The organism is Cupriavidus sp. 10L45, from assembly GCF_056395225.1.
Genome location: NZ_JBFTJC010000011.1, coordinates 1 through 202,017 on the forward strand (window position 1 = coordinate 1; position 202,017 = coordinate 202,017).

209 protein-coding genes, 2 tRNA genes and 1 pseudogene are annotated in these 202,017 nt (G+C 66.6%); 90 read left to right on the top strand and 122 right to left on the bottom strand.

The window, feature by feature from the left end:
* Positions 1 to 414 precede the first annotated feature (414 nt).
* Positions 415 to 954 (top strand): CinA family protein, encoded by a 540-nt coding sequence (locus tag AC1DFU_RS19770; protein WP_441591018.1) that lies wholly within the window; start codon positions 415 to 417, stop codon positions 952 to 954.
* On the opposite strand, the gene pdeM is transcribed toward AC1DFU_RS19770, so the two are convergent.
* Genes pdeM through AC1DFU_RS19795 form a run of 5 tightly spaced genes read right to left on the bottom strand, consistent with a single transcriptional unit; the run spans position 900 to position 7,352 of the window.
* Positions 900 to 1,604 carry a ligase-associated DNA damage response endonuclease PdeM gene (gene pdeM / locus AC1DFU_RS19775; RefSeq protein WP_441591019.1) on the bottom strand — a complete coding sequence of 235 codons (705 nt, stop codon included), beginning with the start codon at positions 1,602 to 1,604 and terminating at the stop codon, positions 900 to 902. The two genes, AC1DFU_RS19770 and pdeM, sit on opposite strands and share 55 nt — an antisense overlap.
* Positions 1,601 to 4,288, bottom strand: a complete 2,688-nt coding sequence (locus AC1DFU_RS19780) for a ligase-associated DNA damage response DEXH box helicase (protein ID WP_441591020.1) — start codon at positions 4,286 to 4,288, stop codon at positions 1,601 to 1,603. Before AC1DFU_RS19780 ends, pdeM begins: the two co-directional genes overlap by 4 nt.
* Complete coding sequence (locus AC1DFU_RS19785; protein ID WP_441591021.1) at positions 4,285 to 5,985, bottom strand: ATP-dependent DNA ligase; 1,701 nt, start codon at positions 5,983 to 5,985, stop codon at positions 4,285 to 4,287. The genes AC1DFU_RS19780 and AC1DFU_RS19785 overlap by 4 nt, the downstream gene beginning before the upstream one ends.
* Positions 5,982 to 7,058 (bottom strand): ligase-associated DNA damage response exonuclease, encoded by a 1,077-nt coding sequence (locus tag AC1DFU_RS19790; RefSeq protein WP_441591022.1) that lies wholly within the window; start codon positions 7,056 to 7,058, stop codon positions 5,982 to 5,984. Before AC1DFU_RS19790 ends, AC1DFU_RS19785 begins: the two co-directional genes overlap by 4 nt.
* A 36-nt stretch (positions 7,059 to 7,094) precedes the next feature.
* Positions 7,095 to 7,352 (bottom strand): hypothetical protein, encoded by a 258-nt coding sequence (locus AC1DFU_RS19795; RefSeq protein WP_441591023.1) that lies wholly within the window; start codon positions 7,350 to 7,352, stop codon positions 7,095 to 7,097.
* A 276-nt stretch (positions 7,353 to 7,628) separates the two neighbouring features.
* On the opposite strand from AC1DFU_RS19795, the gene AC1DFU_RS19800 reads away from it, so the two are divergent.
* Genes AC1DFU_RS19800 through AC1DFU_RS19825 form a run of 6 tightly spaced genes read left to right on the top strand, consistent with a single transcriptional unit; the run spans position 7,629 to position 13,222 of the window.
* Positions 7,629 to 8,477: an STAS domain-containing protein gene (locus AC1DFU_RS19800; RefSeq protein WP_092293253.1), complete on the top strand. Its 849-nt coding sequence runs from the start codon at positions 7,629 to 7,631 to the stop codon at positions 8,475 to 8,477.
* 13 nt (positions 8,478 to 8,490) lie between these two features.
* Positions 8,491 to 8,853, top strand: coding sequence for an STAS domain-containing protein (locus AC1DFU_RS19805; RefSeq protein WP_092293251.1), 363 nt, complete (start codon positions 8,491 to 8,493; stop codon positions 8,851 to 8,853).
* Position 8,854: 1 nt separating this feature from the next.
* Positions 8,855 to 9,280, top strand: coding sequence for an anti-sigma regulatory factor (locus AC1DFU_RS19810; RefSeq protein WP_441591024.1), 426 nt, complete (start codon positions 8,855 to 8,857; stop codon positions 9,278 to 9,280).
* Positions 9,255 to 10,301 carry an ATP-binding protein gene (locus tag AC1DFU_RS19815; protein WP_255370757.1) on the top strand — a complete coding sequence of 349 codons (1,047 nt, stop codon included), beginning with the start codon at positions 9,255 to 9,257 and terminating at the stop codon, positions 10,299 to 10,301. Before AC1DFU_RS19810 ends, AC1DFU_RS19815 begins: the two co-directional genes overlap by 26 nt.
* 40 nt (positions 10,302 to 10,341) lie before the next feature.
* Entirely contained in the window at positions 10,342 to 11,259 is a 918-nt protein-coding gene (locus AC1DFU_RS19820) for a sensor histidine kinase (protein WP_092293247.1), read from the top strand.
* Positions 11,252 to 13,222 (top strand): hybrid sensor histidine kinase/response regulator, encoded by a 1,971-nt coding sequence (locus AC1DFU_RS19825; RefSeq protein WP_477159873.1) that lies wholly within the window; start codon positions 11,252 to 11,254, stop codon positions 13,220 to 13,222. The genes AC1DFU_RS19820 and AC1DFU_RS19825 overlap by 8 nt, the downstream gene beginning before the upstream one ends.
* Before the next feature lie 155 nt (positions 13,223 to 13,377).
* Here the strand turns inward: AC1DFU_RS19825 and AC1DFU_RS19830 are convergent, their stop codons facing one another.
* From AC1DFU_RS19830 to AC1DFU_RS19840, 3 genes are all read right to left on the bottom strand, one after another.
* Positions 13,378 to 14,373, bottom strand: coding sequence for an oxidoreductase (locus AC1DFU_RS19830; RefSeq protein ID WP_092293243.1), 996 nt, complete (start codon positions 14,371 to 14,373; stop codon positions 13,378 to 13,380).
* A 41-nt stretch (positions 14,374 to 14,414) separates the two neighbouring features.
* On the bottom strand, positions 14,415 to 15,350 hold the full coding sequence (locus AC1DFU_RS19835; RefSeq protein WP_441591171.1) for a Bug family tripartite tricarboxylate transporter substrate binding protein: 936 nt from the start codon (positions 15,348 to 15,350) through the stop codon (positions 14,415 to 14,417).
* An 86-nt stretch (positions 15,351 to 15,436) separates the two neighbouring features.
* Positions 15,437 to 16,597: an acyl-CoA dehydrogenase family protein gene (locus AC1DFU_RS19840; RefSeq protein WP_092293239.1), complete on the bottom strand. Its 1,161-nt coding sequence runs from the start codon at positions 16,595 to 16,597 to the stop codon at positions 15,437 to 15,439.
* A gap of 154 nt (positions 16,598 to 16,751) precedes the next feature.
* Between AC1DFU_RS19840 and AC1DFU_RS19845 the strand changes: the two genes are divergently transcribed.
* From AC1DFU_RS19845 to purT, 4 genes are all read left to right on the top strand, one after another.
* The gene (locus AC1DFU_RS19845) at positions 16,752 to 17,537 is read left to right on the top strand and encodes an IclR family transcriptional regulator (protein ID WP_441591025.1); all 786 of its coding nucleotides are present in this window, start codon (positions 16,752 to 16,754) and stop codon (positions 17,535 to 17,537) included.
* A complete protein-coding gene (locus AC1DFU_RS19850) occupies positions 17,537 to 18,337 on the top strand; it encodes an IclR family transcriptional regulator (RefSeq protein ID WP_441591026.1) in 801 nt (266 codons plus the stop codon). Before AC1DFU_RS19845 ends, AC1DFU_RS19850 begins: the two co-directional genes overlap by 1 nt.
* A 153-nt stretch (positions 18,338 to 18,490) precedes the next feature.
* Positions 18,491 to 20,692: a TonB-dependent siderophore receptor gene (locus tag AC1DFU_RS19855; RefSeq protein ID WP_092293233.1), complete on the top strand. Its 2,202-nt coding sequence runs from the start codon at positions 18,491 to 18,493 to the stop codon at positions 20,690 to 20,692.
* Positions 20,693 to 20,842: 150 nt separating this feature from the next.
* The gene (purT, locus tag AC1DFU_RS19860) at positions 20,843 to 22,045 is read left to right on the top strand and encodes a formate-dependent phosphoribosylglycinamide formyltransferase (RefSeq protein ID WP_092293231.1); all 1,203 of its coding nucleotides are present in this window, start codon (positions 20,843 to 20,845) and stop codon (positions 22,043 to 22,045) included.
* Between the two features lie 24 nt (positions 22,046 to 22,069).
* Here the strand turns inward: purT and AC1DFU_RS19865 are convergent, their stop codons facing one another.
* The 8 genes from AC1DFU_RS19865 to AC1DFU_RS19900 all read right to left on the bottom strand — a co-directional run bounded on the left by AC1DFU_RS19865 (position 22,070) and on the right by AC1DFU_RS19900 (position 30,186).
* A complete protein-coding gene (locus tag AC1DFU_RS19865; RefSeq protein ID WP_092293229.1) occupies positions 22,070 to 23,143 on the bottom strand; it encodes an NAD(P)-dependent alcohol dehydrogenase in 1,074 nt (357 codons plus the stop codon).
* A gap of 143 nt (positions 23,144 to 23,286) precedes the next feature.
* A complete protein-coding gene (locus AC1DFU_RS19870) occupies positions 23,287 to 24,585 on the bottom strand; it encodes a mechanosensitive ion channel family protein (RefSeq protein WP_092293227.1) in 1,299 nt (432 codons plus the stop codon).
* A 92-nt stretch (positions 24,586 to 24,677) separates the two neighbouring features.
* Positions 24,678 to 25,865: an HD-GYP domain-containing protein gene (locus AC1DFU_RS19875; protein WP_092293225.1), complete on the bottom strand. Its 1,188-nt coding sequence runs from the start codon at positions 25,863 to 25,865 to the stop codon at positions 24,678 to 24,680.
* Positions 25,866 to 25,908: 43 nt separating this feature from the next.
* The gene (locus tag AC1DFU_RS19880; protein WP_441591028.1) at positions 25,909 to 26,622 is read right to left on the bottom strand and encodes a hypothetical protein; all 714 of its coding nucleotides are present in this window, start codon (positions 26,620 to 26,622) and stop codon (positions 25,909 to 25,911) included.
* A complete protein-coding gene (locus AC1DFU_RS19885; protein WP_255370756.1) occupies positions 26,619 to 27,260 on the bottom strand; it encodes an SCO family protein in 642 nt (213 codons plus the stop codon). The genes AC1DFU_RS19880 and AC1DFU_RS19885 overlap by 4 nt, the downstream gene beginning before the upstream one ends.
* Before the next feature lie 46 nt (positions 27,261 to 27,306).
* The gene (locus AC1DFU_RS19890) at positions 27,307 to 27,918 is read right to left on the bottom strand and encodes a c-type cytochrome (RefSeq protein ID WP_092293221.1); all 612 of its coding nucleotides are present in this window, start codon (positions 27,916 to 27,918) and stop codon (positions 27,307 to 27,309) included.
* Between the two features lie 45 nt (positions 27,919 to 27,963).
* A complete protein-coding gene (locus AC1DFU_RS19895; RefSeq protein WP_092293219.1) occupies positions 27,964 to 28,566 on the bottom strand; it encodes a cbb3-type cytochrome c oxidase subunit II in 603 nt (200 codons plus the stop codon).
* Between the two features lie 3 nt (positions 28,567 to 28,569).
* On the bottom strand, positions 28,570 to 30,186 hold the full coding sequence (locus AC1DFU_RS19900; protein WP_441591029.1) for a cbb3-type cytochrome c oxidase subunit I: 1,617 nt from the start codon (positions 30,184 to 30,186) through the stop codon (positions 28,570 to 28,572).
* 323 nt (positions 30,187 to 30,509) lie between these two features.
* Between AC1DFU_RS19900 and pdxR the strand changes: the two genes are divergently transcribed.
* Positions 30,510 to 32,018, top strand: coding sequence for a MocR-like pyridoxine biosynthesis transcription factor PdxR (gene pdxR / locus AC1DFU_RS19905; protein WP_092293217.1), 1,509 nt, complete (start codon positions 30,510 to 30,512; stop codon positions 32,016 to 32,018).
* 60 nt (positions 32,019 to 32,078) lie between these two features.
* The gene (locus AC1DFU_RS19910) at positions 32,079 to 33,173 is read left to right on the top strand and encodes a J domain-containing protein (protein WP_092293215.1); all 1,095 of its coding nucleotides are present in this window, start codon (positions 32,079 to 32,081) and stop codon (positions 33,171 to 33,173) included.
* 38 nt (positions 33,174 to 33,211) lie between these two features.
* Here AC1DFU_RS19910 and AC1DFU_RS19915 read toward each other — a convergent pair whose 3' ends face one another.
* The 7 genes from AC1DFU_RS19915 to mltG form a co-directional block, all read right to left on the bottom strand.
* On the bottom strand, positions 33,212 to 33,958 hold the full coding sequence (locus AC1DFU_RS19915; protein WP_092293213.1) for an ankyrin repeat domain-containing protein: 747 nt from the start codon (positions 33,956 to 33,958) through the stop codon (positions 33,212 to 33,214).
* Positions 33,951 to 34,745, bottom strand: coding sequence for a TatD family hydrolase (locus AC1DFU_RS19920; RefSeq protein WP_092293211.1), 795 nt, complete (start codon positions 34,743 to 34,745; stop codon positions 33,951 to 33,953). The genes AC1DFU_RS19915 and AC1DFU_RS19920 overlap by 8 nt, the downstream gene beginning before the upstream one ends.
* A gap of 20 nt (positions 34,746 to 34,765) precedes the next feature.
* Positions 34,766 to 35,275, bottom strand: a complete 510-nt coding sequence (locus AC1DFU_RS19925) for a GNAT family N-acetyltransferase (RefSeq protein ID WP_441591030.1) — start codon at positions 35,273 to 35,275, stop codon at positions 34,766 to 34,768.
* A 47-nt stretch (positions 35,276 to 35,322) separates the two neighbouring features.
* Complete coding sequence (locus tag AC1DFU_RS19930; RefSeq protein ID WP_441591031.1) at positions 35,323 to 35,760, bottom strand: PilZ domain-containing protein; 438 nt, start codon at positions 35,758 to 35,760, stop codon at positions 35,323 to 35,325.
* A gap of 114 nt (positions 35,761 to 35,874) precedes the next feature.
* Entirely contained in the window at positions 35,875 to 36,903 is a 1,029-nt protein-coding gene (locus tag AC1DFU_RS19935) for a DNA polymerase III subunit delta' (protein ID WP_092293205.1), read from the bottom strand.
* An 86-nt stretch (positions 36,904 to 36,989) separates the two neighbouring features.
* A complete protein-coding gene (tmk, locus tag AC1DFU_RS19940; protein ID WP_441591032.1) occupies positions 36,990 to 37,601 on the bottom strand; it encodes a dTMP kinase in 612 nt (203 codons plus the stop codon).
* Positions 37,602 to 37,608: 7 nt separating this feature from the next.
* Complete coding sequence (gene mltG, locus AC1DFU_RS19945; RefSeq protein ID WP_441591033.1) at positions 37,609 to 38,604, bottom strand: endolytic transglycosylase MltG; 996 nt, start codon at positions 38,602 to 38,604, stop codon at positions 37,609 to 37,611.
* 254 nt (positions 38,605 to 38,858) lie between these two features.
* Between mltG and ygfZ the strand changes: the two genes are divergently transcribed.
* From ygfZ to AC1DFU_RS19960, 3 genes are read left to right on the top strand one after another with little or no spacing between them, the layout of a single operon-like run.
* Positions 38,859 to 39,866: a CAF17-like 4Fe-4S cluster assembly/insertion protein YgfZ gene (gene ygfZ / locus AC1DFU_RS19950; RefSeq protein ID WP_092293199.1), complete on the top strand. Its 1,008-nt coding sequence runs from the start codon at positions 38,859 to 38,861 to the stop codon at positions 39,864 to 39,866.
* Positions 39,867 to 39,885: 19 nt separating this feature from the next.
* The gene (locus AC1DFU_RS19955) at positions 39,886 to 40,176 is read left to right on the top strand and encodes a DUF4936 family protein (protein WP_441591034.1); all 291 of its coding nucleotides are present in this window, start codon (positions 39,886 to 39,888) and stop codon (positions 40,174 to 40,176) included.
* A gap of 57 nt (positions 40,177 to 40,233) precedes the next feature.
* Positions 40,234 to 41,094: an NRDE family protein gene (locus AC1DFU_RS19960; protein ID WP_092293195.1), complete on the top strand. Its 861-nt coding sequence runs from the start codon at positions 40,234 to 40,236 to the stop codon at positions 41,092 to 41,094.
* 6 nt (positions 41,095 to 41,100) lie between these two features.
* On the opposite strand, the gene AC1DFU_RS19965 is transcribed toward AC1DFU_RS19960, so the two are convergent.
* Positions 41,101 to 41,523, bottom strand: a complete 423-nt coding sequence (locus tag AC1DFU_RS19965) for a GNAT family N-acetyltransferase (RefSeq protein WP_092293193.1) — start codon at positions 41,521 to 41,523, stop codon at positions 41,101 to 41,103.
* 161 nt (positions 41,524 to 41,684) lie between these two features.
* Here AC1DFU_RS19965 and AC1DFU_RS19970 point away from each other — a divergent pair, with 161 nt between their 5' ends.
* From AC1DFU_RS19970 to denD, 7 genes are all read left to right on the top strand, one after another.
* On the top strand, positions 41,685 to 42,428 hold the full coding sequence (locus AC1DFU_RS19970; protein WP_092293192.1) for a FadR/GntR family transcriptional regulator: 744 nt from the start codon (positions 41,685 to 41,687) through the stop codon (positions 42,426 to 42,428).
* Between the two features lie 23 nt (positions 42,429 to 42,451).
* A complete protein-coding gene (gene ltnD, locus AC1DFU_RS19975; protein WP_092293190.1) occupies positions 42,452 to 43,348 on the top strand; it encodes an L-threonate dehydrogenase in 897 nt (298 codons plus the stop codon).
* A gap of 12 nt (positions 43,349 to 43,360) precedes the next feature.
* Positions 43,361 to 44,665, top strand: coding sequence for a 3-oxo-tetronate kinase (otnK, locus tag AC1DFU_RS19980; protein ID WP_441591172.1), 1,305 nt, complete (start codon positions 43,361 to 43,363; stop codon positions 44,663 to 44,665).
* Positions 44,662 to 45,321: a 3-oxo-tetronate 4-phosphate decarboxylase gene (gene otnC, locus AC1DFU_RS19985; RefSeq protein ID WP_441591035.1), complete on the top strand. Its 660-nt coding sequence runs from the start codon at positions 44,662 to 44,664 to the stop codon at positions 45,319 to 45,321. Before otnK ends, otnC begins: the two co-directional genes overlap by 4 nt.
* Before the next feature lie 140 nt (positions 45,322 to 45,461).
* Positions 45,462 to 46,847 (top strand): MFS transporter, encoded by a 1,386-nt coding sequence (locus AC1DFU_RS19990; RefSeq protein ID WP_369823377.1) that lies wholly within the window; start codon positions 45,462 to 45,464, stop codon positions 46,845 to 46,847.
* A gap of 24 nt (positions 46,848 to 46,871) precedes the next feature.
* Positions 46,872 to 47,654: a 2-oxo-tetronate isomerase gene (otnI, locus tag AC1DFU_RS19995; RefSeq protein ID WP_441591036.1), complete on the top strand. Its 783-nt coding sequence runs from the start codon at positions 46,872 to 46,874 to the stop codon at positions 47,652 to 47,654.
* 30 nt (positions 47,655 to 47,684) lie between these two features.
* On the top strand, positions 47,685 to 48,656 hold the full coding sequence (gene denD, locus AC1DFU_RS20000; protein ID WP_441591037.1) for a D-erythronate dehydrogenase: 972 nt from the start codon (positions 47,685 to 47,687) through the stop codon (positions 48,654 to 48,656).
* A 53-nt stretch (positions 48,657 to 48,709) separates the two neighbouring features.
* On the opposite strand, the gene AC1DFU_RS20005 is transcribed toward denD, so the two are convergent.
* The 3 genes from AC1DFU_RS20005 to AC1DFU_RS20015 all read right to left on the bottom strand — a co-directional run bounded on the left by AC1DFU_RS20005 (position 48,710) and on the right by AC1DFU_RS20015 (position 51,261).
* Positions 48,710 to 49,147, bottom strand: coding sequence for a YbgC/FadM family acyl-CoA thioesterase (locus AC1DFU_RS20005; RefSeq protein WP_092293182.1), 438 nt, complete (start codon positions 49,145 to 49,147; stop codon positions 48,710 to 48,712).
* A 67-nt stretch (positions 49,148 to 49,214) separates the two neighbouring features.
* The gene (locus AC1DFU_RS20010) at positions 49,215 to 50,198 is read right to left on the bottom strand and encodes a tripartite tricarboxylate transporter substrate binding protein (RefSeq protein ID WP_092293180.1); all 984 of its coding nucleotides are present in this window, start codon (positions 50,196 to 50,198) and stop codon (positions 49,215 to 49,217) included.
* A gap of 46 nt (positions 50,199 to 50,244) precedes the next feature.
* The gene (locus tag AC1DFU_RS20015) at positions 50,245 to 51,261 is read right to left on the bottom strand and encodes an alpha/beta hydrolase (RefSeq protein WP_092293178.1); all 1,017 of its coding nucleotides are present in this window, start codon (positions 51,259 to 51,261) and stop codon (positions 50,245 to 50,247) included.
* Between the two features lie 196 nt (positions 51,262 to 51,457).
* On the opposite strand from AC1DFU_RS20015, the gene AC1DFU_RS20020 reads away from it, so the two are divergent.
* Complete coding sequence (locus AC1DFU_RS20020) at positions 51,458 to 51,979, top strand: O-acetyl-ADP-ribose deacetylase (protein WP_092293176.1); 522 nt, start codon at positions 51,458 to 51,460, stop codon at positions 51,977 to 51,979.
* A 27-nt stretch (positions 51,980 to 52,006) separates the two neighbouring features.
* On the opposite strand, the gene AC1DFU_RS20025 is transcribed toward AC1DFU_RS20020, so the two are convergent.
* From AC1DFU_RS20025 to AC1DFU_RS20075, 11 genes are all read right to left on the bottom strand, one after another.
* The gene (locus tag AC1DFU_RS20025; protein WP_441591038.1) at positions 52,007 to 52,939 is read right to left on the bottom strand and encodes an alpha/beta fold hydrolase; all 933 of its coding nucleotides are present in this window, start codon (positions 52,937 to 52,939) and stop codon (positions 52,007 to 52,009) included.
* A 30-nt stretch (positions 52,940 to 52,969) separates the two neighbouring features.
* Positions 52,970 to 53,872 carry an SDR family oxidoreductase gene (locus tag AC1DFU_RS20030; RefSeq protein WP_092293172.1) on the bottom strand — a complete coding sequence of 301 codons (903 nt, stop codon included), beginning with the start codon at positions 53,870 to 53,872 and terminating at the stop codon, positions 52,970 to 52,972.
* A 38-nt stretch (positions 53,873 to 53,910) separates the two neighbouring features.
* A complete protein-coding gene (locus AC1DFU_RS20035; RefSeq protein WP_092293169.1) occupies positions 53,911 to 54,846 on the bottom strand; it encodes a glutathione S-transferase family protein in 936 nt (311 codons plus the stop codon).
* Positions 54,847 to 54,888: 42 nt separating this feature from the next.
* The gene (locus AC1DFU_RS20040; RefSeq protein ID WP_441591039.1) at positions 54,889 to 55,731 is read right to left on the bottom strand and encodes a class II aldolase/adducin family protein; all 843 of its coding nucleotides are present in this window, start codon (positions 55,729 to 55,731) and stop codon (positions 54,889 to 54,891) included.
* 33 nt (positions 55,732 to 55,764) lie between these two features.
* On the bottom strand, positions 55,765 to 56,778 hold the full coding sequence (locus AC1DFU_RS20045; RefSeq protein ID WP_092293163.1) for an NADP-dependent oxidoreductase: 1,014 nt from the start codon (positions 56,776 to 56,778) through the stop codon (positions 55,765 to 55,767).
* A gap of 64 nt (positions 56,779 to 56,842) precedes the next feature.
* Positions 56,843 to 57,283, bottom strand: a complete 441-nt coding sequence (locus AC1DFU_RS20050; RefSeq protein WP_092293161.1) for a PaaI family thioesterase — start codon at positions 57,281 to 57,283, stop codon at positions 56,843 to 56,845.
* Positions 57,284 to 57,308: 25 nt separating this feature from the next.
* Positions 57,309 to 58,091 carry an SDR family oxidoreductase gene (locus tag AC1DFU_RS20055; RefSeq protein WP_092293158.1) on the bottom strand — a complete coding sequence of 261 codons (783 nt, stop codon included), beginning with the start codon at positions 58,089 to 58,091 and terminating at the stop codon, positions 57,309 to 57,311.
* A gap of 42 nt (positions 58,092 to 58,133) precedes the next feature.
* The gene (locus AC1DFU_RS20060; RefSeq protein WP_441591040.1) at positions 58,134 to 59,993 is read right to left on the bottom strand and encodes an acyl-CoA dehydrogenase; all 1,860 of its coding nucleotides are present in this window, start codon (positions 59,991 to 59,993) and stop codon (positions 58,134 to 58,136) included.
* A gap of 180 nt (positions 59,994 to 60,173) precedes the next feature.
* A complete protein-coding gene (locus tag AC1DFU_RS20065; RefSeq protein ID WP_092293153.1) occupies positions 60,174 to 61,352 on the bottom strand; it encodes an acetyl-CoA C-acyltransferase in 1,179 nt (392 codons plus the stop codon).
* 48 nt (positions 61,353 to 61,400) lie between these two features.
* The gene (gene pncA / locus AC1DFU_RS20070; protein WP_441591041.1) at positions 61,401 to 62,051 is read right to left on the bottom strand and encodes a bifunctional nicotinamidase/pyrazinamidase; all 651 of its coding nucleotides are present in this window, start codon (positions 62,049 to 62,051) and stop codon (positions 61,401 to 61,403) included.
* 48 nt (positions 62,052 to 62,099) lie between these two features.
* A complete protein-coding gene (locus AC1DFU_RS20075; protein WP_092293149.1) occupies positions 62,100 to 64,181 on the bottom strand; it encodes a 3-hydroxyacyl-CoA dehydrogenase NAD-binding domain-containing protein in 2,082 nt (693 codons plus the stop codon).
* Positions 64,182 to 64,683: 502 nt separating this feature from the next.
* Here AC1DFU_RS20075 and AC1DFU_RS20080 point away from each other — a divergent pair.
* The 4 genes from AC1DFU_RS20080 to AC1DFU_RS20095 all read left to right on the top strand — a co-directional run bounded on the left by AC1DFU_RS20080 (position 64,684) and on the right by AC1DFU_RS20095 (position 67,555).
* Positions 64,684 to 66,183 (top strand): amino acid permease, encoded by a 1,500-nt coding sequence (locus AC1DFU_RS20080; protein ID WP_092293146.1) that lies wholly within the window; start codon positions 64,684 to 64,686, stop codon positions 66,181 to 66,183.
* 101 nt (positions 66,184 to 66,284) lie between these two features.
* On the top strand, positions 66,285 to 66,917 hold the full coding sequence (locus AC1DFU_RS20085; protein ID WP_441591042.1) for a hypothetical protein: 633 nt from the start codon (positions 66,285 to 66,287) through the stop codon (positions 66,915 to 66,917).
* Complete coding sequence (locus AC1DFU_RS20090; protein WP_092293142.1) at positions 66,898 to 67,215, top strand: hypothetical protein; 318 nt, start codon at positions 66,898 to 66,900, stop codon at positions 67,213 to 67,215. The genes AC1DFU_RS20085 and AC1DFU_RS20090 overlap by 20 nt, the downstream gene beginning before the upstream one ends.
* 1 nt (position 67,216) lies before the next feature.
* Positions 67,217 to 67,555, top strand: a complete 339-nt coding sequence (locus tag AC1DFU_RS20095) for a hypothetical protein (RefSeq protein WP_092293140.1) — start codon at positions 67,217 to 67,219, stop codon at positions 67,553 to 67,555.
* A 75-nt stretch (positions 67,556 to 67,630) separates the two neighbouring features.
* On the opposite strand, the gene AC1DFU_RS20100 is transcribed toward AC1DFU_RS20095, so the two are convergent.
* Positions 67,631 to 68,077, bottom strand: coding sequence for a DUF3597 domain-containing protein (locus tag AC1DFU_RS20100; protein WP_441591043.1), 447 nt, complete (start codon positions 68,075 to 68,077; stop codon positions 67,631 to 67,633).
* Positions 68,078 to 68,329: 252 nt separating this feature from the next.
* On the opposite strand from AC1DFU_RS20100, the gene AC1DFU_RS20105 reads away from it, so the two are divergent.
* Positions 68,330 to 68,569 (top strand): hypothetical protein, encoded by a 240-nt coding sequence (locus AC1DFU_RS20105; protein ID WP_441591044.1) that lies wholly within the window; start codon positions 68,330 to 68,332, stop codon positions 68,567 to 68,569.
* A gap of 3 nt (positions 68,570 to 68,572) precedes the next feature.
* Here AC1DFU_RS20105 and AC1DFU_RS20110 read toward each other — a convergent pair whose 3' ends face one another.
* The 6 genes from AC1DFU_RS20110 to AC1DFU_RS20135 form a co-directional block, all read right to left on the bottom strand.
* Positions 68,573 to 69,286 carry an ABC transporter ATP-binding protein gene (locus AC1DFU_RS20110; protein WP_092293134.1) on the bottom strand — a complete coding sequence of 238 codons (714 nt, stop codon included), beginning with the start codon at positions 69,284 to 69,286 and terminating at the stop codon, positions 68,573 to 68,575.
* Positions 69,286 to 70,083, bottom strand: a complete 798-nt coding sequence (locus tag AC1DFU_RS20115) for an ABC transporter ATP-binding protein (protein WP_441591045.1) — start codon at positions 70,081 to 70,083, stop codon at positions 69,286 to 69,288. The genes AC1DFU_RS20110 and AC1DFU_RS20115 overlap by 1 nt, the downstream gene beginning before the upstream one ends.
* The gene (locus AC1DFU_RS20120) at positions 70,080 to 71,393 is read right to left on the bottom strand and encodes a branched-chain amino acid ABC transporter permease (RefSeq protein ID WP_441591046.1); all 1,314 of its coding nucleotides are present in this window, start codon (positions 71,391 to 71,393) and stop codon (positions 70,080 to 70,082) included. The genes AC1DFU_RS20115 and AC1DFU_RS20120 overlap by 4 nt, the downstream gene beginning before the upstream one ends.
* Before the next feature lie 3 nt (positions 71,394 to 71,396).
* The gene (locus tag AC1DFU_RS20125; protein WP_441591047.1) at positions 71,397 to 72,344 is read right to left on the bottom strand and encodes a branched-chain amino acid ABC transporter permease; all 948 of its coding nucleotides are present in this window, start codon (positions 72,342 to 72,344) and stop codon (positions 71,397 to 71,399) included.
* A gap of 116 nt (positions 72,345 to 72,460) precedes the next feature.
* A complete protein-coding gene (locus tag AC1DFU_RS20130; RefSeq protein ID WP_441591048.1) occupies positions 72,461 to 73,711 on the bottom strand; it encodes a branched-chain amino acid ABC transporter substrate-binding protein in 1,251 nt (416 codons plus the stop codon).
* A gap of 123 nt (positions 73,712 to 73,834) precedes the next feature.
* A complete protein-coding gene (locus AC1DFU_RS20135; protein WP_092293127.1) occupies positions 73,835 to 75,460 on the bottom strand; it encodes a 3-(methylthio)propionyl-CoA ligase in 1,626 nt (541 codons plus the stop codon).
* 293 nt (positions 75,461 to 75,753) lie between these two features.
* On the opposite strand from AC1DFU_RS20135, the gene AC1DFU_RS20140 reads away from it, so the two are divergent.
* From AC1DFU_RS20140 to AC1DFU_RS20170, 7 genes and pseudogenes are all read left to right on the top strand, one after another.
* Complete coding sequence (locus AC1DFU_RS20140; RefSeq protein ID WP_441591049.1) at positions 75,754 to 77,310, top strand: protein adenylyltransferase SelO; 1,557 nt, start codon at positions 75,754 to 75,756, stop codon at positions 77,308 to 77,310.
* A 101-nt stretch (positions 77,311 to 77,411) separates the two neighbouring features.
* Positions 77,412 to 77,819: a peptide-methionine (R)-S-oxide reductase MsrB gene (gene msrB / locus AC1DFU_RS20145; RefSeq protein ID WP_092293123.1), complete on the top strand. Its 408-nt coding sequence runs from the start codon at positions 77,412 to 77,414 to the stop codon at positions 77,817 to 77,819.
* 115 nt (positions 77,820 to 77,934) lie between these two features.
* Positions 77,935 to 78,474 (top strand): septation protein A, encoded by a 540-nt coding sequence (locus AC1DFU_RS20150; RefSeq protein WP_092293121.1) that lies wholly within the window; start codon positions 77,935 to 77,937, stop codon positions 78,472 to 78,474.
* A gap of 28 nt (positions 78,475 to 78,502) precedes the next feature.
* On the top strand, positions 78,503 to 78,817 hold the full coding sequence (locus tag AC1DFU_RS20155) for a BolA family protein (RefSeq protein ID WP_092293119.1): 315 nt from the start codon (positions 78,503 to 78,505) through the stop codon (positions 78,815 to 78,817).
* A gap of 4 nt (positions 78,818 to 78,821) precedes the next feature.
* The gene (locus AC1DFU_RS20160; RefSeq protein ID WP_092293117.1) at positions 78,822 to 79,616 is read left to right on the top strand and encodes a peptidylprolyl isomerase; all 795 of its coding nucleotides are present in this window, start codon (positions 78,822 to 78,824) and stop codon (positions 79,614 to 79,616) included.
* Positions 79,617 to 79,802: 186 nt separating this feature from the next.
* Positions 79,803 to 80,123 (top strand): hypothetical protein, encoded by a 321-nt coding sequence (locus AC1DFU_RS20165; protein ID WP_092293114.1) that lies wholly within the window; start codon positions 79,803 to 79,805, stop codon positions 80,121 to 80,123.
* A gap of 71 nt (positions 80,124 to 80,194) precedes the next feature.
* A pseudogene (locus tag AC1DFU_RS20170) lies at positions 80,195 to 80,452 on the top strand (aspartate/glutamate racemase family protein); the annotation flags it as partial.
* A gap of 65 nt (positions 80,453 to 80,517) precedes the next feature.
* On the opposite strand, the gene purL reads toward AC1DFU_RS20170, so the two are convergent.
* The 4 genes from purL to AC1DFU_RS20190 all read right to left on the bottom strand — a co-directional run bounded on the left by purL (position 80,518) and on the right by AC1DFU_RS20190 (position 88,138).
* On the bottom strand, positions 80,518 to 84,564 hold the full coding sequence (gene purL, locus AC1DFU_RS20175) for a phosphoribosylformylglycinamidine synthase (protein WP_477159874.1): 4,047 nt from the start codon (positions 84,562 to 84,564) through the stop codon (positions 80,518 to 80,520).
* Positions 84,565 to 84,792: 228 nt separating this feature from the next.
* A complete protein-coding gene (locus AC1DFU_RS20180) occupies positions 84,793 to 85,380 on the bottom strand; it encodes a winged helix DNA-binding protein (protein ID WP_092293110.1) in 588 nt (195 codons plus the stop codon).
* A gap of 98 nt (positions 85,381 to 85,478) precedes the next feature.
* The gene (locus tag AC1DFU_RS20185; protein ID WP_441591173.1) at positions 85,479 to 86,315 is read right to left on the bottom strand and encodes a copper resistance protein B; all 837 of its coding nucleotides are present in this window, start codon (positions 86,313 to 86,315) and stop codon (positions 85,479 to 85,481) included.
* Positions 86,315 to 88,138: a copper resistance system multicopper oxidase gene (locus tag AC1DFU_RS20190; protein WP_441591051.1), complete on the bottom strand. Its 1,824-nt coding sequence runs from the start codon at positions 88,136 to 88,138 to the stop codon at positions 86,315 to 86,317. The genes AC1DFU_RS20185 and AC1DFU_RS20190 overlap by 1 nt, the downstream gene beginning before the upstream one ends.
* Positions 88,139 to 88,288: 150 nt before the next feature.
* Here AC1DFU_RS20190 and AC1DFU_RS20195 point away from each other — a divergent pair, with 150 nt between their 5' ends.
* The 9 genes from AC1DFU_RS20195 to pgi all read left to right on the top strand — a co-directional run bounded on the left by AC1DFU_RS20195 (position 88,289) and on the right by pgi (position 99,279).
* The gene (locus tag AC1DFU_RS20195; protein WP_092293104.1) at positions 88,289 to 88,975 is read left to right on the top strand and encodes a heavy metal response regulator transcription factor; all 687 of its coding nucleotides are present in this window, start codon (positions 88,289 to 88,291) and stop codon (positions 88,973 to 88,975) included.
* The gene (locus AC1DFU_RS20200; protein WP_441591052.1) at positions 88,972 to 90,372 is read left to right on the top strand and encodes a heavy metal sensor histidine kinase; all 1,401 of its coding nucleotides are present in this window, start codon (positions 88,972 to 88,974) and stop codon (positions 90,370 to 90,372) included. The genes AC1DFU_RS20195 and AC1DFU_RS20200 overlap by 4 nt, the downstream gene beginning before the upstream one ends.
* 301 nt (positions 90,373 to 90,673) lie before the next feature.
* Positions 90,674 to 91,645 carry a TRAP transporter substrate-binding protein gene (locus AC1DFU_RS20205; protein ID WP_092293100.1) on the top strand — a complete coding sequence of 324 codons (972 nt, stop codon included), beginning with the start codon at positions 90,674 to 90,676 and terminating at the stop codon, positions 91,643 to 91,645.
* Positions 91,646 to 91,650: 5 nt separating this feature from the next.
* Positions 91,651 to 92,202 (top strand): TRAP transporter small permease subunit, encoded by a 552-nt coding sequence (locus AC1DFU_RS20210; protein WP_092293098.1) that lies wholly within the window; start codon positions 91,651 to 91,653, stop codon positions 92,200 to 92,202.
* Complete coding sequence (locus AC1DFU_RS20215; RefSeq protein WP_441591054.1) at positions 92,202 to 93,512, top strand: TRAP transporter large permease; 1,311 nt, start codon at positions 92,202 to 92,204, stop codon at positions 93,510 to 93,512. Before AC1DFU_RS20210 ends, AC1DFU_RS20215 begins: the two co-directional genes overlap by 1 nt.
* 46 nt (positions 93,513 to 93,558) lie before the next feature.
* Positions 93,559 to 94,851 (top strand): D-amino acid dehydrogenase, encoded by a 1,293-nt coding sequence (locus AC1DFU_RS20220; RefSeq protein WP_441591055.1) that lies wholly within the window; start codon positions 93,559 to 93,561, stop codon positions 94,849 to 94,851.
* 19 nt (positions 94,852 to 94,870) lie between these two features.
* The gene (locus AC1DFU_RS20225) at positions 94,871 to 96,472 is read left to right on the top strand and encodes an NAD(P)H-hydrate dehydratase (protein WP_177219890.1); all 1,602 of its coding nucleotides are present in this window, start codon (positions 94,871 to 94,873) and stop codon (positions 96,470 to 96,472) included.
* Positions 96,469 to 97,425, top strand: a complete 957-nt coding sequence (locus tag AC1DFU_RS20230; RefSeq protein ID WP_092293090.1) for a DMT family transporter — start codon at positions 96,469 to 96,471, stop codon at positions 97,423 to 97,425. The genes AC1DFU_RS20225 and AC1DFU_RS20230 overlap by 4 nt, the downstream gene beginning before the upstream one ends.
* Positions 97,426 to 97,650: 225 nt before the next feature.
* Entirely contained in the window at positions 97,651 to 99,279 is a 1,629-nt protein-coding gene (pgi, locus tag AC1DFU_RS20235; protein ID WP_092293088.1) for a glucose-6-phosphate isomerase, read from the top strand.
* A gap of 19 nt (positions 99,280 to 99,298) precedes the next feature.
* On the opposite strand, the gene AC1DFU_RS20240 is transcribed toward pgi, so the two are convergent.
* Positions 99,299 to 99,997: an ABC transporter ATP-binding protein gene (locus AC1DFU_RS20240; protein ID WP_092293087.1), complete on the bottom strand. Its 699-nt coding sequence runs from the start codon at positions 99,995 to 99,997 to the stop codon at positions 99,299 to 99,301.
* Between AC1DFU_RS20240 and AC1DFU_RS20245 the strand changes: the two genes are divergently transcribed.
* Positions 99,996 to 100,721, top strand: a complete 726-nt coding sequence (locus AC1DFU_RS20245) for an arylesterase (protein WP_255370755.1) — start codon at positions 99,996 to 99,998, stop codon at positions 100,719 to 100,721. The genes AC1DFU_RS20240 and AC1DFU_RS20245 overlap by 2 nt on opposite strands.
* A gap of 73 nt (positions 100,722 to 100,794) precedes the next feature.
* Here the strand turns inward: AC1DFU_RS20245 and AC1DFU_RS20250 are convergent, their stop codons facing one another.
* From AC1DFU_RS20250 to mnmC, 8 genes are all read right to left on the bottom strand, one after another.
* Complete coding sequence (locus AC1DFU_RS20250) at positions 100,795 to 102,738, bottom strand: SurA N-terminal domain-containing protein (protein ID WP_441591056.1); 1,944 nt, start codon at positions 102,736 to 102,738, stop codon at positions 100,795 to 100,797.
* A 159-nt stretch (positions 102,739 to 102,897) separates the two neighbouring features.
* Positions 102,898 to 102,974, bottom strand: a tRNA-Asp gene (locus AC1DFU_RS20255).
* Positions 102,975 to 103,001: 27 nt separating this feature from the next.
* Positions 103,002 to 103,077, bottom strand: a tRNA-Val gene (locus AC1DFU_RS20260).
* A 194-nt stretch (positions 103,078 to 103,271) separates the two neighbouring features.
* Positions 103,272 to 105,683 carry an endopeptidase La gene (gene lon / locus AC1DFU_RS20265; RefSeq protein WP_092293081.1) on the bottom strand — a complete coding sequence of 804 codons (2,412 nt, stop codon included), beginning with the start codon at positions 105,681 to 105,683 and terminating at the stop codon, positions 103,272 to 103,274.
* A gap of 258 nt (positions 105,684 to 105,941) precedes the next feature.
* A complete protein-coding gene (clpX, locus tag AC1DFU_RS20270) occupies positions 105,942 to 107,219 on the bottom strand; it encodes an ATP-dependent Clp protease ATP-binding subunit ClpX (protein WP_092293079.1) in 1,278 nt (425 codons plus the stop codon).
* Between the two features lie 243 nt (positions 107,220 to 107,462).
* Positions 107,463 to 108,113, bottom strand: a complete 651-nt coding sequence (gene clpP, locus AC1DFU_RS20275) for an ATP-dependent Clp endopeptidase proteolytic subunit ClpP (RefSeq protein ID WP_092293077.1) — start codon at positions 108,111 to 108,113, stop codon at positions 107,463 to 107,465.
* Between the two features lie 126 nt (positions 108,114 to 108,239).
* On the bottom strand, positions 108,240 to 109,595 hold the full coding sequence (gene tig, locus AC1DFU_RS20280) for a trigger factor (protein ID WP_092293075.1): 1,356 nt from the start codon (positions 109,593 to 109,595) through the stop codon (positions 108,240 to 108,242).
* A gap of 161 nt (positions 109,596 to 109,756) precedes the next feature.
* Entirely contained in the window at positions 109,757 to 111,775 is a 2,019-nt protein-coding gene (gene mnmC, locus AC1DFU_RS20285) for a bifunctional tRNA (5-methylaminomethyl-2-thiouridine)(34)-methyltransferase MnmC2/FAD-dependent 5-carboxymethylaminomethyl-2-thiouridine(34) oxidoreductase MnmC1 (RefSeq protein ID WP_441591057.1), read from the bottom strand.
* A 171-nt stretch (positions 111,776 to 111,946) separates the two neighbouring features.
* Between mnmC and AC1DFU_RS20290 the strand changes: the two genes are divergently transcribed.
* On the top strand, positions 111,947 to 112,804 hold the full coding sequence (locus tag AC1DFU_RS20290) for a 23S rRNA (adenine(2030)-N(6))-methyltransferase RlmJ (RefSeq protein ID WP_092293071.1): 858 nt from the start codon (positions 111,947 to 111,949) through the stop codon (positions 112,802 to 112,804).
* A 12-nt stretch (positions 112,805 to 112,816) separates the two neighbouring features.
* Here the strand turns inward: AC1DFU_RS20290 and AC1DFU_RS20295 are convergent, their stop codons facing one another.
* From AC1DFU_RS20295 to AC1DFU_RS20325, 7 genes are all read right to left on the bottom strand, one after another.
* Positions 112,817 to 113,194, bottom strand: coding sequence for a VanZ family protein (locus AC1DFU_RS20295; protein ID WP_441591058.1), 378 nt, complete (start codon positions 113,192 to 113,194; stop codon positions 112,817 to 112,819).
* Between the two features lie 93 nt (positions 113,195 to 113,287).
* On the bottom strand, positions 113,288 to 114,301 hold the full coding sequence (locus tag AC1DFU_RS20300) for a fimbrial protein (RefSeq protein ID WP_218158025.1): 1,014 nt from the start codon (positions 114,299 to 114,301) through the stop codon (positions 113,288 to 113,290).
* Positions 114,302 to 114,372: 71 nt separating this feature from the next.
* The gene (locus AC1DFU_RS20305) at positions 114,373 to 115,446 is read right to left on the bottom strand and encodes a fimbrial protein (protein ID WP_441591059.1); all 1,074 of its coding nucleotides are present in this window, start codon (positions 115,444 to 115,446) and stop codon (positions 114,373 to 114,375) included.
* Positions 115,447 to 115,514: 68 nt separating this feature from the next.
* Positions 115,515 to 118,088, bottom strand: a complete 2,574-nt coding sequence (locus AC1DFU_RS20310; RefSeq protein ID WP_441591060.1) for a fimbria/pilus outer membrane usher protein — start codon at positions 118,086 to 118,088, stop codon at positions 115,515 to 115,517.
* Positions 118,089 to 118,202: 114 nt separating this feature from the next.
* The gene (locus AC1DFU_RS20315) at positions 118,203 to 118,958 is read right to left on the bottom strand and encodes a fimbria/pilus periplasmic chaperone (RefSeq protein WP_092293067.1); all 756 of its coding nucleotides are present in this window, start codon (positions 118,956 to 118,958) and stop codon (positions 118,203 to 118,205) included.
* A gap of 68 nt (positions 118,959 to 119,026) precedes the next feature.
* The gene (locus tag AC1DFU_RS20320) at positions 119,027 to 119,560 is read right to left on the bottom strand and encodes a fimbrial protein (RefSeq protein ID WP_092293065.1); all 534 of its coding nucleotides are present in this window, start codon (positions 119,558 to 119,560) and stop codon (positions 119,027 to 119,029) included.
* A gap of 295 nt (positions 119,561 to 119,855) precedes the next feature.
* Positions 119,856 to 121,031, bottom strand: coding sequence for an MFS transporter (locus tag AC1DFU_RS20325; RefSeq protein ID WP_092293063.1), 1,176 nt, complete (start codon positions 121,029 to 121,031; stop codon positions 119,856 to 119,858).
* A gap of 105 nt (positions 121,032 to 121,136) precedes the next feature.
* Between AC1DFU_RS20325 and AC1DFU_RS20330 the strand changes: the two genes are divergently transcribed.
* Both AC1DFU_RS20330 and AC1DFU_RS20335 read left to right on the top strand, forming a co-directional pair.
* Positions 121,137 to 122,087: a GlxA family transcriptional regulator gene (locus AC1DFU_RS20330; protein ID WP_092293333.1), complete on the top strand. Its 951-nt coding sequence runs from the start codon at positions 121,137 to 121,139 to the stop codon at positions 122,085 to 122,087.
* 29 nt (positions 122,088 to 122,116) lie between these two features.
* Entirely contained in the window at positions 122,117 to 123,466 is a 1,350-nt protein-coding gene (locus AC1DFU_RS20335) for an MFS transporter (protein ID WP_092293061.1), read from the top strand.
* Here AC1DFU_RS20335 and AC1DFU_RS20340 read toward each other — a convergent pair.
* Positions 123,463 to 124,692 carry an MFS transporter gene (locus AC1DFU_RS20340; RefSeq protein WP_441591062.1) on the bottom strand — a complete coding sequence of 410 codons (1,230 nt, stop codon included), beginning with the start codon at positions 124,690 to 124,692 and terminating at the stop codon, positions 123,463 to 123,465. The two genes, AC1DFU_RS20335 and AC1DFU_RS20340, sit on opposite strands and share 4 nt — an antisense overlap.
* 138 nt (positions 124,693 to 124,830) lie before the next feature.
* Between AC1DFU_RS20340 and AC1DFU_RS20345 the strand changes: the two genes are divergently transcribed.
* Positions 124,831 to 125,556, top strand: a complete 726-nt coding sequence (locus tag AC1DFU_RS20345; RefSeq protein WP_441591063.1) for a hypothetical protein — start codon at positions 124,831 to 124,833, stop codon at positions 125,554 to 125,556.
* Between the two features lie 5 nt (positions 125,557 to 125,561).
* On the opposite strand, the gene AC1DFU_RS20350 is transcribed toward AC1DFU_RS20345, so the two are convergent.
* Positions 125,562 to 126,446, bottom strand: coding sequence for a LysR substrate-binding domain-containing protein (locus tag AC1DFU_RS20350; RefSeq protein ID WP_092293055.1), 885 nt, complete (start codon positions 126,444 to 126,446; stop codon positions 125,562 to 125,564).
* Between the two features lie 163 nt (positions 126,447 to 126,609).
* Between AC1DFU_RS20350 and argH the strand changes: the two genes are divergently transcribed.
* The 7 genes from argH to AC1DFU_RS20385 all read left to right on the top strand — a co-directional run bounded on the left by argH (position 126,610) and on the right by AC1DFU_RS20385 (position 134,380).
* Positions 126,610 to 128,115: an argininosuccinate lyase gene (argH, locus tag AC1DFU_RS20355; RefSeq protein ID WP_092293053.1), complete on the top strand. Its 1,506-nt coding sequence runs from the start codon at positions 126,610 to 126,612 to the stop codon at positions 128,113 to 128,115.
* A gap of 26 nt (positions 128,116 to 128,141) precedes the next feature.
* Positions 128,142 to 129,104, top strand: coding sequence for a Bug family tripartite tricarboxylate transporter substrate binding protein (locus tag AC1DFU_RS20360; RefSeq protein WP_092293051.1), 963 nt, complete (start codon positions 128,142 to 128,144; stop codon positions 129,102 to 129,104).
* Between the two features lie 118 nt (positions 129,105 to 129,222).
* Positions 129,223 to 130,218: a Bug family tripartite tricarboxylate transporter substrate binding protein gene (locus AC1DFU_RS20365; RefSeq protein WP_441591064.1), complete on the top strand. Its 996-nt coding sequence runs from the start codon at positions 129,223 to 129,225 to the stop codon at positions 130,216 to 130,218.
* 44 nt (positions 130,219 to 130,262) lie between these two features.
* Positions 130,263 to 131,216 carry an SDR family oxidoreductase gene (locus tag AC1DFU_RS20370; protein ID WP_092293047.1) on the top strand — a complete coding sequence of 318 codons (954 nt, stop codon included), beginning with the start codon at positions 130,263 to 130,265 and terminating at the stop codon, positions 131,214 to 131,216.
* Positions 131,213 to 131,647, top strand: a complete 435-nt coding sequence (locus tag AC1DFU_RS20375) for a Zn-ribbon domain-containing OB-fold protein (RefSeq protein WP_441591065.1) — start codon at positions 131,213 to 131,215, stop codon at positions 131,645 to 131,647. The genes AC1DFU_RS20370 and AC1DFU_RS20375 overlap by 4 nt, the downstream gene beginning before the upstream one ends.
* A complete protein-coding gene (locus AC1DFU_RS20380) occupies positions 131,644 to 132,795 on the top strand; it encodes a thiolase C-terminal domain-containing protein (protein WP_441591066.1) in 1,152 nt (383 codons plus the stop codon). Before AC1DFU_RS20375 ends, AC1DFU_RS20380 begins: the two co-directional genes overlap by 4 nt.
* 28 nt (positions 132,796 to 132,823) lie before the next feature.
* A complete protein-coding gene (locus AC1DFU_RS20385) occupies positions 132,824 to 134,380 on the top strand; it encodes an acyl-CoA synthetase (protein ID WP_092293043.1) in 1,557 nt (518 codons plus the stop codon).
* A 59-nt stretch (positions 134,381 to 134,439) separates the two neighbouring features.
* Here the strand turns inward: AC1DFU_RS20385 and AC1DFU_RS20390 are convergent, their stop codons facing one another.
* The 3 genes from AC1DFU_RS20390 to AC1DFU_RS20400 are packed head-to-tail and all read right to left on the bottom strand — an operon-like array spanning position 134,440 to position 137,807.
* Positions 134,440 to 135,600, bottom strand: a complete 1,161-nt coding sequence (locus AC1DFU_RS20390) for a CaiB/BaiF CoA transferase family protein (protein WP_441591067.1) — start codon at positions 135,598 to 135,600, stop codon at positions 134,440 to 134,442.
* Position 135,601: 1 nt separating this feature from the next.
* Positions 135,602 to 136,633: an acyl-CoA dehydrogenase family protein gene (locus AC1DFU_RS20395; RefSeq protein WP_441591068.1), complete on the bottom strand. Its 1,032-nt coding sequence runs from the start codon at positions 136,631 to 136,633 to the stop codon at positions 135,602 to 135,604.
* Positions 136,634 to 136,649: 16 nt separating this feature from the next.
* Entirely contained in the window at positions 136,650 to 137,807 is a 1,158-nt protein-coding gene (locus AC1DFU_RS20400) for an acyl-CoA dehydrogenase family protein (protein WP_369823380.1), read from the bottom strand.
* A gap of 146 nt (positions 137,808 to 137,953) precedes the next feature.
* Between AC1DFU_RS20400 and AC1DFU_RS20405 the strand changes: the two genes are divergently transcribed.
* Complete coding sequence (locus tag AC1DFU_RS20405) at positions 137,954 to 138,898, top strand: LysR family transcriptional regulator (protein WP_441591069.1); 945 nt, start codon at positions 137,954 to 137,956, stop codon at positions 138,896 to 138,898.
* Here the strand turns inward: AC1DFU_RS20405 and AC1DFU_RS20410 are convergent.
* The 5 genes from AC1DFU_RS20410 to AC1DFU_RS20430 all read right to left on the bottom strand — a co-directional run bounded on the left by AC1DFU_RS20410 (position 138,870) and on the right by AC1DFU_RS20430 (position 144,445).
* On the bottom strand, positions 138,870 to 139,835 hold the full coding sequence (locus AC1DFU_RS20410; RefSeq protein ID WP_092293032.1) for a Bug family tripartite tricarboxylate transporter substrate binding protein: 966 nt from the start codon (positions 139,833 to 139,835) through the stop codon (positions 138,870 to 138,872). The genes AC1DFU_RS20405 and AC1DFU_RS20410 overlap by 29 nt on opposite strands.
* A 53-nt stretch (positions 139,836 to 139,888) precedes the next feature.
* Positions 139,889 to 140,665 (bottom strand): crotonase/enoyl-CoA hydratase family protein, encoded by a 777-nt coding sequence (locus AC1DFU_RS20415; protein WP_092293030.1) that lies wholly within the window; start codon positions 140,663 to 140,665, stop codon positions 139,889 to 139,891.
* A gap of 112 nt (positions 140,666 to 140,777) precedes the next feature.
* Positions 140,778 to 141,944 (bottom strand): acyl-CoA dehydrogenase family protein, encoded by a 1,167-nt coding sequence (locus tag AC1DFU_RS20420; RefSeq protein ID WP_092293027.1) that lies wholly within the window; start codon positions 141,942 to 141,944, stop codon positions 140,778 to 140,780.
* Positions 141,945 to 141,946: 2 nt separating this feature from the next.
* Positions 141,947 to 143,140 carry a thiolase family protein gene (locus AC1DFU_RS20425; protein ID WP_441591070.1) on the bottom strand — a complete coding sequence of 398 codons (1,194 nt, stop codon included), beginning with the start codon at positions 143,138 to 143,140 and terminating at the stop codon, positions 141,947 to 141,949.
* A 42-nt stretch (positions 143,141 to 143,182) separates the two neighbouring features.
* On the bottom strand, positions 143,183 to 144,445 hold the full coding sequence (locus AC1DFU_RS20430; RefSeq protein WP_441591071.1) for a CaiB/BaiF CoA transferase family protein: 1,263 nt from the start codon (positions 144,443 to 144,445) through the stop codon (positions 143,183 to 143,185).
* Positions 144,446 to 144,644: 199 nt separating this feature from the next.
* Between AC1DFU_RS20430 and AC1DFU_RS20435 the strand changes: the two genes are divergently transcribed.
* The 3 genes from AC1DFU_RS20435 to AC1DFU_RS20445 all read left to right on the top strand — a co-directional run bounded on the left by AC1DFU_RS20435 (position 144,645) and on the right by AC1DFU_RS20445 (position 149,329).
* A complete protein-coding gene (locus AC1DFU_RS20435; RefSeq protein ID WP_441591072.1) occupies positions 144,645 to 145,841 on the top strand; it encodes an acyl-CoA dehydrogenase family protein in 1,197 nt (398 codons plus the stop codon).
* Positions 145,842 to 145,855: 14 nt separating this feature from the next.
* Positions 145,856 to 146,995 (top strand): acyl-CoA dehydrogenase family protein, encoded by a 1,140-nt coding sequence (locus AC1DFU_RS20440; protein ID WP_441591073.1) that lies wholly within the window; start codon positions 145,856 to 145,858, stop codon positions 146,993 to 146,995.
* A 345-nt stretch (positions 146,996 to 147,340) separates the two neighbouring features.
* A complete protein-coding gene (locus AC1DFU_RS20445; RefSeq protein WP_441591174.1) occupies positions 147,341 to 149,329 on the top strand; it encodes a gamma-glutamyltransferase family protein in 1,989 nt (662 codons plus the stop codon).
* Between the two features lie 97 nt (positions 149,330 to 149,426).
* Here the strand turns inward: AC1DFU_RS20445 and AC1DFU_RS20450 are convergent, their stop codons facing one another.
* Positions 149,427 to 150,104, bottom strand: a complete 678-nt coding sequence (locus AC1DFU_RS20450; protein WP_092293017.1) for a DUF2968 domain-containing protein — start codon at positions 150,102 to 150,104, stop codon at positions 149,427 to 149,429.
* 164 nt (positions 150,105 to 150,268) lie between these two features.
* On the opposite strand from AC1DFU_RS20450, the gene hisD reads away from it, so the two are divergent.
* From hisD to AC1DFU_RS20515, 13 genes are all read left to right on the top strand, one after another.
* Entirely contained in the window at positions 150,269 to 151,591 is a 1,323-nt protein-coding gene (hisD, locus tag AC1DFU_RS20455) for a histidinol dehydrogenase (protein WP_441591074.1), read from the top strand.
* Positions 151,592 to 151,596: 5 nt separating this feature from the next.
* Complete coding sequence (locus tag AC1DFU_RS20460; RefSeq protein WP_255370750.1) at positions 151,597 to 152,364, top strand: SDR family NAD(P)-dependent oxidoreductase; 768 nt, start codon at positions 151,597 to 151,599, stop codon at positions 152,362 to 152,364.
* On the top strand, positions 152,361 to 153,380 hold the full coding sequence (locus AC1DFU_RS20465) for a LacI family DNA-binding transcriptional regulator (protein ID WP_092293329.1): 1,020 nt from the start codon (positions 152,361 to 152,363) through the stop codon (positions 153,378 to 153,380). Before AC1DFU_RS20460 ends, AC1DFU_RS20465 begins: the two co-directional genes overlap by 4 nt.
* An 18-nt stretch (positions 153,381 to 153,398) precedes the next feature.
* Positions 153,399 to 154,373 (top strand): 3-hydroxyacyl-CoA dehydrogenase, encoded by a 975-nt coding sequence (locus tag AC1DFU_RS20470; protein ID WP_441591075.1) that lies wholly within the window; start codon positions 153,399 to 153,401, stop codon positions 154,371 to 154,373.
* An 87-nt stretch (positions 154,374 to 154,460) separates the two neighbouring features.
* On the top strand, positions 154,461 to 155,462 hold the full coding sequence (locus tag AC1DFU_RS20475) for a Bug family tripartite tricarboxylate transporter substrate binding protein (RefSeq protein ID WP_255370749.1): 1,002 nt from the start codon (positions 154,461 to 154,463) through the stop codon (positions 155,460 to 155,462).
* 45 nt (positions 155,463 to 155,507) lie between these two features.
* Positions 155,508 to 156,911: a 3-isopropylmalate dehydratase large subunit gene (gene leuC / locus AC1DFU_RS20480; RefSeq protein WP_092293008.1), complete on the top strand. Its 1,404-nt coding sequence runs from the start codon at positions 155,508 to 155,510 to the stop codon at positions 156,909 to 156,911.
* Positions 156,908 to 157,513, top strand: coding sequence for a 3-isopropylmalate dehydratase small subunit (leuD, locus tag AC1DFU_RS20485; protein ID WP_441591076.1), 606 nt, complete (start codon positions 156,908 to 156,910; stop codon positions 157,511 to 157,513). The genes leuC and leuD overlap by 4 nt, the downstream gene beginning before the upstream one ends.
* Positions 157,514 to 157,553: 40 nt before the next feature.
* Positions 157,554 to 158,417, top strand: coding sequence for an isocitrate lyase/PEP mutase family protein (locus AC1DFU_RS20490; protein WP_441591077.1), 864 nt, complete (start codon positions 157,554 to 157,556; stop codon positions 158,415 to 158,417).
* 43 nt (positions 158,418 to 158,460) lie between these two features.
* On the top strand, positions 158,461 to 159,462 hold the full coding sequence (locus tag AC1DFU_RS20495; RefSeq protein ID WP_092293002.1) for a Bug family tripartite tricarboxylate transporter substrate binding protein: 1,002 nt from the start codon (positions 158,461 to 158,463) through the stop codon (positions 159,460 to 159,462).
* A gap of 255 nt (positions 159,463 to 159,717) precedes the next feature.
* Positions 159,718 to 160,125: a hypothetical protein gene (locus tag AC1DFU_RS20500; protein WP_477159875.1), complete on the top strand. Its 408-nt coding sequence runs from the start codon at positions 159,718 to 159,720 to the stop codon at positions 160,123 to 160,125.
* A gap of 432 nt (positions 160,126 to 160,557) precedes the next feature.
* Positions 160,558 to 160,776: a DUF2188 domain-containing protein gene (locus AC1DFU_RS20505; RefSeq protein ID WP_409558911.1), complete on the top strand. Its 219-nt coding sequence runs from the start codon at positions 160,558 to 160,560 to the stop codon at positions 160,774 to 160,776.
* A 272-nt stretch (positions 160,777 to 161,048) separates the two neighbouring features.
* Entirely contained in the window at positions 161,049 to 161,267 is a 219-nt protein-coding gene (locus AC1DFU_RS20510) for a hypothetical protein (RefSeq protein ID WP_477159677.1), read from the top strand.
* Positions 161,268 to 161,847: 580 nt separating this feature from the next.
* Positions 161,848 to 162,141, top strand: a complete 294-nt coding sequence (locus AC1DFU_RS20515; RefSeq protein ID WP_477159678.1) for a hypothetical protein — start codon at positions 161,848 to 161,850, stop codon at positions 162,139 to 162,141.
* A 203-nt stretch (positions 162,142 to 162,344) separates the two neighbouring features.
* Here AC1DFU_RS20515 and AC1DFU_RS20520 read toward each other — a convergent pair whose 3' ends face one another.
* The 9 genes from AC1DFU_RS20520 to AC1DFU_RS20560 are packed head-to-tail and all read right to left on the bottom strand — an operon-like array spanning position 162,345 to position 166,917.
* Positions 162,345 to 162,743, bottom strand: a complete 399-nt coding sequence (locus AC1DFU_RS20520; RefSeq protein WP_477159679.1) for a hypothetical protein — start codon at positions 162,741 to 162,743, stop codon at positions 162,345 to 162,347.
* On the bottom strand, positions 162,740 to 162,913 hold the full coding sequence (locus AC1DFU_RS20525; RefSeq protein WP_477159680.1) for a hypothetical protein: 174 nt from the start codon (positions 162,911 to 162,913) through the stop codon (positions 162,740 to 162,742). Before AC1DFU_RS20525 ends, AC1DFU_RS20520 begins: the two co-directional genes overlap by 4 nt.
* Positions 162,910 to 163,341, bottom strand: coding sequence for a hypothetical protein (locus tag AC1DFU_RS20530; RefSeq protein ID WP_250024597.1), 432 nt, complete (start codon positions 163,339 to 163,341; stop codon positions 162,910 to 162,912). Before AC1DFU_RS20530 ends, AC1DFU_RS20525 begins: the two co-directional genes overlap by 4 nt.
* Complete coding sequence (locus tag AC1DFU_RS20535) at positions 163,325 to 163,663, bottom strand: hypothetical protein (protein WP_211944055.1); 339 nt, start codon at positions 163,661 to 163,663, stop codon at positions 163,325 to 163,327. Before AC1DFU_RS20535 ends, AC1DFU_RS20530 begins: the two co-directional genes overlap by 17 nt.
* A gap of 35 nt (positions 163,664 to 163,698) precedes the next feature.
* Positions 163,699 to 163,932, bottom strand: coding sequence for a DUF7940 domain-containing protein (locus tag AC1DFU_RS20540; RefSeq protein WP_477159681.1), 234 nt, complete (start codon positions 163,930 to 163,932; stop codon positions 163,699 to 163,701).
* On the bottom strand, positions 163,932 to 164,465 hold the full coding sequence (locus AC1DFU_RS20545) for a glycoside hydrolase family 19 protein (protein WP_441591086.1): 534 nt from the start codon (positions 164,463 to 164,465) through the stop codon (positions 163,932 to 163,934). The genes AC1DFU_RS20540 and AC1DFU_RS20545 overlap by 1 nt, the downstream gene beginning before the upstream one ends.
* A 37-nt stretch (positions 164,466 to 164,502) precedes the next feature.
* The gene (locus AC1DFU_RS20550) at positions 164,503 to 164,799 is read right to left on the bottom strand and encodes a phage fiber-tail adaptor protein (protein ID WP_477159682.1); all 297 of its coding nucleotides are present in this window, start codon (positions 164,797 to 164,799) and stop codon (positions 164,503 to 164,505) included.
* A complete protein-coding gene (locus AC1DFU_RS20555) occupies positions 164,796 to 166,493 on the bottom strand; it encodes a hypothetical protein (RefSeq protein WP_477159683.1) in 1,698 nt (565 codons plus the stop codon). Before AC1DFU_RS20555 ends, AC1DFU_RS20550 begins: the two co-directional genes overlap by 4 nt.
* Positions 166,494 to 166,515: 22 nt before the next feature.
* On the bottom strand, positions 166,516 to 166,917 hold the full coding sequence (locus tag AC1DFU_RS20560; protein WP_441591089.1) for a hypothetical protein: 402 nt from the start codon (positions 166,915 to 166,917) through the stop codon (positions 166,516 to 166,518).
* Positions 166,918 to 167,088: 171 nt separating this feature from the next.
* Here AC1DFU_RS20560 and AC1DFU_RS20565 point away from each other — a divergent pair, with 171 nt between their 5' ends.
* On the top strand, positions 167,089 to 167,460 hold the full coding sequence (locus AC1DFU_RS20565; protein ID WP_441591090.1) for a hypothetical protein: 372 nt from the start codon (positions 167,089 to 167,091) through the stop codon (positions 167,458 to 167,460).
* A 44-nt stretch (positions 167,461 to 167,504) separates the two neighbouring features.
* Here AC1DFU_RS20565 and AC1DFU_RS20570 read toward each other — a convergent pair whose 3' ends face one another.
* From AC1DFU_RS20570 to AC1DFU_RS20715, 30 genes are all read right to left on the bottom strand, one after another.
* Positions 167,505 to 168,104: a tail fiber assembly protein gene (locus tag AC1DFU_RS20570; protein ID WP_441591091.1), complete on the bottom strand. Its 600-nt coding sequence runs from the start codon at positions 168,102 to 168,104 to the stop codon at positions 167,505 to 167,507.
* 8 nt (positions 168,105 to 168,112) lie between these two features.
* Positions 168,113 to 168,787: a phage tail protein gene (locus tag AC1DFU_RS20575; protein WP_441591092.1), complete on the bottom strand. Its 675-nt coding sequence runs from the start codon at positions 168,785 to 168,787 to the stop codon at positions 168,113 to 168,115.
* Positions 168,788 to 168,801: 14 nt separating this feature from the next.
* Positions 168,802 to 171,939, bottom strand: coding sequence for a phage tail protein (locus AC1DFU_RS20580; RefSeq protein WP_477159684.1), 3,138 nt, complete (start codon positions 171,937 to 171,939; stop codon positions 168,802 to 168,804).
* A gap of 11 nt (positions 171,940 to 171,950) precedes the next feature.
* Positions 171,951 to 172,352: a DUF6950 family protein gene (locus AC1DFU_RS20585; protein ID WP_477159685.1), complete on the bottom strand. Its 402-nt coding sequence runs from the start codon at positions 172,350 to 172,352 to the stop codon at positions 171,951 to 171,953.
* A complete protein-coding gene (locus AC1DFU_RS20590) occupies positions 172,352 to 172,903 on the bottom strand; it encodes a hypothetical protein (protein ID WP_284459679.1) in 552 nt (183 codons plus the stop codon). The genes AC1DFU_RS20585 and AC1DFU_RS20590 overlap by 1 nt, the downstream gene beginning before the upstream one ends.
* Positions 172,903 to 173,493 carry a hypothetical protein gene (locus tag AC1DFU_RS20595; RefSeq protein ID WP_284459680.1) on the bottom strand — a complete coding sequence of 197 codons (591 nt, stop codon included), beginning with the start codon at positions 173,491 to 173,493 and terminating at the stop codon, positions 172,903 to 172,905. The genes AC1DFU_RS20590 and AC1DFU_RS20595 overlap by 1 nt, the downstream gene beginning before the upstream one ends.
* A gap of 2 nt (positions 173,494 to 173,495) precedes the next feature.
* Positions 173,496 to 176,300 carry a phage tail tape measure protein gene (locus AC1DFU_RS20600; protein ID WP_477159686.1) on the bottom strand — a complete coding sequence of 935 codons (2,805 nt, stop codon included), beginning with the start codon at positions 176,298 to 176,300 and terminating at the stop codon, positions 173,496 to 173,498.
* Positions 176,290 to 176,730: an HK97-gp10 family putative phage morphogenesis protein gene (locus tag AC1DFU_RS20605; protein WP_250024610.1), complete on the bottom strand. Its 441-nt coding sequence runs from the start codon at positions 176,728 to 176,730 to the stop codon at positions 176,290 to 176,292. The genes AC1DFU_RS20600 and AC1DFU_RS20605 overlap by 11 nt, the downstream gene beginning before the upstream one ends.
* Entirely contained in the window at positions 176,730 to 177,002 is a 273-nt protein-coding gene (locus AC1DFU_RS20610) for a phage tail assembly protein T (RefSeq protein WP_477159716.1), read from the bottom strand. The genes AC1DFU_RS20605 and AC1DFU_RS20610 overlap by 1 nt, the downstream gene beginning before the upstream one ends.
* Before the next feature lie 17 nt (positions 177,003 to 177,019).
* On the bottom strand, positions 177,020 to 177,424 hold the full coding sequence (locus tag AC1DFU_RS20615) for a hypothetical protein (RefSeq protein WP_313818724.1): 405 nt from the start codon (positions 177,422 to 177,424) through the stop codon (positions 177,020 to 177,022).
* Between the two features lies 1 nt (position 177,425).
* The gene (locus AC1DFU_RS20620) at positions 177,426 to 178,067 is read right to left on the bottom strand and encodes a phage tail tube protein (protein ID WP_477159687.1); all 642 of its coding nucleotides are present in this window, start codon (positions 178,065 to 178,067) and stop codon (positions 177,426 to 177,428) included.
* Positions 178,068 to 178,132: 65 nt separating this feature from the next.
* Positions 178,133 to 178,483 carry a DUF3168 domain-containing protein gene (locus tag AC1DFU_RS20625; RefSeq protein ID WP_250024614.1) on the bottom strand — a complete coding sequence of 117 codons (351 nt, stop codon included), beginning with the start codon at positions 178,481 to 178,483 and terminating at the stop codon, positions 178,133 to 178,135.
* On the bottom strand, positions 178,476 to 178,955 hold the full coding sequence (locus AC1DFU_RS20630; protein ID WP_313818726.1) for an HNH endonuclease signature motif containing protein: 480 nt from the start codon (positions 178,953 to 178,955) through the stop codon (positions 178,476 to 178,478). Before AC1DFU_RS20630 ends, AC1DFU_RS20625 begins: the two co-directional genes overlap by 8 nt.
* Before the next feature lie 7 nt (positions 178,956 to 178,962).
* Positions 178,963 to 179,298, bottom strand: coding sequence for a phage head closure protein (locus tag AC1DFU_RS20635; protein WP_477159688.1), 336 nt, complete (start codon positions 179,296 to 179,298; stop codon positions 178,963 to 178,965).
* Positions 179,295 to 179,639, bottom strand: a complete 345-nt coding sequence (locus tag AC1DFU_RS20640) for a head-tail connector protein (RefSeq protein WP_477159689.1) — start codon at positions 179,637 to 179,639, stop codon at positions 179,295 to 179,297. Before AC1DFU_RS20640 ends, AC1DFU_RS20635 begins: the two co-directional genes overlap by 4 nt.
* 1 nt (position 179,640) lies before the next feature.
* The gene (locus tag AC1DFU_RS20645; RefSeq protein ID WP_477159690.1) at positions 179,641 to 180,051 is read right to left on the bottom strand and encodes a hypothetical protein; all 411 of its coding nucleotides are present in this window, start codon (positions 180,049 to 180,051) and stop codon (positions 179,641 to 179,643) included.
* A gap of 52 nt (positions 180,052 to 180,103) precedes the next feature.
* Positions 180,104 to 181,336 (bottom strand): phage major capsid protein, encoded by a 1,233-nt coding sequence (locus AC1DFU_RS20650; protein ID WP_477159691.1) that lies wholly within the window; start codon positions 181,334 to 181,336, stop codon positions 180,104 to 180,106.
* Between the two features lie 11 nt (positions 181,337 to 181,347).
* On the bottom strand, positions 181,348 to 182,022 hold the full coding sequence (locus AC1DFU_RS20655; protein WP_477159692.1) for an HK97 family phage prohead protease: 675 nt from the start codon (positions 182,020 to 182,022) through the stop codon (positions 181,348 to 181,350).
* On the bottom strand, positions 182,012 to 183,319 hold the full coding sequence (locus tag AC1DFU_RS20660; protein ID WP_477159693.1) for a phage portal protein: 1,308 nt from the start codon (positions 183,317 to 183,319) through the stop codon (positions 182,012 to 182,014). The genes AC1DFU_RS20655 and AC1DFU_RS20660 overlap by 11 nt, the downstream gene beginning before the upstream one ends.
* Positions 183,316 to 185,010: a terminase large subunit gene (locus AC1DFU_RS20665; protein WP_477159694.1), complete on the bottom strand. Its 1,695-nt coding sequence runs from the start codon at positions 185,008 to 185,010 to the stop codon at positions 183,316 to 183,318. Before AC1DFU_RS20665 ends, AC1DFU_RS20660 begins: the two co-directional genes overlap by 4 nt.
* Entirely contained in the window at positions 185,007 to 185,345 is a 339-nt protein-coding gene (locus tag AC1DFU_RS20670) for a hypothetical protein (protein ID WP_477159695.1), read from the bottom strand. The genes AC1DFU_RS20665 and AC1DFU_RS20670 overlap by 4 nt, the downstream gene beginning before the upstream one ends.
* A 376-nt stretch (positions 185,346 to 185,721) precedes the next feature.
* Positions 185,722 to 185,976, bottom strand: a complete 255-nt coding sequence (locus AC1DFU_RS20675; protein ID WP_477159696.1) for a hypothetical protein — start codon at positions 185,974 to 185,976, stop codon at positions 185,722 to 185,724.
* Positions 185,973 to 186,371 (bottom strand): HNH endonuclease signature motif containing protein, encoded by a 399-nt coding sequence (locus AC1DFU_RS20680; RefSeq protein ID WP_477159697.1) that lies wholly within the window; start codon positions 186,369 to 186,371, stop codon positions 185,973 to 185,975. The genes AC1DFU_RS20675 and AC1DFU_RS20680 overlap by 4 nt, the downstream gene beginning before the upstream one ends.
* The gene (locus tag AC1DFU_RS20685; protein ID WP_477159698.1) at positions 186,368 to 186,742 is read right to left on the bottom strand and encodes a hypothetical protein; all 375 of its coding nucleotides are present in this window, start codon (positions 186,740 to 186,742) and stop codon (positions 186,368 to 186,370) included. Before AC1DFU_RS20685 ends, AC1DFU_RS20680 begins: the two co-directional genes overlap by 4 nt.
* 144 nt (positions 186,743 to 186,886) lie before the next feature.
* Entirely contained in the window at positions 186,887 to 187,516 is a 630-nt protein-coding gene (locus AC1DFU_RS20690) for a hypothetical protein (protein WP_477159699.1), read from the bottom strand.
* 190 nt (positions 187,517 to 187,706) lie between these two features.
* On the bottom strand, positions 187,707 to 187,991 hold the full coding sequence (locus AC1DFU_RS20695; RefSeq protein ID WP_211943849.1) for a helix-turn-helix domain-containing protein: 285 nt from the start codon (positions 187,989 to 187,991) through the stop codon (positions 187,707 to 187,709).
* A complete protein-coding gene (locus AC1DFU_RS20700) occupies positions 187,988 to 188,407 on the bottom strand; it encodes a recombination protein NinB (RefSeq protein WP_477159700.1) in 420 nt (139 codons plus the stop codon). Before AC1DFU_RS20700 ends, AC1DFU_RS20695 begins: the two co-directional genes overlap by 4 nt.
* 111 nt (positions 188,408 to 188,518) lie before the next feature.
* The gene (locus tag AC1DFU_RS20705) at positions 188,519 to 189,076 is read right to left on the bottom strand and encodes a hypothetical protein (RefSeq protein ID WP_477159701.1); all 558 of its coding nucleotides are present in this window, start codon (positions 189,074 to 189,076) and stop codon (positions 188,519 to 188,521) included.
* Between the two features lie 8 nt (positions 189,077 to 189,084).
* Positions 189,085 to 190,476: a replicative DNA helicase gene (gene dnaB, locus AC1DFU_RS20710; RefSeq protein ID WP_477159702.1), complete on the bottom strand. Its 1,392-nt coding sequence runs from the start codon at positions 190,474 to 190,476 to the stop codon at positions 189,085 to 189,087.
* Positions 190,473 to 190,661, bottom strand: a complete 189-nt coding sequence (locus AC1DFU_RS20715) for a hypothetical protein (protein ID WP_211943846.1) — start codon at positions 190,659 to 190,661, stop codon at positions 190,473 to 190,475. Before AC1DFU_RS20715 ends, dnaB begins: the two co-directional genes overlap by 4 nt.
* Between AC1DFU_RS20715 and AC1DFU_RS20720 the strand changes: the two genes are divergently transcribed.
* Positions 190,660 to 190,929, top strand: a complete 270-nt coding sequence (locus tag AC1DFU_RS20720) for a hypothetical protein (RefSeq protein WP_477159703.1) — start codon at positions 190,660 to 190,662, stop codon at positions 190,927 to 190,929. The two genes, AC1DFU_RS20715 and AC1DFU_RS20720, sit on opposite strands and share 2 nt — an antisense overlap.
* Before the next feature lie 5 nt (positions 190,930 to 190,934).
* Here AC1DFU_RS20720 and AC1DFU_RS20725 read toward each other — a convergent pair whose 3' ends face one another.
* The 4 genes from AC1DFU_RS20725 to AC1DFU_RS20740 are packed head-to-tail and all read right to left on the bottom strand — an operon-like array spanning position 190,935 to position 192,641.
* Positions 190,935 to 191,894 carry a YdaU family protein gene (locus AC1DFU_RS20725; protein ID WP_244844980.1) on the bottom strand — a complete coding sequence of 320 codons (960 nt, stop codon included), beginning with the start codon at positions 191,892 to 191,894 and terminating at the stop codon, positions 190,935 to 190,937.
* On the bottom strand, positions 191,891 to 192,064 hold the full coding sequence (locus tag AC1DFU_RS20730; RefSeq protein ID WP_250024633.1) for a hypothetical protein: 174 nt from the start codon (positions 192,062 to 192,064) through the stop codon (positions 191,891 to 191,893). The genes AC1DFU_RS20725 and AC1DFU_RS20730 overlap by 4 nt, the downstream gene beginning before the upstream one ends.
* An 8-nt stretch (positions 192,065 to 192,072) precedes the next feature.
* Positions 192,073 to 192,258, bottom strand: coding sequence for a hypothetical protein (locus AC1DFU_RS20735; protein ID WP_250024634.1), 186 nt, complete (start codon positions 192,256 to 192,258; stop codon positions 192,073 to 192,075).
* A complete protein-coding gene (locus tag AC1DFU_RS20740; RefSeq protein WP_477159704.1) occupies positions 192,255 to 192,641 on the bottom strand; it encodes an XRE family transcriptional regulator in 387 nt (128 codons plus the stop codon). The genes AC1DFU_RS20735 and AC1DFU_RS20740 overlap by 4 nt, the downstream gene beginning before the upstream one ends.
* A 176-nt stretch (positions 192,642 to 192,817) precedes the next feature.
* Between AC1DFU_RS20740 and AC1DFU_RS20745 the strand changes: the two genes are divergently transcribed.
* Entirely contained in the window at positions 192,818 to 193,018 is a 201-nt protein-coding gene (locus AC1DFU_RS20745) for a hypothetical protein (protein WP_477159705.1), read from the top strand.
* On the opposite strand, the gene AC1DFU_RS20750 is transcribed toward AC1DFU_RS20745, so the two are convergent.
* Complete coding sequence (locus AC1DFU_RS20750; RefSeq protein ID WP_477159706.1) at positions 193,002 to 193,157, bottom strand: hypothetical protein; 156 nt, start codon at positions 193,155 to 193,157, stop codon at positions 193,002 to 193,004. The two genes, AC1DFU_RS20745 and AC1DFU_RS20750, sit on opposite strands and share 17 nt — an antisense overlap.
* A gap of 10 nt (positions 193,158 to 193,167) precedes the next feature.
* Positions 193,168 to 193,413, bottom strand: a complete 246-nt coding sequence (locus AC1DFU_RS20755; protein ID WP_284459701.1) for a hypothetical protein — start codon at positions 193,411 to 193,413, stop codon at positions 193,168 to 193,170.
* 97 nt (positions 193,414 to 193,510) lie between these two features.
* Here AC1DFU_RS20755 and AC1DFU_RS20760 point away from each other — a divergent pair, with 97 nt between their 5' ends.
* The 13 genes from AC1DFU_RS20760 (at position 193,511) to AC1DFU_RS20820 (ending at position 201,616) form a co-directional block, all read left to right on the top strand.
* A complete protein-coding gene (locus AC1DFU_RS20760) occupies positions 193,511 to 194,419 on the top strand; it encodes a LexA family transcriptional regulator (RefSeq protein ID WP_313818743.1) in 909 nt (302 codons plus the stop codon).
* A 22-nt stretch (positions 194,420 to 194,441) separates the two neighbouring features.
* Positions 194,442 to 195,083 (top strand): flagellar biosynthesis protein, encoded by a 642-nt coding sequence (locus AC1DFU_RS20765; protein WP_477159707.1) that lies wholly within the window; start codon positions 194,442 to 194,444, stop codon positions 195,081 to 195,083.
* Positions 195,084 to 195,340: 257 nt separating this feature from the next.
* Entirely contained in the window at positions 195,341 to 195,607 is a 267-nt protein-coding gene (locus tag AC1DFU_RS20770) for a hypothetical protein (protein WP_477159708.1), read from the top strand.
* A gap of 11 nt (positions 195,608 to 195,618) precedes the next feature.
* The gene (locus AC1DFU_RS20775; RefSeq protein ID WP_284459707.1) at positions 195,619 to 195,849 is read left to right on the top strand and encodes a hypothetical protein; all 231 of its coding nucleotides are present in this window, start codon (positions 195,619 to 195,621) and stop codon (positions 195,847 to 195,849) included.
* A 91-nt stretch (positions 195,850 to 195,940) separates the two neighbouring features.
* Positions 195,941 to 196,144 (top strand): hypothetical protein, encoded by a 204-nt coding sequence (locus AC1DFU_RS20780; protein WP_477159709.1) that lies wholly within the window; start codon positions 195,941 to 195,943, stop codon positions 196,142 to 196,144.
* An 87-nt stretch (positions 196,145 to 196,231) separates the two neighbouring features.
* Positions 196,232 to 196,375: a hypothetical protein gene (locus tag AC1DFU_RS20785; protein WP_477159710.1), complete on the top strand. Its 144-nt coding sequence runs from the start codon at positions 196,232 to 196,234 to the stop codon at positions 196,373 to 196,375.
* A 20-nt stretch (positions 196,376 to 196,395) separates the two neighbouring features.
* A complete protein-coding gene (gene bet, locus AC1DFU_RS20790) occupies positions 196,396 to 197,346 on the top strand; it encodes a phage recombination protein Bet (RefSeq protein ID WP_477159711.1) in 951 nt (316 codons plus the stop codon).
* The gene (locus AC1DFU_RS20795; RefSeq protein WP_477159712.1) at positions 197,346 to 197,930 is read left to right on the top strand and encodes a PD-(D/E)XK nuclease family protein; all 585 of its coding nucleotides are present in this window, start codon (positions 197,346 to 197,348) and stop codon (positions 197,928 to 197,930) included. Before bet ends, AC1DFU_RS20795 begins: the two co-directional genes overlap by 1 nt.
* 28 nt (positions 197,931 to 197,958) lie before the next feature.
* Entirely contained in the window at positions 197,959 to 198,783 is an 825-nt protein-coding gene (locus AC1DFU_RS20800; protein ID WP_477159713.1) for a hypothetical protein, read from the top strand.
* Between the two features lie 29 nt (positions 198,784 to 198,812).
* Positions 198,813 to 199,313: a hypothetical protein gene (locus AC1DFU_RS20805; protein ID WP_477159714.1), complete on the top strand. Its 501-nt coding sequence runs from the start codon at positions 198,813 to 198,815 to the stop codon at positions 199,311 to 199,313.
* 109 nt (positions 199,314 to 199,422) lie between these two features.
* Complete coding sequence (locus AC1DFU_RS20810) at positions 199,423 to 200,037, top strand: hypothetical protein (protein WP_477159715.1); 615 nt, start codon at positions 199,423 to 199,425, stop codon at positions 200,035 to 200,037.
* Positions 200,034 to 200,855, top strand: a complete 822-nt coding sequence (locus AC1DFU_RS20815) for a hypothetical protein (protein ID WP_441645870.1) — start codon at positions 200,034 to 200,036, stop codon at positions 200,853 to 200,855. The genes AC1DFU_RS20810 and AC1DFU_RS20815 overlap by 4 nt, the downstream gene beginning before the upstream one ends.
* Positions 200,852 to 201,616 (top strand): hypothetical protein, encoded by a 765-nt coding sequence (locus AC1DFU_RS20820; protein ID WP_441645871.1) that lies wholly within the window; start codon positions 200,852 to 200,854, stop codon positions 201,614 to 201,616. The genes AC1DFU_RS20815 and AC1DFU_RS20820 overlap by 4 nt, the downstream gene beginning before the upstream one ends.
* A 134-nt stretch (positions 201,617 to 201,750) precedes the next feature.
* Here the strand turns inward: AC1DFU_RS20820 and AC1DFU_RS20825 are convergent, their stop codons facing one another.
* Complete coding sequence (locus tag AC1DFU_RS20825) at positions 201,751 to 201,966, bottom strand: hypothetical protein (protein ID WP_441645873.1); 216 nt, start codon at positions 201,964 to 201,966, stop codon at positions 201,751 to 201,753.
* Positions 201,967 to 202,017 lie beyond the last annotated feature (51 nt).

The window sequence follows — 202,017 nt, forward strand, 5'->3', positions numbered from 1 at the left end:
GCCCGCTTGCGGGAGAGGGGAGAAAACCAGGGGCCCATCAAAGCCTGYCGGTGTGCTCCCCTCGCCCGCTTGCGGGAGAGGGGAGAAAACCAGGGGCCCATCAAAGCCTGCCGGTGTGCTCCCCTCGCCCGCTTGCGGGAGAGGGGAGAAAACCAGGGGCCCATCAAAGCCTGCCGGTGTGCTCCCCTCGCCCGCTTGCGGGAGAGGGGAGAAAACCGGGGGCCCATCAAAGCCTGCCGGTATGCTCCCCTCGCCCGCTTGCGGGAGAGGGGAGAAAACCAGGGGCCCATCAAAGCCTGTCGGTGTGCTCCCCTCGCCCGCTTGCGGGAGAGGGGCCGGGGGAGAGGGCCGGCGGTTCCAGCCGCGTTGGCACAAAACCTGCCCCTCCACGCCATCACTCGACAAGGCATCGACATGAAAGAAAGTCCTGAAATCCGGGACACGGCGCATTTCCTTGCGCGGCATGGTCTCAGGCTGGCCACGGCGGAGTCGTGCACGGCCGGGCTGATCGCGTCGCGCATTGCCGAGGTGCCCGGCTGCGGCGACGTGCTGCGCTGCGCCGTGGTGGCCTATGCGCCCGACATCAAGACCTCGGTGCTGGGTGTGCCCAAGGAAGTCATCCGTCGCCACGGGCTGACCAGCGAGGCCGTCTCGCTGGCCATGGCGCACGGCGTGCTGCGTCTGGCCGATGCCAATCTGGCGATTGCCAACACGGGCGTGGCCGACGGCAACGCGCCCGACGACACCCCGGCTGGCACGCAGTGCTTCGCGTGGGTGCTGCGGATGCCGGGCCGCACTGCCCCGCTGGCCGTGTTCACGGAGACGCGGCGCTTCGACGGCGACCGCAACACCGTGCGCTTCGCTGCCGCCGACTACGCGCTGCTGCGCATCCCGCACTACTACGAACTGGCGCGCGGCGGCACCGGCCAGACCCGCCCGTCGCCCACCCCATAGATGCGGTCCCCCGGCGCGCGCCGGATCGTGGCATGGCCCGTGAAGGCGCCGAAGGCCGGCAGGATCGCGCCATGCTCCCCCAGTACGAAGCACGGCAGCCGCAGCGCGTCGGCACCGCTGCCGCGCAGCACCACGGCCGGATGGAGGTGGCCCGCGAGCACATAGCCGTCCGGGGAAGCGCCCGGCATATGGCACAGCGCGAACGGGCCGGCCCGCAGCGGTTCCGTGACCACGGTCATGCCGAGTTCCGGCGGCGGGTCGCCGGCGTGGGTGTCGTGGTTGCCGCGCACCAGCGTGCAGCGCACGCGGGCCGGCAGCGCCCGGCGCCAGTCGTGCAGCGCGACGATGACCGCCGCCGTGCGCGCGGCGCGGGCGTGCAGGAAATCGCCCAGAAACACCAGCTCCCGCGCCGGATAGCGCACGGCCAGCGCGTGCAGCCGGGCGAGGTTCTCGGCCGTGGTGCCGGGCGGCACCGGCTGCCCCAGCGCCCGGAACGCGGCGGCCTTGCCGATGTGGACGTCCGCCACCAGCAGCATCGCCGCGCCGGGCCACCAGATGGCGTGCTCGGGCAGCAGCCACAGCGTCTCCCCGGCCACTTCCACGGCCTGGGCGCCGAAGGCATGCAACGTGGCGGCGTCTGGCTGGCTCATAGCAGCGGGAGCGGTTTCGATGGCTTGCGCGGGCGCCCCGAGCGACGTGCGCGACCGCTGGCCCCGCTTCTTCCACCACTGCGGCCACCTGACTTGACGTGATCGGCCATGCCGAAGCGCGCCACCTCGGCCACCTGCGCGGCATCGGCATCAGCATCGACGGTATCCCCCACCGGCCCCGCCGCCGCCTCCAGTTCGGCCAGCATGCGGGCGATGCGGTCGGCCAGCTTCTCGGTACTGAGCTTCTCGCGCAGGAATTCCACCACCAGCGGAAAGGCCAGCGGCGAGGGGCGCTTCAGCGCGTGCAGGTCCAGCCGCAGCGCGGCCAGCCGGGCCAGCGTGTCGGCCAGCCGGTGGGCGTCCAACTCCTGCATCAGCACCTCCCGCTCGGCCTGCCCGAGCAGCAGGTTGGCCGGGTCGTGCTTGCGGAAGACCTCGTAGAACAGGCTCGATGACGCCTGCAACTGGCGCGCGCTCTTGTGGGCGCCGGGGTAGCCCTGGAAGATCAGCCCGGCCACGCGGGCGATCTCGCGGAAGCGCCGCAGCGACAGCTCCCCCGCGTTCAGGCTGCCGAGCACGTCGGCGGCCAGGTCGCGCTGGCGTTCCTCGGCCAGCACCAGCGGCAGCCAGTGCGCCCAGTCGAGCGGCGCCGAGGCCAGCAGTTCCAGCCCGTAGTCGTTCACGGCCACCGAGAAGGTCGCCGGCACCTGCTGCCCAAGCCGCCACGCCAGCAGGCTGCCCAGCCCCAGATGCACCGAGCGGCCCGCGAACGGATAGAGGAACAGATGCCAGCCTTCGCGCGAATGGAGGGTCTCGGCCAGCAGCGTGCCGCGCGTGGGCAGCGCCGACCAGCGCGCCTGCAGGTCTACCAGCGGCTGGATCAGCGGCAGTTCGGGCGTGCTGGCCGGGTCGAGGTGGCCAAGCTGGGCGGCTTCGAGCGTATCGACCACGGCCTCGGCCAGTTCGGTGGAAAGCGGCATCTTGCCGCCGTTCCAGCGCGGCACCGAGGGCCGCTTGCCGGCCGCGCGGCGCACGTAGGCGGTCATCTCCTGCACGCGCACCAGTTCCAGCAGCCGGCCGCCGAACAGGAAGCAGTCACCGGGCGCCAGCCGCGCGATAAAGCCCTCCTCCACCGTGCCCAGCGAGGCCCCGCCGCTGCCCGCACGCGTCCAGAATCGCACCTGCATCGTGGCATCGCTGACGATGGTGCCCACGCTCATGCGGTGCCGGCGCGCCAGCCGGGCATCGGGCACGCGCCAGACGCCGGCCTCGTCGGGCATCGCCCGGCGATAGTCCGGATAGGCGGACAGCGTGCTCCCGCCCTGCCGCACGAAGTCGAGGCACCACTGCCATTCTTCGTCGCTCAGGGCGCGATAGGCCCAGGTGGTGCGCACCTCGGCCAGCAGGTCATCGGCGCGGAAGCCGCCACCGAGCGCCACCGTCACCAGATGCTGGACCAGCACGTCGAGCGGCTTGTCCGGGGACTCGCGCGCCTCGATACGGCCAGCGCGCACCGCGTTGCGCGCCGCCACGGCTTCCACCAGTTCCAGGCTGTGCGTGGGCACCACGGTCACGCGCGACGCCCGCCCCGGCGCATGGCCAGACCGTCCGGCGCGCTGCAACAGCCGCGCCACGCCTTTGGGCGAGCCGATCTGGAGCACGCGCTCCACGGGCAGGAAGTCCACGCCCAGATCCAGGCTCGACGTGCACACCACGGCGCGCAGCGCGCCGTTCTTGAGATGCACCTCCACCCAGTCCCGCACGGCGCGGTCCAGCGAGCCGTGGTGCAGCGCGATCTGGCCGGCCCACTCGGGCCGCGCATCGAGCAGGGCCTGATACCAGAGTTCGGCCTGCGAGCGCGTGTTGAGGAACACCAGCGCGGTGCTGGTGGATTCCAGTTCGCGCACCACGTGCGGCAGCATCGACAGGCCGAGATGCCCCGCCCACGGAAAGCGCCCGGCGGCGTCCGGCAGCAGCGTGTCGATGACCAGCGTCTTCGGCGTGTGGCCGTGCACCAGCACCCGGCGATCGTCCGGCAGGCCGGCCAGCAGCACGTCGCTGGCATGGTCGAGGTTGCCGAGCGTGGCCGACAGTCCCCAGACCATCAGCCCGGGCTGCCATTGCCGCAGCCGCGCCAGCGCCAGTTGCACCTGCACGCCGCGCTTGGAGCCGATCAACTCATGCCATTCATCGACCACGACCAGACGCACGCGGCCCAGCGCCTCGCGTGCGTCGGCGCGGGTCAGCAGCAGGGAGAGGCTCTCCGGCGTGGTTACCAGCGCCGTGGGCAGGCGGCGCGCCTGCGCGGCGCGTTCGCTGCTGCCGGTGTCGCCGGTGCGCAGGCCCACGGTCCAGTCGAGGCCGAGTTCGGCCAGCGGGGCTTGCAAGGCGCGCGTGGTGTCGGCGGCCAGCGCGCGCATCGGCGTCAGCCACAGCACGGTGAGCGGCGGCGGCGTGGCGCCGGCCCGGGCCGGCGGTTCGGCGAAGGCCAGCAGCGCGCCGAGCCACGCGGCGTAGGTCTTGCCGGTGCCGGTGGTGGCGTGGAGCAGCCCGCTTTGGCCGTGGGCGATGGCGTCCCACACGTCGCGCTGGAAATCGAACGGCTGCCAGTGGCGGGCCGCGAACAGCGCCGGCAGCGTCTCAGCCACTGGCGGGGCGCGGACGAACGGTGCGGCCTCGCTCATGCGGCATCCTCGGCCGGCACCGCGCGCGCGGCGCCCGGCAGCATCGCCTCCAGCGTGGCCAGCGTGTCGGCCTCCTCGATCGGCTTGTCCGTGCGCCAGCGCAGCATGCGCGGAAACCGTACGGCGATGCCGCTCTTGTGCCGCCCGCTGCGGGAAATCCCCTCGAAGCCGAGTTCGAAGACCAGTGTCGGCGTGACGCTGCGCACCGGGCCGAAAGACTCCACGGTGGTCTTGCGCACGATGGCGTCCACCGCGCGCATCTCGGCATCGGTCAGCCCCGAGTACGCCTTGGCGAACGGCACCAGCGCGCGCTCCGGCGTGCCCGGCGGGGCGTTCCAGACCGCGAAGGTGAAGTCGGTATAGAGGCTGGCGCGCCGGCCGTGGCCGCGCTGGGCATAGATCAGCACGGCATCCACGGTGTAGGGATCGATCTTCCACTTCCACCAGACGCCCACGTCCTTGGTCCGCCCCGCGCCGTAGGCGGCGTCGGCGGCCTTGAGCATGAAGCCCTCCACGCCCAGTTCGCGCGAGGTCTCCCGCAGCGTGGCGTAGCGCGCCCAGTTGTCGGCATCGACCAGCGGGCTCAGCTCCAGCGCCGGGTGGACGTGATCGGCAATCACCTGCTCCAGCCGCGCGCGGCGTTCGGCCTGCGGGCGGGCGCGCCAGTCCTCGCCCTGCCATTCGAGCAGGTCATAGGCCATCAGGATGGCCGGCGCCTCGCGCAGCAGCTTGGCGCCGAGCGTCTTGCGACCGATGCGCTGCTGGAGCAAGGCGAACGGCTGCACGCGGCGGTCCTGCCAGATCACGATCTCGCCGTCGAGCACGGTGCCATCCGGCAGCGTGGCGGCGGCTTCGGCCAGCTCGGGAAAGCGCTCGGTGATCAGTTCCTCGCCGCGCGACCACAGCCATGTGGCGCCGGCCCGGCGCACAAGCTGGGCGCGGATGCCATCCCACTTCCATTCCACCTGCCAGCGGGCCGGGGCGCCGAGCACGGTGTCGAAGTCCTCCACCGGGGCCTGCAAGGGATGGGCGAGGAAGAACGGATAGGGCTGGCCGCCGCGCTGCAAGGTGGCGAGGGCGCCCTCGCCCGCCGCCGTCCCGGCATCGTCCGGGGCGATCAGCGCGAGGTAGTGCGCGGCATCGGGGCGGCGCGAGATGTCGGTGTAGCCGACCATGCGCTCGGCCACGCGCTTGGCGTCCAGCCCGGCCACCTCGCCCAGCGCGCGGGTGACCAGCAGCCGCGACACGCCCACGCGGAACGCGCCCGTGATCAGCTTGAACAGGACCAGCCGCCCGCGCGCGTCGAGCGGGCGCCAGAGCGCATCGAGCCGCTCGCGCAGCACCTCCGGCGGCTGGCCGCGCAGCGGCAGCAGGCGCTGCTCGACCCATTCGGCCAGCCCGGCCGTGTCGATGTGGGGCGTGGCCGGCAGCAACAGCGCGATGGTCTCGGCCAGGTCGCCCACGGCCTGATAGCTTTCCTCGAACAGCCACTCGGGCAGCGCGGCGGCCTGCCGGGCCAGTTCGCGCAGCATCGCCACCGGCACGAGCTGGCGCGGCTTGCCGCCGGACAGGAAGTAGACCGCCCAGGCGGCGTCCTCGGGCGGCGCGGCGCGCAGGTAATCGACCAGCGCCGCCAGCTTGGCGTTGCTGGACGTGGTGCCGTCCAGCGCCGCGTAGAGGTCGGCGAAGGCTTTCATGGGGCTGCCTCCGGGGTTTCGACCGGGGTTTCCACGGTCTCCTGCGACGGCTCGTCATCGTCCCCGGCGTCGTCCCCATACTCGGTCTGGAACGCCTGCGCCTGCCAGCCCTGCTCGCACAGGTAGCGCACCATCACCGGCACGTTGCCATGCGTGACGATGACGCGCGGCGCGCCCGTGGCGGTGATCGCCGCAAGGAGCCCGGGCCAGTCCGCATGGTCGGACAGCGCGAAGCCGCGATCGACGCCGCGCCGGCGCCGCGTGCCGCGCAACTGCATCCAGCCGCTGGCGAAGGCATCGGCGGCCTCGCCAAAGCGGCGCAGCCATGTGGAGCGCTGCGCGGACGGCGGCGCCACCACCAGCGCGCGGCGCAGGGCCGGGCTGCGCGCCGGCAGGTCCGCCGTGGTCAGGGTGGGTGGCAGGGCCACGCCGGCATCCGCATAGGCCTGGTTCAGCGTGGTCATCGCCCCATGCACGACGATGGGCCCCGGCAGCGCCACGTCCGCGCCCGCATGACGCATCAGCCCGTGCAGGATGCGCTGCGCCTTGCCGAAGGCGTAGCAGTACAGCACGCTCGCCCGCCCCGCCGCCGCGTTGGCCTGCCACCAGCCGAAGATCTCGGCCATCAGCGCGGCCTGCGTCGGCCAGCGGTAGATCGGCAGGCCGAAGGTGCTTTCGGTGACGAAGGTGTCGCAGCGCACCGGCTCGAACGGGTCGCAGGTGCCGTCGGCCTCGACCTTGTAGTCGCCGGAGGCCACCCAGACCTGCCCGCCATGTTCCAGCCGCACCTGGGCAGATCCCAGCACGTGTCCGGCCGGATGGAGGCTCAGCCGCACCCCGTGATGCGTGATGGCTTCGCCGTAGGGCAGCGTCTCCAGCGCGATGCCCGGCAGCCGCGCCAGCAGCACGCCGCGCCCGGGGGCGGCACAGAGGTAGCTGCCGTGGCCGAAGCGCGCGTGGTCCGAATGGGCGTGGGTGATGACGGCGCGCGCCACGGGGCGCCACGGGTCGATATAGAAGTCGCCGGGCGGGCAATACAGCCCTTCCGGCCGCGCGACGATCAGGTCGGCCATCGGGATCCATCCCCCTCTATATATATAGGCGGGGCGTCAGGTAGCGGACGGCCCCGCGCGCCGCGCCTTGCGGGCCTCCGCCATGCCCCGCACGTTGAGCGCGGCCAGCGCGAACTGGAGCACCACCAGCGCCCAGGCCCCGATATGGAAACCCCAGCCCACCCACATCGCGTTGCTGGCCAGGAAGACCCAGAAGCCCACCTTGCGACGGCCCGCCGCGCGGCTGCCGACCAGCCAGGTGGCGGCCACCGTCACCGCCATCGCGGGCCATTGCAGCGCATCGAGCCAATCCACGGAAATCCTCCCGACCTGACGATCCTTATCCAGCGTAGTCGGCCCGGGGCGGCGCCGGCCAGCGTGGGGTGTCCCGTTCGGCTGTCGGCGCATTCTCACAAAGTTACCAATGCATCACTTATAGAGCGGAATGCCGATTTCCCATACGGCGTCAATCAGCCGGGCGCCGATAGTGTCGACTAGGAATCTCTCCTAGAATCGACTCAACGTCCTGCCGTGCGGCGTGGTCAGCCGCGGACGCCTCCTTGCCCGATCCCTCCCATCTTTCACACCTTCATGCGCCCAGAAAACCAGCGACTAGCGGACCTCCTGCGCGAGGACCCGGACACCATCCTGCGCGGCTGGACCGCCGAATATCACACCTACACGGGCGGCCGCGGCCTGAGCCAGAACCTCGAGACCGAGCAGCGCGCCATTCTCAAGGCGCTTGACACCGGCCTGTCGGCGGATGCCGACGCGAGCAACTTCGACAGCCGTGCCTGGACCACCCTGCGGGACACGCTGTCGCACCTGTCCGCCGCCCGCGCGGCGCAGGGCGAGACGGCCGACGTGACCAGCGGCTTCGTGCTGGCGCTCAAGCGCCCGCTGTTCGATGGCCTGCAGCGCCATCGCGGCGAGGTGGAGGGCCAGATCGAGGTGGTCTGGGCCGCCTCGTCCATCGTGGACCGCATGGCGCAGTGGACCGTCTCCACCTACCAGAAGACGCGCGAGGACATCATCATGCGCCAGCAGCACGAACTGCTGGAGCTGTCCACGCCCGTGATCAAGCTGTGGGACGGCGTGCTGGCGGTGCCCGTGATCGGCACGCTGGACAGCAGCCGCGCGCAGATCGTCATGGAAACGCTGCTGGAGCGCCTGGTGAACACCGGCTCCGAGCTGGCCATCATCGACATCACCGGCGTGCCCACCGTGGACACCCTCGTGGCGCAGCACCTGATGAAGACCGTCACGGCCATCCGCCTGATGGGCGCGGAAAGCATCATCAGCGGCATCCGGCCGCAGATTGCGCAGACCATCGTCCATCTTGGCATCGACCTGCAGGGCATCATCACCAAGTCCACGCTGGCGGACGCGCTGGCCACGGCCATGCGCATGACCGGCCACACCGTCACCCGCGCCGCCTGAACCCGGAGGCGCCATGGAACGGATTCCAATCCTGCGGATGGGCAAGAACCTGCTGGTCACGATCCAGATCGACATGCAGGACCAGACCGCATTGATGTTGCAGGAAGACATTGCCTCCACCATCGACCAGACCGGCGCGCATGGCGTGCTGATCGACGTCTCGGCGCTGGAGATGGTGGACTCGTTCATCGGCCGCATGCTGGTGAGCATCTCGGACATCAGCCGCATCCTCGGCGCGACCACGGTGGTGGTGGGCATCCGCCCGGCCGTGGCCATCACGCTGGTGGAGCTGGGGCTCTCGCTGGGCGGCGTGAAGACGGCCCTGAGCGTGGAGCGCGGCATGCAGATGCTCGACGCCGCCGCGCGGGTGGCCTGAGATGGCCACCCCTGCCGTGGCCACCGAGCTGGCCGATACGGGCAGCTCCCCGCTCAAGGACGAGCGCGATATCGTCCATGCGCGCGCGATGGTGCGCACGCTGACAATCCAACTGAAGTTCTCGCTGGTGGAGCAGACTAAGATGATTACGGCGGCCAGCGAACTCGCCCGCAACACCGTGGTGTATGGCGGCGGCGGCGAAATGCGCTGGGAGATGCTGGCCGAGGGCATCCGCAAGGGCCTGCGGCTGCATTTCGAGGACAAGGGCCCCGGCATTCCGGACGTGGAACAGGCGCTGGTCGACGGCTGGACCACGGGCAGCGGGCTGGGCATGGGCCTGTCGGGCAGCAAACGGCTGGTGAACGAGTTCGCCATCAGAACCAAAGTTGGCGAGGGAACCTGTGTCAGCATCACTCGGTGGAAGTAACAACCTGGGCCCGCACATCGCCGTGCCGATGGGCGACCGCAGCCGCGTGGGCGAGGCCCGACGCGCCGCCGCCGAACTGGCCGGGCGGCACGGCTTCGATGCCATCCAGTCCGGCCGGCTGGCCGTAGCCGTCAACGAGCTGGGCAACAACCTCGTCAACCACGCCCGGGGCGGCCGGCTGCTGGTGGCAGCGTGCCAACTGGGCGACGGCATCGCCATCGAGCTGATTTCGATCGATGACGGCCCCGGCATGACCGACCTCCAGGCCTGCCTGCGGGACGGCTATTCCACCGGCGGCAGCGCAGGCCAGGGCCTCGGCGCGGTCAGCCGGCTGGCCGACGACTTCGACATCTACACCCGCCCCGGCCAGGGCACGCTGATCCTGGCGCGCTTCTACCGCGAGCGCGATGCTGGCGGCACGGCGCGCCGCACCAGCAACGGCTTCGACGTGGGCGCGGTCTGCGTGGCCGCGCCGGGCGAGACGGTCAGCGGCGACGGCTGGAGCGTGGCCGTGCACGACCACCGCGCCGACGTGGTGGTGGCGGACGGCCTGGGGCACGGCCCCGACGCCGCCGAAGCCGCCGCCGTGGCGCTGTCCGTGTTCGCCCGGGCCCGGGGCAGCCATCCCGGCCGCTACCTGGAACTGGCGCACGGCGCGCTGCGCACCACGCGCGGCGCCGCCGTGACGGCCGCACGCGTGGACGCCGGCGCCCAATGCATCCGCTATGCCGGCGCCGGCAACGTCATGGCGCGCGTGATATCCGGCATCGACGACCGCACGCTGCTGGTCCAGAATGGCACCGCCGGCCTGCAAATGCGGGCCGTGCAGGAGCAGGAGGTGGAGTGGCCGCCGCACGCCGTGCTGATCGTGCATTCGGATGGCATCCAGTCGCGCTGGCGGCTGGACGACCCGGCCGTGCTGCAGCGCGATCCGTCGCTGGTGGCCGCGTTCGTGTTCTGGAAATTCTGCCGGGGCCGCGACGATGCCACCGTCGTGGTGGTTCGCCGCGCGCAGCGGTGATGCCCCCGGGCCCCCGCAAGACACCGTGAGACTGGCCGCTATGACCCACCCCACCCACCCGACCCACCCGACCGCCTCCCCCGACACCGACCCCGCCGCACTCCAGGCCGCGCTGGCGGCGCGCACCCAGGAAGTGGAGGCGCTGCGCGCCGAGCTTGAGGAAACCAATCGCGGCGTGCTGGCGCTGTACTCGGAACTGGACATCCAGGCCGACCAGTTGCGCCAGGCCACCGAGCTGAAGAGCCGCTTCCTGGCCTATATGAGCCACGAGTTCCGCACGCCGATCGTCGCCATCCAGAGCATTACCCGGCTGCTGATCGACCGCGTGGACGGCCCGCTCACCCCCGAGCAGGAAAAGCAGGTGGTGTTCGTGCGCGACACTGCCGCCGAGTTCGCCGAGATGGTCAACGACCTGCTCGACCTGGCGCGGCTGGAGGCGGGCCGCGTGGATGTGTCGCCGGCCTGGTTCGACATGGTGGCGCTGTTCGATGCCCTGCGCGGCATGTTCAAGCCCGTGCTGACCAACCCGGAGGTGTCGCTGATCTTCGAGGCCCCGCACGACGTGCCCAAGCTGTTCAGCGACGACCGCAAGCTCTCGCAGATCCTGCGCAACTACGTCTCCAACGCGCTGAAATTCACGCCGAGCGGCGAGATCCGCGTCTCGGCCGTGTGCGACGGCGACGACACCATCACGTTCTCCGTGCGCGATACCGGCATCGGCATCCCGGCGGAGTCTCACGGCGAGGTGTTCCAGGACTTCGTGCAGATCGACTCCCCGCTGCAGCGGCGCTACCGGGGCTCCGGCCTCGGGCTGGCGCTGAGCAAGCGACTGGCGGAGCTGCTCGGCGGGCATGTGGGCTTCGAGAGCGAAGTCGGCGTGGGCTCGCGCTTCTACGTGACCGTGCCGGTGGCGCTGCCCGTGCCAACGGACGCGCCTGCCGGAGACCATCATGGCTGATCACATCGTAGCGGCCATCGGCAGGGGCGACACCCCGCCGCTGGTGCTGGTGGTCGATGACAACCCGGTCACGCGCTACGCCACGGTGCGCGTGCTGAGCGCGGCCGGCTTCCGCACCATCGAGGCCGAGAGCGGCCAGGAGGCGCTGCAACGCGCCGACACCAGCGTCTCCGCCGTGGTGCTCGACGTCAACCTGCCGGACATCGACGGCTTTCAGGTCTGCCGCCGCCTGCGCGAGCGCGCCGAGACCGCCACCGTGCCGGTGGTACACCTCTCCGCCACCTACGTGGCCGACTACGACAAGGTGCGCGGCCTGGACGCTGGCGCCAGCGCCTACCTGGTCCACCCGGCCGAGCCGGCCGTGCTGGTGGCCACGATCTCCTCGCTGCTGCGCGCCAGCGCCGCCGAGCGCTCGCTGCGCGAGAGCGAGGCGCGCTTCCGGGCGATCTACCACCAGGCCATCGGCGGTATCTGCACGCTGGATCTGGACGGGCGCTTCGTCGACCTGAACCCGGCCATGCTGGGCCTGTTGCAGCGCCCGGCGGAGGCGCTGATCGGCCAGCACGTGGCCGCCTTCGCGCCGCCTGACTGGGTGGCGCGCGTGGCCGAGGCCACCGGCCAGCACCTGCAGGACGRCTGGCAGGGCGCGTTTCCGCTGCGCGACGCGCAGGGCGAGACCATGCACCTGGAATGGAGCATCTCGGCCGTGCTGGAGAACGGCGTGAAGGTGGCCGTGGTGTCCAACATCACCGACCGCGTGCTGCTGGAGCGCCAGCGCGAGCAGCTGATCGAGCGCGAGCAGGCCGCGCGCGCCGCCGTGGAGCGCCTGAACCGGATGAAGGACGATTTCATCGCCATCCTCTCGCACGAACTGCGCAACCCGCTGAACGTGATCTCGGTCTGGACCCATGTACTGAGCCGCCACGTGGCGTCCGAGGAAGGCCGGCGCGGTCTGGCGGCGGTGGAGCGCAATATCGCGATCCAGCGCCGGCTGGTGGCGGATCTGGTCGATGTGTCGATGCTCAACGTCGGCAAGATGAAGCTGGAGCGCGAGTTGACCAACCCCGCCGATGTGATCGGCGGCGCGCTGGACAGCATGCAGGCGCAGGCCGCCGAGCGGCGCGTGGCGCTGGACGTGATCCTGCCGGCCACGCTGGTCCCCCGCGCCTGGCTGGACCCGGCGCGCTTCCAGCAGATCCTGTGGAACCTGCTCTCCAACGCCATCAAGTTCTCGCCCGAGGGCGGCGCGGTGCGCGTGGAGGCCAGCTCAGACGCCGAGACGCTGCGCGTGCGCGTGATCGATCAGGGACGTGGCATCTCCCCGGACTTCCTGCCGCTGCTGTTCGACCGCTTCACGCAGAGCGACGACGCCAACCGGCGCCAGCACGGCGGCCTGGGGCTCGGGCTGGCCATCGTCAAGCATCTGGCCGAGATGCACGGCGGCACGGTGCATGCCGCCAGCCATGGCGAGGGCAAAGGCGCGATGTTCGAGGTCTCGATTCCGCTGGTGGAGCCGGGCTCGCCCGAACCGGGCGCCGAGCGCGCCGAGGTGGCGGCGATCCAGCCGGGCGTGCCGCTGAACGCGCTGGACGTGCTGCTGGTGGAGGACGATGACGATGCGGCGGCGGCGCTGTCGGCCATCCTGTCGAACGACGGCGCGCGGGTGCGCACCGCGCGCGACTGCGAGACCGCGCTGGATGAAATCGAGGCCGCCACGCCGGACCTCATCATCAGCGACATCGGCCTGCCCGGCCGCGATGGCAACGACCTGATCCGCGAAGTGCGCATCCGCGAGGCGGTGGCCTCGCGGGCGCGCACGCCAGCCATCGCCCTGACCGCCTTCACCCGCCAGCAGGACCGCCGCGCGGCCATCGAATCTGGCTTCGACGCGGTGTGCGGCAAGCCGCTGCGGCTGCAGGAACTGATGAGCGCGATTGAAACTGTGCTGGGGCTGATGCAGTAGGGGCCGCTGCGGCTGCGGCAGGCGCGTGCCCTCTCCCCCGGCCCCTCTCCCAGAGGGAGAGGGGAGAACACCGTCGCGTTGATATGCCAGTTGGGTGCTCCCCTCTCCCGCTTGCGGGAGAGGGGCCGGGGGAGAGGGGCAGCGCCGCTACGAAGTCAGTCGCCCATCCGCACCAGATAGCGCCCGCGTGACTGCCGCGCCAGCATGCGGGCCATGGCGTCGGGGATGTCCTGGAAGGCGATCTCGTTGGCGACCAGATCGAGGTGGCGCGGGCGGTAGGTATCGGCGATCTTCGCCCAGACTTCGCGGCGCAGCGCCATCGGGCTGTTGGCGTTGATGCCGATCAGCTTTACGCCGCGCAGGATGAATGGCAGAACGGTGGCGTCGAACTGGGCGCCCGCCGCGTTGCCGAAGGCCGTGGCCACGCCGTCTGGCTGGAGCGTGCGCAGCATCCACGCCAGCACCTCCCCGCCCACGGCGTCGACGGCGCCGGCCCACTGCGCCGGGTCCAGCGGCTTGCCCGTCCCCTTGGCCACCTCGGCCGGCAGGATCTCCGCCGCGCCCAGCGTGCGCAGGTAGTCGAGTTCGGCAGCCTTGCCGGTCAGCGCCGTCACGGCGTAGCCGCGCCCCGCCAGCATGTCGATGGCGATGCTGCCCACGCCGCCCGTCGCCCCGCTCACCACCACCTTGCCGCGCGCCGGCGCCAGCCCGTTGTGCTCCATCCAGTGCAGGCACAGCCCGGCCGTGTAGCCGGCCGCGCCGAGCGTGGCGGCCTCGCGCAGCGAGAGCCCGGCCGGCAGCGGCATCGCCCAGTCCGCCTTCACGCGCGCGTACTGCGCGTGGCCGCCGTCATGGTCCACGCCGATGCCGAAGCCATGCACGACCACCAGGTCGCCTTCACGGAAGCGCGCGTCGGACGAGGCCGCCACGGTGCCGGTCAGGTCGATGCCGCCGATGCGCGGGTACTGCCGCACGATGGCGTTGATGCCGGCGGCGGCCAGCGCGTCCTTGTAGTTCAGGCTCGACCACGCCACGCGCACCAGCACCTCGCCGGGCGACAGGTCGTCGACGTTCAGTTCGACAAAGCCGGCGGTGGGGGTGCTGGACCCTGCCGTGGGCGCGTGAAGCCGGTAAGCCAGAAATCGGGACATAGCCTTTCCTATCTATCCATTGCCAATCAAACCATTGCCAATCAATCCAGCGACGTGCCGGTGGACTTCACCAGCGCCGCCCACCACGCGGTGTCCGCGCGGATCTGCTGGGCGAACTGCTCAGGCGTGTTGCCGACCGGCTCGGCGCCCTGGTCGATCAACCGCTTGCGCATCTCCGGCCGCGCCAGGATCTTCAGCGTGGCCTGGTTGAGCCGGTCGATGACCGCGCGCGGCGTGCCGGCCGGCGCCATCAGGCCCTTCCAGGCCGTGACCGTGAATCCCTTCAGCCCGGCCTCCTCCGCCGTCGGCACGTCCGGGGCAATCGGCACACGCTTGTCGCTGGCCACCGCCAGCGCGCGCAGCTTGCCGGACTGCACGTGCGGCCACAGCGGCGGCATGTTGTCGATCAACACCGTGATGTGCCCCGCCACCAGGTCCGCCACGGCCGGGCCGGTGCCCTTGTATGGCACGTGCTGCATGCGCAGGCCGGCCATCTGGTTCAGCAGCTCGCCCGCCAGCTGGGCCGGCGTGCCGTTGCCGGGCGAGCCGAAGGTGACCTGCCCGTTGTGCGTGCGGGCGTAGGCGATGAACTCGTTCACCGTGGTCACCGGCAGCCCGGCATTCACCACCATCAGGTTGAAGTCGCGCGAGATCATCGTCACCGGCGCGAGGTCGCGCGCGGGGTCGAAGGTCATCTTCGGATACAGGCTCGGGTTGATCACCGTCGGCCCGGCGCTGGCCAGCAGCAGCGTGTAGCCGTCCGGCGCGGCACGGGCGACGATCTCGCCGCCGATATTGCCGCCCGCCCCGGGCTTGTTCTCGACCACCACGGTCTGGCCCAGCTCCTCGCGCAGCGGATCGGCCAGCAGGCGCGCGACGATGTCTGCCGTGCCGCCGGGCGCGAACGGCACCACGAGCCGTATCACCCTATTGGGGTACGCGCCCTGCGCCTGCGCCACCCCCACCACGCCCAACATCGCCCATGCAAGACTTGCGACGACTACAGATGCTTTGAACATTTTTGTCATCTCCGGTGGTTTTATCCGGATGTGACATTACACGTTCAGCGCTGCGCCGTCGCCTGCGCGATGGTGCGCCGGGCGATATTCAACTGATGGATCTGGCTGGTACCCTCGTACAGCCGGAACAGGCGCACGTCCCGGTAGAAACGCTCGATGCCGTAGTCGGCGATATAGCCGTAGCCGCCGAACATCTGCACGCAGCGGTCCGCCACGCGGCCGCACATCTCGGAGGCGAAGTACTTGCAGATCGACGCCTCCATGGTCACGTCCGCGCCCGCGTCACGCTGGCGCGCGGTCTCCAGGATCAGCGCGCGGGCCGCATGGATGTCGGTCTGGCAATCGGCAATCAGGCCCTGCACGAGCTGGAAGTCCGCCAGCGGCTGGCCGAACTGTTTGCGGTGGGTGACGAAGCGCACGGCGTCGTCCAACATGCGGATGGCCGGCCCGGTGCACAGCGCCGCCAGGTGGATGCGCTGCTTGTTCAGCACCTTCATCGCCGTGCGGAAGCCCTGCCCCGGCTCGCCGCCGATCACGCTCTCTGCCGGCACGCGGCAATCGTGGAAATACACCTCGGAGACCGGCGAGCCGGCCTGCCCCATCTTGCGGTACGGCGCGCCGGTGGTGAGCCCCGGGGTGTCGCGCGGGATGATGAAGGCCGAGATGCCGGCCGCGCCGGCGGTGTCCGGGTCCGTGCGGGCCATCACCGTGAACAGGCCGGCGAGGGGCGCATTGGTGATGAAGCACTTGGTGCCGTTCAGCACGTAGTGGTCGCCGTCGCGCCGGGCCGAGGTTTGCAGCGCGGTGGCGTCCGAGCCGGCTTCAGGCTCGGTCAGCGCGAAGGCGCCCGTCACCTCGCCGCTGGCCAGTAGCGGCAAGTAGCGGCGCTTCTGGGCGGGCGTGCCGTCGGCCACCAGCGCCTCCGAGCCGATGCCCGTGTTGGTGCCCACGCGGGCCCGGAACGCCACCGAGCACTGCGACAGCACCATCGCCGCCAGCACCAGTTCCTCGGTGGTCATGCCCGCGCCGCCGTATTCCTCTGGAATCGAATAGCCGAACATGCCTTGCGCGGCCATCGCGTCCACGATGTCGCCGGGCACTTCGTCGCGCTCCGCCACCTCGGCCTCGCGCGGCACCAGACGTTCACGCACGAAGCGTTGCAACGCTTGCAGGAAGGGATCGAAGACTTCCGGGTCTCTGATCATTCAGTGTCTCGCTCTAATCGGCACCAGCAAAGGCGATGCATCGAATCGAGCCTACGGGGGGCGCATCATTCGCACTATCGATGTTTCGCTATCTTGAACATCGTCTACCCTTATGGAACAGCGCGGCCAAGACCGCAAACCAAGGGTTAACCCCATGCCCTCTCGCCCCCATCACCCCGATCCCGCGTTCGCCACCACGCTGGCCCATGGCCTGGGGTTGCTCCAGTGCTTTCGCGCGGGCGAGACGGTGCTGAGCAACAAGGAACTGGCGGACCGGACCGGCTTGTCGAAGGCCACCATCAGCCGGCTGACGTACACGCTGGCCGCCCGGGGCCTGCTGCTCTACGACAGCCACTTGCGCCGCTACCGGCTGGGCTCCACGGCGCTCTCGCTCGGCTATCCGCTGCTGGCCTCGCTGGGCGTGCGCCAACTGGCCCGCCCGCTGATGAAACGCCTCAGCGACCGCATGGGCGGCACGGTCTCGCTCGGCATGCGCGACCGCCTGCATATGGTCTACGTGGAGACCATCCGGGGCCACGACGCCATCGCGTTCCGCCCGGAGATCGGGGCCTCACTGCCGATGCTGACCACGGCGATGGGGCGCGCCTGGCTCGCCCAGGCCCCGGAACCGGTGCGCGCGCCGGTCATCGCCGGCCTGCGCGAGCACGTACCGGACGACTGGCGCGAGCATGCCGAGGCCCTGCCGGAAGCCATCGAACATCTGGCGCGGCTCGGCTTCACGCGCACGCCGGGCGCCTGGCAGCGCGACGTGCACGCCGTGGCCGTGCCGATGCGCACGCTGATCGACGGCGAGATCCTGATCTTCAACTGCGGCGTGCTGGCCAGCCGCCTGCCGCCCGGCATGCTGGAGGAACGGATGGGCCCGGGCCTGATGGAGATGGTGCACGAGGTGGAGCTGCTGCTGGCGGGAGCCGGCTGATGGCGCTTCCTCTTCCCCAAGCCCCCGCCTCGCCCGAGCGCGACCGCCAGTTCGCCACCACGCTGGCGCGCGGCATCGACATCCTGCTGGCCTACCGCCCCGGCGAGTCCTTGCTTGGCAACCGGGACTTCGTGCTGCGCACGGGCTTGTCGAAGTCCACCGTCGCCCGGCTGACCCACACGCTGGCCGTGCTCGGCTACCTCCGCCATGACGTGGCGCTGGGCAAGTACCGCCTGGGCGCGGCGGTGCTGGCGCCGGCCTACCCGCTGCTGTGCGGCATGCCGATCCGCCAGCTCGCCCGCCCGCTGATGCAGGCGATGGCCGACGAAGTGGGCGGCGCGGTCTCACTGGGCGTGCGGGACCGGACCCAGATGATCTACGTGGAGACGGCGCTCGCCACCCATGACCTCGCGGTCACCCCCGATGTGGGCGCCGCCATGCCGATGCTGGCCACCGCCATCGGCAAGGCGTGGCTGTGCCGGGCGCCGTCCGAGGCCAGCGCGCCCGTGCTGAACCGCCTGCGGCTGGAAGACCCGGAGGCGTTCCACCGCGCCGCGCCGGCGCTGGCCCAGGCGCGCAAGGATCTGGCACGGCACGGCTACTGCACCAGCCGGGACGAATGGCGGCGGGATGCCTTCGGCTTCGCGGTGCCACTCTGCGCGCGCGTGGATTCACGCTGGTTCGTGCTGAATTGCGGGGTTTTGGCCCGAACGGGGGCCTTCCATGCCGCCGAGAAGGTGGTTGGCCCGCGCCTCGTGGCGCTGGCCCATCAGCTCGAGACGCGGCTGGGGCTGCGCTGACGCGGCAAATCATCGCAAAAACACCACAAAAGACCGTCATCGCACGGGCTTTTCCTTGACGGCGCAACGCTCGGCTAGGATCATTCGTCTTTTCACATTAACGCGAATCGTTCGCATTCCCGTTAGTATTCGCACCTACGAGCCAACATAACAATGACTTCCTGCTTGCCCAATGCCGCGCGCCGGCAGCACGCGCCGTCGCGCGTGCGCCCTCTGGCCGCTTTCGCCCGGATGGCTGTCCTGACCGGATTCCCGCTGTGTGGCGTCGCCTTCGCCCAGACCACGGAGCCGGCGGCAGCCGCCCCGTCCGAGCAGGCGCTGCCGGCCGTGACCGTGAGCGCGGCGCAGGAAATCGAGATTGGGCCGCAGTTGAAGAAGAAGGCCTCCGGCGGCGCCCTGGGCAGCCGCCCGCAGCTCGACACGCCGTTCTCCACGACCATCGTGACCGGCGAAGACCTGGCCGACCGCCAGGTGACCAAGATCGGCGACGTGTTCTTCAACGACGCCTCGGTCTCCGACAACAGCAACGCGAATAACGCGTGGGCGGCGTACACCACCGTGCGCGGCCTGCAGCTCGACTGGCGCAACGCGTACAAGATCAACGGCATGCCGTTCATCAGCTACGGCCTGACGCTGCCCTACGAACAGCTCGAACAGGTGGAACTGCTCAAGGGCGCCTCCGGCTTCATGTACGGCTTCGGCAACCCGGGCGGCACGATCAACTACGTGACGAAGCGCCCGACCGACCAGTTCACGGCCAGCGTGGAACTGGGCTACCGCTCGTCGCACGTGTGGACCGAGCACGTCGACGTGGGCGGCCGCGCCGGCCCGGACAACATGTTCGGCTACCGCCTGAACCTGACGCACGAGGAAGGCAAGCCCAGCAATGCTGTGGGCATCAACCGTAATTCGGTCTCGCTGGGCCTGGACGCACGCATCACGCGCGACCTGACCTGGACCTTCGACGGCATCTACCAGGACCGCAACACCTGGGGCGCCACGCCGACGTTCTACACCGGCCAGATCCCCGCCGGCGGCCAGCTCCCGGGCGTGGTCAGCGGTCGCGGCGGCCTGTACGCCGGCCCGGACGCGCACTTCTACTCGAACCTGCAGGTGTACCAGACCGGCCTGCGCTACCGGCTCAATGACGACTGGACCGTCAGCACGACCTACAGCTTCAGCAAGCAGTCGCGCAGCCGTAACGAAACCACGCTCAACCTGCAGAACGGCCTGGGCGACTACACCGACTTCCGCTACGACGGCGCCGAAAGCCAGCAGTTCACCAACTGGACGTCGATGGTCGAAGGCAAGTTCCGCACCGGCCCGTTCCGCCATGAACTGGTGGCCGGCCTGAGCTGGCAGAAGCAGATCGACCGCTACAGCACCAACTCGGTCTACACGCAACTGGCCGACGGCAATATCTACGCCCCGTACACCGGCGTGTACTACAGCCAGACCGGCTTCAACAAGTACCGCGCCGGCGACACCGAGCAGAAGTCGGCGTTCGTCAGCGACACCATGTTCCTGACCGAGCAATGGTCGGTGCTGGGCGGCCTGCGCGTCACCAACTACGAGCAGAACGGCTACGGCTTCCCCGGCACCACGGGCGGCAACACCAACTTCACCAAGAACGGCCTGATCACGCCCACCGCGGCGATCATGTTCAAGCCGATGCCGAGCACCACGCTGTACGCCAGCTACGTGGAGTCGTTCGACGGCGGCGGCATCGTCTCGTCGTTCTACTCGAACGCCGGTGCCGCGCTGACGCCGGCCAAGAGCCGCCAGTACGAAGTGGGCGCCAAGACGGACCAGGGTCTCTGGACCGGTACGGCGGCACTGTTCCGCATCGAGCAGCGCACGGAATTCGGCCGCAACGACGGCGGCTCCCTGCCGGTCTTCGTCCAGGACGGCAAGTCGATCTACCAGGGTGTGGAGCTGGCCGGCAGCACGCGGATCGGCTCGCAGTGGGAAGTGGGCGGCAGCGCGATGTACCTGGACAGCTCCTACGACCAGGGCCAGCTGAACATCGGCAACCGCGTGGCCGGTGCGCCGAACTGGATCCTCACGGGCCGGATCAGCTACCGCATTCCGTTCGTGCCGGGCCTGAAGGTGGGCCTCGACGGCAAGTACACGGGGACGACCAAGGTCCGCCCCGAGGGCGACCTGACGGCGGGCGGCTACACGGTGTTCAACCTGGGCGCCTCGTACAACACCCGCGTGGCGGGCAAGGAACTGACGCTGCGCGCAGCGTTGACCAACCTCGCCAACAAGCGCTACTGGGGCTTCCAGTACGCTGGCTACGTCCAGCCGGCGGACCCGCGCGCCATCAGCCTGACGGCGAAGATCGCGTACTAAGGCGCGCACCCGTCGCGTACTGCGGCGATTACGCCACATGTGAAACGCCCTGCCCTGGCAGGGCGTTTTGCTTTGCGGCAGGTTGGAGCGTCGATCCTGCCCGTATACAATCGCGGTCTTTATCCGTTCACCCCAGACCTCCGCCCCGCCATGACCACCCTCGGAACGCCCCTCTCCCCCTCCGCCACCAAAGTGATGCTGCTCGGCTCCGGCGAGCTCGGCAAGGAAGTGCTGATCGCGCTGCAACGGCTGGGCGTGGAAACCATCGCCGTGGACCGCTACGAGAACGCGCCGGGCCAGCAGGTGGCGCACCACGCCCGCACCATCACCATGAGCGATGGCGAGCAACTGAAGGCGCTGATCGAGGCCGAGCGCCCGGACCTGGTGGTGCCCGAGATCGAGGCCATCGCCACCCCGATGCTGGAGGCGCTGGAAGCCGCCGGCGTGGTCCGCGTGATTCCGACCGCCCGCGCCGCACGGCTGACCATGGACCGCGAGGGCATCCGCCGCCTGGCCGCCGAAACGCTGGCCCTGCCGACCAGCCCGTACAAGTTCTGCGACTCGCTCGAGGAACTCCAGGCCGCCATCGACGGCGGCATCGGCTACCCGTGCGTGGTCAAGCCGGTGATGAGCAGCTCCGGCAAGGGCCAGAGCAAGATCGACGGCCCCGAGGGCGTCAAGGCTGCCTGGGACTACGCCATGGCCGGCGGCCGCGTGAGCCACGGCCGCGTGATCGTGGAAGGTTTCATCGACTTCGACTACGAAATCACCCTGTTGACCGTGCGCGCCGTGGGCGCCGATGGCCAGGTGGAAACGCAATTCTGCGAGCCGATCGGCCATGTGCAGGTCAGCGGCGACTACGTGGAAAGCTGGCAGCCCCACCCGATGCACCCGAAGGCCCTCGCCACGGCGCAGCACATCGCCCGCGCGGTGACGGCCGACCTCGGCGGCCAGGGGCTGTTCGGCGTGGAACTGTTCGTCAAGGGCGAGCAGGTCTGGTTCAGCGAGGTCAGCCCGCGTCCGCACGACACCGGCATGGTGACGATGATCACCCAGTGGCAGAACGAGTTCGAACTCCACGCCCGCGCCATCCTCGGCCTGCCGGTCAGCACGGCGCTCAAGAGCCCCGGTGCCAGCGCCGTGATCTACGGTGGCGTGGAAGCCCAGGGCATCGTCTTCGACGGTGTGGACGACGCCCTGCGCGTGCCGCAGACCGAGCTGCGCCTGTTCGGCAAGCCGGAAAGCTTCGAAAAGCGCCGCATGGGTGTGGCGCTGGCCTACGCCGAAAATGTGGACGTGGCCCGCGAGCGTGCCAAGGACGCGGCCAGCCGCGTCAAGCCACGCAAGGGCTGACCGGCCGAGCCGGTTTGACGCCGGTCAAGGCGTGATGGCGACCTTCAGCACGCCGTCACGCTGATTCGAGAACAGGTCGTACGCCTCGACGATGCGAGACAGCGGGAACCGGTGGGTCACCATCGGTCCGAGATCGAGGCGATTGGTCTCGATCACCTGCATCAGCCGCCGCATCCGCTCCTTGCCGCCCGGGCACAGCGACGTCACGATGCGATGGTCGCCCAGCCCGGCGGCGAAGGCATCGAGCGGAATACGCAGGTCGCTCGAATAGACGCCCAGGCTCGACAAGGTGCCACCCGGCTTCAGCACGCGCAGCGCCGCCTCGAAGGTGGCCTGCGTGCCGAGCGCCTCGATGGAGGCGTCCACGCCCCGCCCCCCGGTCAGGCGCAGGATCTCCGCCACGACGTCCACCTTGCGGAAGTTCACCACGGCATCCGCGCCCATCTTCTGCGCGATGGCCAGACGCTCGTCGAGCCCATCCACCACGATAATCATCCCCGCGCCGCACAGCCGCGCGCCAGCCGTGGCGCAGAGCCCGATCGGCCCCTGGGCGAAGACCGCCACCGCATCGCCGATCTTGATGTTGGCCTGCTCCGCCCCGGCAAAGCCCGTGGACATGATGTCCGGGCACATCAGCACCTGCTCATCGGTCAGGCCATCCGGAATCGGCGAGAGGTTCGCCTGGGCATCGGGCACCAGCACGAATTCGGCCTGCGTGCCGTCGATGGTGTTGCCGAAGCGCCAGCCGCCCATCGGCTTGTAGCCATGGCCGTGCGCCTGGCCGTCCTGCGAAGGCCGCCCGTCCTGGCACGCATAGGAATGGAAGCTCGGACAGATCGCCCCGGCAATCACGCGCTGGCCCACCCGGTAGCCCGTCACCACGCTGCCAAGCTTCTCGATCACGCCGACCGGCTCATGGCCGATGGTCAGGCCCGGCTTGACCGGATATTCACCCTTGAGGATGTGGACATCGGTGCCGCAGATCGTGGTCGTCGTGATGCGGATCAACGCATCGGTCGGCCCCACTTCCGGAATCGGCTTTTCCCGGAGTTCGATCTGTCCGGGTCCCTTGAAGACCAACGCTTGCATGCTTGCCATGACGCACTCCCGACGGTTGTCGCAGATAAACAGGCTAGGCGATGGGACAAGGACATGCCAATCCGGAGCCGGGTCATCTGCGCGCGGGTTGATCGCGTGCAAGCTTGCTGCAAAGTCTGAAGCTTCAGATCAAGGAAACGCCGTTACGCCCGCGCGTCCGCCGCCGCCACGGCAAGTGCCGCATGCTGCGCGCCGAGCACCGGATTGGCCCGCAGCCCGCTCAGGTCCGCACCGGACGGCGCCTGGTACAGCCGCAGCCCCAACTCCGGCAGGATCGCCAGCAGGTGGTCGAAGATATCGCCCTGAATGCGCTCGTAGTCCGTCCAGCCGGTCAGCGTGGTGAAGCAGTAGACCTCGATGGGAATGCCCTGCGAATCGGGCTCCATCATGCGCAGGTTCAGCAGCAGGTCGTGGTGGATTTCGGGATGGGCACGCAGGTAGGCCATGCCGTAGGCGCGGAATGTGCCCACGTTGGTCAGGCGGCGCCGGTTCACCGGGTCGTCGTCCGGGCCGCTCAGGGTGAGGTTGGTCTGCGCCACCTGCGCCTGCTTGATCTCCAGGTAGTCGTGCAGCAGCCGGAAGCGCATCAGCGCGTGCAGTTCCTCGTCCTCCAGAAAGCGCACGCTGGTGGCGTCGATGCGCAGCGTCCGCTTGATCCGCCGCGCGCCGGACTCGAACATGTGCCGGTAGTTGCGGTAGCTCTCCGAGAACAGCTTGTAGGTGGGCACCGTGGTCACGGTGTTGTCCCAGTTCTTGACCTTGACCGTGTGCAGCGCGATGTCCATGACGAAGCCGTCGGCATTGGACTGTGGCATCTCGATCCAGTCGCCGATGCGCAGCATGTCGTTGGTGGTCAGCTGCGTGCTGGCCACCAGCGACAGCAGCGTGTCCTTGAAGACCAGCAGCAGCACCGCCGAGAGCGCGCCCAGGCCGGAGAGCATCCAGAGCGGCGAGCGGTCGATCAGGATCGACAGCACCAGCACGCCGCAGATCAGCCACAGCGCCAGCTGGGCGATCTGCACATAGCCCTTGATCGAGCGCGTCTGCGCGCGCTGGCTGCCCGCGAACACGGTCTGCCAGGCCGAGAACACCCCGGACAGCATCAGGAACACGCTGACCCACGTGCCGGCATGGGCCAGCCGCTCGATCAGTCGCGAGAAACGGCCGAGGTTGGGCACCTCGCCGATGCCAAGCGCGATCACCGCCAGGAAGATGGCGTAGCCGAGCCGGCGGTAGATGCGGTGGCGCAGCAGCGCCGCGGCCCAGTTGCGGTGGCCGGACAGGCTCAGCACGCGGTAGACCAGGCGGCCCGCCACGCGCGCGATCAGCCACTGGGCCAGCGCGGCGATCACGCCGAGCGCCAGCACATAGAGCGCGATCTGGGCCGAGGGATGGGCGGGAAGGCGTTGCTGGAACAGGTCCAGCAGGGCATCGAAATTCATGCGGCAGGCAGGTCGGTCATCAAACAAGCGCCAAGTGTACTAGCCCCGCGTGTGTCTCCCCTCTCCCGCTTGCGGGAGAGGGGAAAACCTGCTCACCCGTGCGGCGCGTACATCGCCATCAGCTGCTCGTCGGTGTAGCCCCACTGGCGCGCGTCCTCGAACGCCACCACGGTGTCCTCGCTCTGGGACAGGTCGATGACCTGCGGCGGCACCGCCTGGGACGCCGCCACGTTGTAGAACGTCATCACGCGGGGCCGCAGCGGCTCGTCCTCGTTCTGGCCGCACACCACGCCCAGCCGGCTGGAGCGCAGCCGCAACACCGTGCCGAGCGGGTAGATGCCCACCGTCCGCGTAAACGCCTTGAAGACCCGGCGGTCGAACAGCGTGTCCACGCGCACGGCGATGTACTCCACCGCGCGCGCCGGCGCCCAGGCCTGGTGATTGGGCCGGGGCGAGGTCAGCGAGTCATAGGTATCGCAGATCGCCGCGATCTTGGCGTGCACGCTGATCTCGTGCTCGACCAGCCCGAACGGGTAGCCGCGCCCGTCCACGCGCTCGTGGTGGTGCACGCAGACGTCGAGCGGGATATTGGTATACAGGCGCGCCTCGTTGAGGATGCGGTAGCCCGCCGACGGATGGCGGCGCATCTGCTCTTCCTCGGCCGGCGTCAGGTCGGTGGCCTTGTGCAGCAGCGAATCGGGCAGCGTCAGCTTGCCGATGTCGTGCACCAGCCCGGCCAGCCCGAGTTCGCGCACCTCGCCATCGGGCAGCTTGAGCGTGCGGCCCACGGCAATCATCAGCGCACACACGGAGAACGAGTGCAGGTAGGTGTAGTCGTCCTTGGCCTTGAGCCGCGCCATGGCCAGCAGCGCCTGCGAATGGCGCGACAGCGACAGCGACGCCGAATCCACCAGCAGCAGTGCCCCGGCGGTCTCCAGCGCGCGGCCCATGCGCACATCGCTGAACATGTTGCCGACCAGAGAGCGACCACTCTTGATCAGCTCGCGCGCGCGTTCCAGTTCTTCCTCGAAACTGGCCTCGGGCTCGTCGTCGGCGAGATCGGCCTCCATCATCTCCGGCGCGGCCGGCGTGGGGAGGTTGCGGCCCTTGAGGATGTCGATCCACACATCCTGCACGTTGGCCGACTGGATCTGCGTGACCTGGTCGTCGCTGGTGACGAGGAAACGCGAGCGCCAGAACGGGTGGTTGATCCAGGGTCCGCCCAGCCTGGCCACGAACATGCCCACCTGGAGCTGTTCCGCGCGAATTCTTCTCAGCATGCACTTGCCCCTTGAAATGGGTGCGGATGTCTCCGCGAACCCGTCAATCCGGGGCTCTGTCAGGCCCCTTGTCCGGTGTCGCGGTCGTTGCCGCGGCACGCAGTTGTTGTTTGCGACCCAGTTGTGTAAGACCCTTTTGGCCCGCGTTAACGGCAAACGCCGGCCGATCTTTAGTGGTTTCTTCGGATTCTTCCGAATTCGACCATCCCGCGCGACGCACCACCCAGGCCAGCAGCCAGACCCCAACCCCGGCCGACCCCGCCACCAGCCCGACGCCGGCCATGCGCTGGTCGTCGATCAGATAGCTCGCGCACAGGCGCGCGGGTGCGTCGACGAAGAGCATACCGAAGGTCAGGCCCATCCAGACCATGTTGCCGCCGAAGAACAACACCAGCGGCCACGCCGCCACGCGGAGCGCGATGCCGGTTGACAAGCCGGCCACGAACACCGTAGCGAATTTGGCGGCATTGACCATCGGCGACAGGCGCGCGAGGTCCAGTGCAATCGGCAGCATCCACAGCCCGTAGCCGAGCGCCGCCACCACCAGCAGACTCAGGGCGTGCGGCCGCAGCGCCGCCATCGTCCGGGCCTGCCAGCGCACCGGGGCCACCCGCGCGGACAGCCAGCCAGCGGCGAACACGGCCGGCAGCAGGCCCAGCATCTGCAGGGCCATCGAGGCTTCCAGGGGCTCCCGCAGCGGCGGGACGGCCAGGACGATCAGGACGGCGATCAACGCCAGGAATCGGACGACTCTCATCGCCCCACTCCGCCCGCCGCCGCATGGCGCAGGGCCAGCGCATAGGCCGCCTGGAAGTCTTCCAACTCGAAACTGCCCAGCACCACCCCGAGCGCATCCACCACCTGCAGGCCGCCGTTGTGGACGAAGCCACCGAAGCCGTCCGGAATGGCGATGATGTCGGCCTCGCGCAGCAGCGCTTGCATGGCGACGGGCGCGTCCGGCGCAGCCACCCGCCATTGCGGCGGCCGTGCACCATGCTCGCGGGCGTAGCTGGCGAGGTCGGCGCCGGTATCGCGCGGGTCGAAAGACAGCGAGATCAGGCCGATCCGGCCCGCCATGCCGTCCGCCTCCACCTGGCGCGATAGCTGGGCGAAGGCGGCCCCGAGCGCGCGGCACACGGTCTGGCAGCGGGTGTAGATGACATCGACGAGATAGACGGCGGGGGCGCCTGCGGCTGGTCCTGCGGCTGGTAGTTCGCCGAAAAACCTCTGCGGCTGGCCAAGCTGGTCATGCACCGCGATGGGCGGCAGGCGCATCTCGTGCGCGGCGATGCGCGCCTCGCGGCGCTGGTCGAGCGTCCAGGCGGTCAGGCCATGCGTGATGGCCCAGAGAGCGATGCCGCCCAGTACCAGCACCAGACCGAAAACCGCGCGCACAGCCAGAGACCCGCGCGGGCGCGCGGGCCGAACACCGTGTGCGAGGCTAGCCACCCGGGCTGCCGAGCGCCGCGTCACCATCGAACGGCGCCGCCATGGCGGCCGTCTGGGTGCGTGCGGCGGCGACGGCTTCCGCCGTTACCGGGCCAGCGGTATTGCCCCACTGGCTGCGCACATGGGTCAGCACGGCGGCAATTTCGGCATCGGACAACTGGTCCGCGAAGGCCGGCATCGCCCCGTTGTAGGCCGTGCCCTTGACGGTCAGCTTGCCGGTCACGCCGCGCAGCACGATGGACGCCAGCCGCGCCTCCTGCCCCACCACCCACTCCGAGCCCGCCAGCGGCGGGAACACGCCCGGCAAACCCTGCCCGGTGGCCTGATGGCAGGCCACGCAACGGGCCTGGAACACCGCCGCGCCATCCACGGCGCCGCCGCCGGCGCCCTTCGGCTTGCCTTTCAGGTCCGCCAGGGTGCGGCTGTCGCCCAGCGACGAGGGCTGGTCGCTTTCGGACGTCACGATATAGAACGCCCCCCACGCCACCAGCGCGGCCACCATGGCCAGCACGTAGCGGGGAATCGGCGCGCGGTTCTCGTGCGGATCGGCATTCTCGCGGGCACGCGCCGCGGCGGCCTGACGTTCTTCCGATGGATCTGCCATCTGTTTCCTCTGCGGATGCGCTTATCGGGTGCTTATCGCGGGTGCTTATCGCGGGTTCGACTCGCTACCTTCGGGCGGCAACACCGCCCCGGTGCGGTTCAGCGACTGGAGATAGGCCACCAGGTCAGACGCGGCGGCGGTCGGCACCACCACCTTGCCCGGCGGTGCGTAGCCCGGGGGCAGCGTCACCGGCTTGTCGCCCGGCTCCGGCGCGTCCTTCACATCGAACAAGTACGGGTAGCTGGGCATGATGCTGCCGCTCACGTAGGCGCGCGGCTGGTACAGGTGCCCGAGGTGCCAGTCGGCGCCGGGCTGGCGCACGCCAATGTTCATCAGGTCCGGCCCGGTGCGCATGGTGCCCAGCAGGTGCGGCTTGTCGTAGTAGTAGTCGCCGGCCACGGCCACGCGACCCCAGCCGCGCTTGGCGTCCGGCGCGTAGGAACTGTCGCGCGGCTGCTGGGAATGGCAGTAGATGCAGCCGTTGGCGATATAGACCTCCCGCCCACGCAGCTGCGCGGCGGTATAGGGCTTGGTGCCTTCGGTGGGCTTGACGTCCTGGAGTTGCAGATACGGCAGGACGACCAGCGCGCTGGTGGCCAGCGCCAGCATGGTCATGCCCCCCGCCAGCAGGGCGCTTTCATTGTTCACGGTTCAGACTCCCTCGGCAGGTTTTTGGCCCGACTGGCCCGTTTTGCGCAGGCGGCCCTGGTGGAACAGCGCCGGGCGGTCACGATTCGGCCCGAAGCCAAAGACCGCGCAGACGAAGTTCGTCACGAAGAACAGATGGCCCGTCAGCATCATTGCCCCGCCCAGCGAGCGGGCGCGCAGGTACGGCAGGGTCACGGCGACCGAGTCCATGAACGGGCGCGCCGCGTCCAGCATGGCCAGCCCCTGCAGCCAGCCGCCAATGCTCAGGAAGACGAAATAGATGCCGATGCCGCCCGCCGCGAGCCAGAAGTGCATGTAGATCATCCAGCGGTACGGCCATTCGCGGCCGGTCACGCGCGGCACGATGAAGTACAGCGCGCCGAAGAAGGCGAAGCTGACGAACGCGTACAGCCCCAGGTGGGCGTGGGCCACGGTGTAGTGCGTGAAGTGGGCCACGCGGCTCACCGTGCGCAGCGCCTCGAACGAGCCCTGGATGGAACTCAGCGTGTACATCATCCCGCCGAAGGTGATGAAACGCAGCGTCGGCGAGTCGATCAGCCGGCGGAAGTTGCCGCGCAGCGTCTGGTGCTGGTTGATGGAGAACGCGACCACCGGAATCAGCATCATCATGCTCTGCACGATGGACAGCGTAATCAGCCACCCCGGCACCGGCCCGCCCACGAGGTGGTGGCCGCCCACCTGCCCGTAGAAGAACGCCAGCGCCCAGAAACCCAGCAGCGAGAGCCCGTACGACCGGACCGGCTGGCCGATGATCTTGGGCAGGAAATAGTAGATGGAAGCCAGCGCCAGCGGCGTGTAGAACAGCCCCAGCACGTTGTGGCCGAACCACCAGTTCATGGTGGCCTGCTCTACGCCGAAGTGCACGCCCGGCACGTTCGCCACCAGGAACAGCACCGGGAACCAGAACAGCGCGCAGCCCATGTACCAGACCGACACGTAGAGGTGATCCACCTTCCGGTTGACCAGCGTCAGCACCAGCGGCAACCCCACGAAGGCGCCGCCGATCACGAACAGGATGTCCACCTGCCAGGGAATCTCGAGCCACTCCAGCCCATCGGAAATCCCCGCGCCGATGCTGCCGATGCCGGCAATCAGCCCGGCATTCCACACCGCCGCCCCCAGCACCGCCCAACGGGCGCCGACCAGCGCCGTCTTGAGCAGCCGGGGCAGCAGGAACAGGGCGATGGCCAGCCCGGCCATCGGCGCCCAGCCGTAGGCCACGGCGTTCAGGTGGATGGTGCGGATGCGGCCAAAGGACAGCCAGGGCACGCTGGCGAGCAGGTCCGGTTCGTGCAGCTTGATCGAGGCGGTGAGCCCGGCCATCGACGCCACCACCAGCCACACCATGGCGCAGCAGATGAACAGGAACACGACTGCCGCGGAAGATGCATCGGCGGCATCGCGGGAGGGATCGTCCAGCCCGGGCGTCAGGTGCGCCGAGGCAGGATCCTCGGGGTGCCCGGTCTCGCCGTCGGCAAAGATCACCCGCGCGGCGGCTGGCGAAGTATCGAACAGGCCCTTCTGCATGCTCCAGATAAAGGCCGCCAGCGCGATCACGGAAAGCAGGAACGCGGAGAGCAGAATGGCGATGGTATTCATGGCATTGCCGGCAGGCATGAGATGAGTCCTGCGCAGATTACGCACGGGGCGGATAGGCGCCCATAGCCACTTCCTGCGTTTTTTGGGTGACCACCGCCGCCTCAGGTTGCAGGCGCGATACGCGCAGGGGGCGCGCAGCGGGTACTGAATCGAGGCACCGATGGGAGCCCGCCCCCTGGAGAGCGCCGCGCCGGTCCCCGCCCCCGCAGCGTGGTTTTTTGTCGAATTACCTTAAATTGCATCAAAGATGCAACTTAACTAGAATGGCGGCAGCGCCTGCCTGCGCGCGGTTTTCCGACCGATGACTCGCCCCCGCCCCCATCATGAACGTCCACTTGAGCATTGAAGGCCGCCACGGCCTGGCCAGTCAGATTTATCGCCAGTTGCGCGCCGGTATTCTCGACGGCCGGCTGGCCGCTGGAGAGCGGCTCCCGTCGACGCGCGAACTTGCCACGCAACTCGGTGTTTCCCGAAAGACAACACTCGATGTCTTCGAACGGCTCACCGCCGAGGGCTATCTGCGCTCGCGCACCGGCGAGGGCACCTTCGTGGCGGCGGCCATGACGCGGCGCGGCAACCTGCCCACGCACGCCACGGCCTTGCAGCCGGCCGACGCGCTCTGGGAATCGATGCCGGACGCGCTGCCGATCCGCCAGGAGGGCGTCTCCCCGCAGTACGACTTCATGGGCGGCGTGACCGAAAAGCGGCTGTTTCCGTTCGACCAGTGGCGCCGCTGCGTGAGCCATGCGATACGCGTGCAGGCGCGCGTGCCGGCAGGCTACCGGGATCCGGCCGGCGAGCCGGAGCTGCGGCTGGCGGTGTCGCGCTACCTGGCCTTCAGCCGCGCCGTGGTCAGCAACTGGCACGACGTGATCATGACCCAGGGCGCCCAGCAGGCGCTGACCCTGCTGGCGCGGGTGGTGCTGCGGCCCGGCGACGTGGTGGCCATGGAAGACCCCGGCTATCCGCCCGCCCGCATGAGCTTTACGGCGGCGGGCGCCCGGGTGGTGCCGGTACCGGTGGATGCGGATGGCATCGTGGTCAGCGCCCTGCCCGCGGACGCCCGCATCATCTATGTCACCCCCTCGCACCAGTTCCCGCTCGGCATGCCGATGAGCCTGGAGCGCCGGCTGGCGCTGCTCGACTGGGCGCAGCGGCGCGGCGCGCTGGTGGTGGAGGACGACTACGACGGCGAATTCCGCTTCGAGGGCCGGCCGATGGACTCGCTCAAGAGCCTCGACCATGACGACGTGGTCGCCTATGTCGGCACATTCTCGAAGACTATTTTTCCGGAACTGCGCATCGGCTACGTGATTCCGCCCGCCCCGCTGGCGCAGGCGCTGTGCCGGGCCAAGCAGACCAGCGACTGGCATAGCTGCACCCTCACCCAGACCGCGCTGGCCAAGTTCATGCTCGACGGCTATTTCGCCAAGCACCTGCGGCGCATGCACAAGGAGTACGCGGCGCGGCGCGCGGCGCTGCTGCGCTGGCTCGATCTCGACCTGTCGCCCTGGCTGGCCCCGCTGCCGGCGTCGGCCGGCATCCACCTCGTGGCCGAAATCCGTCCGGTCGGCCTGAAACAGGCTGACGAAGCCGCCTTTATCGCCCGGGCCGGGGCGGCGTCGATCGGGCTCTACGGCGTCAGCGGCATGTTCGCGGGGCGGCCACCGCGCCCCGGCGTGCTGATGGGCTACGGCGGCCTCAGCATCGAGGAGATCGATGCGGCCATGCAGCGGCTGCTGGACACACTCCACGGCCGGGCGGTGTTGCCGGGGGCTGTGCATCTGTTGCCCAGCCAGCATACGCGGCCGGGCCGGGCCGCTATACCTTGAAAAATTCGGCAATCTGCCGTTAATTGTTGTCGGCCTCCGCTATTGCGTCTTTCCTGCTTGATGCATACCCATTACGACAACCTCAAGGTATCCCGCGACGCGCCCCAGGAAGTAATCCGGGCCGCGTACAAGTCGCTTAGCCAGAAATATCATCCCGATCGCCATGCGGACGGCGAGGAATCCAATCGCATCATGCGGCTGCTGAACGTGGCCTATGACGTCCTGAGCGACCCCGGGCGGCGCGCGGAGCATGACCAGTGGATCGTGGAGCAGGAGCGGATGGAGGCGATCCGCGCCCGCCGCCGCGAGGTGCCGCCGCGCCCTGCACCGGGCACGGCGCGGCCCCAGACGGCGCGTCCGCAGGCCCAGCCCCGGCAGCCACGCGCTGCCAGCGGCGCTGCCGGGGCGGCGGGAGGGGCCAAGGCCGGCGGTGCGTCCGCCCAGGGTGCCTCCGCGCGCGGCGCCAACAACAAGTCCTCGCAGAAAGCCGAAGAAGCCCGCCCCTCGCGCGGCGAGAAGACCCGTTTCCGCCCCAAACCCGAACCCCGGCCCGATGGCCCGCCGCCGCGCGGCCAGCCGCTGCCGGCCCATCTGGCCTTCCTGCTCTATATCGCGGTGGGGGCCAGCATCGTGGTCCTGCTTGGCGACTGGACGCCCAGCGCCAGTTCGGCCGCCGACACCCCGGTCGCGCTGGTCAAGCCGGCCCGGGCCGAGGAAGCCTTCCCGCCGCAACCGCTCCGCTACAGCCGGCCGGCCAACACGCCGCGCGGCATGCCGTGGCCGAGCCGCTCGGGCTACCTGACCGGCTATCCGGTGCTGAACAGCAACGGGTTGTCCACGGTGACCGTGGACAACACCCGCAATGTGTCCGATGTGTTCCTGAAACTGGTATCGATCGAGGGTGACGCGGCGATTCCGGTGCGCACAAGCTTCGTACGCAGCGGGTCGATGTTCACGATGGAGAATATTGCGCCCGGCCGTTACGACGTGCGCTACCGGAGCCTCGACTCCGGGGAGATCTTCCGTTCCGAGCGCTTCGACCTCAAGGAGATCCAGGAGGCCAACGGCACGAGCTTCGCCAACAACACGCTCACGCTCTACAGCGTGATGGGCAAGTCGAAGAGCGTGACCATCACGGAATCGGAATTTCCCTGAACCGGCTGGCGCCGGCCCAGTAACAGCTCAGTCGCCGTTCAGTACGGCTTGGGCTGCGGCTGCTTGTTCGGCGCGCCCTGGGTGCCCGAGGGGTTATAGGGCACCGGCTTCGGCGCGGGGGCCGGTACCGCGCCATAGAGTTTCTGCCAGCGGGACTTCAGCCCGTCGGCAATCTCCTTCTGGTTGTACTGCTCGGCAAAGTCGATCGCGGTCATGCGCTGCTGGTTCTTCAGGCGCAGGTCCGCGCCCTCGTCCAGCAGCACCTTCACGGTGTCGATATGCCCGCCGCGCGCGGCCATCATCAGCGGCGTGGTGCCGTTGGGGCTTTCCGCATCGATATAGGCGGCGTGATCGACGAGGTACTTCACCACCTCGTTGTGGCCGTTGGAGGCCGCGTAGTGCAGCGGCGCCCAGCCCTTCTTGTTGATCTCGGCCTCTTCGCCGTCGACCATCAGCTTCACCATGTCCAGCTCGCCCTGCAGGCTGGCCATCATCAGCGCGTTCTCGCCGGCCGGGTTGGTCTTGTCGAAGTCGATGTTCTTCGCCTTGATCAGCACCGTGGCGGCCTTGATCGATTTCTCGCGCAGCGCCAACACCAGCATCGGGTTGCCCCGGGCGTCGGTCAGGTTCGGGTCCACGCCGCGCGCCAGCAGTTTCTGCACCGTGTTGGCATCGTCGAATTCCACGGCCTTGCGCATGTCGTCCGCCGGCGCGGCCCAGCCTGCCGTGGCGGCGCCCAGCATCAGGGCGGCCGCCGCGCCACGCATCGTCTTCATGTCAAACATGAGCATTCCTGTCTATGTGCTTGAAGAGACGGAAGAAATTATCCGTCGTCTGTTCGGCGATGGTTTCCACCGGCACCCCGCGCAGCTGGGCAATGAACTCGCCCACATGGCGCACCCAGGCCGGCTCATTGGTCTTGCCGCGATACGGCACCGGCGCCAGATAGGGCGAATCGGTCTCGATCAGCATGCGGTCCAGCGGCACCTTCTTGGCGGTTTCCTGGAGGTCCGCCGCGCTCTTGAAGGTGACGATGCCCGAGAACGAGATATGGAAGCCCTCGTCGAGCGCCTGTTTCGCCACATCCCAGGTTTCGGTAAAGCAGTGCATCACGCCGCCGGCCTCGCGCGCATTTTCCTCGCGCATCACGCGCAGCGTGTCGTCCGCCGACGACCGGGTATGGATGATCAGCGGCTTGCCGGTCTGTTTGGCGGCGCGGATATGGGTGCGGAAGCGCTCGCGCTGCCATTCCATGTCGTCGACGCTGCGGCCATTGAGCCGGTAGTAATCGAGCCCGGTCTCGCCGGTGCCCACCACGCGCGGGTGAGCGGACAGCGCCAGCAGGCGTTCGAGCGTCGGGTCCTCGCCCTCCTCGTAGTCCGGGTGCACACCCACCGACGCATACAGGTGCGGATGCTGCTCGGCCAGCGCCAGCACGCGCGGGAAGTCCTCCAGCGTCACCGAGATGCACAGCGCGTGGGTGACCTGATTGGCCTTCATGTTCTCGAGCAGCTGCGGCAGCCGCTCGGACAGTTCCGGGAAATCGATATGGCAGTGGGAATCAACGAACATCGTCAGTCTCTGGATGCGGGTCAGTCGAGCCGGCGGCCGACGATCACGAGATCGCGCTCAATGCCATCGAGCACCGCAACGCGCGGCAGGTCGCCCCAGCGGGCGAAACCGTGCCGCTCGAACAGGGCCAGGCTCGGCGTGTTGTGGCCGAAGATGAAACCGAGCAGCGTGGTCACGCCCACCTGCGGGGCATGGGCGATGGCCTGCTCGAGCAGGTAGCGCCCCAGCCCTTGCCCACGGCGGTCCGCGTGTAGGTAGATCGACAGCTCGGCGGTCGCGCCATAGGCCGGACGGCCATAGAAATCCGAGTAGCTGAGCCAGCCGGCCATACGGCCCTCGGCATCCTCGCACACCCACAGCGGGCGGCGCTCCGGCTGATGGGCGTCGAACCACGCCTGGCGGGACGCCACGCTCACCGGCTCCGTATCCGCCGTGACCATGCGCGATGGCACCGTACTGTTATAGATCTCGACGATGCCGGGCAGGTCGGCTGGCGTGGCCAGGCGCAGGGTGAAATCGGAAATACGCATGAATAACAAATACTTGCGAAGCTAACTTCGCGTGGATGATCAGATTGCTACAAGGTCTGGGTCGGCCGTCCGGAATCGATGGCCTTGCCCAGGATTTCCTCGACGGCACGGCGCAGGTTGCGGCCATTGTCGTCCTCGGGCAGATGCACGCCCACGCCGGGGGTCTTCATCGGCGTACCGGCCGGCGTGATCCACGCCACCGTGCCCTGCACCTGGTATTTCTGCGGGCGGTCCAGCAGGGACAGCACCAGGAACACCTGTTCGCCAATCCGGAACGGCCGGTTGGACGGCACGAAGATACCGCCGCGCGTCAGGAACGGCATGTAGGCCGCGTACAGCCCCGCCTGGTCCTTGATCGACAGCGACAGCACGTTCGGCCGCTGCGCGGCGCCTGCCGTGGCAGGTTGGCCCGGCACGGTGGCGGGTGCTCCGGGTGCTCCGGGTGCGGCCGGACGCACGGGCGCGCCGGTGACTGGTGCATTCATTGTTTGACCCCTGTTTGGCGTTGCGCCCTGTCCGCTTGGTGCGGCGCTATTTGGCGCGTTTGACAAATCGACAGCTTGACTGCGTTAGCTTTTACCACGGGCGGCGCCCGATTCCTATCGCCCGGCGGCACTTCCCTGGAACAAATGCCGGTAATCGAGGAAAACGGACTCCATGACGAGGCGCGCCGCCAACGGATGGTTCTCGTTGCGCCGATGGCCGACCAGCCGGGCGCTGAACGCCTGGAGGCGGTGGGCATCGGTGGCGCCGGCACAACGCGCCAGCGCCGCCTGCTCCTTCGGGAAATAGCGGACCGCGCCGGTGCCGACGCAGAGCGCCAGCAGGTCATAGGTCCAGCGCTGGAGCGTGCCGAGCACGGCCGGCACCGGCAGCTTCTGAAGCTGCTCGGCGGCGGCCAGCGCGTCGAACGCGGCGCCCGCGCCCAGTTGCGAGACCAGCCAGCGCTGCATCGGCTGCTCCTCGGCTTCGGCGGCATGGAGCGCCGTCAGCGGCGATCCGCCAGCCAGCGCCAGTTGCGCCTCGGCATCGGCCACGCCCTGGCTGCGCAGCCAGTCCAGCGCGGCGGCGGCCGTGGGGCGCTCCACGGAAAACTGGCGGCAGCGGGACAGGATGGTCGGCAGCACGCGGTCCAGCCGGTCGGTCACCAGCAGGAAAACCGTGGACGGCGGCGGCTCTTCAAGCGTCTTCAGCAGCGCGTTCGCGCCTTCGGTCTGCAGGGCATCGAGCGGATAGACCACCACCACGCGCAGCCCGGCGCGGTGCGTGCCCACGCCCACGGCCTCGATCAGCGCGCGCACCTGCTCCATGCGGATGATCTTGCTTGGCGCCTTCTTCTTGGCGCCGCCCTCGGCCTCGCCATCCGCCTCGCCGCTCGCATCGAGCGCCTCGGGGCGGACCACCGTGAAATCGGGATGGTTGCCCTGGCTGAACCAGTGGCAGGCCCCGCAGGTATTGCACGGCTGGCCATCGGCAAGAGCCGACTCGCACAGCAGGCCCTGGGCGAAATGCAGCGCCAGGTCCCGCTTGCCAATGCCTTGCTGGCCATGCAGCAGCATCGCGTGCGGCAGCCGGGGGCGCAGCGCAGCCAGTCGTTGCCAGTCTTCTCGTTGCCAGGGATAAAGCATGCCGATTCAGTCAGTTAGCAGGGATCGCTCATGTATTGTCGGAGGGTGGCCAGCGGACATCATCGCCGCCATATAGGCCATCCGGATCAAAGGCTTGCGATGATTTCCTCGAGCGTTACGCGAATCTCGTCGACCGAGCGCGTGGCGTCAATGACCCGGAAGCGCGCCGGGGCTGCCGCCGCACGGCGCAGGTACTCGTCACGCGTGCGCTGGAAGAAGGCGCGCGATTCGGCCTCGAACTTGTCCGGCGAACGCGCGCCGGCCAGCCGCGCACTGGCGGTCTCCAGCGGGACGTCGAACAACAGGGTCAGGTCGGGTTGCAGGCCGCCCTGCACCCAGGTTTCGAGCACTTCCAGCCGCCCGGTGGGCAGGCCCCGCCCGCCGCCCTGATAGGCGAACGTGGCGTCGGTGAATCGGTCCGAGATCACCCAGTCGCCTCGAGACAGGGCTGGCTCGATGACTTCGGCGATGTGCTCGCGGCGCGCCGCGAACATCAGCAGCGCCTCGGTTTCCAGGTGCATCGGCCGGTGCAGCAGCAGCTGGCGCAGGTCCTCGCCCAGCGGCGTGCCGCCCGGCTCGCGCGTGGTCACCACGCTGCCCGTATCGGCACGTGCGCGCAGGCGTTCGGCCACCCAGTCGATATGGGTGCTCTTGCCGGCGCCGTCGATGCCTTCGAAGGTAATGAATTTTCCGCGCATGAAAGGCTTATTTGCCGCGCTGGTATTTATCTACCGCGCGATTGTGTTCGGGAAGCGAATTGGAGAAATGGCTGCTGCCGTCGCCGCGCGCCACGAAGTACAGCGCATCGGACGGCGCCGGCGTGGTGGCCGCGGCCAGCGAGGCGATGCCCGGCAGCGCGATCGGCGTGGGCGGCAGGCCGGTGCGGGTGTACGTATTGTACGGGGTGTCCGTCTGCAGGTCCTTCTTGCGCAGGTTGCCGTCGAACGACTCGCCCACGCCATAGATCACGGTCGGATCGGTCTGCAGCATCATGTTCTTGCGCAGCCGGTTGATGAACACGGCGGCAATCATCGGCCGCTCCACGGCCTGCCCGGTCTCCTTCTCCACGATGGAGGCCATGACCAGCGCCTCGTACGGCGTCTTGTACGGGAGGTCCGGCGCGCGGGCGTTCCAGGCTTCGTTCAGGCGCTTCTGCATGGCGCGGTAAGCGTGGCGAAACAGCTCGACATCGCTACTGCCGCGCGCGAACAGGTAGGTATCGGGGAAAAACAGCCCCTCGGGTGACGGTTCCGTCGCACCGATGGCCTTCATCAGGTCTGCATCGGACATGCCCGCCGTGTCGTGCTTGAGTGCCGGGTTGGCATCGACCGCCGCCCGCATCTTGCGAAATTCCCAGCCTTCGATCACGGTAACCACATAGTGCGTGACCTCGCCCTTCACCATCTTCTCGATGATGTCGAGCGGCGCGATACCGGTCTCGAACTGGTAGCCGCCGGCCTTGAGGTCGGCGCCGTGGCCGGTGATGCGGGCCAGCAACTGGAACAGGCGCGGGTCCATCGACACGCCGCCGCGCTGGATCTGGCGGCCGACGCTGGCAACGCCCGAACTGGGCTTGATGATGACCTCGACGGGCGAGGCGGACAGGCCGACCGGCTGGTGCGCCCACCAGGCGAAGCCGCCGGCGGCTGCCAGGGCAAAGACCAGCAGGACCCCGATCAGACGCAGAACAATACGTTTCATGGAGGATTGGTGAATTTTGGCGACGCCAGGGTGATGCCAACGCCATGCCCCCAACGGCGGGTCGGGATCGGCAGGGCGGCGGGCCGGAATGGCGACAGCCCCATATAATACCGGGAGCCCCGCGCCGCCACGAGCCCGCATCGTCACGTTGCCGATTTGCCCTGGCGGCAAGCGTCCCTATATAGAGGAGGCGGCGGCACCCCATTCGGCGTGCCGCCGCCTCCCGTCACCTGTTCGCCAACCGGCCTGATTGCATGTCCAACGCAACTCCCACCCTGGCTTCGAGCCTTGAATCGCTGCGCCGCACCGGCGTAATCGCCACGCCTGCTGGCGTCGGGCTGATCCGCGTGGCCGGCGACGATGCCGCCGCGTTCCTGCACACCCAACTGACCAACGCCGTCGAGGATCTGTCCCCGGACACGGCGCGGCTGGCCGGCTACTGCTCGCCCAAGGGTCGCCTGCAAGCCAGCTTCCTCATGTGGCGCGATGCCGACGGCATCGTCCTGCAGATCTCGGCCGACATCCAGCCGGCCATCCAGAAGCGCCTGAGCATGTTCGTGCTGCGTGCCAAGGCCAAGCTGTCCGATCTTTCCGCCACGCATGGCGTGCTCGGCGTGGCCGGCCCGGCTGCCGCCGGCGCGCTCGCCGTGGCGGGCCTGCCCGCGCCGCAGGGTCCGCTCCAGGCAGCGAGTGCCGAAGGCGTCACCGTGATTCGTCTGGCTGATGCCGATGGCGCCCCGCGCTGGCAGATCGTGGCCCCGGCGGAGCGCATCGCCGCCCTGCAGCAGACGCTGTCCGGCAACCTCGACGCCGCCGCGCCGGCCTTCTGGGACTGGCTCGACGTGCTCTCCGGCGTGCCGCGCATCAGCACGCCGACGCAGGAGCAGTTCGTGCCGCAGATGATCAATTTCGAGCTGATTGGCGGCGTGAACTTCCGCAAGGGCTGCTATCCGGGCCAGGAAGTCGTGGCGCGCAGCCAGTATCGCGGCACGCTCAAGCGGCGCATGTGGCGCCTGCATGGCGATGGCGAGGTACCGGCCGCTGCCGCCGAGATCTTCCGCCCGGAAGACCCGGAACAGCCGTGCGGGATGATCGTCAACGCGGCGCCGTCGCCTGAGGGCGGCTGGGATGCGCTGGCGGAACTGAAGATCGAGGCGGCCACGGGCGCGCTGCGGCTCGGCGCTGCTGACGGCCCGGCCGTGGCCACGCGTGCGCTGCCGTACGAAGTGCCGCTGCCGAATGCGGCCGAAGCGGCCGGCTGAATCTCCCCGGAGCGCCGACATGAGCGATCATCTGTACGTCTATTTCAAGGTACCGGACGAGCGGGCCGTCGAGGCCCTGCCCCACTGGCACCGCTGGATGGAAACGGTGGCCGAAGCCACCGGGATTGGTGGTACGCTCATGCGCAGGCCCGAGACCCGCGCCGGCCTGCAAACCTGGATGGAATGCTATGCCGATGTGCCGCCCGCCTTCGACGCCACGCTCACGGGCCTGTGGCACCAGAGCGGGTTGTCGCAATGGGTCAGCGGCGAGCGGATGGCGGAACGGTTCGTGGATCTCGATGTCTTGTAGTTGTCTTGCAGTGTGCTGCATGAAGACATCGACTGATCAAGTTGTAAAGGAAGTGCTATGTGCCTGATTCTGGTGGCCTGGCAATCGCACCCGGACTATGCCCTGGTGGTTGCCGGCAACCGCGACGAGTTCTATGCCCGCCCGGCGGCGGCCGCGCACTGGTGGCAGGATGCCCCCCACGTGCTGGGCGGTCGCGACCTCGCGGAAGTGATTGGCGAACCCGGTACGTGGATGGGCATTGCGGGCGCTGACGCCCAGCATGCCGGCCACGCCCACCCGGGCGCGCGCTTTGCCGCGCTGACCAATTACCGCGCGCCGTCCGAGAAGCGCACCGATGCGCGCTCGCGCGGCGAACTGGTGTCGCAGTTTTTGCGCGGCAACCAGAGCGCCGACGAATACCTGCATGCGCTGGCCGGCGACCACGGCGCCTACAACGGCTTCAACCTGCTCGCGAGCGATCTGCACGACCTCTGGTGGTACAGCAACCGTTCGCCGTCGCGCCAGCCGCAACGGCTCAAGCCGGGGCTCTACGGCTTGTCCAACGCGCTGCTCGATACGCCGTGGCCCAAGGTGCGCAGCCGCGTGGGCGCGATGTGCGAAGTGTTGGCAGCGGATAGCGGCCAGCCTACCGCCAGCGCGGAACCGTACCTGCAACTGCTGGCTGACGACCGTCAGGCGCCCGACTGGGAATTGCCGCGCACGGGCGTGGCGCCGGAATGGGAAAAGCTGCTGTCGTCGTCGTTCATCCGCTCGCCGAGCTACGGCACGCGCGCCAGCACGCTGCTCCGCGTGCGGCACGATGGCCGTTTCGACTTCAGCGAGCGCAGCTTCGATGCGAATGGTCCGACCGGCGAGGTGATGTATCGCGGCCGGCTCAACGTGGCGCGCGACCCGGGCACCGTGCCGGCGCCCCGGTAATCACTGTTAAATCCGTTTCCGCATCTCCACGTGCGGGATGCCGGCTTCCTCGAATTCCTCACCCACCTGCTCGAACCCCACGCGCGCGTAGAACGGCGCCGCGTGGGTCTGCGCGTTGAGGATCAGTTCGGGATAACCGAGTTCAGCGGCCTTGGCCATCAGCGCGTCCAGCACCTTCGCACCCATGCCGGTGCCGCGCGCCACCTTCAGCACGGCCATGCGGCCGATGTGGCCGTCCGGCAGCAGCCGGCCCGTGGCCACGGGCGTGCCATCGGCGGCGAATGCCAGCGCGTGCCAGCTCGGCTCGTCCATGTCGTCCCATTCCAGTTCCACCGGCACACCCTGCTCCTCGACAAAAACGCTGTAGCGGATGGCGCGGGCGCGCTCGAGGGCTTCGGCCCAGGCGCAAACGATGACGGTCTCGGACATGATTCGATCCAGCTTGGAAGTCTGTAGAAAGGCGCAATGATACGCTGCGCAACGGGCGAATCGTAACGCAATGCACCAAACATCCTAGGGTTTCCCCGGTCGGCAGGCGCGCCGAAAATTTGTATGATGACCTGACTACCTGATCACTGCCCTCCCTCGCCGTGCCCGTCTTCCAGAAAATTCCCGCCCGCGCCCTGACCGACAGCGTTGCCGAACAACTGCTCGAGAAGATCGAAGGTGGCGCCTTCCCGCGCGGCGCCAAGTTGCCGACAGAGGCCGTGCTGTCCGAGGAATTCGGCGTCAGCCGCACCGTGGTCCGCGAGGCGATTGCCCGGCTGAAGTACGAGGGGCTGGTGGAATCGCGCCAGGGAAGCGGCGTATTCGTCACCGATCAGGCGGGCATCCGGCCGCTGCGCATCGACTACACCGATACCGGCACGCTCGAATCGGTGCTCCAGATCGTGGAACTGCGCCGTTCGATCGAAGCCGAGGTAGCCGCGCAGGCCGCGCGCCGCCGCACCGATACGGCCATGACCAATATCGACGCCGCGCTGGCGCACCTCGATGCCACCGTGGCCGAAGGCGGCGATGGCGTGCAGGCGGACGTGGCCTTCCACCGTGCCATTGCCGAAGCCACCGGCAACCCCTATTTCCTGAAGACGCTGGCCTTCCTGAGCCAGTACCTCGAAACCGCCACGCGGGTGACCCGCACCAACGAAGCCCGCCGCGAGGACTTCTCGCGCCAGGTGCGCGAGGAACACCAGACCATCGTCGCGGCCATCCGCGCCGGCGATGCCGATGCCGCGCGCAACGCCGCGCAGACCCACATGTACAACGCCGCGCGCCGCCTCGCCCAACTGGGCGAGGACACGCCGGCCGAACGCGACGGCCTCCGCTCGCACTGAAACACTTCCGTAGGAGATTCAATATGTCCCGCAATGTCGGCGTCATCGGTTTGGGCGCAATGGGCAATGGTGTCGCGCAGTCGCTGCTGCGTGCCGGTTTCAAGGTCCACGCCTGCGACCTGCGCCCCGAGGTGCTGCAACGCTTTGCCGATGCCGGCGGTGTGCCGTGCGCCAATCCGGCCGAACTCGGCGAACGTTGCGACGTGGTCATCACGCTGGTGGTGAACGCCGCGCAAACGGAAGCGGTGCTGTTCGGTGACAACGGGGCCGTGCCGGCCATGTCCGCCGGCAAGCTGGTCATCGCCAGCGCCACCGTGCCGCCCGTCTTCGCCGAGACGCTGGGCAAGCGGCTGGCCGAGCGCGGCCTGCTGCTGCTGGACGCACCGGTCTCCGGTGGCGCAGCCCGCGCCGCCAGCGGCGAAATGACCATGATGACCTCCGGCCCCGCCGAGGCCTACGCGCTGGCCGAGGACGTGCTGGCCGCGATGGCGGGCAAGGTCTACCGCCTGGGCGACGCGCACGGTGCCGGCTCCAAGGTCAAGATCATCAACCAGCTGCTGGCCGGCGTGCATATCGCTGCCGCCGCCGAGGCCATGGCGCTGGGCCTGCGCGAGGGCGTGGACCCGGACGCGCTCTACGACGTCATCACGCACAGCGCCGGCAACTCGTGGATGTTCGAGAACCGCGTGCCGCACATCCTCTCCGGCGACTACACCCCGCTGTCCGCCGTTGACATCTTCGTCAAGGATCTGGGGATGGTGCTCGACACCGCGCGCACCAGCAAATTCCCGCTGCCGCTGTCCGCCGCCGCACACCAGATGTTCATGATGGCCTCCACCGCCGGCCACGGCGGCGAGGACGACTCGGCCGTGATCAAGATCTTCCCCGGCATCGAACTGCCGGCGGCCAAGGCCAAGTAAGGGAGCGCGATGATGACTGCATCGACCCCATCGACCCACACGCCCCTGCTCGGCTGCATTGCTGACGACTTCACCGGCGCCACCGACCTCGCCAACACGCTGGTTCGCAATGGCATGCGCACCGTGCAGACGATTGGCGTGCCAGCAGCCGGTACGGCCGATGACGCCGTGCAAGCGGACGCCATCGTCGTGGCGCTGAAGTCCCGCACCATCCCGGCCGCCGACGCCGTCGCGCAATCGCTGGCCGCGCTGGCCTGGCTGCGCGCCCAGGGCTGCCGCCAGTTCGTGTTCAAGTACTGCTCAACCTTCGATTCGACGGACGCCGGCAACATCGGCCCCGTGGCCGAGGCGCTGCTCGAGGCGCTGGGCAGCGACTTCACCATCGCCTGCCCGGCCTTCCCCGAGAACGGCCGCACCATCTTCCGCGGTCACCTGTTCGTGGCCGATACGCTGCTGAGCGAGTCCGGCATGGAACACCATCCGCTCACGCCGATGACCGACGCCAACCTGGTGCGCGTGCTGCAACGCCAGAGCCAGAGCAAGGTCGGCCTGCTGCGCTACGACAGCGTGGCGCGCGGTGCCGACGAGACCCGCACGCGCATCGGCGCCCTGCGTGCCGAAGGCGCGCGGCTGGCGATTGCCGATGCGATCTCCGACGCCGACCTGTTCACGCTCGGCCAGGCCTGCGCCGACCTGCCGCTGATCACCGGCGGCTCCGGTATCGCCCTGGGCTTGCCCGAGAACTTCCGCCGTGCCGGCCTGCTGCCGCAACGCGTGGATGCCGCCGAGGTGCCGTCCGTCGATGGCCACGGTGTGGTGCTGGCTGGCAGCGCGTCGCGCGCCACCAATGGGCAGGTAGTGCACTGGATCGCCCAGAAGCGCCCCGCCCTGCGCATCGACCCCCTCCGGCTGGCCCGTGGCGAGCCGGTGGTGGACGAGGCGCTGGCCTTTGCCGCCGATCGCGCTGAACCCGTGCTGATCTACGCCACCGCCACCCCGGATCAGGTCAAGGCCGTGCAGGCCGAACTGGGCGTGGAGCGCGCCGGCCATCTGGTGGAGGCCGCGCTGGCTGGCATCGCCGCCGCGCTCAAGGCCTCGGGCACGCGCCGCTTCGTGGTGGCCGGCGGCGAGACCTCCGGCGCCGTGGTCCAGTCGCTCGCCGTGCAGGCGCTGCGTATCGGCACGCAGATCGCGCCGGGCGTGCCCGCCACGGTCACGCTGGACGCCACGCCACTTGCGCTGGCCCTGAAATCGGGCAACTTCGGCGGCGAGAATTTCTTCGACGAGGCGCTGCGCGCGCTGGGAGCGGCGCAATGAGCGGCAAGACGGAATCCGCGCTGCGCGAGGAGATCTGCCGCGTCGGCGTCAGCCTCTACCAGCGCGGCTACACGGTCGGCACGGCGGGCAATATCAGCGCCCGGCTCGATGACGGCTGGCTGATCACGCCGACCGACGCCTGCCTCGGCACGCTCGACCCGGCCGCCGTGGCCAAGGTCGGCCTGGACGGCAGTTGGGTGTCCGGCGACAAGCCGTCCAAGACGCTGACGCTGCACCGCGCCGTCTACGACAACAATCCGAACGTGCATGGCGTGGTCCATACCCACTCCACGCACCTGGTGGCGCTGACGCTGGCTGGCGTCTGGCAGCCCGACGATGTCCTGCCCCCTCTCACGCCGTACCACGTGATGAAGGTGGGTCATATACCGCTGATTCCCTACCACCGTCCCGGCGACCCAGCCGTGGCCGCGCGCGTGGCCACGCTGGCCAACGACGTGCGCGGCGTGCTGCTGGCGCGCCTCGGGCCGGTGGTGTGGGAAGACAGTGTCTCGCGCGCGGCGTACGCGCTGGAAGAACTGGAGGAGACCGCCAAGTTATGGATGATGCTCAAGGACCAGGCCGGCTTTGCCGACCGCGCCAGCCTCGATGAGGCTGCGTTGACCGAGCTGCGCGACGCCTTCAAGGCGCGCTGGTAGCCCGGGCAGGCCCGACGTCGATCAGTAGAACGCCCCCCTAGGACAAAACGCGACGATTTTCGCGACGCGAGCTGCGTGGTGCCCCCGGCCCCGCGCGGGATGCGTGCGCGCCAACGATTGCCGGCCGTCATCCGACGGCCATGAAATTGGAGACCTCAAACGTGAATACTTCCCACACGGCGGCCGGCGCGGCTGCCATTCCCGCCAGCGGCCGGCTCGACGCCGACGCCGTCATCGAGAAACGCGCCTACAAGAAGGTGTTCTGGCGCATCATGCCGTTCCTGATGCTCTGCTACGTGATCGCCTACCTCGATCGCGTGAACGTGGGCTTCGCCAAGCTGCAGATGGCCCAGGACCTGCAATTCTCCGAAACCGTGTTCGGCCTCGGCGCCGGGCTGTTCTTCATCGGCTACTTCCTGTTCGAGGTGCCCAGCAACCTGCTGATGCACCGCATCGGCGCGCGCATCTGGATCGCGCGGATCATGATCACGTGGGGCATCATCTCGGCGCTCTTCGTGTTCGTGAAGACGCCGACCACGTTCTACATCATGCGCTTCCTGCTCGGTCTGGCTGAAGCGGGCTTCTATCCCGGCGTGATCCTGTACCTCACCTACTGGTTCCCGGCCGACCGCCGCGCCAAGATGATCGCGCTGTTCATGTCGGGCATTCCGGTGGCCGGCATGTTCGGCAACCCGCTCTCGGGCTGGATCATGGACGCCTTCCACGACACGCACGGCTGGGCCGGCTGGCAGTGGATGTTCTTCATCGAGGCCCTGCCGGCATTCCTGATCGGTGTCGTCACGGTCTTCGTGCTGCGCGACGGCATCGACAAGGCCCCGTGGCTCGACGCCGATGAAAAGCGCGTGCTCAAGCGCAATATCGAGGAAGACGAGCGCAACGCCAGCGCCGCCGCCACGGCCAACGGCCAGCGCGGCGTGCATTCGCTCGGCGCCGTGTTCAGCGACCGCCGCGTGTGGTGGATGTGCCTGATCTACTTCTGCTTCGTGACCGGCCAGTACGCGCTGACGTTCTGGATGCCGACCCTGGTCAAGGCCAGCGGCGTAAGCGGCAACCTGAAGATCGGCCTGCTCTCGGCGATTCCGTTCGTCTGCGCCATCGTCGTCATGAACATCCTCGGCCACAGCGCCGACGCCCGTCGCGAACGCCGCTGGCACCTGATCGTGCCGGCCCTGATGGGTGCCGTGGGCTTTGCCATCGCGGCCTCGTTCACCGACAATACTGTGGTAGCCATCGCCGCGCTGTCCCTGGCGGCCGCCGGGGTGTTGACCTGCGCACCGCTGTTCTGGTCGCTGCCGACGGCGTTCCTGTCGGGCATCGCCGCCGCATCGGGCATCGCCGTGGTCAACTCGGTGGGCAACCTCGCCGGCTTTGTCTCGCCGTACATGGTGGGCACGCTGAAGGATCTGACCCACAGCACGCAGCTGCCGATGTATGTGCTGTCCGGCATCCTGGTGGTGGGCGCGCTGCTGGTGTGGCTGACGCCCGCTAAGATGGTCAACCGCTGATTCCATTCCTCCTAGGAGACCGCCATGCCGCGCTTTGCCGCGAACCTCTCGATGATGTACACCGAGCACGATTTTCTGGACCGGTTCGCCGCCGCGGCGGCGGACGGTTTCCAGGCGGTGGAATACCTGTTCCCGTACGATCATCCGGCTGCCGAGATCCGCAAGCGGCTCGATGACAACGGGCTGACCCAGGCACTGTTCAATGCGCCGCCGGGCGACTGGGGCGCGGGCGAGCGCGGCATCGCCGCCCTGCCCGGCCGCGAAACCGAGTTCCGCACCGCGTTCGCGCGGGCGCTCGAGTACGCCGGCGTGATCGGCAACGACCGCGTCCACGTGATGGCCGGCCTGGTGCCGGCCGATGCGGACCGCGCGAAGGCGCGTGCCACGTATCTCGAGAACCTGGCCTATGCCGCCGCCTCGGCCGCCGCGCAGGGCGTGACGGTGCTGATCGAGCCGATCAACACGCGCGACATGCCGGGCTACTTCCTGAACCGCCAGGACGACGGCCAGGCCATCTGCCAGCAGGTGGGCGCCGCCAACCTGAAGGTGCAGTTCGACTGCTACCACTGCCAGATCGTCGAGGGCGACCTCGCGGTCAAGCTCAAGCGCGACTTCGCGGGCATCGGCCATATCCAGATCGCCGGCGTGCCGGACCGCCACGAGCCGGATCTGGGCGAACTGAACTATCCCTACCTGTTCAACGTGATCGACGAACTCGGCTACGACGGCTGGATCGGCTGCGAGTACCGCCCGCGCGCGGGCACCTCGGCGGGTCTCGGCTGGCTGAAGCCGTACATCAATCGCTGAACTGAACGTCTACACGACTGAGCTGCAACCATGAATGTACTGATTACCGGCGGCGCCGGCTTCCTCGGCCTGCAACTGGCCCGCCTGCTGCTCAAGCGCGGCAGCCTGAACCTCGACGGCAAGGCCGTCACGATCGACCGCCTGACGCTGCTGGACGTCGTGGCGCCGCAGATCGACGATGCGCGCGTGCGCGTGGTCACCGGCGACCTCTCCGACCCGGCCGTGCTGGCCCGCGCGATGGATGCCGATACCGGCGCCGTGTTCCACCTGGCCGCCGTGGTCAGCGGGCAAGCCGAGGCCGATTTCGACCTTGGCATGCGCGTGAACCTCGATGCCTCGCGCGCGCTGCTCGAAACCTGCCGCCAGCTGGGCCACCGCCCGCGCGTGGTGTTCACGAGTTCGGTGGCCGTCTATGGCGGCAAGCTGCCGGCCGTAGTGCAGGACGACACCGCGCTGAACCCGCAGTCGTCGTACGGCGCGCAGAAGGCCATCGGCGAACTGCTGCTGTCCGACTACAGCCGACGCGGCTTCGTCGATGGCCGCGTACTGCGCCTGCCGACCATCAGCGTCCGCCCGGGCAAGCCCAACGCGGCGGCGTCGTCGTTCGCCAGCGGCATCATCCGCGAACCGCTGGCCGGCGAGGCCGCCAACTGCCCGGTGGCCCCCGAGACGTCGCTGTGGCTGCTCTCGCCGCGCGGCGCCATCACGGCGCTGGTCAACGGCCTGGAACTGGACGGCGCGCGCTTCGGCAACCGCCGCGTGGTGAACCTGCCGGGCCTGTCGGTAACCGCCAAGCAGATGGTCGAGGCGCTCCGGCGCGTGGCCGGCGACACCGTGGCCGACCGCGTCACCTGGCAGCGCGAAGAACGCATCGAGAACATCGTCGGCACCTGGCCGGCGGCATGGGACGTCACCCGCGCCGTCGAACTGGGCTTCCAGAGCGACGCGAGCTTCGATGACGTGATCCGCGGCTATATGGAGGATGCGGGAATCGGGGGCTAAACCGTCCGACTGCGGTTCGATTGCGGAGGTTTTCGTCCCCGAAAGCCTCCGCCCTACCGCTCCGGCTTCACCACCTCGTACGCCTCGATCGTCTCCCTGACCTGCCCGGGGATCGGGGCCGATTTCTGCGTGGCCGGGTCAGCGCAGACGTAGATCACCTCCCCGGTGATCAGGTGTTCGTCGCCGCGATACATTTCCACGCGGAACAGCATGCTCGAGCGGCCCAGGCGGGCCATGCGGCCGCGGATCTCCAGCACGTCGTCGAACCGCGCCGAGGCGTGGTATTCCAGGGTCGACTTCACCACGAAGATGTCCACGCCGTGCGCGTGGAGCACGTCTTCGGGATAGCGGATGCCCACCGCGCGCCAGTACTCGGTCACGCAGATATCGCAATACGTCAGGTAGTGCGCGTTGAAGACGATGGACTGCGGGTCCACCTCGGCCCAGCGCACGCGCAGCGGCACGCTGTGGCGGAAATCCTCTTTCGCCATGTTTCGTATTCCCCAAGCCAATACGGGCGCCTCGAGGGGCGCCCGCATGTCATCGTCATTCAGCGAATTACTGTGCCTTGGCCAGGCCCAGCTTCTCGATGATGGCCTTTTCCTTCTTGACCGTCTCGGCGGCGAAAGCCGCGTACTGCTCGCTGCTCATGTAGTACGGCTCCATGTCGAACTTGGCGAGCGACTCGCGGTAGTTCGGCATTTCCATCGCCTTCTTGAACGCGTCATGCAGTTTCTGCACGATCTTCGGGTCCGTGCCCTTCGGCACAACCAGCCCGAACGGCGACGTCTGGACGATGCCCATGCCGAGTTCCTTTAGCGTCGGCACGTTCGGGAAGCGCGCCGAGCGCTTCTCGCCCCAGGTGGACAGCAGGCGCAGCTTGCCCTGCTCCACATACTGCGCCCACGCCGGCGTGTCCGCCACCGACATCACGTGGCCGCCCAGCAGGGCCTGCATCGATTCCGAGTTGCCTTTGTAAGGAATATGCGAGAACTGCACGCCCTGGCGCATGGCCAGTTCTTCCATGGTCAGGTGCAGCGTGGTCATCGAGCCTGGCGAGCCGTAGGTCAGCTTGCCCGGATTGGCCTTGGCGTAGGCCACGTACTCCTGCATCGTCTTGATCGGCGAATCGGCCGGCACCACCAGACCGAACGAATACCCGGCCAGGTTGATGACGTACGACAGGTCCTTCACCGGATCCCAGTTGATCTTGGTGGTGTACGGCAGGCGGTAGACCGGCATGGCGACCTGGGCCAGCGTGTAGCCGTCAGGCGCCGTGGATTGCATCAACTGGGCCGGCAGCACGCCGCCGGCACCCGGCTTGTTCTCGACGATCACGGGCTGGCCGAGGATCTTTGAGGCGTTGTCGGCCAGCACACGGAACGGGATGTCGGTGGAACCGCCCGCCGTGTAGCCGATGATCAGGCGGATCGGCCGGGTTGGGAATTTGTCCGCCTGCGCGTGGGCCGGCAGGGCTGCGAAACCGATCGCGGCCGTGGCGGCGAGCATGCCCGCACGGGCGATGAAATGGCGGCGTTGCATAAGTCAATGTCTCCTTCTTCTGCTGCAGTTCTGCAATATTGCGACTTCAGGTCTTGAATGCTTGACGGAGCGCGCCGTTGGCGTCGGCGTGCGCCTGTAGTACAGCCGGCACGAAGCGGCCGAGCTTGAAAAAATCGTGAATCATCGACGGATAGTCGACCAGCGTGGCCGGCACGCCCGCCGCCTGGAGCTTGGCGGCGTAGGCCACGCCCTCGTCATGCAAGGGGTCGTAGCCGGCCACGGCGATCCAGGCCGGGCATACCCCGCGCACATCGGCGCCGGTACCGCCCCCGTCCAGCGGCGCGAAGCGCCAGTCGTCACGGTCGGCGTCCTGGCCCAGATAGTGCGAAAAGAACCACTGGATCATGTCGCCAGTGAGCAGGTAGCCCTCGGCCAGTGCGCGGTGCGAGGGTGTGTCCTGCCGCGCGCTCGTGCCTGGATAGATCAGCAGTTGCAGCACCGGCGCCAGGCCGGCGTTGCGGGCCGCCACGGCGCTGGCTGCGGCCAGCGTGCCGCCGGCGCTGTCGCCGCCGAGCGCGATCCGGGCCGGGTCGGCGCCCAGCCGCTCGGCTTCGGCGACGACCCAGTGCAGCGCGTCGAACGCATCGTTGGCGGCCGTCGGGAATTTCCAGTCCGGCCCGAGCCGGTAGTCCACCGACAACACCAGGCATTCCGCGCCCATGCAGAACGTGCGGCACAGCGCATCGTGCGAATTGACACTCCCCACTGTAAACCCGCCGCCGTGGAAATACACCAGCAACGGCAGCGGATCGGCCCAGCTTGCCTCGCGCGGTGCATAGAGCCGCACCGGAATCTGATGGCCGTCGCGCGCCGGGATGGCGAAGTTCTCCACGTCATGGACGGGCGGCGGCGAAATATCGAGGATCGGGGCGCTTTTCTCGTACGCAATCTTGGCGTCCGCCACGTCCAGCGCGTGGATCGGCGGGCGCTTGGCGCGCGCGATCAGGTCCAGCAACTGCGCAACTTGCGGGTCGAGCGGCTGGGAGGACTTGCCAGGAGGAACACCGGACGCGGAATCGGTCGGCAAAGGCTTGGCGGACATGGACTGACCCGAGGAAGCTGTCTCTGAATATTGTCGAGGTTCGAATAGTGAACGATCGTTCGTTTTCCGTATCATGCCAGCGTTTTGCGGTTGCAGCATGACGAAATCATTCCGGCGATGTGTTTTGGCGACGCTTTTGCGCGATCATCGACCACATCAGCGGCTATGCTGAGAGCGTATTCCATCGGGAGACACCATGACAGGCGAGCACTTGCAGGTTGTACACGGGGATATTACGCGGCTGGAGGTCGATGCCATCGTCAATGCCGCGAACAACGGCTTGTTGGGCGGCGGGGGTGTGGACGGCGCCATCCACGGCGCGGGCGGGCCGGCCATCATGAACGCGTGCCGGGCGATCCGCGATGCACAGGGCGGCTGCCCGACCGGCGAAGCGGTCATCACCACGGGCGGCCTGCTGCCGGCGCCCTATGTCATCCATGCAGTGGGGCCGGTCTGGAAAGGCGGGAGCCAGAACGAGGACGCGCTGCTGGCCAACGCCTACCGCAACAGCGTGCGGCTGGCCGGCGAGCAGGGCCTGCGCACCCTCGCCTTCCCGAACATCAGCACCGGCATCTACGGCTTTCCGCGCGAGCGCGCCGTGGACATCGCCATCCGCGCCGTGCGGGACGCCCTGCCCAAGGCGCCGAGCCTGGAGCAGGTGACCTTCGTCTGCTTCGATGACGAGAACTACCGCCTGTATCGCGAGCGGCTCACCTAGTCACCCTTCACCACCCTCCACGATCGATCACGGCAGCGCGCTGCGGATCAGCAGATTGATCCGCTCGGGCTGCTCGTGGATGATCCAGTGCGTGCCTTCCGGAATCCGCTCCAGGCGCAGGTCGGGGACGAAGTCCTCCAGCCCGTCCGCGAGCGTCTTCGGTAGCGCGCGGTCGTTCTCGCCCCAGATCACCAGCGTGGGCACGCGTACGAGGAAGGCCGACGGATCGAGCCGCGAGATGTCCGGCGCGGCTTCGCCCGGCCCGGGCGGGTGCATCGGCGAGGCGCGGTAGTAGTTCACGCCCCCCGTAAGCGGATGGCTCCCGGCATCGCCCGGCTGCGACCACGCCGCGTGGTACCGCGTGCGCGTCTCGCCGTTAAACCAGGCGGGCAGCCGGTCGGCATCGCCCGTCAGCATCTTCTCCAGCAGCGCGAATTCGTCAGCGGCCAGCGCCTGCTCGGACCCCGGCTTGCGCAGCCAGTTCATATAGCCCGATGCCTTTTGCTGCGCCGCATCGGCCGACAGCGCGCGCGCAAACACATAGGGATGGGGCGAGTTGATGATGATCAACTGCTCGACCAGATCCGGATGCTGGATGGCGAGGTTCCAGCAGATCGCCCCGCCCCAGTCGTGCGCCACCACCACGCAGCGCTGGTAGCCCAGCGCGCGCACGAACTGCACGAGATCCTCGACCAGATGCTTCGGTTTGTAGGCGTCCGGCTCGGCCGGCTTGCTGGACAGGTTGAACCCACGCAGGTCCGGCGCCACGGCGAAATGGGTCTGGCCGAACTGCGCCAACTGGTGCTCCCAGGCGTACCAGAACTCGGGAAAGCCATGCACGAACAGGATCAGCGGCCTGCCCTGCTCCCCGGCGCTCGCGTAATGGAGGCGGGTGCCGTTGGGCAGGTTGGCAAACTGCAGGTGCTGAATCACAGCGGGTGCGGTCATCGCGGTCTCCATCGCCACTCCTTTATGTTAGGGTGGCTCGGTTCAGCCGCGCAGCGCGGCGATCAGGCCGGCGCGCACTTCTTTCTTGTCGCCGAACGGATCGCCCGGATTGCGCTGGCCGACGATGTCCTCCATGCGTTGCCGCACCGTCTCCAGCGCCTGCGGGTGGGAGTAAATATAGAAGCTTTCGTCGCGGATGGCGTCGAAAGTGAGCTGCGCCACATCGGCCGCCGTCACCTTGCCCGAATGCACGGCCTTGTCCGACAACGCCTGCGACACCAGTTGCGAGCGCGTGGGCGGTGCCTCATTGGCCAGCCCGGCCGGCCGGTTGCGCTGCGACTGGCTGATGCCGGTCGGCACGAAGTACGGGCACAGCACCGAGCAATGCACCTGCTCCGTGACCAGGCTCAGATCCTGGTAGAGCGATTCCGATAGCGACACCACCGCGTGCTTGGAGACGTTGTAGACCCCCATCGCCGGCGGGTTCAGCAGCCCCGCCATCGACGCCGTATTGACGATATGGCCCTGGTAGCCCGGATCCTTCGTCGCAGCGGCCAGCATCAGCGGGGTGAAGATCCGCACGCCGTGGATCACGCCGTAGAGGTTCACGCCGAGCACCCAGTCCCAGTCCTTCTGGGTGTTTTCCCAGAGCAGCCCGCCCGCGCCGACGCCGGCGTTGTTGAACAGCAGGTGGACTTCGCCGAACGCGGTCATCGCCGCGTCAGCCAGCGCCTGCATGTCTTCGGCGCGCGACACATCGGTGCGCAGGCCGATGACTTGCACGCCCTGCGCCTTGAATTCGGCGACAGTTGTGTCGAGTGCATCCTCCTGCACATCGGCCAGCACCAGCTTCATGCCCAGCGAGGCACCGATCCGGGCGAATTCCTTGCCGAAACCGGACGCGCCGCCGGTGATCACCGCCACCTTGCTCTCGAACTGCTTCATATCGTCTCCTCCGGCAGATGCCTTCTTATATAGGGATGTCAGGCGGCGGACTGCACGTGGTAGCCCTGCCGCGGGAAATGGACGTTGACGGCGCCGGCACGCGGGTCCTGCCGGCGGATGGTGACCACGTGGCCGGTCAGCGTCAGCAGCACGCCGGCGACGGGATCCTTCGCATAATCGGTGGGCGTGACCGTGACCGGGTCGCCCGCCGCCAGGCCGCTGCCGGGCAGGATGGTGGTGTCGTGCGGCAGCGGGTCGTGGTTCAGCGCGTCGGCGATGGCGGTCTCGGGCGGCACCACGCGCAGCTTGCCGTGGCCGTACGCCTGCATGCGCGCGAACCAGGTCTTGACCAGCGGGTAGCCGTCGAGGATCGCCGCCAGCGGCGTGGCGCGGCGGATGAACCAGAGGTTGTGGAACAGCGAGAAATCGGCAATCGACAATTCCGGGCCGGCCACATGCGGCACGCCGGCTGCGAACTGCTCCTGCAGGCGGCCCAGCGTGTCGTGGAGCATCGCGGCGGCCTCGGGCAGCGGCATGCGCAGCGCGTTGGTATCGCCGCGCATGGCCTTGCGGTCGGCGATGAACGCCTGCACCTGGCCCGGCGTCAGGTGCGCCAGCATCGCCTGCACGCCGGCTGGCTGCATCGTGTAGGTGACCGAGGCCGTGAACAGCGCGCTGTCGATCCACGCCGCCGCCAACCGCGCCGAGGCAGCCTGGATGGCCGGATAGAGCGGCGGCTGGGGGGCCAGCCGGTCCAGCACGTCGCAGATCAGCGCCGTATCGCAATAGATGTCCGCGCCAATCTGCATCACCGGGGTGCGCCGGTAGCCGCCGGTCAGCGCCAGCAGGTCGGGCTTGGGCAGAATGGGTGGGATCTCCACCGCGTTCCAGGTCAAGCCCTTGGCGCCGAGCACGAGACGAATCTTCTCGGAAAACGGCGAGGTGGCGTACTGATGCAGGATGATGTCAGGCATGCGATGCGGGTCCGGTCAGGTCGGGTTGGATCGATTGGGGGCTTATTCCAGGAGGTCGGGCTGCTCGCGCACGATGCGCGCGTACAGCGGCTGGAACTGGAACCAGCCCGCCTGTGCGGTACCGACGATGGAGTATGCCTGCCGCGCCGCTGCCTCGCCAATCATCTTGAGCGGGGCGTTGGTACGCGCCGCCGCGGCCTCCGCCAGCAGTTGCACCTGGCACGAGCGCTCCATCGTGATGAACCACCACGCGGCTTCGTCCACGGTCTTGCCGACGGTCAGCAGGCCGTGGTTCTGGAGGATGGCGGCCTTGTTGTCGCCCAGCGCGTTGGCAATGCGCTGGCCTTCGTCGAGTTCCACCACCACGCCGCCGAAGTCGTCATACAGCGCGTGGTCGTCGTAGAAGGCGCAGACGTCCTGGGTCAGCGGATCGAGCTTGCGGCCCAGCGTGGACCACGCGCGGCCATGGGTGCTGTGCGAGTGCGCCGCCGCCACGGCGTCCGGCCGGGTCCCGTGCACGCGCGAGTGGATGGCGAACGCCGCCGCGTTGACCGGGTAGTCGCCCTCCACCACGTTGCCGTGGTGGTCGCAGCGGATCAGGTTCGACACCGTCACCTGGCTGAAATGGACGCCGAACGGGTTGACCCAGAAGGTGTCCTCGAACTCGGGGTCGCGCGCGGTGATATGGCCAGCCACGCCTTCATCGAATCCGAATTTCGAGAACAGCCGGAACGCCGCCGCCAGCCGCTGCTTGCGGTGCAGCCGCTCCTGCGCCGGGGTGTCGAACTTGGGCGGGCGCGGCAGGTTGCGGTAGCGGGCCTTGACCTCCTCGGACAGGCCCTCGGCCATGTCGTCGGGGCGGGGTGCGGATTGCGGGGCGTTCATGGGGTGTCTCCCTCTATATGTATACGTTTAGCGTCAGACCAGCTTCACGAGCTGCTTGCCGAAGTTCTTGCCCTTCAGCAGGCCGATAAAGGCTTCCGGCGCGCTGGCCAGCCCTTCGGCAATGCTCTCGCGGAACTTGATCTTGCCTTGGGCGACGTAGGTGCCCAGTTCCTTGAGCGCCTGCGGCCAGACGTCCATGTGCTCGGAGACGATAAAGCCCTCGATGCGTGCACGCGATACAAGGATCGCCCGCGGATTGCGGATCGGCATGTCCTGGCCGTCGTAGCCGGCGATCAGGCCGCACACCGCCACGCGCGCGAAGGCGTTCAGGCGGGCCAGCACCACGTCGAGGATGTCGCCGCCCACGTTCTCGAAGTAACCGTCGATGCCGTCCGGGGTGACTTCCTTGACCATTGCATAGAGTTCCTTGGCGTCCTTGGCGGCCTTGTAGTCCACGCAGGCGTCGAAGCCGAGTTCCTTGACCACGTAGTCGCACTTGTCCTTGCCACCGGCCACGCCGATCACGCGGCAGCCGGCCAGCTTGGCCAACTGGCCCACCACGCTGCCCACCGCGCCGGACGCGGCGCTGACCACGATGGTCTCGCCCGCCTTCGGCGCGATGATCTTGTTCAGGCCGTACCAGGCGGTCACGCCGGGCATGCCCACCGAGCCGAGGTAGGCCGACAGCGGGATATGCGTGGTGTCGACCTTCTGGATGCCGCCGCCATCGGTCACGCCGTATTCCTGCCAGCCGAACATGCCGACGACCTTGTCGCCCACGTTCCACTTCGGATTCTTGCTCGCCGCCACCTCGCCCACGGTGCCGCCGATCATCACTTCGCCCAGCGGCTGCGGGTTGGCGTACGACTTGCCCTCGCTCATGCGGCCGCGCATGTACGGGTCCAGCGACAAATAGTGGTTGCGCACGAGCACCTGGCCATCGGCCAGTTCCGGCACGGGCGCCTGCTCCAGCCGGAAGTTGTCGGGCGTGACGGCGGCCTCGGGGCGCGATGCCAGGACGATGCGCTGATAGGTTTGCTTCGACATGATGGGTTCCTTCGCTCGGTCAGGAGATACGTTCGGAAAATTACGAGAAAACGCGGCGCGGCACTCAGCCGTCCGCGCCGGAGTCAGGCGAGCCGGGCTTGCGCTGGGGCGGCTTGCGCTTGATGTACTTGAAGGTGCCTGAGGCCTTGGAGACGATGGCGCCGGCCTCATCGACGATCTCGCCCTCGCAGAACACCATGGTCGAGGTGCGATGCACGGCCAGCCCACGCGCGCGCAGCTTGCCGCGCCCCGGCGCCATAAAGCTGGTTTTCATCTCGATGGTGACCACGCCCCGGCCATCGGTGTCCATCGAACGGCCGGCGACGGCCATGGCCACGTCCAGCAGCGTCATCAGCACGCCGCCGTGGGCCATGTCCCAGCTGTTCTGGTGGCGTTCGCGCAGGTCGAGTTCGATCTCGCTGCGCCCGCCCTCCATGAAGTTGCAGCGCACGCCGAGGTCGGCCAGGAACGGGATCTTGAGGTTGAAGCCGTTGTCTTGTGTCATGGCTCAGATGGGGCTCAGGTTGCGCTCAGACCGCGCTCACGCCACCGTCGACGGCCAGGATCTGGCCGGTGATGTGCTTGCCCGCCGCCGTGGCGAACAGCAGCGCGGCGCCCTTGAGGTCTTCGTCGTCGCCCAGGCGGTGCAGCGGCACGCCGGCGCACATCGCCTCCACGCCCAGCCGCTCCAGCGAGCCCTTGGTCATCTTCGACGGGAAGAAGCCCGGCGCCAGCGCGTTGACGGTGATGTTGTGCTCGCCCCACTCGGCCGCCAGCGTGCGCGTGAAGTTGACCACGGCGCCCTTGGAAGTGTTGTAGGCAATCGTCTCCATGCTGCCCGGCGGGTTGCCAGCCAGCCCGGCAATGGACGCCACGTTGATCACGCGGCCATGGCGGCGCGGGATCATCGACAGCTTGCCCACGCGCTGCGTCAGCAGGAACAGGCCGCGGATGTTCAGGTTCATCACCTTGTCCCACGCTTCCACGGGGTGGTCTTCGGCCGGGGCGCCCCAGGTGGCGCCGGCGTTGTTGACCAGGATGTCGATGTGGCCGAGCCGGGCCAGCGACTCATCGGCCAGCCGGGCGATTTCGTCATCACGCGCGCCATCGGCGGCGATCCAGTCGGCCTCGATGCCGCGCGACTGCAAATGCGCCTGCGCGGCCTGCAGCTCGTCGGCCTTGCGGGCGGACAGCACGATGCGCGCGCCCTGCTCGCCCAGCGCCTCGGCAATCTGCAGCCCGAGCCCGCGCGAGCCGCCGGTGATCAGCGCGGTCTGGCCCTTGAGGTCGAACAGTTGCTGGATGGTGTGCATGCTTGTCTCCTTGTTTTCTTGTGGATGCGGGCGCGACGGGGGTCAGAACCAGGCGTCCTGCATGTCCAGCGTCGTACGGTCCAGCGTGGCCAGCAGGTCGAGCTGCGGGTACACCTTCGGCAGCTCGAAGCGGAAGAAGAACGCCGCCGCCGCCAGCTTGCCGCGATAGAAATCGGCGTCTTCGCCTTGTGCCTGCGGCAGCGCGGCTTGTGCCACCAGCGCCTGCTCCAGCCAGATCCACGCCACCACCACGTGGCCGAACGCCTCCAGATAGACCGAGGCGTTGGCGAGCGTGACGTTGGGGTCCCCTGCGGACCACAGCGTGGCGGTGACTTCCGCCAGCCGCTGGGACGCCTTGCCGAGCGCGGCGGCCTGCGCCGCCAGCGTCTTGTCACCGGTGGCGACGGCGCGCTCGCACGTGGCGCGCAGGCGCTCACCCACCAGCCGGAGCGCGGCGCCGTCCTGCATCACGACCTTGCGGCCCAGCAGGTCCAGCCCCTGAATGCCGTGGGTGCCTTCGTGAATCGGGTTCAGGCGGTTATCGCGATAGAACTGTTCGACGTTGTACTCGCGCGTGTAGCCGTAGCCGCCATGCACCTGGATGGCGAGGTTGTTCGCCTCCAGACACCATTGCGACGGCCAGCTCTTGGCGATCGGGGTCAGGATGTCGAGCAGCAGGGACAGTTCACGGTGCCGCTCGGCCTCGCCGGCAGCCTTGGCCGCGTGTTCCTCGTCCACCAGCCGCGCGCAGTACAGGTTCAGCGCCAGGCCGCCTTCGACATAGCTCTTCTGCGCCAGCAGCATGCGGCGGATGTCGGCATGCTCGACCAGCTTCACCTGCGGGCTGGCCGGGTCCTTGCCACCCGGGCCGACTGGCCGGCCCTGCGGACGGTTGCGCGCGTAGTCCAGCGCATGGAGGTAGCCGGTGTAGCCCAGCGTCACCGCGCCCAGACCCACGCCGATGCGGGCCTCGTTCATCATGTGGAACATGCAGGCCAGGCCCTTGTGGGGCTCGCCCACGAGGTAGCCGATGGCGCCAGCCTTGCCGTCCGGGCGATATTTCATGCCTTCGCCGAAGTTCAGCAGGCAGTTGGTGGTGCCGCGATAGCCCATCTTGTGGTTCAGGCCGGCCAGCACCACGTCGTTATGCTCGCCGAGCGAGCCGTCGCCATTGACGAGGAACTTCGGCACGATGAACAGCGAGATGCCCTTGACGCCCGGGATCAGCTTGCCGTCCGGGCCGGGAATCTTGGCCAGCACGAGGTGGACGATGTTGTCCGACAGCTCGTGCTCGCCGGCCGAGATCCACATCTTGTTGCCGCGCAGCCGGTATTGCTGGCCGAGCGGCGATTCGCCTTCGTAGTCGGCCCGCGTGGTGATGTCCGACAGCGACGAGCCCGCCTGCGGCTCCGACAGGCACATCGTGCCGAAGAAGCGGCCTTCGAGTTCGGGGCGAACAAAAGTGTCGATCTGCGCCGCCGTGCCGTGGGTGAGCAGCAGGTTGGCGTTGCCGATGGTCAGGAACGGATACGAACTCGTGCCGACGTTGGCCGCCTTGAAGTACGCGAACGCGGCCTTCTCGAGCGTGACCGGCAGCTGCATGCCGCCGTACTCGTAGTCCTGCCCGGCGGCCATCAGGCCGGCGTCGCAGAAGGCGCGCAGGGCGGTGCTGACTTCGGGAATGATGGTGACCGTCTCGCCATCGAAGTGCGGCTCGTTGGCATCGCTCTTCTTGTTGTGCGGCGCGAACAGGTCCGTGGCGATCTTCTCGCAGGTGTCCAGCGCGGCGTCGAAGGTCTCGCGCGAGTGGTCTGCGTAACGGGGAATCTGGGTGAGGTCCTCCGCCTTGAGCCACTCATAGAGCACAAAATTGAGGTCACGGCGGGAAAGAATCAGCGACATGGAATGCGAGGCTCCGGGCTGAGGGGATGAGGGATGTTGCTCCCCTCTCCCGCTTGCGGGAGAGGGGTTGGGGGAGAGGGCGGGAATGTCTCGATGCGATAGCGCATGTTGAACCGCCTGCCCTCTCCCCCGCCCCTCTCCCAGAGGGAGAGGGGAGACAACCATCAAGCGGGAGAAGACTTACAGCACTTCGAACAGCCCGGCAGCGCCCTGGCCGCCGCCGATGCACATCGTCACGACCACGTACTTCACGCCACGGCGCTTGCCTTCGATCAGCGCATGGCCGACCAGGCGGGCGCCGGAGACGCCGTACGGGTGGCCCACGGCGATGGCGCCGCCGTTCACGTTCAGGCGGTCCATCGGAATGCCGAGGGTGTCGGCGCAGTAGAGCACCTGCACCGCGAAGGCCTCGTTCAGCTCCCACAGGCCGATGTCGTCCACCTTCAAGCCGGCCTTCTTCAGCAGCTTGGGCACCGCGAACACCGGGCCGATGCCCATTTCGTCAGGCTCGCAGCCGGCCACGGCAAAGCCGCGGAACACGCCCAGCGGCTGCAGGCCGCGGGCGGCCGCCACGCTCGCGTTCATCACCACCACTGCCGAGGCGCCGTCGGAGAACTGCGAGGCATTGCCGGCCGTGACCACGCCGCCGGGCATGGCGGTGCGGATCTTCGACACGCCTTCCAGCGTGGTGTCGGCGCGGATGCCCTCGTCGGCGTCGATCGTCACTTCCTTGGTCATCAGCTGGCCGGTAGCCTTGTCGGCCACGCCTGCGAGGACCGTCATCGGCACGATCTCGTCCTTGAACTTGCCGGCTTCCAGCGCGGCGGCGGCACGTTGCTGGCTGCGCACGCCGTATTCGTCCTGGCGCTCCTTCGAGATGTTGTAGCGCTTGGCCACGTTCTCGGCGGTCTGGAGCATGCTCCAGTAGATTTCCGGCTTGTTCTTGTTGAGCCAGCTTTCCTGGATCATGTGGCGGTTCATCTCCTGCTGTACGCACGAGATGGACTCCACGCCGCCGGCCACGAAGATGTCGCCTTCATCGGCAATCACGCGCTGTGCGGCCATGGCGATGGTTTGCAGGCCGGACGAGCAGAAGCGGTTCACGGTGGCGCCGGGCACGGTCACCGGGCAGCCGGCGCGCAGAGCGATCTGGCGCGCGATGTTGGCACCGGTGGCGCCTTCCGGGTTGGCACAGCCCATCAGCACGTCTTCCACTTCACCCGCCTCGATCTTGGCGCGCGCGATGGCGTGCTGGACCGCGTGACCGCCCAGGGTCGCGCCGTGGGTCATGTTGAATGCGCCCTTCCAGCTCTTGGCCAGCCCGGTGCGGGCCGTGGATACGATGACTGCCTCGTTCATGTCTTGCTCCTCGGTATCTTGGTGTCTCTTGCGAGTTATTCAGTGTGTTCAGCGTGGGGCGGCGGGATGGCCTTCCAGGACCTGGGCCGACGTCGCCCGGACCACGCCGGCGGCGGTCATGTCCGCCCAGGCCTGTTCCAGCGAGCCGTTCAGGTCGATGGCGCGGCAGGCGTCCTCGATCACCACGACCTCGAAGCCGGCGGCGCGCGCATCGAGCGCGCTCCAGGCCACGCAGTAGTCCGTGGCCAGCCCGGCGCAGAAGACGCGGGTGACGCCATGCTCCCGCAGGTAGCCGGCCAGCCCGGTGCGGGTGGTGCGGTCGGCCTCCAGGAACGCGGAATAGCTGTCCACGTCCGCATGATGGCCCTTGCGCAGCACCAGCCTTGCGTGCGGGATACACAGGTCCGCATGCAGCGCGGCGCCCGGGGTCTCCTGCACGCAATGGTCCGGCCAGAGCACCTGCTCGCCATAGGCCAGCGTGGTGGTCTGGAACGGCGCGCGGCCGGCGTGGCTGGTGGCGAACGACGCATGCCCGGCGGGATGCCAGTCCTGCGTCATCACCACATGGCCGAACGCCCGCGCCAGCCGGTTGATGACGGGCACCACTTCATCGCCACGGGGCACGGCCAGCGCGCCATCGGGCATGAAGTCGTTCTGCACGTCGATCACCAGCAGGCAGTCCTGCGCGCCGTAGGTCATGGTCGAATCCGCTTCCTCACGCTATCTACTATCTATATCGGTGGCGGGTCAGCCGTTGAAGCCCTTGCCCTCGTCGGCCAGCTTCGTCAGCAGTGCGGCCGGCTTCCAGGCTTCGCCGTGATAACCCTTGGCGTAGCGCTGCATGGCCTGGACCACGTTGAACAGGCCAACCTGGTCCGCGTACAGCATCGGGCCGCCGCGGAACAGCGGGAAGCCGTAGCCAGTCAGGTAGACCATGTCGATGTCGGACGCCTTCGAGGCAATGCCTTCGTCCAGGATCTTGGCGCCCTCGTTGACCAGCGCGAACACCAGGCGCTCCACGATCTCCTCGTCGGAAATCTTGCGGCGCGTGAGTCCGAGCGCCTTCGAGTGCTCGACGATCATGTCGTTGACCTGCTGGTTCGGGTACGGCTTGCGGTCGCCCGGCTTGTAGTCGTACCAGCCGGCGCCGGTCTTCTGGCCGAAGCGGCCCAGCTCGCAGAGCTTGTCGGCGGTCTTCGAGTACTGGATGTCCGGCTTGTCCACGGCGCGACGCTTGCGGATGGCCCAGCCGATGTCGTTGCCGGCCAGGTCGCCCATGCGGAACGGGCCCATGGCGAAACCGAACTTCTCGATGGCCTTGTCCACCTGCTCGGGCAGCGCGCCTTCGTCCAGCAGATAGCCAGCCTGGCGGCTGTACTGCTCGATCATGCGGTTGCCGATGAAGCCGTCGCAGACGCCGGACACCACGGCCGTCTTCTTGATCTTCTTGGCGATCTGCATCACCGTGGCCAGCACGTCCTTGCCGGTTTCCGCGCCACGCACTACTTCCAGCAGCTTCATGACGTTGGCCGGGCTGAAGAAGTGCATGCCGACTACGTCCTGCGGACGCTTGGTGAACGAGGCGATCTTGTTCACATCGAGCGTGGAGGTGTTGGAGGCCAGGATCGCGCCGGGCTTCATCACTTCGTCCAGCTTCTTGAACACGATTTCCTTGACGCCCATTTCCTCGAACACGGCCTCGATGACCATGTCGGCGTCCTTGATGTCGTCATAGGACAGCGTGGTGTTCAGCAGGCCCATGCGCTGCTCGACCTTCTCCTGCGTGAGCTTGCCCTTCTTGGCGCTGTTCTCGTAGTTCTTGCGGATCGTGGTCACGCCACGGTCCAGCGCTTCCTGCTTGGTTTCCAGCATGGTCACCGGAATGCCTGCGTTCAGGAAGTTCATGGTGATGCCGCCGCCCATGGTGCCGGCGCCGATCACGGCCACGCGCTCGACCTTGCGCACCGGCGTGTCGCTGGACACATCGGGAATCTTGCTGGCGGCGCGCTCGCCGAAGAAGGCATGGCGCAGCGCGCGCGATTCCGGCGTGCCGACCAGGTACATGAAGCCTTCGCGCTCGGCCTTCAGGCCCTGCTCGAACGGCTTGAGCGAGGCGGCCACGGCCTCCACGCACTTCAGCGGCGCCGGGAAGTTCTTGGCTACGGCGGCCACGGTGGTCTTGGCGAAGGCCAGGAAGCCCTCGGCGTTCTCGTGGCGCACCTTCAGGTCGCGCACCTTCGGGTACGGGCCGGGGGCCGCGCCAACGTTCTGGGCGAACTTGATGGCGGCGGGCAGCACGTCACCGTCGACGATTTCATCGAACAGCTTCGAACCCGCAAACTTCTCGGACGGGATGGCCGTGCCCGAGACGATCATGTTCAGCGCATGCTCCAGGCCGATCACGCGTGGCAGGCGCTGCGTGCCACCGGCGCCGGGCAGCAGGCCCAGCTTCACTTCCGGCAGCGCGATCTGCGCGCCCTTGGCGGCCACGCGGTAGTTACAGCCCAGCGCCAGTTCCAGCCCGCCGCCCATGGCGACCGAGTGGATCGCGGCCACAACCGGCTTGGCGGAGGCTTCCACGGCGCGGATCACCGAATGCAGCGTCGGCTCCTGCGTGGCCTTCGGCGTGTTGAATTCGCGGATGTCGGCGCCGCCCGAGAAAGCCTTGCCGGCGCCGGTGATGACGACGGCCTTGACGGCCGCATCGTCCAGCGCACGGGTCAAGCCTTCGACGATGCCCAGCCGGGTGCTGTGACCCAGGCCGTTGACGGGGGGATTGTCGAGCGTGATGACGGCAACGCCGTCCTGAACCTGATACTGCGCTGTCATGCTGGTTCCTTTGGTCTTTGGTTGTCTCGGGATTCGAATTCTCGAATTTTTGTTACGGCCGGGGCCTTGCGCGGCGGTGTCGTGAAATGTCTCCTCACCCCGCAATCCCTTGCTCCACGGGCTGTCGGGCCCGAAAGCGGATCAAGCATACACAAAATAGCACGGTCGTTCAATTTCAATTTTCTGCGATGGATTCCCTGTCATGCGCGGGCTTCATGGCCGCTCCATCCGGCGTTCATGGTGAGCCTCGAAGCGGGCCGAAACCCTCAGGGGGAACCCGTAGGGAATCGGCCCGCTTGATGCCCGTCATGGCGGCGGAGGCACTTTTCAACCACCCTGCGGCCCGGGTTCGACTTTATTTGACGCCGCCCTCCAATCCACTAAAAAGGACAGGTTAGACTCGCGCCTTTTCGTTTTTATGGGTATGGCGTCCCCGCGCGCCCCGGCCGGCTTACGAGGCCGCCGGTATTCCCTGACGTTGCAGCGACCCTGTGTCTACCTGATGTCTTCCACTCACTCGCATCCCCATCCGCATCAACATCCCGTCGTCGAGCACGACGACCTGCGCCGCCAGCTCAAGGCACGCCACCTGACCATGATCGCCCTCGGCGGGGCCATCGGCACGGGGCTGTTCGTGGCCTCCGGCGCCTCGATCGCCCAGTCCGGCCCCGGCGGCGCCCTGCTCGCCTACTGCCTGATCGGCCTGATGGTCTATTGCCTGATGACCAGCCTCGGCGAACTGGCCGTGCACATGCCCGTGGCCGGCTCGTTTGTCACCTATAGCGCGGTCTATGTCGAGGAAGGCTTCGGCTTCGCGCTGGGCTGGAACTACTGGTTCAGCCTGGCCGTGACGATTGCGGTGGAACTGACCGCCGCCCAGCTCGTCATGCAGTACTGGTTCCCGGACGTGCCGGGCGTGGCCTGGAGCGCCAGCTTCCTGGCACTGATGTTCGCGCTCAACGCGTTCTCGGTGCGCGGCTTCGGCGAGGCCGAATACTGGTTCGCGCTGATCAAGGTGGTCACGGTGGTGGTGTTTCTCGGTGTGGGCGTGCTGATGATTGTCGGCATCATGCACGGCGGGCCGCAGTCGGGCTGGCACAACTTCACCATGGGCGAGGCGCCGTTCGTCGGCGGGCTGCCGGGGATGTTCGCGGTGGCGATGATCGCCGGGTTCTCGTTCCAGGGCACCGAGACCGTGGGCGTGGCCGCCGGCGAAGCCACCGACCCGGCCCGCACGCTGCCGCGCGCCATCCGGCAGACGTTCTGGCGCATCCTGCTGTTCTATGTGCTGGCGATCCTGATCATCGGCGTGCTGATTCCCTACACCGACCCGAGCCTGCTGCGCAACGACGTGACCGACGTGGGCGTGAGCCCGTTCGCGCTGGTCTTCCGCCACGCCGGGCTGGCCTTCGCGGCGGGGCTGATGAACGCGGTGGTGCTGACGGCGCTGCTGTCGGCGGGCACCTCGAGCATGTATGTCTCCACCCGCATCCTGTACGGCCTGGCCGTCAGCGGCCGCGCCCCGCGCATGTTCGCCCGGCTGACGCCGAGCGGCGTGCCGTTCAACGCGCTGCTGATCACCACCGGCATCGGCGCGCTGTGCTTCTTCAGTTCACTGTTTGGCGACAAGGCGGTGTACCTGTGGCTGCTCAATACCTCGGCCATGACCGGCTTCTTCGCCTGGCTCGGCATCGCCCTGAGCCACTACCGCTTCCGGCGCGGGCTGGTCTACCAGGGCTACAGCGTGAGCGACCTCGCATACCGGTCCCCCCTCTACCCCTTCGGCCCGATCTTCGCCGGCGTGCTGTGTGTGGTCATCGTGGCCGGCCAGAACTACCAGGCATTCGCCGATATTGCCAACCGCTGGCCAGAGATCCTGGCGACCTATATCGGCGTGCCGATGTTCCTGGCCCTGTGGATCGGCTACCGGATCGTCAAAAAGACCCGGCTGATCGACTATGAGGACATGCCGTTCGACCTGCCGAAGGCAACGAAGCGGTAAGGGTGTTGAGGTTTGAGACAGTATGCGGGCAATTGATCCCGCGCAAGGCGGGCAGCGGTCGGATAGGTAGGCTGGGCGTTCACCTTTGAGTGGAGGCCCATATGGACGCCAGAGACATCGCCAGGGAAGTCGACGCGAGCCAGGATCTGGCAACCGAGCTCCGCGAACTGGCGGGCCGCCGCTTGGGGATTGCCGCCGCCGCTGGCAACGATACTGAATCGATCGTTCGCATGCTCGGACTTGCCGAGACCATACGTCGCATGGAGTCCCGTCGAGCGACGTTGCACTTCAACGGCACACGTCTCATTTGGGTTGAGAATGGCGCGCACCAGTCGTGGCATGCTGTCTCGGGCGCGCCCGGACATACAGACAAGGAACATCAGGCAACCCGGCATCTGGGGCCCATTCCCGAAGGCCACTACAGTGCAAGGCAAGACCGCCTGCAGCGGTGGGAAAACTACTCCTGGTCCGATCGACGACGGTGCATCATCCGCGCCTTCGGCATCGTGAAGGGAAGTGGAACCTGGCCGGGCTGCGTCATGTCCTGGGGCAAGCGCCGGGTATGGCTGGACCCACTCCCGGGCACCCGGACACATGGACGCAGCGATTTCTCGATCCATGGTGGCTGGGTCGCCGGCTCGGCAGGCTGTATAGACCTGACCTCCGACATGCCTTCATTCGTTGATGCATTTCTAAAGTATGGAAAGGACATGGATGTCGTGGTTCGCTATTGAACGTGGTTGTCGCATCCTCTGGTCCGTGCTGCTGGTCGTTCTTTTCCTAAGCGTGTGCGCGGACCTCGCGACGGTCGCCGGCATTCCGCACCCTGCTGACGACAACGGCCCGCCCCTCTGGCGGATCCAGGGATTCCCCAACCTTCGCGCATACTTCGAATCGAGCGGGGAACAGATCTTCCTGCTTCTGTTCGCATTGGCTGGGCTGTGGGTCCGGCAACGCCGCCGCTGGCTAAACTGGGCATGGTCGATGCCACTGCTGTTCGGCATCGTCCTGCACGCCTATATCTATCCCTGACATGCCCTGGTCCAATATCGAACGCGGGTTGCGGATGGTCTGGTCGGGGATGTTGATGTGCCACCTCCTGGCCCTTGCGCTCCAATGCCTGTTGGCGGCAGCCAATGTCCTCGAAGGCCCGCAGGCCACCTATCCCGTGTATGGGCCGATCTGGGAGTCGGAGGGGTTTCAGGACCCGCTCGCCCATCTTTACCGTCAGGGACTGACTGCCTGCTACTGGCTGTTCGCCCTCGCTGGGCTCTGGATCCGCCAGCGGTCAATATGGCTGAACTGGGCATGGTCGCTGCCCTGGCTCGTAACGACGCTGATCGGACTGTTCACCGGAGGTTGGCCGGTATAGTGCCCCTCGATCACTGATCACTGGATTGGTGATCGAGAGACGTCCACACCGGCGCGCCCCCGCCCTTTCGTTGACTTACGACGCCAGGTTCGGCGGCAGCTTGCCGCCGTTCGCGGCCAGCTCCGTCATGACCTTCTTGTGCAGCCAGATGTTCATGGCGGCGGAGTCGTTCATGTCACCGGTGTAGTTCAGCTCCTTCGCCAGTTCCTTGCGGTGTTCCAGGCTGCTGTCGATGCCGAGCGCCTTCATGGTGTCGACAATCGACGTCCGCCAGTTCAGTTGTCGCCCCGACTCGGTGACGGCCTTGTCCATGACCGCTTCCACATCGACGGCCGACAGCGGCTTTGCAGCGCCACCCGGGGTACCCGCACCGGCCGGCGCCGCGCCGGGCGTGGCCGGACTGGGGCTGGCCGCCGGCGCAGTGGTGCCCGTGCCGGGGGCCGCGCTTGCCGTGCCCGCCTGTGGCTGGGCCGGCTGGGACCGGTGCAGCAGCTTGTTCAGAATGTCCTTGAAGATGCTCATGGCGCCTCCTGCGCAACGTTCGTTGTAGCGAACCCGTCCCGCAAGTTCCGTTCCCATCGTCGCACCACGCCACGCACGGCGCTTGAGCCGCCAACTGCCGCCATCGTTACAACGCGCGAGCGGAACGGTCGGGCGATTCTGCAACGCCACCCCATCCCTCGCCACGCCCGGCGGCGTCCCGCACTGGCACGCATCGTGCGCCCCGGTTCCTTATTGATCGACGAACGATCGACGAACTCCAAGGAACCGACGATGAAGAACCCCTGGCTGAAGAAAAACCCCATGCTGAGCATGTGGCTGAGCGGCGCCAACGCCGTAGCGGGCGCCGCCCGAGGCCGCGCGACCGCCGAAGCCAAACGCCAGGCCGCGTTGGCAACGTCCAGCATGATGAAAACCACGACTGATGCCTGGCTGGCCGCCCTCACCCCGGCTGCTCCTACTAAGAAGCGTGCCAAGACAAAGAGCCGCCCGGGCGCGGGGCGGCGGAAGTAACCCTCAAACCTCCAGCCACTCCTTCCGCACCTGTCCATTCGCCTTCAGTTCGGTCGGCGTGCCCTCGAACACGATGTGGCCGTGGCCCATGACGTACACCCGTTGGGAGATATCGAGCGCGATCGCCAGTTTCTGTTCGATCAGCAGCACCGACACGCCGCGCTCCTTCAGCGTCTTCAGGAAATCGCCGACCAGCGCCACGATCATGGGCGCGAGGCCTTCGGTGGGTTCGTCGATCAGGATCAGGTCGGGGTCGCCCATCAGGGTGCGGCACAGCGTCAGCATCTGCTGTTCGCCGCCCGAGAGCACGCCGGCTGACGTGTTCTCGCGCTCCTTCAGCCTTGGGAACATTTGATACATATCGTCCACCGACCAGCGCGGCGATGACTGGCGCGGGTTGCGCTTCTCGCCCAGCAGCAGGTTCTGGCGCACGGTCAGGCTTGGGAAGATGTCGCGGTTCTCCGGCACATAGCCGATGCCCGCATGGGCGATCTCGAACGTGCGGCGGCCCAGGATTTCCTCGTCGCGGAAGCGCACGGACCCCTCGGCCTTGACCATGCCGAGGATCGCCTTGGCCATGGTCGAGCGCCCCACCCCGTTGCGGCCCAGCAGCGCCACGATCTCGCCCTCGTCGATATGGGCGTCCACGCCGTGCAGGATGTGGCTCTTGCCGTAATAGGCGTGCAGCCCGGTAACGTCCAGCATCCGCTTGCCCATCAGTGCGCTCCTTCCGGCACGGGTTCGTCGAGGCTCGTGCCCAGGTAGGCTTCCTTGACCTTGCGGTTGTTGCGGATGGCCTCGGGGGTGTCCGTGGCGATGACCTCGCCGTAGACCAGCACCGAGATCCGGTCCGCCAGGCCGAAGACCACGCTCATGTCGTGCTCCACCATCACCAGCGTCTTGCCGACCGTGACCTTGCGGATCAGTTCGACCGCGTGGTCCGATTCCGACCGGCTCATGCCGGCCGTGGGCTCGTCCAGCAGGATCACCTCGGCGCCGCCCGCGATGGTGATGCCGATCTCCAGCGCGCGCTGCTCGGCATAGGTCAGCAGCCCGGCCTGCGAATTGCGCCGATGCTGCATGCCGATCAGCTCCAGCACCTCGTCTGCCCGCTCGCGGGCGTCGCGCAGTTCGGAGAGCCGGTGCCAGAACGAATACTTGTAGCCGAGCGACCACAGCACCGCGCAGCGCAGGTTCTCGAACACGGACAGCCGGTGGAAGATATTGGTGATCTGGAAGCTGCGCGAGAGCCCCATCCGGTTGATCTCGAACGGCCGCAGCCCGCTGATGGGCTGGCCGTTCAGCCTGACCGTGCCCGAGCTAGGCGCAAACCGCCCCGAGATCAGGTTGAACGTGGTGGACTTGCCCGCCCCGTTCGGCCCGATCATCGCGTGGCGCTCTCCCTTGCCGATGGCCAGCGTCACGCCACGGATGATCTCGGTCTGGCCGAACTTCTTGCGCACATCGATGAGTTCCAGCGCGGGCGTGCCCCCGCCTGCCATGGCCGCCGTCATGCCTGACCTCCGAATTCCGCCTGGATCTTGTCGAGTTCGGCGCGCACGCGGCCCCCCGCCCAGCGCCACGCCACGTAGCCCACGGCCCAGAGCGCCGCCGCGACGATCCACGGGGCCACCGTGCCGGCGTCGAACGCCACGCCGAACAGCCGCATCGCCGTGCCGTTGGCGCTATCCACCTGCACCTTGTAGACCAGCTCCACGGTCAGGATCAGCGCCGCCAGCAGCACCAGGCCGGCCACGGCCGCCTGGCCGTAGCTGGGCAGCATCCGCCCGAAGCGCTTCTTCGCCAGCAGCGGCATCTGCATCAGCAGCAGGCTGGCGATGCCGCCCGGCACGAACATCACCATCATCACGAAGAACAGGCCGAGATAGAGCAGCCAGGCCTTGGTCAGGTCCGACAGCGCCACCGCGAACAGTACGAAGACCACGGCGCCGATCACCGGACCGAAGAACACCCCCGCACCGCCGATGAAGGCCGCCAGCAGCACGCCGCCCGAGCGCACCGCGCTGACGTTCTCGGCGGAGACGATCTCGAAGTTGATCGCCGACAAGGCCCCGGCGATACCCGCGAAAAATGCCGAAAGAATCACTACGAGGAAGCGGACGCGCTGGGTGTTGTAGCCGATGAATTCCACGCGCTCCGGGTTGTCGCGCACGGCGTTGGCGATGCGGCCGAGCGGCGTCTGGGTCCAGGCGTACATCGCCACCATGGACGCCAGGCACCAGAGGGCAATCAGGTAATAGACCTGCCGGCCCGGGCCAAAGGTGATGCCCAGGAAGGGATCGCCGACCACCCGGTTCGTGGAAATGCCGCCCTCGCCGCCGAAGAAGTCCGGGAACATCAGGGAGCTGGCGAACACCATCTCACCGATGCCCATGGTGATCATGGCAAAGGTCGTGCCGGACTTCTTGGTCGTCACGTAGCCGAACAGCACGCCGAAGAACGCGCCGGCCAGCCCGCCCACCAGCGGCAGCATCGACACCGGCAGCCAGACCTTGCCGGCACCGATCATGTTCAGCACATGCACGGCGATGAACGCGCCGAGGCCCGCGTAGACCGCATGGCCGAAGGACAGCATGCCGGTCTGCCCGAGCAGCATGTTGTACGACAGCGCGAAGATAATCATGATGCCCATCTGGGACATCAGCGTCACGGCGAAGCCGCCCGTGAAGATCATCGGCATCACCAGCATCAGCAGCGCCGTGGCGCCCCAGATGATCCAGCGGGCGAGGTTGAGCGGGCGGTAGCGCATGGTGCGGCCGGTGACCACCGCGTTGGGAGTCTGTTGCATGGTCGTGGTCTCCATCGCTCAACTCTCCCGGGTGCCCATGAGCCCGCGCGGGCGGAAAATCAGCATCACCACGAGCAGCAGGTACGGCATCACGGGCGCCACCTGGGCCACCGTGAGCTTCCAGACCGAACTCAGTGCCGTGGCGTCGCTGACGTTGAGCCCCAGGCTGCCGAACAGGCCGGCCAGCGAGGCGTCGATCGTCACCGCGAAGGTTTGCAGCACGCCAATCAGGATCGAGGCGATGAACGCCCCCACCAGCGACCCCATGCCGCCCACCACAGCCACCACGAAGACGATGGAGCCCACCGCCGCCGCCATCGACGGCTCGGTCACGAAGGCATTGCCGCCGATCACCCCCGCCAGCCCCGCCAGCGCGGCGCCGCCGCCGAAGACCATCATGAACACGCGCGGCACGTTGTGGCCGAGGGCCTCGACCATTTCCGGGTGCGTCAGCGCGGCCTGGATCACCAGCCCGATGCGGGTGCGGGTCAGCACGAGGTAGATCGCCACCAGCATGCCGAGCGAGACCAGCATCATGAACGCCCGGTAGGTGGGGAAGGACGAGGTGAACACCGTGAACAGCGGCCCGTCCAGTTCCGGCGGAATCCGGTACGGCACCGCGGCCAGTCCCCAGACCAGCTTCACGCCTTCCTCGATCAGGTAGGCCAGGCCGAAGGTGAATAGCAATTCGGCGACGTGACCGAACTTGTGCACGGTGCGCAGCCCGAAGCGCTCGACCAGCGCGCCGGCTCCGGCCACCAGCAGCGGGGCCAGGATCAGCGCCGGCCAGAAGCCGATCTTGCTGGCGATGGTGTAGGCAAAGTAGGCGCCCAGCATATAGAAGCTGGCATGCGCGAAATTGAGCACGCCCATCATGCTGAAGATGAGCGTGAGCCCCGATGACAGCATGAACAGCAGCAGCCCGTAGCTGATGCCGTTCAATAGCGAAATGACGAAAAATTCCACGGCGGGTCCTTCGGTGGACGTGTGGCGCCCAGGGCAAAAGCGTGATTGTCCGCCGATCCGGGGCAGACGGAAACCCGTCCGGCCCCGGATCGCTCAGATGCCGGTCGCGCGCCGGATCAGCCCGGGCGCTTCATCTGGCAGGACGTGGGCTGGGCGGCCACGAACTGGTCGAGCTCCGCGTTCGTCTTCCAGCCGTAGCCGGTGTTCTCGGCGTCGTACTTGACTTCCTTGCCGTCCACCTTGGTCCACGTGGCCACCACGAGCGACTGCTGCGCCTGGTGGTCGGTGTTACGCATTTCCACGGTGCCGTTCATGCTCTCCACCTTGAGCCCCTCCAGCGCGTGGGCCACCTTCACCGGATCGGTGGAGTTGGCCTTCTTCATGGCCTGGCTCAGCATGGCGATGCCCGTGTACGACGCCATCACGTAGAAATCGTCGTTGTACTTCTTCTTGAAGCCCTCGATGATGTCCGAGCCCTTGAACCCCTTGTTGTTCGGGTTGTAGTAGCCCACGTACTTGACCCGCTCGGCGCCGGCAGCGCCCATGGCCGTTGCCACGCCCGTGGTGCCGGCATAGTAGGTGTAGTAGTTCGTGGTCAGCCCGGCGTCCTTGCCGGCCTTGATCAGCAGGGCCAGGTCGCTGCCCCAGTTGCCGGTGATGACCGTGTCGGCGCCCGACGCCTTGATCTTGGCCGCATACGGCGCGAAGTCCTTGACCTGCGCCAGCGGGTGCAGATCCTCGCCCACGATCTGGATGTCCGGACGTTTGCGCTTCAGGTAGTCCTTGGCGGCGCGCGTCACCTGGTGGCCGAACGAGTAGTTCTGGTTGATCAGGTAGACCTTCTTGACGTTCTGGTCCTTGGCCAGGAAGGTGGTCAGCGCCTCCATCTTCATGTCCGAGTTGGCGTCCAGCCGGAAGTGCCAGTAGTTGCACTTGCTGTTGGTCATGTCCGGGTCAACCGCCGCGTAGTTCAGGTAGACGATTTCCTTGCCCGGATTGCGCTCGTTGTGCTTGGCCACCGCGTCTTCGAGCGCCAGCCCCACCGAGGAGCCGTTGCCCTGCACGATATAGCGGATGTTCTGGTCCACGGCCTGCTTGAGGATGGTCAGGCTTTCCTGCGGCGACAGCTTGTTGTCAAACCCCACCACCTCGAACTTGTGCGCGCCGGCCCAGTTCTTCTGGTTGGCCACCTCGGCCACGTATTGCCAGCTCTTGAGCTGGTTCTGTCCCACCGGGGCCATCAGCCCCGACAGCGGATCGATGAAGGCAATCTTCACCGTCTCCGCCCCCGCCATGCCCGACACCAGCGTGGAACCCAGTGCCGCAAATACCGCCACACCAGCCACCAGCGGACGCATCTTCGTCATACCTGTCTCCTTCACTCTCGTTATCGAATGGCGATTGGCACCGCCGCGGGCGGGGTTGCCGCCTGCCTGTTGCTGCCTGTTATGGATGGGAATTGCACCCGGCCCCGGTCTACGCCGGTTGACTCAGGCGGTTGGCAGCTTGTAATCCTTGAACTGCTCGCGCAGCTTGAGCTTCTGCATCTTGCCGGTGGCCGTCAGCGGCATCTCGGTGACGAACGCCACGTCGTCCGGGATCCACCACTTGGCGACCTTGCCCTCGAAGAAGGCCAGCAGCGCTTCGCGCGTGATGTCCATGCCGGGCCGCCTGACCACCACCAGCAGCGGGCGCTCGTCCCACTTGGGGTGATAGGCGGAGATGCACGCGGCCATATGCACCGCCGGGTGGGCGGCAGCCACGTTCTCGACGTCGATGGACGAAATCCACTCGCCGCCGGACTTGATCACGTCCTTGCTGCGGTCCGTGATCTGCATGTAGCCCTCTTCGTCGATGGTCGCCACGTCCCCGGTGGGGAACCAGCCATCGACCAGCGGCGTGTTGTCGTTGCGGAAGTAGGTGGAAATCACCCACGGGCCGCGCACATACAGGTCGCCGAAGGCCTTGCCGTCCCACGGCAGCTCGGCGCCTTCGCCATCGACGATCTTCATGTCGACGCCATAGATCACCCGGCCCTGCTTCTCCAGGATCTTGTGGCGCGCGTCCTCGGGGAGGTCCTCATGGCGGGCCAGCAGCTTGCACGAGGTGCCCAGCGGCGACATCTCGGTCATGCCCCAGGCGTGGATCACCTCCACGTCCAGCGCCTCGAGCGCGCGGATCATGGCCGGCGGCGCCGCCGAACCGCCGATCACGGTGCGACGGAACGTCGAGAATTTCAGATTGTTCGCATTGACATGCTGGAGCAAACCGAGCCAGACCGTCGGCACGCCAGCGGAAAAGGTCACCTTTTCCTGTTCGAACAGTTCGTAGAGCGAGGGGCCGTCCAGCTTGGCCCCCGGCAGCACCAGCTTGGCGCCGACCAGCGGCACCGAGTACGGCAGGCCCCAGGCGTTGACGTGGAACATCGGCACGACGGGCAGGATCACGTCCCGCGCGGAGCAGCCGAGCGCATCGGGCAGCGCGGACGCATACGAGTGCAGCACCGTGGACCGGTGCGAATACAGCGCGCCCTTCGGATTGCCGGTGGTGCCCGAGGTGTAGCAGAGGCTGGAGGCCAGGTTTTCGTCGAATTCCGGCCAGGTGTAGTCGCCATCCTGCGCGTCGATCAGGTCCTCGTAGCAGAGCAGCGGCACCTTGGCGTCGGCCGGCATGTGGGCGCGGTCGGTCATCATCACCCAGCCCTTCACGTTCGGGCAGTGCGGCGCCACGCCTTCCACCAACGGCAGGAAGGTGGCGTCGAAGAACACGTAGCGGTCTTCGGCGTGATTGACGATATAGGCGATCTGTTCCGGGAACAGCCGGGGATTGATGGTGTGGCAGACGGCGCCCATGCCGGAGACGCCGTAGTAGATCTCCAGGTGGCGATAGCCGTTCCACGCCAGCGTGCCGACCCGCTCGCCCTGCTGCACGCCGAGCGCGCCAAGGGCCTGGGCCACCTTGCGGGCCCGCAGTTCGCAATCGCGGTAGGTGTAGCGGTGGAGGTCGCCCTCGGTCCGCCGCGAGACGATTTCTGTGCTGGCGTAATACCGCGCAGCGTGCTTGATGATGGAAGAAATGAGCAGCGGCGCGCTCATCATTTGACCCATCAATGCCATGGAATGTCTCCAGTCTTGTCGTGGTCGGCAGAGAAAAACGAACAACCGTGCTTATTTTTGGCGGAATGTTCCCGTGCTCCTCGCCGCATGCGCGTCCACGTCATGCACGAGATTGATGTCCGCTATCGATAAGGCATGGCGCCCCGGTGGACACCCCCTCGGCCGACAGGGGAAAACCGGTGCAAGTACAATACTGCGTGCCCTGATGCGTCTCAATATGTCGTTTTCCCCTAGCCTGCAAGCGCACTTCGGCACCCCCTATTCACCTCCGCAGATCGCAAAGCAGGACGTCGATGCCCCCTGAGTCCCCCGTACCGTTCCGCACCGCGCCCGGCTTTGCCGCGCTGGGCGAGCGCTTCTTCACGCGCCTGCAGCCCACGCCGCTGCCCTCGCCCTACCTGGTCAGCGTGGCCCCGGCTGCCGCCGCGCTGCTGGGCTGGAACCCGCAGACGATCGGCGCCGAAGCCAGCCAGCCGGACTTCCTCGACACCTTTATCGGCAACTGCGTGCCTGACTGGGCCGACCCGCTGGCCACGGTCTACTCGGGCCACCAGTTCGGCGTCTGGGCCGGGCAACTGGGCGATGGCCGTGCCATCCGCCTCGCCGAGGCCGAGCGCGACGACGGCCCGTGGGAAATCCAGCTCAAGGGGGGCGGCCTGACGCCCTACTCGCGCATGGCCGATGGCCGCGCGGTGCTGCGCTCGTCGATCCGCGAATACCTGTGCTCCGAGGCCATGTACGCGCTGGGCGTGCCGACGACGCGGGCGCTGGCCATCGTCGGCTCGGACGCTCCGGTGCGCCGCGAGACCATCGAGACCGCCGCCGTGGTCACGCGCCTGGCGCCGAGCTTTATCCGCTTCGGCCATTTCGAACACTTCGCCGCGCGCGAGGACCATGCCGCGCTGCGCGAGCTGGCCGATTTCGTCATCGACCGCTTCTACCCCGCCTGCCGCGACGCCGGCGGCAACCCCTACCAGGCGCTGCTGCGCGAGGTCTCGCTGCGCACTGCGGACATGGTGGCGCACTGGCAGGCCGTCGGCTTCTGCCACGGGGTGATGAACACGGACAATATGTCGATCCTGGGCCTGACCATCGACTACGGTCCGTTCGGCTTCCTGGACGCCTTCGACGCCAACCATATTTGCAACCATTCCGACCAGCAGGGCCGCTACGCCTACAGCCAGCAGCCCCAGGTGGCGTTCTGGAACCTGCATTGCCTGGCGCAGGCGCTGCTCCCGCTCTGGCGCGATACCGATGCGGCCGATGCAGCCGATCCCGAGGCCGCCAAGGAAGCAGCGAAGGAAGCTGCAGTGGCCGCCGCGCGCGAGGCGCTCGACCCGTTCCGCGACCGCTACGCCGCCGCCTTCTTCCGCCACTATCGCGCCAAGCTGGGCCTGCGCCCGCTGGGCGGGCAGGAAAACGAGGACGAGGCGCTGCTGACCAACCTGTTCCGGGTACTGCACGCCAACCGCGTGGACTACACCTTGTTCTGGCGCAACCTCGCCCGCATCTCGGGGAAGGATGCGAACGCCGACACCCCGGTGCGCGACCTGTTCCTGGACCGCGCCGCCTGGGACGCCTGGGCGGCCGAATACCGCGCCCGGCTGCAGGCCGAGCAGTCCGACGACGCTACGCGCGCCGCCGGCATGCTCGCCGTGAACCCGAAGTACATCCTGCGCAACCACCTCGCAGAAACCGCGATCCGCGCCGCGCGCGACAAGGATTTCTCCGAGGTAGACCGGCTGCTGGCCGTGCTGTCCCGGCCATTCGACGAGCAACCCGAGTCGGAAGCCTATGCCGCCCTGCCGCCGGACTGGGCGTCCGGGCTCGAAGTCAGTTGCTCGTCGTGACATCGACATAACGTGAATTTCTGAATCTGTAAGGATTGCGGCGCGAGTCCGACCAAGCAAGACTGGGGCCCCGCGCCACCGCCTAATGAGAAGGACGCAAGATGACCACCAAGAAAACCGACGCCGAATGGCGTGAGCAACTTTCCGACATCGAGTACCGCGTCGCGCGCGAAGCCGCCACCGAGCGCCCGTTCACGGGCCGCTACTGGGACCACTGGAACCAGGGCATCTACCACTGCGTGGGGTGCGGCACGCCGCTGTTCGAATCGGCCACGAAGTTCGACGCCGGCTGCGGCTGGCCCAGCTATTTCAAGCCAATCAACGGCGAGGTAATCGACGAGCACACGGACCACACCCACGGCATGACCCGCGTGGAAGTGCGCTGCAAGGAATGCGGCAGCCACCTGGGCCACGTGTTCGAGGACGGCCCGGCCCCCACCGGCCTGCGCTATTGCATCAACTCGGCTGCGCTAAAATTCGACGATCGGGATCCTTCCGATCGCGGGTGATTCATCGAGTGATGTAATCGTTGCTTCGGATGCCCGCCGCGCGCCATTCCCCAAGTACAATGGCGCGGCCGCGGGCCTCTGCGCTCGGCAAGCCCGCCAATCAACAATCGTCCGCATGAAATTTCTTTTCGACCTGTTTCCGGTCATCCTGTTCTTCATCGCCTTCAAGCTGTTCGGCATCTATCCGGCCACGGCCGTCGCGATGATTGCCACGGTGCTCCAGATTGCCTGGGTGCGCATCCGCCATGGCAAGGTGGAGCCGATGCAATGGGTCAGCCTGCTGATCATTGGCGTGTTTGGCGGTGCAACGATCCTGTTGCACAACGAGACCTTCATCAAGTGGAAGCCGACGGTGCTCTACTGGCTGTTCGCGGTGACGCTGGTGGGCTCTGTCATCGGCTGGCGCAAGAACCTGGTGCGGGCCATGATGGAAAAGCAGGTCACCCTGCCGGACGCGATGTGGGGCCGCCTGAATGCCGCCTGGGCGGGCTTCTTCGCCGCCATGGGCCTGCTGAACCTCTACGTGGCATACACGTTCTCCACGGATACCTGGGTCAACTTCAAGCTGTTCGGCAGCATGGGGCTGATGCTGGTGTTCATCGTGCTGCAGAGCATCTGGATGTCGCGCCATATCCAGGAAACCCCGTCCGAGTAAGCCGGACGCCACGCTACAAGGAACCCGGATGGCTGCAGACCCCGCCACCATCGAGACGCTGCTGCGTGCGGCCCTCGACCCCTCCCGCCTGACCGTGCGCGACGACAGCGCGGCCCATGCCGGCCATGCCGGCGCGGCCTCGGGCGGAGGCCATTACGATGTGCTGATCGTCAGCGAGTTGTTTGCGGGCCACTCGCGGGTTGCCCGCCATCGCATGGTGTATGATGCGCTGCGCGCCCTGTTCCCGGCGCAGATTCATGCGCTGGCCGTCAGCGCCTACACCGACCAAGAATATCAATCCCGCGAAGCTTCACGCGACGCTACCCGCAACTCTCAGACCTGATTCCATGAAGACCACCGTCCTCTCGTTCAGCCTGGCGGCTGTGCTTGCTGCTGGCAGCCTGCCCGCAATCGCCCAGAACGCCGCCGTTGTGAATGGCAAGCCCATCCCCTCGGCCAAGCTGGACAAGCTGATCGCCGGCACCGGCCAGCCCGCCAGCCCCGAGCTGCGCGACCGGGCCCGCACCATGCTGATCGACCGGGAACTGCTGCTGCAGGAAGCCAACAAGCGCGGCATCACCCAGCGCGACGACGTGCAGGAGCAACTCGAGCAGGCCAAGCTCAACGTGCTGGCCGGCGCGGTGTTCGAGGACTACGTGCGCACCAACGGCGCCAACGACGACGAACTGCGCAAGCAGTACGACAAGATCAAGGCGCAGTTCGGCAACGGCAAGGAATACCACGCCCGCCACATCCTGGTGGAGAAGGAAGCCGACGCCAAGGCGATCATCGCCAAGATCAAGGGCGGCGCCAAGTTCGAGGACGTGGCCAAGGCTTCGTCGAAGGACACCGGCTCGGCTGTCAACGGCGGCGACCTGGACTGGGCCAACAGCACCAGCTACGTGCCCGAGTTCTCGGCCGCGATGACCGGCCTGAAGAAGGGCCAGATGACCGAAACGCCGGTCAAGACCCAGTTTGGCTGGCACATCATCGAACTGGTGGACACGCGCGACGCCAAGATCCCGTCGTTCGAGGAAGTGAAGCCGCAGCTGCAACAGATGCTGATGGGCGACCAGGCCTGGCAGCGCGAGCAGTTCCAGGCGATGATGAAGTCGATCAAGGAAAAGGCCAAGATCCAGTAAGGATCCCGGCGTTTCCCGATACCGAAACCGGCGCCCAGGCGCCGGTTTTTGTTTTCCGGGCGCGCTGGCGCACACTTTGGCGAGATTTCGACATTCCCCCGGCACAGTGCGCTCGGTAAGATGTTTCCCACGGGCCGCCGGGCTGTTCCGGACCGGCATCCGGCATCCTGGGAGCGCATCGCAAGCATGGGCGTGACAAGCGGCTACTGGCACCTGTGGCACCTCTACTCGCGCGGCATCGTCTATTGCGCGCTGGGCATGCCCCATATCGATTGCACGGGCATGCGCTGGCGCCATCTCCACCCCCACCTGCCCGAGCGCGACCGCTACGCACAGACCAAGCTGCTCCAGGCCACGATCGCCTATATGGAGATGCACGGCGAGCTGCCCGTGCCGCCCGACGCCGACCGCATGCGCCTGCTGTACTCGCGCTACCTGCCCTGGAGCGCCCGGCTCCAGGCAGACACGGCGCCCATCGACCCCACCTTGAACCCCGCGAGGGCCTGACCTCGCTTCCCCCCGACCTCGGCTTCAAGTATCTCTGGCATCACCCCTGACCCGACGATTTCTCGGCCAGGCTGGAACTGGAGCGGCCGGGCTCGGATGCGCGCCACATCATCACTGAAGCCTGCCGCGAGGCGCTGGCCGAGGACCAGAGCGACTGCATCGTCCTGGGCTGCGCGGGCATGACCGACCTGTGCGACGAGATCTCCGACGCGATTGGCGCGCCGGTCATCGACGGCGTGTCCTGCGCCGTCAAGATGGCCGAGGCGCTTGTCTCGCTGCGGCTCTCCACCAGCAAGCGCGGAGACTGGGGGCTTGCGCATGGCAAATGAGCAAAAGAAAAGCCCGCTTGCGCGGGCTTTTCTGGGATTTCAGGCCGTCTAGCGCCTTGCAGCGATCAACCGACCCACTTCCGTGCGTTGCGGAACATGCGCATCCACGGGCTGCCGCCGTCCGTGGCCTGCTTCCAGGCGTCCGGGGCCCAGCTCATGGTGGCTGCACGGAACACGCGCTCCGGGTGGGGCATCAGGGCCGTAAAGCGGCCGTCCACGGTCGTGACCGAGGTGATACCGTCCGGCGAGCCGTTCGGGTTCAGCGGATAGGCCTGCGTCACCGCGCCCTTGTTGTCGACGAAGCGCAGCGCCACCTTGGCGGCTTGGATATCACCCTGCTGCGAGAAGTCGGCAAACCCTTCGCCGTGTGCCACGACGATCGGAATGCGGCTGCCTTCCATGCCGGCGAAGAAGATCGACGAGGACTGCTCGACCTGCACGGTCACGAAGCGCGCTTCGTACTGTTCCGACTGGTTACGCGTGAACTTCGGCCAGGCATTGGCGCCCGGGATGATCGGGGCGAGGTTGCTCAGCATCTGGCAACCGTTGCAAACGCCGAGCGCGAAGGTGTCCTGGCGGTTGAAGAAGGCCGCGAACTGCTCGGCCATCTGCGCGTTGAACAGGATGGTCTTGGCCCAGCCTTCGCCGGCACCCAGCACGTCGCCATAGCTGAAGCCGCCGCACGCCACGAAGCCCTTGAAGTCGGCCAGGCTTGCCCGGCCGGCGATCAGGTCACTCATATGGACGTCGTGCGTATCGAAACCGGCGCGGTCCATGCTGTATGCCATTTCGAGGTGCGAGTTGACGCCCTGCTCACGCAGGATGGCCACGCGCGGACGGCTGCCGGTGGCGATGAACGGCGCGGCGATGTCCTCGGCCGGGTCGAACGTCAGCACCGGGCTGATGCCAGGGTCCGTATCGTCCTGGAGCAGCTGGTACTCGCTGTCCGCGCAGGCCGGGTTGTCGCGCAGGCGCGCGATGCGCCAGCTGACTTCCGACCAGTTGCGCTGGAGTTCGGCACGGGCAGCGCCGAACACCTTCTTGGCGTCGCGGTACACCTCGAGCTGATCGGTCGCATTCGGCTTGCCGATCACGTGGCTGCAGGCCGACAGGCCGGCTTCGCGGAGCACGCCGAACACCGCGTCGCGCTCGTCGAGTCGCACCTGGATCACGGCGCCCAGTTCCTCGGAGAACAGCGCGCGCAGCGTCTGCTCGTTGCGGCGCTCCGCCACCTGCTGGGCCCAGTTCTTGGCATCGCCATAGTCCTGTTCCTGCGTCGGGTCGAGCGCGAGCATGTCCACGTTCAGGGACACGCCGCAGTGACCCGCGAACGCCATTTCCGCCACGGCAGCCATGAAGCCACCGTCCGAGCGGTCGTGGTAGGCCAGCAGCTTGCCTTCACGGTTCAGGCGCTGGATCACGTTGAAGAAGTTCTTCAGGTCGTCGGCGTTGTCGACGTCCGGCGCGCGGTCGCCCACCTGCTGCGTCACCTGCGCCAGGATGCTGCCGCCCATGCGGTTCTTGCCGCGGCCCAGGTCGATGGCGATCAGTACGCTGTCACCCTGGTCCGTGCGAAGCTGCGGCGTCAGGGTATTGTCGACGTCATCCACGGCGGCAAACGCCGAGATGATCAGCGACACGGGTGCCACGACTTCCTTGTCGCCGTCGGCGTCCTGCCACTTGGTGCGCATGGACAGCGAATCCTTGCCGACCGGAATGCTGATGCCCAGCGCCGGGCACAGTTCCATGCCAACGGCATGCACGGTGTCGTACAGCTTGGCATCCTCGCCCGCCACGCCGCAGGCGGCCATCCAGTTGGCCGACAGCTTCACCTTGCCGAGGTCCTTGACCGGTGCGGCCGCCAGGTTCGTCAGCGCCTCGCCAATCGCCATGCGGCCGGAGGCCGGTGCGTCGATCACGGCCAGCGGCGTGCGCTCGCCCATGGTCATCGCCTCGCCAGCGCGGCCCTTGTAGTCGAGCGTGGTCACGGCCACATCGGCCACCGGCACCTGCCACGGGCCGACCATCTGGTCGCGCGCGTTCATGCCGCCCACGGTACGGTCACCGATGGTGATCAGGAACGACTTGCTGGCCACGGTGGGGTGGCGCAGCACGTCGCGCACCGCCTGCTCCAGCGCGATGCCGGTCACGTCCACCGGCGGCAGTTCCTTGGTCACGCGGGTCACGTCGCGGTGCATGCGCGGCGGCTTGCCCAGCAGCACGTCCATCGGCATGTCTACCGTGAAGTGCTCCTTGAGCGCGGCGTCCACGTGGGCGTCCACCAGTTGCAGCTGCTGCTCCTCGGTGGCCACGCCGACGACGGCAAACGGGGCGCGCTCACGCTCGCACATGGCCTGGAAACGCGGGAAGCTGTCCGGCGCAATCGCCATGACATAGCGCTCCTGCGATTCATTGCACCAGATTTCCGCCGGCGACAGGCCCGACTCCTCCAGGTGCACCTGACGCAGGTCGAAGCGCGCGCCACGGCCAGCGCCGTCCACGAGCTCCGGGAAGGCGTTCGAGATACCGCCCGCGCCCACATCGTGGATCGACAGGATCGGGTTGTCGTCGCCAAGCTGCCAGCAGGCGTTGATGACTTCCTGCGCGCGGCGTTCCATCTCGGGGTTGCCACGCTGCACCGAGTCGAAATCGAGGTCGGCCGTGTTGGTACCGGTGGCCATCGAGCTGGCGGCGCCGCCGCCCATGCCGATGCGCATGCCCGGGCCGCCGAGCTGAATCAGCAGCGTGCCGGCCGGCAGCGGGTCCTTGTGGGTATGGCCCGCGTCGATATTGCCGATGCCGCCGGCAATCATGATCGGCTTGTGATAGCCGCGCACCGTGCCGGCCACGTTCTGCTCGTAGACGCGGAAGTAGCCGCCCAGGTTGGCGCGGCCGAATTCGTTGTTGAACGCGGCGCCGCCGAGCGGGCCCTCGATCATGATCTGGAGCGGCGAGGCGATGCGGTCCGGCTTGCCGGTCACGCCAGCCTTGTCGTCCGGATTGCGATGGGCCACCGGCTGGGCGGCATCGCGGGCGTTTTCCCAGGGCTCGATGGCGTCCGGCAGCAYCAGGTTCGACACCGTGAAGCCGGTCAGGCCCGCCTTGGGCTTGGCGCCCCGGCCCGTGGCGCCCTCGTCGCGGATTTCACCGCCGGCGCCGGTGGAGGCACCCGGGAACGGCGAGATCGCGGTCGGGTGGTTATGGGTCTCCACCTTCATCAGCGTGTGGGTCAGCGCCTCGTGGCGGCCGTACTGCTGGTCCGCGCCGCGCGGGAACCAGCGCTCGGCCATATCGCCTTCCATCACGGCCGAGTTGTCCGAATACGCGACGATCGAGCCCTGCGGATTCAGCTGGTGCGTATTGCGGATCATCGCGAACAGCGACTTGTCCTGGCTCACGCCGTCGATCGTCCACGTGGCGTTGAAGATCTTGTGGCGGCAGTGCTCGCTGTTCGCCTGCGCGAACATCATCAGTTCCACGTCGGTCGGGTTGCGGCCGAGCTTGGCGTAGGCGTCGAGCAGATAGTCGATCTCGTCCTCGGACAGCGCGAGACCCATCGCCGTGTTGGCCTCCTCCAGCGCGGCGCGGCCGGTGGCGATGTCCACGAAGCGCAGCGGCTTGGCCGGCAGTTCCTGGAACAGCCCAGCGGCGTCCTCGCGCGAGGCGATCACGGTTTCGGTCATGCGGTCGAACAGGTGCGCGGCCACGGCGGCACGCACGTCGGCGTCCAGCGTCTTGCGGCCACGCAGCAGGCCCTTCTTGCAGATCACGGTGATCTCCACGCCACGCTCGATGCGGTGCACGTGGGACAGCCCGCAGTTATGCGCGATGTCCGTGGCCTTGCTGGCCCATGGCGAGATCGTGCCGAAACGCGGAATCACCACGAAGCGGTCGCCCTCGGTCTGGGCCGTGAACGGCGTGCCGTAGGTCAACAGCGCGGCAATGCGCGACTGGTCTTCGGCGGAAAGCGGGGTGTCGGTATCGACGAAATGCAGAAACTGGCCATGTACCGATTCAATATCGGCATCGATCTGTTTGAGCGTGGCAAGCAGGCGTTGCTGGCGGAAGGCGGAAAGCGCCAAAGCGCCGGGGAAGCACGAGAAATGCGCCATGATCGTAGCGGTCGGGAGGCGTAGGGAGGTCGGGGCTGGCGGCCGCCGGCACCGCTGAGTGGGGAACCGGCTGGCGGGAAACCGCTATTGTACCTTGCCGGGGCCCGCTTTTTGCATTGCGCAATGGGACGGAGGCGGACATGGACGTCCAAATCGGCTGCGACACCGGCAAGTGCTGCGGACGCACCGTTTTAGTGCGCCATGAATCACTTGATTGATAGCCGATGCTTAGAGCGACGTCGCCGAGCGTGCCGCCTGCTCGTACAAGCCGGTCAACACCCGCAAAAGGCGCGCAAGTTCGCCAATCTCGATGTTTTCCTCGCTACCTTCGGTGAAATTGCTGGTCAGGCACTGTTCGCGGATCTCGCGATAGCGGGCGCAGGCCTCGGCGCCGGCCTGCGTGGTGGCGTAGGTGGCCTCTTTGCCCACCCGCTCGCCGGCGACCAGCCCCAGTCCTGCCAGCTTCTTCAGCGCGTAGGTGACAAGGTGGGTGTCTTCCACATTCAGCACGAAGCAGATATCGGCCAGCCGCTTGGCCCGGCCCCGGTGATTGACGTGGTGGAGCACCAGCACGTCCAGGAAGGTCAGGTCGCGCACGCCAGCCGCGCCCATGCAGCGCACCACCCAGCGGCTGTAGGCGTTGTAGGCCGTGTTCAGGCCGAACTCGAACTCGGACAATTCCGGGCTCCGCACCGAGACGAGGTGCGACGATGAGACGATGTTGACGCCGGCGGCGCGGCCCAGCGTGGCGGGAGGCCGGACGGCGGCCGATGGCGCGTCGTCGGACGCGCTGGCCTGGACTGGCTTGCGTGCCATGAAGCAGGTCTCCCTTAGAAGATGAATAAAATTCGTCGAATCACGACAGATTGTTGACGAATTATCGAGGTGAAGTCGGCCTGAGTCAAAAATCCGGCTCAGAACCAGGCGCGAACGCCGGCCACGAAGCGGGTCTCGCCACTGCGGCCACCGGCCGTGCGGACCAGGTCGGCGGTATTGCCAAACGACTGGTAGCGCTCCACGCCGACATAGGGTGCGAACTGCCGGCTGATCTCGTAGCGCAGCCGGATGCCGACCGTCCCGCTCGACAGCCCGCTGCCGACGCCCGTCTCCGGATCGTTCTTCCCGTACAGATTGGCCTCGATACGCGGCTGGAGGATCCACCGCTGCGTCAGCAGCAGCTCATATTCCGCCGCCAGGCGCAGCGCGGTGCGCCCTTCTGTGCCGACATAGGCCGTCGCGTCCAGCTCGAACCAGTACGGCGCCAGCCCCTGGATGCCCATCGCCAGCCAGTTCCGGGCCGGCCGGCCATGGCCGACATCGTTCCGGAAGCCGAGTTGGGTGTCCCAGTACGAGCCCACCGCGTGGCCCCAGAGCAATTCCGTGCGCGCATCGTGCACCCTGCCCTGCGCGGCCTCCCCTTCGGCCTTGATCACGAGCCGATTGTAGGTACCGCCGAACCACGCTTGGGCCTCGTAGGCGGCGGCATTGTTGCCGTTGCCGTGCGCCCATTCGAGCCGATCGATCAGCACCGAGCCGAAGGGGTGCTCATCCATCATGTGCAAGGACCGATGGCCGCCCAGTGCGTACTGGCCGACGCCCAGCTGGTAACCATCCGAATACGCGTGCGGGTCGCGCGCATCGGCGGGCGCGCTGCCACCCTGCATCGCATCGTGCTGGGCCAGCGCAGCGGTCGTGCCCAGCCCGGAAAACAGCGCGGCGACAATCATTCTTTTCCGAAATTGCAGCGTCATCATGCCACCACCACTTCGCGGAACATGCCGGCGTCCATATGCATCATCAGGTGGCAATGCCAGGCCCAGCGGCCGAGCGCGTCGGCGGTGACGAGGAAGCTGATGCGCTGCGCGGGCTGAACCGGGATGGTGTGCCGCCGCGCCTGGAAGGAGCCGTCCGGCGCCTCAAGCTCGCTCCACAGGCCGTGCAGGTGCATCGGGTGGGTCATCATCGTGTCGTTGTGGAGGATCACGCGCAGCCGCTCGCCGTGGCGGAAGCGCACCGGCGTCGATTTGCCGAACTCGACCCCATCGAATGACCACGTGTAGCGTTCCATATTGCCGGTCAGGTGCAGTTCGACTTCACGCCCCGGGCCGCGCTGGTCCATCGGGCCGCCGATCGTATACATGTCCGAGAGGGTCAGCACGCGCCGCCCGTTGTTGCGCAGGCCAATGCCGGGGTCGTCGAGGTTGGTGCGGGCCATGTCGACGCGCATGTCGGTGCTCGGGCCGTATTCGGTGCGCGCGTGGCGCGCCTTGGTGCTGGGCACCCGGAGCCGGTCCGGCGCGGCCATGCCGTGCTGGCTGTGATCCATGGCGCCGTGGTCCATGTGCCCCATCGCAGCGTGATCCATCGCGCCGTGATCCATCGCCCCATGGTCCATCGCTCCATGGTCCATGCTGCCCATCATGTCGACCGGGGTGAGCCACTCGGGCTGGTCCAGCGGCGGCACGGGCGCCTTGATCCCATCCCGCACGGCCAGCGTGCCGCGCGCGTAGCCGCTCCGGTCCATCGACTGGGCGAAGACCGTGTGGGCGTCGTCGGTCGGCGTCACCAGCACGTCGCAGGTCTCGCCGGGGCCGAATCGGAATTCGTCCACGGAAACCGGGTCGATGCCCTGCCCGTCCACCTGGACCACCTTGAGCTTCAGCCCCGGAATCCGCACGTCGTAGAACGTATTGCCGGCGCCGTTGATAAAGCGCAGCCGCACCGTCTCGCCAGCGCGGAACAGGCCGGTCCAGTTGCCGGCCGGCGTGACGCCGTTCATCAGGTAGGTCAGCGTGGCGCCCGAGAGATCGGCCAGATCCGTCGGATTCATCCGCATCTGGTTCCACATCTTGCGCTTCTCCAGCGCGGCGCCCAGGCCGTCCTGCGACACATCGCGGAAGAAGTCGCCCACCGTGGGCCGGTTGTAGTTGTAGTAGTCGCTCTGGGTCTTGAGCTTGGACAGGATGCGCATCGGGTCTTCTTCCGTCCAGTCGGACAGCAGCACCGAATAGTCGCGATCCGCGCGGATCGTGTCGTCATCGCCATCGATCACAATCGCGCCGTAGACGCCGGTCATCTCCTGGAAGCCGGAATGCGAGTGGTACCAGTAGCTGCCGCTCTGCGCCACCTTGAAGCGGTAGGTGAACGTCTCGCCGGGCGCGATGCCCGGGAAGCTGATCCCGGGCACACCGTCCATCTGGTACGGCAGCAGGATGCCGTGCCAATGGAGCGACGTGGGCTCGTTCAGCCGATTGGTCACGCGGATCGTCACCGTATCGCCCTTGCGCCAGCGCAGCGTGGGGCCGGGCAGCATGCCGTTGATGGTCGGGGCGATGGTTTTCCGGCCGGTGAAGTCCACCACCGCGTCCTGGATGACGAGATCGAACTCGGTGCCGCGCAGCACCGGCGCGGTGCCGCTGCCGGCGCGGGCCGGGCCGGTGGACGCCTGCGCCCATGCCGGCACGGCGCCAACCGCCCCCAGCACGCCGCCTGCCGCCAGGCCCTGAACGAATCGACGCCTTGTCAGGCCGCGCGGCGATGACAGCAACAGCCCCGCCGGAGATATGGGTCGCATGCAATGAATCCTTGGTGTCTCTTATATAGGCGCAGCCAGCTTAGTGACTTCGCAGTAACCGACAAATGACCCGAACATTACATTCCGGTAATCTTCTTGTCATGTTGAGGGAGCGACATACACTGTTGCCTCGCACGGATGGGAGTGGGCATGAAGCTGCTGGTGGTGGAAGACGAGCCGAAAACCGGGGAATACCTGAGGCAGGGCCTGACCGAGGCCGGCTTCGTCGTGGATCTGGCCGTCAACGGTCAGGACGGCGGGCACCTGGCGATGACCGAGGCCTACGACCTGCTGATCCTCGACGTGATGCTGCCCGGCATGGACGGCTGGCGCGTCCTCCAGACCCTGCGCGGGGCCGGCAACCCCGTGCCCGTGTTGTTCCTGACCGCCCGCGACAGCGTGGCCGACCGGGTCAAGGGGCTGGAACTGGGCGCCGACGACTACCTCGTCAAACCCTTTGCCTTTTCCGAGTTGCTGGCCCGGGTCCGGACCCTGCTCCGGCGCGGCACCGCCATCGTGCAGCTGGACCGCATCGAGATCGGCGACCTTGTGCTCGACCTCGCCCGCCGCCGGGCCACGCGCGCCGGCCGCCGCATCGTGCTGACCGGCAAGGAATTCGCCCTGCTGGAACTGCTGGCCCGCCGGCGCGGCGAGGTGCTGCCGCGCTCGCTGATCGCCTCGCAGGTCTGGGACATGAATTTCGACAGCGACAGCAACGTGATCGACGTGGCCATCCGCCGGCTGCGCGCCAAGATCGACGATGACTTCGAACCCAAGCTGATCCAGACCGTGCGCGGCATGGGCTACGTGCTCGAGGTGCCGGAGGACGAGGCGTGAGGCGCCGATACTCGCTCACCACGCGGCTGACAGTGCTGTTCTCGCTGTCGTCGGCGGTGGTGCTGCTCGGGCTGGCCGGGCTGATCCTCTCGGCCATGGACAGCCATTTCGCCGATGAGGACTACGCGCTGCTGCGGGATAACCTCCGCGTCATCGAAAAATCGCTGGCGGCGGGCGCTTCGCCCCAAGCACTTCATGCGGGCCATGCCGGCGACCCCTACGCGCACCACGCCGGCGTGCTGATCCACCTCCGCGAGCCCGATGGCCGCACCCGCTACGCCACCCCGGATTTTGACTTCACGGCAGCGCTGGCCGCCCGGCCGGTCCACGAAGAAGGCGAAGATCGCCTCGCCTGGCAGCAGGCCGGCAAGCGCTACCGGGGCCTGCGCGCGGCGGTGCCGGCGGGCGATGCCGCCCGGCCCATCGGCGTGATCCTGGCGATGGACACCGACATCCACGAGCATTTCCTGCGCGCGTTCCGCCGCTCGCTGGTGCTCTACGTGGCGCTGGCGGTGCTGGCGAGCGGCCTGTTCGGCTGGTGGGCGGCGCGGCGCGGACTGTCGCCGCTGCGTGCGATGGCCTCGCGCGCCAAGGCCGTGACCGGCGACAAGCTCGACCAGCGCATGCCCGTGGAGGCCGTGCCGGTCGAGATGGCCGCCCTGGCCGCCGACCTGAACGCGATGCTGGCGCGCCTGCAGGACGACTTCCGCCGGCTGTCCGAATTCTCGTCGGACCTCGCCCACGAACTGCGCACGCCGCTGACCAACCTGATGACGCAGACCCAGGTGGCGCTCTCGCAGCCGCGCGACGCGGCCCGCTACCGCGACGTGCTGGCCTCGAACGTCGAAGAACTGCAGCGCCTGTCGCGCATGGTCTCCGACATGCTCTACCTGGCCAAGATGGAGCATGGGCTCGACCTCCCCCACAAGGAGTCGATCTCGATCGGCACCGAGGTGCTGGCCCTGTTCGAGTTCTACGAGGCGCTGGCCGAGGACAAGGGCATCGCCCTGCGGCTGGTGGGCGATGCGCGCATCGACGGCGACCGCCTGATGCTGCGGCGCGCGCTCAGCAACCTGCTGTCGAACGCGCTGCGCTACACCCCCGAGCGCGGCAGCGTTACGGTCACCGTCACCCGGCAGGCGGGCGAGGTGGAAGTCGCCGTGGAGAACGACGGCCCCGGCATCGCGCCGGACCTGCTGCCCTCTTTGTTCGACCGCTTCTTCCGGGGCGACAAGTCGCGCGCCCGGCCGGAGTCCGAGACGGTGGGCCTGGGGCTGTCGATCACCCGCGCCATCGTCGCCGCGCACGGCGGCAGCATCTCGGTGCGCTCCGCGCCTGGCACCACCCGTTTCGCGATGCAATTCCCCCCGCCCGCCCGCGAGCCGGCCGCGTCCTGACCCGCGCGGCGCGCCCGCCACATCCAGACGAACCCTATCTGTCGGCGCCGGGCGCTTCTTGCTACCCTGTGGATTCCCGAAGCCATGCCCGGTGCGCAGCCACTGGGCACGGCCCTTGCATTCGAAGCCATCGTGCAATGCTCACCGCGCGGCGACCGAGCCAGAAGCCGCGCGCGTGATCGCGGCGTACGTCATGTCTCAGACAATCGAACCCTGTATTGCCTGATATCTGACGCGCGCCCGGTAGTTCCAACCCGCGCAGTCGGGCAGGCGCCCACGCGCAACACCAGGAGAGATCGAGATGCGAGTCAAGGCAATGGCAGTTGCGGCGGCAGCCCTGCTGCTTGGCAGCACGGCAGCATGGGCGGACACCAAGTGGGACCTGCCCACCGGCTATCCGGCCACCAACCTGCACACCGAGAACCTGCAGCAGATGGCCAACGACGTGGAAAAGGCCACCGGCGGCAAGCTCAAGATCCTGCTCCATCCCAATGGCTCGCTGCTCAAGGCCAACGAAATCAAGCGCGGCGTGCAGACCGGCCAGGTGCAGATGGGCGAGATCCTGATGTCCACGCTGGCCAACGAGAACCCGGTCTTCGGCGTGGATGCCGTGCCATTCCTGGCCACCAGCTACGCCGATGCCTTCCAGCTCTGGCAAGCCTCCAAGCCGGTGACCGAGAAGGTGCTGGACCGCCAGGGCATGAAGTTGCTCTACGCCGTGGCCTGGCCGCCGCAGGGCATCTACGCGAACAAGCCGATCAACAGCGCCGCCGACATGAAGGGCCTGAAATGGCGCGCCTATAACCCGGCCACGTCGAAGATCGCCGAACTGGTCAGCGCCCAGCCCGTGACGATCCAGGCGGCCGACCTCGCCCAGGCACTCGCCACCGGCACGGTCAACTCGTTCATGTCCTCCGGCGCCACCGGCGTGGACACCAAGGTCTGGGAATCGGTCAAGTACTTCTACACCGTGGACGCCTGGCTGCCCAAGAACATGCTGGTGGTCAGCAAGAAGGCCTTCGCCGCGCTGGACAAGCCCACGCAGGACGCCCTGCTCAAGGCCGTGGCCGATGCCGAGAAGCGCGGCTGGCAGGTTTCCGAGCAGAAGACGCGCGACTACCTGGCCACGCTGGCGAAGAACGGCATGACCGTGGCACCGCCCTCGCCCCAGCTGAAGAGCGATATGCAGAAGGTTGGCCAGGTCATGGTCGACGAATGGGCCAAGAGCGCCGGCGACGACGGCAAGGCCATCCTCGGCGCCTACAAGAAGTAACCCCCATGACCACTCCGTTGCCTGACAAGCGCTGGCTGGATCGCTGGCTGGACTTCTGCGCCGTGCTGGGCGCGCTCTGCATCCTTGCGGTGTGCATCGTCATGATCGCCATGTCGATCTCGCGCGAGACCACCATCACGCTCAAGGGCGGCGACGACATCGTCGCCTGGCTGTGCGCCGCCTCGGCCTTCCTCGTCCTCGGACAGACCTTCCAGCACGGCGGCATCGTGCGCGTGGAGATGCTGCTCGAGGCCGTGGGGCCGCGCCGCCGCTGGATGCTGGAGCTGCTCTCGCTCTCCATCTGCCTGCTGTTCGCCGGCTACGCGTCCTGGGCGCTGGGCACCTTCGCCTGGCAGAGCTGGGATATTGGCGATGTGTCGCAGGGGCAGATCGTGATTCCGCTCTGGATTCCGCAGAGCTTCGCCGTGATCGGCGCGGTGGGCTTCCTGCTCGCCGTGGCCGACGAATGGCTGCGCGTGGTGCGGCGCCTGAAGCCGCGCTACCAGCTGGCGCAGGAGGCCAAGCTGGCGTCGGGCGACTTCGGGGAGACGATCTGATGAGTACCGTTGTCGTCGCATTGATCCTGCTGGTCGTGCTGGTGGTCTTCCTGGCGGTGGGGACGTGGATTCCGGTGGCCATCGCGGTCACCTCGTGGGTGGGGCTGGTGGTGTTCTCGGACCACGATGCGCTGGTCAACCTCGCCAACGCGTGGTGGTCGTCGAGCGCCTCCTACACGCTGGCCTCGCTGCCGCTGTTCGTGTGGATGGGCGAGATCCTGTTCCGGACCAAGCTGTCCGAGCAGATGTTCTCGGGGCTCTCGCCCTGGCTCAACTGGCTGCCGGGCCGGCTGATGCACGTGAACATCCTGGGCTGCGGCATCTTCGGGTCGGTGTCGGGCTCGTCAGCGGCCACCTGCGCGACCATCGCCAAGTCGGCGCTGCCCGAGTTGACCCGGCGCGGCTACGACGAGCGCATGACGCTCGGCTCGCTCGCCACGGCCGGCACGCTGGGCATCCTGATTCCGCCGTCGATCACCATGGTGGTGTACGCGGTATCTGCCGATGTGTCGATCATCCGCGTGTTCCTGGCCGGCTTCCTGCCCGGGCTGCTGCTGATGGTGCTGTTTTCGGGCTACATCGTGGTCTGGGCGCTGATGAACCCGAAGCGCGTGCCGCCCGCCGAGACCTTCGGCTGGCGCTCGCGGCTGGCTTCCATCCGCCAGTTGATGCCGTGCATCGTGCTGATCGCGTTCATCACCTGGATCATGATGGCCGGCTACTCCACCGCCACCGAGGCCGCGGCCTATGGTGTGGTGGCGTCGCTGGCGCTGGCCTGGATGGGCGGGTCGCTCACGCGCCGCGCGTTCTGGGACAGCCTGATGTCGGCCACGCGGCTCACGGCGATGATCATGTTCGTGCTGGGCGCCACCTCGTTCCTCTCGGTGACCATGAGCTTCACGGGCATTCCGCGCGCGCTGGCGGAGTGGGTGGCGGCGCTGCACCTGTCCCCGTGGGCACTGATCGGCGTGCTGACGATCATCTACATCGTCCTCGGCACCGCCCTGGACGGCATCTCGATGATCGCCCTGACCACTGCCACGGTACTGCCGATGGTGCAGCAGGCCGGCTTCGATCTGGTATGGTTCGGCATCTTCATCGTACTGCTGGTGGAGATTGCCGAGGTCACGCCGCCGGTCGGGTTCAACCTGTTCGTGCTACAGAGCATGACCGGCAAGGACAGTAACTACATCGCCCGGGTATCGCTGCCATTCTTCATGATGATGGTGCTCGCCATCGCCATCGTGACGGTCTGGCCGGCCGTGGTCACGTGGCTGCCGGACGTGGTGATGGCGAAGGAGCTGAAGTAGCGGCGGCGCCATCGAGGGTTCATCGACACAGGGACAAACCGCCAAGATGCATGTGATTGTGATCGGTGCCGGCGTGATCGGCGTGTGCTCCGCCTGGTACCTGCGCCAGGCCGGTTTCTCCGTGACGGTGCTCGAGCGGCGCGGCGCGCCGGCGCAGGAGGCCAGCTTCGGCAATGCCGGCGTCATCGCGCCGGGCTACGTCACGCCGTGGGCCGCGCCGGGCATGCCGGGCAAGGTCCTGCGGACGCTGTTCCAGCGCGAATCCCCCGTTGTCTTCCGGCCCAGCGCCGATCCGGCCATGTGGCGCTGGATCGGCCGCTGGCTGCGCGAGTGCCAGCCGGAGCGCTACCGCGCCAACAAGCTGCGCATGCAGCGCCTGGCGTTCTACAGCCGCGACTGCCTGCATGGGCTGCGCGAGGCGCTGGAGATCGAGTACGAGCAGTCGCGCGGCTATCTGCAACTGTTCCGCACCCAGCGGGACCTCGACCTCGCCGCGCCGGCGCTGGCCGTGCTGCGCGAGAACCGCGTGCCCCATCAGTTGGTCGATGCCGCCGGCTGCCGGCGGATCGAACCCGGCCTGGCTGCCGACACGGCACTGGCGGGCGGCCTCCATCTTCCCGAAGATGAATCGGGCAACTGCCCGATGTTCGTGCGACGGCTGCACCAGCACGCCGAAGCGGCGGGTGTGCAATTCCGGCTCGATACCGAGGTGGCCCGGCTGCGCCCCACTGACAGTGGCGGCCTGACAGTCGAACTGGCCGCTCCGCGCGGCGCCACGCCCGAGACCCTGCAGGCGGACCGCGTGCTGGTGGCCGCCGGCGTCGGCAGTGCCGCGCTGCTGCGCCCGCTGGGGCTGCGCGTGCCGCTCTATCCGGTGAAGGGCTATTCGGCCACGGTCATGGTGCGCGACGAGCTACAGGCGCCGCTCGCCGCCCTGATGGACGAGTCGTACAAGGTGGCCATCACGCGCATGGGCAACCGGCTGCGCGTGGCGGGCACGGCCGAACTCGGCTCGCGCCGGCTGGACCCGCGCCCGGCTGCGCTCGACACGCTGATCAAGGTGGCGCGCGACTGGTTTCCGGTGGCGGGCCACTACAACGAGGCCACGCTGTGGGCCGGCGCCCGGCCGATGCTGCCGGACGGCCCGCCGCTGATCGGCGCCACGCGCGTGCCCGGCCTGTTCCTGAACCTCGGCCATGGCTCCACGGGCTGGGCGATGGGCTGCGGATCGGGCAAAATCGCGGCGGACCAGATTGCCGCCAGCGCGGGACAAGGCGACGGACCGGCCATCGACATGGACGGCCTCACCCCTGCGCGCTACGGCCTGGCCTCCGCTTGATACTGGCCTGATGCCGACCATGACCGCCTCGCCCTCCCCGTCTTCCCCACTGCCTGACTGGCTGCCGCTCGACCCCACCGGCACCGACGCCACGCCGCTTCATGACGTGGCCACGATCCGCGAGATCGAGCATGCGGCGCTGGCGGCACTGCCCGCCTTCACGCTGATGACGCGCGCCGGCCATGCCGCCGCCGACTGGCTGGCGCGGCAGGTGCCGGAGGGCCGCATCGTCCTGCTGGCTGGCGCCGGCAACAATGGCGGCGATGCGCTGGTCGCGGCCACGCGGCTGCACCAGTCGGGGCGGCAGGTCGAAGTCTGGCTGACTGCCGAGACCGACCGGCTGCCGCCCGATGCCTCGCGTGCCTGGACCGAGGCCCGCACGGCCGGCGTGCCGCTGCTGGCCGTGCCGGCCGACCCGTCCAACACCACCGCTGCCCTGCCGCCCTGGCCGGCGGGCTGCACTGCCCTGGTCGACGGCCTGCTCGGCATCGGCCTGAACCGCCCGGCGGACGGCAACGTGGCGCGCTGGATCGATCATGTGAACGCCGCCGGACTGCCGGTGTACGCGCTGGACATTCCAAGCGGGCTGTCCGCCGATACCGGCGCGGGCCGACCGGCCATCCGCGCGCGCCGCACGCTGACCTTCATCGCCGCCAAGCCGGGCTTGCTCACGCTGGACGGCCGCGACTGCGCAGGCGAGATCGACATCGCCCCGCTCGGCCTGCCCTATCCGCCGGCGCAGGCCGCCATCGCCCATGTGAACCTGCCGGGCGCATTCCGCGATGCGCTGCCGGGGCGCCCGCATGCGGTGAACAAGGGCACCTTTGGCTCGCTGGCGGTGCTCGGCGGCAGCCACGGCATGGCCGGGGCGCCGCTGCTCGGCGCGCGGGCGGCGCTGCATCTGGGCGCGGGGCGCGTGCATGTGGGCTTCCTCGCCCAGCCGGCGCCGTTGATGGACCCGGTCCACCCCGAACTGATGCTGCACGATGTGGCCGACATGGCCGTCGAGACCATGTCCGCGCTGGTCATCGGGCCGGGCATGGGTACCGGCGGCGCGGCGGGCAAGCTGCTGGGGCAATGGATCGACACCTGCGCCAAGGCCAGCCCACCCCCGCCGCTCGTGCTCGACGCCGATGCGCTGAACCTGCTGTCTGGCGACAAGACCCTGGCCGATGCGTTGCGCGCCAGCGGCGTGCCGCACGTGATGACGCCGCATCCGCTGGAAGCAGCGCGGCTGCTCGGCTGCACCGTGGCCGAGATCCAGCGTGACCGCCTTGGCGCCGCGCGCGCGCTGGCCGCCGCATGGCAGGCCACGATCGTGCTGAAGGGCTCCGGCACGCTCATCGCGGCGGCTGGCGTGGACAGCATCGCCATCAATCCGACCGGCAACGCCGCGCTGGCCACGGCCGGCACGGGCGATGTGCTGGCCGGCATGATCGGCGCGCTGCTGGCGCAAGGCATGGCGCCGAAGGACGCCGCCTGCGCGGCGGTCTGGATCCATGGGTGCGCCGCCGACCGGTTGGTCGCCAGCGGCACCGGCCCGGCGGGCATGACTGCCAGCGAACTCTATCTGCCCGCCCGCGACATCCTCAATGCGCTGATCCAGGGCCGGACGGCATGACCCAGGCCGCCAGTCTCACCACGGGCGACGATCCGCGCCGTCGCCTGCTGACCGGCATCGCGCTGCTGGTGCTCGGCCAATGGATCCTGAGCCTGCTCGACGCCACCGGCAAGACGCTGACCCAGCAGGGCCTGCCCGTGGTCGCGGTGGCCTGGGTGCGCTATCTCGGCCATGTCGTGGCCATCTTCCTGTTGCTGGGGCCGACGCGCTGGCGGCTGCAGTATCGGCCCTCGCGGCCACGCCTCCAGTGGCTGCGCGGCGTGCTGATGCTGGCATCGACGCTGGTGTTCTTCAGCGTGCTGCGCCTGATGCCGCTGGCGCAGGCCACCGCCCTCAACTTCTGCGCGCCGCTGTTCGTGGTGGCGCTATCGCCGTGGCTGCTCGGTGAGCGCCCGGGGGCGCACGCGCGCTGGACGCGCTGGATCGGCGTCGCCATCGGCTTCGCCGGCATGCTGGTGGTGGTGCGGCCCGGCGGCGAACTGAGCACGCTCGGCGTGGGGCTGGGGTTGCTGTCCGCGATGTTGTTCGCGCTGCTGCAAATGCTGACGCGCCACATCGCCGCCCATGACGCGCCGATGACCACGCTGATCCAGAGCGGCGTGACCGGCGCGGTGCTGACCACGCTCATCGTGCCATTCTTCTGGTTCGAGGCGGTTCCCACGCCGGCGCAGGCCGCGCTGCTGCTGTCCGCCGGCATCACCGGGTCACTTGGGCATTACTTCGTGATCCGCGCGTTCCAGTACGCCGATGCCTCGTTCCTGAGCCCCTTCCTGTACCTGCAGATCTTCTCGGCCACGGTGGTCGGGTACTTCGCATTCGGGCAGTTGCCGGACTGGACCACCGCGCTCGGCATCGCCGTGATCTGCGTGGGCGGCGTCTGCGTGGCCGGCGGCGAGCCGTTGCTGCGCCGTGTGGCGGGCCGGCTCGCGGCACGCGCCCGTCCCCGCACTTGAGGGGCAGCAGGGGAACGCACCACGTCGGACAATGTCCGATAAAACACGGACGCCATGGCTGCTAAGGTAGCGTGTGCGTCCGCCCATCCGCCCTTGGTGACGCAATCGGAACAAAAGACGGGAAAGATCCGTCCGTTACCGCGCATGTACCGCCAAATTCCGGCGATATACTACCGCTGCCCGCCACGCCGGGCGTTTGCCCCCCTGAGACAAACCGAACACCGCATGCCGACTGAACTCCACGCCTGGACCGCCCTTCGCCAACACCACGACGCCATCCGCCATACGCCGATGCAGGACTGGTTTGCCGAAGCCGAAGCCGCCCGGCGGGTCGAGGACTTCTCGCTGGAAGCCGCCGGCCTGTACCTGGACTACTCCAAGAACCGCATCACGTTCGAAACCTTCGCGCTGCTGATGAAGCTGGCCGAGGAAGCCGGCGTGACGCAGCGCCGGGACGCCATGTTCGCGGGCGAACACATCAACACCACCGAAGACCGTGCCGCCCTGCACGTGGCGCTGCGCGCGCTGCCCGATGCGCCGTTCAAGGTCGATGGCGTCTCCGTGATGCCGGCCATCCATGACGTGCGCTGCCGTATGCAGGACTTTTCCGAACGCGTACGCGGCGGCGCCTGGACCGGTTCCACGGGCCAGACCATCACCGATGTCGTCAACATCGGCATCGGCGGGTCTGACCTCGGCCCGCGCATGGTCTGCCGCGCGCTGGCGCACCTGGGCGACCAGACCGGGCCGCGCATCCACTTCGTCTCCAACGTAGACGGCACCGAACTGGCCGAAACGCTCGTCCGACTGAACCCGGCGCGCACGCTGGTCATCGTCTGTTCCAAGACGTTCACCACGCTCGAGACCATGGCCAACGCGCGCAGCATGCGCGACTGGTTCCTGCGCAACGGCGTTCCCGAGAACCAGCTCGCGCGGCATTTCGTGGCGGTGTCCACCAATCGCGAGGCCGTGACCGAGTTTGGCATCGACCCCGCCAACATGTTCGAATTCTGGGACTGGATTGGCGGCCGCTTCTCGCTGTGGTCTTCAGTGGGCCTGTCGATCGCGCTGGCCGTGGGCTTTGATGCCTTCGACGACCTGCTGCTCGGCGCGCGCGCCATGGACGATCACTTCCGCACCGCCCCGCTGGCGCGCAACATGCCCGTGGTGATGGCGATGCTGGGCATCTGGTATCGCAATTTCTTCGGCATGCCGACCAGCTGCATGGCGCCGTACTCGACCTCGCTCGAACTGTTCCCGGCGTTCCTGCAGCAGCTGGAAATGGAGAGCAACGGCAAGTCGGTCCAGCTGGACGGCCAGCCGGCGCACGTGCAGACCTCGCCCGTGGTCTGGGGCACGGCCGGCACCAATGGCCAGCACGCCTACTTCCAGATGATTCACCAGGGTTCGCAGATCGTGCCGGTCGACTTCGTGGCACCGCTGGTGCCGCCGCGCAGCCTGCCCGGCCATCATGCCAAGCTGCTGGCCAACTGCTTCGCGCAGGCCGAGGCGCTGATGCGCGGGCGCAGCGCCGAGGAGCTACGCGCGGCCGGCATGACCGACGAGGACCGCCTGCCCCACATGGTGTTCGAGGGCAACCGCCCGAGCAACACGCTGCTGATGGAAGACCTGACGCCGCATGTGCTCGGCGCGCTGATCGCGCTCTACGAGCACCGCACGTTCGTGCAGGGCGTGGTGTGGAATATCAATTCGTTCGACCAGTGGGGCGTGGAGCTGGGCAAGATCCTTGCGCGCCCGATCGAGGCCGAACTCAATGGCAGCGCCCAGGCTACGCACGATGCGTCCACGGCGGCGCTGATCGCCCGCGCGCGCCCCGTGCTGGCGCGCGGCTGACGCCGCGCCCGCCGGAGCGTCAGACTTCGGTGCCCATCCACTCGTCGCTGGCCACGCGGCCGGCGTCGATGGTCAGGATGCGGGCGCAGCGCGCCGCCACGGAGCGGTCGTGCGTGACCAGTACCAGCGTGGACCCGGCATTGCGGTTCAGCTCGAACATCAGCGCGATCACGGCCTCGCCGGTGCTCGTGTCGAGGCTGCCGGTCGGCTCATCGGCGAACAGGATGTCCGGCCGGGCGACGAACGCCCGCGCCAGCGCCACGCGCTGCTGCTCACCACCGGAAAGCGTGCGCGGATAGTGGGTCAGGCGCTTGCCCAGGCCCACGCGCACGAGCATTTCCGTGGCACGCTCGCGCACGCGGTCGGTCTCGCCGCGCAACTCGAGCGGCAGCATCACGTTTTCGAGCGCTGTCAGGTGGCCCACCAACTGGAACGACTGGAACACGAAGCCCACGTGCCGGCCACGCAGCGCGGCGCGCTGGTCTTCATCGAGCGTGAACAGATCCTGGCCGTGCAGCCGCACCGAGCCCGTGCTGGGCAGGTCCAGGCCCGCCAGCAGCCCCAGCAGCGTGGATTTTCCCGAGCCGGACGCGCCGACGATGGCCAGCGTTTCGCCCGGCGTGACGGAAAACGAGACGTCGTGCAAAATCGTCAGCGAACCTGTCGTGTCGGCAACGGTCTTTCCGAGTGACTCGACAGCGAGAATGGAAGAGGACATGAGCGAGAGGATTGGATACGGTTGGCGCCCCAGGGCGCTGGCGGCGTGCGGTGCGATGCTGGGCGCGGCGATGTTGATGGCGGCGCTGCCGGCCGGCGCCCAGGCTCAGGCCCAAACTCAGGCCAGGCCAACGGCCGCGAAACCGGCTGCCACCGCTGCGCCCGCGGTGCTGGTGCTTGGCGACAGCCTGTCGGCCGAGTACGGCATCGCGCGCGGCACCGGCTGGGTCAGCCTGCTGCAGGACCGCCTGCACAAGGAGCGCCTCGATTATAGCGTCGTCAATGCCAGCATCAGCGGCGAGACCACGTCGGGCGGCAAGACGCGCCTGCCGGACCTGCTCGCCCGGCACAAGCCGGCCGTGGTGGTCGTGGAGCTTGGCGCCAACGATGCCCTGCGCGGTCTGTCCCTGCAATCCACAGAAACCAACCTGCGCGGCATGCTGACGGCGGCGCGCCAGGCGGGCGCCGGCGTGGTGCTGGTCGGCATGCGGATTCCGCCGAACTACGGCCCCGACTATACCGAGCGCTTTTTCGCGCTCTACAGCAAGCTGGCCAGCGAGTACCGCGTGAGTCTGGTGCCGTTCTTCCTCGACAAGGTGATCGCCCGGCCCGAGTGGTTCCAGGACGACCGCATTCATCCCACCTCCGCCGCCCAGGCCACGCTGCTCGACAATGTCTGGCCGCAGTTGCAGCCGCTGCTGAAAGCGCCGGCGAAAAAGCGCTGAGATCGTCCTCCCCAAACAAAAAACCCCTGCTGGTCGCTGACCGCAGGGGTTTTTTGCTGGCAAGCCGCGCCGGTTACTGCGCTGCGCCTTCGCTGGCCGGTACGTCGGTGGCCGCGATCGGACGCAGGATCTTGACCTTCGCCCGCGCCTTCAGCGTTTCATAGTAGGCGGCGAGTTCGGCCTGGCCGGCCAGTTGGGCCAGCTGTTGCGACTCGGCGTCGCGCTGGCCCGGGTTCGCCTGGGTCGGCGAGCTGACCTTGCCGATGCGATAGATCGCATAACCATCCGCACCGAGGTCCACGCCGACCACAGCGGGCAGCTTGGTCGTGTCGGCGCGCATGATGGCCTCGACCGCCTTCGGCGACAGGCCGTCTGCCTTGGTACGCGACACCGTCACAGCTTGGCCGAAGCCGGCAGCGCTGTCGGCCTTCTTCAACGCTTCGAGCTTGGCTTCGCCATCCTTGCGGGCCAGTTCGGCAGCCTGCTGGGCGACGTAGGCCTGGCGCACCTGGGCTTCCACGTCCTCGAATTTACGCGCGGTCGCCGGGCGATAGTCGACGATACGTGCCGCCACCAGCGTGGTCGGGCCCACCTGCACCGCTTCGGTGTTGCGCTTGTTCTTGAGCGCGTCGTCGCTGAACAGGGCCTTCAGCACCTTCTCATTGTTGAGCGGGTTCTGCGCGCCCAGCGCCAGGTTCGGCGTGCGGGTGACGTTGTCGGCGGTCTGGATCGTCAGCTTGAACTTGTCGGCGGCCGGCTTGAGGCTTTCGGACTGCTCGTAGACGGTGTTGCCGAAGGCATCGGCCAGCTCCGTGTACTTCTTGCTCGCCAGTTGCTTCTTGAGTTCGGCTTCCAGTTCGGGGCGCACGGCCTCGAGCGGCTGCGTCTCGGCCGCCTTGATGCCGGTCAGCTTGATGATGTGGTAGCCGTAGTCGGTTTCCACCACATCGCTGATCTGGCCGTCCTTGAGCGCGTACATGGCGTCCTCGAACGGCTTGACCAGCGCGCCGCGGCCCATGAAGCCGAGGTCGCCGCCCTTCTCCGCCGAACCCGGATCCTGCGACTGCTTCTTCGCCACGTCGGCGAACGTCTCAGGATGCTTGCGCAGGTCTTCCAGCAGCTTGGTGGCCTTGTCCTTCGCGGCCTTGCGGTCGGCTTCCTTGCCGTCCTTGGGCGCTGAGAGCAGGATGTGGCTCGCACGGCGTTGCTCGTCGGTCCGGAAACGCGCGATGTTGCTCTCGTAGTAGGACTTGAGCTCTTCCGGCGTCACGGTCTGGCTCGCGGCCAGGGAGTCGCCGGACAGCACCACGTACTCCACCTTCGCCTGTTCCGGCGTGGTGTAGGCCGACACATGCGCGTCGTAGTAGGCCTTCAGCGCGGCGGCGTCAGCCGTGACCTTGGACGTGAAATCAGCCGGCTTGATCGTCAGCGTCTGCACGTCACGCTGTTGGTCGCGCACGGCGATCAGGCGGTCCAGCAGCGACTTCGGCACGAACGCCGTGGTCCCCACGGCGCCGCCAAGCTGCTGCGTGGCCAGTTCGAAGCGCAGGCGCGCATCGAACTGCTCGGGCGTCATGCCCTGCGTGGCCAGCAGTTGGATGTAGGCCTTGTCGTCGAACTTGCCGTCCGCCGTCTTCAGCTGGGCGATGGCCGGGATGTTCTGGATGGCTGCCGCCACCTGGGCATCGGACACCGTCAGATTCTTCTTGGCGGTGGCGTCGGACACCACGCGTTGCAGGATCAGCTGGTTCACCACGGACTGGCGCGCGGCGGCACCTTCGAACATGCGCGGATCGTACTGATTGCCCAGCATCTGGCGCATGCGCTCGCTCTGGTCGCGCACCACGTTGTCCACTTCCTGCACGGTGATTGCGCGACCATCGACCTTGGCGACGTCGTGCGAGGTATCCATGAAGCGCGAATAGCTTTCCACGCCGAAGAATACGAACGACGGGAAGACAAGCACCAGCAGCAGCAAAAGCATCAGGCGCCGGTTGTTGCGTACGAAATCAAGCATGCTGATTCTGGTAAGGGGTTGGCACGAAGACAAACTCCGCGATTCTAGCAGGTGCCGGGCGCGAAACCGTCATTTGCTGATGCGGCAGCGTCACGTGAGCGGGGAATGGCTGGGAAGACAACAGATACAAAAAAACCCGCATGCGCGGGCGATTTTGCTTGGCGGAGTGGACGGGACTCGAACCCGCGACCCCCGGCGTGACAGGCCGGTATTCTAACCAACTGAACTACCACTCCTGCGTGGGTTCCCTTGGGATGGTGAAGTGGTGGGTGCTGAGGGGCTCGAACCCCCGACCTACGCCTTGTAAGGGCGCCGCTCTACCAACTGAGCTAAGCACCCACTAGACCATCGCGGGCTTGCGCGCCCGCTGGGTAATCTCGCTTCGCACGACTCGGCGGTTACTGCCTGGCTGCCGCTGTTTGCGTTGCGAGGCCGCGATTGTAATACGAGACTTTCCGCGTTGCCAACCCCGGCCGCGCAAAAAAAATGCCGCGGGGGAACCCCGCGGCATCTTCCTGACAGCGCTCGGTCAATCAGTGATGAATCATCTCGACCGTGGCCTTGGCCTTGTCCGCCACCTCGGCGGGCTTGGCCTCTTCCTCGGCCAGCGGCTCGGGCTTGCGCTCGAGTGCCAGCTCCAGCACCTTGTCGATCCAGCGGACCGGCACGATCTCGATGGCGTTCTTCACGTTGTCCGGAATCTCGGCGAGATCCTTGACGTTCTCCTCGGGGATCAGCACCAGCTTGATGCCGCCACGATGGGCCGCCAGCAGCTTCTCCTTGAGACCGCCGATCGGCAGCACTTCGCCGCGCAGCGTGATCTCGCCAGTCATGGCCACGTCCGCCCGCACCGGAATGCCGGTCAGCACCGACACGAGTGCAGTCGTCATCGCCCCGCCGGCCGACGGACCATCCTTGGGCGTGGCGCCTTCGGGTACGTGGATGTGGATGTCGCGCTTCTCGAACATCTCATCCGTGATCCCCAGGCGACGTGCCCGCGAACGCACCACCGAACGCGCAGCTTCGACCGATTCCTTCATCACATCGCCCAACGAGCCGGTACGCGTGATGTTGCCCTTGCCCGGCATGATGGCGGCTTCGATGGTCAGCAGATCGCCGCCCACCTCGGTCCACGCGAGGCCGGTCACCTGGCCCACCTGGTTTTCCTTGCCGGCCAGGCCGAAGTCGTACTTGCGCACGCCCAGGAACTTGTCCAGGTTCTCCGAATCGACCTTCACCGCGCCCGATTCCTTCTTCAGGAGCAGTAGCTTGACCACCTTCCGCGCGATCTTCGACACCTCGCGTTCCAGCGACCGCACACCGGCTTCCCGGGTGTAGTAGCGGATGATGTCGCGGATGGCCGCTTCGGTGATGTCGATCTCGCCAACCTTCAGACCATTGTTCTTGATCTGCTTGGGCAGCAGGTAGCGCGTGGCGATGTTCACCTTCTCGTCTTCGGTGTAGCCCGAGAGGCGAATCACTTCCATACGGTCCAGCAGCGGCGGCGGGATGTTCAGCGAGTTCGACGTCGCCACGAACATCACGTCCGACAGGTCGAAGTCCACCTCGATGTAGTGGTCCTGGAACGTGTGGTTCTGTTCCGGGTCCAGCACCTCGAGCAGCGCCGACGACGGGTCACCACGGAAGTCCATGCCCATCTTGTCGATCTCGTCGAGCAGGAACAGCGGATTGCGCACGCCAACCTTCGACAGGCTCTGCAGGATCTTGCCCGGCATCGAGCCGATATAGGTCCTGCGGTGGCCGCGGATCTCGGCCTCGTCACGCACGCCGCCCAGTGCCATGCGCACGAACTTGCGGTTCGTGGCGCGTGCCACCGACTGCCCGAGCGAGGTCTTGCCCACACCGGGGGGGCCGACCAGGCACAGGATCGGCGCCTTCACCTTGTCCACGCGCTGTTGCACTGCGAGGTACTCGAGAATCCGTTCCTTGACCTTCTCCAGGCCATAGTGGTCTTCGTCAAGCACGCGCTCGGCGTTCGCGAGGTCATTGTTGACCTTGCTCTTCTTGCGCCACGGCAGGTTGACCAGCGTGTCGATGTAGTTGCGCACGACGGTGGCTTCGGCCGACATCGGCGACATCAGCTTGAGCTTCTTGAACTCGGCGTCGGCCTTCTTCTTGGCCTCCTTGGGCATGCGTGCGGCCTTGATGCGCTTATCCAGCTCCTCAAGGTCGGCGCCTTCCTCGCCCTCGCCCAGTTCCTTCTGAATCGCCTTGACCTGCTCGTTCAGGTAGTACTCGCGCTGGCTCTTTTCCATCTGGCGCTTCACGCGGCCACGGATGCGCTTTTCCACCTGCAGGATGTCGATCTCGCCTTCGAGCTGCGAGAGCAGGCTCTCGAGACGCTCGGTCACATTGACCATCTCGAGGATCTTCTGCTTCTGCTCGAGCTTGATCGGCAGGTGCGCGGCGATGGTATCGGCCAGACGACCAGCTTCATCGATGCCCGACAGCGACGTCAGGATCTCGGGCGGGATCTTCTTGTTCAGCTTCACATACTGGTCGAACTGCGACACGATTGCGCGGCGCAGGGCCTCGGTCTCGGCGGATTCGACCGGCGCGGGCGGCACAGGCACGGCTTCGCACATGAAGTGCGAATCGTCCTCGCTCACCTCGGTGATATTCGCGCGTTGCGTGCCTTCCACGAGCACCTTCACGGTACCGTCGGGCAGCTTCAGCATTTGCAGGATATTCGCGATGCAGCCAACCTCGTACAGGTCGTCAGCCGTCGGCTCGTCCTTGGCAGCCGTCTTCTGGGCCACGAGCATGATGCTCTTGCCCGACTCCATCGCAGTCTCAAGCGCCTTGATGGACTTCGGGCGACCCACGAACAGCGGGATCACCATGTGCGGAAACACCACCACGTCGCGCAGCGGCAACAGTGGGAGGCGAATCGGCTCAGCCGGGAGGAGTTGTGTTCCGGACATCATTTTCCCCAGTCAGTCATTTAAGGCGTAAATAGGGTCACGGGAATCGATTGCAAGGTACCGCCCCCGATTCTTTGTGCCGTCATGCCGCGCGAAAAAGTGCCGCGCAAAGCACCTGTGACCCACTCTGAAACAGCATACCCGCGTTTCCTCCCGTTCGTATCGTCGAATTGAAGAAAAAAAGCCGTTCGCTTTCAGGCGAACGGCCGCTTGATTTTTAAGCCGGTGTGGCATGCACCACGTAGGCCGGCGCGTTCGTCAGTTGGACCCCGCAACCTTGGGCTGCTGCTCTTCGTACATGAGCAGCGGCGGTGCATCGCCGGTGATCGTATTTTCATCGATCACCACCTTTTGCACGCCCTTGTAGTTCGGGAGGTCGTACATGACGTCCATCAGCGACTGTTCCAGGATGGAACGCAAACCGCGTGCCCCCGTCTTGCGACGGATGGCCTTGCGTGCGATGGCGGACAGCGCGGCCGGACGAATCTCCAGCTCCACACCTTCCATCGCCAGCAGCTTCTGGTACTGCTTGAGCAGTGCATTCTTGGGCTCGACCAGGATCTGCATCAGCGCGGCCTCGTCCAGCTTGGCCAGCGTGGCCACCACCGGCAGGCGGCCGATCAGCTCCGGAATCAGGCCGAACTTGATCAGGTCTTCCGGCTCGGTCTGGGGCAGCACCTCGCTGACATCACGTTCTTCCTTGCTCTGCACCTGGGCCGCAAAACCGATGCCGGTCTTGTCCGAGCGCTGCATGATGACCTTTTCCAGGCCGTCGAACGCGCCGCCGCAAATGAACAGGATGTTGGTGGTGTCCACCTGCAGGAAGTCCTGATTCGGGTGCTTGCGCCCGCCTTGCGGCGGCACCGAGGCCATCGTGCCTTCGATCAGCTTCAGCAGCGCCTGCTGCACGCCCTCGCCCGACACGTCGCGCGTGATGGACGGGTTGTCGGACTTGCGCGAGATCTTGTCGATTTCGTCGATGTAGACGATGCCGCGCTGGGCCTTCTCGACCTCGTAGTTGCAGTTCTGGAGCAGCTTCTGGATGATGTTCTCGACGTCCTCGCCCACGTAGCCGGCTTCGGTCAGCGTGGTGGCGTCGGCAATCACGAACGGGACGTTCAGCAGCCGGGCCAGCGTCTGCGCGAGCAATGTCTTGCCCGAGCCGGTCGGCCCGATCAGCAGAATATTGCTCTTGGAGAGTTCGACGTCATCCTTCTTGCCAAGATGCTTAAGGCGCTTGTAGTGGTTGTACACCGCTACCGCCAGGATCTTCTTGGCTTGCTCCTGCCCGATCACATACTGATCCAGGCTTTCGCGGATTTCGTGGGGCGTGGGCAGGTCCGAACGCGTGGCGGCCGTGGCGTCCTTATCGGTCGCGGCGGCCTCGTCACGGATGATTTCATTGCACAGGTCGATGCATTCGTCGCAAATGAACACCGACGGGCCCGCGATGAGCTTCTTGACCTCGTGCTGGCTCTTGCCGCAGAACGAGCAATACAGAAGCTTCTCGCTGGATGAACCTTTTTTGTCCGCCATAGGAATCAGTCACATTAGCAGTGTGGTCCCCGCACGGCGGGAGAGCCCCACGGGAAACGCATTAAACGCATCATACGCCAAAACAATTGGCGCAGTCGGCGGCTTCCCCGGCGTGTGGGGCAAAACGCAAAAACGAGGCGCACAGCCTCGTTCCGGTGTAGCCTGCGTCATTTGGCGCAGGCTGTGTGGCGGGAGCCCCGGCGCAGGGCCGTGGGCCGCCCGCTCCGACACACCGGCGTCGGCTCAACCGCGGCGCGAGATGACCTTGTCGATCAGACCGTAGTCCACGGCCTGGTCGCCGCTCATAAAGTTGTCGCGATCGGTGTCGCGGGCAATCTTCTCGACGGGCTGGCCGGTCACTTCCGACAGGATGCTGTTCAGGCGCTCGCGCAGGTACAGGATCTCGCGCGCCTGAATCTCGATGTCCGAGGCCTGGCCACGCGCGCCGCCCAGCGGCTGGTGGATCATGATGCGCGAGTTCGGCAGCGCGCTGCGCTTGCCCTTGGCGCCAGCCGCCAGCAGGAAGGCGCCCATGCTCGCCGCCATGCCCATGCAGAGCGTGGTCACGTCGGGCTTGATGAACTGCATCGTGTCGTAGATCGCCAGGCCGGCGGATACCGAACCGCCGGGCGAGTTGATGTACAGCGACACGTCCTTATCCGGATTCTCGCTCTCGAGGAACAGCAGCTGGGCCACGACCAGGTTTGCGGTCTGGTCGTTCACTTCGCCGACCATGAACACCACGCGCTCCTTGAGCAGGCGCGAGTAGATGTCATACGCGCGCTCGCCCCGGCCGGACTGCTCGACGACCATCGGCACCAGCCCAAGACCCTGGGTTTCCAGAGCAGAGGCCTGCGTCGTGGCGAGACGGTCAAGCAAATCATTGCGGGTCATGCAGGTTCTCCAGGTATTCAGGGAATGCGCCAATCGGCCCCGGCCAGCACTTGCGCGCCAAGCCGGATGCCGCGCAACCGGGGCGCGCCGCGCAATTCGTGCGGCGCGATCCGGTCATGCGAACGCTCAGGCTTGCTGCGCGTTGGTCTCGGCGGTGAGTTCCTCGAACGACACCGACTTGTCCGTGACCTTGGCCTTGTCGCACACGAAATTTACCACGTTGTTTTCGAGCACGTAGGCTTCCATTTCCGCCAGGCGTTGCTGGTCGCCGTAGTACCAGCGCATGACTTCCTTCGGGTCTTCGTAGCTCTTCGCGAAGTCCTCGATTTCCGTCTTGATCTGCTCCGGCTTGGCCTGCAGGCCGTGTGCCTTGACGATCTCGGCCAGGATCAGGCCCAGCTTTACGCGGCGCTCGGCCTGCTGGGTGAACATCTCGGCCGGAATCGGCATGTCCTTGGCGTTCGGCATGCCACGTTGCTCGAGGTCGCGGCGGGCCATTTCCACCAGGCGTTCCTGATCCTGTTCGATCAGGGCCTTGGGCACGTCCAGCTCGCTCACCTTCAGCAGCGCTTCCATGACCTGATCCTTCAGCATGGCGTGCGTGCGGCGCTTGACTTCGCGCTCGAGGTTTTCGCGGATGTCGGCGCGCATCTTCTCGACGCTGCCGTCAGCGATGCCGAGCGACTTCGCGAAGCCGTCGTCCACTTCCGGCAGGTGCGCCCACTCCACCTTCTTCAGCGTGATCGTGAACTCGGCAGTCTTGCCGGCCACTTCCTTGCCGTGGTAGTCGGCCGGGAAGGCCAGCGGGAACGTCTTGCTCTCGCCCAGCTTCAGGCCCAGCGCGGCTTGCTCGAACTCGGGCAGCATGCGGCCTTCGCCCAGCACGAAAGCGAAGTCATCGGCCTTGCCGCCAGGGAATTCCACGCCGTCGATCTTGCCGACGAAGTCCAGCGTCACGCGGTCGCCATTCTTGGCGGCGTCATCGGCACCACCGTCGCCATGGGCGCCGGCTTCGCCGCGCACGTGGTAGTGCACGCGCTGCTTGCGCAGGATGTCGATGGTCTTGTCGATCTCGGCGTCGCCGATTTCCGTCTGAGTACGGGTCACTTCAGCCGTGGCCAGGTCGCCCAGCTTGACTTCCGGGTACACCTCGAAGGTGGCTTCGAACGCCACTTCGTCTTCCGACACGCCGTCGGTCTTCAGGTCGAACTTAGGCTGGCCGGCAACCTTCACGTCCTGGGCCTGCGTGATGTCGAAGAACTTGCGGGCGGCCTTGTCGAAGCGCACTTCGAACTCGACCTGCTGGCCATATTGCTTCTCGACCATCTTCATCGGCACCTTGCCCGGGCGGAAGCCGGACATCTTCACCGTCTTCGACAGGCGCACCAGGCGTTCCTGGGTTTCCTTCTGCACTTCGGCCTTGGGAATAGCCAGGGTTACCTTACGGTCCAGCTTGCCGAGGTTTTCAATGACGTTCGACATGGTCGTTAATCCAATCCAGAAATGTAGTTTTAAGCGCAACCGCCTGCGCACCGGCCTGGCCGCGGCCAGTGAAACCTACGGAATCCCGACGCGAACGAAGGGCTTCCGCGCAAACGGAAAACGGGGATTATCGCACGGTTTTTGTTCGCTTCCGGCAGTTTTTACCCTGACGCGTCCGAGGCCGCCCCGGGATCGATAGCCGGCGCGTCCGCCGTGTTGCCGTGCCGCAGCGCCCGCAGCAGCAGCCGGGCGGGGTCGACGGCATCGGCCAGATCCGACTCGATGGGCAACGGTTCGCCCTCGATCTGGCTGGCAATCAACTCCGCGCCCAGTGCGGCCCATGTGAGGCCGCGCGACGCATACGCAAGTGCCGCGTAGAGCCCCGGCATCCGGGGCAGGTCCCGCAGGTGGGCGCCGCGCAGTGGCCCGGACCGGGCCAGCGCCTGCGCCTCATCCGCGAGGGGGCCGATCAGCGGCAGGCGGTTGTGCGTCACGGTGCGCACGCCGACGTAGCCGGTCAACTGCGCGGGATCGAGATGGGCGATGTCGGCGGCACGGTCCGGCAGCAGCGTGGCGAGGCGCTCCAGGTTGGCGGCGTGGACCTCGGGACGCTCGGCCAGCGGGCCTTCGTCAGCGTCATAGCTCGAGCCGATGCGCGCCCCGCCCTCCGGGGCCTGCGGCAGCAGGTAGCCGCCCCCGGTCACCACGCAGTCGGGCCAGCGACCCATCGCCGCGACCTGCGCCGGGGAGAGATCGGTCAGCTGTCCACGCACCCGGCGCAGGGCCAGAAAACGGTTGGAGACGAGCCGTTCGGCCTCATGGGCATTGGCCAGCACCAGGACCGGCGCCTCAGCCAGCACGCTGCCATCGGCCGCCCTCGCCTGCCAGGCGCCATCCACATATTCGATCGCGGCCACCCGGCAGTTGAACCGCGCATCCAGGGCCGCGCCGGCCTTGTCGAGTTGGGCGCGGCAGATGTCGGGCGGCGCCACCCATCCGCCACGCGGGAACCAGAGCCCGCCGCGCGCCACCGTGGCATCGTGGCGCACAGCCGCTTCGGTGGGGTCCATCCACCTGACGAACGATTCGGGGAAGCCCAGGGCGGCCAGCGCCGCCTGCTGGGCCGCACTATCGGCATCACCCTCCCCGATCTGGAGCACGCCGCAGCCATGCCAGTTCACCGGGTGCCCCGCCGCCGCGAGGGCCGTCCACGCGCGCAGCGCATGAAGATTGCCGGCGCGCGAGAGCCGGGACAACTGGCTTTCGTCAGGCGACACATGGGCATGCATGGCCGCCGCGCGATGGCTGGAGGTCTGGCGCGCCGGGCCATCATGGGCGTCGAACAGCGTCACGCGCCAGCCGCGTGCTGCCAGCCGCTCTGTGACCGCGCAGCCGGCCAACCCCGCGCCGATCACAATGGCGTGACGCTCTCGCCACTCCGCAGCGGGTGTCGGGGCATGGCGCCGGTTCTTCCAGGCTGGGGCGAAGCGCGCCACTGTCATGTCGTGCTTGCCGCCGAAACCTGGCGCCTTGTCGACCTCAAACCCGACTGCCTGCAAGCCGCGCCGCACCGAACCGGACGCTGTATACGTAGCGAGCGTGGCACCGGGCCGGGCCAGCCGGGATACCCCCCGGAAGACGGTTTCGGACCACATGTCCGCGTTGCGGGAGGGGGAGAACCCATCGAGATAGAACGCATCGGCGCCGAGCGCGAGCTTGGGCAGCATTGCGTCGATATCGCCCAGCGCCAGCGTCAGCGTGACCGCACCGCCTTCGAATTCGAGTCGATGCAAGCCCGGCAGCGCATCGGGCCAGGCCGCTTGCAGCGGTTCGGCGAGCGGTAGCAAATCGCCGAGTCCGGCATGCAGCGCCGCCAGTCCATCGCGCGTAAATGGATGTTTTTCAACGGAAACGAAGTGAAGCCGACGGCAGCGGTGCGGATCGTCGCGCCAGGCCTGCCAGGTGGCGAGGAAGTTCATCCCTTGCCCGAATCCGGTTTCCACGATCACGAACTGGTCGCGCCCCGCCCAGTTGCCGGGCAGACCATTGCCACCCAGGAACACGTGATGCGCCTCCGTCAGCCCGCCTTCCGTGCTGTGATAGACGTCGTCGTAACGTGGCGAAAAGGGAATGCCGTCGGGGGAGAGGATCGGCTCGGCGGACTCGAGGGCACGCGGCATGGCAGGCATCGGCGGACGGGACACTTCGGACGGCAACAGCCGCAGGAACGGGCCGTAAAACGGGCTTCCGGGGGCGGCGGATGGTAGCATAGCGCCCTTCGCGCCACGCGCCCGCCCACGCTTTTTTCGCCGACGCTTGCGCGCCGTCATCCCGCTTTATCCCGCCTCATCATGCTCAGTTATCGCCACGCCTTCCATGCCGGCAACCATGCCGATGTCCTCAAGCACGCCGTCGTGGTCCAGTTGCTGGAGCACCTGACGCAGAAGGACAAGGCGTTCTGGTACATCGACACCCATGCCGGCGCCGGCCTCTACGCGCTGGACCACGCCTACGCGCAGAAGAAGGCCGAGTTCGAAACCGGCATTTCGCGCATCTGGCAGGCTGCCGCCGATGGCCAGACCCTGCCCCCGTTCCTGGACGAATTCCTGGACCAGGTGCGCGCCCAGAACCCGGACGGCAACCTGCGTCACTACCCGGGTTCGCCATGGCTGGCCTGGCAGATGCTGCGCGATCAGGACCGCCTGCGGCTGTTCGAGCTGCACAGTACCGAGATCCAGGTGCTACGCGACAATTTCCGCGGCGCGGGCCGCAAAGTCATGCTTTACGACGGCGACGGCTTCAATGGCATCAAGGCCATCCTGCCGCCGCCGCCGCGCCGCGCGCTGGTGCTGATCGACCCCTCATACGAAGACAAACAGGACTACGCGCGTACCGTGCAGGCCCTGGAAGACAGCCTCGAACGGTTTGCAACTGGCGTTTATGCGATCTGGTATCCGCAGGTGCAGCGGCGCGAGTCGATCCAACTGCCGGCGCAGCTGATGCGCCTGCCGCTGAAGAGTTGGCTGCATGTGACGCTGACTGTGAAGCATCCGGTGGAAGGCGGGCTCGGCCTGCATGGCAGCGGGATGTTCATCGTCAACCCGCCATGGCGGCTCAAGGAGACGATCGAGGAGGCGATGCCGCTGCTGGTGGATTTGCTCGGTCAGGATGCCGGCGCAAGCTACACGCTGGAATCGCTCGATAACTGACCCCGGCGCGCGTCAGGCCCGGGGCTCATTCCGATGGGCCGACAGACTGGGCCAGACCCGCGTCAGTGCGGCATGCACCAGCAGGCCCAGCGCCAGCCCGGCGGCGTCGGCGATCAGGTCATGCCAGTCGGACGAGCGGGTCGCCGTCATGCCTTGCAGCCATTCGATCAGCACGCCATAGGCCATCAGGCCGGCCAGCACCGCCGCCATGCGGCCGGCCCAGGCGCGCACGCCAAGCAGCGCGAGCACCCCGAAGGCGAGAAGATGGTTGGATTTGTCCCAGCCCGTGGTCGGCTGTGGCACCGAGAGCGGCAGCAGCGACAGGACCAGCACGGCCACCGCGCAGATCGAGAACAGCAGTCGGTATTGATTCGGGGTCAGGCGCGGCACGGGGATTGGGGCCTATCGACGAGATGTCACGTCCAGAGCATAACAGGCCGCACCGCCACGGCTACGTGGCGTGCCACACGTTCCCGCCGCGCGCTATTGGTAAGTCATGGTAAAGGTCATCGCCGTATTCGCAGTTCCGCCGGTTATCGCCCAGGCGGTCTGGTGATAGCGGGCCCTCAAGGGAATCCGGTAGCTTCCGCCAGCCGTGGGCCAATAGCCAGTAAATGATCGGTTCGCGCCGAGCGGCAGTATGGCGCCGGCATTATCCAGCAATTGCACGCCAACGCCCCGCGCGGTTGAGTTGCTGTCGAGCGCCACGATCGATTTCGCGGCGTCGAGAACCCGCGTGACAGCATCCAGTCGATACTGAATGCCTTGTATCCCCGCCGGGCAGTTGTTGACGTCGATGGCGAACGACGTGGCGGGCGCGGGCGATCCGATCCCCCCAAAATCCATATTCGAGCGCGTGCCCATATTCACCGTGACATTGGGGGTTGAGCAGGCAAGCTCGGAGAACGTGGGATTGCCACTCACTGTGACATCCACGCCAGCCATGGGAAGCTGCTTGTAGAACTCCTCGATGCCAGCCTGTGCGACCCTGCCCGGCAGACTCACTGTGCCGGCCCTGATCGGCCCGGTCTTGACGAAGGCGAAATTCATTCGCGTTCCCCATTGCATCCGTGTCGCGCCGGGATTCGTCGTCCCCATGGTAATGCCCCAGGTCGGCGGCACGCTAACAGGCTTCGCGTTGTCACCGCCATACCACTCGCGCCGCGTCCCTGAATTCACACCGATAACCAGGCCAACGCCCTGTAGATTGGTATTGTAGACATGGTAATTCACGCCATTTTCAATGAATGTCACGCCAGACTGCTGGAGGGTTGACCGATAGTACGGCCCCGCAGGCCGATACGCCGCCAGCATGCAGGTCCACACCTCCCGGCCCATGCTCTGCATGCCTGTCCACGGAGAAATGCGGGCGCCGATCGGCACATCCCGCGCTACCCCGAAGTTGCCCGAGGGCAGCTGGAAGTTGAACACCGAGGGGTTGGGACTGTCGCACGACACGGCCTGGGCCTCCCCCTGCACGAGGGCGAACCACGCCATCACGGCGCCTCCTGTCGTGCGAAGGAGGGTTCTTGTGTGAATCACTGACATATTTACCTGCTTTTGATGCATTACTGGTAAGTCATGGTGAAGGTCATTGCCGTATTGGCGGTGCCTCCCCTTATTACTTCGCCAGTTTTGTAATAGCGTGCCTTTAGCGGAATCTTGTAGCTTCCGCCAGACGTGCGGTTATATCCGGTGAATGGCTTATCCACCCCGAGCGGCAGCACGGCACCGGCGCCATCCAGCAACTGCACGCCAATGCCCTGCGCGTTCGAATTCCCATCGAGGGCCACCACTGAATTGGCGCTATTAAGTACCTGGGTGACGGCATCCACCCGATACTGGATGCCATTCAGCCCCCCGGGACAATTGTTGACGTCAATGGTGAACGCGGTCGCGGGCGCGGCGGACCCCACACCTTGAAAATCCGTGTGCGACCGCGTGCCCATGTTCACGTTGACATTGGGCGTGGTACAGGCCACTTCGGAGAAGGTGGGGCTGCCACTTGCCCTCACATCGACGATGGCTTGCGGATTCCCGTCGTACATTGCGTCAATGCCGACCTGCAGGACAGCACCCGGAAGATTCACCGCGCCGGCTGTAATCGGCCCGGTCTTGACGAATGCGAAACTCATTCGCGTCCCAAACCCCATGGGTTGGCGGCTACTGCTTGTTGTCCCGACGGCAACCTCCCAATTTGTCGGGACGCCGTGCAGCCTCGCGTTATCGCCGCCATACCAATTGCCCCCAGCCCCTGAATTGACGCCGATCACCAGTCCAACCCCCTGGACATTCGTGGTGAAGACCGGAAAACTCTCCCCGCCCTCGGAATAGTGGAGTTGCCCGGCCCGCGGCAGCCCTGCCCGATAAGCCGGCCCGATGTTCACGTCCGCCGGCACAGTGCATCGCCACGTCTGCCTGCCCGCAGTTTGTCTGCTGGTCCACGGGGAAATGCGCGTGCCAACCGGCGCATCCCTTGGCACCGCGAAGGTCCCCACGGGTAGCTGGAAATTGAACACGGCGGGATTGGGACTGTTACACGTGAGACCCTGGGCGTGGGCTTGCCCCTGGGCAAGCGCCAGCCATGCCACCACGGTGATCACCATCGTCCGCCCAAGCTTTGCTGCTGTAATGACTGACATCAAAAATCCTCCGCTGTTGGCATTTGCCTCCGGCTTTCCGGCGGCGATTGCGGGCCGAAGCCGCGCGGCTACAGGCATTGCGCATCGACGGTGGCGATGCCGATCGCGTTGCGCGCATCGGACAGCGCGGGGAGTCGATAGCTGAACTGACATGCCTGCCCCGCGCCATCGGCCGAAGCCACCGTCAACTCGCCGCTATCGCTCTGCAGGCCACGGACGATGATTCGCCCGCCCTGCCCCACCATGCCCACCGATTCGCCCGCGGCGTCGAGCACTTCCCCGCCGAACGGCACCGGCTTGCCATCCGCCGTCCGCACGCGCACGATGGCGGCCCGGCCGGGGTTCGCCGTCTCGAACAACACCTTCACGATTGCGCCGGCGGTCGGGGCGAGTTGTTGCAGCGTCGACTTGAGTTCGACATCCAGCGGCAGGCCCTTGGGATCAATTTCCACCTCGTTTCGGGCAAACGGCATCAGGCTCGACACCACCGCACGCCCCCACGGATCCACCCGCAAGCCATTGCCGCCCCCGACCCGCGCACCGGATGCACCCTTCGCTTCGACGATCGCCAGGGTGTCGCCCAGGCTCGGCGTCAGGACAACGCCGCCGCTGTAGGCAACAACGCCGCCCGAGATACCGGCGGATGCCTGGGTATAGGTGTTGCTCTTGCTGGCACCGCCCGTGAACGCGGCCAGTGTCGACTGATACGACGCGTTCGCACCGACGCTCGTGGCATGGCTCGCGCTGCCCCCTCCGGTGTACCCGGCATTCAAGCCGTAGCTGAATGCGTTGTCGACGCCGTACGATCCAGTCACCGACTGGTTCACCGAGGTAGGCCCCGACGAGCCGGTCTGTACGCTGGTCGTCGAGTACGGTGCCTGCGTGGCCTTGCCCAGCGGAACGCCCAGGCTCAGCATCACGCGACTGTTCCACCTCGCGGTGTTCACGTCGAACTGGCGCGCGGCAGAGACACCATAGTTGACCCGCCGGAAGCTGTTGTTATAGCCAAGCTGGAACTGTGTATCGCGGCCGTTGCGCCGCCAGTAGTCCTGGGTGGATCCACTCACGTAGAAGTTGCCGTAGCCGCCCGGCAGCGCCTGGTTCAGCACCAGTTGCAGCCGGCCGCGTGGGGTGCCGTGCAAGGCCACGCCCATGTCTTTCCGGTCCAGATCGCCCAGGGCGACGGCATCCGCGAGGCTGAGGTACCCGCCCGTGGAGTACCGATAGGCGGCCAGCGTCAGGTTGGTGTTGGTGGGTTCCACCAGCTTGCTCAAGCTCAGCCGCACACTCTGCCCATGACGGTCCGGCTCGCTGCGCAGCCGCGTGGAGGCATGGGTGATATCCGCGCCCAGCGCACCAAAGCGGGTGTTAAGCGCGGCGCCAATCACGCCGGCCGCATAGTCCTGCGCAACCGTCACCCCGCCAAAGCCTGTGATCAGGTTGGTGAAGCCATGCTGCACGGTGGCCTGCATCATCAGCGGCTTGCCATTGCTCGTGGCGCTTCGATACTGGCCCGCGGCCACGCCATAGCGGGTCACGCCCGGCCGCAGAGCATTCACCGCGCCGGCATAGGGCACCTTCGAGATGTGCACGCTGCCATCGGCCTCCGTCACCACCGCTTCGAGGTCGCCGCCATAGCCGGTGGGGTACAGGTCGTTGATCTCGAAGGCGCCGGCCGCGACGTTGGTTTCGTAGATCGTGTTGCCGTTCTGGCGGATCTCCACCCGGGCATTGCTGCTGGCGATGCCGTGCACCACCGGCGCATAGCCGCGCTGCGACTCCGGATACATCCGATCGTCGCTCGACAGTTGCACGCCTCGAAAGCCCACGCTGTCAAACATGGTGCCATCGGTGTAGGCATCGCCAAAGACCAGCTGGCTCTTGATGGAAGCAAGCGAGCGCTGGACAAACGTCTGCGTCGCCTGGTAGCGGGTGCCGGTGCGTTCGTGGTGGGTCAGGCTGCCGTTGTGACGAAAACGCCATGCGCCCGCGTTCACGCCGCCATTCAGCCCGACGAAGCCCTGCGTGGCGGAAAAACCCTGCCCGCTATTGTGATAAACGCTGGCGTTGTAGAGCAGGCGTCCTGCGCTCACACCTTCATCCCAATACTTCGGGTCGATGTAGCCACGCGGCTGGCGGCTCATGGCAACTTGCGGCAGGCTCAGATCGAGGCGCTGCTCACTGCTGTCGAAGTGCGCGACAGCGTCCGGCACCAGTTGCGCGAGCGTCGGGCAGGCAGCGGCATCGTCCAGTAGCGCATTGGCCTCCGGCGTCAGCGCGGCAAGGTCCACGCCGATGCGCTCGAGCAGGGCGCGATCGAAACACGGATGCACCTCGTTTGCTGCGCCGGCCTGGCGCAAGACAACCTCAGTCCGGCCCAGCCAGACTTCGTTGACATGCAGATCCGCCCGGTACGTACCCGGTACGGCCGCATTCCCCTTGCTGAAGCGGCTGACATCCACCCGCCCGTGACCGGGCTGGTGCAGGAAGATATCGTTGAAGGCAACCTCCCCAGCAGTAGGGGTGGCCATTCCATCCGCCCACGCCGAGGCGCTGGTGAACAGCGCGAGCGAAACCATGGTCGGACGCAGGCGGAAACGGGATGCGAGGGGTTGTTTTTGGTGGGACACGGGGATCTTCATCACAAATTCAGACAAGCCGATCCCCTGCCGTATGGCGGCATCGCAAAAACGCTAGATAGGGGATACGTTGGAGGCGTCCTGCGCGGCGACAGCTTCGCCGGCAAGCGCCGCTATTCAGTGGGTCGCGGCGGCTTCGCCGGTGACCGCTCCGCCATGGTCATTGAGGGCGGTGTAATGGACCTTGGGCGCTGCGGACTGCGTGACGTCGCCCTTGAGCGGGAACACCTGGGTTTCGCCCGGGTTCACCATGCCGCCGTCATCGAAGCTGGCGACCTTGCCGTCGCTGCCTTTCACTTCCAGCGCGGTAAAGGAAACGTGGTACGAGGTCGGATTGCGGGCTTCCAGGCTGAACTGATTGCCGGATGCCACCAACCGCCAGGCCACCTGCCCCGGAGCGTCCAGTGCGCTGCCCTTCAGGTTTGCGGGGCGATAGAACATCTTGATGCGCGAGCGGAACGCGAGCTGCAAATGGTTGGTGTTCGCGCCACTGGCTTCGGCCTTGGGCGGGATTTCCAGCACGTTGAGCCAGAACACCGACTCCTTGTCCTGCGGCAGTGGCTCGCCGGTATGGAGGATGCGCAGGGTCTGCGCCTTCTTCGGATCAATGCGCATCACGGGCGGAGTGACCAGAAATGGCACCTCCACGGTAGATGGCGCGGCCTTGGGGTCGCCATTGTCGAGCCAGGCCTGGGTCAGCGCCGGAGCATTTCCCTGATTGGAAAGCTTGATCGTCGCTTCTTTTTCGTTGGCGTTGTACACCACACGCGTGCCGCCGATCACCACCGAAGCGTGGGCGCTCCACGCGGCAGGCAGGCTCAGCACGAGCACGGCTGCGGTCAGTACGGAACGGATTTTCTGGTTGGTGATCATGATTGCACGCGGTATTCAGGAAACAAGGGGTGAAAAGGTGGCGCGACACCGCGCCACCCGATACGGCTTTACTGATAGGCGATGGAGTACATCACGCTGGTATTGGCCGCGCCGGCGGTTGCCGCGCCGGTGGCGACGTACTGGGCGTAGTAGCGCAGCGTGGCGGCACCAGAGGCCAGGGGAACCGACTTCGAGTTTTGCAGGGCATTGGCGAAACCGACGTTGATGTTGGTTTCGTCCGAGGCGTTCTGCAGGCCGATCTGCACGCGCTGGGCGCCGCCTGCGGTGAGGTTCAGGCGACCCGTGGAGGCGTCGGTGTTGGGACCCGCCTCAAAGAAGGTGCGCACATTGCCTGCGGTCGGCGTGCAGCCCGACAGCGCGATGCTGAACGGCGTGCGGCCGGCGGTCTTGCCCGCTGCGGAGAGCGAGGACGCCGACACGGTCGGCAGGGCAACCACGAAATTGGTAGCGCCACCATTGATGGCACAAGTCTGCGCCGTGACGTTGCCGGTGAAGGTGATCGTACCGTCGGCGGCTGCAGCCATTTGCGAAGCCATTGCGGTGCCACCAATGATCAAGGCGGAGAGGAGTTTGCTTTTCATGAAGGAATCTATGCAGAGGTAAAACGACTGAGAATCTGGACATTGCGAACATGCGTACGGATGTGGCCAGCCTGTTTGCAGGACGTGTTGCCGTGGTCGGGAACGCTTCGCTGCAATCGAGCGAATAATAGGGAGGACAGCCCGCCCGATAAATCGACGATTCTTTAATTTTCAGACGGGAGAAGACGTGCGAAAGCCGTCACTGGCGTGCGCCGTGACGGCCGAAAATGCAGAGAGAATCACGAAATCCGCTGGTGCGGCGGGGGCTCCGGTGAAGCGCGAATTTCGCGAGCAGTCAGGAGACCATCGCTGGGCGGATGCCTCGGCGCTGGCTCGCCATACTTCGATGCGCGGCCATGGCAAAGCCGAAGGCCATGGCGATCAACACGGCCGCGACCAGGCTCAGGTACTGCCCGCCTGTCGACTGGATTACGACCCCGCCCAGCAGGCCCGAGCAGGCCAGCCCCGTATAGGTAGCCGTATTGTTCAGCGCAAGCACCAGCGGCGCCGTCGTCGGGGACAACTGGACGAGCCGATGCTGTTGCGGAACGATGAGCCCCCATCCGCAAATGCCCCAGATGACCAGCGAAACCAGGGCCGTCGCCGCGTGGCCGGCCATCCACGGCAGCGCACAGAAGTTGAGGATCGCCACCCAGAGCATCGCGTGGATGATGTGGCGGCTCTCGAAGCGGTCCACGAGACGGCCGGCCATGAGGTTCCCGAACGTCGCGGCAACGCCCCACACCAGCAACATCCCAGCCAGAATGCGTTCGTCGCCACCCGTCACGCGCGCCAGCACCACGCCGGCGTAGGTGTAGACCATCAGGAACCCGCCGAACGCGAACAGTGACGTGAGCAAGGTCAGCGCGACGCGCCTGTCACGCAAGGGAGCAAGCCGCTCCCGCAACCGGACGGCCGCTGGCAACGGAACGGACGGCAGCATCGTCCAGACGCCGATCATCGCGACGATACCGAGCGCCGTGACGAACCAGAGCGTTCCCCGCCACCCGCCGAATCCGCCGATAAAGGTGCCGAGTGGCGAGCCCAGCGCCGTGGCCCCCGTCAGGCCGGCTGTGACCGTGGCCAGCGCACGCCCGCGCTTCTCCGGTGCGGCGAGCGCGGCGGCCACACCCAATGCGGTCGGCGAAAACAGCGCGGCGCCGAAGCCTGCCAGCACCCGGCTCAGCAGCACCCACTGGAGGTCGGTAGCGAGCGCGCTGATGGCGTTGCCGATCACGAAAATGCCCAGCGCGGTCACCAGCAGCCGCTTTCTCGGCAAGTTGCCCGCCACGGCGGCCATCACGGGCGCCGCCACGGCATAGGTCAACGCGTAGCAAGTCACCATCAGGCCGGCCATGCTGATCGATGTGTGCAACGAAGCCGCCACGCCGGGCAAGATGCCGGCGACGACGAAGTTGTCCGTGCCCATGGCGAACATGCCCAGCGCCAGTATCAGTAGTCGACGATCCATAGGAGCAACTCGGTGAAATGCGGTTGATATCGATCATATTCGCCGTTGACCGTGTCTCAAATGTCATATATACCGTCAATTCAGGACATGACCCCGGGTATCACCATGCACACGATCGGTTTCGTCGTCTTTCCGAACTTCTATCTGATGGGCCTGGCGGCCGTCACGGCGTTCGAGCTGGCCAACGTCGTCCTCGAAGAGCGGGCCTACGACGTGACGGTGCTGTCGGAGACCGGCGGACTGGTGATGTCGTCGGCCGGCATTCGGGTCGATTCGCAGCCCTTCGGCGACAACGCCTATGACACGGTCATGTTCGGCTCGGGGGTCGAGATCGACATCACTTCCGCCGCGTTGACCGCTTTCGTCGCCCGTTCGCTGAAGACGGCAAGGCGGATTGCGGCGCCATGCACGGGCGCCTTCATCCTGGCGCAGGCGGGCGTCCTGGATGGCCGGCGCGCAACCACCCATTGGCGGTTCGCGCATGACCTGCAGCGCCGCTTCCCGAAGATCGCGGTCGAAGAGGACCAGATTTTCATCGTGGACGGGCCGATCTGGACTTCCGCAGGCATGACGGCCACCATCGACATGGCGCTCGCCATGATCGAGAAGGACCACGGCGCGGAGGTCTCGCGCACGGTGGCGCGCAAGCTGGTCATCTATCATCGGCGCGCGGGCGGCCAGTCGCAGTTTTCCACGTTGCTCGACCTCGACCCGAAGTCCGACAGGATCCAGAAAGCCATCGACCACGCCAACGCCAACCTGCGCCATCCGCTGACGGTGGACGAACTGGCCGATGTCGCCGGGCTCAGTCCACGCCAGTTCAGCCGGGCATTCAGCGCGGAGACCGGTCAATCGCCCGCAAAGGCCGTGGAACACCTGCGCGTGGAGGCGGCGAGGCTGCTGCTGGAGAAAGGCCGACTTTCGCTGGACGTGATCGCGCAGGAAGTCGGATTCTCTGACCGCGAGCGCATGCGGCGCGCCTTCGTCCGCACCACCGGGCAACCGCCGCAGGCAGTTCGCCGCCTGAGCCGGGCCCCTGCCGAGCGATCGGCCTGACACCTTCCCATCGACAGTCTCCCCCCAACATGACCAGCACGCTCGATCACATCCCCCGCCACGCTACGGCCGCCCCGGTGTCTCTGGAAAGCGCCATCGAGGCCGCGGGCGTCGGCAAGTTCCAGTACCGGCTCTTTGTCATCTTCGGCCTGGTGTGGCTGGCGGACGCCATGCAGGTGCTGTCCATCGGCTTCAGCGCCCCGTCGATTGCGAAGACGTTCGGCATCTCCGTGCCCCAGGCGCTGCAAACGGGCACGTTCTTCTTCGTCGGCATGCTGGCGGGGGCGTTCTTCTTCGGGCGACTGGCGGACCGCATCGGCCGGCGGCCCGTGCTGATGACGGCCGTGGTCATCGACGCGATCTGCGGGGTCGCCTCCGCCTTCGCGCCGGACCTGACCTGGCTGCTGGTGCTGCGCTTGTTCACGGGGATTGGCGTCGGCGGCACGCTGCCCGTCGACTACACCATGATGGCGGAGTTCCTGCCCCGCGACCGCCGTGGCCGCTGGCTGGTCCTGCTGGAGTCCTTCTGGGCGCTCGGCACGCTCTGCCTGGCCTTGCTGGCGCTGGCAGCGCTGTCCTATGGCGATCAGGCCTGGCGCGCGATCTTCCTTGTCACCGCCATTCCCGCGCTGGTGGGCGTGGTCCTGCGCTTCTATATCCCGGAATCGCCGATGTTCCTCAACCGAAACGGGAAGCCGGACGCGGCGCGCGCGGTGCTCCAGCGTGTGGCCGATGCGAACGGCAGGCAGGTGGAAATCCCGCCGCTGCAAGCGGAGCGTGCCGCGCCAAAATCGGTCCTTGCGCTGTTCTCGGGCGGTCTTCGGCGCCGCACCCTGGCGCTGCTGGCGGCATGGGCGCTCGTCTCCATCGCGTACTACGGCGTGTTCGTCTACCTGCCGATCAAGCTCGGCGCCGAAGGATTCGCCTTCATGCGCGGGCAGGTCTTCCTGGTGATCCTCGCCATCGTGCAGTTGCCGGGCTACGCCTTGTCTGCCTATGGCGTGGAACGCTGGGGCCGGAAGCCCACCCTGATCGGCTTCCTGCTGCTCAGCGCCGCGGGGTGCATGCTGTACAGCTTTGGCACCGATCCCACGGTGGTGGTCGGCTCGACGCTACTCATGAGCTTCTCGCTGCTTGGCACATGGAGCGCGCTGTACGCCTTCACCCCCGAGGTCTATCCGACCGACCTGCGGGCCACGGGCATGGGCACGTGCGGCGCCGTGGCGCGTTTCGGCGGACTGTTCGCGCCCTCGATCATTGCCCCGGTGATGGCCACGCACTTCACCCTGGCGCTGGCCTTGATCTCCGCCATGCTGCTCGCCGGGGCAGTCGCCATTGGCGCCGTCAACGTGGAGTCGAGGAACCGCGCGCTGGATTAGGAGGACGGCACCAGATCCGGCGACGGCGCCCTCGGCACCAGCGCGAAGGCGATCTGGATCAGGCCAACGGTCAACCCCAGCGCGGCGCCCACCTTCCACGCGACGGAGTAGTTCTGCATCAGGTCATAGAGCCAGCCGCCCCCGAAGGCGCCGATAAAGCTGCCGATCTGGTGACTGAAGAACGCCACGCCGGCGATCATCGCCTGCCAGCGCAGGCCGAACGTCTGCGCAATCCATCCTTGCACCAGCGGCGACACGCCCAGCCAGAGAAACCCCATGACCCCGGAGAACACCAGCGTGCTTTCCGGGGTCGGCAGGGTGTGGAAGAACCAGATGAAGCCGAGGGACCGGCAGATATAGATGCCGCCGAGCAACAGCAGCTTGTTGACCCGCCCGCCCGCCCATCCGAAAAACAGGCTGCCCAGCACGTTGAATCCGCCGATCATGCCGAGCGCCTTGGCGGACAGCATCGGGTCCATGCCACAGATATCGAGGTATGCGGGAAGGTGCGTCGTCAGGAACACCAATTGCATCCCGCAGACGGTGTAGGCCAGCGCCATGACCACGAACGGCGGATGCCGCAGCGCGCCCATCAGGGCCTGGCGGCCACTCAGCTCCGGCTGCGCCCGCGTGGGCGCCTGGCGCGAAGTGTCAGAACGGCCAGCAAACCAGGCGGCGGGCAGCATCACCAGCGCCAGCACGACAAAGGCGGCCACGCCCATGCGCCAGCCCCATTCGCTGGCAATGCTCTGCCCCAGCGGCGCGGCGATCATCGCCCCGAGCGAACCGCAGGCCGACACGCAGCCGAGCACCAGGCTGCGCACCTGAACGTTCACGGCGCTCGATGCCGCGGCCATCGCCATCGCCGTGCCGGTGGAAGCCATCGCCATGCCGATCAGCACCCCGGCGCCGAGCACGACCGCCCAGAGTCCGTGGGACGTGGCGAGCAGCACCAGCCCGATCAGGTACAGCAACGCGCCCCCGACCATCAGCGGGCGGAACCCGGTTCGTACCGCCAGCGCGCCGGCAAATGGCTGCAACACACCCCAGGTGAGGTTTTGTACCGCCACGGCAATCGTGAAATCGCCCACTGAAATCCCGATGTCGCGGGTCAGGGGCGGCACGAAAATGCCCAGGCTCTGCCGCAGGCCCATGGCGAGCGACAGCATGACTGAGGCGCCAATGAGAATTGGCAGTGCGGGACGCAGCGAGGCAAGACGGGACATGCGAGGGCTCTTGTTATTAGCGGCCTGTGCACAGGCCGGAAATGCCATTTTCGTTGAATCGTCAATGAAAATACATCCTCGGGAATACCGAGGAAGCACTGCCCTGCAGAATGAGGGCGACGCATTACACTGTCGGCCATGCACCACATCCCCCAACCCTCTCCTGCACCGCTCATTGCCTATTTCTGGAGTGACGATGCCATCCGCAGCCGGAGTGTGAGTGACGTCGTGTTATCCGGCACGGTCGACATTCCCGAACCGCCGGCCCGGCTGCGCGCGGATTGGGCGCGGGAAATCGCGTCCAATATGTCGCTGGAAACCGGCGATGTCGAAGCGATGTCCCTGCCACGGGCGCGAATGCGCTGGCCCGACTACTCGGCCTGCGTACAGGCGGTGTCAGATTGGGCGCGCACCTTCGGCATGATTTTGTCGACCGACGTCGCGCTCATGGCCTGCCGCGGCGCGCGCTATCACCATGATGGAGAGCAATACGCCGGTCTGGCCTTCTGCAATCTCTTCCTGAGTGAAGACAAAGGGCTGGACGTGCATTTTCCGGCGCTGGATCTTCGTATCCCCTTGCAACGGGGGACGGTGATGATCTTCGATACCTGCCAGCCGCACGCCGTCATTCGGCGCGGCAGCGATGGTTTCGATTTGGCCGATTTTCCCTCGGACCAGGATTGGACACAGCTATTTTTGACCTGGGAGTTGCCGGTCGAAAGTGCCCCCGTCGAACAGGCGCTCAACATCAAATTCGATATTGACCCTGCCGCTGCCGCGACGATGAATGCCGAGCAACTGCGGCTGAATGGCGAAAGGGTCGATGTCCGCCACGACTCCGGCCAGTGGCGACCGGCGGATTAACCGCCTCAGTCATCCGCTGCGTCGAACGCCTGCCGCACGCACGCCGCCAGCCGGCTAGCCAGGAAATTCAAGGGGAAATGGTCAGACGTGACCGCGAAGCTGCGGAACATGACCTCGCCCGCAAACGGAATCTCGCGCACATCGGGCAAGCCAAGCGCGTGGCTGACGATCGGACTCACGATGGACACGCCGAGACCCTTGCTGACCATCTTGCAGATCGTCGTGGCAAACGGCGTTTCGATGGCCAGCAGCCGCGAGCCGATCGGAAAGTGCCGGTCGATCTCCCGCCGGTTCGCGCTTTCCGCCGGCAGCGAAATGAAGGATTCCCCTTCGAAATCCGCCGGATTCAGGACCGAACGTGTCGCCAGCCGATGGGATGCGGGAACAATGCCCACGCCACGCGCGAGATTGATTTCCTCATATTGCAGGCTCGGTAGTTCGGTCGGAACGGAGCAAAATCCAATATCGCAAAATCCTCTCGCGATCCATTTAGCCACCACCTCGGACCTGCCCGTATTCAGCAGCACTGGAATATCGGGAAAATCCTGCCGAAAAAATCGCATGGCGTCCGGCAATATGCTGTCGGCAATGGAGCCGACGGCCCCCACGCGCAGTAGCCCGGTGCCCCGGCTGCGAATGGTGTTCGCACTATCGTCCAGAGATTCGAGTCCGATGAAAGCGCGTTCGACATCCGCATAGAACGCCTCGGCCTCTGCCGTCGGAATCAACTTGGTCCCCACGCGCTGAAACAACTGGAAGCCCACCTTGCTCTCCAGCAAGCCGATCCAGCGGCTGATATTGGGTTGCGACGTATGCAGAAGACCGGCCGCCGTGGTCATGGAGCGCGACATCATCACGGCGCGGAACGCCTCGATTTCTTTGAAGTTCATGGAACGGCCTCCCGAAAGATGGCGATTGTGGCACGCAGGGACGCATGCGCCACCCCGCCCTCAACCCATATCGGAATTGTATAAGACAGTGCGATCGGCTGATTTGACGCATGGGTTGTCGCAAACCAAACTCGATGTATGTTTATTTCAACCGAGTTTGAAAATGGAATCCAAAGTCAGCCGCCGGCTTAAGCAACCTCCCGCCAAAGAGGTTATCCAGTACATTTTCCAGCCGCGTACCACGCGTGAATTCTTTACCAAGAATTTCGAAGTGCTGACGCAAATCAACCTGGCCCATCTGGTCATGCTGGACCAGCAGGAGATTCTCGACAAAACCACCACGGCGACCCTCGCCAACGCCCTGCTGAAAATGCGGCGCGAGGGCCCCGAGGTCGTCGAACTCGATGAAGCGCGGGAGGATGCCTATTTCAACTACGAGGCGCACCTGATCCGCCTGATTGGCCAGAATGTCGGCGGCCGTCTGCACACGGCACGGAGCCGCAACGATATTGGGGCGACCAATGACCGGATCCGCGCGCGCGGCTTCGTGATCCGGATCTGCTCGGCGCTGGCCGGGCTATGCGATGCCGCGCTGAGCCAGGCGGATGCCTACGCTGACTACGTCATGCCCGGCTATACCCACATGCAGGCCGCGCAGCCCATCACCTATGGCTATTACCTGTCGGCGCTGGTGGAAGCCTGGTCCCGGGACATCGACCGCCTGATGCACGTCCTGGAAACCCTCGACGGCTGCCCGATGGGCGCTTGCGCGCTCGCCGGCACGTCATTTCCGGTCGACCGCACCCTCACCAGCACCCTGCTCGGCTTCAGCCAGCCGCTTGGCAACGCGCTGGACAGCGTGGCGTCCCGGGACTTTGCGCTGGAGTTGAGCGCGGCACTCTCGATCATGATGATCACCTGCAGCCGGATGGTGCAGGACTTCTATATCTGGTCGACGCCGGAATTCGGCTACCTGACGTTTCCGGACAGCATCGCCGGCACGTCGAGCATCATGCCGCAGAAGAAGAACCCGGTCGTGCTCGAATACCTGCGTGGCAAGACCGCCCAGCTGATCGGCCTGACCTCGGCCGCCCTCACGACGGTGAAATCCACGCATTTCTCGCATTCCGGCGACAGCAGCCGGGAAAGCACGCGAACCTGCTGGGAGAGCTGCGAAGAGGCCCTGAAGAGCCTGGAACTGATGAAGCTGCTGGTGCGGGACGTGCAGCCCGAGCGGGAACGCATGGCGTCGCGCGCGGCTAACGACTTCTCCACGGTGACCGATCTGGCCGACCTGCTCGTCCGCAAGGCCGACCTCTCGTTCCGCGATGCCCATCACATTATCGGCGCCGTAGTGCGGCGTGCGCTCGACGAGGGCCTGCCGGCGACCGCGATCACCCCAGCGATGATCGATGACGCCACTGCGGAGCAAGTTGGCAGGCCCGCCGGGCTCTCGGCCGAGGACGTCGCCCAATGCCTGGACCCGATCCGCAATGTGAACAGTCGCCAGTCGTACGGCGCGCCAGCCCCGCAAGGCGTGCGCGAGCGGCTCGACGTGCAGCGCCGCGCGCTCGATACCCGCACCACCGCGCTGGACGCCACCGTCACCCGCATCGACGACGCCGCCGCATTGCTGGAGCAGCGCACCCGGAACCTGGCCGCCGGCTGACAACATCAAGAATAGAGGAGACAACCATGTTCAAGTTCACCACCGTGCTCATCGCGGCCATGGCGTGCTGCTCGGCCGCCGGCGCGCAGGGCTACCCCAACAAGCCGATCGACCTCGTCGTGCCCTTCGCGCCCGGCGGCACTGTGAATCTCACCGCGCGGCTGCTGGCCACGCGCATGTCCCAGATGCTCGGACAGCCGGTGATCGTCGACAACAAGCCGGGCGCCGGCGGCGCCATCGGCGCGGCCTATGTGGCCAAGGCACGTGCCGATGGCTACACGCTGCTGTACGCCACCATGGGCAGCCAGGTCATCCAGCCGCTCCTGACGAAGAACCTGACCTTCTCGCCCGCGAAGGACTTCACGCCAATCGCGCTCTTCGCCACGGTGCCGAACGTGCTGGCTGTCTCCGCAAACACGCCGGCGAAGAACATGGCCGAACTGCTCCAGTACGCCAAGGCGAATCCCGGCAAGCTGAACATGGGCTCCGCCGGCCAGGGCTCCGTCAACCACATGATCGGCGAGCTGTTCATGCTGCGGACGGGCGTCAAGTTCACCCACGTGCCATACAAAGGCGCGGGACCGGCGACCACCGACCTCCTCGGCGGCCAGATCCAGATCCTGTTCGCGAATCTTCCGGGCCTGCAGCCGTATGCGAAGGCCGGCAAGATCCGGCTGCTCGGCGTGGCGAGCCACCAGCGCAATCCCGCGATTCCGGACGTGCCGACGTTTGAGGAACTCGGCATCAAGAACGCCGAGACCGAGTCTTGGTCAGCCCTGATGGCACCGGCCGGCACCAGCGCAGAGGTCATCAGGAAGCTGCAGGACACCGTCCGGACCGTCGCCACGGATCCGGCGATGGTCAAGCAGTTGATTGCCGAAGGCGCGCAGCCGTTCTATGGCACGAGCGACACCTTCGCCAAGGTGATCGCGGAGGACAACAAGCGTTGGACCGAGGTGGTCAAGCGCGCCAATGTCCAGCTCGATTAGGAACGGCGTGTTCGCGCCCACCCAACTGGGGCAGACCCGCCCCCCCATTACAGGGAGGGTAGCCTACCCTCTTTGACCTACATCATCCCCGAACACCGTATGTTTCGAGGGGATGACGATGGCACGCAAGTTTCCATGCTGCACCACGGCGAAGCGGCGCGCGATGCTGGCCGCACTCGCTGTGACCCTGGGGTTGTGCGCTGGCGGTGTTCGCGCTGAAACGTTTCCCTCCCGTCCGCTGCGCATCGTCCTGTTGATCGGCCCCGGCAGTAGCGGCGACGCCGTGTCGCGCTTCGTCGCCGACAAGCTCGGCGCTGCCTTGGGCCAGCCGGTCATCGTCGAGAATCGCCCCGGCGCGGAGGGCCTGATCGCTGTGCAGAGCGTCCTGAGCGCACCGGCCGACGGCTACAGCATCCTGCTGGTGACGCCTTCCATGCTCAGCGGTCCGCTACTGAACAAGGCCGCGAACTACGATCTCCAGCGGGACTTCCGCATGGTGTCGTTCCTCTACCGCAACTCCGCGCTGCTCGTGACGGGGCCGCAGAAGCCCTACGCCGACGTGAAGCAGGCGCTGGAGACCGTCCGCGCCACGCCCGGCGCCGTCAGTTTGGCCGACTACGGCAACACCTACCGCGTCGCCGGCATGCTGCTGGCCCAGCAAGGTGGCCTGGCGTTCAATGCGGTCAGCTACAAGGGCTTCTCGCAGGCATCGGCCGATGTGATCGGCGGTGCGGTGGACCTCGGCCTGCTCGACGCCGGCGCCTCCATGCCGCTGGTGCGCGCGGGCAAGCTGCGCGCACTGGCCAGCACCGCCACGACCCGCCTGCCGGACCTGCCCGCCGTGCCCACGCTGCGCGAAACGGGCTTCCCCGGCTACGAGATGTATGTCTGGATCGGGCTCGCGGTCCGCCGCCAGACCGACGACGCCACGGCGCGGCGTCTGGAACAGGCTGTCGCCGCCATCACACGGTCCCCGGCCTACCTGCAATTCCTGACGACGTTTGCCGGCTCCGAAGCGATGTCCGTCTCGGGCGCGCAGGCCGATCAGGACCTTGCCAACGAATCCACACGATATCGGCGCGCAGTCGAGGCCATCCAGCAGGCCCGGCGCTGAATTCCCCGTACCTCCGAATCCCCCGCACACACAGAAGGAGTGTCATGAGCGAGCTTTGCAAGGATCGCGTCGTCGTCATTACTGGCGCCGGTCGCGGCATCGGGCGCGAGTACGCGCTGCAATTTGCACGCGCCGGCGCACGCGTGGTGGTCAATGATCTGGGCGCCGCACCTGACGGCGCCGGCGCGGCAAGCGGCCCCGCACAGGCGGTGGTCGACGAAATCCTCGCGGCAGGCGGACAAGCCGTGGCCAATACCGACGACATCTCGGACTGGGACGGCGCGCAACGCCTGATCCAGACCGCCATCGACCACTTTGGCGGGCTGGACGTGCTCGTCAACAACGCCGGCATCCTGCGCGACCGTACCCTCGTCAATATGACGGAAGCGGACTGGGACTCCGTGATCCGCGTCCATCTGCGCGGCACCTTTGCGCCGATGCGCCACGCCGCCGCTTACTGGCGCGACGAGGCCAAGGCCGGGCGCACCCGCGAGGCGCGCGTGATCAACACGAGTTCGTCGTCGGGCCTTTACGGCATCGTCGGCCAGACCAACTACGGCGCGGCCAAGGCGGGCATCGCCAATATGTCGATCGTTGCCGCACGGGAGCTGGAGCGCTACGGCGCCACCGTCAACGTGATCTACCCGACGGCCATGAGCCGCCTGACCGAAGACCTGTTCCGACAGAACGGCATGGCCGCGCAGGCGGAACAGACGCAGGCCGGCGGCGGCTTCGATCCGCTCGACGCCGGCAACGTCGCGCCGCTCGTGGTCTGGCTCGGCAGCACGCAATCCAGCACCATTACCGGACGCGTGTTCGGCGTGCGCGGCGGCGCCATCACGGTGGCCGAGGGCTGGCACGCCGGCCCTCGCATCGAGAAAGAGGGCCGCTGGCTGCCGGAGGAGTTGTCGGCGCACATCCCCGATCTGGTGGCCCGCGCCGCGCCCAACGCGCTGATCTCGGGCGAGATCCCGCACCGCGAGGGCGTTCCGGCATGACCCCGACTCCATCCCCCGTCGCGAAATTCACGCCGCAGCCGGTGCCCGGCACGCGCCCCTTCTGGGAAGGCACGCAGGCCGGCGAACTGCGCCTCCAGGTCTGCGACAGCTGCGGCACGCACGTGCTGTATCCACGCCCGCACTGCCACCAATGCGGTGCCGAGACCTTGTCGTGGGTCCGCGCCAGCGGCCGTGCGCGCCTGTATTCCTATGTGATCAGCCACCTGGCCATGCCGGGCTGGGCCGGCCAGACGCCCTACGTGATTGCCGTGGTGGAACTCGAGGAAGGCCCGCGCATGATGACGAATATCGTCGGCGTACCCGCCGACCCGGCGCACCTCGTGCTCGATATGCCGCTCGAAGTGGTGTTCGAGCCGCGCGGCGAGGTCATGCTGCCGCAGTTCAAGCCCCAGACGGAGGCCGCCCGATGAGCCGGCTCGACCAGATCATCGCCATTGCCGGCGCCGCCGAGACGGAACTGGGCGCCCTGCCCCACCTGTCCGAGATGGACCTGCGCGCCGACGCCGCGCGCCGCGCGCTGGCCGACGCCGGCCTCACGCTGGCCGATGTGGACGGCATCACGAGCGCCGTGGACAGCCCCATCGACGTCGCCCACTACCTCGGCATCACGCCCGCCTGGTACGACGGCACCTCGGTAGGCGGCTGCTCGTTCATGGTCCACGTGCGGCACGCCGCCGCCGCGATCCGCGCCGGACTCTGCAACACCGTGCTGGTGCTCCACGGCCAGTCCGGCCGCTCGCGTGTGGGCTGGCCGCCTCGCTCAGTGCCGCCATTCTCGATGCTGGGCCAGTTCGAGATGCCCTACGGCAGCGGCGCGCCGCCCAACACCTTCACGCTGCCGATGCTGCGCTACATGAAGGAGACCGGCACCACCCACGAGCAACTGGCCGAAGTGGTCGTGGCGCAGAGCCACTGGGCCGCCGGCAACCCGCGCGCCAGCCGCAACAAGCTGCTGACCGTGGACGACGTGATGGCGTCCCCGATGATCGCCTATCCGTTCCACAAGCTCGAATGCTGCGTGGTCACCGACGGCGGCGGGGCCCTGGTTATCACTACGGCGGAGCGCGCGCGCAACCTCCGGCGCGCGGACAGCCCGGTCTACCTGCTCGGCTCGGGCGAGGCCTGCGACAGCCCGCTAATCTCGATGATGGACGACATGACCAGCTCGAAGGCGTTCCGCCTGTCGAGCCGCCAGGCGTTCGCGGAGTCTGGCGTGAGCCACGCTGACATCGATCATCTGATGATCTACGACGCCTTCGCGCACCTGCCGCTCTACGGGCTGGCCGATCTCGGTTTCGTCGCGCACGGCGAAGCCGCGCGTTTCATCGAGGCCGGCCATACCCGCCCCGGCGGCAAGCTGCCGATGAACACCAATGGCGGCGGCATCCTGTACACGCATACCGGCATGTACGGCATGTTCGCGATCCTGGAGGCCGTGCGCCAGCTGCGCGGCGAGGCCTTCCGGCAGGTGGATGGCGTGCAGTGCAGTTTCGTGCAGGGGGTGGGCGGCATGTTCACGGCCGCCGCCGCGCTGGTGCTCGCCAACACGCTGCCATAGCTGGATGCCACCCGGAGACAACACGACCATGCAGAACGAAGACTGGACACACCTGGGCGACCGCGCGCGGCGGCACCCCGAGCGGATCGCCGTCATCAATGGCAGCAATGGCATCTCCCTGACCTACGGCGAGCTGGACCGGCGTGCCAACCGCCTCGCGCGGCGGCTCCAGCAAATGGGGCTGCGCCCGGGCGACCACATCGCCATGGTGCTGGAGAACAACCTCCGTTGTTTCGAAATCGGCTGGGCGGCCTTGCGCTCCGGGTTGCTCGTCACGCCGGTCAACCGGTTCCTGACGCCGGCCGAGGCGGCCTACATCGTCGAGGACAGCGAGTCGCGCGTGGTCATCAGTTCCCATGCCATGCGCGAGCTGGCCGAAGGGCTGACCGGGCTGATGCCGAACTGCTCCGCGCGGCTGATGGTGGACGGCACGATCGACGGCTGGGACAGCTACGAAGCTGTCGTCGCGACGGTCTCGGACGCCCCGCTCGACGCCGAAACCCTCGGTGCCCTGATGCTATACAGCTCGGGCACCACCGGACGCCCGAAGGGCATCGTGCGTGCCCAGCCTTCGACCCGGATGGCCGATTTCATCGACCCGTTCCGGCGCGGCCAACTGCGCCACTACGACTTCTCCGACGACATGGTCTACCTGTCGACGGCCCCGCTCTACCACGCGGCACCGCTGGCCTGGGCGCTGCAGCTGCAAGCCACGGGCGGCACCGCCGTGTTCATGGAGAAGTTCGAACCGCTCGCCGCGCTGGCGCTGATCGAGCGCTACCGTGTCACGCACAGCCAGTGGGTGCCGACCATGTTCGTCCGGCTGATGAAGCTGACCGAGCAGGAGCGGCACGGTTTCGACCTGTCGAGCCTGCGCATGGCCGTGCACTCGGCGGCGCCCTGCCCGGCCGACGTCAAGCTGCGCATGATCGAATGGTGGGGCCCCATCCTGCACGAGTACTACGGCTCCACCGAAGGCAGCGGGCTGACGATGATCGACAGTGCCGGCTATCTTGCGCATCCGGGCTCGGTCGGCCGCGAAGCCATCGGCAAGCTACACATCTGCAACGACGAGGGCGACGTCCTGCCCCCGGGGCAGCCGGGCCTGATCTACTTCGAGCGGGACACCCTGGCGTTCCACTACCACAACGATCCGGAGAAGACCGAGTCCGCGCGACATCCCCGGCATCGCAACTGGACCACGGTGGGCGACGTGGGCTATGTGGACGAGGAAGGCTACCTGTACCTGACCGACCGGAAGACGTTCATGATCATCTCCGGCGGCGTCAACATCTATCCCCAGGCGATCGAGGACGCGCTGGTCACGCACGAGAAGGTCGGGGACGTGGCGGTCATCGGCGTTCCGTGCGCCGAGATGGGCGAGCAGGTCAAGGCCATCATCGAGCCGGCACCAGGCATCGTGCCCAGCGCGGCGCTCGGCGAGGAGTTGATCGCCTACCTGCGCGGGAAGGTGGCGCGGTACATGATTCCGCGCTCGGTGGATTTCATCGACCGCATGCCCCGGTTGCCGACCGGCAAGCTGTACAAGCAGGCGCTGCGCGAGCGGTACCGCACCAGCCCCTGACGAAAACAGGCCCGCAAGGGCCTGTTTTCTTTCCTGCCACCGCTCGAACCGCCGCCGGCTCAGGCGCCCCGCCAGCCGGCAATCGCCTCGGGCGACAAGCCCCAGGCGGCCAGCGCGGCATCCACGCCGTCGGCATCGGGCGATTGCGGCGCCTGTGGCGGCGTCGGCATGGCCGAAGGCGTGCGGCTGAAGCGTGGCGCCGGCGCGGGCTGCACCACGCCATCCACCTCGACGAATGTGCCGCGCGCCTTCAGATGCGGGTGCGACGGCGCCTCGGCAAACGACAGGACCGGCGCAAAGCAGACATCGGTGCCTTCGAGCAGATCGCACCAAGCCGCGCGCGTGCGGGTGCGGAACGCGGCCGCGAGCACCTCGCGGGTATGCGGCCAGCTCGCGGTGTCCATCTGCGGGCCGATGGCGTCTGCCGGGATGCCCATGCGCTCCAGCAACTCGGCATGGAAGCGTGCCTCGATCGGGCCGATCGAAATCCATTTTCCGTCGGCGCAGGCGTAGACATCGTAGAACGGCGCGCCGGAGTCCAGGATGTTGGTGCCGCGTTCGGGCTGCCACTTCCCGGCCGCCGCCAGCCCGAAGAACGTCATCGCCATGGACGCGGTGCCGTCCACGATGGCCGCATCCACCACCTGCCCCTGGCCGGAGCCGCGCGCCTCGAGGATGGCGGCGAGCACGCCCATGGCCAGATAGAGCGCCCCGCCACTCATGTCGCCGAGCAGCGCCAGCGGCACGGAAGGCGGCTGTCCCTGCCGGCCGATGGCATCGAGCGTGCCGGTCAGCGAGATGTAGTTGATGTCGTGACCCGCCACCTGGGCGAGCGGCCCCTCCTGCCCCCAGCCCGTGATGCGGCCGTAGACAAGCCGGGGATTGCGCGCCAGGCAGACGTCGGGGCCGAGCCCCAGCCGTTCCGTCACGCCGGGCCGGAAGCCCTCGATCAGCGCATCCGCGCCAGCCACGAGTTGCAGGACGCGTTCGACACTGGCCGGCTGCTTCAGGTCCAACGCAATCGATGTGCGATTGCGCAGCGTGAGGTTGTAGCGCAGCGGCTTGCTGACGCCGAGGTCCACCGGCGTCTCGCGTTCGATGCGAATCACCTCGGCCCCCATGTCGGCCAGCAGCATCGCCGCCATCGGCCCGGGACCGATGCCGGCCAGCTCGACGATCCGTACGCCGGCCAGCGGCCCCTTGCGGTTCGCATCCCCCATCTCAGCCCTCCATGGCCACTGCCGGCCGCTCGGCGACCAGACGCGTGCGGGCAAAGTCGAACAGCGTCGAAGCCGGCTCGGCCAGCAGCGCGCCGCCCAGCCGCGCAGCGCAGCGCGACTCCGTGCCCGCCGTGGTGCGCCATTCGTGCAGTCGGCGCGTGAACAGCCCCAGCACGTGTTCCTCGGTGATGCCGATGGCACCATGCACCGCGTGGGCGATGGCGGCGACGCGCGTGGCGGCCGCCGAGGTTCGCAGCTTGGCCGTCGCCGCGAGCAGCGGATCGGGCAGATATCCCGCGCTGGCCGCGCAGCCGAGCCGGGCCGCCAGCACCGCTGCCGCCACCTGCTCGGCCAGCACGCTCAACTCCTGTTGCACCGCCTGGAACTGGCCAATGGCGCGCCCGAACTGGCGGCGGTCGGTCGCGTAGGTCACGCCGAGCGCCTGGATGCGCTGCATGGCGCCCGCCATGCCCACGGCATGTAGCGCGTTGCAGAGCGTCTCGGCATCGGCCCCGGCGGCGGGAATACGCGCCACCGCCTGCGCCGAGCTGTGCCAGCGGACCGTGGCCGACACGCGCGGCCGGAAGGCTCCGGGCTCGCGTTGCGCGCCTTCCGTCGGCATCAGCCACCAGGCGTCGTTTCGACTCAGCAATACATGGTCGGCCAGCGCCGCGCCGGGCACGTCCCGGCAGACGATCTGTCCGCCGACCTCCAGCGCGAGCGGTGCGATGGCGATGGCACCCGGGCCCGCCGTGATGCCGGCCGAGGCCAGGATGGCTCGCGCCACGGCGGTTTCGGCAAACGGCAGCGGCAGTCCGGCACGCGCCGCGGCCAGCGCCAGCGGGAACAAGTCGGACAGCGACAGCCCGGCGCCGCCACTCGCCTCGGGCAAGAGCGCGTCGGTGTAGCCGAGCGCGTCGATGCGCGCCCAGAGGTCGGCGGCGCCCTCGCCGGCTTCGGTCCGGCGCAGTTGTTCGTCGTCGCAGAGATCGAGCAGGGGCCGCTCGAATCCTTCCAGCAGGGAATCGGTCATCAAACCATCTCCAGTATCAGCGTAATCCGAGGCTGCGGGCGATGATGCCGCGCAGGATCTGGCGCGTGCCGCCGCGCAGCGAGTAGCTTGGGGCGAGCTGCATCACGTAGGCCAGCGTGCGTGCGAGCGCGGGCGATGGCACCTGCGCGTCGCGCTCGAGCGCCGTCTGGATCCAGTCGGGCATCGCCTGTTCAAATTCGGTGCCGAGGTCCTTGACCAGCGCGGCCTCCTGCTCGGGGTTCTCGCCCCGGTTCAGCTTGTCGGCCACGGCCAGCGACATCGCACGCAGCACCGCCAGATTGCCGACGATCCGGCCCGCGAGTTCGGTGGATGCCAGCGACACCTCGCCCGCCGCGCGAACCTCCGCCAGCCATGTTTCCGCCAGCACCAGGCTCGAATAGATGCGCTCGGGGCCGCTGCGCTCGAAAGCCAGCTCCGCCGTCACCTGCTTCCAGCCCGAGCCCTCCTCGCCAATCAGTGCGTCGGCGGGCAGTTGCACGTCCTCGAACAGCACTTCGCAGAAGTGGGCGTCGCCGGCCACGTCGCGGATGGGGCGGATCGTGATGCCGGGCAGCGAGAGGTCGATGACGACCTGCGACAAGCCCTGGTGGCGATCCTCGGTCACGCCCGACGTGCGAACCAGTGCCACCATGTACTGCGAGCGATGCGCGTTGGTCGTCCAGATCTTGCGGCCGTTGAGCAGCCAGCCCGCGTCGTTGCGCGTGGCCCGGGTGCGCACGCTGGCGAGATCGGAGCCCGTATCGGGCTCACTCATGCCGATGCAGAAGAACGCTTCGCCGCGAATGATGCGCGGCACGTAGAAGTCACGCTGCGCCGGCGTGCCGTAGCGCAGGATCAGTGGCGCGGTCTGCCGGTCGGCGATCCAGTGGGCGGAGACCGGCGCGCCGGCAGCGAGCAATTCCTCGAGTAGCACGAAGCGCGCGAAGCCGCTGCGGCCACCGCCGCCGTATTCCCGTGGCAGGGTCAGGCCGATCCAGCCCTGTGCGGCGAGCGCCTGGCTGAAGCTGGCATCGAAGCCAAGCCATGAGCGGGAGCGGACCTCGGGTGCGACGTCGCGCATCGCCGAGCGCAGGAAGGCGCGCACCGGTGCACGCAGGGCCTCGTCCTCGGGCGGGATCGCAATCAGGCCGGGTGTGGGAAGCAAAGTCGTCAAGATGGCTCCGGTTTTTGCATGGCCGGCAGGCCGCCTGTTGCGGTGCCGGGATGGCATAATCTATGGCCCCCGCCCGGCCGCGTCCAATACCGGATAGAGACCGCCCGATACGCCAGCCGTATTGCCAACCGCCCTTCTTCGCGCCCATGGAGCTTCGTCAACTCAGGCAAGTCCTCGTTCTTGCGGAAACGCTGAACTTTCACCGTGCCGCCGAAAAACTGCACATGGCGCAGCCGCCGCTTTCCACGTCGATCCGCAAGCTCGAGGAAGAGCTGGGCGTGACGCTGTTCGATCGATTGCCGTCGGGCCTGCGCCTGACGCCGGCGGGCGAGGTGGTGCTGCGCAACGCGCGCCGCACGCTGTTCTATTCGGAGGAAGTGCGCCGTGCCGCGCGCGAGGGCGAAGCGGGCGAGCAAGGCATGCTGCGGCTGGGGTTCATCGGATCGGCCACGTACTCAGTGATGCCGGAACTGCTGCGTACGTATCGGCGACAGTACCCGGGCGTGGACCTCGCCATCGAGGAATCGACGACCGTGGAACTGCTGAGCCGGCTCGAGGACCACTCGCTCGACGTGGCGCTGGTGCGCTACCCGGTGCTCGAACCCACCAATGCCGAACTGACCCTGCTGCAGCGCGACCACTTCATGCTGGCCGTCAGCACGGACTCGCCGCTGGCCGCACAGGCGGACATCGCCCTATCCGAACTGGGGGATGTGCCCTTCATCATGTACTCGCGCACGCGGGTGCCGTCGATGCACATGCTGATCACCTGCGCGCTGCACGGCGCCGGCATCAAGCCGCGCATCGCGCAGGAAGCGGTGCAGGTGCAATCGATCCTGAGTCTGGTGGATAGCGGGCTGGGCGTGGCGCTGGTGCCGAACAACGCGGTCAAGTACGCCGGCACCGGCGTGCGGCTGCTGCGGTTGCGGGACTGGCCCATGCAACAGGCCATGGGCGTTGCACTCGCCACGCTGCCGGATGCGATGACCGCCACGGCGAGCAATTTCGTCGCCGTCGCCCGCAGCATCGCTGCAGCGGGCTTGGCGGGCGAGGCTGGCGGCACTACTCCTGGTGGATATTCGCCGTCTTGACGATGCGCCGTGTCCGCTCGATCTCGCTGACCTGGAAATCGCGGAACTGCTGTGGAGTGGCCGGGAACACCGTGCCGCCCATCGTCTCGATGAAACGCGCGCTTTCCTGCGTCGCAAGGAGATCACCCACCGCCTTGGCAATCCGGTCGACCACGGCCTGCGGCGTCTTGGCCGGCAGGAACACGCCGGTCCAGGCGAACGCCTCGTAGCCCTTGCTGCCGGTCTCGGCGATGGTGGGCACGCCGGGCAGCTCCTTGAGCCGTTCCGGGCTGCCTACCGCCAGCGCGCGCACCTTGCCGGCTCGCACCAGCGGCATCACGGCGCTCACCTCCGCCATCGTGTAATCCACGCTCCCGCCGGCGAGGTCGCTCATGGCGAGCGACGTCCCCTTGTACGGCACGGGCATGGCGCGGATACCACGCGTTTCGTGGAACAGTTCCAGCGCCACCTGATAGGTCGGCGTGCCGGCTGCGTAGTTCAGCTTGCCCGGCGCGTTGCGCGCGGCCGTGACCAGTCCGTCGAGCGTCGTGTACGGCGAGCTGGCGGGCACCGCCAGCACCATCGGGAACCGCGCGATGCGCGCCACGGGCACGAAGTCCTTGATCGGGTCATAAGGCAGCTGGCGGAAGACTGCCGCGTTGGTCACCATCGGCGAGTTGCTGGCGACGAACATCGTGTAGCCGTCCGGTGCCGACTCGGCTACCTGGCGCGCGGCAATGAAACTGTTGGCGCCCGGCTTGTTCTCGACCACGAAGGGCTGGCCGAACTTCTCGGTCAGGTGCTTGCCGATAAAACGCGCGGTGGTGTCGGCGCCGCTGCCGGGCGGCAGCGATACCACGATCTTGACCGGCCGGTCTGGGTAGTCCGCGGCGGCGGCGGCGCCGCTGGTCGCGCAAAGCATGGCGGCCATGCACAGGCCCGCGATTTGTCGATGCATTGTTGTCTCCATTATGGTTATGTGCCGACCGGCGACGGCCGGCTGGTGTGACGCTAGCGCTTCAGGAAACCGTCGAGCGCGGCCTCGTGCTCCTCGGTATGGTGCGCCAGCGCCTGGAAGCCGGCGGACATTTCGAGCAGCGTGGCAAGGCTGGTTTGCTGGCCTTCGCGCAGCAGCCGCTTGGTCATGCGCAGCGCGTGCCCCGGGTTGGCGGCGATTCGCCCCGCCAGCGACATGGCGGCCGGCATCAACTCGTCCGCAGGCACCACGCGCGAGACCAGCCCCCACGCCAGCGCCTGCTGCGCATCGATCGCCTCGCCCGTGAACGACATCTCGCAGGCGCGCGACATGCCCACGGCACGCGGCAGCAGCCACGCCCCGCCATCGCCGGGTAGCAATCCCAACTTGGCGAAGCTCTCCGCGAACACGGCCTTGTCCGAGGCAATCCGGATATCGCACATGCACGCGAGGTCATTGCCGGCACCGTACGCGGGGCCGTTCACGGCGGCGATCGTCGGCACCTCAAGCGCCTGCAATGCCAGCGGCAGCCGCTGGATGCCGTTCCGGTACGCGTAACGGCTATTCGCAGGCACGCCCAGCCCGGTGCCGACGGTATCGCGCAGCGTCTTCAAGTTACCGCCCGACGAGAACGCCGGGCCCGCCCCGGTCAGCACCAGCACACGCACCGAGAGGTCGTCGTTGATCGCCTGGCACAGGTCGACGATGCTCTCTATCGCATCGTCATCCGACAAGGCGTTGCGGGTCTGCGGGCGGTTCATCGTGGCAACGGCCACGTGTCCGATGGTTTCGATCTTGAGGAAGTCGCTCATGCTTGGATTCTGATTTCGGTAAGGGGACGAAAGGCAGCCCTGCAGCCGCCGGCTATTCCTTCTCCACGCCGGCCGACCGCGCGGCGACGCTTCATATCCATCTGTTGCCTCCTCAGTAGGACTTCGGCAGGCCAAGCACCTTCTCGGCCACGAAGCACAGGATCAGCTGCGGGCTGATCGGTGCGATGCGGGGAATCAGCGCTTCGCGCAGATAGCGCTCCACGTGATACTCCTTGGCATAGCCATAGCCGCCGTGCGTCATCACCGCCGTCTGGCAGGACTTGTAGCAGGCCTCGGCCGCGAGGTACTTGGCCGCATTGGCCTCCGCGCCGCAGGGCTCGCCGCGATCGAACTTCGCAGCCGCGTTGAGCACCATCAGGTTGGCGGCTTCCAGCTCCATCCAGCATTCGGCCAGTGGATGCTGGATGCCCTGGTTCTTGCCGATCTGGCGGTCGAACACGATACGTTCCTTGGCGTACTGCGTGGCCCGCGCCAGCGCCACGCGCCCGAGCCCAACCGCTTCCGCCGCCACCAGGATCCGTTCGGCGTTCATGCCATGCAGGATGTACTGGAACCCCTTGCCCTCTTCGCCGATGCGGTCCTCCACGGGCACCTTGAGGCCGTCGATAAAGACTTGGTTGGTGTCGACAGCCTTGCGGCCCATCTTGTCGATCTCGCGGGTCTCCACGTGGTTCCGGTCGATGGTCGTGTAGAACAGGCTCAGGCCTTCCGTCTTGCTCTTGATGGCCTCCAGCGGCGTGGTGCGCGCCAGGATCAGCATCTTCTCCACGCAACTGGCGGTGGAGATGAAGGTCTTGGCGCCGTTCAGCACGTAGTGATCGCCGTGCCGGTCCGCGCGCGTCTTCAGTTGCGTAGTGTTGAGGCCGGTGTTGGGCTCGGTCACGGCGAAGCAGGCCCGCTCGCTGCCCTGAATCAGGGGCGGCAGCATGCGTTGCTTCTGCGCCTCGCTGCCGAAGACCACCACCGGGTTCAGGCCGAAGATGTTCATGTGCACGGCCGAAGCCCCGCTCATGCCGGCACCGGATTCGGCGATGGCCTGCATCATGATGGCGGCCTCGGTGATGCCGAGGCCCGAACCGCCGTAGGCTTGCGGGATGCAGATGCCCAGCCAACCGTCCCTGGCGAGCGCCTGATGGAAATCGGTCGGAAAGCCGCCGACCTTGTCCTTCTCCAGCCAATACTCGGCGTCAAAGCGCTCGCAGACCTTTAGGATGGCCTCGCGAATCTCGCGATGTTCGGGGGAATGATCGAAGGTCATGCTCATGCCACCTCCACCGCCATGGCCGTGGCTTCTCCGCCACCCAGGCACAGACTCGCCACGCCACGGCGCAGCCCCCGTTCGCGCAGCGCATGGACCAGCGTCACAAGCAGCCGGGCGCCCGTCGCGCCGACCGGATGGCCCAGCGCGCAGGCGCCGCCGTTCACGTTGACGCGCGCATGCGGCAGGTTCAGTTCGCGCATGGCGAGCAGCGTCACCACCGCAAAGGCCTCATTGATTTCGAACAGGTCGACGTCGCCAGCCTGCCAGCCGGCCTTGTCCAGCACGCGGCGGATGGCGCCCACCGGTGCGAGCGAGAACTGCCCCGGCGGCAGTGCATGCGTGGCGAGCGCGGTGATCCGGGCCAGCGGCGCGATGCCCTTTGCCCGCGCATCCGCCTCGCGCATCATGACCAGCGCGGCGGCGCCGTCTGAAATCGACGACGCGTTGCCTGGCGTCACCGTGCCCTCGGTGCGGAAGGCGGGCGACAGACGTGGGATCTTGTCGATGTCGCAGCGCGCCGGGGTCTCGTCATCGCGCAGCGGCTCGCGATTGCGGCTCTTCCCCGACTTCGGCGACAGCTCGACGATCTCCGCCACAAAGCGGCCTTCGCGCACCGCAGCCTGCGCACGCGCCACGCTTTCGGCGGCGAACGCATCCTGCGCCGCGCGCGAGATGCCAGCCTGTTCGGCGGTCAGGTCGGCGTAATAGCCCATCAGATGGCCTTCATACGCATCCTCAAGACCATCGCGATACATATGGTCCAGGAACTGCCCGTGGCCGAGGCGGTAGCCCTGCCGGCCGCGCGGCACGAGGTGCGGCGCGTTGGTCATCGACTCCATGCCGCCCGCCACCGCCACCGTGCAACTGCCGGCGCGCAGCAGGTCATGCGCCAGCATGGCTGCCTTCATGCCGGACCCGCACATCTTGCTGATCGTCGTCGCCGGCACCGATGGCGGCAATCCCGCACCAAGCACGGCCTGCCGGGCCGGGGCCTGGCCAAGGCCGGCGAACAGGCAACAGCCCATGATGGCTTCGTCGACGCTATCGGCCGACACCCCTGCCTGCGCCACGGCGGAGGCAATGGCGGCAGCGCCAAGTTCGGGCGCCGAGAACGTCGATAAAGCGCCCTGGAACGCGCCGATGGGCGTGCGCTGCGCGCCCACGATGACAATGGATGAATCTCGCTCGTGCATCACTGCATCTCCTGGAACGATGTCTTGGGGGTGGATGCCCGATCAGGCGTCCGCGACGAGGGTCGCGGCCGACGCCGCCATGGCCTCGATCTCCGCCGGGCTGTAGCCGGCTTCCGCCAGCACCTCGGCGCTGTGCTGGCCAAGCCGGGGGGCTTGCCGGGCGATATGCGGCTGGGACTTCGACCACCGTGACGGCACCGCCATCGAGCGCATGCGGCCTTCGCTCGGATGCTCGACCATCTCGAAGAACCCCACCGCCTGCAGGTGCGGGTCGTTCATCAGCGAGTCGAGCGTGTGCATGGGCATGACTGGGATGTCGGCCGCTTCGAGCACCGCCGTCCATTCCGCCGACGTGCGCGTGGCCATCACCTCGGCCAGCATCCGGTACAACTCGTGGATGTGCTTCGTGCGCTCGCCGATCGAGTGGAAGCGCGGGTCGTTCGTCATGACGTCGGGCTGGCCGATCAGCGCGAAGAACGTTTTCCACTGCTTGTCGTTGTAGACCATCACGCACAGGTAGCCGTCACGCGTGCGGTATGGCTTGCGGTTGTCGTTCAGCAGGCGCGCGTAGCCGGCGGGGCCGATTGGCGGATCGAAGGTCGCGCCGTACATGTGATCGCCCAATACGAACTGCGCCATGGTCTCAAACATCGGCACTTCGATCGACTGGCCTTCACCGGTGCGGGTGCGGTAGAGCAGCGCGGCCGTCACCGCGTTGGCGGCGCTCATGCCGACGATGCGGTCCGCCATGGCGTTCGGCGCGTAGCGCGGCTCTTCGGAGCCGGCCAGCGTGCTCAGCGCCGGGATGCCCACGGCGCCCTGGATCAGGTCGTCATAGGCCGGCTTGGCCGCGTAGGGACCGCGCTGGCCGTAGCCGTAGACACCCACGTAGACGATGCGCGGATTGACCGCCGCGATGTCCGCGTAGCCGAGCCGCAGGCGCTGCATGGCCTGCGGGCGGACGTTATAGATCAGCACATCGGCGTCAGCGGCCAGGCGCAGCAGCGCATCACGCCCGGCTGGCTGCTTGAGATCCAGCACCACGCTGCGCTTGTTGCGGTTGGCATGGAGAAAAACGCCCGCCATGCCGGGATTGCGGGCAGGACCGATGCCACGCACGGTGTCGCCGCCGGGCGGCTCGATCTTGATGATGTCCGCGCCGAGATCGCCAAGGATCTGGGTGGCGTACGGTCCCATCAACACCGTGGTCAGGTCCAGGATGCGTATCCCGGCCAGCGGCCCGTTACTCTCCTTGCCGTCCTTGCCAACTGCGCCCGTGGCGCGTGCAGTACCTTCCACCTCCATCGCAATCTCCTCGAAACGATGGAGCGCATGCTACGGACGCACCCCGGCCGCGACAAATACCGTCTTCATGTCGCCCGATACCTGCTTCGTATCGATCACCCCGTTCCCCGCCCCTACCCATGTTGGGGAGGGTGGCGGAGGGGGCCCCACCGCTATGCTCGTTCCCCTGATCCGACCAACAGCCAGCAGGGAGCCGTGCATGGACTTGCGATTCACCCGAGCCGAACAGGATTTCCGCGAGGAAGTCCGCGCTTTCGTGCGGAGCCAGTTGCCCGCCGACATCGCCGACAAAGTCCGCAATCACCAGCGTCTGGAAAAGGACGACTTCGTGCGGTGGCATCGCATCCTCCAGGCGCACGGCTGGGGGGCGCCGAACTGGCCGGTCGAGTACGGCGGCACCGGCTGGAACGCCATCCAGCGGCTGATCTTCGAGATCGAGACCTTCCACGGCGACGCCCCGCGCCTGCTGCCGACCGGCCTGGCCATGATCGGGCCGGTGTTGCAGAAGTACGGCAACGCGGCGCAGAAGGCCCATTTCCTGCCGCGCATCCCCACCATGGAAGACTTCTGGTGCCAGGGCTACTCGGAGCCCGGCGCGGGGTCCGACCTCGCCTCGCTGAAGATGCGCGCCGTGCGCCAGGGCGACCGCTACATCGTGAGCGGCCAGAAGACGTGGACGTCGTATGCGCAATATGCCGACTGGATTTTCTGCCTCGTCCGCACCGATGGCGAGGCCAAGCTCCAGGACGGCATCTCGATGCTGCTGATCGACATGAAGAGCCCCGGCGTGACGATCCGTCCCATTACCACCCTCGACGGGGGCCACGACGTCAACGAAACGTGGTTCGAAGACGTGGAGGTGCCGGTCGAGAACCTGGTGGGCGAGGAGAACCGCGGCTGGACCTACGCCAAGTACCTGCTGGGCCATGAGCGCACTTCCATCGCCGGCATCGGCCATTGCCATCGCGAGATGCGCCTGCTCAAGCACTACGCCACCGAGGCTACCGACGGCAAGGGCCGGCGGATGATCGACGATGTGCGCATGCGCGACAAGATCGCCCGGCTTGAGATGGACCTGATGGCCATGGAAATGCTCCTGCTGCGCGTGGCCACGCAGGAAGGTAGCCGTGGGCCCGGTCCGGAAGCCTCGATCCTGAAGATCCGCGGCTCCGAGCTGCAGCAGGACATCGCCATGCTGCAACTGGAGGTGGCGGGCCCGAACGCGTGGCCGTACGCGCCGGAGTGGCGCGAGGCGGGCACCGTCCAGCCGGTCAGCGGGCCGGATTGGGCATCGCCGGCTGCGGCCACCTACTTCGATACGCGCAAGACATCGATCTACGGCGGCGCCAACGAAGTGCAGAAGAACATCATCGCCAAGATGATCATCGGATTCTGAAGGGAGACACAAGCATGGACTTCCAATACAGCGAAGAACAGCAGATGCTGGCGGACAGCCTGCGGCGTTTCGTCGAGACCGAGTATCCGTTTGCGCGGCGCCGGGAGATTGCTCGCCAGGGTGGCGCGTTCGATCGCGGCATCTGGGCCGCACTGGCGGAGATGGGTGTGCTGGGCCTCACCGTGTCGACCGACTTCGGCGGCTTTGGCGAAGGCCCGGCCAGCCAGCTGGTGGTGCACCAGGAACTGGGGCGCGGGCTGGTGCTGGAACCTGTGATCCCGAGCGCGGTGGTCGGCACGGCCGTGCTCGGCAACTATGGCAGCGCGGCGCAACAGGCGGCATGGCTGCCGGCGCTTGCCAGCGGCGAGCGCGTGCTCGCCCTCGCCTATCTCGAACCGGGCACGCGCTATCGGCCGGAAGCCGCGCAGGCGACGGCCGTGCGTGACGGTGATAGCTATCGGCTCGATGGCATCAAATCGCTGGTCTGGCATGGCGATGCGGCGGACACCTATCTGGTCAGCGCGCGGGTCCCGGCGCCTGAGGCCGATCTCGCGCTGTTCCTCGTGCCGCGCGACACAGAAGGGCTGCACGTCACCAGCTATCCGACCATGGATGGCCTGCGCGGCGCCGACCTGCGGCTGCAAGGCGTGACAGTGCCAGCCGCCGCGCGGATCGGACAGGCGGAAATCGGCTTGGCTGCGCTCGAACATGGGCTCGACCACGGTATCGCCGCACAGTGCGCCGCTGCAGTAGGTGCGATGGAGCGCCTGATCGAACTGACGGGCGAATACCTTCGCACGCGCCGGCAGTTCGGCACGCCGCTCGCCACGTTCCAGGCCCTGCAGCACCGCATGGCCGAGATGCTGGTGCACAAGGAACTCGCGCTGTCGATGGCCTACGTTGCGGTACAGGCGCTCGACGAGACCGACGCTGCCGCGCGCAGGCGCATGCTTGCCGGTGCCAAGGTGGTGGTGGCCCGGGCGGCGCGCTTCATCGGCCAGCAAGCCGTTCAACTCCACGGCGGCATGGGCATGACCGACGAACTGGAGGTCGGCGACTACTTCAAGCAGCTCGCCATGGTGGACGTGTTGTTCGGCGATACGGACTTCCACATGGAACGCTACGGCGAGGCCATGGCAGGCACGCGCGGCTGATCGCCACGAAACGTGGCGTAACGCACTTGCATATCGATAGTGGTGTACTACGCTAGACACTTCCCCATCAAAAGTGTCTAGCGCGTCATGACTGACACCGACTCGTCTTAGCGCTCCACCCTCCCGAATCCGGCTCCAGATACCGCATCCCTCGACAGGTTCCCCCGTCGGGGGACGGGGTCGCTTATCGCGTTTTTTCACACCGCAGCCCAACACGCGCCAGCGGGGCGAGGGCACGCCCGTGCGCGACGACATGCCAACGCCCAAACAGCTTGCAGCACTGCAGTCCGAGCCCTCGGGCTCGTTCTTTCACGTCGTAGTTCCGGAGGAAAGATCGTGTTGCGCATCCAGAAAACCCCGCTGGCGCTGGCCACCGCCGTTGCCAGTACCCTGCTGATCGCTTCATGCGGCGGCAGCGACGACAAGCCCGCCACACCCCCCACCACCCCAACCACCCCACAGGCCGACACCAGTTGCCAGGTACTGGCCAGCGACGGCAGCACGGTCGTGGTGGGATCGAACCAGCCCGGCGACCCTTCCCTGCCCGAGCCGGCGTCCGGCTACCGCAAGGGGCTCAAGCCCGTCTACGCGAAGACCTATATGGTGTCGTCGTCGAACGCCTATGCCAGCGCGGCCGGCTGCGCAGTGCTCAAGAAAGGCGGCAGCGCAGCAGACGCCGCAGTGGCCGTCCAGTCCGTGCTCGGGCTGACCGTGCCGGAAGCCACCGGCATGGGCTCGGGCGGCTTCATGCTCTACTACGACGCCCGCACGCGCGCCGTGCAGGCCTACGATGGCCGGGAATCGGCGCCGGCCGCCGCCACCGAGAACTATCTGCGCTATATCGACGACGCCACCAACACGAACCCGCCCGTGCCGAGCGCCCGCGCCAGCGGCCGTTCGATCGGCACCGTCGGCATCCCGCGCCTGATCGAACGCGTGCAGAAGGAGCATGGCAAGCTCGCGTGGAAGGACCTGTTCGGGGATGCCATCACGCTGGCCACCAACGGGTTTCCGATCGGCGGACGGCTGGCCGCCGCCATCCAGAGCAACGCCACGTCGCTCAAGCGTGACCCCGAAGCCTTGGCCTACTTCTTCAACGCCGACAGCACGCCCAAGGCGCTCGGCACGGTGCTGAAGAATCCGGCCTACGCCAACACCCTGACGCAGATGGCTGCCAACGGGGCCAATGCGATCTACACGGGCCAGATCGCCAGCGACATCATCGCCAAGATCGGCACGACGGCCGCCACGGACGGCTCGGCGATCACGCCGGGCAAGACCACGCTGGCCGATCTGGCCAACTATCAGGCCAAGCAGCGCGACCCGGTCTGCATCACGTATCGCGCGTACTGGATCTGCGGGGCGCCGCCGCCGACGTCGGGCGGGATCACGGTGCTGTCGGCGATGGGGATTCTCGAGAACTTCGACCTCGCCGCGCTGAAGCCGACCGCCATCGACGGCGAAGGCGGCAAGCCCACCGTGCTCGGCGTGCACTTCGTCAGCGAAGCCGAACGGCTGGCCTACGCCGACCGTGACAAGTACGTGGCCGATACCGACTTCGTCCCCCTGCCCGGCGGCTCCGCCAACACCATGCTGAACAAGCCGTACCTGGCCTCCCGCGCGGCGCTGATCTCGCCGACGGTCAGCATGGGCACGGCCACGGCTGGGAACCTCGGTTCGGTGCCCCTCGGCGTGGCGTCGCTGATCGAGCACGGCACGAACCAGTTCACGATCGTCGATGCGGACGGCAGCGTGGTCAGCGCGACCACGTCGGTTGAATCGAGCATGGGGTCGTTCCACATGACCAACGGCTTCCTGCTCAACAACCAGCTGACCGACTTTTCGGCCCAGCCGACCGACAGCGGCGGCATACCGGTGGCCAACCGGGTGCAGCCCGGCAAGCGGCCGCGCAGCTCGATGGCGCCGACGATGGTGTTCCGTCAGGCCGCAGATGGGTCGATTGGCGACTTCCTGATGGCCACCGGCTCGCCGGGCGGCGGCACGATCCCGCAATACGTCGTGAAGACGCTCGTGGGTGTGCTCGACTGGGGGCTCGACGCCCAGCAGTCCTCGGGCCTCGTCGACTTCGGTGCCAGCAACAACCCAAGCACCACGGTCGGGGGCGAGCATCCGAACATCGACGCCACAAGCAACGGCGGCAACGATCCGCTGGTCACGGGCCTGCGTGCCTTGGGCCATACGGTATCGATCGGCGCGCAGGCGAGCGGGGTCAACACGGTCCTGCGCAGCCAGTCAGGCGGCGCGGCGGTGTGGATGGGCGGCACGGATCCGCGCCGTGAAGGGGTGGTCCTCGGGGATACGTTCAATCCTTGAGCGGGATGGCAAAAGGGGGAGCGGGCTCGCGCCCCTCCCCCTCCATGGATTCATCCGGTCCGGCCTGGGACTTGTGGTCCCGGGCCGGGCGATGCTGTTAGCGCCGCACCTTGTCCGGCGCCGGCAGCTTCTGGCCAGAGTCCGCCAGAGACGCCTCCAGGCGGCGAATTTCCTGCCGCAGCTTCGCCAACTGGCTGCGCGCGCTGCGGTTGTCGGCCTCTCGGGCGTCGTTGTCGGCGCGGAACGTCTTCTGGTCCTCGGCGAACTGCTCACGCTGCGCCTGCTCGGCGCGCAGTTCAGTGGCCAGCGCGTCCGCCTGGGCTTCCGCACTTTGGATCGCCCGCTCGTACTGGCGCTGCTCCGTCGCCAGCACTTGCCGGCGGATCGCCTGATCGGCCAGCGCCGCGCTCTGCGCGGTGGCCTTGCGGTATGCCGATTCGGCGCTCGCCAGCGAGCTGAAACGCGACACGCGCCACAGCTTGTTCTGGTAGAGCAGCCCGACGTAGCAGACCACTTCATCTTCCGCCAGCATCAGGGTCGTGGCGTACTCGCCATTGGCGCTCGCGCGCAGTTCGCGAACTGATTTGTCCTTGATCCGCTGCTGAAGCTCCGCCACAAGGCGCGTCCGCGACGCATCGGACGGCCGGTCCGCCTCCACAGCCGGCCCTTCGGCTGCCATCGGATCGGTACTGGCCCATGCACCGGCGCCACACAATGCCAGGCTTGCCGCGAGGAGGCCGGCGAGCAGTCGGGGGAAATAGGTTTTTTCGAGCATATTATTGGTGTTAGGACCTCGGGTGATYCACGGCTAACGGCAGGTTCGGAGAATACTTGAGACTTACCCGTCACGCAGAATCGGCTAGGGAAAACACTGAGTTTGCATACGAATGCAAGAAAGTTACTGTGCATACGTATGCACAACCAACCTCGGAACTCCCCATGATTCGCTACCTCAAGCGTGGACGTGACGTCCAGGCGCGTGCCAATGACGACAGCGCTGTTCGCAATACCGTCGAAGGCATCATCCGCGACATCGAAGCGCGCGGCGATGCGGCCGTGCGCGAATACAGCAAGAAGTTCGATAACTGGGACCCCCAGGATTTCCGTCTGCCGCAGGCCGCCATTGAGAAGGCGATGAACAGCCTCTCGGCGCGCGAACTGGAGGACATCCGCTTCGCGCAGGCACAGGTTCGCAACTTCGCACAGATCCAGCGTGACTCCATGCTCGACGTCGAGGTCGAAACCCGCCCCGGCGTGTTCCTGGGCCACCGCCATATTCCGGTCAATGCGGTCGGCTGCTACATCCCGGGTGGCAAGTATCCGCTGCTGGCCTCGGCCCACATGAGCGTCCTGACCGCCAAGGTCGCCGGCGTCAAGCGCGTGGTGGCGACGGCGCCCCCCTTCCACGGCGAGCCGCACCCGGCGATCGTCGCCGCCATGCACATGGCGGGCGCGGACGAGATCCTGGTGCTGGGCGGCGTGCAGGCGGTGGTGGCGATGGCCGTCGGCACCTCCAGCATCGCACCCGTGGACATGCTGGTCGGACCGGGCAATATGTTCGTGGCGGAAGCCAAGCGCCAGCTGTTCGGCCGTGTCGGCATCGACCTGTTCGCCGGTCCCACTGAAACGCTGGTCATTGCCGACGACTCGGTAGACGGCGAAATCTGTGCGGTCGACTTGCTGGGCCAGGCCGAGCACGGTCTGACCTCGCCGGCGGTTCTGCTGACAGATAGCGAAGCGCTGGCGCACGCCACCATGGCCGAAATCGAGCGGCAGCTCAAGATCCTGCCGACGGCGGAGATCGCCGGCAAGGCCTGGGCGGACTTTGGCGAGGTGATCGTCTGCGATACGCGTGAAGAGATGCTACAGAAGGCGGATGAGATCGCCTCGGAGCACGTGCAGGTGATGACCCGCGATCCCGACTGGTTCCTGAACCAGATGACCAACTACGGCGCGCTGTTCCTGGGACCGCGCACCAATGTCGCCTTTGGCGACAAGGTCATCGGTACCAATCACACGCTGCCCACCAACAAGGCGGCGCGTTATACCGGCGGCCTGTGGGTCGGCAAATTCCTGAAGACCTGCACGTTCCAGCGCGTGACGACGGATGCCGCCAGCGCCGAGATCGGCGAATACTGCTCGCGCCTGTGCCATATGGAGAACTTCGCGGGCCATGGCGAGCAGGCCAATATCCGCGTGCGCCGCTACGGCGAACGTCCCGAAGTGCCGTGGTACGCGCCGGTGCCGGCGTTGCAGGGGTGACAGCCGTGACGCCATTGCCGGCATTCGGCGGCTTTCGTCTCGACGGCAAGCGCGCCCTCGTCACCGGCGGAGGCCGCGGCCTGGGGTTGGCGGCGGCCGTGGCGCTGGCACAGGCTGGTGCCGAGGTCACCCTGGCCGCCCGGTCCGGTGCCGAGCTGGAGGCCGCTTGCGCCGCCATTCGTGCGCAAGGCGGCAGCGCCGACTTCATGGTGCTGGACGTCACGGACCCCTCGGCTGTCGAGCGCGCGATCAGCAGCCGCCCCCCGTTCCAGATTCTGGTCAACAACGCGGGCATGAATCGGCCCAAACTGCTGACCGAAACGTCCGACGAAGACATCGACGCGGTCTTTGCGCTGAACGTGAAGGCGACCTTCTATGTCTCCCGCGAAGTGGCGCGCAGCCTGCAGGCGGCGGGCCTGCCCGGTTCTTTCATCAACGTCTCCTCGCAGATGGGGCACGTGGGCAGCCCGCGCCGTGCGCTCTACTGCGCCAGCAAGCATGCGATCGAGGGCATGAGCAAGGCCCTGGCCTGGGAGCTGGGACCGGCGGGCATCCGCGTCAATACGCTCTGCCCTACCTTTATCGAGACGACGCTCACCGCGCCGATGTTCGAGGACCCGTCGTTTCGCCGCTTTGTGCTCGACAAGATCGCGCTGGGCCGGCTGGGTCGGATCGACGAGGTGATGGGTCCGGTGGTGTTCCTCGCCAGCGACGCTTCCAGCCTGATGACGGGCAGCGCGCTGATGCTTGACGGAGGATGGACAGCGGCATGAAAAAAGTCACCGCCCACGACGTGGCCCGCCTGGCGGAAGTCTCGCAGTCCGCCGTCAGCCGCACCTTCACGCCCGGCGCCAGCGTGGCGCCCGAAACGCGTGAGCGTATCGAGACCGCCGCCCGCAAGCTCGGCTACCGGCCCAATGCCATCGCCCGCAGCCTGATCACCCGCCGCAGCCGGATCATCGGCCTGGTCATGAGCTATCTGGAGAACCAGTTCTACCCCGTGGTCATCGAACGCCTGTGCCAGGCGCTGCAGCAGGATGGCTATCACGTGCTGCTGTTTATCAGCGAGACGGAAGAGGCCGACAACGTCCTGGCGGACATCCTCCAGTATCAGGTCGATGGCATCGTGATGGCCTCCACGACGCTGTCGTCGGCACTTGCCAACGACTGCATCAACGCCGGCATTCCCGTAGTGCTGTTCAACCGGGTGGCACAGGTTGGCCCCATGGGCGGCTACTCGACCAGTTCGGTCACCTCGCAGAACCGCGCGGGCGGCCGGCAAGTCGGGGAACTGCTGGTGCGCACCGGCCACCGCCGCATTGCCTGGCTGGCCGGATCGGAGAACGCATCGACCAGCCGCGACCGCGAGGCCGGGCTATGCGATGCCCTCGCTGCAGCCGGCCTGCCGCTGCATGCCCGGGGCGTCGGCGACTACGACTTCGCCGAAGCGCGGCGCGCGGTGCTCGCGCTGTTCCGTGACCCCGACAACCGCCCGGACGCGCTGTTCGCCGCCAATGACCACATGGCCATCGCGGCGCTGGAGACCCTGCGTGCCGAACTGGGCATGCAAGTGCCGCGCGATGTTTCCGTGGTGGGTTTCGACAACGTGCCACAGGCCGCCTGGCCCTCATTCGACCTGACGACCGTGCAGCAGAACGTGGAACAGATGGTGCACGCCACGCGGACCCTGCTGTTCGAGCAGATCGGCGGACAGGTCATGGCGAGCAGCGTGGATGTGCCCTGCGTGCTGGTCGAGCGCGGCACCGTACGCAAGCGCGACGCCACATAACAGGAGACCCAAGACAACATGACCGACAACCATAAGATTCAGGCGCTCTGCGCCGGCCGCCCGGTAGCCATCGTCGGCGCCGGGCTGGTAGGCGCCGGCTGGGCCATCGTCTTTGCCCGGGCTGGCCTGAACGTGACGATGTTCGACGCCAACCCGGAGATCACGCGCCAGGCGGTGCCGCTCATCGAAGGGCAACTAGCCGGCTTGCAGCGGCACGGGTTGATCGATGAGGACCCCGCCACCGTGCTGGCCCGCATCACGCCGGTTGCCACGCTGGCCGAGGCGGTGGAAGGCGTTGCCTATGTGCAGGAGTCGGTGCTCGAACGCGTGGAGGTGAAACGCCAGCTGATGGTGGATCTCGACGCGCTGGCCTCCCCCGATATGGTCGTCGGAAGCTCTACGTCCGGCATCCCCGGATCGGCGTTTGCCCTGGGCCTGTCCATCTCGCCGCGCGTGCTGATCGCCCATCCGGTCAATCCGCCATATCTGGTCCCGGTGGTTGAGCTGGTGCCGTCGCCGGAGACGGCGCCGGGCACAGTCGACTTTGCCGACGCCCTGATGCGCGCCGTGGGCCAGACCGTGGTCCACGTGCGCAAGGAAGTGGAAGGCTTCGTCCTGAACCGGCTGCAGGCTGTGCTGCTGCGCGAAGCGTGGGCGCTGGCGCAGGAAGGCGTGGCCAGTTGCGAGGACATCGACAAGACCATACGCGACGGCCTGGGCTGGCGCTGGTCGTTCATGGGGCCATTCGAAACCATCGACCTGAACGCGCCCGGCGGCGTGGCCGACTACGCGGTGCGGCTGGGCCCGCTGTACCAGCGCATCGCGGATTCGCGCGGCCACGAAACCCCTTGGGACCCGGCGCTGATCCGGGAAGTGGAGGCGCAACGCCGCGAGCACCTGCCGCAGTCAGACCTGGAATCCCGACGGGCCTGGCGCGATGAAAACCTGATGGCGATAGCCGCCAACCGTCGCGCCCGCGACCCACGAGCCTGAGCCACACCGACTTCGAAGTTCCACTGCAATCGTCATAGAAAAGGCACGTCGATGCCTTCCCCACTACAAAGACCGGAGACAACCATCGTGAAACAGCCTCTCAGCCTGTCCGCCCAAGCCCGCCGCCGCCTGCTCGGCGCCACCCTGGCATTGACCGCTTGCGGCATATCCGCCGCGCACGCGCAGGCCGACTATCCCAACAAGCCAATCCGCCTGATCGTGCCCTTCGCCAATGCCGGCGTGACCGACACCAGCGCCCGCATCGTGGCAGAGAAGCTCGGCCAGCAGCTTGGCCAGCAGATCATCGTCGATAACAAGCCCGGCGCTGGCGGCAATATCGGCACGCAGATGGCGGCGAAGGCGGATCCCGATGGCTACACGCTGCTGCTCGGCTATGACGGCACGCTGGTGATCAATCCCAATGTCTATGCCAAGGTGCCCTTCGACACGGTCAAGGACTTCACGCCCATCGGCAAGATCGGTGACGCCGTGCTGATGATCGCCGCCAATCCGAAGCTGGGCATCAAGACCGTGGCGGACTTGCAGCACTACGCCAGGACGGTGGCTGGGGGCATGTCCTACGGTAGCGCGGGCAATGGCAGCACCACCCATCTGGCCGGCGAGATGTTCCATCAGCGCACCGGCATCCCGATGACCCACGTGCCATACAAGGGTGGCGGCCAGGCTTTGCTCGATGTGGTCGGGGGCAACCTGCCCGTGACCTTCGCGGCGGTGACGGGCGCCATGCCCTTCGTCAAGAGCGGCCAGGTCGATGCGGTGGCCGTGACGTCGCGCGAGCGCGCCCCCTCGCTGCCGAACGTGCCGACGCTGATCGAAGCTGGCATGAAGGACTTCGAGATCAGCTCGTGGGTGGGTCTGATGGCCCCCGCCCGCACGCCCAAGCCTGTGATCGACAAGCTCAGCGCCGCGCTGCAGAAAGTGTTGAACGACCCCGCGATGCGTGAGCGCCTGGCGTCGCTCGGCATCGTCGCCACGCCGGGCACGCCTGATGCCTATGGCCGCGAGATCGTGCGTGACCTCGACAAGAACAAGGCGATCGTCAAGGCTGCCCACATCAAGCTCGATTGACTTTGGACGGTGGCACCACCGACCCATGCTGAGTGAACCCACACCATGACAACTCTATTCGACAAGATCTGGGCGGCCCACGCGGTGGCCCGTAACGATGCCGGCGAGGACCTGATCTATATCGACCGGCACCTGGTGCAGGAGGTATCGAGTCCGCAAGCCTTCGCCAGCATGGCCGAGGCGGGTCATGCGCTGCGCTCGTCGCCGCGCCACATCGCCGTGCAGGATCACAACGTACCGACCACGGCCGACCGCCTGACCCACATCCCCAACGCGGAAAGCCGCGAGCAGATCGCCACCCTGCGGCGCAATGCGCAGGCCACCGGCATGCGCCTGTTCGACCTGGACCACCCCTTGCAGGGCATCGTCCACGTCATCGCGCCGGAACTGGGCTACGTGCTGCCGGGCAGCACCGTGGTCTGTGGCGACTCGCACAGCGCCACGCTGGGCGCCTTGGGCGCGCTGGCCTGGGGCATCGGCACCTCGGAAGTCGCCCATGTCATGAGCACCCAGAGCCTGTGGATGCGCAAGCCGCGCACGATGGGCATCGCCATCTCGGGCGCGCTGGCCAGGGGCGTCTACGCCAAGGACCTGGCGCTGGCCATCATCCATCACATCGGCACCAGCGGCGGCAATGGCTACGGCGTCGAATACTTCGGCCCGATGGTCGATGCGCTGTCGATGGAGGCGCGGCTCACGCTTTGCAACATGACCATCGAGGCCGGCTCACGCTTCGGCCTGATCGCACCGGATGCGACCACCCTCGCCTACCTGCGCGACCGCGTACAAGGCGCCGCGCGCGACCATTTCGAGCAGGCCGCGCAGGCATGGAGCGCGCTGCGCACCGATGCGACGGGCGACTACGACCGCAGCGTGGCGTTCGATGCCGCCACCGTCTCCCCGCTCGTCACCTGGGGCACCACGCCAGCCGACAGCGCTGCGTTCTCCGGCAACGTCGGCGACGGCGCCATGCTCGGCGAGGAAGCCGAGCGCAACCGTCTGGAAGAAAACCTCGCCTACATGGGTCTCAAGATCGGCCAGGCGCTGTCTTCGGTGCCGATCGACGTGGCCTTTATTGGCTCCTGTACCAATGGTCGACTGGAAGATCTGCGCGCCGCTGCCGATGTGGTGCGCGGTCGCCACGTGGCCAAGGGCGTACGTGCGCTGGTGGTCCCGGGTTCGGGCAGCGTCAAGCGCGCGGCCGAGGCCGAGGGCCTGGCGAAAGTCTTTGTCGACGCGGGTTTCGAGTGGCGTGAATCGGGCTGCTCCATGTGCATCGGCATGAATGGCGACAGCCTCGCGCCGGGCGAGCGCTGCGCTTCCACCTCCAACCGGAACTTCGAGAACCGGCAGGGACAAGGCGGCCGTACCCACCTGATGAGCCCCGCCGCCGTCGCGGCATCCGCCCTGCAAGGACGCTTGACCGACCCCCGGGAGTACCTCGCATGAAAGCCGTTATCGCAGAAGTCCAAGGCCGCGCTGCGGTCATGCAGCGCGACGACATCGACACCGATGCCATCTTCCCGGGACGCTTCCTGCGCCTGGTGCAGCGCACTGGCATGGGAGCGCACCTGTTTGCCGACTGGCTGGCCGAAGGCCGCCCGGAAGTGGCGTTCATGGCCCAACCGTCGCCGCCGCAGGTGCTGGTCGCATTGCAGAACTTTGGTTGCGGCTCATCGCGCGAACATGCCGTCTGGGCCTTGTCGGACTACGGCGTGCAGGCCGTGGTCGCGCTGTCGTTTGGCGACATCTTCCGCAACAACTGCGTGAAGAACGGCGTGGTGGCCGCCACCGTGACGCCAGCGGATCATGCGCGCCTCTTGCAAGCACTCGCTGGGGCGGCGGACGCGCCGCTGCACCTGCGTGTTGCCGAGCGCAGCCTGCAGCTTCCCGATGGCAGCGTCATTCCCGTCACGCTCGCCGACGGCCATGCGGAGCAACTGCTCTCGGCCGAAGACGAGGTAGACCGCACCCTGCGTCATGACGCGGCGCTGCGCGCCTATGAGGCGCGCGTGCAGCGCGACCAGCCGTGGCTGGCCTCGATGGACTAAGCCGCACTTCCCTTCCCTTTTCTAGCCTACTGGAGCCGCCATGGCCAATCCCATCCTCCGACAAAAACTTGCCGCCGGCGAGTTCATCGTCATCCCCGGCGTGCAGGACATGATCGCCACCGTCATGACCAACAAGGTCGGCTTCGAGATCATCTACGGCTCCGGCTACTGGCTCACCGCCTCCAGCCTGGGGCTGCCCGATGCCGGCATTGCCACCTATACGCAGATGGTGGACCGCATGCGCACCATCACCCGCACCTCAAAGGCGGCGCTGATCGCCGATGCGGATACCGGCTACGGCGGCCTGCTCAACGTGCACCACACCGTGCGCGGCTACGAGGAAGTCGGCGTCACCGCCATCCAGATCGAGGATCAGGAATTTCCCAAGAAGTGCGGCCACACGCCCTACAAGCGCTGCGTGCCGATCGAGGACATGGTCGAAAAGATCAAGGTCGCGTCGGAAGCCCGTCAGGACAAGGAGAATTTCCTCATCATCGCCCGTACCGATGCCCGCGCCAGCCTGGGCGTGGACGATGCCATGCGCCGCATGGAGGCCTATGCGAAGGCCGGCGCCGACATCCTGTTCTTCGAGGCGCCCCAGTCCGAGGAAGAAATGCGCCGCGCCTGCGACGCCTTCGACCTGCCCATGATGGCCAACATGGCTGACGGCGGGAAGACGCCGATCCTGCCAGCCAGCGTGCTCAAGGAGATCGGCTACTCGCTCGCCATCTTCCCCGCCATGACCAGCCTGGTCGCCGCCGCCGCGATGGAGAAGTCCCTGCGCCACCTCAAGGAGGCGGGCACCAGCCTGTCGCCCGAGATTCCCATGGCGGACTTCAACGAGTTCTGCAGGCTGATCGGCTTCGAAGAGGTCTGGGACTTCGAGAAGCGCTGGGCGCGCTGACCCGCCAATCGACACTAGAAAAAATCACAGGAGGAGACCCAACATGCCGATCACCCACACCAACCCCCGCCGCCACGCCTATCAGGGCCCGCTGCTGCGCTGCGCCGTCCTGGCAGCCGCCACCTGGGGCGCTGTCACACCCGCGCTGGCGCAGACGGCGTGGAAGCCCAATCGCCCCGTCACCATCGTCGTGCCCTACGTACCGGGCGGCGGCACCGACGCCTCCGCGCGCGCGACGGCCAAACTGCTGGGCGAGCAATGGGGCCAGCCGGTGCTGGTGGTCAACCTGCCTGGCGCCGACGGCCTGATCGGCACGCGCAAGGTCGCCGAGGCCAAGCCCGACGGCTACACGCTGCTGCTCCAAACGCCGGCCATCGTCCTCACCAAGCACGCGCCCTCGTTCACGGGCACCGATCCGCTGACCAGCCTGGTACCCGTCACCAACATCGCGCAATCCCCGGGCGTAATCGTTGCCAACGGAAAATTCCCCGCAACCTCCCTGCCCGAACTGATCAAGTACTGCAAGACAGCCGCCACGCCCTGCTCCATGGGCACGGGCGAAAACGTCGCCAAGCTCTTCGGCCAGCAATTGAAGGCGGAAGCGCTGCCCAACCTGATCGTGGTCAACTACAAGGGAACCGCAGCCATCATCACCGACATGATCGCCAACAACGTGAACTTCGCCGTGACCGGCGTGGCGTCGGCGCTCCCGCACCAGAAGGCGGGCACGCTGAAGATCGTCGCCAACCAGGGCACCCATCGCTTCAGCGAGGCGCCGGATGTGCGCACCGTGGTGGAAACCGGCATGCCGCAGTACGAGTACACCACCTGGTTCGGCCTGTTCGCACCGAAAGACACGCCGCCAGCCGTCACCCAGAGCATCTACGCCGCCGTGCGCGAAGCCATGGGTCATGCCGAACTGCAAAAAGCGATCACGGCCGTTGGCGCCGAACCGCTGGTCAATACGCCAGAAGAATTCGCCGCACAGGTGCGCAAGGAAGATGCACGGTTCACGGCGTTGGCGAAGCGCTTTCCGTTGAATTGAGGGGGGGACCGGTCTCGTTAGGGGGCCGGTTGTGCTGCCATGCGAACGCCGGCTGCTCTCACCCGAGTCGCCGGCATCATGCTGGCATTTGTGGCGAATAGTCCACATAAGAAATTGGTGCGAGGGAGGGGAAACGCGAACCTTAGTAAATCAAACACTTGGCGCCGTTGTGGGGAAATCGTGGGAGGCCGCCCGCGTGAGGCACCCAGAGCCAGGCGGCACGGAGTTACACTGTATATTCATACAGTATCGACTATGCCCCGTCTTTCCCCCATGCCCAGGCCGCCCGCACCGGCTGGCGGCTACGAGCCCTGCCCCATCGACCCCGACTACGACCGCTCCTACATCCTGGACGATTCGGGCGTGCCCGTGCGCGTCTATGACTACGGCGTGCACGCGCGCTGGGCGAGCTTCGAAGGCAAGGGCTGGCAGATCAGGGACATGCTGGGCGAGTTCGGCGTGGAGGTCTGGACCTACTTCTCCGGCTGGGCCAGCCTCAGGAATGACGACCCGCCCGTATTCCGGACCGTGGTCAAGGGCGGCGGCCTGGACAAGACCTTCGACTCCCTGACTTGGTCCGAGGCAGAGGACAAGCATCGGCGGGTGATCGAGAAGGTGCGGAAGACGATACCGACCGTTGCCGAAAGAAAAGTGAGCAACTGAGTGCCGAAATACTAAATTTCTTCGATCAGCGCGAAAAAAGTGACGCCGCTGCCAGCGGCGGCGATTCCCTGATCAATCTGGCTGCTCCACGCGTGCACGGAGACGTGCACGGTGCGCCCGGTCGGTAGTCACAGCCTTCCGTAGTGCTTGAAGCAGCTTTATCGCCGCTTCGTCCGGCTGGAAGGCTGCTCGCAAGTCTCGAATAATGCCTATTTGCCGCCGAATGAGTACTCGACCTTCCGCAAGGCGCCGATCCGACTGAGCAATATCCTTCTCGTCCCGCGACATGTCGGGCATGGCGGTCTCCCTATTGTGGGCTGACCGTTATTGTGCCCTGTTCGCCCATCGGATCCAGCTTTCTGTAGGACCGCGCCGGATACCCGCTCTGTCCGCGTCGGCCCCAGACTGTCCTGACCAACTCAGGAGACGATCATGGCAGCGGACATTCACGTGGTGCCGGCGGGCGATGGCTGGGCAGTCGAGGCGGCCGGCGGCGGCAAGCGCACCACCTACGAAACTCAGGAAGAAGCAATCAAGGCCGGCACCGAGCGTGCCCAGCGCGACAAGGTCGAGCTGCTGATTCATGGCCGGGACGGCCAGATCCGCGAGCGGAATTCCTTCGGCCATGACCCGCGCGACGTTAAGGGCTAAGGCCCATGCCGCACGATTCGGCGGCGGCCTGGCCCAATACTCTGCCGGCCAGCGCCGCGCGCGTGGCGGCTCGAGCCTGAGGGCGCCCGATCAGCAAGTGCGGCGCGTGGGCCCGCGCAAGGCTGGCCAGGTCATGAAGTAGTCTGGCCGGAAAACGGGGATGCCCTCAGTTCAGCATCTGACGGTCCAATATCTTCTGGCCCTTTCGGGCGATTCGCGCATGTCGTGCAAGGACTATCCTCAACGCAGCCCAACGCTGCAAGGGGAAGACCATGAACGTCATCGATGAGGTCGAGTGCATCTGCGGCACGACCGTGGAAATCTCGGAGTTCCACCTCGGGCTGCGGGGCGAGACCGTTCCGACAAAGGCGCCCTGCCCGATGTGTGGCCGCACGCTGTACGAAGTGGACATCGACGGGATGGTGCTCGTCGAGGTCGTACTGGAACCCAATGCCCGGCACGCACCCCCTGCCGGCGCCCCTACCGAGTAAGTTGCCGCATGCCGCGCGCCTCTCAACTTGGGCGCCTATCGGTGCCGCGCCACGATTAAAAAATTTTCGAAAATTTGTGCGCTGGCGTACTGGCGGCCGCTAACCCGCCACGCGGCGCGGGTTGCGGGAATGTGGCGTTGCCGCACGTCGCGCCGCGAACGGGGCATCTGAGTTGTCAAGACTGGTTGGCCACAAGCGTTTCACTATACTTAGCCACAGATTTCAGCGGCACCCCAATATCTAGGGTTCCCGCAGGAGGCAAGATGAAGAGAAGATAACTCGGAAGCCGACGACGTGCCGCGTCGGTGAGCCGGAAAAGCAAAGACCCGAACAGCGCTCTACTTTGCGAGCGGACGCTGGACGGGTCTCCGGGCACAGAGCCGTGAATTGGAAGTCCTATCGCTTACGCGAAGGGGCTCCCTTTTCACGAGGCGAAGGGATCCGCGAGTTGCGCGGGCCCTTCGACCTCAGGCTCGATTCTATGCACATACGAATGTCATCGCCAATGAAACTTCGCAATTTGACAGTTGGCGATTGACGTGCTTGACAACCGAGCTGCAAAAGCGGCAGGAGTAATAACGTGACCCAACTTCTTGCACGTGTAACGATCCACAACGGCAGCTACGACGAATACCAAGCGCTCCACAAGAGCATGCTGGCAATCGGCTTCAGGCGTTATATTGCGGGCGGCAATGGCATCCAGTACTGGCTTCCGGATGCAACCTATGTGGGGGAATCCAACAAAGCCCCAGTAGATGTCGCTGCGCACGTCTCGCGGATTGCCGCACAATGCGCGCCATCAAAGACCGCGCCCGAAGCATTCGTTTGCGTATGGACAAGCGCCGCGTGGCAAGGCCTTCGCCAAGCCACCTAACGTAGAGTTGTAGGACCTTGGGGTCGCCGCAAAGAAGGCGTTGCGGCGATCTTTTTGATCAGTACCACGTCTCAACGACCTTTCGGTGTCGCGCCGCACATTCGCCGAGCGCGCCTAGCAGATCCTTCATCACCCACTCCTGCCAAACGTCATAGTCGGCCACGGCCGGCGCGTCCGGGATCGTGCACGGCGCGGCCAGCGCGCTATCGAGCGGCGGCGGCTTGCTTGGCCGCGTCGACGGCGTCGGACATGAGGCGCACCCGGCCAGCGTCAGGGCGGCAATCAGCAGGCAGCTTCGGAGCATTCTTCAGGTCCTTCCGGATGGCGTCGAGCTTGGCGCCGAGAGTTGTCTGGATGCCGGCGAACTCGTCGGCCTTTTCTCGGATCGTGGCGCTGGCGGTGCGCAGGTCGCCGAGCGCCTGGTTGGCGCTGGCCAGATCCGCCTGAGCGCTGGCCGTCTTCATGCGGTCGATCTCCGCGTCCTTGCGCCAGCCGTTCGCGGCCCAGCCGGCGGCGAAGATGCCAGCGGCCAGCAGCGCGGCGCCGATTGCGCGCCACGGCACCGCCGCCACGGCAGCACGAGCTGCAACGAATGGGATCATGGTGTCGCCGCGCAGCGCGCGTAGATGTCGGCGATAACGCGGATGTGCTGCCGCGCATCCTCGCCGGGCTTTAATGTCGGGAGTATCGGGCAGTCGCGCGGCGCGGACAGGGCCGGCGGCGGTGGGGCTGCGCAGCCGGCCAGCAGCAAACAGAGCATGATGGCTTTCACTTTCGCGCCTCCCTCACCTTCCGGTTCGCGGCCTCGATGTCGCGGTTCACGTCCTGGCGCTCCGCCTCAGACAGCGCCCGAGGCGCCGCCGGCGCAGCAGCGGGCGCCGGCCGTGTGGCGCGCTTCACGGACTTGGCCGCCTCGACCGACGCCTCCGCCGCCTGGGCTGACGCGCTGGCAGCCGCCGTCACCTTGGGCGTCAGCGCCTGGAGCGTCTGGGTGTAGGCGTGCTGCAGCCGGCCGATCTCGGCCTGATGGTCCTCGCGCTGCTGCGCCATCAGGTCACGGTACTGCCAGACGCAGGCCCAATAGCCGATTCCCATGCCACCACCCAGGAGCAGGATCAGGACGGCCACCGCCTCTATCCTGTGCGCGATCAGGATGAACTTCGTCCGGTACCGCGCCAGCCAATCACGTAGCCTTGCCATCGAGTTTCTCCCGCAGCGCCTGCACCTGAGCTTCCAGGCCGCCGATTTTGGCCTTCAACTCGCCGATCACGGCGAAGGCCTCGTTGCGCTCTTTGTAGGCCAGGTCAGCGCGCTGGTTTGCCAGAGCCTCGCGCGCATTGGCCTTATCCAACTGCTCGGACAGGCGCGCAATGATGTCGATCTCCGCCTGGCTCTGAGCGCCCTCCACTCGATCCTTGCGCCACGCGCTGCGGATGAACCAGATTGCGCCACCGATAGCGGCCACAATGAAGCCAAGCGCCCCGCCCGTGCCCCCCGGCACATTCATCGTTGTGAGGTCCATCACGGCTCCGTTGTGCGTGCTGCTCTGCTGGCAGGTCACGGTTGGTCGGCGGGCGGCTGCTCGTCCGTCTTCAGGGATGGCTGGGCGATATAGCGCAGCGCGCCGATCAGCACCGCCAGCGCCAGCGAGATCTGCGCGAAGAGCTTGGGCTCGATGGCCGCCTGCACGGATGGCAGCACCGCCTGCGCGGCGGCCAGCATGGCCAACAGCGCCGACAACATCACCGTGGTGCTCTTCCACAATTTGGACCAGTTTTCGACGATCTTCATTACACGACTCCCAAGGCGCGCCTCGCGCGGTCCCAACGCTGCTGCCGGTCGGCCAGGCCGTTGGTGCCGCCGTTGATCCGGCGGGTGAGCAGCACGAACTCGCCGGCATCGGCCAGCGCGTTCAGGTTCTTCTTCTGCCAGAACCAGCCCGCCGAGCGCGCCGCCAGCGCGTCGCCCTGCAGCAGCACCGGGTTGGCTTCAAGGTCGATGCCGAGGGCGGTCCCGCACTCGCGGTAGTTGGCGCGGCCAGTGATCTGGATCAGCCCACGGCCCATGAAGCGCTTGCCGTCACCCGGCTGGATGTTGCCCAGGTCGGCACGACCTTCGTATCGGACCTGCGCCGGCGTCGGGCCCCACAGCTCGCGCGTGTAGATGAAGCCGCCGGACTCATGGCCGACCTGGGCAATCCAAGCGGCCTGCCGCTCCACCGTCTGGATGTCGAATTCCTGCCACGCCGCGCTGACGTGTGGCCACCAGCGGTCCGCCATCGCCTGCGGCAGGCCCGCCGCCATCTTGAAAAGCTGCCTGTCCATCGCGCACTCCAGAAAAGAGAAAGCCACCCGAAGGTGGCTAGGTGATCGAGCGCGCGGCGACGCGCAGGGGTATCGTTCGTCGGTCGGTCCGGCCTACGGAGGTCGTGACCTGGCAGGACACGTCGCAGAACGTCTCGGCCACGCCGCCACCGAGCCAAAACGTGACCTTGCCGCCCTCGGTCTGGGTAGATTTGGCCTCCGGATTGACGGTGAGGCCGAGCGCTTCCACCACCGGAGTGCCGGTGATCGTCTCGCCTTCCGCGAGCCATGCCGACCAGTCCACCTGGTAGTCGAGGACGGCGGCCGGGTCCTTCGGCGGGAATGCTGTGGTCATCCTGGTATCTCCAGTCCTCTCGCTTCACGTTCGACGCGCGCGCCGCGCGGCTCAGCCGCCACGGCCACTGCGCGGGATTCTGCTGGCACCACGTACAGGCGGCTTTCAGCGGCGACCGTCGCCACCCGCCGCTCGGCCGGCACCACCAACACGGCAGGATCGGCAGGGCCGCTGTCTTCGCCGACCACCAGCCCGTTGGCGTGCATCGTGGCCGGCGCTAGCACGGCGGACAGCGCGCCGCTGAGCGTCTGGCGCCCGGTGATGCTGGCCACCGTGGCGCCCAAAGTCGAGGCCAGCACGCCGGCGAGGCCGTCTGCCGCCAGGCCGGTGAAGTTCGCCGCCGCCGGCGCGAGCGTGGCCGACAAGGTGCCGGCGATCGTCTGCGACCCGCTGATAGCCGGCGCCACGCCGCCCAGCACTGGCGCGAGGGTGCCGGTCAGGGTCTGCCGGCCAGCGACCGATGCCGTGGGCGGCGCCAGCGTTGCGGCAATGACGCCGCCCGCGCCGTCGAGGACGATTCCCGACAGGGAGGCGGTCAGCGGTCCCAGACTCGCTGCCACGGCCCCGCTGTGCGTCTGGATGGCAGCAACAGCGCCAGCGGCGCCTGCCAACGTCGCAGCGGTCGATCCGGACAGCGTCTGCCTGCCGGCCACGGCCGCCATGACGCCGCCCACCGCGGCAGACACCGCGCCCGAGACAGCCTGCATGCCGGCAATCGCCGAACTCACGCCGGCCAGCGCGGCGCCGATCGAGCCGCTGAAGGTCTGCCCACCCGACACCGAAGCCGTGACGCTGCCCAGTGTTCCTGCAACGGAACCCGCGAACGACTGCCCGCCGGTAGCTGCCAGCGTTACGGATCCCAGCGTGCGCGAAAGAGTGCCGGCAAACTGCAGGCTGCCGGTCAGCGCCGCCGTGGCGCCACCGAGTGTCGCGGCGATCGTCCCGGTAGCGCTCGCCGCCGGGGTGTAGGTGATACGGATCTGGCCACCGGCACCAGCACCAGCGAGGTTGGTGGAGGCGCCGCCGCCCATCCCCCCGCCGCCACCGCCAGGCAGACCGCCCGCCCCGCCGTCGGCGAATCCTGTTCCGCCACCACCACCGCCGCCTGACCCGCCGTTGGCATTGGCTGTCCCGGCCTGGCCGACCGCCGAGGCGGTGCCGCCCGCGCCCCCGGTCGTGGAACCACTGGCACCGCCCGTGCCGCCGGTGCTCCCGGCAGCTGCGCCGCCAGCCGTGCCATTGCCGCCGGCATACCCGGCGCCACCACCCCCACCACCGCGCCCGCCCGTCCCGGTATTGCCGTTGCCACCAGCGGTTCGCGTCGTGCCGATGCCGCTGGCCAGCGCGCCGCCCGTGCCCGCTGTGTTGGAGGATGCCGGCCCGCCGCCTTTCGCGCCGCAAGACGAGCCAGCGAGGGTGGCGCCGTTGAACCAGGTGTCGCCGCCCGCCAGGGCTGTGGCAGATGGCCCGCCGGCCGTGCCTGCTGACCCGACGCGGATAGCGATGGATGCCCCCGGCGTCAGGCTCAGGTTGGCGACCGCCGAATATGCGCCAGCGCCGCCGCCCGCCCCGTTGTTATTCCCCTGCGAATCGCCGCCACCACCGCCGCCCCAGCATTCAATCGTGCTGCCGGACGACACCCAGTCCGACGGGACAGTCCAGGTGGCGCCGGTCGTGAGGACAACAGTTGTCACAGCCGCCCTCCCCTTGGATGGTTTATGCGTTCGATTCGGTCAACGTGGCCGAGGTGATGCTGACCGCCGCGCCGGCGGAGATCACGTTGGAGTTCATGTTGAAATCGGCGCCGCTGGTCCCGACGTCCATGTCGAGCACGTGCGTCGTGCCATCGGACTTCAGGAGGCGCGCCCAGGTGGCCGTACCGCTGGCGTCGGCCGACGAGTCGCCGGTGATGGCATTGAGCGTCAGCACGCCGCCGGAAGCCGCGGGCGCGAACGTCGCGCCGCAGGTCAGCTCGGCCAGCAGCGTCTGCGAGGTGATCGCCGCGCCGGTCGCCGGTCTGGTGCCCGTGTAGAGCCGCAGCTTCGCGCTGGCGCCGGCGGCCGTGGTGATTGCGTCGAGCCGCGCGTTGCGCAGGGCGGTGGACATGCCGATGGTCATAGCTGACTCCAAAATGAGAACGCCCGCTCACAAGGCGGGGGCAATGGTTGTTGGGACTGGAGGCCACGGGTGCGTCAACCGGGCTCGCATTAGCCTTTCGGCTAATTGCCGAGCCGGCTCAAATGGACTCCTATGCACCTACTGCGCCTCCGAGGCGCCCGGGAGAGCAACATGAACATCAGAGTGCAGCTTTGGAACATTACCGTTGCAAAGGACCGGTTTAACGGAAACGGATTGTCTGCCCCGTTCCTGCCGGCCAAGACGTTTCCGATAAAAGATTCCTGGCTGGATACGCACGAATCCCGCGACGGTTTCTTGGTGGAAGGAGCGTTCTCCTTCAACGTCACCGAATGGCCTGGTGATATCTGGATTGCGTTCTCGTTTCAAATCACGCCATATCCCGCACTGAAGCAGCTCGCCGGAGAGCCGGACCTGTCGTCCGTCACCGCATGGATTTCTGGCGGCGATTTCGTGAAGGCGAGACTAGAACATGAAGATGAAACAGACGTGCAATGCGATATCGTCTACAGCTTCGAGCGATAGATCGTCTTCTTGCAGCGTCGACGCACGAATTAATTCAAGGCCATCTAGGGGCGCGATGGCCAGTCGATCACGCGAGGGAAACTTGCCTGTGAGGTTATCGCCCGCAGCGCCTTGCGGTACTGGCTCAGCGCCTTCAGGCGGATCCCTTCCTCCGGCGTGAGTTCGTCCAGCACGAAGCCATCCATCAGCGGCGCGATCAGCTGGTCGGCCTCGGCCAGAAGCGCGTCACGCTGCGCGAGCGCCTGCGCGGTGAGCTGCTGTATCTCCAACTGCTGGTCGAGCACCCATTCGTCGGCCACCCACTTATAGGCCGGGCCGGGCCGAGCCTCATCCGTCAAAAAAGCCGGCAGATCGCCCAGCCCGCTGTACTCGTCGCCCAGCCCGAACGCGGAACCGTCGGCTGTGCGGAACAGCGGCACGGCGCGGTAGTCTGGCACCAGCGACCAGGAACCCTCCGGCCAGTTCTGGGGCGGCAGTCCCCCGGCGTTGCGGTAGACCGGCGCGCGGCGTTCCTCTGCCTGCGGCGGGGCCACGGTGGTCGCGTAGCCCGGCACCAGCGGGTCGTCCGGTTCCAGAGGGTTCGGCTCGGCAACGCCGGCGCCCAGAAACTCGCCGGTCTTCGGGTGGTAGTTGAAGATGTCCATGGGAGTCCTTAGTACTTGATGCAGGCCAGCAGGCCGACGTTGCGCGGGCGATTCTCCGTGCCGGTGTTTGGCTGCACGCCGTGTGAGCCGTTACTGATCACCACATGCAACCCGTTGTTATCGCCGGGCATATATGCAATGCTTTCAGCGCCGCCCGTGACGCCAGATGCAGCGGCAATAGTGTTGTGGGTGTGCGGTCCAATCATCTCGGTCTGCAAAGTACCGAACCCGCGTCCGGTGTCGAGGCCGCGACCGTCATCCCATCCTCGAACGAACTCCCCACGAAGATCCGGCAGATTGAAGGTCGTCGAGCCGTCCCCGGCGCCGAAGGTCGTCCCGATCTCGGCGAACAGATCTCCGTAGGTATTGCGCGATACGGCACCGCCGTTGGCCTTCAGATAGCCGGCTGGCGCCGCGCTCTTAGCATGAAAAACGACCGTTCCGGGGAGGATGTGTCCAAGGTTCGGAACCCCCAGCAGGCCGATGGTGATCCATGCATTGTTCGCGGCGTTCCGCATCTTCAGCAGCCCGGCGTTGGTGTCCGCCCAGAACTGATATGCGAAGGTCGTGGTCGGCTGTACCGATCCCGAATTCGTGCTGGCCAGCGCCTGCAGTGCTTGGTTTATGTCGGCGCGGAACGCTGCACCATTCTGGTTGGCAACGTCCATGTCATGTTGGGACATGCTTTCCTCTCACGTTAGTAGGCAACAGCATCCCAGTCGAACTTGCGCGACACGGGAGTGCTTGCGGCGTTGTAGAAGGTGATAGTGAATCCAAACTCGGCCTTGCCGGTGATGACGAAGTAGTCGCCCTGCCCCATGTTCTGGGCCGTGATGCCCAGCACGGGCGGGATTCGGAAGTCCTTGTCGAAGGTGATGACCTTGGCGCCTGCGCCAGAGATGACATCGCGCGCCGACTCCCTACGGTCCGGCATGTCGATATTGACCGTCAGGCCCGTCACGACCACGTTGTGCGACGTCGAGCCGCTTTCCAGCTCGACCTTCCACTGGAACGCGCGCGCCTCGTAGTCGCCCATCGCGAAGTGCTGCCACTCCCCCCAAACTGGCGAGCCTGCCGGGTTGTCGTTCGTGGTGCGCACATAGAGCGAAACGACGGTGTCGCTGATGCGGTTGCCGTCGATAGACTCCCACGTGTCGACGAGGTCATACCGGAAGTCGATCTGATCACCGGTGTCGAACGAGATCGCATCGATCGTTGCCGTCAGGCGCGACTTCTCCACCGCACCGAGGTCGAACGTGTTGGCGAACTGGTATGTGCCACTGGGGACGATGCCGTCGAGCGAGTCGATCAGCCCCCAACCGCCCGCCCCCACGACCGTGTCGATCAGCCCCAGCCCATCGATCGCGCCCTGGCTATCCCACAGGCCCCCGGCGTCGCTCAGCCCCTGATCATCGATCAGGCCGGAGCCGACCAGCTTGATGCCGTTGAGCGCAGGGTCGTAGACGATGTTCGACTTCGCGCCAGCGAATGCCGGCTGCTCGATCACCGCCGCGACGATGTTCAGGCTGCTCAGCGACGGCGCGGTGGTCACCACCATGGTCGCACTCGGTGACTCGTGGCCCGTCGAGTCGATCCATTTGGCCAAGTAGACGCCGGAGAGCAGCGGCAGCTGCGCCGAGTTCGCCGCACCGGAGATATAGCCGCCGATGTCGATGGCGCTTCCCCAGCTCGGCTGCTCCGTGTCGGTCGTGTGGCGAATCCGCGCCTGCCCGCCCACCCGGACGTCCAATTCCTCGGCTGCGTCCCATGTCAGGTTGGCGAAACCGTTGATGGCGGCCAGGGACAGCCCCGTCAGGTTCACCGGTGGCGCGAGCTTGCCGACCACAGTGTGGAGAGCCGAGTACGTCCAGGTCGGGCTGCGCACGCCGATGCCTGAAACCACTCGCCCGCGCACCAGATACCGGCCGCCGTCTTCGACGGGCGAGATGTAGGTGCTAGTGGTGCTCGCGCTCACTGGCGCCAGCGCGCTCCAGGTCTCGGCTTCGAGCGTCTTGTACTCCAGCTCGATGCGTCCCGTCTGGGATACCGCCGCGTCCACCACCGGCGGCCACTTAGCGAGGATCCGCGTGACCACCTGGCCGCCGCCGCCCATGACAAGCTGGTCTTCCCCAGAATCAAGCGTGAACGCCCCCAGCGTCTCGACTTTGAAGGGGTCCGGCAGGTTCGTGTCCGGTACCGGGTCCACCACAGTCGCGTCGCCGTAGGCCCAGTCATAGACCGCCGCGGCTTCCTCGTTCAGCATCAGGTCGATGCCCCCGTCGTCGGACATCTTCCACGACATGACGCGGAAAACCTTTTCCGACCAGCCGAACTTCGGCAGCGTGACCTTGACGGTGCTGTAGGCGGTCAGCGGGAACGCCGTGAGCTTCGCGGGAAAGTCGACGACGATGCCCTGCCTCGACCGCTCCAGGATGATCTTCGCTAGGCGCTGGGCCTGAAAGGAGTCGGTCGTGAATGGCAGCTCAATGTCGCGGTCGATCACCTCGCCGTCCTGCTGGGCATACAGCGGGTTCTCGACGGCCGGGAAGTCACTCGGCTGCCAGCTGTTCGACGGATTGATGAAGGTTCCCTTGACGCGGTTGAAGAGATCCCGGCGAGGCGTGCGCGCTTGGACCTTCACCGGGCCGCGCAGGTCGCTCTCCGTAAGCGTCACGGTCGCGAGGTCGTAGGCACCGGCGAAGACCCGGAAAACACCACCGGTGATCGTCACAGTGGCGCCGCCGGCCGTGACCATCTCCGCGAGGTTGTCGCGCGGCGACTTATCCAGCATGACGATGCCGTTGCAGCTGTAGCTGCGCTGGTAGCGCTCCTGCGCGACCGCCACGTACTCGTCCGAGATGTTCGCCGCAATGATCACGGACTGAACGTCGACGTCGGTATCGGTGCAGCCGAAGCCGCGCTCGTCCCGCAGGTAGTCGTTGACACACAGCGCCCAGTTGTCGCTCCACGCGACGGTACCGACGCGGGGATCCAGCACCTTCTTGCCGCGCACCAGGGCCTTGATATTCGGCAGGCCGTTGGGAAACACGTCGATGTCGTATTCCAGCCGCACATATAGGTAGCAGACGCCACGCAGCTGGTGTGTCCACGTCCAGCCAGGAATCTCAGACACCATCACCGGGTCGGCCTCCTGATATGGCGAGCCGAGGTGTGTTCTCACGCGCACCAGCGGGGAGCCGACCTCCGCTTCGTACTCCATGATCACCTTGTTGACACCGGGCTCAATGTCGGTGACGGTGACCGACATCGAGTCGGGCGTGAACGAGAAGTTCACCGAGCCCGCGTAGTTCTCGCCACCAAAGGTTTCGATCGAGATGATCTTGTGGATTGCCTCGCCTGGAGACAGCACCGCCGTGGTCTCTCCCATCGGCACAGCCTGGCTGAACCGCCGATTGACCATCTGGATCTTCTTGAATGGCGCGGTCAGCACATAGCCGTTGGGATCCAGAGCGCCCACAGGTGATTCGCCGAGATAGACCTCTTCCAATGCGTCGCACTCGTGATCCGCCAAGGCGATGACGAGGTGCATGTACTGGTTCTTCTTGCCGTTCCCATCCGTGCTGCCTGCGAAAACAAGTGGCCCGGACGTCATCGCGCGGCCATAGATCATGTTGCGAGGCTGTACGTTTGAGCGGACAACCTGCGTCCGGCCTTGCGCCTCCGATGAAAAGCCGTTGAGAGACTTCGGCTTCGATACCATTCCGACTATCAGCGACGCAGCGATCATCAGCGCAGTCGCGACGATGGCAGACGCGCCAGCGGCAGTCGCGGCAGCTGCCACAAGCGCCGGGATGAACGGAATAATCACCGGCATCTGGCCGTCTCCTATATCTTCCAAGTTGCCCGAGCCACGTGCAGGGGCAGGAACTCAATCCCGAGTGCGCCTTGCGCGGCTATAGCAGTTCCGACGCATAGCGCCAGCGCATCGCCATAGGGCGTATCGACCAGCACCACGTCGCCGCGTCCAGCGAGCGGAGCCGGCACGGCGGGCCCGAATGCCAAGGTCGCGACGCCCAGCACGCCCCCGTTGTCCCGCAGGATCCGCCGAGCGCCCTTCTCACTCGAATACAGGCCCCGCCAGCGCGCGCCGGGGTCCGCGCCGGTGAAAGCTTCGATCCCGTCGCAAACGAACAAGCAGCAATCGGATTCACCCCAAGAAAAAGCCCGCGCGCGGCGGGCTTCTACGAAATCTGTTAGCCGTGTCGGCCAGTCAATCAAGCGCTGCATCAGCGTCCCCACAGCAATTGCTTCTCGACCATCTGGGCCACGTACTCGAAGCCGCGATCACCGGCGTAGCGGCTCAGCTGGTCTTCGTTGTTGTAGCGGCGCACCTTGGGCCTATCCCACGATGCCATTCGCGACTCCGCGGCCACGGTGATCGTCGCCGTCTCGCCCACCTCCGTGTCCATGGTGTCCATGCGGCCATCGAAGAGCCGGACCGGATCGACCAGCAGCCGCATATCGTCCCGCAGTGGCGCGAACCAGATCCGGCAGGGATTGCCCTGGTACTGCTCCCCAAGGGTGATAGCGATCAGTTCGCTGGGCACACCAGAAAGCGTCAAGCGAACGCCGATGGCCTCAAGGCCCGCCTGCTCCTGAATCGGCTCGATGCTCCCCAGTGTGCCCAGGCCAACCCAGCTGATCCCGTTCCAGAACACGTCATACGCCGCGCTGCAAACGCACAGCGGCTGCGAGAAGTCCATCCGCACGAAGAAGATGTAGGGAACGTGGCTGGCGACAACGGCCTCTGCCGTCCCAGCATCCATACTGCGGTTCATCAGAAGACCTCCGAAGCACTGATCACGACCGAGTCGGAGATGCGGCCAGGTAGCACCGGCACCCCGTACTCGTCGGCCGTCAACATCATGGTCGTGCGCGGCTTGTCCAAGGTGATCGCGGCATTGTTCGTCGGGGCATTGCGGAACGGCGGCGCCACCGGCACTGTGGCCAACCCTCCCGCGCTACTGGTGACGTCGGCGGTGACAATCTTCAGCTCACCCCCGACGGCCAGGTAGTCACCGGCGCGCAGGACCAGCGTGCTCGCCGGCCACGACTTCGTGGGGAGCATCTTGAAGTTCGTCATGGAGCCGTTCACGAGGGGCGCGAACATCGAGTTTCCTGGGCGCCCATGCGGCCAGATCGTGAATCTTCCAGCCAAGCCACCAATCGATGCCAGGAATGCTTCCAGTTGCCCGCGCTCCCGCTCGTTCTTGGGCGGAAATTCCAGCGTTATCTTCCAACGAGCGCCGGGGCGCTCAACTGTCTGGACAGAGCCGTTCAACGGCGAGTTGAATCCCTCCGTATTCGACTTCAGGCCCCACGTCGCCTTCGCCGGCACCAGGCTCTCCGGCCACTCCAACGTCGCCATTTCTACCTCCCCGTCAGGTGCTTGAGATCGCCGCCGCGCATGAGGTTCGCTCGTACTTCGGCCACAGCTGCGTTTTTCGCTTGCACCATTGCCTGCAAGATGGAGGCCTGATCCGCGCGGCTATCGACGTTGATGTGCTGGACGATCGTCACATCTCCGCCACCGGCAGCGCCGACGCCACCCAATGCGTTATTCGGCACGATCGACCCAGACGCCGGCGGCACAAACAGCTCCGGACCCACCTCACCAACGATATAGGGCTGGCCAGCGGCCACCGGGCCTCCAGCGGCTCGCAATTCGACGCCAGAGACGGAACTCATGTCAACGGGGGATGTGCTGGAAACCCCTGCCGTCCCGGTATCCGTTCCGCCTGCCGCACCACCGACGGCACTGCCGATCAGGCTGCCCAGCTGGCTGAAGATGCCGGACAGGGCCGCCCGAGTCTGAATGCGCAGCAGGTCAGCGATCACCGACTGCGCAAAGTCCTTGAAATTGAACTTACCCGTCGTCGCGAACGTGACAATGCCGTCTTCCATCCGTTTGAAAGCGTTGGTGGCCGTGCTGCTGGCCTGCGCCATGGCATTTCGCGACGACTCGGCATAGTTGGCCATGGCCTCCGTCGCGCCGTTGACCCAGCTCTCCTGCTTTTCGCGCAGCGAGGCGTAGTAGTCGTCATAGTCCTGCAGCGACCGATCCAGCCCAGCGCGGATGTCATCCTGCGCCTTCGTGTACGCGGCGGAGTTGCGTGCCGCCTCGGGCGTGGCCTTCTCCAGCTGCAGTTGCAGGTTTTCGTACTCGCGGTAGATCGAGCGCACCGCCTCGGCCTGCTTCTGCGCCTCGCTACCCCGGCCCAGCGCGTCCAGTTGCCGCTGGTACTGCTCAGCTTGCGACTTCTGATAGTTGCCGATCTGGGCGTTGACGGCGGCCGACCGCTCTTCCAGCTTCGTGATGTCGGTCTTGAGCTTCAGCGCGCGCTCATTCTCGACGTTCTGGGCCAGCTGTGCCTTGATCTGGTCCTGGTTGGCCAGCAGGCTCTTCTGCTCGGCCGTCAGGATGGTCTTGCCCTTCAGGTCGCCTATCTTCTGCAGGAACTCGGCCTGCTGGCGCTCAGCTGCAGTGAGCTTCTCGCTCGACTCCAGCGCCGCGCGCGTTGCGGCGTCCTGGTCGCGCAGTTGCTGCAGGAACTTCGTCGCCGCATCGTCCTGGTAGGCCTTGGGCTTGGCCGTCCGGGTCTTCGGATCCTTGTACTTTTCCTCGATCGCCGCGACGCGCTTGTTGTACTCGTCGGCTGCCATGCCGACCGTCTCGGCGTCGCGCTTGAGCTGGTCGATCTCGTCTTTGCGCTGGTCGGCGCGCGAACGCGTGGCTTTGGTCTGCGCATCCAGACGCGCCTTCGCCGAGATCATCGCGTCCTGCTGGCGCTGGTTGGCGGCCTGTGCGGATGCCTGCGCGCCAGCGTCCTCAAGCGGCTTGGCCTGCGACTGCAGCTTCGACAGTTCCTCCCGGAGCCGCTGAATCTGCGCAACGCGCGCCCGCGCGCCGGAGCCGAATGCCGCGCCGCCTTCGTTGCTGGCGAAGCCGCCGCCCTTCTCCAGATCCGCGATCTGGCTCTGCACGCCAGTGATCTTGTTGCGGATCTCGTCCAGCGTGGCCGCCCGGCCCAGCCCCAGCATGGCGTCCCACGCGCCCTTCGCCGCACCGGTGACAGCGTTCCAGGCGCGCTCCATATAACCAAGGTTACCGATCACCTTGTCGGCGCGCGCCTTCATCTGCTCGGCGTACGCCTGCTGGGCCAGCGCGGCGGCCTGATCCTTCTTGCCCTGCTCTTCCAGCGCCACGATCTGGTCGTAGACCGCCGCCGTGAGGTAGTGATACTGCTCGTTCAGCTTCAGCGACGCCTTCACCGGCTCGTCGCCGAGCTGCACGAACTGCTCGATGGTCTTGTCGACGGCCGTGCCGGTGGCCTTCTCCATCGCCTCGGCGGCAATGCCGATGGCGACGATCTGGTCGCCGGCGATCTTGCCCGTGGCCGCGATCTTGGCCAGCACCTCCGCCGCCTGGCCCTGCGTGCCGATTGTGCGGCTCACCGTGGCCGACATGGTCGCCAACTGGTCCGCCGACAGGCCGGCATAGTTGCCGGTCATGATCAGCGCCTGGTTGAACGCCTTCGACTCGCTCGCGCCCTGCGACATGGCGTAGGCCAGGGCGCCGGCCGCCGCGGCGCTCAGCGTGAACGGGTTGATCAGGCCGGTGACATAGGTTCCCACGGCGCGCGCGGCCGGGCCGATGCCGCCGAACATGTCCTTCAGCTGCCCGCCCTGCTGCGTCAGGATCAGCAGCGGGCTCTGGCCACCGGCGAGCTGCGTCACGATGTCGGTCATCTGGGCCGGCACCATGCGCATCGCCGCGGCGGTCTGGCGGGCCGATGCCCCGACGCCGTCAAGCGCTTCCTGCACGCGCCGGCCGCCGCTGGCCGCCTGCTCGGCCGCCTTCAGCTTGGAGATGTAGTCGGAGACCGCATCGGTGACGCCTAATTGGGCGGCCTTCTGCTCCAGGAGCTGGATCTTCGTCTTGCCGACGGTGTCGGCCATGCGTGCCGTCTGGCTGACGAAGGCGTTGATCGCCCGCGCGCTGGCGTCCGATCCGTTCTTCGCTGCCTCGGCGATGGCGTCCTGGGCGGCCTTGGTGCGGCGCGCTGCAGCCTCCTGCGAGCTGAGGAAGCTGTCCAGACTGCGCTTCGCCGCGTCCATGCCGGCACTGTAGCCGCTGGCGTCGGCGGTGACGCGGACGATAGTGTCATTGGCCACGGGTCAATTCCTTCACTTTGGTCTGGATCACTTCGTCCACTGCTGCCGCCGCTGCGCCCTTCTTTGCCTCGAATGCGGGGCGCAGGAATGGCTGGGCCGCCATCTTCGACGTGCCGAACTCCAGGAAGCGCCCATAGAACGCCTCCTTCGACCAGGTCACCAGATACGAGGCGATCCGGCCGGGCACCGACACCTCGTCGTCATAGGCGATGATGATGTGGCTCCGCAGGAAGCCAGGCGGGTGCGGACCATGCTTCCCTTCGTAGATGCCCTTGTCGACAGGCGCGCGCAGCTTCACCTCGGTGAAGATCTCGCGCGCGCCGGCCACAGCGGCCTGCCGCAGCACCGACTCGCTCGCGACCGTATCGAGTGCCAGCAGCGTGTCCCGCAGCGCCTGGGCGTTCTCCACCTCGAAGTTCTTCCGCGCCATCACGACCTCTTCGGAAACATCACCCGCTCGATCAGGTCCGCCTGCGCGTCAGGATCGTCCAGCAGGATCGGATCGGCATCGTTGGCGGCGCTGTGGCAATCATTCCACGGGATGAAGTCCAACGCGCGGAACGGGTCCGGCGCCGCCTTCGGGTTCCGGTGGACGTTCGCCACCATCGAGGCGATCGTGCCTGCCCGGAGATCGTCGTAGTGGCTGCCCCACGGCTCCAGCTGGTAGAACGCCATCCACTCGACGAACTCCGCGCTGGGGATCTCCGCCTGCGCCTGGCCTACTGACTTTCCGAGGGCGAGGGCGAGCCGGAACCAGAATCGCCGCTCGGGGCGGCGTCGGAGTTTTTTTCGGCTTCCTCCACGGCGGTGGCCGCCAGGCCGTTCAGCCGCAGGGCCACAGCGAGCACGCGATCCATCGCGGCCTGGTTCTTCCCGCGCAGCGTCTCGATGTCGGCTTCATCGAAGACCGGCTGGCCGTCCTCGTCGACCACCGTGGACACCAGCACGCGCGCGGTGAAGACGCTGTAGGGCACCTTGCCGTCGCCCTGGCGGCTGATCCAGTTGTCGCGCGCGAGGCCCGACATCACGGCGACACGCACGCTGCCGCCCCACTCGGGGACCTCGACGTCTTCCGTCTTGAGGTCCGCCGCGGCCAGGATTGCTGCTTTCGAAAGGATCGTCATGTTAGGCGTCCACCACATCGCCGGTGATGCGCAGCGTCACGCCGGAGGTCTTCAGCACCTGATCCACGCCGCCTTCCAGCGGGCTGTTCTTGCAGTAGGCGTCGAAGGTCTTCGTCTTGCCGTTGGGCAGCGTGAGCTTGTAGGACCGCTTCGTGCCGGCGCGCTTCGCGGCGTCCACCGCCTGCTGGCCCGCGTCGTTGAAGTCCTTATTCACGTCGAAGGTGAACGAGCCCCAGTCCTGCAGGCCGAGCATGAATTCCTTCGCCGTCGAGTCGAGATCGGTGACATCCAGCTCGCTGGCCTGGCCGTCGAAGCCGTTGAACGAGATCAGGTTCTCGATCTTCGTCCAGGTGACGGGCGTCGCCGTGCCGGCCGCGGTGATGGTCTTTCCCACCGTGTTGACCTCGACGGCGAAGGTATTGGCCGTCACGTTCTTGACCACCACGGTCTGGCCGTTCAGGGTCGCCGCGTCGGCGCCGGCCAGGCCGGCCAGCGTCACGACGTCGCCGTTCGTCAGCGCGTGCGCCGCCGAGGTGATGATCGTGGGGAAGCCGACGGCAACGCCGGTGATGGACTTGGCCGCGCCGGTCGTGCCGGAGACTTCCAGTTTCGAGCCCTGCGCGGAGATTGCGGTAGATGGCATGTTGACCTCTTCAAGATGAAAAAGCCCGCGCAGGGCGGGCGAGGGAGAAACGGTTTCGGAATTGCTCAGGGCCTAAACCAGACCGAGAAATCGAGCCGGCTGCCGTACAGCTTCGTGTCGCTTTCGTACTGGCTCACCGGGGCGCCGATCGGGATGCCGCCGGCAGCGACGAGCGCCGTGCGAGCGGCACGCATGGTGGTGGCCGTCGCAGCCCGCGTGGCGGACCAGACGTTGATCTGCATCCGCTGGTTCTCCAAGTCGGCTGGGCCGTCCAGTCCATTCACATCCTGGCCGCCAACGGCCTGATAGGTGACATACGGCCCCGCTGTACCAGTGGGCGCCACGTCGGGGAAGATACTGAGCCCGGTCACGGTCTTCAGAGCTTCCACGACGACCTTCTCGGCGGAGTTAGCCATTCGGCCTCGCTTCAGGACAGTAGGTCCTGCGTAACAGCGCGTACTTCGCGGCCGCGCAATCCGGTGTCGGCACAACCTCTGACCTGTAGACCTTACCTTCCACTCTCAGCTGCGCGCGGAATCCCGTGCTGTGCCGGTGAACACCCAGAATCCCCACGCTGTTATTCCGGTTCGGAGCGTGCCGGTTCAGATTGTTTGTGCTGAAGGTCACTACACGCAGATTCGCCAGTCGGTTGTTTGATCCGCAACCATCAATATGGTCCACCACCCCATCCGGCCAACTGCCATGTGTGTAGAACCAAGCGAGGACATGCTCGTATATGAACTCGCCGTGAACGTAGACACGGCGGTGATCGCCGTGCGGCGTGCCAGCGATTCGGCCATTCTTCTTGTAGAAGCTGCCCGTTCGCGGGTCGTAACGCAGCCGCGCGAGGAGTTCAGCGTGGGTCAATCGGTACTCGTTGCGTTGCATATCAGCCTCAACCTTCGTTGGCTCCTGTCTCGCACACCAGATCGACGAACTCGCGCTTCACCCGGTCCGGCAGCACGCCCTTGATGTTGTAGGCAGTGCCGTCCGCGCACAGCACGCGCATGGCGTTCGTCACGCCAGCGGCGGCCAGTGCCGGGATCCGGATGCTGGCCTGCACAAGCGAGGCCGGCGCATCCGCCCGGATCACCTCCAGCCCGGTCCGGTGCACGATGTTCGCCCACGCCTCTGTGACCGTCACCCAGCCGGCGACAGGCTGCCCGAACTCGTCCTGCCCTTCGGCCGGACGCTGGATCTGCACCAGCTCACTGCGCTGACCGGCCCTCATACGCCCAGCCCCACGCGATATGGCTGGAGCAGGTCGAGCGCGCCGCGCGGCAACTCCGCCACCGTGGCGCCGACAACCGTGTCCTCGCGGTTCATATACAGATGGCCCACGGTCAGCAGCACGGCCGCCTGAATCTCCGGATTGACGACCATCGGGTCATCCCCGGCCGTTTCGGCCAGCACCGCCGCCTCGAGCGCGTCTTGGTCTGGATAGACCTTGCGGTTCAGGAACGAAGCGGCGGAGCCTTCGGCGGCGGCCAGGTACAGGCCGATCAGCTGATCCTCGTTCGGCCACGTAACCCGCAGGTGCGACTTCACCATGTCGAGAGCGAGGATCGGCATGTCAGGCACCCTTGTTCTTGGGGTCCGGCGCCTTCTTGTTGGCCGGCGGCGGCGCGGCTTTTTCCTTTTCTGCTGCAGCGGCAGCGGCTTCTTCTGCTGCCCGTGCCTCTGCTGCGGCGCGCTCTTCCCCCTCACGGCGTGACGCCTCTTCCGCCGCAAGCCGGGCTTCCTCGTCCCTTCGGGCCTGCTCTTCGGCGGCAGCCTTGGCCCGGGCTGCCTGTTCCTCGGCTTCCTGCCGTGCCTGTTCCTCGCGGGCTTCGCGCGCGGCGGTAGCCCGTTTCTTTTCCGGGTCTTCGACCAGGCCTACCTTGGCCAGATCCTTGGCGAGCGCCTCGCTCACCTCGACTTCTTCGCCGGGCCTGGCGTCGATGTGGTGGTGCACGAACCGGCTCAGTGCTTTCACTTTGATCATGTCGGGTCTCCTGAGCCCCCGGCCGAAGCCGGAGGCATTGCGGGCGGCGCGATTACGCCGGCGTGATGTCGCCCTTCACGAAGGCTTCCGGGCGGTACACGGCGAGGCCGAGACGCTCTTCAACGAGGATCGTGACGATGTTCTTCACGAAGTCGTCCTCGTTCTCGGTCGCCACCATCACCGCAGCTTGCTGGCGGTCGAAGATCTGCGCGCCGAGCTTGAAGGCACCGGTCAGGAACGTGTCGACCGTCATGGCCTGGGTGGCCACCACCGGGCGGCCCCAGAGCGCGGGTTGTGCCACACCTTGCGGATTCGCGAAGATGTAGTTGCCGGTGGTGTCCTTGGTCAGCTCGATGGCTGCCCAGTCGGACGGGTGCAGCACGATGCCGGTGGACGGGTACTCGGCCAGTTCGGCCTGGAGCAGAGCCAGACGCAGCACGTCGATGCGGGTCGGGCTCGCAATCGTGATCGGCGCAACATAGGCGGTCGCCTGCGTGTAAATGCCGTTCAGGTTGTTGCCCACGCCCGAACCCATCAGCAGCTGCGCTTCTTCCTTGAATGCCAGGCCATAGCGCAGCCGGCCATCGATGTAGCTCTGCATCATCGGGGCATCGGCCAGGATTTCAGTCGAAGCCTTCACGAAATGAGCGATCTTCACCACCGCCTGTGCCAGCAGATCAAAGGTCAGATCCGACTGCGGCTTCTTGGTGCCTTCCGCCACGGTCGCGGCCATGTTCTGGAAGCCGGTTTCCTTGACGTACTGGATCAGGTTCGAGTTCGTGCGGCCCGGCGTCAGCAGGTCGCGCACCGTCAGGCGACGCTGGGGCGGCGTCTGGATGCCCGCCAGCCGGTCCGGCGCGATGGTATCGCCTGCCACGGCCGGATCGGAGGTGATCGTCACCACCGCCTTCACCTGGTGGCTGAAGCCCTTCTTGTAATTGCCTTCGGCGACATATGCCTTATAGGCCTCAGAGTCGACGAAGTCCTGACCGACGGACTTCACGCCGTCCGGCTCGCCCGAGCCACGGCGCAGCAGCTTCTTCTCGGCGTCGTCCAGGCGCGCCTGCAGTTCGCCCTGCTTCACCAGCAGCTCGTCGACCTTGGTTTTGGTCTCGACCGTCATGTCGCCGGCCTTCTTGGCCTCCTTCATGGCCTGCTCGCCGGCCGACTTCACCTCGTCGCCGATGCGCTTCAGTTCGGCGGTGACCTGCTCCATCACCTGCTCGGGGTTGCCGCCGGCTTCCTTGCGTTGCAGGCCGCCTTGACGTTGGAAAGTGGTGTTCATTGCGATCTTCCTCAGAATGAAAGGGATTTGAGGCTGTCCAGCAGCCGATTCACATCGTTCGCCGCGCTGCCAGACTCGCTCTGGAGCAGGTGTTTCAGCCCGCGGTTGGCGATTACCGCGGCCTGTGACTTCGAGAAGCCTGCCTCGCGCAGGAGCCCTTCGAAGTCGGAAAGGGATGGAAGCGCGCCGTGCGCGATGGCCGACTTCACGGCATCGATGCGGGCAGCATCGTTGGCCGGCACGGTGACGATCGAGACCTCGACCAGCTCCACTTCCTTGAGCGTGCGCACGCGGGTCTTCTCGTCGAAGCTGTCGTCGCGCACGTAGTAGCCGATCGACAGGCCGGTGATGGCCTTGGCCTTCATGCCGCGATACGCGATCTTCGCGTAGGGGGCATCCTCCAGCCACAGAGCGCCGTCACCCTTCAGGCCGGTGTTGTCTTCGGCCAGCGACGTCCAGTCGCCGATCGGCTCCCCGGTGCGGTGCTGCCAGAGGATTGGCAGCGACCTGCCCTTCGCCTCCAGTTCGGCCAGGCTGTTCTTGAACGCCCCGGGCGCGACCACCTCGCGGTAGCTGTCGACCACACCGAACACCGAGCCGTAGCCAGAAAAAACGCCGTCATCTTTGACGGCCTTGGTGTCCCATTCGAACGCGCGTGTCTTGAACGCGCCAGCTTTACGTTGCATCGCCGCTCTCCGAGTTGAGCCAGGTGGTCAGCGCATCCTTCGCCGCGCCGGCCGGGTTGTTCTCGCCCAGCTTGTCGATGGGCAGCATGTTGGATTGCACGGTCAGGACGGCAGCGTTGCCTCCCATCGGCGGCAGGTTTTCCTTCTTCCGGCAGTCGTCGCGTGTCATGACGCCGTTCTGAGTCATCTGCGAATAGAACGCCGCGCGCGAGGCACTGTCGCCGCGCAGGAGACCCTCCATGGCGATCTCCACCGAGTACTTGCCCCGCTCCACCGGCGTCATCAAGTCCTTCTTGGCCGACTGCTCAATGCGCACCGCCCACGTCCGAAGGCTGAACGTCACGAAGCCGATCATCTGCTGTTCGATGCCGGTGCCCCAAGATGTGGATTTCTCCGTATGGCCCACCATCCACGGCGGCACGCGGTACCAGCGACAGATTTCCTCGACGTTGAAGCCGCGTGTCGCCAGCAGTTCGGCGTCCTGCGGGTTCATTCTCAGCTGCTCGAACCCAGCGCCCTTCTCCAGCACCATGTAGCCGCCCTGGTCGCTGACGGTCTTTACGTGCGCGCGGATCTCATCGCGCTGGCCGGGCTTCAGCACGGCGTCCATCGTGACCAGGCCGGCCGACTTCATGCCGTCCTTGAACGTGGAGGCGCTGGCCCGGTCGGCAGCAATGGCTCCGCCGAAGACGTTCGCTCCCATCTGCACTGGCGAAATCGGGTTGAGCCCGTCAAGTGTGAAAGCCGGCAGGTACCACAGGTCGGCTTCCGGAATGACGCGTGACTTCTTGAGGATCGGATCGTTGTAGGTCCACTCGATGCTGCCGTCATCCCGAATGCGCGGCGGCATCATGCAGGACGGCAATAGGATGTCCAGCGCAGATAGTTTGCCCAACACATTGCGCCGCTTCTCTACGTAGGCGGCTCCCCAAAGGAGCAGGCAGGCAACATAGATCTGCCAGAACACGGCGGCGGTCATGTTGTCGTTGGGCTGGTCGTGCAGGAGCCGGTATAGCTCGTGGTCCTTGGCCAGCGTCTTCGTGTCGCCGTCCTCGCGGTACACATTGACCGGCAGCGTCGACAGGGTGTCTGCCAGCAGTCGGACGCATGCCCATGCCGTGCTGAGCTGCAACGTCGAATTGACCGTGACCGATTCCCCGGTGAAGTTGCGGCCACCGAACCAAGCCGCCCAGAATGCACTCGAATCGAGGCCGATTGGCACGCCGAGCCAGCCTGCCAGCCCCCCCGCGAGAGCGGATTTCACCCGCGCGGGCAGTGTCTGCTTGGTCTGGTTCATACGATGATCGGGTTCGCCAGAAAGTCGGCCAGGTCATCGGCCGGCTGGGGATTGAGGGATAGCAGCGCCACCGCGTTGAACAGCGCCATCAAAGGGTCGATCTTGGCCGTGCCGCTGGCCTGCTTCGTGATCAGGATTGCATTGCCCTTGGGCTCGACCTTCGCATTCCCGACGCACCAGTTCATCAGCTCAGTGCCGCCGTGCCACAGCGTGCCTTCGGCCAGCTTTCGCTCGGTAGTCTTGATCGTGCCGTTCAGTTTGTAGCCCTGCGGGATGCCGACGATCATGTCCTCGCCCTTGGCGTTCTTTTCTGGGATGCCAGCGGCGGAAAGCGCATCCAGCACAGCGCCGATGCCGCTCGGGTCCACGCCAATCTTGTCCAGCAGCCCAGCTTCGTAGATCTGCAGGACGTCCTGTGCCAATTGATCGACGTCCTCGCCGATCTCGTCGACGATGACCAGATCACCAGTTTCAGCGAGGTCGAGCAGCTTCGCGGCTTCGGACTTGCGGCGCTCCAGCACGATCGGATGCGCCCAGGCCTTGCACCATGCGAGCCAGTGTCCGGTTTTCCTGCATCGGCCCACGGCAGACAGGCCCAACAGGTCGTCCAGGCCGCCGCCGTCCACGCCCACGTCGATCACCTCGCAGCGACGCAGCAGTTCCGGCAGCGTGCAGCGCTTGGGCGCCGTCTGCTTCTCCCACTGCTCGGCACCGGCCCAGCTGTCAGACCGCAGCGCCAGCCCGATCTCGACGTTCAAATGCTGCGATGCCCACGCGCGCAACTCTTCCTCGCCAGTGTTGCGGGCGGTCTCGAACTCTTCCTGCAGCCGCTCGACCGTGATGGATTTGCCGTTGTTCGGCGTGACCATGGGCCAGTTCGCCGGGTTCTGCCATTGCGATGGGTCTTTCTGCATCGCCGGCGGGAACTCGTACAGCACCGGCAGCATGGCGCCGCGCTGGCGGCCGTCCCGGATCGCCCGGGCCTTCATCAGCTCGGCCTTGAAGACGCCCACCGGCGCCTCTTCGCTCTGCGTGGTGATGAACGCCATGAATGCTTCGGGGAACGGCAGCATCCCGCCGCGCAGCTGCCGGATGGCGCTGGCGGCCTTGCTCATCTTGGCCACGACGTGCAGTTCGTCGATCAGGACCGCCACCGGCTTCTGCCCTGTCAGGGCCGACGGGTCGAACGACATGATCTCCAGTTCGGCCTTCGTCTCCCGGTGCACGATCTTCTTCAGGTGCTCGCGCACGTGCAGCTTCTTCTGCAGCACGGGGTCCAGTTCGATCGCGCCGTGTGCCGCGTCGAACGCCAGGGTGGCGACGTCCTGCACGGGCGCCGTCATGATCATCGAGGCGTGCGGCCGCCGGTTCAGCAGCAGCGCCGTCAGCATCAGCAGCGCGCCGTTCGTCGTCTTGCTGTTCTTCTTCGGCACCAGCAGGAACAGTTCCCGGATGCGCCGCGCCTGGGTGACGGGGTCGAGCGAGCCGAACAGTGCCCGGGTCGGATCGCGGAACCAGTCGCCCGTGGCATCGGCCAGCGTCGGCGTGCCGGGCACGTCCGCAAGCCGCAGCTTGTTCAGCACGGCCACGGCGCGCTCGCCCTCGACCACGTCCAGCGGCAGGTTCGGCACCAGCGAGCGGCCCGTGCGAAGGCGGTCTTCCCAGTCGAGGCAGGACAGATCCCAAGTCATTGCATCGAGGCCGAGCCGGGCAGCAGGTCCTGCCAGTCGGTACCGGCCTGCGCGTTCAGCGCGTCAGCCTGTGCCTGTTCTTTCTTGCCCTTGGCCGGTGTCTTGGCCGGCGCGTCCTTCTCGCCTGCCGAAAGCGGCGGTGCGGAGACCGCAGGCATCGGCATGGCGGTGTACGCCTTCTGGGCTGCCACGTTGCCCTTCTTCGCAGCCGAGTGCATTGCGACCAGAACTTCGAGCCGTTTGGCATAGGCGCCCTGCGACAGCTCGGCCTCGAAATGCTTCTCCAGCGTGTTGCGCGAAATGCCGAGCCCGATGGCAATTTCCTCGTGCGACATGCCCGCGCCGGCCGCAATAGCGACCTTCCGACGCGCTGCCACAGTCGGTTTATATGTCGGTCTCGCCATTTTTCGGATTCTGCGCAATAACCCAGCCGGGCTGAAATTCCGGTGGAGGAAAAAAACCTCTGCGTGGGGGAACGGGCGGTCTAGAGCCGGCGAACCCGCCAGACTTCCTACCCACCCCTCCCTTTGGCCTCAAATGTTGCGTATTCGCAACGTTTCGTAGCGGCTCGACGAAGCGGACCGCCATTTCGGCCGACCCAAGCAACGACACGCACCAATGCGGTGCGCTACAACCCTCGTCGTGAAACGAGGCCTTGTTTTTATGCCGTTAAGGTGTCGAGTGGAGCCGGACACGAAGCGTGCCAACGTGCTAGGGCTCGGTGCCCGCCGTCACGGCGATGGCCACGGGCGGATGGCCCGGACCATAGACGGACAGGCGGATCGGCACGCCGGCCAGGATGTTGGCGATGTCCTGCTCGGTGGGCTGCCAGTACGACAGCCAGCGCCCGTTCGCCTCATCCCGGTGGACGGGCAGCCCAACACAGTCGCCCTGCGTCTGCGGATCCCAGCCCCTCGGCGCGCCAAGGATCATGGTGGTGTGGGCGGTCTGGATGGGCGGCATCATGGTGCGTTCTCCTGCCGCTGCTTGTCGCGGCTGTGGTGGCTTCCGCAGAGGGTCTGCCAGTTGCCCCGATCCCAGAACAGCGTCTCATCACCCCTATGGGGGATGCGGTGGTCCACCACGTTCCCATACGGCAAGGCCAGCCCGCGCGCCGCGCACTCGATGATGACGGCTGCCACGGTGGTGGCCACGATCCGCTGCTCCTTCAGGCAGTACTCGCAGAACGGGTGCTCCCGCAGGTGGGCCGCACGCGCCTGCTGCCAGCGGTAGCCGTATCCGCGCTGCGTGCTGGTCAGCGCGCTGGTGCGCCACGAGCCGGGCTGCATGGTTGGGGTGCGGCTACCTGCGGGCGCTACCCTGCCGCCCAGCATGGGCAGGCGGCCGCGCTGCTTGCTCACCGCCAGAGCCCGAAGGCGTAGGCCAGCGCAGCGCCAGCGCAGGCGAGCCCGAACAAGCCCCAGCCCAAGGCGCCTGCACTCACGCCACTCCTATATGAAGGGCGCGGCTGCGGGACCTCGGGTACCCCATCGGGGTCATCCACGAATGCTTCGGCCGGATCGCCGCGCGTCACGGCGCTGATCGGCACCAGCTGGTAGGTCTGCAGCAAAGGCCGTGGATCGAACCCCGCCCCGTCGTCGGCGCGCGGGTGATAGGTGCACCGGACCGTCACGGCTTCCCCCACGGCGCACCGCACGTCGAAGGAGACGGTGGCGTGCGGCAAGCCGAGGGCCTCCATCAGATCCTTCACGAACGGATCGTGCTGGGACATAAGCTTATGGGAAGGCATGGAACACGTCCGGTGCAGGAATGCAAAAGCCCCGCCGGGAAATGATTCCGGGCGGGGCTTGCCGTAGCATGAGGCGAATTTAGCGCATCTGTTTCAATAAAGCAAGGTCTGAAATCCCGCCAATCCTTACGCAGCAACAGATTGCGCCGATTCGCACGTTGCACGGTCGGGGACGATGCCATGGGCGATAAACGACGGCTCCAGCCGCTCGATCGCCAGCGCCTCCAGCTTCCGGAAGTTCTGATCCATCCAGCGCGCGGCACGGAACAGCGTTGCAGGCGAGCCGCCGTGCTTGTCGGCCAGCGCGCGGAAGGTCAGGTCCTGCCGCTGCTGCTTGGGCAAGTAGTGCCGCGCGGTCAGGTCCAGCAACAGGGCAAGCGCCGTGAGACCACTGGAGCGGCGCGCGTAAGCCGCCAGGCGCTTGCACCCAGCCAGCTTCTCGGGACCGTGGCCGAAGCGCGCCAGCACCGCTGCGTATTCTGGACTGGGCAGCCGAGTCTTCACTGCATCCGTGATCATGGCGCACTGTGCGCGGTATTCGTCCATGGAAAGGCTTCCGCCATAGCCTCTTTCCGATACCTCGCCCCGCAGTTCCGTGAGCCAGCGTTCCTGTGCCAGGGTCGGCTGATCAAGCGCCTCCAGCAGTTGGATCAGCATGTTGCGGAACGGTGCCTTCTGGCGCGGCGGCAAGGACAGCACCAGGTAGGAGACGTGCAGCGCGTGCGAGACGTCTGCGAACAGTGGTTTATCCGTCATTTCTTTTCCCCGAAAAATTTGCATCTCTTGCCGTGATCCCTTCTCTTCCCGCCCGGCAGCAGCTTCGTGCAGACCGTGTGCGTGGTGCCCATCAGCCGGGCCGACCTCTCCCACTGGCAGCCTTTGCAGCTGCGCGCCTCGTTCTGTTCGTAGACCTCGGCGGGGTCCCGGTACATGTAGGCCGGCAACGTCATGCGTCGACCTCACACCCGATAGGTTGTATTTCCGCTTTACAACGTAGCGGTTGTACGGCGGCCGGTTCGTCCAACCCGCACAGCCAGTCCAGCGAGCAGTCCAGCGTCTGGGCCAACCGCACCGCGGCCTCGATGTTGGGCGATCTGGCCTCGTCCTCGTACAGGTAGATGGTCCGGAAATCGACACCGGTCAGCTCAGCCAGCCCCCGAACGCTCCACCCCTTTTCCAGTCGCGCCCGTTTGAGCCGCGGGCCGAACTGCGTGATTCGTGGCAGCGTCATGCGAGCACTCCATCGAACGACACACCGAAGTCATTCGCCGCGTGAGCCTGCACCAGGGTCAGGTAATCGCTGAACTCGCCGACCGAGTAGTCGGACGTGGACTTGCGCACCAGCAGGAGCCGGCCGTCGGGCAACTGCTTCTCCGTCTTCACCCCGTACAGGTCCGCGAAGTACTCGTGCCAGGTGTCCTTGTCGTACTGGCGCCCGTCCACCCACGCCTGCTCGGCGACGTCGCGCAGCACCACGCCCCAGTAGTACCGGTTCGACTCGTTGGTGCGTCGGCGCTCGTCGGCGGTGACGATCAGCCGGATGGGCGTGCCCTTTTCCGCGCAGGCGGTGGCGTTGGCCTTGATGAAGGCCAGCACCGTGGGCCAGATGCCCGGCGACTTCAGGACGAACTCGCGGTACAGCGCCATGGCGTCAGATCCCCGGCCTCGCCAGCCGAACGCCCTTCCAGCGCCGGCAGCTCGATGCGCGGTGGCCGAAGCCGCCACAGTAGGTGCAGTAGCCGTTCCAGTTCTTGTCCATCATGTCTCCTGCTTCCGTGCGTACTCGAGCAGCGCCAGGGCGTCTGCGTGGTTGTCGTCGACGACGCGGTGGCCGCGCCCGCGCATGGCCGCGACCATGGCGTCCTTGTTGGCGTTGCCCTTGCCCGTGGCCGACTTCTTGATCACCGGCACCGGCACGCCGACAAGCCGCACGCGGTTGCGGTCCGCCCACGCCTGCAGGTGCGCCTCGAAGCCGCCGTAGACGTGTGCCGCCTGGACGGCGGTGTGGCGCAGCACCAGCTCGTAATAGATGGCCTGGATCTCGCCGGCCTGTCGCGCGCGCTCGCCGAGGAAAGCCGCGAACTTCAGCCACCGCTGCCCGGGCCCGTCGTTGCGCTTCGGGGCAAAGGACTCGCTGCCGCTGTGCAGCGCCCCGTCGCGCATGCCCAGCGCCCAGCCGGTGGTGGTGCCGATGTCGATGGCCAAGATGTTGGCGTTGCAGAGCGGGCTGTCCACTTTCGGCGCCTCATTTGAGGTCGGAAAATCGGAAGTGGCCGGTCGGTCCTGGACCGTCACGGTGGCGAAGAAGTCGGTCATGGGTTTCCTCACAGGTCGGCGGCGATGCCGCGCTTCCGGACGGCCGGGCCGTGGCTGAGCATCGGCAGCGGGCCGGTCCATTCCTCGAACTTGGTCAGGGCGCCGCGATAGAGCAGCGGCACGTCGCTGAGCGCACCGTTACGGTTCTTGCGGATCAGCACCTCGGCGTAGCCCCTCAGCGCTTCGTTGCCCGGGTCGTACATCTCCGGCCGGTGCACGAACAGCACGACGTCTGCATCCTGCTCGATGTCGCCCGAGTCGCGCAGATCGGACAGGATCGGCTTCTTGTCCGGCCGGTCCTCGTTCTTTCGGCTCAGCTGCGCCAGCGCCACCACCGGCACGTTCAGTTCCTTGGCCAGCGCCTTCAGGCCGCGCGAGTAGGCGCCGATCTGCTGCGTGCGCATCTTTTCCTCGCCACCGGTCATGAGCCCCAGGTAGTCGACGATCAGCACGTCCAGCCCATGCTTGCGCTTGTGGGCCTTGGCCTTCGTGCGGACCTCCAGCAGCGACATGGCCGGCGTGTCATCGATGGCAAACCGCATGTCGTTCATGGTCTGGATGGCATGCGTCAGGCGCGGCCAGTCGGAGTCACCCAGCCGGCCGCTCAGCAGAGCCGACAGACCGATGCCACCGCGATTCGCCGCCGCCCGGGCCACCAGCTCCTGATCGGACATCTCCATCGAATCGAGCAGCACGCTCAGACCAGCGTCGGCCATGTTCAGGCCCATGTCGGTCGTCAGCGCCGTTTTGCCCATGGACGGGCGGCCAGCAACGATCACCAGGTTGCCAGGATGGAAGCCGCCGTTCAGCGCCGCGTCGAGCGATTCGAGCCCGGTGGAGATGCCGGCCGTCACGCTCCCGTGGTAGCGCTCGTCAACGCGCTCGACGAACTCGTTCATCAGGTCGTAGAGCATCTTCGGGCCACGGCTGACACCGACCTGCGCCAGGTGCGCCAGCAGCCCCTGGGCCTTGTCCACKATCTCGGTGCCCTTCATCGCGCTGGGCGTCTCGACCAGTTCAAGCACCTTGCGCGCGGCCACCGCCGTCTCGCGCAGCAGCGCGCGGTCGCGCACGATCTCGGCGTAGCGCCCGATGTTCGCGGCGCTCGGCGTGTTCTGGGCCACGGCGCTCAGGTACGGCAGGCCGCCGATGCGCTCCGCCCGCCCCTCAACCTGCAACTGCTCGAACACGGTGAGCACGTCCGCCGGCTTGTTCGCTGAGACGAGGCGGACGATGGCCCCGTAGATCAAACGGTGGTCGTCGCGGTAGAAATGGGCCACGTCCAGGCCGTTGATGCGGTCGACGGCGTCGTTGTCGAGCAGCAGGCCGCCCAGCACCGCCTGCTCCGCCTCGACGCTGAACAGCGCCCGGGCCTGCGGGAAGTCGTCTGGCGCGTTCATCGGCGTTGGCTGGCCGGGCCGACCACGTTCTTCACGACCTCGCCGCGCCAGAGAACGACATGGGCGGACAGCGAGGCGTCGAAGGCTTCGGGCTTTAGCCGGAACTGGACCGGCAGTGTCTCGTCGTCGATGCGCGCCGGGATAAAATCCGCGTCACTCAACCAAATTACGCGCCCCTCAAGCATGAGCAATCTCCTGGATGATTCGTGGGTGGTGGCAATAAGCGACTACCAATCCCCTTCCCGCTTCGCGGTGAGCGTGGAGCCGTCGTTCGACATGCTGCAGCGCAACCTGGCAGCACTGAGCGACGGCCTGGCGCCGCCGCACTACACCGTGGTTGGCCTTTTTGAGACTGAGGAAGCGGCGCGAGACTGGGGCCGTCACATCCAAACGATGCGAAACGGCCGAGCGGACATCCAGGATCTGCTGACGCGACGACCGGAAGAGAATTGAGGCGGTCATGCGGTCACCTGCTCGTGGTAGCGCTCCTCGCGGATTTTCGTGAAGTTTTCCGCCTTCACGATCCACTCAAGCGATGCGACGAACGGCTTGCGGCCTGGCTGTGGCCGCGTGCGGCCCGTCAGGAAATCCGATTCGGCGATGTACGCGAACAGCTTGCGCCAGTAGTCCAGCGTCTGGCGCTTCGGATCTTCGTTCCACCGGGCCCGCAGGGCTTGAGCGCGTGCAGGCGTCCAGTCGCGAATGCTTGGGCACATCGGCAGCAGCTCGTGGTACAGGGCTACGATGGCCTGATGCGGGCAGTCTGGCCTCCCGGGCTTCCGGGGTTTCCCCGTGTCCGGTTCGAGGACGAGATCGGCAGCGGTGTCGCTGTCGACGACCACTGCGTCAGCAGTGGTTAGGGTGTTATCTGGGTAGTGGTTAGTGGGAGGTGGGGAGTGGTTACCCATGACAGGTGCCATGACCGATTCCGTGACCGGTTGTGACATGTCACAGTTTTCAGGTGTGACAGGTTGTGACGTCACACGTGACAACATGGCTTCGAGTTCACGCATCGGCGTGTCGTAACGCGGCACGATGCCATGACCGGCCAGCACCTCGAACATCGCCTTGCGCCGTTCGCGTGACTTGCGCTGGCGCTCCCGGTTACCTTCCTTCGAGTTCTTCTTCTCGGGCTGCTCGGGGCGGTCCCAGTACTCGGCCAGGATCTCCATGGCCCGCTTCTGGATGAAGCCGTCATCGCCCTTCTCGAAGAACTTGCCCACCACGTAGTCCACCGCCTTGCGCTCCGCCGGGCTGGTGGCGCGGGCCATTCGGTAGACCTCTTTGCGGTCCAGCGGCAACGGCTTCTCGGTCTGGTAAAGCTGGTCCAGGAGGCGGCTGTACGCGCCGTCTTCCAGCATGCTCAGCCCGACCGTGTCGCGGATGTAGTCGCCAATGTGGCGCTCGTAGTAATTCATTGCTGCGTCCCCGGCACCACCTGTTTCAGCATGGCCTCAAGCGCGTCGATCTCGCGCTTCGCCTCGGCGCACAGATGCAGGCGGGCGCCACGCGACTCGGCGGTGGTGATCCGGTGCAGCAGCTCGTCGATCCAAGCGCGCTGGGCTCTCAATGCCTGCTGTGCTTCCATGTGCGTCCTCAGTGCTGCGTGTTCTGCTCGGCCAGCAGGTCGTGAAGGCCCACGGTCTCGAACGCCTGCGCGATGCGCGGGTCCTGCATGGCCTTGGCAAGCGCCTTGGTCAGCCGGATGTCGTCTCCCCCGCTCTGCTCCACCGCGTCCTGCATGGCCTTGATGGCCACCTCGCGTGCTTCCAAATGCCTCATGCACCCCTCGCTGCCAGCACCGCTTCCATGATGGTCAGAGCCCCGCGGTGCATGAGGTACTGGCTGAGAATCCGGTTACCCAGCACGCGCTCGACGTCGGCGATCTTCTCGGCCGGCAGGGAGCGGCGCGGGTTGCCCTTGGCGTTCAGGGCGTCGCGCTGGAAGTAGTCGCTGACGTGCGACGGATAGAGATCGGCCAGGGCGGCCAGCGCCTGGAGAGTCAGACCCGGCTGGGTGCGGCGTTCCCACGCCAGTGCGCAGGCGTCGCGGTAGGTGCTGCACGTTGCGATCTCGGCGTCAGGCAGAAAACGCCCTTTACCGTTGATGAAAAATCCTTGAGACCCAGTACCGGTGCCGGTTTCCGGCTGTTCGGCTACCCGCATTTCTTCTTCTCCTGATTGGAAAATTCAATCGATTCCACAGTTGCTTCCACAGTTGGCCGGGGGGCCAAATGAAGGCGTCGATTAACGACGCCTTCTTCACTTTTTAGGGTGCGTACCCACAGCCATGGAACAATTGAGACATCTCACCTTCTCAACCACCCACGAAAGGGGTACGCATGAAAGTCGACATGGCGAGCCTTCATGGCCAAATCGCTCTGCTGCAAAGCGTTGTTTCGCTCTTGATTCATACCCACCACAATCAAGACGTGGTGAAACAGCTGCTGCCTCTCATCAACGAAAAGTTCGGCGCTGCGCTAGCAGACCCGATCGAAGACCTCTGGCCCGAGCTGGCCGAGAACTTCAATCTCGACGACTGAGGGTCCTTCGGATTTCGGCTCTCGCTTCTTCACCAGCGGTTTTGATTACCTGGGTGAGGACGACCCGGTCGGCTCGGTCTTTCAGTTCCAGCGCCGGCCGGATCAGCCACAGCACCAGGCGCGCGTAGAGTCGTTTCATGGGGGTGTCCTCAGGCTGCTCCAGCTGCGAAGAAAAACGCCAAGAGGTCTTCGCGGCTGAACGTCGCGCCGAATTCGTGGCACGCCTTCCAGAGCGCATCCATGCTCGCTTTGCGCGGCACCTTGCGCGCGTAGACCAGATGCGTCTCGATGTAGACGGTGGTGGTGTTCGCCGCCTTTGCGAACGCTTCCTTCCGTTCCGCCGGCAGAGACCGGTAGAAGGATTTGAAGTCTTGGGCGCAAGTGATGGTGTCCATGGCCCGATTCTATGACCGTTTTGGTCATAGTTCAAGGCACAACTGTTACCAGATCGGTTTATTTACCTTTTAGGTCACTCCGGGTTCAATCACGCGCATGAAGTCAATCAAGGAAATCCGCCGCGAGAAGCTGGCGATCGCCATCCGTGAACGGTGCGAGGACAACCAGTCCCGCGCCGCCGAGCGCCTTGGCTATTCCACGCCCTCGCTCGTCAACCGCTACCTCAGCGGGGCGAAGGACATAGGCGACCGGACCGCGCGCAAGGTCGAGGAAACCCTCGGCTACCCGAAATTCTGGATGGACTCCGATGCGAGCCCCTTGGTCCCGTCCGACCAGGCGACGGATCTGGCCCGGCGTGTGAAATTCATGCTCGAGAAGATCGGCCTGCCTCCGGCGGAGATCGCGCTCGCTGCTGGCACGACAGAGCAGGACGTGCTGGAATGGGCCGAGGGCACCAGGAAACCCACCCTAGTGCAGGCGATCGGCCTCCAGGAGAAGCATCAGATCAACTCGGTGTGGCTGCTGAACGGCAAGGGTCAGCCGACGCCGGCCATCAGCTACAACGACGACTGGGCCCCGATTCCCATTCCCCAGAGCGCTTTCAGAAGGATCCCCGTGCTAGCGATGGCAAAGCTTGGTGACAATGGCCATTTTTGTGACTTGGAGTACCCCGTTGGGCACGGTGACGGGTATCTGCAGTTCTTCAGCATGGATTCGGACGCATACGGCCTGCGCTGCGTCGGAGACTCGATGGAGCCACGCATCAAGGACGGGGAATTCGTGGTCATTGAGCCAAACCATGCTGTCGCCGCCGGCGACGAAGTCCTGGTGCGCTCGAAGGACGGCCGCGTCATGATCAAGATTCTGGGCTACACGCGCGACGGCTACAGCGCCTTCCTTTCCGTGAACCAGAGCCACAAGACCGTCAAGATTTCGGCCGCCGAGGTCGAAGAACTGAGTTTCGTAGCTGCAATCGTCAAGCCGTCCGCCTGGCGCCCTGAGTAAAACAATCCCATTGGAGAAGAAATTGCTGACCATCCGTCTGCTGACCTATGGCCTTGCGGCATCCATCCTTGCAGGCTGCGCCGTAGGGCGCGGTACCGTTGACATTGCCGCCCCACAAGCGGCGAACCCGTCGAGTGGCAAGTACGTTCGCATCGACTCGGTCGTGGACAAGCGCACCTTTACGGTCGCTCCGCCCAGCGCTGACATGGCGTCGTTAGACCCAGACGAGGACACGAGCGACGCCTCAAAAGCGCGCGCAGTCGGGCGGAAGCGAAATACGTACGGCAAAGCGCTGGGCGATATTTTGCTACCCGAAGGGAAGACGGTTTCTGGTCTCGTCGAGGGCGCTGTGACGACGGGGTTCCAGCAGGCAGGCTACGTGGTCGTCAAGAAGGGGGATCCGAACTTCGATACAGCTGCGCCGGTCAGCGCGCAAATCACCGACTTCTGGGCTTGGTTCCAGCCTGGCTTCTGGTCGATCAGCGTGAACCACAAGTCAGAGCTTCAGCTCGCCGGGAACGTCGACCACCTTCAAGGACAGCAGACGATCCGGACGCGCGTGACGGATTCCAAGCAGATGGCGTCCACCAGTGAATGGCGAGAGATCATTGAGAAGGGCCTCGCATCCATCACGGAAGAGACGAAGAAGCTGCTGTCACAGTAACCCCTTCCGCGCCGCAACCGAACCCGCCACCCTTGGCGGGTTTTCTTTTGCCTATCACTGTTACCAAAACAGTAAAAACAATCAATCGCTGCTGTTACCTTTTTGGTTTGCATATTGTTACCTAGTTGGTAACATATCTCCATCAACTCACCGATGGAGGCCAACGTGGCAACCGCTCTCATCATCTTCTTCGTGGCTGGACTGGCCTGCGCCTTCTTGGGCTGGGCCTGCGTCCACGTTGGCGCGAGGTCAGACCAATGACCACCGTCCAACGCACCCCCTGGCCGTTCCCCACGCCGGCGGCTCGCCCTGCCCCCGCCGGCGTGCGCGAGCGCCTCCTGCGCCAGCCGCGAGGCAGCCAGCGGACCGACATCGAGTTCCGCGGCACCGACCGTGACACCGTCGTGAGCGTCGCGAACGATCGGGCCCGCGGCATCGACGCATACCGCTCTCCGGCCGTGCAGTCCATCCGCCACGACGGCGACGAGTGGATCTGTGTCCTGCGCTACTACAACGCCGACTGAGGCCGGCAGCCATGAATACCACCGACAACGCCTACGGCACGCGCGACGAGCGGGCGTATCTCGCCGAGCTGGCGCGCAGCCCGAACGCCGCCACCCTGCTCTCCAACTACATCGCCTCGTCCGAGAAGCGCGTGGTCTGGGGCACGATCGACAAGACCGAGGTGCTGCTGTACGCGCAGCTGCTGCTGGGCAACGCCGGCGCAGCCGAGAAGGCTGACACCACCGTGCGGAGGGCGGCATGAACCGCTACGCCTTCCTGGTGGCAGTCGCCCTCTACATCGCAACCCCGCTGGTCGCGCTGGCCGGGATGCTCGTCGCTTCGTGGGTGTCGCAATGACCCGCGCCCAAGACGCTGCAATCGAACGGGCGAGCGGGCACGAAAACCTGCTGCGCGACGCGCTGGACGCCCTGCGCGCCTACATGGATGCCGTCCGCTTCACGCAGGACAAGCAGGCGCTGATTGGCGCCATCCGCCTGGCAGACGACATGGCCCGCAACGTGCTGGCCCGTGCAGCCCAGGAGACCGGCCATGCATGAGCGCGAACGAAACAACCGCCTGCTGACCGTCGCCTTCTGGCTGGCGCTCGGCTACGCGCTGGTGGCCGTGGCCCGCGAGGTGCTGGCGTGAACTACGACCCCGCATCCAACACGCTGCTGGCCGTGGCCAAGTGTTCGCGCGGCCGGCAGTGGACCGGCGCCGTGGGCTTCGGCCTGGCCGCTGGCGTCATCTGGTACCTGACCGTCGTCATCCGCGCCGGCGCCCTGTAACCCTCTCTCAGGAGATCCGCATGTCTACTGCCGTCGCTGAGCGCCCGGCCGCCAACCAGAAACAGACCCTCGTCGCCAAGTTCGCGGCGAAGTACAGCATCGAGGCCGAGAAGCTGCTCGGCACGCTGAAGGCCACGGCCTTCCGCCAAAACGGCAACCAGGACATCACCAACGAGCAGATGGCCGCGTTGCTGATCGTGGCCGACCAGTACGGGCTGAACCCCTTCACGAAGGAAATCTACGCCTTCCCGGACAAGGGCGGCATCGTACCGGTGGTCGGTGTGGACGGCTGGTCGCGCATCATCAACGAGCACCCGCAGTCCGATGGCTTCGAGTTCATCGAATCGGAGGAAACGATCACCTTCGAGGGCAAGACGGTGCCGGTCTGGATGGAAGTGCACATCTACCGCAAGGACCGCGCGCGGCCGATCAAGGTGCGCGAGCGATTCGCCGAGGTGGTGCGTGCCGGCATGCAGCCGTGGAAGAGCCACCCGTCCCGGATGATGCGCCACAAGACGCTAATCCAGGGCGCGCGCTTGGCCTACGGCTTCGCCGGCATCTACGACGAGGACGAAGCCGCGCGCATCGTCGAGCGCGACATGGGCCCGGCCGATACCGTGGCGGCGGCCAGCCGCTCCGTGGCCATGCCGCAGGCGAAGCCGAAACAGGTCGAGCAGCAGGCCAGCGAGGTGATCGAGCAGCCGGCCGCGCGGCAGCGCCAAGGCGCCGCCCAACGACAGCAGGCCAAGGACGAGGCGCAGGACGTGCAGCCGAACGACGCCGCGCCAGCCGACGGCGCTGATCTGGCCACCGACGGCGAGAAGCAGTACGTGCGCTCGAAGCTGTCCGGCGCCGACATCCCTATCCAGGAGGCACTGGACGCGCTGGGCCTGTCCACCCCCGACACGCTCGACGGCCTGACCCGCGACGGCTTCGTGGCGCTCCAGGACTTCATCAAGGAGAACTGCTGATGTCCGCCCTGCTCTTCGACGAGGCGTCGCACACCTACACCGCCGACGGCGTGGTGATCCCGAGCGTGACGCAGATCCTCGCGCCCCTGAACGACCTGTCGTTCATCAAGCCCGACGTGCTGCAGTACAAGCGCGAGCTGGGCACCGCCGTGCACAAAGCGACCGAGCTGTACGACCAGGGCGAACTGGACGAGGCCACCGTGCCGGCCGTGGTGCAGCCCTATCTCGACGGCTGGATCCGCCTGCGCGCGGAACTGTCCTTCGAGATCCTCGGGATGGAAGAGCGCGTGTTCCACCCGGCCCACCGCTACGCGGGCACCTACGACCGGCTGGTGCTGCTCGACGGCAAGCGCTGCATCTGGGATCTGAAGACCGGCGGCATGTTTCCCAGCTACGGCCCGCAGACCGCCGCCTACAAGAACGCCGTCGAGAAGGCCAGCGGCAAGCGGGTTGAGGGCCGCTACACGGTCGAGCTGCGCGACGACGGCACCTATCGCCTGCACGAGATGACCGACCCGGAAGACTGGCCGGTCTTCCTTGGCTGCCTGGCCCTGCACCGCTTCAAGAACAAGCACGCCGCCTGATCGCGGCTCTACCCCGGAGATCCTGACTGTGACCGATTCCACCAATACTCAGGGCAGCGTCGCCTACGACGCGAGCGACGCCGTCGTGCTGGCCGGCAAGGCCCAGCGCATGCTCACCAGCGCCCAATCCTTCGTGATCGACAGCCCGACCATGTACGAGCTGGCCGCCGCCGACCTGCAGAAGGTCAAGGGCCTGTCGAAGGACGTCGAGGAAAAGCGCACCGCCATCACCGGCCCGCTCAACCAAGCGGTGAAGGCCGTGAACGACCTGTTCCGCGCGCCGAAGGAATACCTGGCGTCGGCCGAGAGGGCGCTCAAGGGCGCGATGCTGACCTATGACCGCGAGCAGCAGCGCAAGGCAGAGGAAGCCCGGCGCGAGGCTGAGCGGGTTGCGCGTGAAGAGCGCCAGCGCATCGAGGCCGAGGCACGCGAGACCGCACGCCGCGCGCAAGAGGAAGCCGACCGCATCGCCAAGGAGGCGGCCGACGCGGCAGCCGCTGGTGACGCGGCCAAGGCGGCCGAGCTGCAGCAGCAGGCCAGCGACACCGCAGCGGCCGGCGCCGCGCAGGCGGAGACGATCGCCATGGAAGCCGAGATGGTCACGGCCGCCCCGGTGCCGGTGGCCACCGCCGCGCCGAAGGTGGCCGGCCTGTCCACCCGCCAGAACTGGAAGGCGCGCCTCACCGACAAGATGGCGCTGATCGCCTTCATCGCGCAGCACCCCGAGCACCAGCATCTGCTCGACGTGAACCAGTCGGCGCTGAACCAGCTGGCCAAGGCTCAGAAGGACGCCATGCGCCTGCCGGGCGTTGAGGCCTATCCCGACGCTGTCATGTCCGCCCGCGCGGCCTGATTCTCTCCTACCACCACCGGAGCCACCGAATGCTCGAACTCGATACCGAACTGGTCAAGATCAACCACATCAACGCGCGCAACGAGAAGCACGGCGACGACGCGGTGCTGGCCGTCGACCTGAAGCTTCAGGCGCGCATGTCAAACGACGTGCTGTCCCTGTTCTCGCCCATGCTGAAACAGAGCTTCTATCACAAGGACGAGTCCGTGCAGGGCGACCTGGTGACCGACGCCGGCTACCTGCCTAACCTGAAGCACCCGAGCATCGGCCCGGTGAAGTGGGCGGGCGACTGGGACCACCAGCGTCTGGCCATCCACAACGGCGTGCGCAAGCAGGGCGACATCGTGCTGGGCGACGCGAAGATCAACAAGCTGGCCTTCGACCTCCAGGAGGGCGGCACCGTCTTCGTGACCTTCCGCGTGCAGGCGCACCCGGACGAGAAGACGTCCGCGAAGCTGCTGGCGCTGCTCGGCCAGGAAGTGCACATGAGCCTCGGCGTCGACGAGGACGCGCAGGAATCGGTGGACTGACGATCAACGGGCGGACGGCGGCGGGACAACGCCGAGTCCTTAAACAGCGCGCGACGCCTTCTCCTGGTTGGGAATGTCGCCTGTCCGCCCACCCTACAGCGAGCATGAGATGAGCAACGAGAAGAACAACGAAGCCGCGAGCGTGGCGCAGGGTATGACGCTGCCACAGATGGAAATGCTGCGCGCGCTGCTGGTCTCGATCCGTCCGGAGTACGGCACGCCGGGATCGCGCGACGTGGACATCGGTCGCCAGCAGAAGCGCATTGACGCCGCACTGGCCATCCTCGCCCAAGCCGCACCGCCCGCCGCGCAGAAGTGCGCCACGTGCAACGACCACGGGATGATCGGCGGCCCGAGCTACTACGCGCCCGACGAGGGCGGCGTACCGTGCCCGGATTGCGCCGCCGCCGATGCGGGGAATACGACCCCAATCTCCGCAAATTCTGCGGAGATTACCCCCGGCACGCTGCCCTACCCGACTGAGCCGACCGATGCGCTGCTCGAGGTGCTGGGCCTCATGCTCTACACCACCACGCCCATCGCGCATGCGCTGCGTGCCGCCGGCACCGACATCCCGAAGCGCTGCGAGGACGAGCAGGCGCACGTGCTGCACTGGCTGATCCAGTTGGCGCTGCAGCATGGCGCGGAGTGGCGCTCGCGGGCAGCGAAGAGCATCGAAGAACTGCAGGCGGCGACGCAGGCCGCCAGCGAGGTGCGCGCATGATCCGCCGCGAATATCGTACCTTCGGCTTCTGCTGCGGCCTCGGCGGGGGCGCCAAGGGCTTCAAGAAAGCCGCCTCGCAGGTTGGCAACATGATCGCCACCTGCAGGTGCATCGGCGGCATCGAGGTCGCCGCGCACCTCACTACAAATTTATCGCAGCGCGTCTTGTTAAGCGCGCTTCTGCGCAAACTCTGCAGCAGCAAGAACGTCCGAAGCTACTTTATCGAAGCTCTCTGCGGAACTGATCCACTCTGCACACTTCCCTTCAAATTCAGGATCCAAACCAAGGAGAGACCGGCCGTGGTTCTTTTCGATCTGAATCTTCATACGCCGTATTTGGATCCGAATTGTAGAGCCAAGGCCAACCGCATCGGGCTGCAGATCCGCTTCGTCGAGCCGCAGAGTCTGGTCAAAAACACTCGAAAGGCCTTCGCCGTTGATATTCATGACGTTCACCATATCCGCGACACGAAGGAATTCCTTTCGCTGATTATCGAGCTCACTGCATACCACAACGAATTCGGATGTAATGCCTCGCAGCCGACGCGCAATCACCAACCGGTGGTCCAGCTTTTCTACCCGATCGCGTTTGACTCTATCCGCTCCCTGCCGCCACGGCACGTATATGGCGATTCCGATGCCAGCCACAGATCCAACTGCCTGGAACCATGCAGCAACGCCATCCTTGTCCGGCCACATCGCGTGGCAGGCAAGAGTCAGTATGGTCAGCGCCAGCAGTGCGGCCCCGAACTCAAGCCATCGCCAATATTGCTTCAACACCCCTCAGCCCTCCCGTTTTGGGGAGGCATCCTAGCATGAGCCGAATCGTCTGCCAGTTCTCTTGTGGCGCTGCTTCGGCAGTAGCGGCAAAGCTCGCGATAGCCCAGTTCGGGCCATCGCGGGATGTCCAGATCATCAATGCCTTCCTGAAGGAAGAGCATGAGGATAACCGTCGCTTCGCTGCCGACTGCGAAGCGTGGTTCGGAAAGCCGATCACCACTCTTCGGGACGAACGCTACGGCGCCAGCGTCATCCAGGTGTTCCGCCGCCGGCAATACATGAAGGGCCCCGCTGGAGCGCCATGCTCGAAAGCGCTGAAGCGCGATGTCCTAGACGCATGGAAGCAACCGGGCGACATCATGGTGTTTGGCTATACCCTGGAAGAAGAAGACCGCCTGGATGACTTCCGGGAGCGCAATCCAGACCGCCCAATTCTGGCGCCGCTGATCGACGCCCAATTGAGCAAGGAAGACTGCAAGGCGATGGTCCAGCGCGCCGGTATTGCGTTGCCCGCGATGTACCTGCTCGGCTATGAAAATGCCAACTGCATCGGTTGCGTGAAAGGTGGCGAGGGCTATTGGCGGGCCATCCGCGCGGACTTCCCAGAATACTTCGAATCCACCTGCTTGCTCCAGGATGAAATCGGGGAAGGCTCTTGGTTCCTCCGCTATCGTTCCGGGCCGCTGAAGGACCAGCGCTTCCCGCTCCGAAAATTGCCCGCCGGGCCGATCGTTCGCAACGAAGTGTTGCCGTCATGCAGCTTCTTCTGCGAAATGGCAGAGCAGGAGTACTCAGCGTGACGACTCACAAAGGAACCGCGCAACATCTTACTGCTGGCCGAGACCGGCGAGACGTTCATGCTCTCGGCTACGCCGGTATGGGTGCGGCCGGTGGCAATGGCGCTGACGGTGGCGCAGCCGGAGGCCGCGTAATGTCAGTTCTCAACCTCATGCCAGCCGGCGAAGCTGTCGTTCATGTTGTTCTCGTAGGTCCATTTCGTCCCGCACGTCGAGCAGATGAACGACGTCTTGATGACGGGTGCCTTCCCGAATGGGCGGATTTTCTCACTGCCGGTTTCAACAAGGGCGTCGTGCCCCCGTTCCCCGCGGCTGTCGGGGAGGATCGAAAAGCAAGCATCGCACTTCGCCATGGCCGTCTCCCAAGAATGGTGACGTTAGGTGGCACCAATGAAGTTGCCGGT

Bases quoted from the DNA above. Each gene is read 5' to 3' on its own strand.
- AC1DFU_RS19770 (WP_441591018.1), top strand. From the start codon at position 415: ATGAAAGAAAGTCCTGAAATCCGGGACACGGCGCATTTCCTTGCGCGG.
- pdeM (WP_441591019.1), bottom strand. From the start codon at position 1,604: ATGAGCCAGCCAGACGCCGCCACGTTGCATGCCTTCGGCGCCCAGGCC.
- AC1DFU_RS19780 (WP_441591020.1), bottom strand. From the start codon at position 4,288: ATGAGCGAGGCCGCACCGTTCGTCCGCGCCCCGCCAGTGGCTGAGACG.
- AC1DFU_RS19785 (WP_441591021.1), bottom strand. From the start codon at position 5,985: ATGAAAGCCTTCGCCGACCTCTACGCGGCGCTGGACGGCACCACGTCC.
- AC1DFU_RS19790 (WP_441591022.1), bottom strand. From the start codon at position 7,058: ATGGCCGACCTGATCGTCGCGCGGCCGGAAGGGCTGTATTGCCCGCCC.
- AC1DFU_RS19800 (WP_092293253.1), top strand. From the start codon at position 7,629: ATGCGCCCAGAAAACCAGCGACTAGCGGACCTCCTGCGCGAGGACCCG.
- AC1DFU_RS19805 (WP_092293251.1), top strand. From the start codon at position 8,491: ATGGAACGGATTCCAATCCTGCGGATGGGCAAGAACCTGCTGGTCACG.
- AC1DFU_RS19810 (WP_441591024.1), top strand. From the start codon at position 8,855: ATGGCCACCCCTGCCGTGGCCACCGAGCTGGCCGATACGGGCAGCTCC.
- AC1DFU_RS19820 (WP_092293247.1), top strand. From the start codon at position 10,342: ATGACCCACCCCACCCACCCGACCCACCCGACCGCCTCCCCCGACACC.
- AC1DFU_RS19830 (WP_092293243.1), bottom strand. From the start codon at position 14,373: ATGTCCCGATTTCTGGCTTACCGGCTTCACGCGCCCACGGCAGGGTCC.
- AC1DFU_RS19835 (WP_441591171.1), bottom strand. From the start codon at position 15,350: ATGTTGGGCGTGGTGGGGGTGGCGCAGGCGCAGGGCGCGTACCCCAAT.
- AC1DFU_RS19840 (WP_092293239.1), bottom strand. From the start codon at position 16,597: ATGATCAGAGACCCGGAAGTCTTCGATCCCTTCCTGCAAGCGTTGCAA.
- AC1DFU_RS19845 (WP_441591025.1), top strand. From the start codon at position 16,752: ATGCCCTCTCGCCCCCATCACCCCGATCCCGCGTTCGCCACCACGCTG.
- AC1DFU_RS19850 (WP_441591026.1), top strand. From the start codon at position 17,537: ATGGCGCTTCCTCTTCCCCAAGCCCCCGCCTCGCCCGAGCGCGACCGC.
- AC1DFU_RS19855 (WP_092293233.1), top strand. From the start codon at position 18,491: ATGACTTCCTGCTTGCCCAATGCCGCGCGCCGGCAGCACGCGCCGTCG.
- purT (WP_092293231.1), top strand. From the start codon at position 20,843: ATGACCACCCTCGGAACGCCCCTCTCCCCCTCCGCCACCAAAGTGATG.
- AC1DFU_RS19865 (WP_092293229.1), bottom strand. From the start codon at position 23,143: ATGGCAAGCATGCAAGCGTTGGTCTTCAAGGGACCCGGACAGATCGAA.
- AC1DFU_RS19870 (WP_092293227.1), bottom strand. From the start codon at position 24,585: ATGAATTTCGATGCCCTGCTGGACCTGTTCCAGCAACGCCTTCCCGCC.
- AC1DFU_RS19875 (WP_092293225.1), bottom strand. From the start codon at position 25,865: ATGCTGAGAAGAATTCGCGCGGAACAGCTCCAGGTGGGCATGTTCGTG.
- AC1DFU_RS19880 (WP_441591028.1), bottom strand. From the start codon at position 26,622: ATGAGAGTCGTCCGATTCCTGGCGTTGATCGCCGTCCTGATCGTCCTG.
- AC1DFU_RS19890 (WP_092293221.1), bottom strand. From the start codon at position 27,918: ATGGCAGATCCATCGGAAGAACGTCAGGCCGCCGCGGCGCGTGCCCGC.
- AC1DFU_RS19900 (WP_441591029.1), bottom strand. From the start codon at position 30,186: ATGAATACCATCGCCATTCTGCTCTCCGCGTTCCTGCTTTCCGTGATC.
- pdxR (WP_092293217.1), top strand. From the start codon at position 30,510: ATGAACGTCCACTTGAGCATTGAAGGCCGCCACGGCCTGGCCAGTCAG.
- AC1DFU_RS19910 (WP_092293215.1), top strand. From the start codon at position 32,079: ATGCATACCCATTACGACAACCTCAAGGTATCCCGCGACGCGCCCCAG.
- AC1DFU_RS19915 (WP_092293213.1), bottom strand. From the start codon at position 33,958: ATGTTTGACATGAAGACGATGCGTGGCGCGGCGGCCGCCCTGATGCTG.
- AC1DFU_RS19920 (WP_092293211.1), bottom strand. From the start codon at position 34,745: ATGTTCGTTGATTCCCACTGCCATATCGATTTCCCGGAACTGTCCGAG.
- AC1DFU_RS19925 (WP_441591030.1), bottom strand. From the start codon at position 35,275: ATGCGTATTTCCGATTTCACCCTGCGCCTGGCCACGCCAGCCGACCTG.
- AC1DFU_RS19930 (WP_441591031.1), bottom strand. From the start codon at position 35,760: ATGAATGCACCAGTCACCGGCGCGCCCGTGCGTCCGGCCGCACCCGGA.
- AC1DFU_RS19935 (WP_092293205.1), bottom strand. From the start codon at position 36,903: ATGCTTTATCCCTGGCAACGAGAAGACTGGCAACGACTGGCTGCGCTG.
- tmk (WP_441591032.1), bottom strand. From the start codon at position 37,601: ATGCGCGGAAAATTCATTACCTTCGAAGGCATCGACGGCGCCGGCAAG.
- mltG (WP_441591033.1), bottom strand. From the start codon at position 38,604: ATGAAACGTATTGTTCTGCGTCTGATCGGGGTCCTGCTGGTCTTTGCC.
- ygfZ (WP_092293199.1), top strand. From the start codon at position 38,859: ATGTCCAACGCAACTCCCACCCTGGCTTCGAGCCTTGAATCGCTGCGC.
- AC1DFU_RS19955 (WP_441591034.1), top strand. From the start codon at position 39,886: ATGAGCGATCATCTGTACGTCTATTTCAAGGTACCGGACGAGCGGGCC.
- AC1DFU_RS19960 (WP_092293195.1), top strand. From the start codon at position 40,234: ATGTGCCTGATTCTGGTGGCCTGGCAATCGCACCCGGACTATGCCCTG.
- AC1DFU_RS19965 (WP_092293193.1), bottom strand. From the start codon at position 41,523: ATGTCCGAGACCGTCATCGTTTGCGCCTGGGCCGAAGCCCTCGAGCGC.
- ltnD (WP_092293190.1), top strand. From the start codon at position 42,452: ATGTCCCGCAATGTCGGCGTCATCGGTTTGGGCGCAATGGGCAATGGT.
- otnK (WP_441591172.1), top strand. From the start codon at position 43,361: ATGACTGCATCGACCCCATCGACCCACACGCCCCTGCTCGGCTGCATT.
- otnC (WP_441591035.1), top strand. From the start codon at position 44,662: ATGAGCGGCAAGACGGAATCCGCGCTGCGCGAGGAGATCTGCCGCGTC.
- AC1DFU_RS19990 (WP_369823377.1), top strand. From the start codon at position 45,462: ATGAAATTGGAGACCTCAAACGTGAATACTTCCCACACGGCGGCCGGC.
- otnI (WP_441591036.1), top strand. From the start codon at position 46,872: ATGCCGCGCTTTGCCGCGAACCTCTCGATGATGTACACCGAGCACGAT.
- denD (WP_441591037.1), top strand. From the start codon at position 47,685: ATGAATGTACTGATTACCGGCGGCGCCGGCTTCCTCGGCCTGCAACTG.
- AC1DFU_RS20005 (WP_092293182.1), bottom strand. From the start codon at position 49,147: ATGGCGAAAGAGGATTTCCGCCACAGCGTGCCGCTGCGCGTGCGCTGG.
- AC1DFU_RS20010 (WP_092293180.1), bottom strand. From the start codon at position 50,198: ATGCAACGCCGCCATTTCATCGCCCGTGCGGGCATGCTCGCCGCCACG.
- AC1DFU_RS20015 (WP_092293178.1), bottom strand. From the start codon at position 51,261: ATGTCCGCCAAGCCTTTGCCGACCGATTCCGCGTCCGGTGTTCCTCCT.
- AC1DFU_RS20020 (WP_092293176.1), top strand. From the start codon at position 51,458: ATGACAGGCGAGCACTTGCAGGTTGTACACGGGGATATTACGCGGCTG.
- AC1DFU_RS20025 (WP_441591038.1), bottom strand. From the start codon at position 52,939: ATGGAGACCGCGATGACCGCACCCGCTGTGATTCAGCACCTGCAGTTT.
- AC1DFU_RS20030 (WP_092293172.1), bottom strand. From the start codon at position 53,872: ATGAAGCAGTTCGAGAGCAAGGTGGCGGTGATCACCGGCGGCGCGTCC.
- AC1DFU_RS20035 (WP_092293169.1), bottom strand. From the start codon at position 54,846: ATGCCTGACATCATCCTGCATCAGTACGCCACCTCGCCGTTTTCCGAG.
- AC1DFU_RS20040 (WP_441591039.1), bottom strand. From the start codon at position 55,731: ATGAACGCCCCGCAATCCGCACCCCGCCCCGACGACATGGCCGAGGGC.
- AC1DFU_RS20045 (WP_092293163.1), bottom strand. From the start codon at position 56,778: ATGTCGAAGCAAACCTATCAGCGCATCGTCCTGGCATCGCGCCCCGAG.
- AC1DFU_RS20050 (WP_092293161.1), bottom strand. From the start codon at position 57,283: ATGACACAAGACAACGGCTTCAACCTCAAGATCCCGTTCCTGGCCGAC.
- AC1DFU_RS20055 (WP_092293158.1), bottom strand. From the start codon at position 58,091: ATGCACACCATCCAGCAACTGTTCGACCTCAAGGGCCAGACCGCGCTG.
- AC1DFU_RS20060 (WP_441591040.1), bottom strand. From the start codon at position 59,993: ATGTCGCTGATTCTTTCCCGCCGTGACCTCAATTTTGTGCTCTATGAG.
- AC1DFU_RS20065 (WP_092293153.1), bottom strand. From the start codon at position 61,352: ATGAACGAGGCAGTCATCGTATCCACGGCCCGCACCGGGCTGGCCAAG.
- pncA (WP_441591041.1), bottom strand. From the start codon at position 62,051: ATGACCTACGGCGCGCAGGACTGCCTGCTGGTGATCGACGTGCAGAAC.
- AC1DFU_RS20075 (WP_092293149.1), bottom strand. From the start codon at position 64,181: ATGACAGCGCAGTATCAGGTTCAGGACGGCGTTGCCGTCATCACGCTC.
- AC1DFU_RS20080 (WP_092293146.1), top strand. From the start codon at position 64,684: ATGTCTTCCACTCACTCGCATCCCCATCCGCATCAACATCCCGTCGTC.
- AC1DFU_RS20085 (WP_441591042.1), top strand. From the start codon at position 66,285: ATGGACGCCAGAGACATCGCCAGGGAAGTCGACGCGAGCCAGGATCTG.
- AC1DFU_RS20090 (WP_092293142.1), top strand. From the start codon at position 66,898: ATGTCGTGGTTCGCTATTGAACGTGGTTGTCGCATCCTCTGGTCCGTG.
- AC1DFU_RS20095 (WP_092293140.1), top strand. From the start codon at position 67,217: ATGCCCTGGTCCAATATCGAACGCGGGTTGCGGATGGTCTGGTCGGGG.
- AC1DFU_RS20100 (WP_441591043.1), bottom strand. From the start codon at position 68,077: ATGAGCATCTTCAAGGACATTCTGAACAAGCTGCTGCACCGGTCCCAG.
- AC1DFU_RS20105 (WP_441591044.1), top strand. From the start codon at position 68,330: ATGAAGAACCCCTGGCTGAAGAAAAACCCCATGCTGAGCATGTGGCTG.
- AC1DFU_RS20110 (WP_092293134.1), bottom strand. From the start codon at position 69,286: ATGGGCAAGCGGATGCTGGACGTTACCGGGCTGCACGCCTATTACGGC.
- AC1DFU_RS20115 (WP_441591045.1), bottom strand. From the start codon at position 70,083: ATGACGGCGGCCATGGCAGGCGGGGGCACGCCCGCGCTGGAACTCATC.
- AC1DFU_RS20120 (WP_441591046.1), bottom strand. From the start codon at position 71,393: ATGGAGACCACGACCATGCAACAGACTCCCAACGCGGTGGTCACCGGC.
- AC1DFU_RS20130 (WP_441591048.1), bottom strand. From the start codon at position 73,711: ATGACGAAGATGCGTCCGCTGGTGGCTGGTGTGGCGGTATTTGCGGCA.
- AC1DFU_RS20135 (WP_092293127.1), bottom strand. From the start codon at position 75,460: ATGGCATTGATGGGTCAAATGATGAGCGCGCCGCTGCTCATTTCTTCC.
- AC1DFU_RS20140 (WP_441591049.1), top strand. From the start codon at position 75,754: ATGCCCCCTGAGTCCCCCGTACCGTTCCGCACCGCGCCCGGCTTTGCC.
- msrB (WP_092293123.1), top strand. From the start codon at position 77,412: ATGACCACCAAGAAAACCGACGCCGAATGGCGTGAGCAACTTTCCGAC.
- AC1DFU_RS20150 (WP_092293121.1), top strand. From the start codon at position 77,935: ATGAAATTTCTTTTCGACCTGTTTCCGGTCATCCTGTTCTTCATCGCC.
- AC1DFU_RS20155 (WP_092293119.1), top strand. From the start codon at position 78,503: ATGGCTGCAGACCCCGCCACCATCGAGACGCTGCTGCGTGCGGCCCTC.
- AC1DFU_RS20160 (WP_092293117.1), top strand. From the start codon at position 78,822: ATGAAGACCACCGTCCTCTCGTTCAGCCTGGCGGCTGTGCTTGCTGCT.
- AC1DFU_RS20165 (WP_092293114.1), top strand. From the start codon at position 79,803: ATGGGCGTGACAAGCGGCTACTGGCACCTGTGGCACCTCTACTCGCGC.
- AC1DFU_RS20180 (WP_092293110.1), bottom strand. From the start codon at position 85,380: ATGGCACGCAAGCCAGTCCAGGCCAGCGCGTCCGACGACGCGCCATCG.
- AC1DFU_RS20185 (WP_441591173.1), bottom strand. From the start codon at position 86,315: ATGACGCTGCAATTTCGGAAAAGAATGATTGTCGCCGCGCTGTTTTCC.
- AC1DFU_RS20190 (WP_441591051.1), bottom strand. From the start codon at position 88,138: ATGCGACCCATATCTCCGGCGGGGCTGTTGCTGTCATCGCCGCGCGGC.
- AC1DFU_RS20195 (WP_092293104.1), top strand. From the start codon at position 88,289: ATGAAGCTGCTGGTGGTGGAAGACGAGCCGAAAACCGGGGAATACCTG.
- AC1DFU_RS20205 (WP_092293100.1), top strand. From the start codon at position 90,674: ATGCGAGTCAAGGCAATGGCAGTTGCGGCGGCAGCCCTGCTGCTTGGC.
- AC1DFU_RS20210 (WP_092293098.1), top strand. From the start codon at position 91,651: ATGACCACTCCGTTGCCTGACAAGCGCTGGCTGGATCGCTGGCTGGAC.
- AC1DFU_RS20215 (WP_441591054.1), top strand. From the start codon at position 92,202: ATGAGTACCGTTGTCGTCGCATTGATCCTGCTGGTCGTGCTGGTGGTC.
- AC1DFU_RS20220 (WP_441591055.1), top strand. From the start codon at position 93,559: ATGCATGTGATTGTGATCGGTGCCGGCGTGATCGGCGTGTGCTCCGCC.
- AC1DFU_RS20225 (WP_177219890.1), top strand. From the start codon at position 94,871: ATGACCGCCTCGCCCTCCCCGTCTTCCCCACTGCCTGACTGGCTGCCG.
- AC1DFU_RS20230 (WP_092293090.1), top strand. From the start codon at position 96,469: ATGACCCAGGCCGCCAGTCTCACCACGGGCGACGATCCGCGCCGTCGC.
- pgi (WP_092293088.1), top strand. From the start codon at position 97,651: ATGCCGACTGAACTCCACGCCTGGACCGCCCTTCGCCAACACCACGAC.
- AC1DFU_RS20245 (WP_255370755.1), top strand. From the start codon at position 99,996: ATGAGCGAGAGGATTGGATACGGTTGGCGCCCCAGGGCGCTGGCGGCG.
- AC1DFU_RS20240 (WP_092293087.1), bottom strand. From the start codon at position 99,997: ATGTCCTCTTCCATTCTCGCTGTCGAGTCACTCGGAAAGACCGTTGCC.
- AC1DFU_RS20250 (WP_441591056.1), bottom strand. From the start codon at position 102,738: ATGCTTGATTTCGTACGCAACAACCGGCGCCTGATGCTTTTGCTGCTG.
- lon (WP_092293081.1), bottom strand. From the start codon at position 105,683: ATGTCCGGAACACAACTCCTCCCGGCTGAGCCGATTCGCCTCCCACTG.
- clpX (WP_092293079.1), bottom strand. From the start codon at position 107,219: ATGGCGGACAAAAAAGGTTCATCCAGCGAGAAGCTTCTGTATTGCTCG.
- clpP (WP_092293077.1), bottom strand. From the start codon at position 108,113: ATGACCCGCAATGATTTGCTTGACCGTCTCGCCACGACGCAGGCCTCT.
- tig (WP_092293075.1), bottom strand. From the start codon at position 109,595: ATGTCGAACGTCATTGAAAACCTCGGCAAGCTGGACCGTAAGGTAACC.
- mnmC (WP_441591057.1), bottom strand. From the start codon at position 111,775: ATGCCGCGTGCCCTCGAGTCCGCCGAGCCGATCCTCTCCCCCGACGGC.
- AC1DFU_RS20290 (WP_092293071.1), top strand. From the start codon at position 111,947: ATGCTCAGTTATCGCCACGCCTTCCATGCCGGCAACCATGCCGATGTC.
- AC1DFU_RS20300 (WP_218158025.1), bottom strand. From the start codon at position 114,301: ATGGCGTGGTTCGCCCTCGTGCAGGGGGAGGCCCAGGCCGTGTCGTGC.
- AC1DFU_RS20305 (WP_441591059.1), bottom strand. From the start codon at position 115,446: ATGTCAGTCATTACAGCAGCAAAGCTTGGGCGGACGATGGTGATCACC.
- AC1DFU_RS20310 (WP_441591060.1), bottom strand. From the start codon at position 118,088: ATGAAGATCCCCGTGTCCCACCAAAAACAACCCCTCGCATCCCGTTTC.
- AC1DFU_RS20315 (WP_092293067.1), bottom strand. From the start codon at position 118,958: ATGATCACCAACCAGAAAATCCGTTCCGTACTGACCGCAGCCGTGCTC.
- AC1DFU_RS20320 (WP_092293065.1), bottom strand. From the start codon at position 119,560: ATGAAAAGCAAACTCCTCTCCGCCTTGATCATTGGTGGCACCGCAATG.
- AC1DFU_RS20325 (WP_092293063.1), bottom strand. From the start codon at position 121,031: ATGGATCGTCGACTACTGATACTGGCGCTGGGCATGTTCGCCATGGGC.
- AC1DFU_RS20330 (WP_092293333.1), top strand. From the start codon at position 121,137: ATGCACACGATCGGTTTCGTCGTCTTTCCGAACTTCTATCTGATGGGC.
- AC1DFU_RS20335 (WP_092293061.1), top strand. From the start codon at position 122,117: ATGACCAGCACGCTCGATCACATCCCCCGCCACGCTACGGCCGCCCCG.
- AC1DFU_RS20340 (WP_441591062.1), bottom strand. From the start codon at position 124,692: ATGTCCCGTCTTGCCTCGCTGCGTCCCGCACTGCCAATTCTCATTGGC.
- AC1DFU_RS20345 (WP_441591063.1), top strand. From the start codon at position 124,831: ATGCACCACATCCCCCAACCCTCTCCTGCACCGCTCATTGCCTATTTC.
- AC1DFU_RS20350 (WP_092293055.1), bottom strand. From the start codon at position 126,446: ATGAACTTCAAAGAAATCGAGGCGTTCCGCGCCGTGATGATGTCGCGC.
- argH (WP_092293053.1), top strand. From the start codon at position 126,610: ATGGAATCCAAAGTCAGCCGCCGGCTTAAGCAACCTCCCGCCAAAGAG.
- AC1DFU_RS20360 (WP_092293051.1), top strand. From the start codon at position 128,142: ATGTTCAAGTTCACCACCGTGCTCATCGCGGCCATGGCGTGCTGCTCG.
- AC1DFU_RS20365 (WP_441591064.1), top strand. From the start codon at position 129,223: ATGGCACGCAAGTTTCCATGCTGCACCACGGCGAAGCGGCGCGCGATG.
- AC1DFU_RS20370 (WP_092293047.1), top strand. From the start codon at position 130,263: ATGAGCGAGCTTTGCAAGGATCGCGTCGTCGTCATTACTGGCGCCGGT.
- AC1DFU_RS20375 (WP_441591065.1), top strand. From the start codon at position 131,213: ATGACCCCGACTCCATCCCCCGTCGCGAAATTCACGCCGCAGCCGGTG.
- AC1DFU_RS20380 (WP_441591066.1), top strand. From the start codon at position 131,644: ATGAGCCGGCTCGACCAGATCATCGCCATTGCCGGCGCCGCCGAGACG.
- AC1DFU_RS20385 (WP_092293043.1), top strand. From the start codon at position 132,824: ATGCAGAACGAAGACTGGACACACCTGGGCGACCGCGCGCGGCGGCAC.
- AC1DFU_RS20390 (WP_441591067.1), bottom strand. From the start codon at position 135,600: ATGGGGGATGCGAACCGCAAGGGGCCGCTGGCCGGCGTACGGATCGTC.
- AC1DFU_RS20395 (WP_441591068.1), bottom strand. From the start codon at position 136,633: ATGACCGATTCCCTGCTGGAAGGATTCGAGCGGCCCCTGCTCGATCTC.
- AC1DFU_RS20405 (WP_441591069.1), top strand. From the start codon at position 137,954: ATGGAGCTTCGTCAACTCAGGCAAGTCCTCGTTCTTGCGGAAACGCTG.
- AC1DFU_RS20410 (WP_092293032.1), bottom strand. From the start codon at position 139,835: ATGCATCGACAAATCGCGGGCCTGTGCATGGCCGCCATGCTTTGCGCG.
- AC1DFU_RS20415 (WP_092293030.1), bottom strand. From the start codon at position 140,665: ATGAGCGACTTCCTCAAGATCGAAACCATCGGACACGTGGCCGTTGCC.
- AC1DFU_RS20420 (WP_092293027.1), bottom strand. From the start codon at position 141,944: ATGACCTTCGATCATTCCCCCGAACATCGCGAGATTCGCGAGGCCATC.
- AC1DFU_RS20425 (WP_441591070.1), bottom strand. From the start codon at position 143,140: ATGCACGAGCGAGATTCATCCATTGTCATCGTGGGCGCGCAGCGCACG.
- AC1DFU_RS20430 (WP_441591071.1), bottom strand. From the start codon at position 144,445: ATGGAGGTGGAAGGTACTGCACGCGCCACGGGCGCAGTTGGCAAGGAC.
- AC1DFU_RS20435 (WP_441591072.1), top strand. From the start codon at position 144,645: ATGGACTTGCGATTCACCCGAGCCGAACAGGATTTCCGCGAGGAAGTC.
- AC1DFU_RS20440 (WP_441591073.1), top strand. From the start codon at position 145,856: ATGGACTTCCAATACAGCGAAGAACAGCAGATGCTGGCGGACAGCCTG.
- AC1DFU_RS20450 (WP_092293017.1), bottom strand. From the start codon at position 150,104: ATGCTCGAAAAAACCTATTTCCCCCGACTGCTCGCCGGCCTCCTCGCG.
- hisD (WP_441591074.1), top strand. From the start codon at position 150,269: ATGATTCGCTACCTCAAGCGTGGACGTGACGTCCAGGCGCGTGCCAAT.
- AC1DFU_RS20465 (WP_092293329.1), top strand. From the start codon at position 152,361: ATGAAAAAAGTCACCGCCCACGACGTGGCCCGCCTGGCGGAAGTCTCG.
- AC1DFU_RS20470 (WP_441591075.1), top strand. From the start codon at position 153,399: ATGACCGACAACCATAAGATTCAGGCGCTCTGCGCCGGCCGCCCGGTA.
- leuC (WP_092293008.1), top strand. From the start codon at position 155,508: ATGACAACTCTATTCGACAAGATCTGGGCGGCCCACGCGGTGGCCCGT.
- leuD (WP_441591076.1), top strand. From the start codon at position 156,908: ATGAAAGCCGTTATCGCAGAAGTCCAAGGCCGCGCTGCGGTCATGCAG.
- AC1DFU_RS20490 (WP_441591077.1), top strand. From the start codon at position 157,554: ATGGCCAATCCCATCCTCCGACAAAAACTTGCCGCCGGCGAGTTCATC.
- AC1DFU_RS20495 (WP_092293002.1), top strand. From the start codon at position 158,461: ATGCCGATCACCCACACCAACCCCCGCCGCCACGCCTATCAGGGCCCG.
- AC1DFU_RS20500 (WP_477159875.1), top strand. From the start codon at position 159,718: ATGCCCCGTCTTTCCCCCATGCCCAGGCCGCCCGCACCGGCTGGCGGC.
- AC1DFU_RS20505 (WP_409558911.1), top strand. From the start codon at position 160,558: ATGGCAGCGGACATTCACGTGGTGCCGGCGGGCGATGGCTGGGCAGTC.
- AC1DFU_RS20510 (WP_477159677.1), top strand. From the start codon at position 161,049: ATGAACGTCATCGATGAGGTCGAGTGCATCTGCGGCACGACCGTGGAA.
- AC1DFU_RS20520 (WP_477159679.1), bottom strand. From the start codon at position 162,743: ATGATCCCATTCGTTGCAGCTCGTGCTGCCGTGGCGGCGGTGCCGTGG.
- AC1DFU_RS20530 (WP_250024597.1), bottom strand. From the start codon at position 163,341: ATGGCAAGGCTACGTGATTGGCTGGCGCGGTACCGGACGAAGTTCATC.
- AC1DFU_RS20535 (WP_211944055.1), bottom strand. From the start codon at position 163,663: ATGGACCTCACAACGATGAATGTGCCGGGGGGCACGGGCGGGGCGCTT.
- AC1DFU_RS20540 (WP_477159681.1), bottom strand. From the start codon at position 163,932: ATGAAGATCGTCGAAAACTGGTCCAAATTGTGGAAGAGCACCACGGTG.
- AC1DFU_RS20545 (WP_441591086.1), bottom strand. From the start codon at position 164,465: ATGGACAGGCAGCTTTTCAAGATGGCGGCGGGCCTGCCGCAGGCGATG.
- AC1DFU_RS20550 (WP_477159682.1), bottom strand. From the start codon at position 164,799: ATGACCACAGCATTCCCGCCGAAGGACCCGGCCGCCGTCCTCGACTAC.
- AC1DFU_RS20560 (WP_441591089.1), bottom strand. From the start codon at position 166,917: ATGACCATCGGCATGTCCACCGCCCTGCGCAACGCGCGGCTCGACGCA.
- AC1DFU_RS20565 (WP_441591090.1), top strand. From the start codon at position 167,089: ATGAACATCAGAGTGCAGCTTTGGAACATTACCGTTGCAAAGGACCGG.
- AC1DFU_RS20570 (WP_441591091.1), bottom strand. From the start codon at position 168,104: ATGGACATCTTCAACTACCACCCGAAGACCGGCGAGTTTCTGGGCGCC.
- AC1DFU_RS20575 (WP_441591092.1), bottom strand. From the start codon at position 168,787: ATGTCCCAACATGACATGGACGTTGCCAACCAGAATGGTGCAGCGTTC.
- AC1DFU_RS20580 (WP_477159684.1), bottom strand. From the start codon at position 171,939: ATGCCGGTGATTATTCCGTTCATCCCGGCGCTTGTGGCAGCTGCCGCG.
- AC1DFU_RS20585 (WP_477159685.1), bottom strand. From the start codon at position 172,352: ATGCAGCGCTTGATTGACTGGCCGACACGGCTAACAGATTTCGTAGAA.
- AC1DFU_RS20590 (WP_284459679.1), bottom strand. From the start codon at position 172,903: ATGAACCGCAGTATGGATGCTGGGACGGCAGAGGCCGTTGTCGCCAGC.
- AC1DFU_RS20595 (WP_284459680.1), bottom strand. From the start codon at position 173,493: ATGGCGACGTTGGAGTGGCCGGAGAGCCTGGTGCCGGCGAAGGCGACG.
- AC1DFU_RS20605 (WP_250024610.1), bottom strand. From the start codon at position 176,730: ATGGCGCGGAAGAACTTCGAGGTGGAGAACGCCCAGGCGCTGCGGGAC.
- AC1DFU_RS20615 (WP_313818724.1), bottom strand. From the start codon at position 177,424: ATGACGATCCTTTCGAAAGCAGCAATCCTGGCCGCGGCGGACCTCAAG.
- AC1DFU_RS20620 (WP_477159687.1), bottom strand. From the start codon at position 178,067: ATGCCATCTACCGCAATCTCCGCGCAGGGCTCGAAACTGGAAGTCTCC.
- AC1DFU_RS20625 (WP_250024614.1), bottom strand. From the start codon at position 178,483: ATGGCTAACTCCGCCGAGAAGGTCGTCGTGGAAGCTCTGAAGACCGTG.
- AC1DFU_RS20630 (WP_313818726.1), bottom strand. From the start codon at position 178,955: ATGCAACGCAACGAGTACCGATTGACCCACGCTGAACTCCTCGCGCGG.
- AC1DFU_RS20635 (WP_477159688.1), bottom strand. From the start codon at position 179,298: ATGAGGGCCGGTCAGCGCAGTGAGCTGGTGCAGATCCAGCGTCCGGCC.
- AC1DFU_RS20640 (WP_477159689.1), bottom strand. From the start codon at position 179,639: ATGCCGATCCTCGCTCTCGACATGGTGAAGTCGCACCTGCGGGTTACG.
- AC1DFU_RS20645 (WP_477159690.1), bottom strand. From the start codon at position 180,051: ATGATCAAAGTGAAAGCACTGAGCCGGTTCGTGCACCACCACATCGAC.
- AC1DFU_RS20650 (WP_477159691.1), bottom strand. From the start codon at position 181,336: ATGAACACCACTTTCCAACGTCAAGGCGGCCTGCAACGCAAGGAAGCC.
- AC1DFU_RS20655 (WP_477159692.1), bottom strand. From the start codon at position 182,022: ATGCAACGTAAAGCTGGCGCGTTCAAGACACGCGCGTTCGAATGGGAC.
- AC1DFU_RS20660 (WP_477159693.1), bottom strand. From the start codon at position 183,319: ATGAACCAGACCAAGCAGACACTGCCCGCGCGGGTGAAATCCGCTCTC.
- AC1DFU_RS20665 (WP_477159694.1), bottom strand. From the start codon at position 185,010: ATGACTTGGGATCTGTCCTGCCTCGACTGGGAAGACCGCCTTCGCACG.
- AC1DFU_RS20670 (WP_477159695.1), bottom strand. From the start codon at position 185,345: ATGTCGCACGAGGAAATTGCCATCGGGCTCGGCATTTCGCGCAACACG.
- AC1DFU_RS20675 (WP_477159696.1), bottom strand. From the start codon at position 185,976: ATGATGCCGCCCATCCAGACCGCCCACACCACCATGATCCTTGGCGCG.
- AC1DFU_RS20685 (WP_477159698.1), bottom strand. From the start codon at position 186,742: ATGTCCCAGCACGATCCGTTCGTGAAGGATCTGATGGAGGCCCTCGGC.
- AC1DFU_RS20690 (WP_477159699.1), bottom strand. From the start codon at position 187,516: ATGACGGATAAACCACTGTTCGCAGACGTCTCGCACGCGCTGCACGTC.
- AC1DFU_RS20695 (WP_211943849.1), bottom strand. From the start codon at position 187,991: ATGACGCTGCCACGAATCACGCAGTTCGGCCCGCGGCTCAAACGGGCG.
- AC1DFU_RS20700 (WP_477159700.1), bottom strand. From the start codon at position 188,407: ATGGCGCTGTACCGCGAGTTCGTCCTGAAGTCGCCGGGCATCTGGCCC.
- AC1DFU_RS20705 (WP_477159701.1), bottom strand. From the start codon at position 189,076: ATGACCGACTTCTTCGCCACCGTGACGGTCCAGGACCGACCGGCCACT.
- AC1DFU_RS20720 (WP_477159703.1), top strand. From the start codon at position 190,660: ATGAGCAATCTCCTGGATGATTCGTGGGTGGTGGCAATAAGCGACTAC.
- AC1DFU_RS20715 (WP_211943846.1), bottom strand. From the start codon at position 190,661: ATGCTTGAGGGGCGCGTAATTTGGTTGAGTGACGCGGATTTTATCCCG.
- AC1DFU_RS20725 (WP_244844980.1), bottom strand. From the start codon at position 191,894: ATGAATTACTACGAGCGCCACATTGGCGACTACATCCGCGACACGGTC.
- AC1DFU_RS20730 (WP_250024633.1), bottom strand. From the start codon at position 192,064: ATGGAAGCACAGCAGGCATTGAGAGCCCAGCGCGCTTGGATCGACGAG.
- AC1DFU_RS20735 (WP_250024634.1), bottom strand. From the start codon at position 192,258: ATGAGGCATTTGGAAGCACGCGAGGTGGCCATCAAGGCCATGCAGGAC.
- AC1DFU_RS20740 (WP_477159704.1), bottom strand. From the start codon at position 192,641: ATGCGGGTAGCCGAACAGCCGGAAACCGGCACCGGTACTGGGTCTCAA.
- AC1DFU_RS20745 (WP_477159705.1), top strand. From the start codon at position 192,818: ATGAAAGTCGACATGGCGAGCCTTCATGGCCAAATCGCTCTGCTGCAA.
- AC1DFU_RS20750 (WP_477159706.1), bottom strand. From the start codon at position 193,157: ATGAAACGACTCTACGCGCGCCTGGTGCTGTGGCTGATCCGGCCGGCG.
- AC1DFU_RS20755 (WP_284459701.1), bottom strand. From the start codon at position 193,413: ATGGACACCATCACTTGCGCCCAAGACTTCAAATCCTTCTACCGGTCT.
- AC1DFU_RS20760 (WP_313818743.1), top strand. From the start codon at position 193,511: ATGAAGTCAATCAAGGAAATCCGCCGCGAGAAGCTGGCGATCGCCATC.
- AC1DFU_RS20770 (WP_477159708.1), top strand. From the start codon at position 195,341: ATGACCACCGTCCAACGCACCCCCTGGCCGTTCCCCACGCCGGCGGCT.
- AC1DFU_RS20775 (WP_284459707.1), top strand. From the start codon at position 195,619: ATGAATACCACCGACAACGCCTACGGCACGCGCGACGAGCGGGCGTAT.
- AC1DFU_RS20780 (WP_477159709.1), top strand. From the start codon at position 195,941: ATGACCCGCGCCCAAGACGCTGCAATCGAACGGGCGAGCGGGCACGAA.
- bet (WP_477159711.1), top strand. From the start codon at position 196,396: ATGTCTACTGCCGTCGCTGAGCGCCCGGCCGCCAACCAGAAACAGACC.
- AC1DFU_RS20795 (WP_477159712.1), top strand. From the start codon at position 197,346: ATGTCCGCCCTGCTCTTCGACGAGGCGTCGCACACCTACACCGCCGAC.
- AC1DFU_RS20805 (WP_477159714.1), top strand. From the start codon at position 198,813: ATGCTCGAACTCGATACCGAACTGGTCAAGATCAACCACATCAACGCG.
- AC1DFU_RS20810 (WP_477159715.1), top strand. From the start codon at position 199,423: ATGAGCAACGAGAAGAACAACGAAGCCGCGAGCGTGGCGCAGGGTATG.
- AC1DFU_RS20815 (WP_441645870.1), top strand. From the start codon at position 200,034: ATGATCCGCCGCGAATATCGTACCTTCGGCTTCTGCTGCGGCCTCGGC.
- AC1DFU_RS20820 (WP_441645871.1), top strand. From the start codon at position 200,852: ATGAGCCGAATCGTCTGCCAGTTCTCTTGTGGCGCTGCTTCGGCAGTA.
- AC1DFU_RS20825 (WP_441645873.1), bottom strand. From the start codon at position 201,966: ATGGCGAAGTGCGATGCTTGCTTTTCGATCCTCCCCGACAGCCGCGGG.